Origin of the sequence: Aliiroseovarius marinus (assembly GCF_004360145.1) — a bacterium.
Taxonomy (GTDB): domain Bacteria; phylum Pseudomonadota; class Alphaproteobacteria; order Rhodobacterales; family Rhodobacteraceae; genus Aliiroseovarius; species Aliiroseovarius marinus.
Map to the genome: position 1 here is coordinate 53,971 of NZ_ML178715.1, position 199,955 is coordinate 253,925.

The 199,955-nt window shown below is 60.1% G+C and carries 190 protein-coding genes, 1 tRNA gene, 1 pseudogene and 2 riboswitches (1 of these 194 running past the window's edge); of the genes and pseudogenes, 92 read left to right on the plus strand and 100 right to left on the minus strand.

Going from position 1 to position 199,955, the window contains the following annotated elements:
* Positions 1-439 carry the 5' portion of a 4-hydroxy-tetrahydrodipicolinate synthase gene (dapA, locus tag EOL43_RS06365; RefSeq protein ID WP_133486695.1) on the minus strand. It extends 437 nt beyond the left edge of the window, so 439 of the gene's 876 nt are visible here — the first part of the coding sequence; it begins with the start codon at positions 437-439; the stop codon falls past the left edge of the window.
* 146 nt (positions 440-585) lie between these two features.
* On the opposite strand from dapA, the gene EOL43_RS06370 reads away from it, so the two are divergent.
* Entirely contained in the window at positions 586-2,547 is a 1,962-nt protein-coding gene (locus tag EOL43_RS06370; protein WP_133486697.1) for a lytic transglycosylase domain-containing protein, read from the plus strand.
* Here EOL43_RS06370 and EOL43_RS06375 read toward each other — a convergent pair.
* Together EOL43_RS06375 and mnmC2 are read right to left on the minus strand one after the other, a co-directional pair.
* Complete coding sequence (locus tag EOL43_RS06375) at positions 2,537-3,400, minus strand: DMT family transporter (RefSeq protein WP_133486699.1); 864 nt, start codon at positions 3,398-3,400, stop codon at positions 2,537-2,539. The two genes, EOL43_RS06370 and EOL43_RS06375, sit on opposite strands and share 11 nt — an antisense overlap.
* Positions 3,401-3,409: 9 nt before the next feature.
* On the minus strand, positions 3,410-4,087 hold the full coding sequence (mnmC2, locus tag EOL43_RS06380; RefSeq protein ID WP_133486701.1) for a tRNA (5-methylaminomethyl-2-thiouridine)(34)-methyltransferase MnmC2: 678 nt from the start codon (positions 4,085-4,087) through the stop codon (positions 3,410-3,412).
* Between the two features lie 55 nt (positions 4,088-4,142).
* Between mnmC2 and EOL43_RS06385 the strand changes: the two genes are divergently transcribed.
* Complete coding sequence (locus tag EOL43_RS06385) at positions 4,143-5,183, plus strand: NAD(P)/FAD-dependent oxidoreductase (protein ID WP_133486703.1); 1,041 nt, start codon at positions 4,143-4,145, stop codon at positions 5,181-5,183.
* Positions 5,184-5,195: 12 nt separating this feature from the next.
* On the plus strand, positions 5,196-5,600 hold the full coding sequence (locus EOL43_RS06390) for a VOC family protein (protein ID WP_133486705.1): 405 nt from the start codon (positions 5,196-5,198) through the stop codon (positions 5,598-5,600).
* Here EOL43_RS06390 and EOL43_RS06395 read toward each other — a convergent pair.
* Positions 5,591-6,136: an NADPH-dependent FMN reductase gene (locus tag EOL43_RS06395; protein WP_205669532.1), complete on the minus strand. Its 546-nt coding sequence runs from the start codon at positions 6,134-6,136 to the stop codon at positions 5,591-5,593. The two genes, EOL43_RS06390 and EOL43_RS06395, sit on opposite strands and share 10 nt — an antisense overlap.
* A gap of 74 nt (positions 6,137-6,210) precedes the next feature.
* On the opposite strand from EOL43_RS06395, the gene EOL43_RS06400 reads away from it, so the two are divergent.
* Positions 6,211-7,866 (plus strand): thiamine pyrophosphate-binding protein, encoded by a 1,656-nt coding sequence (locus tag EOL43_RS06400; RefSeq protein WP_133486708.1) that lies wholly within the window; start codon positions 6,211-6,213, stop codon positions 7,864-7,866.
* A 23-nt stretch (positions 7,867-7,889) separates the two neighbouring features.
* Here the strand turns inward: EOL43_RS06400 and EOL43_RS06405 are convergent, their stop codons facing one another.
* The 3 genes from EOL43_RS06405 to EOL43_RS06415 all read right to left on the minus strand — a co-directional run bounded on the left by EOL43_RS06405 (position 7,890) and on the right by EOL43_RS06415 (position 10,151).
* Positions 7,890-8,201 carry a YciI family protein gene (locus EOL43_RS06405; RefSeq protein WP_108857652.1) on the minus strand — a complete coding sequence of 104 codons (312 nt, stop codon included), beginning with the start codon at positions 8,199-8,201 and terminating at the stop codon, positions 7,890-7,892.
* Between the two features lie 23 nt (positions 8,202-8,224).
* A complete protein-coding gene (gene cobO, locus EOL43_RS06410) occupies positions 8,225-8,833 on the minus strand; it encodes a cob(I)yrinic acid a,c-diamide adenosyltransferase (protein WP_133486710.1) in 609 nt (202 codons plus the stop codon).
* A gap of 112 nt (positions 8,834-8,945) precedes the next feature.
* Positions 8,946-10,151 carry a TsoY family (seleno)protein gene (locus EOL43_RS06415; protein ID WP_133486712.1) on the minus strand — a complete coding sequence of 402 codons (1,206 nt, stop codon included), beginning with the start codon at positions 10,149-10,151 and terminating at the stop codon, positions 8,946-8,948.
* A 161-nt stretch (positions 10,152-10,312) separates the two neighbouring features.
* Between EOL43_RS06415 and EOL43_RS06420 the strand changes: the two genes are divergently transcribed.
* Positions 10,313-10,627: a hypothetical protein gene (locus EOL43_RS06420; RefSeq protein ID WP_133486714.1), complete on the plus strand. Its 315-nt coding sequence runs from the start codon at positions 10,313-10,315 to the stop codon at positions 10,625-10,627.
* Here EOL43_RS06420 and EOL43_RS06425 read toward each other — a convergent pair.
* Positions 10,624-11,106, minus strand: a complete 483-nt coding sequence (locus EOL43_RS06425) for a GNAT family N-acetyltransferase (protein ID WP_133486716.1) — start codon at positions 11,104-11,106, stop codon at positions 10,624-10,626. The two genes, EOL43_RS06420 and EOL43_RS06425, sit on opposite strands and share 4 nt — an antisense overlap.
* Positions 11,103-14,804, minus strand: a complete 3,702-nt coding sequence (gene cobN, locus EOL43_RS06430) for a cobaltochelatase subunit CobN (RefSeq protein ID WP_133486718.1) — start codon at positions 14,802-14,804, stop codon at positions 11,103-11,105. Before cobN ends, EOL43_RS06425 begins: the two co-directional genes overlap by 4 nt.
* Before the next feature lie 63 nt (positions 14,805-14,867).
* On the opposite strand from cobN, the gene EOL43_RS15335 reads away from it, so the two are divergent.
* Positions 14,868-15,032, plus strand: a complete 165-nt coding sequence (locus EOL43_RS15335; RefSeq protein ID WP_166636205.1) for a hypothetical protein — start codon at positions 14,868-14,870, stop codon at positions 15,030-15,032.
* Positions 15,033-15,039: 7 nt separating this feature from the next.
* Here the strand turns inward: EOL43_RS15335 and EOL43_RS06435 are convergent, their stop codons facing one another.
* Both EOL43_RS06435 and cobW read right to left on the minus strand, forming a co-directional pair.
* Positions 15,040-15,492, minus strand: coding sequence for a GNAT family N-acetyltransferase (locus EOL43_RS06435; protein ID WP_133486720.1), 453 nt, complete (start codon positions 15,490-15,492; stop codon positions 15,040-15,042).
* Positions 15,489-16,565 (minus strand): cobalamin biosynthesis protein CobW, encoded by a 1,077-nt coding sequence (cobW, locus tag EOL43_RS06440; protein ID WP_133486721.1) that lies wholly within the window; start codon positions 16,563-16,565, stop codon positions 15,489-15,491. Before cobW ends, EOL43_RS06435 begins: the two co-directional genes overlap by 4 nt.
* Before the next feature lie 32 nt (positions 16,566-16,597).
* A riboswitch (cobalamin riboswitch) is annotated at positions 16,598-16,796 on the minus strand.
* Between the two features lie 202 nt (positions 16,797-16,998).
* On the opposite strand from cobW, the gene smc reads away from it, so the two are divergent.
* Together smc and EOL43_RS06450 are read left to right on the plus strand one after the other, a co-directional pair.
* Complete coding sequence (smc, locus tag EOL43_RS06445) at positions 16,999-20,454, plus strand: chromosome segregation protein SMC (protein ID WP_133486723.1); 3,456 nt, start codon at positions 16,999-17,001, stop codon at positions 20,452-20,454.
* A 69-nt stretch (positions 20,455-20,523) separates the two neighbouring features.
* Positions 20,524-20,991 (plus strand): YbjN domain-containing protein, encoded by a 468-nt coding sequence (locus EOL43_RS06450; protein WP_133486725.1) that lies wholly within the window; start codon positions 20,524-20,526, stop codon positions 20,989-20,991.
* 39 nt (positions 20,992-21,030) lie between these two features.
* Here the strand turns inward: EOL43_RS06450 and EOL43_RS06455 are convergent, their stop codons facing one another.
* From EOL43_RS06455 to EOL43_RS06470, 4 genes are all read right to left on the minus strand, one after another.
* Positions 21,031-22,179, minus strand: coding sequence for a lytic murein transglycosylase (locus EOL43_RS06455; RefSeq protein WP_240686482.1), 1,149 nt, complete (start codon positions 22,177-22,179; stop codon positions 21,031-21,033).
* Positions 22,180-22,256: 77 nt separating this feature from the next.
* On the minus strand, positions 22,257-23,174 hold the full coding sequence (gene cbiB / locus EOL43_RS06460) for an adenosylcobinamide-phosphate synthase CbiB (protein ID WP_133486730.1): 918 nt from the start codon (positions 23,172-23,174) through the stop codon (positions 22,257-22,259).
* On the minus strand, positions 23,171-24,112 hold the full coding sequence (locus EOL43_RS06465; RefSeq protein WP_133486732.1) for a threonine-phosphate decarboxylase: 942 nt from the start codon (positions 24,110-24,112) through the stop codon (positions 23,171-23,173). The genes cbiB and EOL43_RS06465 overlap by 4 nt, the downstream gene beginning before the upstream one ends.
* Positions 24,109-24,480, minus strand: a complete 372-nt coding sequence (locus tag EOL43_RS06470) for a DUF1636 family protein (protein WP_133486734.1) — start codon at positions 24,478-24,480, stop codon at positions 24,109-24,111. Before EOL43_RS06470 ends, EOL43_RS06465 begins: the two co-directional genes overlap by 4 nt.
* A gap of 159 nt (positions 24,481-24,639) precedes the next feature.
* Between EOL43_RS06470 and EOL43_RS06475 the strand changes: the two genes are divergently transcribed.
* From EOL43_RS06475 to EOL43_RS06485, 3 genes are read left to right on the plus strand one after another with little or no spacing between them, the layout of a single operon-like run.
* The gene (locus EOL43_RS06475; protein ID WP_133486736.1) at positions 24,640-25,038 is read left to right on the plus strand and encodes a response regulator; all 399 of its coding nucleotides are present in this window, start codon (positions 24,640-24,642) and stop codon (positions 25,036-25,038) included.
* Between the two features lie 55 nt (positions 25,039-25,093).
* Positions 25,094-25,723 carry an HAD family hydrolase gene (locus EOL43_RS06480; protein WP_133486738.1) on the plus strand — a complete coding sequence of 210 codons (630 nt, stop codon included), beginning with the start codon at positions 25,094-25,096 and terminating at the stop codon, positions 25,721-25,723.
* Complete coding sequence (locus EOL43_RS06485) at positions 25,720-26,634, plus strand: ornithine cyclodeaminase family protein (RefSeq protein ID WP_133486740.1); 915 nt, start codon at positions 25,720-25,722, stop codon at positions 26,632-26,634. Before EOL43_RS06480 ends, EOL43_RS06485 begins: the two co-directional genes overlap by 4 nt.
* 84 nt (positions 26,635-26,718) lie before the next feature.
* On the opposite strand, the gene rpsU is transcribed toward EOL43_RS06485, so the two are convergent.
* Positions 26,719-26,925 (minus strand): 30S ribosomal protein S21, encoded by a 207-nt coding sequence (rpsU, locus tag EOL43_RS06490; protein ID WP_007255353.1) that lies wholly within the window; start codon positions 26,923-26,925, stop codon positions 26,719-26,721.
* Positions 26,926-27,036: 111 nt separating this feature from the next.
* On the opposite strand from rpsU, the gene EOL43_RS06495 reads away from it, so the two are divergent.
* From EOL43_RS06495 to EOL43_RS06505, 3 genes are read left to right on the plus strand one after another with little or no spacing between them, the layout of a single operon-like run.
* Positions 27,037-27,717, plus strand: a complete 681-nt coding sequence (locus EOL43_RS06495) for a COQ9 family protein (RefSeq protein ID WP_133486742.1) — start codon at positions 27,037-27,039, stop codon at positions 27,715-27,717.
* Positions 27,717-28,700, plus strand: coding sequence for an NAD(P)H-quinone oxidoreductase (locus EOL43_RS06500; RefSeq protein ID WP_133486744.1), 984 nt, complete (start codon positions 27,717-27,719; stop codon positions 28,698-28,700). Before EOL43_RS06495 ends, EOL43_RS06500 begins: the two co-directional genes overlap by 1 nt.
* Positions 28,700-29,347, plus strand: a complete 648-nt coding sequence (locus tag EOL43_RS06505) for a sulfotransferase family 2 domain-containing protein (RefSeq protein ID WP_133486746.1) — start codon at positions 28,700-28,702, stop codon at positions 29,345-29,347. Before EOL43_RS06500 ends, EOL43_RS06505 begins: the two co-directional genes overlap by 1 nt.
* On the opposite strand, the gene EOL43_RS06510 is transcribed toward EOL43_RS06505, so the two are convergent.
* Positions 29,348-29,989: a ribonuclease T2 family protein gene (locus EOL43_RS06510; RefSeq protein WP_133486748.1), complete on the minus strand. Its 642-nt coding sequence runs from the start codon at positions 29,987-29,989 to the stop codon at positions 29,348-29,350.
* A 147-nt stretch (positions 29,990-30,136) separates the two neighbouring features.
* Between EOL43_RS06510 and EOL43_RS06515 the strand changes: the two genes are divergently transcribed.
* Positions 30,137-30,874 (plus strand): DUF1013 domain-containing protein, encoded by a 738-nt coding sequence (locus EOL43_RS06515; RefSeq protein ID WP_133486750.1) that lies wholly within the window; start codon positions 30,137-30,139, stop codon positions 30,872-30,874.
* A 139-nt stretch (positions 30,875-31,013) separates the two neighbouring features.
* Positions 31,014-33,215 carry an ATP-binding protein gene (locus EOL43_RS06520; protein WP_133486752.1) on the plus strand — a complete coding sequence of 734 codons (2,202 nt, stop codon included), beginning with the start codon at positions 31,014-31,016 and terminating at the stop codon, positions 33,213-33,215.
* Here the strand turns inward: EOL43_RS06520 and yaaA are convergent, their stop codons facing one another.
* From yaaA to EOL43_RS06535, 3 genes are read right to left on the minus strand one after another with little or no spacing between them, the layout of a single operon-like run.
* Entirely contained in the window at positions 33,216-33,977 is a 762-nt protein-coding gene (gene yaaA, locus EOL43_RS06525) for a peroxide stress protein YaaA (RefSeq protein ID WP_133486754.1), read from the minus strand.
* Between the two features lies 1 nt (position 33,978).
* A complete protein-coding gene (gene recQ, locus EOL43_RS06530; protein ID WP_133486756.1) occupies positions 33,979-36,021 on the minus strand; it encodes a DNA helicase RecQ in 2,043 nt (680 codons plus the stop codon).
* A gap of 60 nt (positions 36,022-36,081) precedes the next feature.
* Positions 36,082-36,372, minus strand: coding sequence for a YggT family protein (locus EOL43_RS06535; RefSeq protein ID WP_133486758.1), 291 nt, complete (start codon positions 36,370-36,372; stop codon positions 36,082-36,084).
* 126 nt (positions 36,373-36,498) lie between these two features.
* On the opposite strand from EOL43_RS06535, the gene EOL43_RS06540 reads away from it, so the two are divergent.
* From EOL43_RS06540 to EOL43_RS06575, 8 genes are all read left to right on the plus strand, one after another.
* Complete coding sequence (locus EOL43_RS06540) at positions 36,499-37,029, plus strand: thioesterase family protein (RefSeq protein WP_133486760.1); 531 nt, start codon at positions 36,499-36,501, stop codon at positions 37,027-37,029.
* 69 nt (positions 37,030-37,098) lie between these two features.
* The gene (locus EOL43_RS06545; RefSeq protein WP_133486762.1) at positions 37,099-38,430 is read left to right on the plus strand and encodes an MFS transporter; all 1,332 of its coding nucleotides are present in this window, start codon (positions 37,099-37,101) and stop codon (positions 38,428-38,430) included.
* An 8-nt stretch (positions 38,431-38,438) separates the two neighbouring features.
* Positions 38,439-39,314, plus strand: coding sequence for a penicillin-insensitive murein endopeptidase (gene mepA / locus EOL43_RS06550; protein ID WP_133486764.1), 876 nt, complete (start codon positions 38,439-38,441; stop codon positions 39,312-39,314).
* Entirely contained in the window at positions 39,287-40,213 is a 927-nt protein-coding gene (locus tag EOL43_RS06555; RefSeq protein WP_133486766.1) for an esterase-like activity of phytase family protein, read from the plus strand. The genes mepA and EOL43_RS06555 overlap by 28 nt, the downstream gene beginning before the upstream one ends.
* A gap of 116 nt (positions 40,214-40,329) precedes the next feature.
* Positions 40,330-40,950: a queuosine precursor transporter gene (locus EOL43_RS06560; protein WP_133486768.1), complete on the plus strand. Its 621-nt coding sequence runs from the start codon at positions 40,330-40,332 to the stop codon at positions 40,948-40,950.
* A gap of 271 nt (positions 40,951-41,221) precedes the next feature.
* Complete coding sequence (gene arfB / locus EOL43_RS06565; RefSeq protein WP_133486770.1) at positions 41,222-41,641, plus strand: alternative ribosome rescue aminoacyl-tRNA hydrolase ArfB; 420 nt, start codon at positions 41,222-41,224, stop codon at positions 41,639-41,641.
* A gap of 90 nt (positions 41,642-41,731) precedes the next feature.
* Complete coding sequence (locus EOL43_RS06570; RefSeq protein WP_133486772.1) at positions 41,732-43,009, plus strand: aspartate aminotransferase family protein; 1,278 nt, start codon at positions 41,732-41,734, stop codon at positions 43,007-43,009.
* Complete coding sequence (locus tag EOL43_RS06575; protein WP_133486774.1) at positions 43,006-43,950, plus strand: phosphotransferase enzyme family protein; 945 nt, start codon at positions 43,006-43,008, stop codon at positions 43,948-43,950. Before EOL43_RS06570 ends, EOL43_RS06575 begins: the two co-directional genes overlap by 4 nt.
* Positions 43,951-44,070: 120 nt before the next feature.
* Here EOL43_RS06575 and EOL43_RS06580 read toward each other — a convergent pair whose 3' ends face one another.
* The 6 genes from EOL43_RS06580 to EOL43_RS06605 form a co-directional block, all read right to left on the minus strand.
* Positions 44,071-45,711 (minus strand): RNA-directed DNA polymerase, encoded by a 1,641-nt coding sequence (locus EOL43_RS06580; protein ID WP_133486776.1) that lies wholly within the window; start codon positions 45,709-45,711, stop codon positions 44,071-44,073.
* Positions 45,712-47,004: a nicotinate phosphoribosyltransferase gene (gene pncB, locus EOL43_RS06585; RefSeq protein WP_133486778.1), complete on the minus strand. Its 1,293-nt coding sequence runs from the start codon at positions 47,002-47,004 to the stop codon at positions 45,712-45,714.
* Complete coding sequence (gene pncA, locus EOL43_RS06590; protein WP_133486781.1) at positions 47,005-47,613, minus strand: bifunctional nicotinamidase/pyrazinamidase; 609 nt, start codon at positions 47,611-47,613, stop codon at positions 47,005-47,007.
* A gap of 140 nt (positions 47,614-47,753) precedes the next feature.
* Positions 47,754-48,725: a polysaccharide biosynthesis/export family protein gene (locus EOL43_RS06595; protein WP_166636206.1), complete on the minus strand. Its 972-nt coding sequence runs from the start codon at positions 48,723-48,725 to the stop codon at positions 47,754-47,756.
* Positions 48,726-49,012: 287 nt separating this feature from the next.
* Positions 49,013-49,666 carry an ABC transporter ATP-binding protein gene (locus EOL43_RS06600; RefSeq protein ID WP_133486785.1) on the minus strand — a complete coding sequence of 218 codons (654 nt, stop codon included), beginning with the start codon at positions 49,664-49,666 and terminating at the stop codon, positions 49,013-49,015.
* A gap of 9 nt (positions 49,667-49,675) precedes the next feature.
* Positions 49,676-50,941 (minus strand): KpsE/RkpR family capsule polysaccharide export protein, encoded by a 1,266-nt coding sequence (locus EOL43_RS06605; protein ID WP_240686483.1) that lies wholly within the window; start codon positions 50,939-50,941, stop codon positions 49,676-49,678.
* 90 nt (positions 50,942-51,031) lie between these two features.
* Between EOL43_RS06605 and EOL43_RS06610 the strand changes: the two genes are divergently transcribed.
* From EOL43_RS06610 to EOL43_RS06630, 5 genes are all read left to right on the plus strand, one after another.
* Complete coding sequence (locus EOL43_RS06610; protein ID WP_133486787.1) at positions 51,032-51,823, plus strand: ABC transporter permease; 792 nt, start codon at positions 51,032-51,034, stop codon at positions 51,821-51,823.
* A gap of 150 nt (positions 51,824-51,973) precedes the next feature.
* Positions 51,974-53,074, plus strand: a complete 1,101-nt coding sequence (locus EOL43_RS06615; RefSeq protein WP_133486789.1) for a hypothetical protein — start codon at positions 51,974-51,976, stop codon at positions 53,072-53,074.
* Positions 53,055-54,023, plus strand: coding sequence for a hypothetical protein (locus EOL43_RS06620; RefSeq protein WP_133486791.1), 969 nt, complete (start codon positions 53,055-53,057; stop codon positions 54,021-54,023). Before EOL43_RS06615 ends, EOL43_RS06620 begins: the two co-directional genes overlap by 20 nt.
* A 58-nt stretch (positions 54,024-54,081) precedes the next feature.
* Positions 54,082-55,911: a DUF4422 domain-containing protein gene (locus EOL43_RS06625; RefSeq protein WP_133486793.1), complete on the plus strand. Its 1,830-nt coding sequence runs from the start codon at positions 54,082-54,084 to the stop codon at positions 55,909-55,911.
* Between the two features lie 37 nt (positions 55,912-55,948).
* Positions 55,949-56,611, plus strand: coding sequence for a sulfotransferase (locus EOL43_RS06630; RefSeq protein WP_166636207.1), 663 nt, complete (start codon positions 55,949-55,951; stop codon positions 56,609-56,611).
* Positions 56,612-56,661: 50 nt separating this feature from the next.
* Here EOL43_RS06630 and EOL43_RS06635 read toward each other — a convergent pair whose 3' ends face one another.
* The 3 genes from EOL43_RS06635 to EOL43_RS06645 all read right to left on the minus strand — a co-directional run bounded on the left by EOL43_RS06635 (position 56,662) and on the right by EOL43_RS06645 (position 59,673).
* On the minus strand, positions 56,662-57,402 hold the full coding sequence (locus EOL43_RS06635; protein ID WP_133486797.1) for a phosphoadenylyl-sulfate reductase: 741 nt from the start codon (positions 57,400-57,402) through the stop codon (positions 56,662-56,664).
* 70 nt (positions 57,403-57,472) lie between these two features.
* Positions 57,473-58,630, minus strand: a complete 1,158-nt coding sequence (locus EOL43_RS06640; protein ID WP_133486799.1) for an NAD-dependent epimerase/dehydratase family protein — start codon at positions 58,628-58,630, stop codon at positions 57,473-57,475.
* Positions 58,631-58,716: 86 nt separating this feature from the next.
* The gene (locus EOL43_RS06645; RefSeq protein WP_133486801.1) at positions 58,717-59,673 is read right to left on the minus strand and encodes an NAD-dependent epimerase/dehydratase family protein; all 957 of its coding nucleotides are present in this window, start codon (positions 59,671-59,673) and stop codon (positions 58,717-58,719) included.
* A gap of 216 nt (positions 59,674-59,889) precedes the next feature.
* Between EOL43_RS06645 and EOL43_RS06650 the strand changes: the two genes are divergently transcribed.
* On the plus strand, positions 59,890-60,867 hold the full coding sequence (locus EOL43_RS06650) for a glycosyltransferase (protein ID WP_133486803.1): 978 nt from the start codon (positions 59,890-59,892) through the stop codon (positions 60,865-60,867).
* 7 nt (positions 60,868-60,874) lie between these two features.
* Here the strand turns inward: EOL43_RS06650 and EOL43_RS06655 are convergent, their stop codons facing one another.
* Together EOL43_RS06655 and glf are read right to left on the minus strand one after the other, a co-directional pair.
* Positions 60,875-61,978 carry a hypothetical protein gene (locus EOL43_RS06655; RefSeq protein WP_133486805.1) on the minus strand — a complete coding sequence of 368 codons (1,104 nt, stop codon included), beginning with the start codon at positions 61,976-61,978 and terminating at the stop codon, positions 60,875-60,877.
* A gap of 10 nt (positions 61,979-61,988) precedes the next feature.
* Entirely contained in the window at positions 61,989-63,134 is a 1,146-nt protein-coding gene (gene glf, locus EOL43_RS06660) for a UDP-galactopyranose mutase (RefSeq protein WP_133486806.1), read from the minus strand.
* A 356-nt stretch (positions 63,135-63,490) separates the two neighbouring features.
* Here glf and EOL43_RS06665 point away from each other — a divergent pair, with 356 nt between their 5' ends.
* Positions 63,491-67,114, plus strand: a complete 3,624-nt coding sequence (locus EOL43_RS06665; RefSeq protein WP_133486808.1) for a calcium-binding protein — start codon at positions 63,491-63,493, stop codon at positions 67,112-67,114.
* A 108-nt stretch (positions 67,115-67,222) separates the two neighbouring features.
* The gene (locus EOL43_RS06670; RefSeq protein ID WP_133486811.1) at positions 67,223-68,044 is read left to right on the plus strand and encodes a DUF2793 domain-containing protein; all 822 of its coding nucleotides are present in this window, start codon (positions 67,223-67,225) and stop codon (positions 68,042-68,044) included.
* Between the two features lie 17 nt (positions 68,045-68,061).
* Here EOL43_RS06670 and EOL43_RS06675 read toward each other — a convergent pair whose 3' ends face one another.
* Positions 68,062-68,700: a sugar transferase gene (locus EOL43_RS06675; RefSeq protein ID WP_133486813.1), complete on the minus strand. Its 639-nt coding sequence runs from the start codon at positions 68,698-68,700 to the stop codon at positions 68,062-68,064.
* 47 nt (positions 68,701-68,747) lie between these two features.
* On the minus strand, positions 68,748-70,082 hold the full coding sequence (locus EOL43_RS06680) for a UDP-glucose dehydrogenase family protein (RefSeq protein WP_133486815.1): 1,335 nt from the start codon (positions 70,080-70,082) through the stop codon (positions 68,748-68,750).
* A gap of 172 nt (positions 70,083-70,254) precedes the next feature.
* On the opposite strand from EOL43_RS06680, the gene EOL43_RS06685 reads away from it, so the two are divergent.
* Positions 70,255-70,890 carry a CAP domain-containing protein gene (locus EOL43_RS06685; protein ID WP_133486817.1) on the plus strand — a complete coding sequence of 212 codons (636 nt, stop codon included), beginning with the start codon at positions 70,255-70,257 and terminating at the stop codon, positions 70,888-70,890.
* Between the two features lie 158 nt (positions 70,891-71,048).
* Complete coding sequence (locus EOL43_RS06690; protein ID WP_133486819.1) at positions 71,049-71,258, plus strand: hypothetical protein; 210 nt, start codon at positions 71,049-71,051, stop codon at positions 71,256-71,258.
* A gap of 330 nt (positions 71,259-71,588) precedes the next feature.
* Here EOL43_RS06690 and EOL43_RS06695 read toward each other — a convergent pair whose 3' ends face one another.
* Together EOL43_RS06695 and EOL43_RS06700 are read right to left on the minus strand one after the other, a co-directional pair.
* Positions 71,589-72,329, minus strand: coding sequence for a YjbF family lipoprotein (locus tag EOL43_RS06695; RefSeq protein ID WP_133486820.1), 741 nt, complete (start codon positions 72,327-72,329; stop codon positions 71,589-71,591).
* A 2-nt stretch (positions 72,330-72,331) separates the two neighbouring features.
* Positions 72,332-74,455, minus strand: coding sequence for a YjbH domain-containing protein (locus EOL43_RS06700; RefSeq protein WP_240686484.1), 2,124 nt, complete (start codon positions 74,453-74,455; stop codon positions 72,332-72,334).
* Between the two features lie 215 nt (positions 74,456-74,670).
* Here EOL43_RS06700 and EOL43_RS06705 point away from each other — a divergent pair, with 215 nt between their 5' ends.
* The 3 genes from EOL43_RS06705 to EOL43_RS06715 all read left to right on the plus strand — a co-directional run bounded on the left by EOL43_RS06705 (position 74,671) and on the right by EOL43_RS06715 (position 77,247).
* Positions 74,671-75,828, plus strand: coding sequence for an acyl-CoA dehydrogenase family protein (locus EOL43_RS06705; protein WP_133486822.1), 1,158 nt, complete (start codon positions 74,671-74,673; stop codon positions 75,826-75,828).
* 142 nt (positions 75,829-75,970) lie between these two features.
* Complete coding sequence (locus EOL43_RS06710) at positions 75,971-77,068, plus strand: CaiB/BaiF CoA transferase family protein (protein WP_133486824.1); 1,098 nt, start codon at positions 75,971-75,973, stop codon at positions 77,066-77,068.
* 102 nt (positions 77,069-77,170) lie between these two features.
* A tRNA-Arg gene (locus EOL43_RS06715) sits at positions 77,171-77,247 on the plus strand.
* A 79-nt stretch (positions 77,248-77,326) separates the two neighbouring features.
* Here EOL43_RS06715 and EOL43_RS06720 read toward each other — a convergent pair.
* Positions 77,327-77,941: an NAD(P)H-dependent oxidoreductase gene (locus EOL43_RS06720; RefSeq protein ID WP_133486826.1), complete on the minus strand. Its 615-nt coding sequence runs from the start codon at positions 77,939-77,941 to the stop codon at positions 77,327-77,329.
* 273 nt (positions 77,942-78,214) lie between these two features.
* On the opposite strand from EOL43_RS06720, the gene EOL43_RS15525 reads away from it, so the two are divergent.
* Entirely contained in the window at positions 78,215-78,904 is a 690-nt protein-coding gene (locus EOL43_RS15525; RefSeq protein WP_420867503.1) for a thioesterase domain-containing protein, read from the plus strand.
* Here the strand turns inward: EOL43_RS15525 and EOL43_RS15635 are convergent.
* From EOL43_RS15635 to EOL43_RS06740, 3 genes and pseudogenes are all read right to left on the minus strand, one after another.
* Positions 78,837-79,010: pseudogene (locus EOL43_RS15635) on the minus strand (acyl carrier protein); the annotation flags it as partial. The gene EOL43_RS15525 and the pseudogene EOL43_RS15635 sit on opposite strands and share 68 nt — an antisense overlap.
* Positions 79,000-80,466 (minus strand): AMP-binding protein, encoded by a 1,467-nt coding sequence (locus EOL43_RS06735; RefSeq protein WP_133486832.1) that lies wholly within the window; start codon positions 80,464-80,466, stop codon positions 79,000-79,002. The gene EOL43_RS06735 and the pseudogene EOL43_RS15635, both read right to left, overlap by 11 nt.
* 132 nt (positions 80,467-80,598) lie before the next feature.
* On the minus strand, positions 80,599-81,327 hold the full coding sequence (locus EOL43_RS06740) for a class I SAM-dependent methyltransferase (protein WP_166636208.1): 729 nt from the start codon (positions 81,325-81,327) through the stop codon (positions 80,599-80,601).
* A gap of 100 nt (positions 81,328-81,427) precedes the next feature.
* Between EOL43_RS06740 and EOL43_RS06745 the strand changes: the two genes are divergently transcribed.
* The 3 genes from EOL43_RS06745 to EOL43_RS06755 all read left to right on the plus strand — a co-directional run bounded on the left by EOL43_RS06745 (position 81,428) and on the right by EOL43_RS06755 (position 84,835).
* On the plus strand, positions 81,428-82,324 hold the full coding sequence (locus EOL43_RS06745; RefSeq protein WP_133486836.1) for a glucosamine kinase nucleotide-binding domain-containing protein: 897 nt from the start codon (positions 81,428-81,430) through the stop codon (positions 82,322-82,324).
* Positions 82,325-82,331: 7 nt separating this feature from the next.
* Positions 82,332-83,471 (plus strand): N-acetylglucosamine-6-phosphate deacetylase, encoded by a 1,140-nt coding sequence (nagA, locus tag EOL43_RS06750; protein ID WP_133486838.1) that lies wholly within the window; start codon positions 82,332-82,334, stop codon positions 83,469-83,471.
* 83 nt (positions 83,472-83,554) lie between these two features.
* Positions 83,555-84,835 (plus strand): glycerate kinase type-2 family protein, encoded by a 1,281-nt coding sequence (locus EOL43_RS06755; RefSeq protein WP_133486840.1) that lies wholly within the window; start codon positions 83,555-83,557, stop codon positions 84,833-84,835.
* 3 nt (positions 84,836-84,838) lie between these two features.
* Here the strand turns inward: EOL43_RS06755 and EOL43_RS06760 are convergent, their stop codons facing one another.
* The 3 genes from EOL43_RS06760 to EOL43_RS06770 all read right to left on the minus strand — a co-directional run bounded on the left by EOL43_RS06760 (position 84,839) and on the right by EOL43_RS06770 (position 87,872).
* Positions 84,839-85,666: an alpha/beta fold hydrolase gene (locus EOL43_RS06760; RefSeq protein ID WP_166636209.1), complete on the minus strand. Its 828-nt coding sequence runs from the start codon at positions 85,664-85,666 to the stop codon at positions 84,839-84,841.
* 5 nt (positions 85,667-85,671) lie between these two features.
* Positions 85,672-87,297: a PHA/PHB synthase family protein gene (locus EOL43_RS06765; RefSeq protein WP_133486843.1), complete on the minus strand. Its 1,626-nt coding sequence runs from the start codon at positions 87,295-87,297 to the stop codon at positions 85,672-85,674.
* Between the two features lie 65 nt (positions 87,298-87,362).
* Positions 87,363-87,872 (minus strand): MarR family winged helix-turn-helix transcriptional regulator, encoded by a 510-nt coding sequence (locus EOL43_RS06770; protein WP_133486845.1) that lies wholly within the window; start codon positions 87,870-87,872, stop codon positions 87,363-87,365.
* A 120-nt stretch (positions 87,873-87,992) separates the two neighbouring features.
* On the opposite strand from EOL43_RS06770, the gene EOL43_RS06775 reads away from it, so the two are divergent.
* Both EOL43_RS06775 and EOL43_RS06780 read left to right on the plus strand, forming a co-directional pair.
* A complete protein-coding gene (locus tag EOL43_RS06775; protein WP_133486847.1) occupies positions 87,993-88,592 on the plus strand; it encodes a YceI family protein in 600 nt (199 codons plus the stop codon).
* Positions 88,593-88,595: 3 nt separating this feature from the next.
* The gene (locus tag EOL43_RS06780; protein WP_133486849.1) at positions 88,596-89,168 is read left to right on the plus strand and encodes a cytochrome b; all 573 of its coding nucleotides are present in this window, start codon (positions 88,596-88,598) and stop codon (positions 89,166-89,168) included.
* A 63-nt stretch (positions 89,169-89,231) separates the two neighbouring features.
* On the opposite strand, the gene EOL43_RS06785 is transcribed toward EOL43_RS06780, so the two are convergent.
* The 12 genes from EOL43_RS06785 to EOL43_RS06840 all read right to left on the minus strand — a co-directional run bounded on the left by EOL43_RS06785 (position 89,232) and on the right by EOL43_RS06840 (position 102,797).
* Positions 89,232-90,521, minus strand: a complete 1,290-nt coding sequence (locus EOL43_RS06785; RefSeq protein ID WP_133486851.1) for an ABC transporter permease — start codon at positions 90,519-90,521, stop codon at positions 89,232-89,234.
* The gene (locus EOL43_RS06790) at positions 90,518-91,438 is read right to left on the minus strand and encodes an ABC transporter permease (RefSeq protein WP_133486853.1); all 921 of its coding nucleotides are present in this window, start codon (positions 91,436-91,438) and stop codon (positions 90,518-90,520) included. The genes EOL43_RS06785 and EOL43_RS06790 overlap by 4 nt, the downstream gene beginning before the upstream one ends.
* Before the next feature lie 12 nt (positions 91,439-91,450).
* Positions 91,451-92,563 (minus strand): ABC transporter ATP-binding protein, encoded by a 1,113-nt coding sequence (locus EOL43_RS06795; RefSeq protein WP_133486855.1) that lies wholly within the window; start codon positions 92,561-92,563, stop codon positions 91,451-91,453.
* Positions 92,564-92,690: 127 nt separating this feature from the next.
* Positions 92,691-93,824, minus strand: a complete 1,134-nt coding sequence (locus EOL43_RS06800) for an ABC transporter substrate-binding protein (protein WP_133486857.1) — start codon at positions 93,822-93,824, stop codon at positions 92,691-92,693.
* A 330-nt stretch (positions 93,825-94,154) separates the two neighbouring features.
* Positions 94,155-94,994, minus strand: coding sequence for an EamA family transporter (locus EOL43_RS06805; RefSeq protein ID WP_133486859.1), 840 nt, complete (start codon positions 94,992-94,994; stop codon positions 94,155-94,157).
* 4 nt (positions 94,995-94,998) lie between these two features.
* A complete protein-coding gene (locus EOL43_RS06810) occupies positions 94,999-96,144 on the minus strand; it encodes an iron-containing alcohol dehydrogenase (protein ID WP_133486861.1) in 1,146 nt (381 codons plus the stop codon).
* On the minus strand, positions 96,141-97,523 hold the full coding sequence (locus EOL43_RS06815; protein WP_133486863.1) for an aldehyde dehydrogenase family protein: 1,383 nt from the start codon (positions 97,521-97,523) through the stop codon (positions 96,141-96,143). The genes EOL43_RS06810 and EOL43_RS06815 overlap by 4 nt, the downstream gene beginning before the upstream one ends.
* A gap of 127 nt (positions 97,524-97,650) precedes the next feature.
* Positions 97,651-99,000 (minus strand): glutamine synthetase family protein, encoded by a 1,350-nt coding sequence (locus EOL43_RS06820; protein WP_133486865.1) that lies wholly within the window; start codon positions 98,998-99,000, stop codon positions 97,651-97,653.
* A 55-nt stretch (positions 99,001-99,055) separates the two neighbouring features.
* A complete protein-coding gene (locus EOL43_RS06825; RefSeq protein ID WP_133486867.1) occupies positions 99,056-100,090 on the minus strand; it encodes a TRAP transporter substrate-binding protein in 1,035 nt (344 codons plus the stop codon).
* A 33-nt stretch (positions 100,091-100,123) separates the two neighbouring features.
* Entirely contained in the window at positions 100,124-101,443 is a 1,320-nt protein-coding gene (locus EOL43_RS06830; RefSeq protein ID WP_133486869.1) for a TRAP transporter large permease, read from the minus strand.
* The gene (locus EOL43_RS06835) at positions 101,440-102,012 is read right to left on the minus strand and encodes a TRAP transporter small permease subunit (protein ID WP_133486871.1); all 573 of its coding nucleotides are present in this window, start codon (positions 102,010-102,012) and stop codon (positions 101,440-101,442) included. The genes EOL43_RS06830 and EOL43_RS06835 overlap by 4 nt, the downstream gene beginning before the upstream one ends.
* Positions 102,013-102,020: 8 nt before the next feature.
* A complete protein-coding gene (locus tag EOL43_RS06840; protein ID WP_133486873.1) occupies positions 102,021-102,797 on the minus strand; it encodes an N-formylglutamate amidohydrolase in 777 nt (258 codons plus the stop codon).
* A 124-nt stretch (positions 102,798-102,921) separates the two neighbouring features.
* Between EOL43_RS06840 and EOL43_RS06845 the strand changes: the two genes are divergently transcribed.
* The 13 genes from EOL43_RS06845 to EOL43_RS06905 all read left to right on the plus strand — a co-directional run bounded on the left by EOL43_RS06845 (position 102,922) and on the right by EOL43_RS06905 (position 118,237).
* Entirely contained in the window at positions 102,922-103,794 is an 873-nt protein-coding gene (locus tag EOL43_RS06845; protein WP_240686486.1) for a MurR/RpiR family transcriptional regulator, read from the plus strand.
* A gap of 182 nt (positions 103,795-103,976) precedes the next feature.
* Positions 103,977-106,166 (plus strand): C1 family peptidase, encoded by a 2,190-nt coding sequence (locus EOL43_RS06850; RefSeq protein ID WP_133486876.1) that lies wholly within the window; start codon positions 103,977-103,979, stop codon positions 106,164-106,166.
* 15 nt (positions 106,167-106,181) lie between these two features.
* Positions 106,182-109,607 (plus strand): D-Ala-D-Ala carboxypeptidase family metallohydrolase, encoded by a 3,426-nt coding sequence (locus tag EOL43_RS06855; RefSeq protein WP_133486878.1) that lies wholly within the window; start codon positions 106,182-106,184, stop codon positions 109,605-109,607.
* 12 nt (positions 109,608-109,619) lie between these two features.
* Positions 109,620-110,675, plus strand: a complete 1,056-nt coding sequence (locus EOL43_RS06860) for a hypothetical protein (RefSeq protein ID WP_133486880.1) — start codon at positions 109,620-109,622, stop codon at positions 110,673-110,675.
* Between the two features lie 138 nt (positions 110,676-110,813).
* On the plus strand, positions 110,814-111,164 hold the full coding sequence (locus EOL43_RS06865) for a hypothetical protein (protein WP_133486882.1): 351 nt from the start codon (positions 110,814-110,816) through the stop codon (positions 111,162-111,164).
* Between the two features lie 6 nt (positions 111,165-111,170).
* A complete protein-coding gene (locus EOL43_RS06870) occupies positions 111,171-112,103 on the plus strand; it encodes a 4-hydroxyproline epimerase (RefSeq protein ID WP_133486884.1) in 933 nt (310 codons plus the stop codon).
* Positions 112,104-112,127: 24 nt separating this feature from the next.
* The gene (locus EOL43_RS06875; protein WP_133486886.1) at positions 112,128-113,366 is read left to right on the plus strand and encodes an NAD(P)/FAD-dependent oxidoreductase; all 1,239 of its coding nucleotides are present in this window, start codon (positions 112,128-112,130) and stop codon (positions 113,364-113,366) included.
* Positions 113,367-113,465: 99 nt separating this feature from the next.
* Entirely contained in the window at positions 113,466-113,912 is a 447-nt protein-coding gene (msrB, locus tag EOL43_RS06880; RefSeq protein ID WP_133486888.1) for a peptide-methionine (R)-S-oxide reductase MsrB, read from the plus strand.
* On the plus strand, positions 113,909-114,412 hold the full coding sequence (msrA, locus tag EOL43_RS06885) for a peptide-methionine (S)-S-oxide reductase MsrA (protein ID WP_133486890.1): 504 nt from the start codon (positions 113,909-113,911) through the stop codon (positions 114,410-114,412). The genes msrB and msrA overlap by 4 nt, the downstream gene beginning before the upstream one ends.
* Positions 114,413-114,423: 11 nt before the next feature.
* Positions 114,424-115,887, plus strand: coding sequence for a protein adenylyltransferase SelO (locus tag EOL43_RS06890; protein ID WP_205669535.1), 1,464 nt, complete (start codon positions 114,424-114,426; stop codon positions 115,885-115,887).
* Positions 115,888-116,016: 129 nt separating this feature from the next.
* Positions 116,017-116,721, plus strand: coding sequence for an ABC transporter permease (locus EOL43_RS06895; protein WP_133486894.1), 705 nt, complete (start codon positions 116,017-116,019; stop codon positions 116,719-116,721).
* A complete protein-coding gene (locus EOL43_RS06900; protein ID WP_133486896.1) occupies positions 116,721-117,434 on the plus strand; it encodes an energy-coupling factor ABC transporter ATP-binding protein in 714 nt (237 codons plus the stop codon). The genes EOL43_RS06895 and EOL43_RS06900 overlap by 1 nt, the downstream gene beginning before the upstream one ends.
* Positions 117,431-118,237 carry an ABC transporter substrate-binding protein gene (locus EOL43_RS06905; protein WP_133486898.1) on the plus strand — a complete coding sequence of 269 codons (807 nt, stop codon included), beginning with the start codon at positions 117,431-117,433 and terminating at the stop codon, positions 118,235-118,237. The genes EOL43_RS06900 and EOL43_RS06905 overlap by 4 nt, the downstream gene beginning before the upstream one ends.
* Before the next feature lie 530 nt (positions 118,238-118,767).
* Here the strand turns inward: EOL43_RS06905 and EOL43_RS06910 are convergent.
* The 3 genes from EOL43_RS06910 to EOL43_RS06920 all read right to left on the minus strand — a co-directional run bounded on the left by EOL43_RS06910 (position 118,768) and on the right by EOL43_RS06920 (position 122,561).
* Positions 118,768-120,546, minus strand: a complete 1,779-nt coding sequence (locus EOL43_RS06910; RefSeq protein WP_133486900.1) for a bifunctional helix-turn-helix transcriptional regulator/alpha/beta hydrolase — start codon at positions 120,544-120,546, stop codon at positions 118,768-118,770.
* Between the two features lie 130 nt (positions 120,547-120,676).
* Positions 120,677-121,666: a type I glyceraldehyde-3-phosphate dehydrogenase gene (locus EOL43_RS06915; protein WP_133486902.1), complete on the minus strand. Its 990-nt coding sequence runs from the start codon at positions 121,664-121,666 to the stop codon at positions 120,677-120,679.
* Positions 121,667-121,733: 67 nt separating this feature from the next.
* On the minus strand, positions 121,734-122,561 hold the full coding sequence (locus EOL43_RS06920) for a bifunctional allantoicase/(S)-ureidoglycine aminohydrolase (RefSeq protein ID WP_133486904.1): 828 nt from the start codon (positions 122,559-122,561) through the stop codon (positions 121,734-121,736).
* Between the two features lie 174 nt (positions 122,562-122,735).
* On the opposite strand from EOL43_RS06920, the gene EOL43_RS06925 reads away from it, so the two are divergent.
* Genes EOL43_RS06925 through EOL43_RS06940 form a run of 4 tightly spaced genes read left to right on the plus strand, consistent with a single transcriptional unit; the run spans position 122,736 to position 126,939 of the window.
* On the plus strand, positions 122,736-123,371 hold the full coding sequence (locus tag EOL43_RS06925) for a CDP-alcohol phosphatidyltransferase family protein (protein ID WP_133486906.1): 636 nt from the start codon (positions 122,736-122,738) through the stop codon (positions 123,369-123,371).
* Positions 123,368-124,576 carry an ABC transporter substrate-binding protein gene (locus EOL43_RS06930; protein ID WP_133486908.1) on the plus strand — a complete coding sequence of 403 codons (1,209 nt, stop codon included), beginning with the start codon at positions 123,368-123,370 and terminating at the stop codon, positions 124,574-124,576. The genes EOL43_RS06925 and EOL43_RS06930 overlap by 4 nt, the downstream gene beginning before the upstream one ends.
* A 43-nt stretch (positions 124,577-124,619) precedes the next feature.
* Positions 124,620-126,314 (plus strand): ABC transporter permease, encoded by a 1,695-nt coding sequence (locus tag EOL43_RS06935; protein ID WP_133486910.1) that lies wholly within the window; start codon positions 124,620-124,622, stop codon positions 126,312-126,314.
* Positions 126,307-126,939: an ATP-binding cassette domain-containing protein gene (locus tag EOL43_RS06940; RefSeq protein WP_133486912.1), complete on the plus strand. Its 633-nt coding sequence runs from the start codon at positions 126,307-126,309 to the stop codon at positions 126,937-126,939. Before EOL43_RS06935 ends, EOL43_RS06940 begins: the two co-directional genes overlap by 8 nt.
* A 90-nt stretch (positions 126,940-127,029) precedes the next feature.
* Here EOL43_RS06940 and EOL43_RS06945 read toward each other — a convergent pair whose 3' ends face one another.
* The 6 genes from EOL43_RS06945 to uraH all read right to left on the minus strand — a co-directional run bounded on the left by EOL43_RS06945 (position 127,030) and on the right by uraH (position 131,238).
* A complete protein-coding gene (locus tag EOL43_RS06945; RefSeq protein ID WP_133486914.1) occupies positions 127,030-127,680 on the minus strand; it encodes an energy-coupling factor ABC transporter ATP-binding protein in 651 nt (216 codons plus the stop codon).
* Complete coding sequence (cbiQ, locus tag EOL43_RS06950) at positions 127,667-128,455, minus strand: cobalt ECF transporter T component CbiQ (protein ID WP_133486916.1); 789 nt, start codon at positions 128,453-128,455, stop codon at positions 127,667-127,669. The genes EOL43_RS06945 and cbiQ overlap by 14 nt, the downstream gene beginning before the upstream one ends.
* The gene (locus tag EOL43_RS06955) at positions 128,452-129,036 is read right to left on the minus strand and encodes a cobalt ABC transporter permease (protein WP_133486918.1); all 585 of its coding nucleotides are present in this window, start codon (positions 129,034-129,036) and stop codon (positions 128,452-128,454) included. Before EOL43_RS06955 ends, cbiQ begins: the two co-directional genes overlap by 4 nt.
* On the minus strand, positions 129,033-129,650 hold the full coding sequence (cbiM, locus tag EOL43_RS06960) for a cobalt transporter CbiM (RefSeq protein WP_133486920.1): 618 nt from the start codon (positions 129,648-129,650) through the stop codon (positions 129,033-129,035). The genes EOL43_RS06955 and cbiM overlap by 4 nt, the downstream gene beginning before the upstream one ends.
* Before the next feature lie 10 nt (positions 129,651-129,660).
* The gene (locus tag EOL43_RS06965) at positions 129,661-130,446 is read right to left on the minus strand and encodes a DUF4198 domain-containing protein (RefSeq protein ID WP_133486922.1); all 786 of its coding nucleotides are present in this window, start codon (positions 130,444-130,446) and stop codon (positions 129,661-129,663) included.
* A gap of 123 nt (positions 130,447-130,569) precedes the next feature.
* Positions 130,570-130,781: riboswitch (cobalamin riboswitch) on the minus strand.
* A 103-nt stretch (positions 130,782-130,884) separates the two neighbouring features.
* Positions 130,885-131,238 (minus strand): hydroxyisourate hydrolase, encoded by a 354-nt coding sequence (uraH, locus tag EOL43_RS06970; RefSeq protein WP_133486924.1) that lies wholly within the window; start codon positions 131,236-131,238, stop codon positions 130,885-130,887.
* A 113-nt stretch (positions 131,239-131,351) separates the two neighbouring features.
* Here uraH and puuE point away from each other — a divergent pair, with 113 nt between their 5' ends.
* Both puuE and EOL43_RS06980 read left to right on the plus strand, forming a co-directional pair.
* A complete protein-coding gene (gene puuE / locus EOL43_RS06975; RefSeq protein ID WP_133486926.1) occupies positions 131,352-132,773 on the plus strand; it encodes an allantoinase PuuE in 1,422 nt (473 codons plus the stop codon).
* Positions 132,770-133,261, plus strand: a complete 492-nt coding sequence (locus tag EOL43_RS06980; RefSeq protein ID WP_133486928.1) for an ureidoglycolate lyase — start codon at positions 132,770-132,772, stop codon at positions 133,259-133,261. Before puuE ends, EOL43_RS06980 begins: the two co-directional genes overlap by 4 nt.
* Here EOL43_RS06980 and EOL43_RS06985 read toward each other — a convergent pair whose 3' ends face one another.
* The 3 genes from EOL43_RS06985 to tmpA form a co-directional block, all read right to left on the minus strand.
* Complete coding sequence (locus EOL43_RS06985) at positions 133,262-134,551, minus strand: M10 family metallopeptidase (protein WP_166636210.1); 1,290 nt, start codon at positions 134,549-134,551, stop codon at positions 133,262-133,264.
* A gap of 198 nt (positions 134,552-134,749) precedes the next feature.
* Entirely contained in the window at positions 134,750-135,337 is a 588-nt protein-coding gene (tmpB, locus tag EOL43_RS06990; RefSeq protein WP_133486933.1) for a (R)-1-hydroxy-2-trimethylaminoethylphosphonate oxygenase, read from the minus strand.
* Complete coding sequence (gene tmpA, locus EOL43_RS06995; RefSeq protein WP_133486935.1) at positions 135,334-136,479, minus strand: 2-trimethylaminoethylphosphonate dioxygenase; 1,146 nt, start codon at positions 136,477-136,479, stop codon at positions 135,334-135,336. Before tmpA ends, tmpB begins: the two co-directional genes overlap by 4 nt.
* Before the next feature lie 99 nt (positions 136,480-136,578).
* Between tmpA and EOL43_RS07000 the strand changes: the two genes are divergently transcribed.
* The 5 genes from EOL43_RS07000 to EOL43_RS07020 all read left to right on the plus strand — a co-directional run bounded on the left by EOL43_RS07000 (position 136,579) and on the right by EOL43_RS07020 (position 141,148).
* Positions 136,579-137,439: a LysR family transcriptional regulator gene (locus EOL43_RS07000; RefSeq protein WP_133486937.1), complete on the plus strand. Its 861-nt coding sequence runs from the start codon at positions 136,579-136,581 to the stop codon at positions 137,437-137,439.
* Between the two features lie 133 nt (positions 137,440-137,572).
* On the plus strand, positions 137,573-138,304 hold the full coding sequence (locus EOL43_RS07005; protein WP_240686487.1) for an energy-coupling factor ABC transporter ATP-binding protein: 732 nt from the start codon (positions 137,573-137,575) through the stop codon (positions 138,302-138,304).
* Positions 138,279-138,890 (plus strand): energy-coupling factor transporter transmembrane component T family protein, encoded by a 612-nt coding sequence (locus tag EOL43_RS07010; RefSeq protein ID WP_133486939.1) that lies wholly within the window; start codon positions 138,279-138,281, stop codon positions 138,888-138,890. Before EOL43_RS07005 ends, EOL43_RS07010 begins: the two co-directional genes overlap by 26 nt.
* A 6-nt stretch (positions 138,891-138,896) precedes the next feature.
* Complete coding sequence (locus EOL43_RS07015) at positions 138,897-139,448, plus strand: biotin transporter BioY (RefSeq protein ID WP_133486941.1); 552 nt, start codon at positions 138,897-138,899, stop codon at positions 139,446-139,448.
* Between the two features lie 164 nt (positions 139,449-139,612).
* Positions 139,613-141,148, plus strand: a complete 1,536-nt coding sequence (locus tag EOL43_RS07020) for an alkaline phosphatase family protein (protein ID WP_133486943.1) — start codon at positions 139,613-139,615, stop codon at positions 141,146-141,148.
* Here the strand turns inward: EOL43_RS07020 and EOL43_RS07025 are convergent.
* Together EOL43_RS07025 and ilvD are read right to left on the minus strand one after the other, a co-directional pair.
* On the minus strand, positions 141,121-141,804 hold the full coding sequence (locus tag EOL43_RS07025; protein WP_133486945.1) for a haloacid dehalogenase type II: 684 nt from the start codon (positions 141,802-141,804) through the stop codon (positions 141,121-141,123). The two genes, EOL43_RS07020 and EOL43_RS07025, sit on opposite strands and share 28 nt — an antisense overlap.
* A 102-nt stretch (positions 141,805-141,906) precedes the next feature.
* Positions 141,907-143,742, minus strand: coding sequence for a dihydroxy-acid dehydratase (ilvD, locus tag EOL43_RS07030; RefSeq protein WP_133486947.1), 1,836 nt, complete (start codon positions 143,740-143,742; stop codon positions 141,907-141,909).
* Positions 143,743-143,926: 184 nt separating this feature from the next.
* Between ilvD and EOL43_RS07035 the strand changes: the two genes are divergently transcribed.
* On the plus strand, positions 143,927-144,946 hold the full coding sequence (locus EOL43_RS07035) for a GDP-mannose 4,6-dehydratase (RefSeq protein ID WP_133486949.1): 1,020 nt from the start codon (positions 143,927-143,929) through the stop codon (positions 144,944-144,946).
* A gap of 78 nt (positions 144,947-145,024) precedes the next feature.
* Here EOL43_RS07035 and EOL43_RS07040 read toward each other — a convergent pair whose 3' ends face one another.
* Together EOL43_RS07040 and EOL43_RS07045 are read right to left on the minus strand one after the other, a co-directional pair.
* Complete coding sequence (locus EOL43_RS07040; protein ID WP_133486951.1) at positions 145,025-145,738, minus strand: hypothetical protein; 714 nt, start codon at positions 145,736-145,738, stop codon at positions 145,025-145,027.
* A 101-nt stretch (positions 145,739-145,839) separates the two neighbouring features.
* Complete coding sequence (locus EOL43_RS07045) at positions 145,840-146,106, minus strand: spike base protein, RCAP_Rcc01079 family (RefSeq protein WP_133486953.1); 267 nt, start codon at positions 146,104-146,106, stop codon at positions 145,840-145,842.
* 260 nt (positions 146,107-146,366) lie between these two features.
* Here EOL43_RS07045 and EOL43_RS07050 point away from each other — a divergent pair, with 260 nt between their 5' ends.
* Positions 146,367-146,573, plus strand: a complete 207-nt coding sequence (locus EOL43_RS07050; RefSeq protein WP_240686488.1) for a hypothetical protein — start codon at positions 146,367-146,369, stop codon at positions 146,571-146,573.
* Between the two features lie 337 nt (positions 146,574-146,910).
* Here EOL43_RS07050 and gyrB read toward each other — a convergent pair whose 3' ends face one another.
* From gyrB to mutM, 9 genes are all read right to left on the minus strand, one after another.
* Positions 146,911-149,328, minus strand: coding sequence for a DNA topoisomerase (ATP-hydrolyzing) subunit B (gene gyrB, locus EOL43_RS07055; RefSeq protein WP_133486955.1), 2,418 nt, complete (start codon positions 149,326-149,328; stop codon positions 146,911-146,913).
* 99 nt (positions 149,329-149,427) lie between these two features.
* A complete protein-coding gene (locus EOL43_RS07060) occupies positions 149,428-150,048 on the minus strand; it encodes a LysE family translocator (RefSeq protein ID WP_133486956.1) in 621 nt (206 codons plus the stop codon).
* Complete coding sequence (locus EOL43_RS07065) at positions 150,045-150,461, minus strand: VOC family protein (RefSeq protein WP_133486958.1); 417 nt, start codon at positions 150,459-150,461, stop codon at positions 150,045-150,047. The genes EOL43_RS07060 and EOL43_RS07065 overlap by 4 nt, the downstream gene beginning before the upstream one ends.
* A complete protein-coding gene (gene recF / locus EOL43_RS07070) occupies positions 150,458-151,567 on the minus strand; it encodes a DNA replication/repair protein RecF (protein ID WP_420867500.1) in 1,110 nt (369 codons plus the stop codon). Before recF ends, EOL43_RS07065 begins: the two co-directional genes overlap by 4 nt.
* A gap of 36 nt (positions 151,568-151,603) precedes the next feature.
* The gene (gene dnaN / locus EOL43_RS07075) at positions 151,604-152,722 is read right to left on the minus strand and encodes a DNA polymerase III subunit beta (protein WP_133486962.1); all 1,119 of its coding nucleotides are present in this window, start codon (positions 152,720-152,722) and stop codon (positions 151,604-151,606) included.
* 136 nt (positions 152,723-152,858) lie between these two features.
* Positions 152,859-154,223: a chromosomal replication initiator protein DnaA gene (dnaA, locus tag EOL43_RS07080; RefSeq protein ID WP_133486964.1), complete on the minus strand. Its 1,365-nt coding sequence runs from the start codon at positions 154,221-154,223 to the stop codon at positions 152,859-152,861.
* 606 nt (positions 154,224-154,829) lie between these two features.
* Entirely contained in the window at positions 154,830-155,093 is a 264-nt protein-coding gene (rpsT, locus tag EOL43_RS07085) for a 30S ribosomal protein S20 (protein WP_133486966.1), read from the minus strand.
* A gap of 156 nt (positions 155,094-155,249) precedes the next feature.
* Entirely contained in the window at positions 155,250-156,026 is a 777-nt protein-coding gene (locus EOL43_RS07090; protein WP_133486968.1) for an enoyl-CoA hydratase, read from the minus strand.
* A 65-nt stretch (positions 156,027-156,091) separates the two neighbouring features.
* Complete coding sequence (gene mutM, locus EOL43_RS07095) at positions 156,092-156,943, minus strand: bifunctional DNA-formamidopyrimidine glycosylase/DNA-(apurinic or apyrimidinic site) lyase (protein ID WP_133486970.1); 852 nt, start codon at positions 156,941-156,943, stop codon at positions 156,092-156,094.
* Between the two features lie 74 nt (positions 156,944-157,017).
* Between mutM and ubiE the strand changes: the two genes are divergently transcribed.
* A complete protein-coding gene (gene ubiE / locus EOL43_RS07100; protein WP_133486972.1) occupies positions 157,018-157,770 on the plus strand; it encodes a bifunctional demethylmenaquinone methyltransferase/2-methoxy-6-polyprenyl-1,4-benzoquinol methylase UbiE in 753 nt (250 codons plus the stop codon).
* Position 157,771: 1 nt separating this feature from the next.
* On the plus strand, positions 157,772-159,301 hold the full coding sequence (gene ubiB / locus EOL43_RS07105) for a 2-polyprenylphenol 6-hydroxylase (protein WP_133486974.1): 1,530 nt from the start codon (positions 157,772-157,774) through the stop codon (positions 159,299-159,301).
* Here the strand turns inward: ubiB and EOL43_RS07110 are convergent.
* From EOL43_RS07110 to EOL43_RS07120, 3 genes are read right to left on the minus strand one after another with little or no spacing between them, the layout of a single operon-like run.
* A complete protein-coding gene (locus EOL43_RS07110) occupies positions 159,287-160,198 on the minus strand; it encodes a phosphotransferase family protein (RefSeq protein ID WP_133486976.1) in 912 nt (303 codons plus the stop codon). The two genes, ubiB and EOL43_RS07110, sit on opposite strands and share 15 nt — an antisense overlap.
* A 36-nt stretch (positions 160,199-160,234) precedes the next feature.
* The gene (locus EOL43_RS07115; protein ID WP_133486978.1) at positions 160,235-160,915 is read right to left on the minus strand and encodes a flagellar hook capping FlgD N-terminal domain-containing protein; all 681 of its coding nucleotides are present in this window, start codon (positions 160,913-160,915) and stop codon (positions 160,235-160,237) included.
* A gap of 10 nt (positions 160,916-160,925) precedes the next feature.
* Positions 160,926-162,563 (minus strand): flagellar hook-length control protein FliK, encoded by a 1,638-nt coding sequence (locus EOL43_RS07120; protein ID WP_133486980.1) that lies wholly within the window; start codon positions 162,561-162,563, stop codon positions 160,926-160,928.
* 118 nt (positions 162,564-162,681) lie between these two features.
* Between EOL43_RS07120 and EOL43_RS07125 the strand changes: the two genes are divergently transcribed.
* The 6 genes from EOL43_RS07125 to EOL43_RS07150 all read left to right on the plus strand — a co-directional run bounded on the left by EOL43_RS07125 (position 162,682) and on the right by EOL43_RS07150 (position 166,495).
* A complete protein-coding gene (locus EOL43_RS07125) occupies positions 162,682-162,978 on the plus strand; it encodes a rod-binding protein (RefSeq protein ID WP_133486982.1) in 297 nt (98 codons plus the stop codon).
* On the plus strand, positions 162,965-163,300 hold the full coding sequence (locus EOL43_RS07130) for a hypothetical protein (RefSeq protein ID WP_133486984.1): 336 nt from the start codon (positions 162,965-162,967) through the stop codon (positions 163,298-163,300). The genes EOL43_RS07125 and EOL43_RS07130 overlap by 14 nt, the downstream gene beginning before the upstream one ends.
* 207 nt (positions 163,301-163,507) lie before the next feature.
* The gene (locus tag EOL43_RS07135; protein WP_133486986.1) at positions 163,508-164,845 is read left to right on the plus strand and encodes a flagellin; all 1,338 of its coding nucleotides are present in this window, start codon (positions 163,508-163,510) and stop codon (positions 164,843-164,845) included.
* 89 nt (positions 164,846-164,934) lie between these two features.
* Positions 164,935-165,303 carry a flagellar biosynthesis regulator FlaF gene (flaF, locus tag EOL43_RS07140; RefSeq protein ID WP_240686490.1) on the plus strand — a complete coding sequence of 123 codons (369 nt, stop codon included), beginning with the start codon at positions 164,935-164,937 and terminating at the stop codon, positions 165,301-165,303.
* Entirely contained in the window at positions 165,300-165,704 is a 405-nt protein-coding gene (gene flbT / locus EOL43_RS07145) for a flagellar biosynthesis repressor FlbT (protein ID WP_133486988.1), read from the plus strand. Before flaF ends, flbT begins: the two co-directional genes overlap by 4 nt.
* Complete coding sequence (locus EOL43_RS07150; protein ID WP_133486990.1) at positions 165,701-166,495, plus strand: DUF1217 domain-containing protein; 795 nt, start codon at positions 165,701-165,703, stop codon at positions 166,493-166,495. The genes flbT and EOL43_RS07150 overlap by 4 nt, the downstream gene beginning before the upstream one ends.
* Before the next feature lie 2 nt (positions 166,496-166,497).
* Here EOL43_RS07150 and EOL43_RS07155 read toward each other — a convergent pair whose 3' ends face one another.
* Positions 166,498-167,823 (minus strand): FliI/YscN family ATPase, encoded by a 1,326-nt coding sequence (locus EOL43_RS07155; protein WP_133486992.1) that lies wholly within the window; start codon positions 167,821-167,823, stop codon positions 166,498-166,500.
* Positions 167,824-167,910: 87 nt separating this feature from the next.
* Here EOL43_RS07155 and EOL43_RS07160 point away from each other — a divergent pair, with 87 nt between their 5' ends.
* The 10 genes from EOL43_RS07160 to EOL43_RS07205 all read left to right on the plus strand — a co-directional run bounded on the left by EOL43_RS07160 (position 167,911) and on the right by EOL43_RS07205 (position 173,204).
* Positions 167,911-168,303, plus strand: coding sequence for a FlgB family protein (locus tag EOL43_RS07160; protein ID WP_133486994.1), 393 nt, complete (start codon positions 167,911-167,913; stop codon positions 168,301-168,303).
* A 6-nt stretch (positions 168,304-168,309) separates the two neighbouring features.
* Positions 168,310-168,702 (plus strand): flagellar basal body rod protein FlgC, encoded by a 393-nt coding sequence (gene flgC, locus EOL43_RS07165; protein ID WP_133486996.1) that lies wholly within the window; start codon positions 168,310-168,312, stop codon positions 168,700-168,702.
* 11 nt (positions 168,703-168,713) lie between these two features.
* Positions 168,714-169,004, plus strand: a complete 291-nt coding sequence (fliE, locus tag EOL43_RS07170; protein ID WP_133486998.1) for a flagellar hook-basal body complex protein FliE — start codon at positions 168,714-168,716, stop codon at positions 169,002-169,004.
* Positions 169,001-169,270: a flagellar biosynthetic protein FliQ gene (locus EOL43_RS07175; protein ID WP_133487000.1), complete on the plus strand. Its 270-nt coding sequence runs from the start codon at positions 169,001-169,003 to the stop codon at positions 169,268-169,270. Before fliE ends, EOL43_RS07175 begins: the two co-directional genes overlap by 4 nt.
* Before the next feature lies 1 nt (position 169,271).
* On the plus strand, positions 169,272-169,994 hold the full coding sequence (locus EOL43_RS07180) for a flagellar hook-basal body complex protein (RefSeq protein WP_133487002.1): 723 nt from the start codon (positions 169,272-169,274) through the stop codon (positions 169,992-169,994).
* Positions 169,995-170,003: 9 nt separating this feature from the next.
* Positions 170,004-170,789, plus strand: a complete 786-nt coding sequence (gene flgG / locus EOL43_RS07185; protein WP_133487004.1) for a flagellar basal-body rod protein FlgG — start codon at positions 170,004-170,006, stop codon at positions 170,787-170,789.
* Positions 170,789-171,223, plus strand: coding sequence for a flagellar basal body P-ring formation chaperone FlgA (gene flgA, locus EOL43_RS07190; RefSeq protein ID WP_133487006.1), 435 nt, complete (start codon positions 170,789-170,791; stop codon positions 171,221-171,223). The genes flgG and flgA overlap by 1 nt, the downstream gene beginning before the upstream one ends.
* A gap of 12 nt (positions 171,224-171,235) precedes the next feature.
* Complete coding sequence (gene flgH, locus EOL43_RS07195) at positions 171,236-171,964, plus strand: flagellar basal body L-ring protein FlgH (RefSeq protein WP_133487008.1); 729 nt, start codon at positions 171,236-171,238, stop codon at positions 171,962-171,964.
* Between the two features lie 9 nt (positions 171,965-171,973).
* Positions 171,974-172,465: a flagellar basal body-associated FliL family protein gene (locus tag EOL43_RS07200; RefSeq protein WP_133487010.1), complete on the plus strand. Its 492-nt coding sequence runs from the start codon at positions 171,974-171,976 to the stop codon at positions 172,463-172,465.
* Positions 172,466-172,550: 85 nt separating this feature from the next.
* Positions 172,551-173,204: a GntR family transcriptional regulator gene (locus EOL43_RS07205; protein ID WP_133487012.1), complete on the plus strand. Its 654-nt coding sequence runs from the start codon at positions 172,551-172,553 to the stop codon at positions 173,202-173,204.
* Positions 173,205-173,210: 6 nt separating this feature from the next.
* Here EOL43_RS07205 and EOL43_RS07210 read toward each other — a convergent pair whose 3' ends face one another.
* From EOL43_RS07210 to EOL43_RS07250, 9 genes are all read right to left on the minus strand, one after another.
* Positions 173,211-173,897, minus strand: a complete 687-nt coding sequence (locus EOL43_RS07210) for a fumarylacetoacetate hydrolase family protein (RefSeq protein ID WP_133487014.1) — start codon at positions 173,895-173,897, stop codon at positions 173,211-173,213.
* Positions 173,894-174,730: an alkaline phosphatase family protein gene (locus EOL43_RS07215; protein ID WP_133487016.1), complete on the minus strand. Its 837-nt coding sequence runs from the start codon at positions 174,728-174,730 to the stop codon at positions 173,894-173,896. The genes EOL43_RS07210 and EOL43_RS07215 overlap by 4 nt, the downstream gene beginning before the upstream one ends.
* A 157-nt stretch (positions 174,731-174,887) precedes the next feature.
* Positions 174,888-176,525, minus strand: a complete 1,638-nt coding sequence (locus EOL43_RS07220; protein ID WP_133487018.1) for an ABC transporter ATP-binding protein — start codon at positions 176,523-176,525, stop codon at positions 174,888-174,890.
* Positions 176,522-177,337, minus strand: coding sequence for an ABC transporter permease (locus tag EOL43_RS07225; protein WP_133487020.1), 816 nt, complete (start codon positions 177,335-177,337; stop codon positions 176,522-176,524). Before EOL43_RS07225 ends, EOL43_RS07220 begins: the two co-directional genes overlap by 4 nt.
* Positions 177,334-178,290, minus strand: coding sequence for an ABC transporter permease (locus EOL43_RS07230; RefSeq protein WP_133487022.1), 957 nt, complete (start codon positions 178,288-178,290; stop codon positions 177,334-177,336). Before EOL43_RS07230 ends, EOL43_RS07225 begins: the two co-directional genes overlap by 4 nt.
* Before the next feature lie 9 nt (positions 178,291-178,299).
* Positions 178,300-179,886, minus strand: coding sequence for an ABC transporter substrate-binding protein (locus tag EOL43_RS07235; protein ID WP_133487024.1), 1,587 nt, complete (start codon positions 179,884-179,886; stop codon positions 178,300-178,302).
* Positions 179,887-180,138: 252 nt separating this feature from the next.
* Positions 180,139-182,793, minus strand: a complete 2,655-nt coding sequence (locus EOL43_RS07240) for a TRAP transporter large permease subunit (RefSeq protein WP_133487026.1) — start codon at positions 182,791-182,793, stop codon at positions 180,139-180,141.
* Between the two features lie 11 nt (positions 182,794-182,804).
* Entirely contained in the window at positions 182,805-183,797 is a 993-nt protein-coding gene (locus EOL43_RS07245; protein ID WP_133487028.1) for a TRAP transporter small permease subunit, read from the minus strand.
* Between the two features lie 113 nt (positions 183,798-183,910).
* Positions 183,911-184,966 carry a TRAP transporter substrate-binding protein gene (locus EOL43_RS07250; RefSeq protein ID WP_338068770.1) on the minus strand — a complete coding sequence of 352 codons (1,056 nt, stop codon included), beginning with the start codon at positions 184,964-184,966 and terminating at the stop codon, positions 183,911-183,913.
* A 398-nt stretch (positions 184,967-185,364) separates the two neighbouring features.
* Here EOL43_RS07250 and EOL43_RS07255 point away from each other — a divergent pair, with 398 nt between their 5' ends.
* The 4 genes from EOL43_RS07255 to EOL43_RS07270 all read left to right on the plus strand — a co-directional run bounded on the left by EOL43_RS07255 (position 185,365) and on the right by EOL43_RS07270 (position 190,941).
* Positions 185,365-185,823: a MarR family winged helix-turn-helix transcriptional regulator gene (locus tag EOL43_RS07255; RefSeq protein ID WP_166636211.1), complete on the plus strand. Its 459-nt coding sequence runs from the start codon at positions 185,365-185,367 to the stop codon at positions 185,821-185,823.
* A gap of 9 nt (positions 185,824-185,832) precedes the next feature.
* Entirely contained in the window at positions 185,833-186,900 is a 1,068-nt protein-coding gene (locus tag EOL43_RS07260; RefSeq protein ID WP_133487032.1) for an efflux RND transporter periplasmic adaptor subunit, read from the plus strand.
* Positions 186,901-186,911: 11 nt separating this feature from the next.
* Entirely contained in the window at positions 186,912-189,956 is a 3,045-nt protein-coding gene (locus EOL43_RS07265; protein WP_133487070.1) for an efflux RND transporter permease subunit, read from the plus strand.
* A 118-nt stretch (positions 189,957-190,074) separates the two neighbouring features.
* Positions 190,075-190,941: a Rossmann-like and DUF2520 domain-containing protein gene (locus tag EOL43_RS07270; protein ID WP_133487034.1), complete on the plus strand. Its 867-nt coding sequence runs from the start codon at positions 190,075-190,077 to the stop codon at positions 190,939-190,941.
* A 102-nt stretch (positions 190,942-191,043) separates the two neighbouring features.
* Here the strand turns inward: EOL43_RS07270 and EOL43_RS07275 are convergent, their stop codons facing one another.
* The 3 genes from EOL43_RS07275 to EOL43_RS07285 are packed head-to-tail and all read right to left on the minus strand — an operon-like array spanning position 191,044 to position 193,528.
* Positions 191,044-191,823 carry an SDR family NAD(P)-dependent oxidoreductase gene (locus tag EOL43_RS07275; RefSeq protein ID WP_133487036.1) on the minus strand — a complete coding sequence of 260 codons (780 nt, stop codon included), beginning with the start codon at positions 191,821-191,823 and terminating at the stop codon, positions 191,044-191,046.
* 12 nt (positions 191,824-191,835) lie between these two features.
* Positions 191,836-192,801 carry an LLM class oxidoreductase gene (locus EOL43_RS07280; RefSeq protein ID WP_133487038.1) on the minus strand — a complete coding sequence of 322 codons (966 nt, stop codon included), beginning with the start codon at positions 192,799-192,801 and terminating at the stop codon, positions 191,836-191,838.
* A gap of 19 nt (positions 192,802-192,820) precedes the next feature.
* Positions 192,821-193,528, minus strand: a complete 708-nt coding sequence (locus tag EOL43_RS07285; RefSeq protein ID WP_133487040.1) for an NAD(P)H-dependent oxidoreductase — start codon at positions 193,526-193,528, stop codon at positions 192,821-192,823.
* On the opposite strand from EOL43_RS07285, the gene EOL43_RS07290 reads away from it, so the two are divergent.
* The gene (locus tag EOL43_RS07290; RefSeq protein ID WP_420867501.1) at positions 193,517-194,542 is read left to right on the plus strand and encodes a LysR family transcriptional regulator; all 1,026 of its coding nucleotides are present in this window, start codon (positions 193,517-193,519) and stop codon (positions 194,540-194,542) included. The genes EOL43_RS07285 and EOL43_RS07290 overlap by 12 nt on opposite strands.
* Before the next feature lie 57 nt (positions 194,543-194,599).
* On the opposite strand, the gene EOL43_RS07295 is transcribed toward EOL43_RS07290, so the two are convergent.
* From EOL43_RS07295 to EOL43_RS07315, 5 genes are read right to left on the minus strand one after another with little or no spacing between them, the layout of a single operon-like run.
* Positions 194,600-195,556 carry an aldose epimerase family protein gene (locus EOL43_RS07295; RefSeq protein WP_166636212.1) on the minus strand — a complete coding sequence of 319 codons (957 nt, stop codon included), beginning with the start codon at positions 195,554-195,556 and terminating at the stop codon, positions 194,600-194,602.
* A gap of 20 nt (positions 195,557-195,576) precedes the next feature.
* Positions 195,577-197,478, minus strand: coding sequence for a beta-galactosidase (locus tag EOL43_RS07300; protein WP_133487044.1), 1,902 nt, complete (start codon positions 197,476-197,478; stop codon positions 195,577-195,579).
* A 7-nt stretch (positions 197,479-197,485) separates the two neighbouring features.
* Entirely contained in the window at positions 197,486-198,331 is an 846-nt protein-coding gene (locus EOL43_RS07305; protein WP_133487046.1) for an SMP-30/gluconolactonase/LRE family protein, read from the minus strand.
* Positions 198,328-198,933 (minus strand): 2-dehydro-3-deoxy-6-phosphogalactonate aldolase, encoded by a 606-nt coding sequence (locus EOL43_RS07310; RefSeq protein ID WP_133487048.1) that lies wholly within the window; start codon positions 198,931-198,933, stop codon positions 198,328-198,330. The genes EOL43_RS07305 and EOL43_RS07310 overlap by 4 nt, the downstream gene beginning before the upstream one ends.
* The gene (locus tag EOL43_RS07315) at positions 198,930-199,835 is read right to left on the minus strand and encodes a 2-dehydro-3-deoxygalactonokinase (protein WP_133487050.1); all 906 of its coding nucleotides are present in this window, start codon (positions 199,833-199,835) and stop codon (positions 198,930-198,932) included. Before EOL43_RS07315 ends, EOL43_RS07310 begins: the two co-directional genes overlap by 4 nt.
* Positions 199,836-199,955: the final 120 nt, after the last annotated feature.

Consider the following 199,955-nt stretch of genomic DNA (forward strand, 5'->3'; position numbering starts at 1 on the left):
TCGTCTCGGGCGTCATGTCGACAACCGAACGACCGGGGATGTTGTAGATCACGATCGGCAGGTCGACGGCATCGGCAATCGTCTCGAAATGCGCAACAAGGCCGCGCTGGGTCGGCTTGTTGTAATAGGGCGTCACCACCAGACCGGCAGCGGCCCCAACTTGCTTGGCGAACTCCATGAAGCGCAGCGCTTCGGCGGTGTTGTTCGAACCGGCGCCTGCGATGACCGGCACACGGCCTGCGGCGGCTTCCACCACGGCTTCGATGACCGCTTCGTGCTCGTCATGGGTCAGGGTCGGGCTTTCGCCAGTCGTGCCCACCGGCACCAGACCGGTCGAGCCTTCTTCGATCTGCCATTCGACCAAGCGTTTGAGCGCGTCGAAATCCACTGCACCGTCCTTGAACGGCGTAACCAGGGCAGGAAGAGATCCTTTGAACATGACACGCTCCATTTTTGTCTGTGTTTCCAATCACGTCTGCGAAGATCTGCTGAATCGCTCCGCAAACGCGGCGGAAACTAGCCGGGTTCGACAGAAATGCCAAGTTTGTGTGTTGCGTGTTAGCGCCACAAAGCTAGGTTTTGCACATGAACAGGATCAAATCACGTCTTCTTGCCGCCCTGACACTGGCCGCCAGCCTTGGTTTTGCCGCCAGCACCCCCGGTTTTGCACAGAATGCCGGGGCCGTTTCGGCACTTGAAAAGGCCATCGAAAGCGCCCGAGCCGAAGAATGGGACACCGCCCGGGCCCAAGCAGCACAGGGCGGTGCGCTGGCGGCTGACATTCTGGAATGGCATCGCTTGCGCCAAAGCGAAGGCAGCTTTGCCGACACCCGCGCCTTTCTGGCCCGCAACCCCGACTGGCCCGGCCTGAAGCTTCTGCGCAAACGATCCGAAGAATCAATTCCGCGCAACCATACCCCGTCCGAGGTTCTGGAGTTCTTCCGCGACCAGCCCCCGCAGACCGGACGCGGCGCATTGCGTCTGGCCGAGGCGCTGAAGGCCACGGGCAACGGGGAAGAGGCGAAGGCGCAGATCATTCTTGGCTGGATTTCGCTGTCGTTGGACGAAGACGAACACAACGCGTTCGTGTCGCGCTATGGCGACACGCTGAAATCCCATCACTGGGACCGGACAGATATGCTGCTGTGGCGTGGGGCAACGACCGAAGCTGGGCGTATGCTACCGTTGTTGTCATCCGCACAGCAGGCGCTGGCCAAAGCCCGCATCGCGCTGCGCAAAAAGCAAAACGGCGTAGATGCATTGATCAAAGCCGTGCCTGCCAGCCTGTCGGATGATCCGGGGCTGGCCTATGAACGCTTCCTTTGGCGCGCCTCGAAAGGGCGCAATCAGGATGCGGTAGATTTGCTGTTGGAACGCTCGACCTCGGCCCAATCGCTGGGCGCACCCGAGCGTTGGGGCAGCTGGCGCCGCGTCTTGGCCCGCTGGTCGATGCGCGATGGGAAGCCCAAGCAGGCGTATCGCTTGGCAAGCGCGCATCACATCTCCGCCGGATCGGACCGCAATGATCTGGAGTGGTTGGCGGGCTATGTCGCATTGCGCAAGCTGAACGATCCGACGACGGCGCTTAAGCACTTCCAGACCTTCCAGTTGGGTGTCGAGACCCCCATCAGCCTTGGCCGTGCCGGGTACTGGCAGGGCCGCGCCTACGAGGCGTTGGGCGACACAATCAGCGCTCAGGCGTCCTATGAATATGGGGGCGAGTTCCAGACGAGTTTCTATGGCCTTCTGGCGGCTGAGAAAGCGGGCCTTCCAATGGACCCTCGCCTGACCGGGTCGGAACCTTTCCCGGACTTCCGGCAGGCCAGCTTCTGGGGCGGTTCGGTGATGGAAGCCGCCCGCCTTCTGCAAGCCGCAGGGGAACTTTATTGGGCCGAGCGCTTTTCGGTCCACCTCGCCGAAAGCTTGACCCGCGAAGAGATTGGGCAGCTGGCCGCATGGGCAGAAAGCGTAGGCGAGCCGCATTTGCAGGTGATGATCGCCAAACAGGCCGCGCGTCAGGGTCACACCATCGCCCGCCCCTATTTCCCGACGCCCGACATCGGACGCGGCAACCGCACCGTTCCGCGCGCTTTGGAATTGGCCATCGCCCGCCGTGAAAGCGAGTTCGACCCCGAAGTCGTCTCGGGCGTCGGCGCGCGCGGGCTTATGCAGCTGATGCCCGGCACCGCGTCTGACATGGCGAAACGTCTGGACATGCCCTATTCAAAGGCCCGTCTGACCGAGGATCCTGCCTATAACACCCGGCTTGGCTCGGAATATCTGGCAAAACTGATTGAAGATTTCGACGGCAATCCGGTGCTGATTTCGGTCGGCTATAACGCTGGCCCCAGACGGTCGATCAACTGGAGCGAACGATTTGGGAATGTGCGGTCCTCGTCCGTGGATATCATCGACTGGATCGAACACATCCCCTTCCGCGAGACCCGCAATTACGTGATGCGCGTCACCGAAAGCCTGCCCGTCTATCGCGCGCGGCTGACCGGGAAAACCGAGCCGCTGCGCCTGTCGAAAGAACTTAAGAAGTAGAGCGGCGACTGCGGACCAATGTGAAGATGCCCGCCGACACAACGATCACCGCGCCGATGACGACATTGGTGTGCAAGGTCTCGTTAAACACCAAGACGCCAATGAAGCTGACGAAGACCAGCTGCAGATAGGCGAAGGGTTGGACGGTGCTGGCCTCGGCGAATTCATAGCATTTGATCAGCAGCCAATGGCCCAGCACGCCCGAGCAACACAGAACCGCCATCCACACCCAATCACCTTGCGACATGGGCTCCCAGAACCATGCGCCAATGGCGGTCATCACGACTGCGCCGATGACACCTGTCCAGAAAAAACTGGTCTGGGTGCTGTCTGTTTTGGCTGCCAATCGCGTCATCAGCCCGTAGACAGCAAACATCCCGGCCCCGACTAAAGGAACAATGGCGTAGGGTGAAAAGACGCCCGACCCCGGCTGCAAGATCACCAAAATGCCAACAAAACCAATCCCGATGGCCACCCAACGCCGCCAGCCCACACGTTCGCCCAGCACCGGGCCAGACAACGCCGCGACCATTAACGGATAGACGGCGAATATCGCATGACTTTCCACCAGTCCCAGCAACGTGAACGAGATAACGGTCACGCAGATTTCCAGCGCAAGCAGCGCCCCGCGTGAGATTTGCAGCCAAAGGCGGGCGGGGCGCAGGGCTTGTGATAGCCCTCCGTTCCGGCGGGTCAGCCACAGAACGAACGCCGCAAAAAACCAATAGCGGATCATCACCACCATCCAGACGTTGTATTCTCCGCCCAAATGGCGCGAGATCCCGTCCTGCATCGCAAAGACAAAGGTGGTGGCCACCATCAGCCAGATGCCGATTTGATTGTTGCGCTCCATTGCGTCCCCTCAGGGTCGCAATCTGCCGCGGCTCATATGCCGCTTGCGCCCGTATCCGGGAACACGTTCCACATCGAACCCCGCCGCGTCTAGGGCACGACGGACAAAACCTGCGGCAGTATATGTCGCAAACGTGCCATTTGACGCGGTGTGGGTGCCGACTTCGCCCATCAAGTCCTCACCCCACAGCTCGGGGTTCTTCGCGGGCGAGAACCCATCAAGGAACCACGCATCTGCCTTGCCATCCCACGCGGCGAGGGTGTCGCGGGCGTCGCCTTCGATCACCTCGACCGCGAACCCGTCCAGATCGAACCGCCGCGCGCCCTGCTCCCATGCCGTCAAGAACGGCCCTGCCACTGCATGTGCCTCGGGGAAGGCTTGCAGGGCGCGATCAATGTCGGCGGCGTCCATCGGGAAGGCCTCGAACGAGGTGAACCCAGCCCCCGCGGGCGATCCGGCGGCACGCCACGCGATATACGCGGCCAGCATGTTCAGGCCGGTGCCAAAGCCAAGCTCAGCAATCTGGAAGCCGGGGCGGAATCGGGTCGCCAGATCGTTGCCGTCGATGAACACATGCCGCGTTTCGGCCAGCCCGTCCTCGAGCGAGAAATAGGGATCGTCAAACTGCTCGGCCACCGGCACGCCGCTGTCTTTCCACGTGATCGTCGCTGTCTGGCGCTTTGTCATGATCTGCCCTAGAACGCTGATGAAACCCGCGCGACCATGAAGAAGGAACGGCCCAATGGCAATCGCTGATGTGACAGTTTACGGCGCGGGGATCTTTGGCCTGTCGGTGGCGTGGAGCTGCGCCAAGCGCGGCGCAAAGGTGCGGGTGATCGACCCGAACGGGCCGGGCGCGGGATCGTCCGGCGGTCTGGTCGGCGCGCTGGCCCCGCATGTGCCCGAACGCTGGAACGCCAAGAAAGCCTTTCAGTTCGACAGCCTGATCATGGCGGAAACCTACTGGGCCGAGGTCGAGGCCGTGTCCGGGACATCCCCCGGCTATGCGCGCTCGGGCCGGTTGCAGCCCATCGCCGACGCCCGCCTGCTGGACCTTGCCAAAACCCGCGCGGTCGAGGCGGACACCCTGTGGCAAGGCAAGGCCGTCTGGCAGGTGCGCCCCGCCTCGGACTTCCCCGATTGGGCGCCCGTCAGCCCCACAGGCTTCCTGATCTACGACACGCTGACCGCCCGGATGAGTCCGCGTCGCGCTGGTGCCGCTTTGGTCGCTGCGATCCAAGCCAAGGGTGGCAAGATCGTGACCGATGGCCCCTCAGAAGGGACCGAGGTCTGGGCGACCGGCTGGCAGGGCATGGTGAGGTTGTCCGAGGAATTGGGCAAACCCGTCGGCAACGGCGTCAAAGGCCAAAGCGCGCTTCTGGACTATGACGCACGCGAGATGCCGCAACTGTTTGCCGACGCCGTGCACATCATCCCACACGCAGACGGCACCGTCGCCATCGGATCGACCAGCGAACGTGAATTTGACGATCCCTCCAGCTGCGACGACGCACTGGGCGAGGTCATCGCCCGCGCCCGAGCCGCCTGCCCGGCCCTAGCAGACGCCCCCGTGATCGAGCGTTGGGCAGGCGTCCGCCCCCGCGCCAAATCCCGCGCGCCAATGCTGGGGGAATACCCCGGCCGCCCCGGCGCCTTCATCGCCAATGGCGGCTTCAAAATCGGCTTCGGCATGGGCCCGCGCGTGGGCGAGCTTATGGCGGATCTGGTGCTGGAGGGCCGCGACGAAATCCCCGATGACTTCCGGGTCGAGGCCAGCTTGTAGGAGCCTACAATCATGACGCCGAAACTGAACTCATTGGATCATTTCGTCCTGACCGTCGCCAGTATTGATCGGACCGTGTCCTTCTATGCCGATGCGCTCGGCATGACGGCGATCCAATTCAAGGTGGCAAATGGGTCGACCCGCTGGGCGCTGGAATTTGGCCAGCAGAAGATAAACCTGCATCAAGCGGGCCGTGAATTCGATCCAAAAGCTGCCGCCCCGAAACCGGGAAGCGCTGATCTGTGCTTTCTAACCGATGAGCCGCTAGAGGCGTGGGAAATCCATTTGCGCGCGCAGGACGTGGCAATCGTCGACGGGCCCGTGCCGCGGACCGGCGCGCGTTTCCCGATCCTGTCGATCTATATTCGCGACCCCGATGGCAACCTGATTGAAATCGCCCAGAAGCGTCAGGACTGATCGACAGCAGCGCGCAGCTTTCCCATCAGCTTCACCAGATTGGCCTCGTAGCGCTCGTTCGTCAAAATGCCATCCGCGTCGAACTCTTTCGAACTTCCTGCCACGGCGATCTCGGGCCCAATCACTAGCTTCGGCTGAAACGGCACCATCGCCGCCACCAAAGACGCCTGCGCCCGCTCTCCGCCCGCGCGACCTCCGGCGGCCGACATGACGGCCACGGGCTTGCCCTGCCACGGATGAGGTTTCACCCGACTGACCCAATCCAGCGCGTTCTTCAGAACGCCGGTCAGCATCTTGTTATACTCCGGGGTCGAGATGATCACCGCATCTGCCGCTGCAATTTGCGCTGCCAGCCTCGCCACGCTTTCCGGGATCCCCTCGGCATCCTCAAGGTCGCCATCATAAAGCGGCAGGTTCAGATCTGCCTCGACATAGTCTGCATCGCCATAAAGCCGCGCAGCATTTCGCAGCAGGAACCGGTTCGTTGCGTCTTTACGCAGGGAACCGGACATGCCAAGCAATTGGTGTTTGGACAATGAAGCCTCCTTGTTCGCGTCCCAAGGATGTGGGGCGCGCGACATAAGAGGTCAAGATAAGACGAGACACAGCCATGCGCCACGGCGGACAAATCCTGGTCGATCACCTGAAAACCGAAGGCGTAAGCCGCGTCTTTTCCGTGCCGGGAGAAAGCTTTCTGGCCGCGCTGGACGGGCTTTACGACAGCGGGATTGAAAACGTCGTCTGCCGTCAGGAAGGCGGCGCGGCGATGATGGCCGAGGCGCATGGCAAGCTAACCGGCGCTCCGGGTGTGCTCTTCGTGACCCGTGGGCCGGGGGCGACGAATGCTTCGGCTGGCATTCACGTCGCCATGCAGGACGCAACGCCGATGGTGGTGTTTGTCGGTCAGATCGCGCGCGGCCATAGGGATCGCGGTGCATTTCAGGAAGTCGACTATCGCGCCTTTTTCGGACCGCTCGCCAAGTGGTCATGCGAGGTTGACCAGACCGAGCGCCTACCCGAATACCTCGCCCGCGCGTTCCATGTGGCGCGCACCGGGCGCCCTGGCCCTGTCGTCGTCGCCCTGCCTGAAGATATGCTCAGCGACGTGGCCGATGTGCCGGATCGCCCCGCTTTGCCTGCCACGCAAGGCAACGTGTCCAGCGCGGACGCAAGTGCCATACTGGCCACAATCGAAACCTCCGCGCGTCCGCTTTTGATCGCGGGCGGACCGGGGTGGACGGCAGATGCGGGTGCCAACCTCATGGATTTCGCCGCCGCAAACGCCCTGCCCGTCGCCACCGCCTTCCGTCGTCAGGATTACGTCGACAACCGCCACCCGAACTATGTCGGAGACCTCGGCCTTGGCATCAACCCGGCGCTAAAAACCATGTTCGACGCGGCAGATACACTCGTCGTTTTGGGCAGCCGACTGGGCGATATCGTCACCGGGAGTTACGAGATGCTGGACCCGATGCAGACCGGCAAGCGCATCGTGCATGTCTATCCCTGCGCCGAGGAGCTGGGGCGCGTCTATCACGCCGATCAGACAGTGCTGGCAACCGGCCCCTCAGCGATTGCCGCACTTGGCGAACAGCCCGCGTTGGCCGCACCCCCGTGGGCCGAGTGGACGCAGCAGGGCCGCGCAGACTATGACGCGTTCCAAACCCCGGTCGAAACCCCCGGTCCCGTCAAGCTGGAGCGCATCATGCACTGGCTGTCGGACACGCTGCCTGCCGACACCATCATGACCAACGGAGCCGGGAACTACGCTACATGGCTGCACCGCTACTTCCGTTTCAAGGAATACGGAACGCAGCTGGCCCCGACCTCGGGCTCGATGGGCTATGGCTTCCCCGCAGCGGTGGCTGCCAGCCTTCAGCACCCCGACCGCACCGTTATTGCATGGCTTGGGGATGGCGAGTTTCAGATGACCCTGAACGAGATGTCGACCGCAGTGCAGCACGGCGCGAAACCCATTGCGATCATCGTGAACAACGGGCGCTATGGTACCATCCGGATGCACCAAGAACGCACCTACCCGGCGCGCGTCTCGGGCACCGACATGGCAAACCCCGACTTCGCAGATCTGGCCCGCGCCTATGGTGGGCATGGGGAAACCGTCACGCGCACCGAAGACTTCGAAGCCGCATTTCGGCGGGCCGAAGCCTCTGGCAAACTGGCCGTAATTGAGTTGGTGGTGGACCAGCAAGTCGCCACGCCGGGGCTGACGCTGGACCAGTTGCGCGCGCAGGGCGAGGCCGGTTAACCGCCGCGCCCTGTCGCTAAGGATCAGCCTTTCGGCATCTCCATCAGCTCGGCAAGATGGATTGTGCCCATCTGGATGAAGCTGTTCTCACTGGCAATCGCCAAGGCCGTGTCCGCGTCCGGCGCATTGATCACGCAAAAGCCCATCATCGGCTGTTTGAACCCTTCGCGGTGGCCATCACCGTCCACGGTCCATTGCGCCTTGAAGGGCGTCTCGGGCATTTCGAACACATCCGCGTATTTGGCGATCCACGCCTTATACGCGGCCTGCATCTCGGCCTTCTTGTCGTCGGGTACATCCGTCGGCTCGTGATAGGCCATATAGAATTTCGGCATCGTCTCTCCTCCCGTTTAGGGGATCAGTATTCGACCCCAATCTGCGCCTTGATGCCCGACCGGAACGGGTGCTTCACCAATTCCATCTCGGTCACCAGATCGGCAATCTCGATCAGATCGTCCGAGGCATTGCGCCCGGTCAGCACCACGTGGGTCATCTCGGGCTTTTCGTCGACCAGAAACTGCACGACCTCGTTGATGTCGACATAATCATAGCGAATGGCGATGTTGATCTCGTCCAGCAGCACCATCTTGTTCGACGGGTCGCGGATCAGCTCTTTCGATTTTTCCCACGCGGCCTGCGCCATTTCGATGTCGCGGGTGCGGTCCTGCGTTTCCCAGGTAAAGCCCTCGCCCATCGTGTAGAACTCGCAAGTATCGCTGAACTTGGCGTTGATCAGATCACGCTCGCCGCAATCCATGCCGCCCTTGATGAACTGCACCACGGCGCATTTCATATCCGCCGCGATACAACGGAAAATCATCCCGAACGCGGCCGAGCTTTTGCCTTTGCCCTTGCCCGTATGCACGATGATCAGACCCTTCTTGTCGGTCTTCGTCGCCATGATTTTGTCACGGGCGGCTTTCTTCTTTGCCATCTTCGTGGCGTGGCGATCGGGATCTACGGTCATTCTGGCCTCACTTCTGACTGTCCATCCACTGTGAAAGCACATGGCCCCGGATGCAAGAGCGGGCGCCCCGAAAATCAGGACGCCCGCAATTTTGGCCACCGTGAGTGGTATGTTACTCGGCTGGTACGGCCGAGCTGTGTACGCGGCCAAAATGCTGTTTGTTCAAGCGAACAACCAGAGCAATCATGGCCATTTGGAACGCAATCGCAATGGCGGAAATCACCCAGTAGATGACCGAGAACTTGTCGATCACACCAGCTTTGACCAGACCCGAGTTCAGGAAGAAGTGCAGCAGAACCGACAGGGCGACACCCGGGCAGACCAGTGCATAGGAACCGGGCGAGGTTTCGTTCCCGAAGACATAGCTCTTCCAGTAGCCAACACGCGACAGCACAACCAGACCCAGCAGACCGAACAGAACTTGGACGGCGATCAGACGGGCCAGGAACATCATGGTTTCGGCACCCGAACCGTGCACATCAAAGGTGGCGTGCAGGCCGTGGTCTTGGCGCAGGAACATGATGCCCAGAATGGTCATCAGCGGGATGACAATCATCAGAGTGGGCGCAGCTTCCTTGGCGGTCCCGTGATGCAGCATCGAGTTGAAGGCAGTGAACAGGGCCAGCGCGGCATAGACGATGGACGCGGTGCCAAAGAAGGTCGAACCAACCAGCGAGACGCCCACGACGATGGTGTTGGCGCTCATTGCAGCCGGAGCAGCAAAGCCAACAGCGGTCATGGCCAGCGCGAAGGCGGGCAGCATTTGGGCAAAGCTGTTATGGGCGGTCACGTCGAAGACGCCACCTTTGGACAGCACGCGGCCCAAGAAGTCACCAATGAAGCTCAGCGCCAGAATGCCGATGGCAAGGAAGGCGGCCATGGCGAAGGGGAACAGGTATTCCACGATCGACCACAGGCCGGGTACGAAGACCAGCCCAGCCACGAACATGCCGTTCACGCTCATCGCCAGTGCCAGCGGCATGGCGAGGATGGTGGTTTCCGCGTTCGAGTTTTTCAGCGCCGTGTAGGCATCTGTTTTGCGGAAGACCGAGAAGCGTTTCAGGTTCCAGATCAGGTATTTCAGGTTCAGGAAAACCATGGCGGCGATCCCGGCCCATGCCACGGCGATGGCAACCTTGATCCCCATCGATCCGGTGGTGAAGGCGGCCATGATGTCTTCAAAGACCGGCACGGGCTGGCCCGGGTGCTTCACCCAGAACATCAGGTACATGAAGAAGGTGACCGACAGGCCACCGGCCCCAACCGAGGCGAGAAAGTAGAGCGGCGAATATTTATCCGCGGGACGTGAGGTTTGCATCGGATCTCTCCATTCATATTCGTAATCTTGAATATCTTATAATTGCAATTGCAACAGTTAGCAAGCGGCCTGCAGTGCACAGATTGTCGCGGGGGGATTTTGCGGGGATTTACCGATTGTTAACCAAGGCATCGCAAGCTGCACGGGAAGGAGACCCACCCATGCGCCTTGCCCATTCCCTTGTTTTTCTGGGCCTTGCAGCCCTTACCGCCTGCGACAGCCCCAGCCCGCAGTTCATGCATCGCGATACCGCAACCACGCGGGTCGAGGTCGAGGGCTCGACCTTTTCCGTCCATCAGCGTGAAAACTGGGTCGAGGTCTATCGCATCGGATTCGAGGCTCTGCCCCGCGTCCCGGTGATTCTGGCGCGTTCAAAGATCGCGATTGAACAGGCCACCGGATGCAAGGTGGTCAAAGGGTCGCTCAGCGGGGATCAGGCCATCCAAAGGGCCGAGATTGACTGCGACGAAGGTTAAATACCGGGTGCCGGCACTATCACCTTGGAGAACTCGAAAGAGGTCGGGCGGTCAAATCCCGGATGGCTATGCGCGGCGGTCTTGGTAAACCCCAACCGCTCGAACGTACGGTGGTTCTCCACCAACTCAACCCGCGTTTTCAGACGTAGAACCGACAGGCCCAACGCACGCGCCCGCTGTTCGGCCAGATGGATTAGGCTCCGCGCCAGACCCTGACGTTGCGCGCCCGGGTGCACGGCAAGCTTTCCAAGATAAAGCTCAGGAGGGTCCGCTTCGGGGCGCGGTGTCAGAAACACGCAAGCCTGTTCGCCGATCACCCAGACCTCCCCTATCCGCGCTTGCTCGGCGATCTCGTCCTCGGTCAACTGATGCAACGAACTCGGCGGATCAATCCGCCCCTCCATGCCCGCAAAGGCCACGCGAAGTAGCGCCAAAATCGGCGCCATATCTTCGTCCGACCTAAGCTGGCGGGGTATCATCTGATCTGATCCAGCATCGCGCGGGCTGAGTTTGACCGCGGCGTCCACAGACCGCGTTCAATCGCTTCGCGCAGACGCTCGGCGATCTCTTTCAGGGCCGGATCATTGTGTTCCTCGATGAACTCGCGGGTGTCGTCATCTTCGATGAAGGCGCTGTAGACCAGATCAAAGTGATGGCTGCGCACAGCGCCCGTGGTGGCCGCAAAGGCGAACATGTAATCGACCGTCGCCGCGATCTCGAACGCGCCTTTATAGCCGTGGCGCTTCACCCCATCGATCCATTTCGGGTTTACAACGCGCGACCGGACCACGCGGCCAATTTCATCTTCCAGCGTGCGGATCACCGGGCGTTCGGGGCGTGAGTGGTCGTTGTGATAGATCGGACGATCCCGGCCCTGAAGGGTCGACACAGCCGCCGCCGCACCGCCTTCGAACTGGTAATAGTCGTCACTGTCCAACAGGTCGTGCTCGCGGTTGTCCTGGTTCTGCACAATGGCTTCGACCTGACCAAGACGGGCCTCGAACCCTTCGCGGTCGCGGGTGCCTTCCGACCCCGCGCCATAGGCATAGCCACCCCATTCCAGATAGGCCTCGGCCAGATCGGCCTTGTCGGCCCAAAGCCGCTCGTCGATCATCGCCTGAAGTCCCGCGCCGTAAGCGCCCGGCTTCGAGCCATAGACCCGCGATGCCCCCTCGCCCGCTCGCACGCGCGCAGCGGCGGGGTTTACGTCGTCGGGTTCGTCCAGCGCCTGCACAGCGCGCGCGGCGCTATCAACCAAAGCGATCAGCTGCGGGAAGGCGTCGCGGAAGAAGCCCGACACGCGCAAAGTGACGTCGACGCGGGGACGGCCAAGCGCGGACGAGGGGATCACTTCGAACCCGGTCACGCGGCGGTTGGCGCTGTCCCATTTGGGTTTCACGCCCATCAGCGCCAAGGCCTGCGCGATGTCATCGCCGCCGGTGCGCATGTTGGCGGTACCCCATGCCGTCACCAGCATCGTGCGCGGCCAGTCGCCATGGGTTTGCAGGTGCTTGTCGATCAGCAGGCTGGCCGATTTCCACCCCAGCGCCCACGCGGTTGGCGTCGGCACGGCGCGGCTATCGACCGAGAAGAAATTCCGGCCCGTCGGCAGAACATCCAGTCGTCCGCGGGTGGGCGCGCCGGACGGCGCGGGGGCGACGAACTGCCCGGCAAGGGCGGTGAGGAGCCCCTCCCCCTCATCTGGTCCACAGGCGCGGACCGAGGGCAGAACCTGCGCGTGATAGGCATCAAGAACCGGACGCGTTGCCGCGAACTCCTCCGGCACCTCATCCCATGCGACCGCCATCTGCGCCAGCAGCTCCAGCCGCTCGACCGTGTCACCATTGCTGCGCCAGTTGCCCGCTTCAATTGCCTCAAGCCGCGCATGGCGTGGGCCGTCATATGTGGCCGCCATATCGCAATCCAGCGGATCAATCTCCACGCCGCAATCCGCTGCCAAAGCCCGGATCAGGGACGCATCGCCCCCTTCACCCTGCCCACGCGGGACACGGACCAGCGCGATGCCCAGATCACGCTCCAGATCCCCGGTCGGAGACTGCCCGAACACGTGCAAGCCGTCGCGGATTTGTGCTTCCTTGAGTTCACACAGATAGGCGTCGAGCTTCGCCAGATCGCTATCCTCATCCTCGCCCGACATGCCCACATCGGCGTCCAGCCCGGTGGCGTGCGTCAGGGTCAGGATCTCGCGACGCAGGCGGTCGATGCGGCGGGGGTCGACGCCGGCGGCCTCGTAATATTCATCCACCAAGGCTTCCAGATCACGCAGCGGGCCATAGGTCTCGGCCCGGGTCAGGGGCGGCGTCAAGTGGTCGATGATCACCGCCTGCGCACGGCGCTTGGCCTGCGTGCCTTCGCCGGGATCGTTCACGATGAACGGATAGACATGCGGCATCGGGCCCATCACGGCCTCGGGCCAGCAGGTCTCGGACAGGGCGACGGCCTTGCCCGGCAGCCATTCAAGGTTCCCGTGCTTACCCATATGCACCAGCGCATGCGCCCCGAACGTGTGGCGTAGCCAGAAATAGAAGGCCAGATAGTTGTGCGGCGGGACCAGATCGGGCGAGTGATAGGTCTCGGTCGGGTCGATGTTATAGCCCCGCGCGGGTTGCACGCCGACGACAACGTTGCCGAACTCCAGTACCGACAGCGCGAACGAGCCGCAGTCGACCTCACCCGGTGTGAAGAACGGGTCTTGTTCGGGCTTGCCCCAACGGGTCTCAATCGCCTCGCGCATCTCCCACGGCAGTTGGCCGTAGTTGATCTGATAGTCCGACATCTGCAGGGTGACACCGCCCGTGCGCGCGGCCCGGTCGGTCAGCCAGTTAGTCGGCCCGGCCATCACCGCCTGCATAAGCGTGTCGCTATCCGCAGGGACATCCGCAACCGCGTATCCCTGTTCCGCCAACAGCCCCAGCGCGTGCACCACGGCGGCAGGCGTATCCAGTCCCACGCCATTGGCAAGACGGCCATCCTTGTTGGGATAGTTCGCCATGATCAACGCGACTTTGCGATCTGCCGTCCCAGCCCGACGCAAACGCGCCCAGTTCGCTGCAAGCTCGGCCACGAACTGCACCCGATCACCCAGCGCTTTGTAGGTCGCGATGGGGCATTCGGTGGCTTCATCAAAGAACGCCTCACCTTTGAAGCTGATCGCACGGGACAGGATGCGCCCGTCCACTTCGGGCAGGGCCACGTTCATGGCGATGTCGCGGGCAGACAGGCCGGTTAAACCCTCGGCCCATGCCTCTTCGCTGGACCCGGCCAGCACCACTTGGAACACGGGGGCCGCGTTGCACCACGGGGCTTCGAATGGGTTCTGGCTGGGCGCATCGCCTGCGTGTGGCGAGCCGACGGCGAAGGAGGTGCAGTTCAGGATGACCTCGGGCGCGGCCTCGGTGAACAGGCTTTCCAGTGTTGCGACCGAGACTGGGTCTTTCAAGGACGCCACGAACACGGGCAGCGGATTCAGGCCCTGCCGCAACAGCGATTTCACCAGACGATTGATCGGGTTCAGCCCCGCGCCTTGCACCAGCGCGCGATAGAACACGACGGGCACAACAGGGGCACCGTCGGTCCACATCTCTTGCGCAGCAGACAAATCAGCCACGCCTGCACCGGGCCAATAGACGCCCGCGCGCAGAAGGGGACGCGCGGCTTCGGGTTTGTCGCCGCCGTCAATCATCGCCTTGGCATAGTTCAGGAACCCGACCGCGTTCTCTGGCCCGCCCTCGACCAGATAGGCCCAGAGCGCATCGTAGTCCTCATCGGACACGGTCGACAGCGCGCGCAGTTCCGCATCGGGTTTGTCGTCGCCCGGCAGCAGCGCCAACGGCACACCCGCGTCGCGCAAATGGGCGGCGTATTGTTCAGCCCCGTATTTCCAATAGCCGACACCACCCAGCACCCGCGCCACAACCAGACGGGACTTGGTCGCGCAGTTGTCGATATGCAGATCGACCGACATCGGGTGCGCCAGATGCATCATGTTGGCCAGTCGCAGACCCGGTGCGCCCGCCATCTCGGCCCGCGCTTGGGCGAGACCCGCAAGTTCCGTGTCTGCGGCCGAAATGAACACCAGATCCGAGGGCGTCTGCCCCAGATCAACCGGTTCTTTTCCGTCATCAATGCTGCCCGGAGTTGCTGCCAGAAGATGCATATCGCGTCCCTTGCGTAAAGATGTTATGGACCGGGAAAACAAATCCCGATCAAGGTGAACCCTATGGATTATAAAGCTGCCGGCGCGCCGAAACCCGCCAAGGGCAAGCCCCGCCACTCCGAACACAACGCCCGCGGAACCGAGAAGAATCCGCTGAACCGCAAGGACGACAAATCGGCGCTTTTGGCGCGGATGAAAGCGGCTGCCGACAAGGGTAAGAAGGACTGAACGCCGCTCACAGCGCTTTCTCCATGAAGAGCGAGCTGTTGGCCTCGGGGTAATCCCCAAACGGGCCGCATTTGGTAAATCCGGCCCGTTCATACAGACGGTGCGCCGCATACAGCACATTGCCGGTTTCCAGCTTCATCGCCGCGTGGCCTTGCGCGCGAGAGGTGGCTTCGATCTGGCGCATCAGCGCCTCGCCCACGCCTTTGCCGCGCGCGTCGGGCGAGACGAACATCGACTTCACCTCGCCATAGTCGCCCTTATCGGCCAGAGCGCCGGTACCCAGAACCTTGTCACCCTCGCGTGCCACGAAGAACGAGATTTCGGGCACGCAGAGGTCGTCGATGTTCAGAAAGAAATTGTCCTCGGGCGGAAACAGGCTCTCCATCAGGGCATGGCTTTGCTTTAGCAACGCCGTGGCCTGTGGATCGAGTGGATCGCCGGGGACAACGTCAATCGTCATGCGGTTAGCGCCTGTGCGATGGCGTCGCGGTCAAGACCCGACTGGCCGATGACCACCAGACGCGTCTCGCGGGTCTGAGTGCCGAAGGGCTGATCGAAATAGGTATCGACGCGGGGGCCAACCGCCTGCAACGTCAGGCGCATCGGTTTGCCTTCAACGGCGGCGAAGCCTTTCAGACGCAGGATGTTGTTGGCGCGGATCACGTCGGCAACCTTCTCGGCGAAGGCTTTAGGGTCAGCGACCTCGCCCAGCGTGACGACGAAGCTTTCGAACGCATCATGGTCATGATCATGGTGGTGATGATCGTCGTCATGGTCGTGATGGTGATCATCGTGGTGATGATGCCCCTTCTCGTGCAGCGACAGGCGGGCGTCCATGTCATCTTCGGCACCGACGCCTTGGCCCAGCAGAACCTCGACCGGCAGCGCACCCATGGTCGAGCGCACAACCTGCACCCCGTCACGGCTTTCGCCCGCCAATCGCGAGACCAGCTGATCCGCTTCGCCTTCTGCCAGAAGGTCGGACTTGTTCACGACGATCATGTCGGCACAGGTCACCTGATCCTTGAACAGCTCGGACAGCGGCGTTTCGTGGTCCAGGTTCTCGTCCAGCTTCCGCTGGGCTTCCACGGCATCCAGATTGGACGCGAACTGACCGTCAAACACAGCCTTCCCGTCCACAACAGTCACAACGCCATCCACGGTTACGCGGGTCGAGATTTCGGGCCACTGGAACGCACGCACCAGCGGCTGCGGTAGCGCCAGACCCGAGGTTTCAATCACGATGTGATCGGGCGGGGTGTCACGGTCCAGCAGCTTTTCCAGCGTCGGGATAAAGTCTTCGGCCACGGTGCAGCAGATGCAACCGTTCGACAGCTCCATGATGTCATCCTCGGTGCAGGTCTCGTCCCCGCAGCCTTTCAGGATGTCACCATCCACGCCCAGATCGCCAAATTCGTTGATGATCAGCGCGATGCGCTTGCCCTTGGCGTTGTCCAGCATGTGGCGGATCAGGGTCGTCTTGCCCGCGCCCAGAAAACCGGTGACCACGGTGGCAGGGATCTTTGCTTGCATCTTATCCTCCTTCGCCCGTCTCCCCGACGGGTGGGTTGCGTGTGGGCATGGCAGGTCTCCTGGCTTCGCGGGTCGAAGCGCGCCGCCGCCTTCCCGACCCGAAGGTCAGTGGCGCTGGCGGGCGCTCTCCGCTTACAGTCGCGGGGGCGGCTGCACCATCAAACCCCGGATTGGGTCGTCCCCGGTGCATTCCCTTTTGTCCCATTGGGAACCATGCAGAACGTCTTTGCCGTGCAAGGGGGCAAAGGGTCAAGATCGAAACCGACCTTGGACGGGGGAATGGCGGCACGGGAATCCCGCCCAAACGGCACCAAATGCAATATCTTGTGGATAAGTTGCCCATTTCGACCACATATCGGCCACCGCCGTTGACTCCTGCAACTTCCCTTCGAACAATCATTGGACAGTAAGAATCAATTATGAGGCAGACCGCTTGCGGTTTTCAAAACTCCGTCTGAATGGCTTTAAAAGCTTTGTAGACCCGACCGATCTGGTGATCGCGGACGGGCTGACGGGTGTTGTGGGACCGAACGGTTGCGGCAAATCCAACCTTCTGGAAGCCCTTCGCTGGGTCATGGGCGAGAACCGCCCGACCGCCATGCGCGGCGGCGGGATGGAGGATGTGATCTTTGCCGGTGCGGCCTCGCGCCCGGCGCGCAACTTTGCCGAGGTGTCGCTGTTATTGGACAACAGCGAACGGCTTGCCCCGTCGGGGTTCAACGAAAGCGACAATTTGGAGATCGTGCGCCGGATCACCCGCGACGCGGGCTCGGCTTACAAGGTGAACACCAAGGATGTCCGCGCGCGTGACGTCAGTATGCTGTTTGCGGACGCCTCGACCGGGGCGCATTCGCCTGCGCTGGTGCGGCAGGGGCAGATTTCCGAGCTGATCAACGCCAAGCCCAAGGCACGCCGCCGCATTCTGGAAGAAGCTGCAGGGATCTCGGGCCTGTATCAGCGCCGCCACGAGGCCGAGTTGAAGCTGAAAGGGACCGAGACCAATCTGGCGCGTGTGGAAGATGTGATCGAGCAGCTCGCCTCGCAGCTTGGGCAGTTGGCGCGTCAGGCTCGGCAGGCCGCACGCTATCGCACCATCGGGGACGACCTGCGCCGCGCCGAAGGGCTGCTTCTCTATCGTCGTTGGAAAGAGGCAGACGCCGCCCGCGCCGAGGCACAAGCGCAACTGACCGAACGTGTGAAGGCTGCGGCGGCTGCCGAGGGCGCCTCGCGTCAGGCGACCAAAGCCCGGCAGGAAGCCGAAGACCGCCTGCCGCCCCTGCGCGAGGAAGAGGCTGTTGCCGCCGCCATCTTGCAGCGCCTGCAAGTCCAGCGTGACCAGCTGTCGGATCAGGAAAGCCAAGCCCGCGCGCGGATTGAGACTCTGACCAGCCGCATCGCGCAACTGGCCCGCGACATCGAACGCGAAAGCGGGTTGAACAAGGATGCGGGCGAGACGATTGAACGTCTGGAATGGGAACAGGCACAGATTGCCAAGGCGTCCGAAGGCCATGACGACGCGCTTGAGGCGTCCAATGCCGATGCCCGCGACAGTGCGGCGATCTTGCAGGAACGTGAAGGCGACCTGACCCAACTGACGGAAGACGTCGCGCGGCTGGCCGCGCGCCACCAATCCGCCCACCGCCTGCTGGATGACAGCCGCAAAACGCTTGAGAAAAGCGAAGGCGAAGCCACGCGGGCGCGGTCCGCGATGGACGACGCCAAGGGCGCGGTAGACCAGGCGGCGGCTGATTTTGAAGCGGCTGGTGTAGCGCAAACGGCGGCGGCCAAGGCATCCGAAGACGCGGAAGCAGCTTTGGTTGCCGCCGATGAAGCCCGCGCCGAGGCACAATCGCGCGAGGCCGATGCCCGCGCTGCCCGATCATCCGCCGAGGGCGAGGTAAACGCCCTCCATGCCGAGGTTCAAGCCTTGTCACGTCTGGTCGAACGCGATGCGTCTGAAGGCTCGCAGGTGCTGGACGCTCTGCGGGTGAAATCGGGCTACGAGAAAGCCTTGGGCGCAGCGCTGGCAGATGACCTGCGTGCCCCCGAGATCGAGGGCGAAGCGCCGTCCGGCTGGGCCTTACTGCCGGGGTATTCGCAAGCGCAGTCCCTGCCCGACGGCGTGAATGCCTTGTCCAACTATGTCACCGTGCCGGAAGTTCTAGCCCGCCGGATGAGCCAAATCGGTCTGGTCCACACCGAAGACGCTGCGCGCCTGCAGGCCGAACTGAAACCGGGGCAGCGGCTTGTCTCGATGGAGGGTGACTTGTGGCGTTGGGACGGGTTCCGCGCTGGGGCGGAAGATCAGCCCTCAACCGCCGCGCTGCGTTTGGAACAGCTGAACCGCCTGCAGGAACTCAAGCAAGATCTGGAAGAGGCCACCGCCCGCGCCGATGGTGCCCGCGCCGCCCATGACATGCTGAAAACCCGGCTGGTCGAAACGACCGAGGCCGACAAACGTGCCCGCGATGCCCGCCGCGACGCCGACCGCGCTGTGACCGAAGCGAACCGCGCCCTGTCGCGCGCCGAGGCCGATCGCAACATCGCGGAAGGCAAGTTGGAAAACCTCGGACTGGCGCTGAAACGCCACGAAGAAGAAGCCATGAGTGCACGTCAGCGTCTGGCCGAAGCGGAAAAAGGCGTCGCCGATCTGGGCGATCTGGACGCCGCCCGCACGCAGGTGGAAGAGGTCAAAATGGCCGTCGAAGCCGCGCGGATGACCATGATGTCCAAGCGCTCGGCCCATGACGAATTGCGCCGCGAGGGCGAGGCGCGGACCCGTCGGTCTCAGGAGATCACCAAGGAAATCTCGGGCTGGAAGCACCGTCTGGAAACCGCGGGCAAACGGATCGCCGAGCTGGACGAGCGCAAGACCGAAAACGAAGCCGAGCTGAAAGACGCCCAAGCCGCGCCAGATGAACTGGCCGCAAAGCGCGACGAGCTGGCCGATGCCATTGGCGAGGCCGAAACCCGGCGCAAAGCCGCAAGCGACAAGCTGGCCGAGGGCGAAACCGCCGAACGCGAAGCTGCCAATGCGGAACGGGACGCCGAACGCGCCGCCGGTGAAGCCCGCGAAGCCCGCGCCCGCGCCGAAGCCCGCGCAGATGCAGCGCGCGAAACAGTCGCGCTGGCCGCCGAGCGCATCCAGGAAGAAATGGAGACCACGCCGGACGCCCTTCTGGAAACGCTGGATGCAGATCCGGAAAAGATGCCCTCGTCCGAACAAATCGAACACGACGTGAACCGTCTGAAACGCCAGCGGGATTCGCTGGGCGCGGTGAACTTGCGCGCCGAGGAAGACGCCAAGGAAGTTCAGGAAGAGCACGACAATCTTTTGTCCGAGAAGACCGATCTGGAAGAGGCAATCAAGGCCCTACGCACCGGCATTTCGAGCCTAAACAAGGAAGGCCGCGAACGTCTGTTAACCGCGTTCGAGCAGGTGAACGAAAGCTTCGGCACACTGTTCAAGCACCTGTTTGGTGGCGGCGAGGCCAAGCTGGTTCTGGTCGAAAGCGACGACCCACTGGATGCGGGTCTGGAAATCATGTGTCAGCCTCCGGGCAAGAAACTGTCGACGCTCAGCCTGCTGTCGGGGGGTGAACAGACCCTGACCGCGCTGGCGCTGATCTTTGCCGTGTTCTTGGCCAACCCCGCACCGATCTGTGTGCTGGACGAGGTTGACGCGCCGCTGGACGACGCTAACGTGACCCGGTTCTGCGACCTGCTGGATGAGATGACCCGCCGCACCAACACGCGCTTCCTGATCATCACGCACCACGCCGTGACGATGGCGCGGATGGACCGTTTGTTCGGTGTGACGATGGCAGAACAGGGCGTTAGCCAGCTGGTCAGCGTGGACCTGAAGAAGGCCGAGCAGATGGTTGCCTGATCCGGCAACGCCCTTGCCCCAACCCGATCATCCCCCTAGGCTGACCCAAAGTCTGATTTGGAGAAGCTTATGAAATCCATTCTTTTTTCCGGCGCGATGGCACTGTCCCTGTTGGCGGGACACACCGCATCTGCCCAGCAGGTCAAAGCCTCGGAACCTGAAAGCGTGCTGGCCTATTTCGAAGACCTTGGCGCGCCTGCGAAGCTGGTCGAAGACAACGTCGGCGACCCGTCGGTCGAGGTGCAGTATTACGGCACCAGCATGGTCGTGTTCTTCTATGGCTGTCGAAACAACACCAACTGCAACTCGCTTCAGTTCTTCGCTGCCTACACCAAGGACAGCGAGATCTCGCTTGCCGGTCTGAACGACTGGAACGCCGAGCAACGCTATGGCCGGGCCTATGTGGCCGAAGACGGCCGTAAGATGCTGGAGTACGACATTTACACCGGTCAGGACGGCGTCAGCATGACCGACTTTGACGAGATCTTCGACATCTGGACCGAGGTCGTCGAAAGCTTCGAAGACGCACTGTCTTGAAACATGCCGCCCCCACCCTGATGGCTGGGGGCGTTTTTCTTAAAGAGCATTCAACAGCTTGGAGGTCGGCCACGCATCGGCGGGCAGGCCCAGACGGATCTGCTCTTGCTGAATAGCGGCACGGGTTTTCGCGCCCAGAATGCCGTCGATCTTGCCCACATCATGCCCGCGCGCAGCCAGTTTCTTTTGCAGCGCTTTCATCTGCTGACCCGTGAAGGCCGGGTCGGGGTTGCCTGCGTCGAAGACCGGCGCGCCTTCCAGCCGCGTTGCGAAATAGGCGGCGGTGGTCACGTAGACGAAGCTTTGGTTCCACTCGAAATAAACGTTGAAGTTGGGGTAGGCGATGAAGGCCGGCCCCTTGCGTCCTTGTGGCAGAATGATCGAGGCCGGCAGGGTCCCCTTCCCCAGCTTCCCGCTGCGGGGTTTCACACCCAGTGCGGCCCAGTCGGACACGGATTTCGTGGTGTTCAGCCCGGTCTCTGCCCAGTTCAGGTTTGACGGCACCGTGACCTCTTGCAGCCACGGCTCGCCCGCGCGCCAGCCCAACCCGCGCAGCATGTTGGCCCCTGACAGAAGCGCGTCCGCAGGGGTCTTGCGCAGGTCGATCTTCCCGTCGCCATTGCCGTCCACGCCCGCCTCGATGATGTCACCGGGCAGCATCTGCACCATGCCGATCTCGCCCGCCCATGCGCCGGTCGAGGTCGCGGGATTGAAGGCACCGGCCTCGTACAGTTCCAGTGCTGCAAAGACTTGCGGCTGGAACAGTTCCGGGCGGCGGCAATCATGCGACAGCGTCACCAGAGAGTTCAGCGTGTTAAAGTCCCCTTGGAAGGCGCCATAGTCGGTTTCAAACGCCCAGAACGCGGTCAGGACACCGCGGCTGACGCCATATTCGGCCTCCATTCGGTCAAAGGTGGCGGCGTGCTTGGTCAGCATGGCGCGGCCCCGGTCGATCCGGTTCTGGCTAATCAAACGGCGCGAGAAATCGACGAAGGGCCGTTGGAAGATCCCCTGCGCACGATCGGCTTTCAGCGTAGCCGGATCTTGCCGGACCGACGCGAAAAACTTGTTCACGCTGGCTTTGGAGTGCCCCTTGGCGATGGCCGCGTTCTTCATGGCGCCCACGAAGCCCTTGAAGCTGCCGCCACAGGCCACATTTTGCGCCTGTGCGGGAAGGGCTAGTGTCATAGCCAAAACCGCTGCGGAAATTATTTTTTGCATGTGAATACCTTGTTCTGCTCGGCAGGCAGATTACCGGATTCGCATCACGTGACAACCGCAACTAGGAACACGACGCCCAGCAGGACCAACCATGCCGACCAGAGCGCATCGACGGCCTGATCGACCTCTTTCGCGCCAATGTCGCGCGCGCCTTCGCCGTTCACCCACGGGAAGTCCCGCATTTCGCCATGATAGGCGCGGGGACCGGACAGGGCGACGTTCAGGGTGCGGGCCATTGCGGCCTCGGGCCAGCCTGCGTTGGGCGAGCGATGCAGGGGCGCGTCGCGACGGATCACCGACCACGCGGACCATTGGCGGCTGGCAAGGATCAGGATCAGCGCAGTCAGGCGGGCGGGTATCCAGTTCAGCACATCATCCAGTCGCGCGGCGAATTTTCCGAACTGTTCATAGCGTTCGTTGCGATAACCGATCATGCTGTCGGCGGTGTTGACCAGCTTATAGACCATCAGCCCCGGCAGACCTGCGATCAGGAACCAGAAGGCAGGCGCGACAACCCCGTCGGAGAAGTTTTCGGCCGCGCTTTCAATCGCGCCGCGGGCGATGGCGTCATCCGTCATGTCCTTGGTGTCGCGCCCGACGATCATGGCGACGGCCTGACGGCCCTCTTCGGTCGTTTGGCGCAGGGCGTCGGCCACGGCCTGCACATGTTGCGCCAAGGATTTCTGCGCCAGAAGGATTGCGGCTACGATGATTTCCAGCAACCCGCCGAAGGGAAGGTACTGGATCACTTGGCCAAGTATCCCGGCCACGGCGGCCAGAACGAAAACGCCCAGCGCACCGTTGAAGAAGCGGTTGTCGCCTTCGTTTAGATTGCGCTCTAGCCACCCAATCGCGCGGCCCATCAGAACCGCCGGATGCGGCACCCGTTTCCACGCCCAATCGGGCTCGCCCAGGAAGCCGTCCAAGATTAAAGCCAGAACCAGAGGTGCTGCGTAGATCATAGGGCAGTCTCCAACTGTGCCCAGCGATCCGGGTGCGGCAGCCCAAGGCGCAGCCAGCGGGTCGAATAGGGGAAGATGCGCGACCAGACGTGGCGTTCGGCCAAGCGGTCCTGCCACGCCTGCGCGTCGTCCACATCGTACAGACGGAACAGCGTCGTGCCGCCCAACGCCTTGGCGCCCTTGGCGGTCATCAGGGCATCCAGACGCGCGGTGTCGTCCGCCAACCGCACGCGCGTCGCGTCAGCCCATGCGACATCCTCAAGCGCCTGCGCGCCCAGTTCCAGTGCGGGGCCCGAGACCTGCCACGGCCCGATGGTGTCGCGCAGCTTGGCGATCAACGCGGGGTCTCCGATCACAAAACCCAGACGCAGCCCGGCCAGCCCCCAGAACTTGCCGAAGCTTTTCAGGATCAGCACGCCGGGTGTGGTCGCGGCGTCGATCAGGCTTTGATCGGGCATCACGTCACAGAAGCTTTCGTCGATCACCGTCAGCGTGCGGTCCAGATCCAGATCCGGCCAAACGCGACCGTCGGGGTTGTTGGGGTGCACCACCACGCGGGTGGGGGCAGCGTGGTCGACGACCTCCCACCCCTGTGCCTGAAAGCCAGCGGCGTGTTCGTTATAGGTCGGTCCTTCAATCTGCACCTGTCCGGCAGGCAGAAGCGAGGGAATGCGGGCGATCAGAGCAGACGCGCCGGGTGCGGCCAGAACCGCTGCATCGTCAGGGACAGTCCAGAACCTGCGCGCCGCAACCTCAAGCCGCGCAAACGCGCCTTTGTCTGGCAGCGCGGTCCACGCATCGGCCGAGAACACGCCCACGGGATAGGGCAGCGGGTTGATGCCCGTGGACAGATCCAGCCAGCCCGTGCGCGTGCCGCCGAACCGTGCGATGGCCGCGTCCAGCCCGCCCCCGTGATCGCGTTCTTTGGCTTGGGTCATGTGTCCTCCGGCAAGGGCGCGTGGCGCGTGACGAAATGGCCTTTCACGGCCTGCGGCCAATCGCGATAAGGGACCTGTCCGGTCTCACTGCCCGCGTGGGCCACAGCGTAGTCGACGATGCCTTGGGCGGCGTCCTTAGACACCTCGAAGCGGCCCAGCGTGTAGCACAGCTTGCCATGCGCCTGAACGGTCACGTTGCAGCTGTTGTCACAGCCCATCATGCAGGACACGCGGCGGGTGCGGACCTCGGTCCCATCAGCCTGCGCCTCGATCAGGGCGGCCAAAGCTTCGCCGTCGGTCTGCTCCATCCCGCGTTCAGCCCAATCGGCGTGTTTGCAGGTGTCACAGATGGTGATCCAAGTTGTCATGGCGCGCGCTCCTTCACTGTTGGGGATGGTTCAAACGGAAAATGCGGCGAAAGACAACGCAAATTGCGGCGAAGTGGCCGGGTTGGGCGACACAACGGCAGCAACGGTAAGATTGGCAGATGCTTCGGAACGTGTCATACCGCGCCCGCGGAGATTATTATGCAAGTACTTATTATCGAGGAAAACCCCGATCTGGCCCGGATGTGGTCGGCGCATCTGACGCGTCAGGGGATGAACGTGACGCATGCCGCGTCGAAAATCGAGGCGCACACGGCGGTGACCGAACGCGCCTTCGACGTGGTCATCCTAGACGCTGATATTGACGGTGGGCGGCCGATTGCGCTGGCGGATTATATTTCCTATCGCCTGCCATCCGCGCGGATCATCTTTGTGACCGGTACCAGCTTCTTTTCCGATGGCTCGATCTTTGCGTTGGCGTCCAATGCCCATGCCTGCGTGCCAACAGATTCGGACCCAGCGGACATTGTCAGCCTTGTCGACCACCACGCCCGCGCCGCGCGCCTGCAGGCAGGCCCCTCGAGCCCCGCGGACAGATAGCACGCACCCGCAGGTTTCGGCTTCCGTTTCCGGATAAACGAACTAAGGTCGCGGCATGACACAGAATACCCGCGTCACCGCCGTGGTCTTTGACATCGGCAACGTCCTGATCCGCTGGCAACCGGAAGAGCTCTATGACCAATGGGTCGGTCAGCCCCGCCGGGAAGAAATGTTCGCCGCCGTCGATTTGCATTTCATGAATGAACTGGTCGATCGGGGCGCGGATTTTCGGCAGGTGATCTATGATACGGCAGACAAACACCCGACCTACGCGGAAGAAATCCGCTGGTGGCATGATCGCTGGCTCGACATGGCCAGCCCCGCGATTGACCTGTCGGTGGCCACATTGCGTGCGTTGAAAGCCCGTGGCGTGCCGGTCTTTGCCTTGTCGAATTTCGGCATCGGCACGTTCGAGGTCGGAGAAGCCGCCTATGACTTCCTGTCTGACTTCGACCGCCGCTATATCTCGGGCCATATGGGCGTGACCAAGCCCAGCGCGCGGATCTATCAGATGCTGGAAGACGATTGCGGCCACGCACCAAACGGCCTTCTGTTCACCGATGACCGCGAAGAAAACATCGACGCCGCCGCCCAGCGCGGTTGGCAGACCCACCATTTCACCACGCCCCGCGCGTGGGCCGACACTCTGATCGCCCGCGACTTGATAAAGGAGAGCGACCTGTGACCCCCGAACTGATCCCGTTTGACGCCGATGCCCTTCTCAGCTGGCAGGGTCTGGCCGACGCTTTCCTTGCGGACCACACCAAACCCAAGGCCGAGATCGGGGACACGTTCCTCTATCGTGGCGAAGACACCATGTTGACCCGCTCGGCTTGGATCGATGGGCTGGGGATCGCGGTGAAGACCGCCAACATCATGCCGGGCAATCCCGGACGCGGCGAGCCGATGATCCATGGGGCGGTGAACCTCTATGATGATACCACCGGGCTGCTTGAGGCCATCGTGGATTTCCACCTTGTCACCAAGTGGAAGACGGCTGGCGACAGCGCCCTTGGCGCGCGGCTTCTGGCGCGGCCTGACAGCAAGGTCGTTTTGATCGTCGGCGCGGGCACGGTCGGGCGCAATCTGCGCGCGGCCTATGAGGCGATGTTCCCCGAGGCCCGTTTCCTGATCTGGAACCGCAGCCCGGAAGGTGCGGCCAAGTTTGCGGACGATTTCGACAAGACCGAGGCCGTCGACTCGCTGGAAGAAGGCTTTGCCCAAGCGGACATCATCACCTCGGCCACCATGACGACAGATCCCCTGATCAAGGGCGACTGGCTGCGCCCCGGCCAGCATCTGGACCTGATCGGCGCCTATCGCCCTGACATGCGCGAGGCCGACGACACCGCCCTGACCCGCGCCCGCCTGTTCATGGACAGCCGCGACACGGTGCTGGATCACATCGGCGAATTCAAAGACCCGCTGGCCCGCGGCGTGATCAGCCGCGACGACGTTGTGGGGGATCTATACGACCACAAGGATGGCGTCTTCACCCGCCAACCCGACGACATCACGCTCTACAAAAACGGCGGCGGCGCACATCTGGACCTGATGACCAGCCGCTATATCCTGAAGGCGTGGCAGAAGCGGTAGGCCCCAAAAACAACAAACCCCCGAAGCGGCTGCTGCGGGGGTCGCTGTGGGGCATGTTGCCATGTCCCGGAATGCCTTCAGGTCTTAAAGCAGACCTTCACGCTGCGCTTTCTTCCGAGCCAGCTTACGCTGACGACGAATCGCTTCCGCTTTCTCACGGGCTTTCTTCTCGGAGGGTTTCTCGAAATGCTGCTTAAGCTTCATTTCACGGAAAACACCTTCACGCTGAAGTTTTTTCTTCAACGCACGAAGCGCCTGGTCGACGTTGTTATCGCGAACCGATACCTGCATGTGGTTGTCACCACCTTTCTAAGTTAGAGTTTGCAAAAAGTTGCAGGAAGCTGGCTCATAGCAGCGACGAAGCCTCTTGTCCAGTTCGCCCTCAGATGCGAGGAAATAACTATGATTGAAAAAGACAAATTGCTTGAGGCGGCCCTGAACCACGTCCCATTTGACGGGTGGTCGGAGGCAACCCTTATCGCTGCTGCCGAAGATTGCGACCTGACCGAATCTGACGCGCGCGCGATGTATCCGCGTGGGGCGGTGGATCTGGCGCTGGCCTATCACCGCGCAGGCGACGCCAAGATGGTCGACCGGTTGACCGCCGCGGACCTGTCCGAGATGCGCTTTCGCGACAAGATCGCTGCGGGGGTGCGCTTTCGGTTGGAAGTCGCGGATAAGGAACTGGTCCGCAAGGGCATGGCCTTCTTCGCGATGCCGCAAAATGCCAGCGATGGGGCGGCTGCGTTGTGGCAGACTTGCGGATTGATCTGGGAGACATTGGGCGACAGCTCGACCGATCTGAACTGGTACACCAAGCGGGCGACGCTGTCGGCGGTCTATTCATCCGTCGTGCTGTTCTGGCTGGGCGATGAAAGCGAGGGAGATCAGGACACATGGGCCTTCTTGGACCGTCGCATCGACGACGTGATGCAGATCGAGAAATTCAAAGGACAGGCCCGCGGATCGGCGCTGTATAAGGCGTTCATGTCGGGGCCGGGCAAGATCTTGGATACGATCAAGGCCCCCGGCACTCCGAATCCGAACTACCCCGGCCGCTGGCACCCAGACGAGGACGAATAATGACCAACACCATGCGCGCAATTCAGATCACCGAGCCCGGTGGTCCAGACGTCCTGCAACTGTGCGAAGAACCCATCCCGACCCCGCGCCCGGGCGAGATCCTGATCAAGGTCGCCTATGCCGGGGTAAACCGCCCCGATGCGTTGCAACGTGCGGGCAGCTATGCCCCGCCCCCCACCGCAAGCCCCCTGCCCGGCCTTGAGGCCTCGGGCGAGGTTGTGGCGCTGGGCGACGGGGTGACCCAGTGGGCCGTGGGCGACAAGGTCTGTGCCCTTCTGCCCGGTGGTGGCTATGCAGAATACGCGACAACTCCGGCGGCCCACGCCCTGCGCATCCCCGACGGCATGGGGATGAAAGAAGCCGCCTGCCTGCCCGAAACCTTCTTCACCGTCTGGTCCAACGTCTTCATGCGCGGTGGGCTGCAAGCAGGCGAGCGGTTCTTGGTCCACGGTGGCAGCTCGGGCATCGGCACCACGGCCATTCAACTGGCCAACGCCTTTGGTGCCCGCGTCTTCACCACCGCTGGCTCGGACGAGAAATGCGCCGTGTGCACCGATCTGGGGGCCGAACGGGCGATCAACTATAAAGACGAAGATTTCGTCGAGGTACTGAAGCCCGAGGGCGGTGCCAACCTGATCCTCGACATGGTGGGTGGGGGCTATATCGCCCGCAACATCAAATGTCTGGCCGTAGAAGGCCGCATGGTCCACATCGCCTTTCTGTCCGGCCCCAAGGCCGAGATCAACTTCGCGATGATCATGGCCAAACGCCTGACCGTCACCGGATCGACCCTGCGCCCGCAATCGGATCTGGCCAAGGCCCGCATCGCCGAGGAACTGGCCGAGAAGGTCTGGCCCCTTCTGGATGCAGGCCGCATCGCGCCGGTCATGGATCAGGTCTTCGCGCTGGAAGACGCCAACAAAGCCCATGCCCGGATGGAAACCAGCCAGCATATCGGCAAGATCGTGTTGGAGATCCGCTAGTGCCCTATATCGAACATGGCGGAAAACGGATCCTGTTCGTCCACATCCCCAAGACGGGCGGGTCTTCAGTCGAAGACTGGCTCGCCTCGATTGCGCCGCTTCGGCTGCATAACCCGATCCCGACCAACGGGCTGCGCCTGACCCCGCAGCACCTGCGGATGACGGATATCGAAGCCATGTTCGGCGCGGATTATTTCGACTTTGTCTTTGCCATCGTGCGTGACCCGTACAAGCGGATCGAATCCGAATTCAAAATGCGCACGGAACGCTCGGCCGATGTGATCGCGTCGAAAGGCCGTTTCCAGTCATGGCTGGATCGCGTACTGAACAAGGCCAAGACGGATCCGTTCTTTCTGGACGGCCACCTGATCCCACAATGGGACTTCCTGACCGAGGCCTGCACGATCTATCGGTTCGAGGATGGCATTGGCGAGATCATCAAGGACGTGGCCGAGAAAACCCGCCTACCCCTGCCCCACGAGATCCCGCACCATCGTGGCTCAAAACCCCAGCAGGTCGAGATCAACTGGACGGCGCACGGCACGATCACGACGAACCAGAAGTACCGGGCAGATTTCGAAAACCTCGGCTACGAGATGCGGAAAACGAGCTTTAAGGCGCGCGTGGTTCACCTTTTGAGGTCGTAACTACTTGATCGGATCCAGCAACGCCCGCTGCGCCGTGCAATCGCGCACCACGTCGCGGGCGCATGTTCTGGGTTCGAGGTCTTTGGTCAGGCACAGGCGCGCCTCTTGGATGCGGTCGGCTTTGCAGGTGATGGTCAGCATGTCCGCGTGCCAGTCGGGATTGGCCTGAAGGAATGCCTCTTCCACCACGGACGCAGGCAGGCGCACGGAATTGGTTAGTTTGCGGAACACTTCGGGGCGGTTCACGGCGCCAAATGCCTTTCGCACGAGGTCATAGTACACTTCGGCTTCAATGCCCGCGCAGGACCCGTGTTTCTTCCACTGATACCATGCGGCCCCACCCGTACCGAACAGATCGGCCTGTGCTGCGGTCATGGATCGGGACGGCGCACGCACGGCGGTTTTGCAATAGCTCGGCCAGCCGTTTTCGTATTGCGGCCACAGCCCATGCACGACCCAGCCCAGATCGCGTGACGGATCGCATTGCTCGGACCCGCGCTGATCGCCGGTCGTGGCACACCAGTTGGGAGACCAGCTGAGTGACAGGACGTAGTAATCGAAATCCCCGGCGCGTTCGCCCTCGGCCACGCAGGCCCATGCTGCACTCAGCCAGATCAAGCCGCTCAAGACCAGTTGACGCATTTGCCCTTCCCTCTTTCACCTTCCTTCCTTATATAGACCCCAAGTTCCCCGACAACGGAAACCCGTCTGGAAGGTCAGAAGACGCCAGACAGCCCAGCCAGGGCGCGGGAAAGTTGTATCCGGGCCGATATTGTAAGGAGTGTTCAGATGAGCAAACTGATCATGGCAAAAGCCACCGCTGTTTGGCTGGTGGACAACACGACGATCAGCTTCAAGCAGATCGCGGATTTCTGTGGCCTGCACGAGCTGGAAGTGCAGGGCATTGCGGATGGCGACGTCGCCACCGGTGTTAAAGGTTTCGATCCGGTAGCCAACAACCAGTTGGATCAAGAAGAGATCGACAAGGCCGAAGCGAACCCGCTGCACAAGCTGAAGCAGAAGTTCTATGCCGCAGCCGCCGGTGAAGAAAAACGCCGTGGCCCGCGCTATACGCCGCTGTCCAAGCGTCAGGACCGTCCGAACTCGATCCTGTGGCTGGTGAAGTTCCACCCGGAACTGGCCGACGCCCAGATCGCGAAGCTGGTCGGCACCACCAAGCCGACCATTCAGGCAATCCGCGAGCGCACCCACTGGAACATCCAGAACATGGAGCCCATCGACCCGGTTGCTCTGGGTCTGTGCCGTCAGAGCGAGCTGGACCAGGCCGTTCAGAAAGCCGCTGCCAAGCAGGCTAAAGAGGGTGGCGTCATGTCGGATGACGAGCGCCGCAAGCTGGTTTCGACCGAGCAGAGCCTGGCAATGGATACCGAGCCCAAGATGCCCAGCGCCATCGAAGGGCTGGAAACCTTCTCGTTGTCCGATGCACCGGAAGAGAAAGAGGAAGAACTGCCCGATGCAGACAGCTTCTTCAACCTTCCGGACTCGACCGACGAAGACGACGAATAAGATCCCAAACCCCGGCCCCGCGCCGGGGTTTTTCGTTGCCGGATCCGTGCGCCTCAAATTTTCCGGGTCTTGTTAAGTTCCTGTTCACCGTGATCGACGATGCTGCCTTGGACAGTTTCGGAAGACCGGAGAACCGGGGATGAAAATCGAAGATATTCTTGCACAGGAACGGCGGGCCAGAATGGCCGCTGAACGGCTGTTGGCCCAGAAACAGGCCGAGCTATCGGATGCCAACCGAATACTGTCTTTGCACGCATTATCACTGTCGGACGAGATTACCGAGACCCGCGAAGTCGTCGAGGAAATCAAAGGGGAGAACACCCAGGTCCGCGCAGACCTAGAGCGTGCCAACAAGGAAGTGGTGATTGCCAAACGGCGGCTGTGGGATTCGCTGGAGACCATCGAAGATGGGTTCGCCGTCTTCGATCAGACCGACCGCATGATTGCCGCCAACAGCGCTTATCTGAAGCCCTTCGATGGTCTAACCTGTGTGGCGCCGGGCATCCGCTATGTCGATATCCTGAGCATCGCCACAGAAGAAGGCATCGTGGATATTGGCGACCTGCGCCCGCTGGTGTGGCGCGATATGATGCTGGCGCGCTGGCATGCCCCCAAACGCGATCCGCTGAATTTGCGCCTGTGGGACGGCACCCATATCCGGCTGATCGACCGACGCTCGCGCGATGGGGATATGGTGTGCCTTGGGCTGAACATCACCGAAACCATCACCTATCAAACCAAGTTGAAAGAGGCCCGCCACCGTGCCGAGGCCGCAAACCGAGCCAAGTCCGCCTTCCTTGCCAATATGAGCCACGAAATTCGCACGCCAATGAACGGCGTTGTTTCGATGGCCGAGCTGATGGCGGAAGGCGAGCTGGACGACGAACAGCGCCTGTATGTGGATACGATCCGCAAATCCGGCGAGGCGCTTTTGACCATCATCAACGACGTGCTGGACTACTCGAAGATCGAAGCCGCGAAGTTGGCGCTCCACCCTGAGCCCTTCGATCTTGAGAAAACCATCCTGGACGTGGTGACCCTGCTACAGCCCACCGTGCAGGAAAAAGGCATCCAGCTGTCGATTGATTTCGACCTGTTCATGCCCACGAAATTCATGGGTGACGCAGTACGCTTGCGGCAGATTTTGACCAACCTGATCGGCAACGCGGTCAAGTTCACGTCGGAAGGGCATGTGTTGGTCCGCGCAATCGGTCTGCCTGCTGACGATGACAAGGATTACCGCGTGCATCTCTCGGTCGAAGACAGTGGCATCGGTATTCCAAAGGACAAGCAAGCCCACATCTTTGGCGAGTTCAATCAGGTCGAGGACGAACGCAACCGCCGCTATGAGGGCACCGGACTGGGCCTTGCCATCGTCAAGCGCCTCGTCAAGCTGATGGACGGTGAGATCTGGCTGGAAAGCGAAGAGGGCGAGGGCTCGTGCTTTGGGTTCAACATCTCGCTACCCGCGCTCGAACATGTGGTCGAACCCAACCTGCCGGATGCACCGGGCAAAGCCGTGCTGGCCCTGACTGACGGGCTGAACAAGACTATCTTAGAAAAACGCCTTAAGGCGCTGGGGTTTGAGGTCACGCTGACCTCAGCGACCGCCAATTTAATGGATATGTGCCATGGCGCACGGCTGGTTTTCGTGGACGAGGCGCTTTGTGCGACCGCGTCATCAGTTGCCAATCCGTTATCGGCTCTGAAATCCGCTTACCCTGACAGCACTCTGATCCTTCTAACCCCTCCGCAGAAACGCGAACCAGATTGCAGCTGCACTGCCGTCACGTCCTATATCCTGCACACCCCTGTCTTGCGTGAGGTGCTGTTCGACACGCTCAGCCAGATCAGTTCAGCGCCCAAGGTGCTGCCCGAGGAACCGCCACAGGTCGACACCCAACCCGAAGATACCGTCACACCCGTCGATCATACCCGCGCCATGCGTGTGCTGGCCGCCGAGGATAATAAGACCAACCAGCTGGTGTTCTCGAAGCTGGTCAAATCCCTGAACATCGACCTGCGCTTTGCCAATAATGGGCTGGAAGCGGTCGAGGCATTCTTGGATTTCAAGCCTGACCTGATCTTCATGGACATTTCGATGCCCGAGGTCGACGGCAAAGAAGCCACCCGTCGCATTCGCTTGATCGAGCAAGATCAGAACATGCCCCGCACCCGCATCGTCGCCCTGACCGCGCATGCGATGACAGGCGATGCGGAAGAGGTCATGGCATTCGGATTGGACAACTACCTAACCAAACCGCTGCGCAAATCGGTCATTTTTGACGAGATCATGGGCAGTTGCCCCGGTGACGCGACGGCGCCGATGGACGACGTCTGATCACCCCTCGTCGCGCAGGAACACCGGCTGGTCCGGGGTGCTCATCTCGGGCTGGTATTGGTAACCGCCCAGATCGAACTCGGTCAGGGCCGCAGGATCGCGCAGGCGATTTTGCACCACATAGCGCGCCATCGATCCACGCGCCTTCTTGGCATAGAAGCTGACCACTTTCGGCGCGCCGTTCTTCATCTCCATGAATTGGGGCGTGATCACGCGCAGCGCCAACCGGTCCTTCTGCACAGCCGAGAAATACTCGACCGAGGCACAATTCACCAAAACCTCGCTTTGGGTCTCGTCACCCGCTGAGTTCAAAGCATCCGCAATGCGCGGCCCCCAGAATTCATAGAGGTTCTTGCCGCGCGGGTTCTGCATCCGCGTGCCCATCTCAAGCCGGTGCGGCGCGATCTGGTCGCGTGGGCGCAACAGGCCGTAAAGGCCCGACAGCAGACACAGATGGTCATCGGCATAGCGTAACGCGTCTTCATCCAGACTGGGCGCATCAAGGCCCGCATAGGTATCGCCCGCGAACATCTCGATCGCAGGCTTTTCACCTTCGCCACTGCCAAACGCGTCGAAGCGCTCGGCATTCAGCGCACCAAGCTTGGGCGAGATATGCATGAGCTTTTGCAGCCCCTCCGCCCCGACACCCCGCGCGGTTTCCGCCAGAATTTCGGCCTGATCCAAGAACCGAGGCCGCGTGCCCGCCCCGTTCAGGGCCGGTTTTTCGTCCAATCGTTTGGCAGGGGAAACCACAACCAGCATGTCAGTCCTCTTCGCTTAGAATTTCCAAAAACGCGGGGCCGAACCGTTCGGCCTTGGCGTCATTCATCCCCGGCATACGGCCCAGATCTCCGATGCTCATCGGTTTGCGTTCAGCAATTTTACGTAGGGTGCCGGGCGCAATGGTCAAGTATTTCCCGGTGCCATCTTCGCCACGCAGCAGTTCCGTCGCGGCGTCCTGCAACCGGTCAAACAGACTGCCCGCCGCGCGGCCGGCCAGTTTGCGGCGGGCGGGGTGCATGTGCTCGACCTCGCCTGCGATGACTTGAAGGAAGTCGGCCCCATAGCTTTCCAACTTCTTCGCGCCAACGCCGCCAATCCGCGCCATGTCGTCCAACGTGGCGGGTCGGGTTTCGGCCATTTCGATCAGGGTTTTGTCGGTGAAGACCACATAGGCGGGGACGCGGGCGGCCTCGGCCAGCGCGCGGCGTTTGGCTTTGAGCGCCGAGAGCAGCGGCGCGTCTTCCTCAGACACCAGCATCTTGGCGGCAGGCCTGCGCGCAGCTTTCAACGTGTCGCGCCGAAGCGTGACCTGCGCCTCGCCCCGCAGGACCGGATGCGCCTTTTGCGTGATGCGCAGCGCGCCGTGGCGTTCCGGATCGGGTCGCACCAGATCCAGCCCCAGCATCTGCCGGAAGATCGCCTGCCACATCGGCTTTGTATGGTCCTGCCCCACCCCGAAGGTCGGCAGGCTGTCATGGCCACGTTCCTGCACACGATCCGTCATCGTTCCGCGCAGAATGTCGATCAGATGCCCTGCGCCAAAGCTTTCGTCCGTGCGCAGAATGGCCGACAGCGCCTTCATCACGTCGACCGTTCCGTCGAACAGATCTGGAGGGTTGGAGCAGAGGTCGCAATTCCCACAAGGTTCAGCCTCTTCCCCGAAATAGGCCAGAAGCTGCTGGCGGCGGCAACCATGTGCCTCGGCCAGACCCAGAAGCGCATTCAGACGCCCGTGATCAGCAGCGCGGCGTTCCGGCGGGGCAAGCCCTTCGTCGATCTGGGTGCGGCGAAAGCGGATGTCGTCGGCACCGAACAGGGTCAAAGTTTCGGCTGGCGCGCCATCGCGGCCCGCGCGGCCGATTTCTTGGTAGTAGGCTTCAATGGATTTCGGCAGATCGGAATGGGCGACCCAGCGGATGTCTGGCTTGTCGACGCCCATGCCGAAGGCGACTGTGGCGACCACGATCAGCCCGTCTTCCTGTTGGAAACGGCGTTCGACCTCGCGGCGGTCATCGGGCTCCATGCCGCCATGATAATGCACGGCCGCGTGGCCCGCATCGCGCAGAGCGTTGGCCAAGGTTTCAGTCCGGGCGCGCGTTCCAGAATAGACGATGCCCGACTGGCCCTTGCGGGCAGCGGCAAAGGACAGAATTTGTTGGCGGGGCGAATTCTTGGCGGCAAAGGCCAGATGGATGTTGGGTCGGTCAAAGCCCCGCAAGAACGCAGCGGGGGCGACACCGTCAAACAGCTTCTCGACAATCTCGGCCCGGGTTTCTTCATCGGCGGTCGCGGTAAAGGCGGCGAGAGGTACGTCCAACATGCGGCGCAGCTCGCCGATCCTCAGATAGTCGGGGCGGAAATCGTGGCCCCACTGGCTGACGCAATGCGCCTCGTCCACGGCGATCAGGCTGGTGCCGATCCGACGCAAAAGGTTCAGCGTCCCGCCCGAGGCCAAACGCTCGGGCGCCATATACAGCAGCTTCAGCTCGCCGCGCTCCAACGCGTCAAACACCGCATCGGTTTCTTCCTGCGTGTTGCCCGAGGTCAGCGCCCCCGCCGACACGCCCGCCGCCTGCAGCCCACGGACTTGGTCGCGCATCAGGGCAATCAGCGGCGAAATCACCACCGTCACCCCGTCGCGCACCAGCGCAGGCAATTGAAAGCACAGGGATTTTCCACCACCCGTTGGCATGATCGCCAAGGTGTTCTGACCATCACACACGGCCTGCACGATCTCGGCCTGACCGGGCCGAAAGTCATCGAAGCCGAAAACGGATTTCAGAAGATCAAGGTCGCGGGGCATGTGTGTGCTGCTCGGTGTTTTGCCAGCACAATCCCATGCCCGCGCGTGGGCAGCAAGGGGTTAGTAGGCGGCCGAGTACAAAGCGTCGTTCAGCACGATCCGAATGGCCATCAGCGCAATCAGGGCGACCAGCGGCGCCAGATCCAGATTACCCAAGTTGGGCAGGAAGCCACGGATTCGGGAATAGATCGGCTCGAGCAGTTTATTCAGGCCGAACCAGATCTGCGCGACGATCGGCTGGCGCAGGTTCAGCACCTGGAAATTGATCAGCCAAGACATGACGATGTGCACGATCAGGATGAACCAAGCAATTTCGGTAAGCATCAGAAGGATTTTAAGAATGCTGATCATGTCGGCTCCTTGCAAGTTGGTCACACCCATCTAGGTCGCCTGACCCGCAAGAGCAAGGGTGACGCGCGGTTGGCATTGACGTTTGGGGAAAGGCGCGGCAGGGCAACCACATTCATAGGAGCCGCCATGTACCCCTTCGTCCGCATGATCAAAGAGATGGTCAAATTCGCCAAGGCCGAGCCGCTGCCCGTCGATGGCGTCCATATCAGCCACCACCGCTGCTGGCCGTGGGATATCGACCTATGGCGCGAGCTGAACAATGGCCGCACCCTGACCATGTATGATCTGGGCCGCATTCCGCTGGCGGGTCGCACCGGGCTAAGTCGCACCCTGATCAAGAACCGCTGGGGACTGACCATGGCAGGGGCCAGCGTGCGCTATCGCAAACGCATCCGCACCTTCGCGCGGTTCGAGATGCGCAGCCGCTTGGTCGGGTGGGACGACAAATTCTTTTATGTGGAACAAAGCATGTGGCTGGGCGAAGACTGTGCGAACCAGATCATCTATCGCTCGGCGGTGACGGATCGCAGCGGGATTGTATCTACGGACAGGGTGCGAACGGCCATTGGCCATGCGGGACCCGCGCCCGCGCTGCCTGAATGGGTACAAGCCTGGATCGCGGCTGACGCAACGAGACCTTGGCCCCCCGAAATGTAATCCCCTTGCCCGCGCGCCTGTTTCCCTGTTTGATCAACAAAAAGCACACAGGCATCTTCAGGGGCAAACATGGCAGAGATCTCGGCACGCAAGCGCATCTGGGGATGGTTCTTTTTCGATTGGGCCAGCCAACCATATAACACGTTGATCCTGACCTTCGTATTTGCTCCGTATTTCAAGACCGTTGTTGGCGATGGCGCACAGGCGCAGGCCAGTTGGGGATTTGCCGTTGGCACCTGTGGCCTGATCATCGCGATCCTCGCCCCCATTCTGGGCGCCTTCGCCGATAACTCGGGCAATCGTCTGCGATGGATCTGGCTGTTCTCGATCATGTACGTGATCGGCAGCTTCGGGCTGTGGTATGCAGCCCCCGATAATTTCAACATGACGCTTATTCTGATCCTCTTCGGCATCGGCCTGATCGGGATGGAGTTCGCAACGATCTTCACCAACGCCATGCTGCCCGACCTCGGCTCGCGCGAGGAAATCGGCAGCATTTCAGGTAATGGCTGGGCGTTTGGCTATATCGGTGGCCTTCTGACCCTGATCATCATGCTGGCGCTATTCGTCGAGCAACCAAACGGCAAGACCCTGATCGGCATGACACCCCCGTTCGGGCTGGACCCCGCCGCGAAAGAGGGCACGCGCTTCGTCGGCCCGCTGACTGCGGTCTGGTATGCGCTGTTCATGATCCCGTTTTTCCTATGGGTACGTGATCCGAAACCGGTCAGCAGCGATCCCCTGTTGGTGCGTCACGCGCTGGCGAGCCTTTGGAAAACGCTGAAATCCCTGCCCCACTCGCCCAGCCTGTTTGCCTATCTCAGCAGCTCGATGTTCTATCGCGATGCGCTGAACGGGATGTACACTTTTGGTGGCATCTATGCGGCGGGCGTGTTGAACTGGTCCGTGGTCGACGTGGGCATCTTCGGCATTCTGGCGATCATCACTGGCGCGATTTTCGCATGGATCGGCGGGCGCGCAGACAGGCGCTTTGGCCCGAAGCCCGTCATCACCACCTGCATTCTGGTGCTGACCTTCGTGGCCATCTGTATCGTCTTCATCTCACGCGAGAGCGTGTTTGGCATGCCGGTCGAGCCTGACAGCAAGCTGCCGGATATCGGCTTCTACATCCTGGGCGCGCTGATCGGGGCCGCGGGTGGCGCGCTGCAATCGGCCAGCCGTACCATGATGGTCCGCCAAGCCAACCCGGAACGGATGACCGAAGCGTTTGGCCTCTATGCCCTTGCTGGCAAGGCCACCAGCTTTCTTGCGCCCTTCCTGATCGGCATCATCACGGCGGCGACGGGCAGCCAGCAGCTCGGCGTCTCCCCGCTTATCGGGCTCTTTGTTCTGGGACTTGTCCTATTGATCTGGGTTAAACCCAAAGGCACTCACGCGTAGGTTTTCACATGAAACTGTTTCACAAGCTCATCCTGATTGCTGGCCTCGCCCTAACCGGGGCGCCAGTCGCCGCCCAACAACCCGCGAAAGAGCTGTTCGGTGCGGCGCGGAAGGGCACGGCAAGTCGTGCAGCCGCGTTCGGATCGTACGCGAAAGGCTGTCTGGCCGGGGCCGAGCAACTGGCCGAAACCGGGCCGACATGGCAAGCCATGCGCCTGTCGCGCAATCGCAACTGGGGCCACCCCGAGTTGATCGACTTCGTGGAAAAACTGTCGCGCAAAGCTGCCCAGCAACCCGGATGGAAGGGGCTTTACGTCGGCGACCTCAGCCAGCCGCGTGGTGGTCCGATGCTGACCGGGCACCGTTCGCACCAGATCGGACTGGATGCCGATATCTGGATGCTTCCGCCCAAACGCCTGAACCTCAGCGCGTCCGAGCGCGAGGCGCTGTCGTCGATTTCGACCCGCCGGTCCAAGGGCGCTTACGTAAACAAGAACTGGACCCGCGCCCATCACGAGATCATCAAGGCCGCCGCAAAAGACAAACGCGTGGCGCGGATCTTTGTTTTCCCCGGCGCCAAGGTACAGATGTGCAAAGACGCCAAAGGCGACCGGCGTTGGCTGCGGAAAATCCGTCCGTGGTGGGGGCATCACTATCACTTCCACGTCCGGCTTTCCTGTCCCAAGGGCGTCAAGGGCTGCGTAAACCAAGCCCCGCCACCCGCAGGGGATGGCTGCAAAGACGCCGAGAAATGGGTTCAGGATATTCTACATCCCAAACCCGCACCGAAGCCCACGAAACCCGCAACGCCGCGCAAGCCTCGCGGTCCTCTGACCCTTAAGGATCTTCCCAACCAATGCGGACCCGTTTTGTCATCGCGATAGCGGCACTTGCCGCGCTTCTGGCGCTTGATCTTGGGGCGCAGCCGGTGTCGGACGCCCAACTGGTGTCCGCCTATCGCTGGCATGGCACAGGTGAAAATTTCGGCGGGTTTTCGGGGCTTGAGGTCAGCGAAGATGGCACGGACTTCATTGCGATCACCGACCGTGGATATATCGCACGCGGCAGCTTTGCGCGCGAGGACGGTGTCATCACCGGCCTAAACACCACCCGCCTTGGCCCGCTAAAATCCCCCAAAGGCACCCCCTTTGGTCGGTTCCGGGCCGACAGCGAAGGGTTGGCCACGCATATGACCGGCCCGATTTACGTCAGTTTCGAGGCCAAACACCGCGTGATGCGCTTTACCGGTTTACGGACCAAGGGGCGCGTGCTGGAGAAGCACCCGGATTTTAAGGGACTGCAGAACAACTCGTCTCTGGAAGCCTTGGCCATCGACCGCGTCGGCACGCTTTATACAATCCCCGAACGGACGGGCGTCGAAGGCTCGCCGTTCCCGGTCTATCGCTTGCGCGCCGGCGGTCAGACATGGGATAAGCCCTTCTCGATCCCGCGCTTTGCCCCGTATCTGCCCGTCGGTGCCGATATCGGCCCGGATGGGAAGTTCTATCTGCTGGAACGTCACCTGAGCGGCATTCTGGGCTTCACCAACCGCGTCCGCCGCTTCGACATCACGCCCGAGGGCTTCAAGAACGAGGTCGAATTGCTGCGCACCCCCGTTGGGCTGCATGACAATCTGGAAGGGCTTGCGGTCTGGCGCGACACGGATGGAAATATCCGCCTAACCATGGTGTCCGACGACAATTTCAAGTTCTACCAAACCACGGAATTCGTCGAATATGTGGTCCCCACTCCTGCGAAGCCTGCGGGCGACGTCGCGAACTGACGCGACATCCCCCTTGTTTGCAAGGGTTGATCTGTCCGTTTTCCCACTGTAAGAGCACTCCGTCCCTGACATTCAGGGGCCAAGTCTCCGCAACCTTGCTAAAACGGACCAACAACATGACCCGTCTTCTTCCTGGCGTTATCGCCATGGCCGCCATCGTCGTGGCCTCTAACATTCTGGTGCAATTCCTGTTCGGCAACTGGCTGACCTGGGGCGCCTTCACTTACCCGCTTGCCTTCCTTGTCACCGACGTGATGAACCGTGTCTACGGTGTGACCGCTGCGCGCAAAGTCGTTCTGGTCGGCTTCGTCACCGGCGTGATCTGCAGCTTCATAGGCACCCAAATCATGGGCGAGTTCGGTCCGCTTGTGACCCTGCGCATCGCTATGGGATCCGGCCTTGCCTTCCTGACCGCACAGCTGCTGGACGTCGCGATCTTTGACCGCCTGCGCGAAGGCCGCTGGTGGCGCGCGCCGGTTGTCTCGACCCTGATCGGCAGCTCGGTGGACACCGCGATCTTCTTCACCATCGCCTTCTCGGGCACGCTGACCTTCCTTGAACCGGCCAACGACGTTAGCTGGGCGGGCGAGGTTTTGCCGCTTCTGGGCGCAGGCCCGATGGCCCCGCTGTGGGTATCTTTGGCGGTTGCTGACTGGATGGTCAAACTGGCCCTTGCATTGCTTGCACTGGTGCCTTTCCGCGTCTTGGTCACAAAACTTTCACCAAATCCTGCGTGAAAAGTTTTGACAAACGCAAAATATGTGGCACGCTCCTAGATATAGAAACAGCGAGAAAGGAGGTGTCCATGTCGAGAGATACAACGGAGCGAGGTGCCGGGACAATCTAGATCGCGACGCTCCGGGGCAGCCCCCGGATCGGAACGCGGGCCGAATTGACCCAGGTCTAACCGGTCCCACCTCCTACATTCTCGAAAGGGTCGTCCTGCTGGGGCGGCCCTTTTTCGTATCTGCCATTCCCGTTGCGCATCCGATTGGATAGGGTGCCCTTATGATCCGCGTGAATGACGATATCACCCTGAAAGATTGGGAGCTGAGCGAGAGCTTTTCGCGTTCCTCAGGCCCCGGCGGGCAGAATGTGAACAAGGTCTCGACCGCCGTCGAATTGCGGTTCGAGGCCGCGCGCTCGCCGCATCTGTCGCAACCGGTGAAGGCACGACTGAAGCGGATCGCCGGACGCAAATGGGCGCAGGACGGCGCGATCACCATCCGGGTCGAGGACACAAGAAGCCAAGCCCGCAACCGCGAGATCGCCGCCGAACGTCTGGCCGAGATGATCCGCAAAGCGCTGGTTGCCCCCAAGCGGCGCATTCCCACCAAACCAACCAAGGGCTCTCAACGCCGGCGCATGGATGCCAAAACCAAGCGCGGGCAGGTCAAAGCCCTGCGCGGGCGGGTCACCGACGACTGACGCCACTTACTTAACAACGCAATTAATTTGCTTTGCGCCCAGCAAGCTGGCATAGTCGGCACAGAAACACCCGGCACAGTGGAGCATGACATGGCGGACACCTCTTCGATCCTGGAACGGCGCGCGCGGCTTCTTGGCCCGAACATGACCACCTTCTATCGCGAGCCAGTTCATGTGGTCCGCGGCGAAGGGACATGGCTGTGGGATACGGACGGGAACCGCTATCTGGACTGCTACAACAACGTCCCGCATGTCGGTCACGCCCATCCGAAAGTCGTCGAGGCGATCACCAAGCAGGCCGCGACCCTGAACACCCACACCCGGTACCTGCACGAAGGCATTCTGGACTATGCCGAACGTCTGACGGGCACGATGGATCACGGGCTGGACACGATGATCATGGTCTGCACCGGGTCCGAGGCGAACGACATCGCCCTGCGCATGGGCCGCGCGATGACCGAGAAGGTGGGCATCATCTGCACCGACAACACCTATCACGGCAACACGGATCTGGTCAGCCAGATGTCATCGAAACGCACGCCGATTGGCGGGCCGGTGGAGTGGGTCAAGAAGGTGCCAGCCCCGGATACGCTGTCTCCGCTGGGCGGCAGCGCCGAGTCGCAACCACAGGCCTTTGCCGACGAGATCCAGCGCGCGATTGATGAGCTGGAGGAGGCAGGGTACGGCTTCGGCACGCTGATCCTCGACCCGTTTTTCGCCAATGAAGGCTTTCATACGCTGCCCAAGGGGTTCCTTGACCCTGCGGCCGCGGTTGTCCGTAAGGCAGGCGGCATCATCATCGCAGACGAGGTGCAACCGGGCTTTGGTCGGACTGGGCGCAATTTCTGGGGGCATGACCGGATCGGGTTGGTGCCTGACATCGTGACGATGGGCAAGCCGATGGGGAACGGGCATCCCGTCGCAGCGGTCGTGACCCGCCCCGAGATCATGGCCGAATTCCGCACCCGCTTTGGGTACTTCAACACCTTCGGCGGCAACCCGGTCTCTGCGGCGGCGGCGATGGCGGTTCTGGATGTGCTCGAAGAAGAAGAGCTGGTCCAAAACGCACGCGATACGGGTGACTATGCGTTGGGGCTGTTGAAAGAGCTATCCCATCCAATGATCGCCGACACCCGCGGCGCGGGCATGTTCATGGGCATCGAGTTCACGCGCGACGGCGACCCGGAAGGCGCAACGACATTCTGCAAAGATCTGGTCGAGGACATGCGCAATCGCGGTGTGCTCTTGCACCTGATGGGGCGGCATTATCACGGGATCAAAATCCGTCCGCCCATGTGTTTTGACCGGTCGCAGGCCGACCTTTTGGCCGAAACGCTGGACGCCGCGCTGAAGGCGGTACCTGCATGAGCCCTTTCTTGAAACAGGCCCTCAAGGCATGGGGCGCGCAGCATGTGCGGATGATCAAGGATCGCGAAAACGCAGTGCATGAGGTGCGAATTGCCGGCAAGCCCGCCGCGCTGCGGTTGCACCGTCCGGGGTACCAGTCCAAGGCCGCCATTCGGTCAGAGCTCGACTGGATGGCCGCGCTGGCCGAACAGGGTATGCGGGTGCCGTCTCCTATCCCGACGACCGAAGGCGACCTTGTGTTTTCACTGGACGCGGACCAATGCGCGACGATGGTATCGTGGGTCGAGGGCGCGCCGATTGGGGAAAGTGGCGTGCCTCTGGACGGCTCGCCAGATGATCAAGCCGCGCTATACCGCAAAGTCGGGGCCGAGCTGGCGAAACTGCACAACCTGACCGACGATATCCCCCTGCCCGAGGGCTTCACCCGTCACCGCTGGGACATCCCCGGCCTGCTGGGGGACGACCCGTTTTGGGGGCGGTTCTGGGAGTGCCCAGCGCTGCGCGAGGACGAGCGCAACTTGGTGCTGCGGGCGCGGGCTGTGGCGCATGATCTGGCCTCGGTCTACCTTGAAAACGGGGCGGATTTTGGGTTGATCCACGCGGACGTGCTGCGTGAAAACGTGTTTATTCACAAGGGCTTGCTAACCCTGATCGACTTCGACGACGCGGGCTTTGGGTTTCGGCTGTACGACCTTGCGGTGATGATGTCGCAGAACGAACAGGAACCCGCGTATGAGGCGATCAAGGCGGCGGCGCTGGCGGGGTATCGGGAACACCGGGCGCTGAGCCAAGAGGCGGAAGACCTGCTGCCTATGTTCTTGATGTTACGACGTTTTGCGTCGATGGGCTGGGCGGTTCCGCGATACGATCCGACCGGCCCCGAGGTCGCCAGCTATACCCAAAAAGCCGTCATCGCCGCCCGGAATTTCCTTGGGGGATGAGGGCCGCGTGACGGGCGGAAATGCTTAGACCTTTTATCGCGGGACAGGTCGGGGCTTTAAAAAATTTTAACGGCGTTTTGGGGTGGGTTTTAAAGGGTTTAAAGGGGAAATTGACCGAGTTCAAAGCGGGGGCTCATAATTTCCGTGAGCATGCATAAGAAAAGCGAAGAGTTGGTTAGACGTTCTTCTGCGCCGGAGGCGTTCTACGTTATCTCGCCGAGACCTTCGGAAAGTCTTCACATTTCGATTGATGTCATAGAACTCGATCCTTCTAGCCTTGAGAGTTGAGAAGTAAGGATCCGAGTCCACATGGTTTGTGGATTCCGCACTTTGAAGCCACCCCTTCACGTCGGCTTCATAAGCGAGAAGCCAATTTTCATCGCGCAAAGATGAAGACGTCATTTTTTGCTGCAATGTCCACAACTCACTACCTCCTTCGAGCAAACTAAGTCGTTCTAAGTCGAGAAGTATCAGCGAGCAGACCGAACTAGACATTTCGATCACAAGATTCGCAAGATCTTTGGATATCTCCCGGCGAAGTGCTTTCGCGAGGAAAAGCGCCCATGCGACTTCCTCGGTATGCATCAACGGTGCGGATGATCGAATTACGTCGTCAATCAATCGGTCTAGCCGTCTGGCAGAAACTGAGAAGCCGTTGAGCCGATAATTCGCAAGAATCTGAGTTACGATTGGAATAGTCAGATTGTCCGCGCGCGCGATCTTAAAAAGGTACCCCTCAAACAAAGAGAAATTCGCTCGCGTTATGGGAAACGAGCGAGCTAGTTTGATCGAGTAGAGCAGGACATTCTGCGACTTATTCTTAGCCGCGAGATCAAAACTTCTCGAGAAAAACAGTGATATTTGGCGTGATTGCTCCCGCGAGCTCGTGGCTTCAACCATGCAGTCCAGAAGCTCATCTGGCCAGAACGACCAAATGGGATCAGATGGGTGCAACACAGTTGTCTTCTCGATATTGAGATCCAAAGAATATTCAGCCATGGATCGAGAAAGCTTGCGTAGCAAGTCTTCGCCGTCGGAAGGACTTCCGATTCCGATAAACCAGTCGTCAACATAGCGATAGACGTCTTCTGGAGCGACATTCGCCGAAGCGAGGAAATTCCGCTCCACACCAATTGCCAATACTTCAGACAAGATCCTTGAGGTATCGGGCCCGGTTGGGATCCCTTGGCTTTGATTATCTTGGCACTTTCGTACAAGAATATCTAACTCTCCACCAATCGATGAATTTAGTGCAGAGCCAATGTTAGATTTACACCATTGCTTCCCTTCAAGAGCCCAAGCAATGGCGTGCGTATAAATAGTATCATAGAATCTCGAGATATCACTTCTGAAGATAAAGTCGTCGTTAGCTGACGCGTTGAGCTTGGCACTCTGAACTAACCTAAAATCGGGTTTCTCTATCGCCCGTTCGCCTTCTTCTGAGATAATCGCCCTATCCAACGAAACGACGCCGTAGCTCAAATGGTCACGAATAGTTATCCAATTGTCAGAAATATGCTTAGAAAGATAATACTGGCTAATTGGATTGACGATCGCTAGCTGACGCCGTTTCAACCCAATACGCTTAATGGAATACCGTTCGTACTGTGTCTTGGGTGCGTAATTTGTTGGCCATGAATCTGTGATTGACTTGCGGTATTTGGCAAAACTTTGCGTGTTAAAGGGGGGAGGAAGTTCAATTGGGAAAAAGCCGCGCTCCAATAGAATTTTGAGGCGTTTCTGCTTTGTAATTGTTGCCATCTAAACTAAGACATCCATCTCTACCTGATCTCCAACACCAAATACACGTTTATAGCGAGCAATTTCAACCTCTGGCCCCATCGCCTTGTTGGGGTTGTCCGACAGCTTCACAGTGGCCCTTCCATTCGCTTTCACCGCCTTACAGACCAGCGAGAACGGGGCGAGGGCGTTGTCGGGGACGAGGTCTCGGAAATCGTTGGTCAGAAGGGTGCCCCAGCCAAAACTGGTGCGGACGCGGCCTGCGAATTGCTGGTGCAGTTCGATGATTTTGTCGGTGTCCAGACCGTCCGAGAAGATGACCATTTTCTGGGTGGGATCCTCGCCTCGCGCGGTCCACCAGTTGATGGCGGTCTCGGCGCCCGTGGCGGGGTCTCCGCTGTCGATGCGGATGCCGGTCCAGCCGGCCAGCCAATCAGGCGCGTTGTCCAGAAAGCCCTTGGTGCCATAGGTGTCGGGCAGGATGATGCGCAGGTTGCCGTCGTGTTCCTGCTGCCAATCGGCGAGCACGTCATAGGGGGCTTGGGCCAGTTCGGCGTCGTCTTGGGCCAAGGCCGCGTAGACCATGGGCAGCTCGTGGGCGTTGGTGCCGATGGCTTCGATGTCGCGCTTCATGGCGATGTGGCAGTTCGAGGTGCCGACGAAGCTGTCGCCCAACCCCTCCATCGCCGCTTGCACGCACCAGTCCTGCCAGAGGTAGGAGTGGCGGCGTCTTGTGCCGAAATCGGCAAGGCGGAGGCCGTCGAGGGCGCGGAGCCCGGAGATCTTCTCCCACGCGCGGGTCATGGCGCGGGCGTAGAGCACTTGCAGTTCGAACTTGCCCATGCCGCGCAGGACGGCGCGAGAGCGGAGTTCCATGAGGACGGAGAGCGCGGGGATTTCCCACAGCATGACCTCGGGCCAGGAGCCTTCGAAGGTAAGCTCGTATTGGTCGCCGACGCGTTCGAGGTGGTAGGCGGGGAGGCGCATGTTCTCGAACCACTCCATGAAGTCGGAACGGAACATCTGGCGTTTGCCATAGAAGGTGTTGCCGCGTAGCCATGTACTTTCGCCGCGGGACAGGGTGAGCGAGCGGATGTGGTCGAGCTGTTCGCGCAGTTCACCTTCGTCGATGAGGTCGGCAAGGGGGACGTGTTTCGAGCGGTTGATCAGGCTGAAGGTGACTTGGGCGTCGGGCTTGTTGCGGAAGACCAACTGGCACATCAAGAGCTTGTAGAAATCGGTGTCGATCAGCGAGCGGACGATCGGGTCGATCTTCCAGTTGTGGTCATAGACGCGGGTGGCGATATCTACCATTTAGGCCTCCAGTTTCACGCCAGCGGCGCGCATGTTGTCACGGGCGGCGGCCAGCGAGCCATCAAGGTCGATGGCGCGGCAGGCGGGTTCAAGGACGGTGACGTCGAAGCCCAGTTTGGCGCCGTCGATGGCCGAGTATGCAACGCAGAAATCGGTGGCGAGGCCAACCATGGTCAGCTTGGTGATGCCACGGGTGCGCAGGTAGCCTTCCAGCCCGGTGGGAGTGGTCTGGTCGTTCTCGAAGAAGGCGGAATAGCTGTCGATCTGCGGGCGGAAGCCTTTGCGGATAACCATGTCGGCGGGATCGGTCAGAAGGTCAGGGTGAAACGCCGCGCCGTCCGTACCCTGCACGCAGTGGTCAGGCCAGAGGACTTGGGGGCCATAGGGCATTTCGGTCATCTCAAACGGGGCTTTACCCTCGTGAGACGTGGCGAAGGACGAATGGCCCGCCGGGTGCCAGTCCTGTGTGAAGACCTTTACGGCGAAATCCGGCAGCATGGCATTGATCAGGGAAACGATCTGGTCCCCTTCGGCAACGGCAAGGGCACCGCCGGGGCAGAAATCGTTCTGCACGTCGATCACGATCAGGGCTTCATCTGCATTGCGCATGTCGGGTCCTCCTTGAAACTCAATGGGTAAGGACCGGGCGCGGTAGGGTCAAGTAAATGGCCAGACGACTTGTATAGAGCCGCCACGAAAAAGGGGCGCGACAGTGCTGTCCGCGCCCCTCAATTAAACGGCCTTTAGGATTAAAGCTTGGTCACGTTGACCGCGACACCGGTCAGGTTGCGCAGCAGCCCAAGCAATGTGTTGGAGGCCGCGACAGAGCTTTCGGTGACAAGGACGGTGTCTTTGCTGTGGATCTGGAACTTGCCCGCGCTGAACAGACCGTCGGCGGTTGTCAGGTCGATCACAAAGACGCTGCGCGCATTGTCCGGCCCCTGATCGTCCTGGCGCACGACAGATTGCGGATATTCGCGCAGGATCAGGATCCCTTTGGGGTTGGCGCGGTTTTCCGACAGACCGCCGATCAGCGACATCGCATCAAGCGCCGAGATCTCGGATTTCGAGAACGGGATCAATGCTTCTTTCGAGGCCGCCCCCAGCGAGCGGAAATAGCGGCTGTCATTCTCGACGGCCAGCTTGTCGCCGGGGCGCAGGTAGGTGTCATAGGACGCGTCGGACATCACCTGTGACAGCGGGCGCAGATAGGTCTGATTGCCACGGACCAGCTTGACGCTGGGGTTTTCCAAGCCGCGCTCGGGGCCTCCGGCAGCGGCGATCGCATTCAGCACAGTAAAGCTGGGGTCATCCAAAGTGATCGGTCCGGGGCGCGAAACGCCCGACACGACCGACACCGTACCGCGGGTGCCTTGCGTGACGTTCAACTGCACCTGAGCCGACGGGATGGCTTCGACATATTTGCGCTGAATTCTGGCGCGGGCTGCGGAATGGGGCATGCCTGCGATATGCACCGAGCCAACGAAGGGCAGGAAGATTGTGCCGCCCGCCGAGACCAGCATGTTCTTCATCTCGACCGTGTTCTGGTTGGGAGACGACAGAAGCGAAGATTCCTCGCTGTCCCAAACAATCACGTCCACGCGATCAAACGGCCTGATCGGCTTGTCAGCCGCTGCCGATCCGCGCGACGGCCACGAATAGTCGCCTTCGGCATTGGGCGCAGGCCAGCGTGAAATCGCCGGCAGGGTCGCTTTGGTCACGTTGTAAACGGCCAAATCCGCTCTGCTCTCAGACTCGCTTCCGACGATTTCGGACTGAACGGCCGCCCCACGAGGCAGGCCACAGCTAGCAAGAGCAAGGGCAGAAACTGCAATTAAAACAAAACGCATACGCGCAATCCCCAAGGTTATTTCGTGGTTCAAGGCAGCAAACCAATTGAGCGCACATTAGTAACGAAGCTGCGTTTTCTCAAGCGTCGAGACGTGGATTTCGATGTTAATTCCGAACTGTGCACAATTTGCAGTATCTCGGGTGAGTTGCAGTGGGATCAGGCTGTCATCTCGCGATGCAATTCAATCGCTTCTTCAACATCGTCATAATAGGTCAGGCGCCCGTCATCCAAAATACACGCCGCATCGCATACATTCGAGATCACACGCAGGTTGTGGGTCACCAAAAGCGCACCGCTACTTTCCATTCGGTCACGGAAGACGCGCATGCTTTTCTTGCGAAACGCCGCGTCCCCCACCGACGTGACCTCGTCCACCAGATAGACATCGAACTTGATGCCCATCGACAGGCCAAAAGCCAGCCGTGATTTCATACCCGAGGAATAGGTGCGCACAGGCAGATAGAACTGCTGCCCCAGATCGGCGAAGTCTTCGACATATTCGCGCAGCTCTTCGGTATCGACCCCGTAAATGCGCGCAAGGAACTTGGTGTTCTGCGCGCCTGTCAGATCCTTGTGAAAACTGCCCGCAAATCCGACTGGCCAACTGACGGTACCGTCAATCGCGATGGTGCCACTGTCCTGACGCATCGTACCGGCGACCATCCGCAATAGGCTGGATTTACCGGCCCCATTGCGCCCCAGCAGGCCGACGACCTTGCCCGGTTCAAAATCAACCGAGATATTGTCAGCCACGACCTTGGTTTGCCCCTGCAAGCGATACGCTTTGCGCAGTTTTCGGATCCGGATCATACGGCGGCCCTATCGTCTGTCGCGGACCGAATAATAGACCATGGTTGCCACCACCCAGATACCAATCAAGAACCCGGAAAGCGTGGCAAGAATAATCAGGCGCTGCGGGAATTGGGGCGTCTCGGACAAAGTCGGTTCGATATAGGCCGCAAGATAGCGCGACTTGCGCGCCGCTTCGGCGGTGGCCACATCCAAGGACGCCAGTGCGGACAGATAGGCTTGTTCGGCGAACTGTTTGTCGACCGAAAGACGCTCGTAGTCGCCAATCAGGTTGGCATAGGAGCCATTCACCGTGCCATCGGTGTTGCTGAACCGCGCACGCTCTTCGGCCAGACGTTGCTCGATCACATCCACGCGGCGACGTGCCTGGATCAGGCGGGGGTCACTTTCGCGTGCCGTCTGCATCAGGATATCCAGATCGATCTGAGCCGAGGCCAGCTGGTTTTGCAGCGAGTTCAACAGCCCCATCCGGCCGACAATGTCTGCCTCGGGATCGATGATCTGGGTTTCAAGCCGGAACTTCTGGATCGCGGCACGCGCCGAGCTCAGGCGCTCGACGGCTTTCTCAAGCTCGCTACGGGCATAGCTGGTGGCGTCTTCGCGCGCGACGGCAGTCAGCTTGTTGATCATAACGGTGCTCTCGTCATAGATCGCATCCGCGACGGCCTTGGCGTCTTCCGGCGTAAAGGCGGTGACCCGCACTTCGATCAGACCCGATCCGCTGTCATAGAAAACCTTCACAACCCGGCCCCAGAATTTCTGAAGCCCCTCGATGGTTGCATCGGGGTCGATGCCGAAAATCGGGTCGGAGGGCATGTGGTACATAGAGCGCAGGTCCAGCCGCTCGTCCACCAGCCGGACGATGCGCTGGCTTTGAATGAACTCGAACAGAACGTCGGTATCGGTACCACTGGACGATCCGGCCAGCTCGGTGATGCCACCCAGCATCTCGACCGGCGAGGCGCTATCTTCTGCCCGCACCGAGAATCCCAGATACGAGGCGTACTGATCCTTGGCGATGACATAGAGGTATACCGTTGCCAAGAAGATCGGCGCCAAAACGCCTAGCAGGAACAACCTGCGGATCATCTTGTGCCGTTTGCGGGGGCGGGCGGGCTTTGCGTGCGGACGAGGGGGCGGAAGGTCCTTACCCGCCTGCTCTTCTTCGCCCCAGCCGTCATCATCCAGCTCGTCCTGCTCAGCATGTGAGATCTGGGCATCCTTGCGGAGTTCCGTCTCGGGCTTGGGGTTGGGCGCTTCAGAAGACTGGGTCATAGGCTATCCACGGCAAAACATTTTGCAAACTATATGCATTAGCGGCAGTTATCGGATACCTCTTAGGACGAATCAACTCGATATTGCCGCATGACCGCTTTACGCACAGCAGATCCAACCCGCTTCAAGATGGGACGCACTGTCGTCGCACTGATGCTGCGCGAGATGTCGTCGACCTATGGGCGGTCAAAAGGTGGATATGTCTGGGCTCTTGTCGAACCGATCAGCGGCATCGCCTTTCTGACCATCGTTTTCTCACTTGCACTGCGTTCCCCGTCGCTTGGGGACAGTTTTGCCCTGTACTATGCCACGGGGATGCTGCCGCTGGGGTTGTTCCGACAGCTCAGCGCCAAAACGGCAGGTGCGATCAAATACTCGAAACCCCTATTGGGGTATCCACGCGTCACCTTCGTCGACACGATTCTGGCACGCGCCCTCTTGAACAGCCTCACGAATATCCTGATCAGCGTCATGCTGATCGGCGGAATGGTGCTGATCAGCCCCTCTTTTGTCTTTCTCAACATCCCAGAAATGGGGCTGTCCTTTTTGATGGCAATGTCACTGGGGGCCGGAATCGGAACGCTGAACTGTTTCCTGTTCTGGCGCTTCGACTGGTGGCAGTCGTTGTGGAAGGTGCTCATGCGCCCGCTCTTCATCATCTCGGGCGTCCTATATAATTTCGATGACCTGCCTGTCTTCGCGCAGGATATTCTGTGGTGGAACCCGATTGTCCATGTGGTCGGACAAATGCGCATGGGGGTCTACGCCACCTACGAGCCGACCTACATCTCGTATATCTTCGTCTTTGCCGTTGCTCTGGCGACCATGTCGCTGGGATTGACCCTTCTGAATCGGTACCACGACGACATCTTGTATCAGTAGATGGGAAGTCGGGTTCCCGGCAGTGACCCACGTTAGATGGACTTGATCTGAATCCGGTAAGATGCGATTTCTCGCACGCTGCACGGCCGCCTTTGTGCCTTAAGGATGACAGAGGCATTTGATACGTGAAGACATTGGAGTGGGCAGAGCATGATTTTCGGCAAACGCAAAACACCCGGTCGGGTGCTGCTGATCCATATTGGCGACCACAAGACCGGGTCGACCAGCATTCAGAATGCCTTTGCGAAAAGCTGCATTCAGATTGATGGCGAAGTCCCATGCTATCCAAACCGATTGAACCACAATTTTCTGCCCGCGGCCCTGAAAGACCGGTACGAAGGGAAAGGGCTGAAGAACGATGCGCGCAGCCGCGCTATTCTGACCAAGCTGGGTCAAAGCCTGAAATCCGCGTCGACAAAATACAGCCTGATCTCGGGCGAGATGCTTGAACGCACCCCTCCTGCACTGCTGAAACGATTCATCGATGATTACCTCGGGTCGGCATTTGATGACGTGCGGGTCATCGCCTATGTGCGTCCACATGCCGAACGGCTGCTGTCTGGCTATGCCGAAGTCACTAAAATCGGTGGCAATCAAACGAGCCTGCAGAAATTCTGCGACAACATGGCTAAAAGCGAGCGCCTGATCTACGCAAAGCGTTTCCAAGCATGGCGCGATGCATTCGGTGATCACTTCGTCCTGCGCCCAATGATACGTAGCGCCTTGACCAACGGATCCCTGTTGGACGATTTCATCACCCATGGGTTCGGAACCGAGGACTTCGTCATCACGCCGTTTGACAACGACAACCAGTCGCTGAACTTGCATGACCTGATGCTTTTGAAAGCATTGCAATCGCGCATCTCGGAGCAGCCCAAAACCACCCGGCACACGTTCGGCCGCGAAGTCGCCCGCCATCTAGAGCTGCACCCGTCGGAGACGACAGGCGAGAAACTGCAGATGCATCTCGACTTGGCCCAAAGCGTTGCCAAGCATTATGCCGAAGACGCCCGTGACGTGGACACTGCGTTTTTTGGCGGCGCGCCACTGCTTTCAAATGCGCTGCAGGCCGCCGCCGAAAAGGCCAGCCCAACGGCAATCTCGACCGAGCCGGCGGATCACTTCTCGGACAAGGAATTGCGCCATATCCACGCGTTGGGCGACCTGTTCAACGCGATGCTCGGCGCCACCGATACCGACTGGTCCAAAATCTTCCGCACAGCCCGCATTGATGCGCTGCACAAAGACTGAGGGGATAGTGTTGAGACAGCTTTGGCTTCACATCGGCTCGCACAAAACTGGAACATCGTCGCTTCAACGCGCGTTGCGATTTGCACAAACCCATCAGTTGCTTGGCGATCTGACCTATGCCCGCTCACCCAAAAGCAAAAACATAAACAATCTGATTCGGGTCAAAGGCGAAGGCCGGACGCTTAGGACCAGAGTTAATTTTCGCGGACTGAAAGCAGTCTTCCCGACGACGGGCAACTGCATCGCATCCTCGGAAATGTTCTTCTGGATCCATAACCCACGACAGGTACGCAAACTCGCCCGGGTCTTGAAGCGACAATTCGACGAGATCCACATCGTTGTCTATCTGCGCCGGCAAGACTCGCTCGCAATCTCGCATCGCAAGCAAGCCGTGATGCGCAGTGCTGCCGAGGGGTTCTATGGCCTACAACTCTCGGCCCTTCCGACTTATCAAGAACACTTCGACCACTATTTCAACTATGATCAGAAGCTGCGAATCTGGGCAGACGCCTTTGGGCCTGACAGCCTGCATGTGCGGAAATTCGAGAAATCCGCCCTGTTCAAAAACGACACGGTCGACGATTTCTTTCATCTTCTTGGGCTTACGGCACCCGATTGGGGCGAGCACGCAACCCCCCCCATGTCACGCAAGCAACTTTTGGTCGGGCTGTACCAACGCTCCAAGGGCATCGAGCGACAAGAAGTTATCGCGCTGATCAAACAGATCGAGGATTCCGAAAAACTGACCCCATCGCGCGCACAAGCCTTGGCCTTTCTGGATCACTTCAACGATAGCAACCGCCGATTGGCCGAAATGCTTGGAGACAAGACTGCCCCCCAGTATTTCGACATGGATCTGTCCCGCTATCCCGAGGTGGGTAACGACAACGTCTCGGATGCTGAAATCGAACAGTGGATCGCCGCGCATACTGCCCCGCAGCTCCGCTGATTTCTTGTAAGTTCGGCCCCGGCCCAATATACCATCCGCGACGTAGATAAGGTGCATAATGAAAGTCTCGATTTACTCCGCCTATCACAAGCTTTCGCCGCGGGTTTCGTCGAAAAGCATCCAGCCGATCCATGTTGGCGCCGCTCTGGCCAAGGCACCGTTGGCGGGGATGCTGTCCGATAACACGGGCGACAACATCTCGGACAAGAACGGGTCTTTTTGCGAGCTGACAGCGCTGTACTGGGCGTGGAAGAACGACCGTGACAGCGACTTCATCGGACTGATGCACTATCGACGCCTCTTGGATGTGGCGGGCGAGATCGACAGCGGCCCGGCCGAGGCCTATGTCGGCGCCGTGGACATCGACAGCTGGACCGCCCGCGCCGAGGCGTGGATGGAGGCCGAGCTGGACAATTGGGACATCGTGCTGCCACGCCTGCATGAAATGGGCGTCAGCGTCGAGAACAATTATCTGGCTGGACACCACAAGGAAGATTTCGACAAGATGCGCGAGGTGATCGCAGCGGATCACCCGGCCTATCTGGACGCCTTCAACACGGCGGCCAAATCGACCGACATCCGGCTTGGCAACATCGCCTTGATGCGGCGCGAGGTCTTTGACCGTTATTGCGCGTGGCTGTTCGATATCCTGCTGAAGGTCGACGCGGCGGATATTGATCGCAGCAACTACAGCCCCTATCAGTCGCGCTATATCGGCTTTCTGGCCGAGCGTCTGATGACCGCGTTCATCCTGCATGAGCAACAGACCAATCCGTCCACCCGCATCCGCGAAACCGCGATTGCGAACCTGTCGAAGGCGGTTGTCACGCCTCACCTGACCCAGCAGGACAAGCCCGCCGACGACGTGATGAACCTTGCGATCGCGGCGGACAGGAACTATCTGCCCCACGCCTCGGCGATGATGAGCTCGCTTCTGGCGCATGCGGATCCCAAGCGCCCCATTGCGCTGTATTTTCTGCACTCGGGGATCGAGGCAGATGATATCGAAATCTTTGACGGCTGGCTAAAATCCCAGCGCGGCAATATCCAGCTGCACGCCATCGACACCGGCAACTACTTCGACGACAGCTATCGGTCGTCCAGCCGTGCGCCGTCGAACGCGACCTACAACCGGTTCCTGCTGTTCAACCTGCTGCCGGGGCTGGATCGCCTGCTGTATCTGGACGTGGACATTATCCTGAAGACGGATGTGGCCAAGCTGTATGACACCGACATCGGGGAGGCCAAGATCGGTGCCGTGCCGGATTGGATCATGACCCGCACCCTGACCGGGCCCATTCCGACCATTGATCCGGACGTGCCGGACCTGTCGGCCTATCACCGTGAACGGCTTGAGATGTCGGACGAACAGATTGCGCGCTATTTCAACGCGGGTGTTCTGCTGTTCAACTTCAAAGCCATGGGCGATCTGAATGCTGTCGGGCGTCATCTGCTGCACGAGGCCCAGAACGGGCGGTATCTGTTCCGCGATCAGGACATACTGAACAAGGCGTTCAAGGATGACCTGTATGTGCTGGATGGGCGCTGGAACGTGTTCAACTCGGTCGATGCGGCCTATTCAAAGGTGCCGACGACCAACCACGCCAAGGCGATGGAAGCGCGGCGCGATCCGTGGATCATTCACTATGCCGACCGCGCGTATAAGCCGTGGCATGGCGTGGCCGTCCCGCAATCGGGTCTCTACTGGCAGGCGCTGATCAACACGCCCTATTACGGCGAGGTGATGGCATCCCTACAGGCGGCCAGCCGTCGCAAGCTGTTCGACAAGACGCGCATCGTCGAGGCCGGAAAGGCCGTAGGGCAGAAGTATCCGGTGCTGAACCGCCCGCTTCTGATCACCTACAACACCATTCGCAAGATCCGGTGATCGCATGAAGGCGGCCCTGAGATCCCTTGGAAAGCGCTTGCGACGCGGCCCAACGCCAACCCAGATCACGGGGCCGGTGCACATCATTGCATCGCCCTATAAAACCGGGTCGACCTCGGTCGGGAAGTCGCTGATCGCACTGGGAGTTGGGCGTCGCGAGATGCAGCATGATGGCGCGCTTTTGAAAGAGATCAAACCGGCCGCGCGACGCTTTCGCAAGCAGCTTCAAGGCACCCCCGATTTCCGCGCATTCGAGGCCGCCCACAAGGATGAGGTGCTAGGGCAGTTCAAGCCGCTAGTGGCCAAAGCCGCCGCCTACGACATCTTCCACGATGCCCCGATGGGGCATACGCATATGCATCCGTTCCTCCGCAAGATCATCGCGCCCGAGGCGCGGTTCATCTGGGTCAATCGCGACGCCGAAGGCTGGCTGGAAAGTGTGCGCAAGTGGGAAACGTCCCACCCCGAGATCTATCGGCACCACGGCCTGTGGGAAACAGATCCGGATGCACGCATTGCCAACCGTTTGGCCTTTTGGTCGCGCCATCACGACGCGTTTCTGGCATTGGCCGAAGCCTTTCCGGACGACTGCCTTGAACTTCAGTGGAACGATCTGAAAAGCTATGCGGCGCTGGCCGCGTTCTATGGCGTGGACGCACCGGATGACGCGTTCCCGCACACGAATGCGGCGAAGAACTAAAGCGTTTCCAGTTATTGTTGGATCACAGCAATAACTGGAAACGCTTCAGGTCAGTTTCCGCCGCGGACCATCTTCCCATCGACGAAGTGAATACCGCATTCGGTCTTTTCACTGTCCGCCCAGCGCCCGGCACGGGCGTCCTCGCCGGGTTTCACGGCGCGGGTACAAGGAAGGCAGCCCACGGACAGGTATCCACGCTCTTTCAACGGATGCTCCGGCAGCTCGTGTGTCTTGAAATAGGCCGCCACGTCGTCTGCGCTCCAATCCAACAGAGGGTTCACCTTGAGCCAACGGTCCTGCGTCTCGAACAGCTCAAGCTCCGAGCGTGTGGCGGCCTGCCCGCGCTTGCGCCCGGTGATCCAGCAATCCAACCCGCGCAGCGCGGCCAGCATCGGTAGCGTCTTGCGCACGTGGCAGCACAGGTCGGTGTTTGACTGGTGCAACAAACCTTCGGGATCATCCGCGTTTACGCTGGCCGGGCGGGGATGGACGGTCTGGATGTTGCACAAGCCAAGCCGGGCGACCAGATCCTCGCGGTACTGAAGCGTCTCGGGAAAATGCATGCCCGTGTCCAGAAAGATCACCGGCACATAGGGATCAATCCGCGAGACCATATGCAGAAGCACGGCAGCCTCGGTCCCGAAGGACGACACAAGGCCGATCCGCCCGGGAAAAAGCGTCTTGATCGCGTGTTTCAGGACATCTTCGGCAGGAAGCCGGTCATAACTTTCCGTCAGACCCTGCGCTTTTTCACGCAGCTCGATGCGTGCATTTGTTTCCAGAGCGTGCATGTACCTGCCTTTGGTGTCTGGAGGACAAGAAAGTTAGGGCCGCTACCTTTCGGCAGCGGCCCTATGTGCTTTACTTCCAGAGCGAGACGCAGGGGATCTTGGTCTTGTCGCAGCGATCCGCGTATTTCTCGGCGATCTCTTTGACCTCGTCCATCAAGCCACCTTCCAGCTTGATCGGCTCAAGTCCCAGACCCAGGAAGCGGTCATTGGCGACGAACAGGTCGTTCTCGGCCGCTTCGTTGCGCGGGTTTTCCAGATAGGCGATTTCAGCGCCCATCATGTCGTGGATCATCTGGGCCAGATCACGCACGCGGTGCGTTTCAGTCATCTGGTTCAGGATGTTCACACGCTCGCCAGCTTGCGGCGGGTTTTCCAGTGCCAGCTCGATGCAGCGGCAGGTGTCCTGAATATGGATGAAGGCGCGGGTCTGACCACCGGTGCCATGCACGGTCATCGGGTATTCTACAGCCGCCTGCATGATGAAACGGTTCAGAACAGTGCCATAGTCGCCGTCATAGTCAAAACGGTTGATCAGACGTTCGTCCATCTTGGTTTCGGCGGTCTGCGTGCCCCACACGATGCCCTGGTGCAGGTCGGTGACCTTTACCTGATCATTCTTGTTGTAGAAAGCGAACAGCAGCTGATCCTGGCTTTTCGTCATGTGATAGATCGAGCCCGGGTTGGTCGGGTACAGGATCTCGGTCTCGGTCTCGCCTTCCGGCGTGTCGACCTTCACCTTCAGATACCCTTCCGGGATCTTCATGCCGGCGGTGCCGTAGCCGTAAACGCCCATGGTGCCCAAGTGCACAAGGTGGATGTCCAGACCGCTTTCCACGATGGCAGCCAGAACGTCATTGGTGGCGTTCAGGTTGTTCGACACCGTGTAGCGCTTGTGCGCCGAGGATTTCATCGAATAAGGGGCAGCACGCTGTTCGGCGAAGTGGATGATCGCATCCGGCTTTTCGTCTTTGATCAGCGTCAGCAGGCGGTGATAGTGCTCGCCCACGGTGAAGTTGTGGAACTGAATGTCCTTGCCGGTCAGCTCTTTCCAGACGCGGATACGTTCACCGATCGGGCGGATCGGGGTCAGGCTGTCCACCTCAAGCTCAAGGTCGATTTCACGGCGCGACAGGTTGTCGACGATAATAACATCGTGGCCGCGATTGGACAGGTGCAGGGCATTCGGCCAACCGCAGAATCCGTCACCACCTAGAATGATTACTTTCATGTTTCATTACCCGCTATAATAAGGTTGCTCGAGCTATAGACCCGTTTCCCTCGAAGGAAAACCTCTATCCACGGCGCTGCGACAGCTCAGCGCGCATAATAGGCGTGGGTCTGCCGAATACCGTCCGCAAAGTCGGTGATCTGGTCGCCCAAAAGGACCTTCACATCCTCGGCCGAGGCGATCACATCGCGCGGTTCGGTCTTCAGAAGGTCTTCGGCTGGGATCTTGGTATAGTTCAGCGTCTTGCCGCTGGCCGCTTCGATCGCCCCCACCACATCCATCAACGTGGTCGAGACACCGGCCCCCAGCATATTCACACGGTCATAGGCCGCACCTTCGCGGACGCGTTTGGCTTGGGTCGCAATCCCGCGGCCCACGTCACCGGCATAGATGAAGTCGCGCGACTGCTTGCCGTCGCCGTTGATGAACACCTCGCCGCCTTCGACGATGGCGCGGGTGAAGGCGTGGATGGCGCTTTTCTTCTTGTCCGAGAAGCGGCCATAAACGTTGGTCATGCGAATGACCGAAAACGTACCGCCGCGCAGCTCGACGAGCTTCTCAAGGATCATCTCTTCCGCCGCCTTGGTCGCGCCGTAGAAGTTTTTCGGGCAATAGGCCGAGCTGGTGCGCACCTCGAATGTGCCGTCAAACAGCGCGCCTGCGGTCGAGATCAGAATAAAGTGATCGCCGGGCTGGACCGCCTCCATCACGAATTTCGAAGGGTTTGCAATGTTGGCATCGATGAAGTCCAGCGGGCGGTCTTTCGATTCCGCCACGCGGGTTTCACCGGCAAGGAACACGAAAATACGGCCGCTGTCTTCCGACTTCTGCGCCTCAAGAAACTCGATCGCGCCAGCGTCCTCATAGCCGCCTGCAAAGCTGGGTAGATCCAGCGCTTCATGCCCCGGAACGGCATTGGACAGATCGTCGATCACCATGGGCTCAAGACCATCGAACTGGTCGTCCTGTGCGATCACATCAAGGATGTTGCGCCCCACGAAACCGAAGCCCCCGATCAGCACCAGCGAAGTTGAGTTTTTCATGTCTGCTTGCCCGCCAAAATATCACTACTCGTTGCCTGATCACCTAAAGTGCCTTGCCGTGAAGGTCAAACCTTGGACGACCAAATAGGGGCAGTGTTTCCCATCGGCACCGCGCAGCGCCACCGACGTCGGTAAGAGCATTGACAACCCCAACAAATAAAGGGGAAAACCCCCGACGAGCGACACGCGCACCACAACAAGATCAAGGTTCTGAAAATGCACGACAATACCGGCCCGAATGGACGCTTGGTCGCCGTCGTCGTGACGTTTAACCGGCTGGACAAGCTGAAACTGACGTTGTCGAACCTGCTGGAAAACACACCTGCGGGCCTGGCCCGGATCGTTGTTGTGAACAATGCCAGCACCGATGGGACGGCAGACTGGCTGGCCACGCAGGACGATCCGCGACTCGACATTTTGACCAGCGCGACCAATCGCGGCGGTGCTGGCGGGTTCGAGCAAGGCCTGAGGCACGCCCTAACCCAGCACAAGGCCGATTGGTACGTGGTAATGGACGACGACGCATGGCCCGAGCCGGGCATGCTTGACAGTTTCATGGCAGGTAACCGCCCAGACGATACAGCGGTCGCAGCGGCGGTGTATTATCCAGATGGACGCATCTGCGAGATGAACCGCCCGTCCGTGAACCCGTTCTGGTCGCCCCGTACTTTCCTGCGCACTTTGATCAAGCGGCGTGACGGATATCACATCTCGCCCAGCGCCTATACAGCCGAACAGCCGACCCCGATCGACCTGACGTCGTTCGTCGGGCTGTTCATCTCGAAAAAGATGCTGGACACGGTGGGCCTGCCGGATCCGGGGCTGTTCATCTATGGCGACGACGTGATCTACACGCTGGGCCTGCGCAAACGCGGGTTCAAGATCGACTTCGATCCGTCCGTGCGCTTTGTCCATGATTGCTCGACCTTTCAGAAGGACGACAAGAAGACCTACAAGCCGCTGTGGAAGGTGTACTATGCCTATCGCAACGGGTTGATCATGTATCGCAAGGCCGCGGGGATTTGGTTCTGGCCGCTGCTGCCGCTGCTGCTTCCAGCTTGGAAACGGGCGGCAAAACACTATGGCGATGACAAAGCAGCCTATGACGCCCTGCGCCGCGCGGCGGTGTCAGACGGGCTGAGACGCCGGACCACACGGTCGCATCCCGACGTGCTGGAGTTGACCAAGCGCTAGGCCGAATCTAGTCGTCCAACCCGAATTTCGCCCTGAGGCGCCGACGCAGCTTGCGCAGCTGATAGAACGGGCGCTCGAGGTCGCGCAGCCGTCTTGCGTGCTCTTCGTTCAGCTCGCGAGACAGATCGTCGATCATGTTCTGCTGCGCGCCCACGATGCGGCTGAGATAGAACAGGGCGTCCTGCGTGCCGCTGTCGTAAAGGACGTCTCCCCCGACCGGGAAATCACCGAACAACGCATCACGCCCCAACGCCAGCTGCGCCAGCTTGGCATTGTCGGCGGCACAGCGATCCAGAACCTTCTGGCGCAGTGCGGTCGACACGAAGCTGCTGTGCTTATCATCCAGTTCGGGCAGGTCGATCGCCTCGAACACCTTGCCAAACTCGATCGGACGCACCGGCCCCTCTTCCGTCCCGTTGTGCAGGGCATTTAGATAGCTTTGCGCCGGGCCAAGCGACACGTTCTTCACGCGCGCTTCAACCTCCGGGACCGCGTCCATGGGCAAGCCGAATTGCGCGAACAGATAAGGCACACTGCCGCCCGCCTCGCGCATGGCATCATAGGTCATGACCCGAATACGGTCGCCCCCCAGCTTGGACCACGCACGATACTGCCCAAGATAATCCAGTGCGAACCAATTGCGCTCCAACCAGCTTTCGGGCGTTTCAATCCCGCGTTCCAGACTGGTTTTGTGCTTCAAACCCCACTGGCGATATGCGCTTTCGACCCATTCGTCCTGACGGCGGAAGCAGATCGCAATCTCGACGGCATCGAAAACGGTGGTGTTCTGAATGAACTGATCAATCACATCGATAAGATCGGGCAGGTTCGGGGCCATACCGATGGCTTCGTTTGACCAAACGACGGTCGACACCTCGGGCGCGGCAAGGGCGGCAGCTTCGAGGGACCGCAGTGCGTTCGCCAGAGGCCCCGGCTCGCGTGCAAGATACTGCGCTTCCAGCTCTTCCTCTTCGGGCACGGCAAACTTGAGCCGCGGCCCCGCACAGAGGAACCCCGCCTCAAGCAGCGCCTCGTACCCATCGCGCAGAGCGTCCTGAAACGCAGTAGTTCCAGTTTTTCCCAGCCCGACGTGAAGGATCAGCTTTGTCATATTTTGCCCTCTATGGCGCCACGGCGAAGGTCGGCATGTCCGTCCCGTTCGCCACGGATTTGCGGAACATGTCTGCGGTGTCCAAAGCTTCGCGGATGGTGACGTCCATGTCGAGGTAGCGATACGTGCCCAGACGCCCCACGAAGGTCACGCCCTTGGTGGTCTCGGCCAGGTCGACATAGTCAGCCAGCAGGGCTTTTTCATCGACTTGACGGATCGGGTAATACGGAATGTCATCCGGCCCGCAGGCGCGCGAGAACTCGCGGTAGCAGACGGATCCTTCGTGCTCTTCCCAAGGGCTGAAATACTTGTGCTCGGTGATGCGGGTATAGGGGATGTCCTCTTCCCCATAGTTCATCACCGCGCAGCCCTGATAGTCACCATCATAGGTGAAGCGTTCGAAATCGAGCGTGCGATAGCCCAGACGGCCCAGCTCGAAATCAAAATACCCATCCAACGGGCCGGAATAGAACACGTGGTCATACTGGTCGGCCTGATCGCGGGTGAAGCGTGTGTTCAGATGGACGGTGATCGACGGGTGATCCAGGATCTTCTCGACCATCTTGGTATAGCCGTCTTCCGGCATCCCTTGGAATTTATGGAAGAAATAGTTGTCGTCGTAGTTGAAGCGCACCGGAAGGCGTTTCAGGATGCTGGCGGGCAGCTCGGACGGCTGCATGCCCCATTGCTTGATCGTGTAGCCTTTGAAGAAGGCTTCATACAGGTCCTTGCCGACAAAACGCAGCGCTTGTTCCTCAAAGGTCTTCGGATCCTCGATCGAGGTGTCGGCTTGCTCGTTGGTGATAAACTCCAACGCTTCGTCCGGGCGCATGGACCGGCCGAAGAACTGGTTGATCGTATGCAGGTTGATCGGCAGCGAAAACACCGTACCCTTCGAGGTCGTCTTCACGCGGTTCTTGTACGGCAGGAAGGTGGCGTGACGGTTCACATAGTCCCAGACCTGTTCGTCATCGGTGTGGAAGATATGCGGGCCATAGACATGAACCATGATCCCGGTTTCGCCATCCCGTTCGGTATGGCAGTTGCCCGCAATATGGTCGCGGCTTTCCACGATGGTGACCTGATGCCCGTCTTCGGCCAGCTCGCGCCCGATGACGGCACCGCTCAGGCCTGCTCCGACAAGTAAGATGTTCATCGCAATCTCCAACGTGAATATCCCCTGCGTTGTTCCATACCCCGGTTTTTTTAGCAAACAGGAATGGGCAGAGGTGGTTACTTTCAGCCGACCACTCAGCGCCACGTGGCAGCCCAAGCCCGGCGATCAGCGCTAGCGGGAAATTCAATTAGAACAAGAACTAAGGCGGCGCGATTATGTGCACAGACGGTCGCGGGGCAGCATGTATCCGTGAAGATTAGGAAATCATTAAGATTCAATTGCTTACAATTCCTAAACAAGTTCCTGCCAAGAAATAAACAGTCATTAACCCCCAGCCAACACACTCGAAGGGCGTTTTAAACGCGTGGGTGAGATCGAGGGTGGTTGGGGTGACCATGTTTAGTTTCGCTGGCACCTTGTCGGGTGCCAGTCAGTTATATGAATCAGGAATCACGGATCTGAAGATCGTCTGGCAGGGTGGCCAAGCGCATCTGGTGTCGATCAGTGCTTCCGCCAGCGGGTCCATGATCCATAGCATCGGCGCCGGTGGCGCGTTGACATTGACGGATCAGGTCTGGACAGGCGGGGGCGCGGTGTCGTCCTCGGTTCCCGTCCTCGAAACCGTCACACATCAAGGTGCAACCGTTTTGATGGCCTTCGGTCAAAGCGACTGGGACCTTGCCGGGCTGACACTTGAACCCGGCGCAACCTTGTCGGACCCAGCATCCTATCAATGGGGCCCGGACGGGGTGGGCATGCTGTCGGCACTGCACGCCACAACGATCAATGGCAGCACGCATATCTATGCCGCCAGCGTGACCGGTGCGGGCTTCTGCCACTACACGTTGGATGGCACCAATACGTTCGTATTGCAGGGGGATTTCAGCCAACCCGGATTTCAGGCGGAACCGGACCTGATTGACATCGAAACCGTCGATTTCGGCACACACAAGGTTCTGATCACGGCCTCGTCCTCGGGCGATGGTATTGCCAGCTATACGCTGGATGCCGTGGGCGCGCCGACGCTGGTGTCCGCGCATTCGGCCAGTACGGTGCTGCCGGTTGGCACGCCGACCAAGCTGGCCACTGGAATGGTCGGCGGTCAAAGCTTCGTCATCATGGCCAGCGCAGGCAGTTCGTCCTTGACTGTGTTCGAGGTCAACTCGGCTGGCACGTTGACCCCAACTGACCACGTCATCGACAATAAGTTCACGCGGTTTTCGGATGTGACCGAACTGGCAACGGTCGAGCATGACGGGCGCCTTTATGTCATCGCGGGTGGGTCTGACGACGGCTTGTCCCTGTTCACGGTGCTGCCCGACGGATCGCTGGTGCATTTGGACACCGTTTGGGACACGAACGCGACGGCGCTTCAGAACATCGCCGCCCTTGAGGCCACTGTAGTGAACGGACAGATCGTCGTCTTCGCAACCAGCGAGACCGAGGAAGGGATCACCCAATTTACGATCGACCCCGACCCGGCGGGCGTGACCCTGACCGGCGGGATCTCGGGCGACACGCTGACCGGCGGCGCCGACAGTGACATCATTCTGGGCGGCTATGGGGACGACACCTTGGCGGGCGCTGGGGGGAACGACATCCTCAGCGACGGCGCGGGGACGGACACGCTGACCGGCGGGGCGGGCGCGGATCTGTTCATCCTCTGTGGCGACGGCACGCTGGACACGGTCACGGACTTCGACCCCGCCGAAGACTCGTTGGATCTGAGCAGCTATCACATGCTGTACGATGCCAGCCAGCTTGACGTCACCTCGACCAGCTGGGGGGCCATCCTAACCTATCAGGACGAGGTTTTGCACGTCTATCGCGCGGGGGGCGGGGCACTGGACGCGTCGCATTTTCAGACCGCGGACACGCTGCTGCTGGACCGCCCACCAAACGGGTTCAACTATTTCCCCGAGACCGTGAGCGGCACTGCAGCCGATGACACGATCGAGGGCAATGCCGGTTTTGACACGCTCTATGGGCTGGCGGGAAACGACACGCTGATGTGGTCGGGCGGCGGCGACCTGTTTTACGGCGGCACCGGCGTCGACACCGTCAGCTACACGCAAGCGAACACAGGCGTTCTGGTCAATTTAACCACAGGCGCGGCGGATCTGGCCGCTTGGGGCGATCAGTTTGATTCCATTGAGAATCTGATTGGCTCTGACTTCGACGACGTGTTGGTCGGGGATGCCGGGAACAACGAACTGATCGGAGGCGCCGGGAACGACATCCTGTGCGGCGGCGATGGTCAGGACCGATTGGATGGGGGTGCAGGGATGGACAGCGTCAGCTTCGCCCTCAGCACGCAAGGAATAACAATTTCACTTTTACACGGAACCGGAGGTGACGGAGACATGCTGATTAGTATCGAAGGGGTAATTGGTAGCGACCACGCGGACGATATCACGGGTGACAATGGCGAAAACCAACTGGCCGGCGGCGATGGCGCAGACATCCTGCGCGGTTTGGATGGCAACGATGCGCTTGAAGGAAACGACGGCGACGACACGCTGTATGGCAATGACGGCGATGACACCCTGCAAGGGGGCGCTGGAGACGACACGCTGATTGGCGGTTATGGCAACGATACGCTTGAAGGCGGGAACGATGAGGACACGCTGGTTGGCGACCATGGAGATGACATTCTAGATGGCGGTGACGGTGACGACACGCTGATCGGCGGTGAAGGGGCAGATCAGTTCATCGGCGGCAATGGCTTTGACACAGTGGATTACTCGGCACTTGGGTCGGGATTGGTTCTGGACCTGCAAACCGGGATTCACTCTGGCTGGGCGACCGGGGATCAGTTCAACTCGATCGAGGCCATCATCGCGACGGATTTCAACGACGATCTGACAGGATCCGATGGCGCCGAAACGCTGTATGGCAACGGTGGGGACGACACGATCCGCGCCAATGGCGGCAATGACACCGTGCTGGGCGGTCAGGGGCATGACCAGATTTGGGGTGGCACCGGGCATGACGTCATCCAAGGCGGCGACGGAGACGACCAGCTTTATGGGGAAAATGGGGACGACCGGCTTATGGGCGGCAGAGGCGCCGATGCGCTGTATGGCGGTGGCGGCATCGATATCGCCGACTATAGCGATGTGACTGACGGGTTCGTCTTTAACTTCGCCACGGGTGAACGCACTGGCGCGGCGGCTTTGGACACGTTCGACTCGATCGAAGGGGTCGCCGGGGGCGCCGGGGCAGACACGCTGACGGGCGCTGCCAACGATGACATTCTGGAAGGCGGCGGCGGCAATGACCTGATCGATGGTGGCGCCGGGAACGACCGGTTGATCGGGGGCGATGGCAACGACCGCTTCCTTGCCGGGGACGGTGCCGATCTGTTCGATGGCTCGGCGGGGGTCGACACGATCGACATGCGCGCCAACGCGACCGCAGCCGAGGTCGATCTGACAGCTGGGACAGGCGCTGGCAGCATGGCCGGCGATCAGTTCTCGAACATCGAAAACCTGTTGGGCACATCGTATGACGACAGACTGATCGGAGATGGCGCTGACAACAGTTTCGAAGGACGCAAGGGGGCTGACGTACTGGCCGGAGCGGGCGGACGCGATAGTTTGCGCGGCGGCGGTGGAGCAGACCAGGTGAACGGAGGTGCTGGCAACGATAAGCTTTGGGGCAACAACGGCAGTGACAATCTGAGTGGCAGCGCCGGGCGCGACGTCCTGCGCGGTGGCAAAGGACACGATGTTCTGGACGGCGGGGCCGGGCGCGACGTGATGTATGGCGGCGCCGGACAGGATACGTTCATGTTCAACGATGGCAAAGATCGCATTCGCGACTTCGACAGCCAGCAAGATAAAATCATGTTCGGCAGCTCGCTGTGGGGTGGAGGCTCCAAGTCCGAGAAGAAGATCCTCAAATACGCTGAAATCAAAAACGGAAAAGCCGTGTTCGACTTTGGCGACGGCGACAAGCTGGTCATTGACGGGATCACCGACCTGTCGCAGCTCGAGGGCACGATCGACTTCTATTAATACGCAACACCCGGGCGTGGGCGCACAACGCAACGCACGCCCGGGTGCGCTCCCATTAAGCATTTTCGCCAATCACTTGGACGGAAACGACCTTTTTCGGAGAGCCCCATGAGCCAGTCACCTGTCCTGTCCCTGCCCCTGATCCAGCCATCTCAGGCGCAAAAGCATGTCACCCATAACGAGGCGCTTAGGGTTCTCGATGTGCTGGTCCAACTGACGGTTCAAAGCGCAGATGGCACTGCACCGCCCGTCTCTGCCGCAGAGGGTGACCGCCACATCGTCGCCAGCGGCGCAACCGGTGACTGGGCTGGGCAGGATCACAACATCGCCCTGCTGGAAAATGGCACATGGCAGTTTTTCGTACCGCTGGAAGGTTGGCGCGCAGATGTTCTGGCCACGGCCGAGACCGTGCGTTTCAACGGCAGCGCGTGGGGGGAAGTGACCCCTGACACCAATAATCTGGATCTGGTCGGCGTCAACACCAGCGCCGATACGACCAACCGGCTTGCCGTGTCTGCGGACGCAACGCTTTTGACCCATGCGGGCAGCTCGCATCAGTTGAAGGTCAACAAGGCCAGCGCCGCCGATACAGGATCATTGCTGTTTCAGGACAACTGGTCCGGTCGTGCGGAAATGGGACTGGCGGGGAATGACGACTTCTCGATCAAAACCAGCACTGATGGGTCCAGCTGGAACAGTGCGGTTGTCGCCACCGGCGGTGGGGACGTTGGAATCGGCAAGACCCCCGATGCCAAGCTGGACGTGGACGGCGTTATGAAGCTGACCCCAGTACTGACCGCCGATCTGCCCGCGGCGGCAACCATCGGCGCAGGCGGGATAGCCTTTGTGTCGGATGCGACCGGTGGTGCGCAGCTGGCCTATTGCGATGGCGCGGCGTGGCTGAAAGTGGCAGACGGCACGGCGCTGTAACCCACAGCGCCCTTTGATCACTGCCCGCGAATACGGGCGGCACGACGACCTGGCAGCGGCAGAAGTTTTGCCGCTGTCAGATACAGAACATACAGATCCAGCATCGGCGACTTGTTCCGGTGATAGATCATGTCCAGATGCGCCTTTCGCGGAATGCAGCGACGCACATAAACGTCTTCCGCTTCCTGCTGCGAATGACACTCGGCCAGCATCTTTTCCTCATGCGAATGAAAAATGATCGAGGCCAGCCCTGTGATACCGGGGCGGTCCAGCAGCACCTGCTGATAGATCTCGGGGCAGGTGGCGACATAACGTGGCTCGGGCGGGCGTGGGCCGACAAAGCTCATCTCGCCTTTCAGCACGTTCCACAGCTGCGGCAGTTCATCCAGGCGGTGGTTGCGAAGGTACCGACCCAGCTTGGTGATTCGACCCTTCTTGTGCCCCCCGGTGATGCCCACATTTTCATGCGCGGGCACGGTCCGCATGGTGCGGATCTTCATCAGGTCGAATTCCTGATCAAACGCCGTGTTCCGGCGCGAACGGTAGATGAACGGGCGTCCGTCCTTAGCAAGCACGATGACATAAAGAACCACCAGCGCGGGAATCACCGGCACCAGCAGCACAAGTGCCAACACGATGTCTAAAAACCGTTTCAACCTTTGCCCGTTCCTTGCCTGCCGCCCCCCAGATCTGGAAGGTTGCCTCAGTCATGCCACTCTCCGGTGCCGAACCCGCGACGCCCAACGGCACAATAGGCCGAGAACCCCGCACGCTTCGCATCCGATGGCGAATAGATGTTGCGCAGATCGGCCATGGCTGCTGTGTTCATGCATCCGGCCAGACGTTTTAAGTCCAGTGCACGGAACTCGTTCCATTCGGTCAGAAGCACAACCGCATCCGCATTCTCGGCAGCCTTATACGCATCTTCGAACCAATGTGCACCCGGCAAAAGTGCTTCGCCCTCGGCAAGACCTTGAGGGTCCACTACGCGCACGGTAGCCCCGCCGCCGATCAGAGCCGGAACAATGGTCAGGCTGGGGGCGTCGCGCATGTCGTCAGTGTTGGGTTTGAAGGTGACACCAAGGACGGCAATTGTCTTTCCCGAAACTCCACCGCCACACATATCGACGACCTTGTCGATCATCCGGCGCTTGGTCTCGTCGTTCACGCCGATCACGGTTTCGGTGATTTGCATCGCCATCCCGTTTTCCTGCCCGATGCGGGCCAGCGCCTTGGTGTCTTTCGGGAAGCAGCTTCCGCCATAGCCGGGACCGGCGTGCAGAAACTTGTTGCCGATGCGCCCATCCAGACCGATGCCCTTCGACACTTGCTTTACATCCGCATCCACACGTTCGCAGAGCGCAGCGATCTCATTCATGAAGGTGATCTTGGCAGCCAAGAAGGCATTGGCGGCGTATTTGATCATCTCGGCGCTTTCCAGATCGGTGGTCACAATCGGGAAATCGCGCAGGAAGAGCGGGCGATAGATCTCGGCCATGACCTGTGCAGCGCGGTCACTTTCGACGCCGACCACCACGCGATCGGGCCGCATGAAGTCATCAATCGCAGCGCCTTCGCGCAAGAACTCGGGGTTCGAGGCCACGTCGAAATCTAGATCGGGATTGGCCTTCGCGATCACCTCGGCGACGCGACGGTTTGTGCCAACGGGCACGGTCGATTTGGTGACGACCACTGCGTAATGATCAAGCGAATCAGCAATTTCTTCGGCCGCCGCAAAAACATAGGTCAGGTCTGCATGGCCATCTCCGCGACGGGTGGGCGTGCCGACAGCAATAAATACGGCTTCGGCCCCGGTGACCGCCTCTTTCAGGTTTTCAGTGAAGGTCAAACGCCCGGCTTGGACGTTTTTTGCCATCAAGCTTTCCAGCCCCGGCTCGTAAATCGGAACCTTGCCCGCTTCGAGCATCTGAATCTTGCGCGGATCTTTGTCGACGCAAACGACTTCATGTCCAAAATCAGAAAAACAAACCCCCGATACAAGCCCAACATAGCCCGTTCCAATCATCGCGATTTTCATCGGTCATAACTCTCATATAATTAAATAAACTGTATAAAATTGGTGCGGGAAACACTGCTGCAAGTCAATGGAGAGCGCCATATAATTGCCAACAAATGGCCTCGCATTCCTCAATTACTTATTCAACAATCACGTGTAGGATCCGTCATTACCACTCAGATCGGAGACAGAAATGTTGCGCACCTTGCTGCCCGTCCTCTTCGCTGCATGCCTTGCAGTGTTCCTGACACCTGCCGAAGCGCAGGCCAAATGTTCGGTCCAGCGGGTCGCGGGCGAGGAAAAATCCATATCCTACAAACGGTTGAACCAAGCCTTGCTGGACGCTGCGATCTTGGCGCAAGTGATCTATTACCGGTGTAAACACGGCCTGTCGAAGCTGGCTCCGGCCAGTGGTTTGCGCAAGCAAGCCAGCAAACACTCGATGTGGATGGCGAAGTCCGGAAAGCTTAGCCACAAGGCCTCAAGCGGGTCCAGCCGCAACCTAAAAGGGCGCCTTAAGGGGTCGGGATTGAAGTTTAAAACGGGGGCCGAGAACATCGGCGTCATGCGTTTTTACAATGTCGATGGACGCCGTTTTCTGATTCGCTCGTCTGGACAATGCGTATTCACAACACCTTCGGGCCAACGCATTGGGCCGCACAGCTATCGCAGTCTGGCCCAGTTGGCCGTGCGCGAATGGATGGAGTCGCCGAGCCACCGTAAGAACATTTTACATCGCAAACTGCGCCATACCGGTGCAGGAGCAGGGATTCGCCCCAACTCGCAGCATTGTGGTGCGGTTTTCCTTACCCAGATATTTCTGGGCTGATATTCGGGTATTGCATCGGTGCCACATCGGCTAAACTTTGCCATCATATGGGGATCAACCTGAAGATCAGACTTCCAATGCCGTCTCTTGTATGCGAAACAAAATGGGACGGCTCGCTAAAGTAGTGGTGCCCGCTTATTAATTATGGAGTATGAAACATGAAAAATGTCATGACCCTCGCCGCAGCCGGCATGATCGCCCTGACCGCACCTGCTTTTGCTGGTGGCTACAGCGATCCGGTTGTTGAAGACGAAATCGTAGTAGTAGAAGAAGCTGCAAGCTCGCTGGGCAACACCGGTGCTGCTCTGCTGGGCCTGGCCCTGGTTGCTGGCATCATCGCTGCTTCGGACTCGTCGTCGGAAGAATAATATCGGCTGCTTCGCAAGAAGCTTTCGATTGAAACGGCAAGCCTTCGGGCTTGCCGTTTTTCGTTTGAGGGTCCGCGCGATTCTATTAAGGCGCGAATCACCCGGGTTGGATTGCGCCACGCACATCGCGAACTCTTTGGAGGAAAAATCTTCTTGGACCATTCCGATCAAAATGATCAGAACGTCGCCCAGCCGCGTTGACGGCGCTCTCACCCCCATGAGACTCGGGAAATTGGCAACCAAAGGCGACCTGTCTTAGAGGGCAATGAAGTAGCTGAGAGAGACTGCGCCCGCACCTATGCGCGCACGCCGTTCACAGCCCCGGTTCGATTACAGGCGCAGGTTCTGAATGGCCAAGCTGCCGATCCGCTGACCGACCCACTGGCTGGATTTCAGCACGCGCCCCTTACCATCAACCCAATAGATGTTGGTGAAAGAAATCTCGTCTTTGCGACAGGTTTCCTTCAGGATAGCCGCGGCCTCATCGATGTTACCCACAACCACCTTCTCGGTCCCACTGCGCCGCAACGCGCAGTTCAGGCGCAGCTCTGTCGTCTGGCCCAAGTCACCCAGATAGTAGTGCACGCGCGTGTAATCCGCGTCATTCCGGGACGTGATCGCCGAAACCGCCGCATCGATGCGCGAAGACATCAGGTCTTCCCCCAAGCCGCGTGTGTTGGTCATCACGCCACGATTATAGGTGATCCCCTGCCCCGGCGCGCTGCCCCACGTCACGTGATCACCATTGCGGCCCACAGGGTTCATCGCCAGCACAGCATTGGTGTCAAGACGAACCACAATGGCAATCGGACCATCCGTGGCTGCCAGAGCCTTGGCAACCAATACATTGGGGTCAGCCGGGGCTGCGGACTGCCCAGTGGCCGCTTTCGCGTCGGACTTGCCTTTGCCCACTTTCGAGGTCAGCTTGCCGCTTGCTTGCTTCAGAAAATCGCCCGTCACTTTAGACAGCTCGATTTCCTGCGCATCCGACCCACATGCTGTCAGACCGACAACAGCGCACAGCGCAAAACCTGCCGCACGCAGCGGTTGTGTCAGATGAAATCCCAGCATGGTTACCTCCAGAATTTGCCCCAACGGCCCGCATACGCATCGCCGTGGCCATCCTCGACCCAATCGAACAAGCGACCATCGACCTGCAGGCGCGCGCCGCCGTCTCGCTCAAGCGAACGCAGCTGGGCAGAGGATTCACTTTTCGACGGGGTTCCCAGCGCCCATTCGAACGGGATCGAAATACGGATGCCCTTGTCAAACGAGCCTTCGCCGAAATCTTCGGCCGACACGTTGGTCTTGGTGAAATAACCACCGACTTTCCAGCCATTGGCAAAGGTCCGGTCAACCGAGAAGGTCGCACCATAATCCCCAGCCAGATAGCGGCCGGCGTCCACGCGGGTCGAGAAGCCGTTGCCGAAATCGTAGTAAGCCGAGACATGCCCGGTCACGACATCATAGTCGCGGAAGCCGAAAAGCTGGTCATAGTCACGCTGTTTGACCCAGGCGACCTCGGCCCCGATGGCCAGCGGGCTGTCCACGGGTTTCCACAAAAGTTCGGCCGAAACGCCGCCAAACATCTTCTCCAGATACCCGACAGTCACGCGGCTATAGAGGTTTTTGCCCGGACGTTCATACCACGATGCCGTCAGATGTTCGATCGCAGGGTCACCCTGCTGTGCGTAAAGCGCGCCGTCGGTGCGCACATGGGGCAGGACCGACGTATTAAGGTATGTGTCATCGTCCAGGTTGCCAAAGATGCTTTTCTGAACCGCGCCCGACAGGATGATGTTCGGCGTCAGCTCGTACTTCGCGCTGAAGCGCAGGCCGAAATCGCCGCGAACCGGGCTGGACGGGTCAAAAAAGCTGAGTGCCAAATAGGGGGCCAGCGCCCAGGTGAACCGCGTGTCGTGGTTCGGCAGATCCGAGTTTCTCAGTGCGCTCGGCGCAGCCTCGTCAATGGTAACGCGCTGATACATGTCGATGGCCGGAGCATGCTCCAACCGTTCAATATCGCTACGGCGCATGGTCACCGTCGACAGCGGAATGCCATTTTGCGTGACCGTGATTTCGAAGGACTCGACCGAGGCCGGCAGGGCGTGGGTCAGAATACGCGCGGTGCGCCCGATGGCTTGCGGTTGCGAGTTATAGCGCTTGTTGTCGATCTTCAACTCGGCCCGCGTGGCGGTCAGCGCCAGCGCTTTCAGGCGAATGCCTTCCTTGCCAAGTGCGTCCGAGACAACCCGCTGGATGTCGGCGTGATCTTCAGGTGTGGACACCCAATCGGTGCTCCACGCCACCGAATCCGCACGCGACGGGCGCGGCTTGACGGGCAAAGGTGCCTTTTCATTCCCCGACCGCGCCTGCGGTTTGCGGGGGTTCAGGCGAATGGTCAGCCCGGCGCCGAACATGCTGCCTGCAACGTAAGATGCGTTCAGGTGGAAGGCGGGTGACACCTCGTAATCGATGCCGAAGTTGAAGGGCGAGTTATATTCCAGCGTGCCGCGACGCTCTTCCACGGTGAACGCATCAGACGAATATTCTGCCTTGAAGGTCAGCTTGTCGTTCACCTTGTAGCTGAGGCCGGCAAACGGGGCGAAGTCACCGCGGAACCACTGGCTGAAGTTCAGGGTTCCGCCCTTGCCTGCATCCCAATCCGGACGGGGACCACCGATATTGCCAATGGGATTGTGCGAGGCCAGACGCCCCCATCCCAGACCACCGTGTACGCGCAGCTTGTCGCCAATGCTTTTCGTCGCGACAACATATTCGCTGGAATAGATCCCGGTGCCGATAAAGTCGCGGATGCCGACCGAGACCGCCGGCAAGTATTTCGATTCATTCAGAATGCGGTACTGCAAGTCAAAGCTGCGGTCGAAGAAGTCCTGACCGCGCAATGGACCACTGGCCCAGAAATTATCAAGCTTCGTATAGCGGAAGCTGCCGGACAGACGGGGCAGGATCTGGAAGGTCAGTGTACCGTTCGCGTTTGGACCAAACTGCGAATAGGAAAACGCCAGTTCGCTGTCGGCAGCGACCTCGGCCGTGGGCATCAGGATCAGACCCGGTGTGCCGAACAGCGTATAGCTTGTGGTCTCGGTTCCGAGCTGCGCCTGAGCAGGCGTTGCCGCCGTGGCCAGCAGGCCAAGCGCTGCGTACTTGATGTAATCCACCCGTGCAGTAGTCACCGCAGTCTCCGTCTAACGTCTTTTTTCCAATCTCAATACGTGATCCGCGCGACTAACGCACGCAAAACATACCCGCCCCAGCGGTTTGTGGGGGAATGTCGCGCAATTGCACAAGTTCCCTCGCGTCGGCTTAGCGCGTGTAACGTCACGTTACCAGTCCGATTGCAGCGTCCGCGGCCTATAGTTTGAAAAACAACGTTAAATCGGAGCCCACCATGAGCCTCTTTTCGCCCTCGGCCAGCTGGATCAGCGACGAACATCGCATGTTTGCAGACATGACCAACCGCTTCTTTGCGGACGAGCTTTCCCCCAACATCGAACGATGGGTCGATCAGGGCATCGTCGACCGCGAGTTTTGGCACACAGCCGGCCAAGCCGGGATCATGGGCGGTGCGATTCCCGAGGAGCATGGCGGCGCGGGTGGCGACATGGGATTCGAGAGCGTCGTGATCTATGAACAGACCCGCACCGGGGATTGCGGCTGGGGCTATGGCATTCAATCGATCGTCACCCACTACATCACCGCCTATGGCACCGACGAACAGAAGGCGCGCTGGCTGCCGGGTCTTGCCTCGGGCGAGATCGTGGGCGCGATTGCGATGACCGAACCGGGCACGGGATCGGACCTTCAGGCCGTGAAAACGCGGGCCGAGAAGGACGGCAACCAGTACAAGATCAACGGATCGAAGATTTTCATCACCAACGGTCAGGCCGCCGATCTGGTCATCACCGTCTGCAAGACGGATCCAAGCGCGGGCGGAAAAGGTGTGTCTCTGATCGTGGTCGAACCCGACCAGTGCGAGGGCTTCCAGCGTGGTAAGAACCTGAAAAAGCTGGGCATGAAAGCCAATGACACGTCCGAGCTGTTCTATGAAGACGTGAAGGTGCCGCTGACCAATCTGCTGGGCGCGGAAGAGGGTCAGGGCTTTTATCAACTGATGAAGCAGCTTCCGTGGGAGCGCCTGCTGATCGCCATCCAAGCGCTTGGTGCCATTGACTTCGCGATCGAGCAGACCGTGGCCTATACACAGGAACGCAAGGCCTTTGGCCAGCGCGTGATGGACTTCCAGAATACCCGCTTCAAGCTGGCCGAATGCAAAACCAAGGCCGAGGTTCTGCGCAGTTTCGTCAACGATTGCATCGCTCAGCTGATCGCGGGGACGCTAGATGCGCCCACCGCCTCGATGGCGAAATATTGGGGCACCGAGGTCCAGAACGAGATTATGCACGAGTGTCTGCAGTTGTTCGGCGGCTATGGCTATATGATGGAGTACCCCATTGCGCGGCTCTATTCGGATGCGCGGGTGCAGATGATCTATGGCGGCACGAACGAGATCATGAAGGAATTGATCGCACGGTCGATTGACGTGTAAGCACAGGGCGCCCGCCGCTTTGCGCCGGGCGCGCTTTCGGTGGCTCACGCTGTGAGCCTGAAGGGGCTCTGCCCCTCGCCCGTGCCGGGCTCACCCCGGGATATTTGAGCCAAGGAAATGCAGTCATGCGGAGGAGCAGGGCATGAGCACAGGGAAACCTCTTTCAGGGTTAAAGGTTGTTGAAATTCAAGGGCTTGGCCCCACCCCCTTTGCGGCCATGTGGCTGGCGGATATGGGGGCGGATGTGGTGCGCATTCAGCGTCCGAACTTGAAGGCGCTGATCCCGCAAAAGGTAGATGTGCTGAACCGCGGGCGCGGCTTTGTAGAACTGGATCTGAAGTCAGACGCCGACCGCGCGGTCGCGCATGATCTGATCAATCGTGCCGACATGCTGATCGAAGGGATGCGCCCCGGCGTGATGGAGCGTCTGGGACTGGGCCCGGATGATTTTCCGGACAACCCCGCGCTGGTTTATGGCCGTATGACGGGTTGGGGCCAAAGCGGTCCGTTGGCCCATGCGGCGGGGCATGACATCAACTATATCGCCATCTCGGGCGCGCTGCATGCGATTGGCGGGGATCATCCGGTGCCACCCTTGAACCTGTTGGGCGACTTTGGTGGCGGCGGCATGTATCTGGTGGCTGGCATGTTGGCCGCGCTGCATGCGGCAAAGACCACCGGGCGTGGGCAGGTGGTGGATGCGGCCATCACCGATGGAACTGCACATCTGATGGCGATGATCTATTCGCTTTACGGGTCGGGCATCTGGGCCGATCAGCGCGAGGCCAACTTGCTGGACGGTGGCGCGCCCTTCTACGCGGTTTATGAATGTGCTTGTGGCGGGCACATGACTGTGGGCGCGTTGGAAGCCAAGTTCTATGCCGAGTTCCTTGACTTGATGGGACTAGCGGATGCCGGTCTACCAGCCCAGCACGACGTTGAGGGATGGCCCAGACTGCGTGCCGCCTTTGCCAAGCGTTTCAAGGAAAAGACCCGTGATGCATGGGCCGAGCTTTTGGAAGGCACAGATGCCTGCTGCGCCCCTGTCCTGTCGATGACCGAGGCCCCCAGCCATCCCCACAACGCAGCCCGCGGCAGCTTTGCCACGATTGACGGGGTGGCGCAGCCAAGCCCCGCCCCGCAGATGTCCGGCAGCGCTCTGCGCGCTGAAGCCGGAGAGGAACAGCGCCCGCAAGACGTCGCCGTGGTTCTGTCCCGCTGGGCAGGGTCAGCAAAATAAGGGGCCGCGCGAAGGCGGGATGCGCTTCTGCGAAAAAGTCGAAAAACTTCGACTTTCGCCCTTGCAAACCCCCGGCGGTCCAGTTACATCCCCGCCTACCGCGCTCTGGTAGCTCAGCTGGATAGAGTACTTGACTACGAATCAAGGGGTCGGGGGTTCGAATCCTCCCCAGAGCGCCATTTTCCATCTCCAGCTTATCCGCTTCATTCCGACAGACAGACTGCGTCTGCTGTCCATGATGTTTGCACGCGGTTTCGGTCAGGCCAACAAGGCGCGCATCTTGGTGCGGACCTTGCGCAGATGCGCTGCGCGACTGGAAGGCGTGGATTTGTCCATTGCATAATGCGCCACGAAGCTGGTTTTACACCGCACAGCCAACAGCGCCCGCACGCCACGTAGGAACGTGTTTTTGCCGGGGGATCCCATCATATGGGTCAGCGCAAGGCTGGCTCCGCAGGTTGTGAAGACCCCCAGCCGGGTGACATGCGCCAGCCCGCGCGGGATCGTGTCGCTGTCCCCAAGTGTCGGATCAAACGCCACGCCGGGTAGCAGGCAGCGCTCTAGCCAGCCTTTCAGCATCGCGGGCGGACCATAGCACCATGTGGGATAGATAAAGATCAGGGCATTGCACCACAGAATGTCCGCGACATCATCCTCGAGCCCAAGGCGATTGCGCCCGGTGTCCAGATAATTGTGCAGCTCTTCCCGACCCATCACCGGGTTGAAATCGCGCGCATAGAGGTCGTTGACGCGGACCTCGGCCCCGGCCTGATCAATCGCCTCGAGCACCGCGTCTTTCACTGACGCGTTGAAGCTTTCAGGGGATGGGTGGCAAAACACGATCAACACCCGTGTCTTGGTTTCAATGGTCATGGGTCATCCTTGGAAAGCACGTAAATAATTGAACACCATACCCCTGCACGACAACGTGGCCTCCGGCAAGCCCAAGCGCGAAACTCTCCCAGAACCAGCGCCAGATACGACAGTTTGTCGCCCTTGGGTTGAGTCTTTTCCTGACCGCTTGGTTGGAATCGTTAGATGCCATAAAGAGCAGGTATGGAATTTGCTGATTTGCAGAAATCGTTGAACGCATTGTCAAAGCTGACCCGGCATTGGCCCGGCGAGCCGCTTGATGATCGCGGCGTCATGCGCATTCTGAATTCGGCAGGCACCCGCCCCCCCATCATCTGGGTGTTCAATGCAGCCCACGAGCCCCGGCAGTTGGCGCGCGCGCTTGGGCCCAAGCAGCCGCTTATCGCGCTTAGATCACTGAACCAAATCCAGCGCGCCTCGTCTGATCGATATGACAACGCCGAGCGATTGGCGGCCTATTATGCGGATCAGCTTGCGCAAGCCCTTCCCAAAAAGGTGCCACTGGTCGGAGGCAATTGCCAAGGCGCGCCCATCGCGCTGTGGATCTCAAATGCGCTGCGTGATCGTGGGTGCGATGTGGGATGCGCCGCTGTGATCGATGCCCGCCCCTGGGTCGAAACCCAACTGCCCCTGCTTTTGAACTTCGGCGTCGATTGGAAAGAAGATACCTTCTTCGATGGCATCGCCCCGGATCCAATCGAGGTGAACAAACGTTTCTATGCTGACTGGCGACAGGCCCGGTTGCGCTGTACGCATGGGCAATATTTTGATCCCGAGCATGTCGACCATCTGGCCACCACGCTAACGCGCTTCATGCGGCAGGAAGGGTGCTGGCAAGAAACTCTGCAATCTCGTCTGGCGAGGACGCTTCGAACAAAAGCGAAGGGTGTATTTCACCGGACAGGTGCTGTGCGAGTGCGAGACAGAATTCTTGCGCCTTCAAAGAATCGCCTCCCAAATTGAAGAAGTCTTCTTCGGGCGTGATCTCTTGCCCCGGAAAACAAGCCTGAAACGCTGCCAGGATAATCGGCATCAAACTGTCGGGGGTATGGGGCGCATCAGAGGTCATGGTATCTTTCAGGCTCTTGTAAATAGTGTTGTTTTAAGGATTGGATGGCTATCTTCATCGCGGATCCGCGCGGAAGGCTTGGATATAGGCGGATATAATCGGGCCGGATCTCTGCCAGCATCTGAGACCTGAGGCGGGTGGCAATGTCTGACTGATGGGCCGGGTCGCCTTCGATGGCCGCGACCACGATGTCTTCGCCCTCCATGTCGCTGGGCACAGCAAAGACGCAGCAATCGGACACGGCCTCCATCCCCCGAATGCGCTCGGCCACGTCCAAGGCGGTGAAGGTGACGCTGTTGCGGCAAAACCGTTCAGTATCGCGTCCGGTGATGTACAAAAGCCCTTCATCCGACACATACCTATGATCGCCGGGGCGGAAGGTCTCGCCCGCTTTGGTGACCACAAGCGCGCCCGGGATGTTGGCGGGTTGTTCGGTGCCATGATCGTCTACCGTAACGACACTCACACCCGTCAGTACGCGCCCAGCCGAGGTCGGATGCCGCGCGATATCGTTGCCGTACAGACGCGAGACGACGCCCGCTTCCGAGAAGGAATAGGTGGTGCTGATCCGGTCCGACAACAGCCGCTGCACGTCCAGCAGAACCTGTCCAGTCAGCGGGCCGCCAATGCTCTGCAGCTTGGCCAATCCGGGATAGCGCGGCCCCGCTGGCCGTGCGTCCAAAGACCCGACATAGTCGACCAGCCGCCTCAAAATCACTGGCGCAAGCGTGGCCTCTTCCGCCAAGGGGTGGCGCAGGGCCGCATCCAACTGCGCGGGTGTAAAGAACAGCGGTACACCAATGATCGCACGACCCAGAAAGGCGTTTCGGAACCACAGGTAACGTGTGCCGGCAAAGGCTAGGTTCATGCAGGACACGATATTGCCCTGCGTGACATAGCTGCTTGGACGGCAGCGCTGCTCGGTCATGTCGAACAGGGTCTGTTGGCTGATCGGTTTCAGCTTTGGCAGCGCCGTCGTACCCGAGCTTTGGCGGAAGTCGACGATAGCATCCGGGTCATTGGGAAAACGGAGTGTGGAGATGTCATCGGACGGCGCCAGATCGCGCGGAAGTTGCGTACACCCGTCCAGCGCCGCCAGCCCCTTGAAGTCGCTGAAAATCACCGAGACCCCGGCCGTTTTTGCCACATGCGACCGCTCGGCTTTCGAAATCCGATAGTCCAGCACCAAGGGCGCCGCGCGCAGGGACCACAGGGCAAACTTCGCAGCAAAACTGCGCAGCTGATCTGTGTTGGCAAGGCCCACCACCATGCCCGGCGCAATCCCCTGTTCTAAGAAGAAGGCCCGAAGGCCCGCCGCCTGACGCAAGAAGCTATATCGCGAAACGTGGTGATCCCCTTGGATGAAGAAAGGGGCATCGGGATCGGCCATGGCATGGGACAGAAACACGTCCGCCACAGAGTTCGCCATTTCCAATGTCGCCGTTCCCACCTGCATGGCTTCCTTTAGTCAACTACCTGCCCTACGCCGCGAAAGCTGCGACCAAGGACGTCCACCCACTCAATCAAAAAGTGAAAATTGGATCCAATTCAGAATGGTGCATATTTGCCAGACACCCCCTTGGGTTGTCTAGTGTTTTTCCCACTCCATCGTCATGACCGAGGGCAAATTCATATAGGCCCAGACATCAGCCGAGGATCCTGATGTCGGGCGCGGTTCATCAAAGCGTGTCAGCGTCAAACCAGCCGCCAGAAACGCCTGCATATAGGCCGACAGTGGGCGGTGCCAATTGCGGGTGTGCAGATCGCCCCACCGGAAATCATACTGCCGTGGCTTCAGGTAGTTCGAGATCACGTTCAGCTTCTGCCCGGTCTGCTCACAGGTCCTTGGCTTGCTGGCAAAACTGGCGGTGGCAAAGCTTGTCCGTTCGATGATCAGGACCTGCCCGCCGGGTTTCACAACCCGCGCCATCTGGGAGATCGCCGCCTGAAGGTCGTTCACATTACCCAGAACCATCACGCTATAGACCAGATCAAAGCTGTCATCCGCGAAGGGCAAATCTTCCGAGAACCCTGTGACATAGGTGCCCGCAGGATCGCGCCTCTTCGCGGCGTCCACCAATGCCTCTACCGGATCCAGACCCGTCACATCGCACCCAAGGTCCTGCAGTTTGCGACAATAGCGACCTTCGCCGCATCCGACCTCCAGCGCCGATGTTGGGGCCAGCGCCCTGATGCGCGCATCGAACACGGGATCAATTACGCGTTGGCGCTGAAAATGGTCGGGACCATCCATATTCTTGATCCAGCTTTCCGCGGCACTGGCCCAGCCATTCTCATCTGGATGTCGATCCGACATGACGCCCCTCTCTTTCCAAGTCAGAGGTATAGGGACTCGCCGCCGGCAAGCAAGTCCGGCAAGCTTTGATCGTGTTCCAAGCTGCGTTATAGGTGACGCTATGAACGATCTTCCCTCACAGCATTCCGCGCCAGTGATCGCCATTGACGGGGGCGGCACACGGTGTCGCCTTGCCCTGACAAGCAATGGGGCGCCGGTGGTGGTCGAGGTGGGATCGGTGAATGTTACCAGCGACTTCGACGCGGCCATCGACCAGCTGTCGCGCGGAGTGCACAAGCTGGCCACACAGGCGGGCCGGCGCGTTGAGGATCTGGCGACTGTCCCCACCTATGCCGGGCTGGCGGGTGTCATGGACACCGCGATGGGCCGCAAAGTCGCAGCGGCGCTGCCCCAGAAACACATCCGGGTCGAGGATGACCGCCACGCCGCCCTGCGCGGTGCTTTGGGTGCCACCGATGGCGTCATGGCGCATTGTGGAACCGGCTCTTTCATAGCGGCGCAGGTTGCGGGCAAGTCCCGCTTCGTGGGCGGCTGGGGGGCTGTTTTGGGCGATCCCGCCTCGGCGCAATGGGTCGGGCGGCGAGCGCTGACCCTGACCTTGGACGTAGTGGACGGGTTACGCGCGCCCTCTGCGCTTTCAGAGCACATGCTAAAGGCGTTCACGAACTCTGCCGGCATTGTCGCCTTCGCAGCCCAAGCCCGCCCCGCCGATTTCGGCGCACTGGCGCCCGCCGTGACCCAGTTGGCCAGCGACAAGGACAGTATGGCCACGCAGATCTTGACCGAAGCCGCCCAATCGATCGCAGACCTGCTGCCGCAGCTCGGTTGGACCCCGGGCATGGCGCTGTGTCTGACCGGCGGGATCGGCCCGCTCTATGCGCCTTATCTGCCTGGGGACATCGCGGCGCATATCTCTGCCCCACTGGGCGCGCCGCTCTCTGGTGCGATCGCGTTGGCGCAATCCTATCGCGACGCATTGGAAAATGGCGCAGGGTAGAAACAGTATGACCACAGACACCACCACCTTTCGCAACGGGCGCATTTTCGACGGCACCACCCTGCATGACGCCCACGCCCTTTGCGTCACCACCGGGCGCGTCACTGCGTTCGGACCAGACGCTCAGATCGCCGACCAAGGGCAGGTTGTCGATCTAAAGGGCGACATCCTTTCGCCCGGGTTCGTCGATCTGCAGGTCAATGGCGGAGACGGGATCCTGCTGAACGACGATCCTTCGGTGGAAACGCTCACGCGGATGGCGCAAGCGCATCGCCGCTTGGGGGTAGCGCAGCTTCTGCCCACACTCATCACCGACACGCCCGAGAACACCCGCGCCGCGATTGCCGCAGCGACTGACGCGATCCAGACCGGCGTCCCGGGCATTGCTGGCCTGCATCTGGAAGGCCCGCACCTGTCCATCACCCGCAAAGGGGCGCATGACGGGGAACTGATCCGTCCGATGACGCCCGAGGACCTGCAGATCCTGCTGGACGCCGCCAGCGCCCTGCCCGTCCTGAAGGTGACCGTCGCGCCCGAAACCGTGACCGAGGCGCAGGTCCAAACCCTTTCCCGCGCGGGGGTGTTGGTGTCTCTTGGCCACACAGATGCCGATTACGACACCTGCTTGCGCTACTTTGAAGCCGGGGCGCGCTGCGTCACGCATCTGTTCAACGCGATGAGCCAACTGGGCAGCCGTGCGCCGGGGCTCGTCGGGGCTGCCTTGGGCACAGGCGCGGTCAGCGCAGGGCTGATCGCGGATGCAGTGCATGTGCACCCTCAGACCATGCGCGCCGCGTGGGCGGCCAAAGCCCAACCCGGAGAAATCTTTCTGGTCAGCGACGCGATGGCCGTCGCGGGGTCCGATGCCACGTCCTTCGACCTGAATGGCCGCACCATCACGCGAAAGAACGGCATTCTGACCTTGGCGGACGGCACCTTGGCCGGGGCGGATTTGGACCTGACCACGGCGATCAAAACATTGGTGGAACAGGTCGGGGTTTCGCTTTCGGACGCGCTACGCGCGGCAACAACTGTTCCTGCCAAGCTGATCGGCGCACCCGTGCCAGATGTGACCCGCGACGGCACCTCGACCTCGGACATGATCCGCATATCAGCCGACCTCAGCGGCGTTGCGTTTCTAAACTGAGGGCGTGCCCCGTTCGGCCCTTGCCCCACCGCGTCAGATCTGAATAATAGCGCTAAAATTTTCCATGCGCGCTCGAGACCCACATGACACAGCACAGCACAGATGCGCTTCGCCGCGCGGCACGTCAGATCTTTACCAAAGCGGTCGAGGCCGCCGACCCTGCGCTGGCCGTCCGCAAGGCGCTTGGCCAGTCACCGTTTCCGACACCCGGACCAAGCGGGAAAAGCTATGTCGTCAGCATCGGCAAAGCCGCCCCCGCCATGATGCGCGAGGCATTGCAGCACATTGACGGTCCGCGCCAGGCCTTGATCGTCACCCATCCCGAGAACCAGGAAACGGTCGAGGGTGCAACCCTTCTGCACGGCGCACATCCAGTGCCAAACCAGAACAGTCTGGCCGCAGGACAAGCAGTGAAAGAGCTGCTGTCGCAAGCCGGAGCAGAGGACCAAGTGATCGCCCTGATCTCGGGCGGGGGGTCGGCGCTGATGGCGCTGCCTGCGGATGGGATCTCGATCGAAGACAAAGGGAAGGTCAGCGCGCTGCTGCTGGGCGCGGGCATCGACATCACCCAGATGAACCTTGTGCGCCAACAGCTGAGCCAGTTGAAGGGCGGCGGCATGCTGGCCGTCGCAAGCCCCGCGCCGGTGACCGCCTATATCCTGTCAGACGTGATTGGAGATGACCTGCGCGCCATCGCCAGCGGCCCAACCGTGGCCCCCATCGGCACGCGGAAAGACGCCCGTGCGATCTGCGAGGAAGCAAGCGTTTGGTCAGATCTTCCCACGTCGGTCCAAGCGCATCTGGCGCAGTCCGACTCGGCTGACGACCTGCCGCAAACCGCCCAGAACCATCTGATCGGATCGAACGGCCACAGCCTGCGCGCAGCCAAGGTCGAAGCGCAAAGCATCGGCGCAGTGCAGATCGTTTCGGACATGCTAACCGGGGACGTGCAGGACGCGGCAAACACCCTTTTGGACGCGGCCGAGGCTGCGCCCGTTGGCACCTTATCTGTCATTCTGGCGGGGGGCGAAACCACCGTCCAGCTGACCGGGACGGGTCGTGGCGGTCGCAATCAAGAACTCGCGCTTCATGTGGCGACAGGCGTCGCCGCGCGCGGATTGCAGGGCGATTGGGTATTCCTGAGTGGCGGCACGGATGGGCGTGATGGACCCACGGACGCGGCAGGCGGCATCGTGGATGCAGACAGCTTGCACCGGATGCGCACCGCCGGAGCGGACCCCGCAGCGCTTTTGTTGAACAACGACAGCTACGCCGCGCTTGCGGCCTCGGATGATCTGCTGATGACTGGCGCTACGGGCACCAATGTGGCCGACATCCAGTGTTTCCTGATCGCCAAACCCTAAGGGTCAGTCCTTCCCCAAGAAACTCGTGATCTCGGCCCCGACGTCCTCGCGCTGGGTGTACATCAGCAGGTGACCTGCGGGGTACACGTGCAGACTGGCGTTCGGCAGCATGTTCGACAGCAAGATCTGATTGGTGATCGGGATCAGCCCATCATACTTCCCGGCAATCACCAGCGCCGGCTGGGTCAGCGTGCGTAGCCACGGCAGGCTGGTCCAGCCACACATCGCCCTCACCTGCGAGAAGTAGCCTTCCGGGCTGGGGCGAATGGCGTGCTTTGCGTACTCGCGGAACTCGCCGGGGGCGAAGATTGCTTCGCCGCCATACATCCACGGGCCGATAAAGTTGCCATAGGCCTTGCTGGTGAAGCGTAGCGGGAACATGATTTCGGACAGCGCGATGGGGGTGCCCCACCAGCTGCCGATCCCACCTGCCGAGGTGATTGCCAGCACCAGTTTCGCTACACGATCCGGCACCGTATGGGCGATCTGCTGCGCCAAGGCACCGCCCCACGAGATGCCGAGGATATCGAAATCCTCGATCCCGATCTGGTCCAACACCCGCAGCGTAAAATCCGCATAATCCGGAATGGTCGAGATCCCGTCGATCATGTGCGACCGCCCCGTGCCGGGCATGTCGATGGCGATCAGGCAGCGGTCATTGATTTCGTCCAGCAAGGGCAGAAGCACCTCGATCGACTGGGCAAGGCCGTTGCAGACCAAAAGCGGCGGCAGGTCCGAATTCACGACACGGTGGAGGTAGCGGATCTTCGCGCCGTCGACCTCGACCATGTGAAATTCGGATTTGTCGATGGTGTTGATCGCCTCTTGCACGCCCATCAATCCTTGCCCTCAAGCACATAGGTGCCGGGGGCGTCGGCTAGACGTTTGTACTTGCGGTTGCCCAGCGTTTTCGCCGGTGCGCCACGTTCGGCGGGATTGTTTTTGTCCAGCCACTCCAACCAATGAGGCCACCAGCTGCCTTCGGTCAGCGCGGCGCTTTCTTGCCAGCCTTCTGCACCGGAGCCATCCGAGCCATCTGCCCAGAACTTGCGGCGGGTTTTGGCAGGGTGGTTGATCACCGTGCCCGAAACATGGCCGCCGGTGGTCAGCACGAACTCGGTCGGGCCGGACACCAATTCGGTCGCGGTGTACGAGGATTTCCACGGCACGATATGGTCGCCATCCGCCGCCAGGAAATAGCACGGCACATCAATGTTGCGCGTATCCACGGGCGTCCCGCACAGGGTCAGCGCACCCGGCTCTTTCAGCTTGTTCGCCATATACATCTCTTCCACGAAGAAGCTGTACCACTTGGCCGGAAGGTTCTGCGTGTCCGAGTTCCAATACAGCACGTCGAACGGCGCGGGCGATTTACCCATCAGATAGTTCGACACCACGAAGCCCCAGATGCTTTCGTTCACGTGCAGCATCGCCATGGCGTTTGCGATGTCTCGACCGGGGGCCACCCCTTCGGATTGCAGACGCTGGTTATAAACCTCGACCTGCGGCTCGTCGATGAACACTTTCAACTGACCCGGATCGGCAAAGTCGATCATCGAGGACAGGAAGGTTGCGGTGCCAAGCTTGGACTTCAGATCGTCCGGCATGACGGCCAAAGCCGCGACCAGCATGGTGCCGCCATTGCACCAGCCCATGATGTCCACCGCGTCCGACTTCGACACTTCCGATGTCACGCGCAGCGCTTCGAAAATCCCGTCCGAGATATACTCGTCCCACCCCAGATCGCCCAGTTCGGCACTGGGGTTGCGCCACGCCATCATGTAAACGCTCTGCCCTTGTTCCAGCAGATACCGCACCATGGATTTCTTTTCGTTCAAATCGAAGATGTAGAACTTGTTCACGCAGGGCGGCACAATCAGGATCGGCGCCTTGCGGGTCTTTGCGGCCATCGGCTTGTACTGGATCAGCTCGATCAGCTCGTTGCGATAGATGACCGATCCGGGCGTGGTGCCAAGGTTCTTGCCCACATCAAACGCGTCTTCATCAGTGGTGCTGATATAGCCCTTTTCCAGATCTTCCATCACGTTCTGGAAGCCGTCGATCAGGCTTTGCCCACCGGTTTCCTGCGCCAGCTTCTGCGCTTCGGGATTGGTGGCCAGGAAGTTCGAGGGCGACATGTTGTCGGCGGCAACGCGGGCGTAAAAGCTTAGCTTGTCCTGTTCCTGTTGCGACAGCCCGGCCTTGTCGGCCATGTCCACCATCGCCTTTGCGGTCAGCTCATAGGAATGGCGCAACAGCGGGAAGACGCCTTCGTTCCACGCATCCCCCTTGAAACGATGATCCTTCGACGGCTCGATCCCTTCGCCCGCTTTCAGCGCGGTGATCATCCACAGCTTGGCCATGTCTTTCTGATAGGACATCCACGTTTCCGCCCAAGCGCCAAAGGGATTGTCCCCGGACTTGTTCATGTCTTCCAGCAGTTTGAAAAAGTCTTTGTTCATGACGCGCGCCTTCTGATTCCGGTTTCTCGCGTTGCACTATTCCAACGAAATGCTTCACGAGTTTTTCAACACGGACCTTTAGGCGGGTTTATGGCTGTTTCTCGTGCATTTTTCAGCTTGCCCTGAAGCTTCTCGTCTTGATCGGGAATCATTGACGCCAGCCCCTCGATCAATCCCGCAAGATGTTCAGCAGGCACCTTGTCTTCGATTTCAGACAGCATCAGACCACCATAGACCTTCCACATCTGGGCGCGCAGCGCTTTGCCTTCTTCCGTGATCCGCAGCTCGCGCCCGCGCCGGTCGGTTGCTGCGGGGCATTGTGTCACCAGCCCGTCATCCACCATGCGCTTGATGGTGCGCGACAGGTTGGGTTGGTCGAATAGGGATTGGCGCTCCAACTCGTTCTGGCGCATCCCCTCTTCCGCGCGCTCCAGCGCCCACAAGATGTCATACCACGCGGCCGAAGGAAGATGCGCGCGCTTCAGTTCCGCCTCGAAGGTTTGCGTGACCCGTTTATGGGCAATGTTCAGAAGCACCCAGATCGCGGTGGTCTGGCTATTCGGTTTTCTATCCATCTCACATTCCCGTTACCGGCAGATTTGCCGTCTTCCCCTACGCGCTCACATTAGATACATGCACATGCATCTATTATTTCATCCCACGTTGTCCTGCAACATGACAAAGGAGCCGACACAATGAAACCTCTTCTGACCGCCGCCGCCCTTGGGTTGGGCCTTGCTGCCGCCGGAACCGCCACCGCCGAGATCTATAAGTTCGACCCCGGCCACACCGAAATCCGCTTTTATTATAACCACGCCGGTCTGTCGGAACAGTCGGGCCAGTGGAAAGTGATCGGCGGCGAAGTTGACTTCGACCCCGCGAATGTCGCCGCCACCAAAGTCACCGTGACCGTTGACCCGGCCAGCGTCGACACCGGTGTCGGCCCGCTGGATGACCACCTGAAAAGCGCCGACTTCTTTGATGTCGAGAACTTCCCCGAAATCACCTTCACCTCGACCGGGGTCGAGCAGACCTCGGACAACACCATCACGCTGGTGGGGGATCTGACCATCAAGGACAACACCAAGCCGGTCACCATGAACTTTACCCTGAACCACAACGGCCCGCACCCGCTGGGCGATTTCTTTGACTACTACAAAGGCGAATGGATCGGCGTTCAGGGCACCGGCGACATGCTGCGCTCGGACTTTGGCGTGGGCATGTTCGCGCCTGTGACGTCCGACGAAGTGCGTCTGGAAATCTCGGCCGAGCTGCGCGCGGGCGGCTGGGAATAAGCCATGCGGCTTACCAACACGACACAAAGCTGGGGGGCGCTGGCGCGCCTCCTGCATTGGGCGATTGCTGTGATCATCCTGTATCAATTGGGGATGGGCGTCTGGATGACGAAATTCGTCACGGACGCCTTGGCCCAGTTCCCGCTGATCCAGACCCATAAAAGCTGGGGTTTCGTGGTATTCGCCTTGGCCGTGATCCGCGTGATCTGGCGGCTGCTTAATCGCAACGCGCCAGACCTGCCCGACCACATGCCGCCGCTGGAAAAGCTGGCGGCAAAGCTGGGGCATCTGGGACTTTACGCGCTGATGTTCATCATGCCGCTGTCAGGATGGCTGATGGCCTCGGCCTCGCCCTTGCAGGATCGGTTCGGCGTGAAGAACAAGGTGTTTGACTGGTTCGAGATGTACGACCCGTTCGTCCCCGGAAGCCAAGCTCTGACGGATCTCTTCGCGCAGGTGCATTTCCTGTCCGCGATTGCCCTTGGCCTGCTTTTGCTGGGTCACGCGGGGGCTGCGATCTGGCACCACGTCCATCACAAGGACGACGTGCTGAAACGCATGACGTGGGGAAAGTGACCTACCCCACATAAAAAGGCCCGGCGCAGTGCCGGGCCTTTTCGTTTTCAAGCAGCGGAACGATCAGTTGTTGTCGTTCCCAAGCGCGTTGGGATCGAACACATTTCCGAAGCCGGAGTTGTTCGACGATCCCGCAGCACCATCGTCCGCACCCTCATCCGACGCGCCATCATCCGTACCCTCGTTCTGCAGCGTGTTCGGCGCGAACACTCCACCGAAGCCCGAGTTATTGGACGGTTTCGGCGCCGTCTGGGTTGCTCCACCCTCCGCACCTTCGGCGGCAGCTTTCTCGGCTGCTTCCTTGGCACGGCGGTCGCGCAGTTCCTGAATGCGCTTCTCGGTTTCAAGGCGCTTCTGTTCCTGCACATCGGCGATGCACTGATCCGGGCTGTAGGTCATGGCCGAGGCCGTCACCGTTGCCACACCGATCACCAGCACGATCAAGGCAATCGCGGCTGGGTTGCGGCTGATCAGACCGGGCACTTCGATCTTACCCGCCAGCTCACCTACAGTGGCATCCTTTCGGGCCTCGGCGATCATCTTCTTACGCTTGATGTTCGCTTCGTTGATCAAGGCAAAGAAGACCGTCAGCGCCACGATCATGAAGGCCAGCGCGGAAATCGCCGGGGTGATCCCGTAACGCACCTTCTGCGCCAACTCGATCGTCAGGGTCGGGTATTCACCAAAGGTGAAGGTGGTGGTGTTGTAGTTCTCGAACGAGGCCAAGAACGCCAGCACCGCCGCCGACAGGATCGCGGGCATCATGAAGGGCATCAGCACCTTGCGGAACGCTTGCGCATGGGTTGCGCCCAAGTCCAACGCCGCCTCGGTCAGTGCGATGTCATAGCGCTGAAGACGGGCCACCAAGACCAGCATGCAGTAGCTAGCGATGAAGGTGGACTGGCCGATGATGGTCAGGAAAAGACCGTTCGACAGAACACTGTCCGCGCCCAGACCCAGCATGCGGTTGATGCGATCCCAGAACACAAGGGTCGAGATACCCAGAACCACGCCCGGAATAAGGATCGGGGCAATGATGATCGTGTAATAGGTCGCCCGCAGCTTGGGCCAGATTTGGGTGAGCATCAGTGCCCCCGCCAGACCCATCGACACCGACAGGATCACCGTGCCAAACCCGACAAGGATCGAGTTCCAGATCCCGTTCAGAATACGCTCGTCCCGGAAGAGCTCGCCAAACCAGTTGAAGGTCAGGCACTCCCACGGGGTCATGCGCGGGAAGCTGGGTGAGTTGAACGCCGTCGCCGACATGATGATCAGCGGACCAAGCAGGTAGGCAAAGAAGATACCCAGATAGATCCAGATGGAGACGCGAATGATTTTATCAGTCGTCATTTGCCAATATCCCCCATGTTCACTTTGAACACACGCATCAGGGCCAGCACCAGCAGGATACAGGTGACAAGCAGTACGATCGCGTAGGCAGCACCTTGCGGCCAGTCAGAGTTGTCGTTGAACTGCTGATAGATCAGCTGCGTGAACCAAAGTGACGATGGCCCCCCAAGGATTTGGGGCGCGGCCAGCGCACCGGCGGACAGCATGAATACCATCGTACAGCCCGAGCTGATGCCCGGCTTGGCATAGGGAATGACCACCCGCTTGTGGATCCGCCACCACGGCGCACCAAGGTCACGCGCGGCCTCGATCTGGTTGTGATCAAGGCTTTCGATCACATTGTAGATCGGGAAGATCATCAGAAGGATGTACGCATACCCCAGACCCGCATAAAGCGCGATGTCGTTGCGGATGAAGTCAAAGGGCGTATCGAATATCCCGGACCCGACAAGCAACGTGTTCAACACCCCGCTTTCGCCGAAGATAATGCGCAGCGCGAAGGCGCGCAGGATCTCGTTGATCCAGTAGGGGATGATCAGCATCAGCGCGAAAACGCGGATGTGGTTGCCCTTGTTCTGGCCCAGATAATAGGCAATCGGATAGCACAGGATCAGGTTGAAGATGGTTACACAAACGGCGGCCACCAGCGTACGGAAGAACACCCGAAGGTCCACCGCGTTGTAATCCTGCGACCCACCCTCGGGGCCATAGATCAGATATTTATAGTTCTCGAGCGTATAGACATCCTTCGGCCCGCCGATCTCGGGCGGGGGAAGGTTCGGACGGAACGAGAAGTCGAGCATCGACAGCTGAGGCAAGATAATCAGGCCAACGGTCCAGAAAAGGACCAGACCCAGCATCAGGGATCCCATCAGCGTGCCGTTCCGGTTGAAGAATTCCTTCAGGAAACCTGGCATCGCACCCCCTCCTTATTCCGCGGCCAATTCGCCAGCGGGAACCGCAACGGCGTTATTCACGTCATATTCCAGCGTCATGTCTTGGCCCGAGTGGTCCTCGAACGACTGGCCGTGGTTGGGGATCGAGACTTTCAGTTCTTTCCCGCCGTCGCCTTCCATGAAGATGTTGAAGACGTTGCCTTCGAACTCTTCGTGGTTGACCTTGGCGGTGACGAAGTGATCACCCTGCGACCCGGTCGGCGCCAGCGACAGAGCCTCGGGACGGATGAACATCATGGCGTCATCGCCCACATTCATCTTGCCCTGATTGGCGGTCGAAATCCGCGACAGCAGATCACCCGAGCGGTTGGTGCGGATCAGGGCTTGATCGCCACGCACATCCAACACCTTGCCACGGAACACGTTGTTTTCACCCACGAAGCTGGCAGCAAAGGCAGTCGACGGATCGTTGTAGATGGTTTTCCCATCGGCAATCTGGTCGATCACACCGGCGCGCATCACGGCGATGTCGTCCGACATGGTCAGCGCTTCGCCCTGGTCGTGAGTGATGTAGATGAAGGTAATGCCCACACGCTGCTGAATCTCACGCAGCTCGGTGCGCATGTGCTGGCGCAGTTTCAGGTCCAGCGCGGACAGCGGCTCGTCCAGCAGCAGAACATCGGGTTCGGCACATAGCGCACGGGCAATCGCCACACGCTGACGCTGACCGCCCGACAATTCGCTGGGCAGCTTGTCGCCCTGCCCCGGCAGCGCGATCATGTCCAACAGCTCGTCCGCGCGCTTGCGACGCTCGCGGGCGGATGCGCCCTTGATCTCCATCGAGAAGGTGATGTTTTCCCAGATCTTCATCAGGGGGAACAGCGCAAGGTTCTGGAAGATCAACGCGGTTGGGCGCTTGTTCGGCCCAATGCCCTTCATGTTGTTTCCACCGATCAGGACATTGCCTTCGCTGGGCTCAAGAAAGCCCGAAACGGCGCGCAGGATCGTGGTCTTGCCACAACCCGACGGTCCAAGGAACGAGAAGAAATCGCCCCCTTTGATGTGCACATTCGCGTCGCGCACCGCGACGAAATCTCCAAAGCGGATCCAGAGGTTTTCAAGATCGACGCCTACTCCGGCACTCATATGGTTTCTCCCCATAAACGGGCCGCTCACGCGCTGATCTCAGGCGTGCGACCGTGTTTCCAGACGTTTCAGTCAGTTTAGTGTGGCGCCCCCATCCACTGACGGGGACGCGCTATTTTCAAGTCGCTTAGGCGCTCTTGAACTTGTTGACGAACTCGGTCCGCACGTCAGCGTACCAGGGTGCTTCAGCAGGCCACGGGTTCAGGTTGGCCAGGCTGTCACCCGGATAGGCTTCCGAGAAGTTCTTCTTGTAGGTGTCACCCGAATAGGTGTCCGCACCCAGCACCGGCGAGTTATAGCCGTGGCTGTCAATCGCAACACCGGCGGGCTCCTGACGATAGGCGTATTCGATGAAGGCATAGACCTGCTCTTCATTCGTGGCGCCAACCGGCATCGACATACCGTCGACCCATGCCATCGCGCCTTCGATCGGTGCCTGATAGTGCACCGGCTCGCCTGCCGATTTCAGGGCCAGCGGCGGACCATCCCAAGTCTGACCGACCACAACGCCTTCGTTCAGAAGACCGTTCTTCTGGGTGTCGGCGTCGTTCCAGATCAGCTTGATGCGCGACTTGCGGGCGATACACCAATCAGCGATCTGACCCCATACTTTGCGCATGGTCTCTTCGTCGTTGTAAGCAGCCCAGACCGAGCCCGGCTCCATCTCGCCAGCGCGTTCCATGTACAGACCAGCGCCCAGCATCATCGAGTGTGCACGGCCCATGGTCTTGCCAGCGTTTTCTTCCGACCAGACGTCGCCATAGCTTGGCGCGTCGCCAGCCGGCAGCCATTTGTCGGTGCGGTATGCGATACCTTCGGTGCCCCAGATGTGCGGCAGCCAATGTGCGCCACCACCGGCGAAGTTCCAAGCATCGGTACCGATTTTGGCCATCGCCGGGTTTACAGCATCGATGTTCACTTTCGACAGGTCGAACGGCTTCAGAAGCTCAAGCGGCTCCCACTGCAGCGAACGGTTGTTGGTCGGCGATACGATGTCGAAGCCCTGACCTTTGGTCGCTTTCATCTTGTTGATGATTTCTTCGTTCGAGCCAATACCGGTGTAGTTCACCTTGATGCCGGTTTCCGCTTCGAAGCCCGCGATGAACTCGGGCGGCAGATAGTCCGACCACATCAGGATGTTGATCTCACCCGAGGACGCCAGCGCGTTCTTCACGTAGAGCGGTGTCGCCAGTGCGGCAGCACCCATCGTGGTCGCGCCTTTCAGCACGGAACGACGACTGAACTTGTTCTCTGTTGTCATTGTATTCTCCCGTTGGTTTTTCATTTTTGACTTGCGATAGTTTTTTTCATTATCCGGCACACCAATAGCGCCAGCTTTTATCGCTTGTTCGGTCCAGTTGAGATATGCCGACTTGGCTTCTGGACCTTTGTCTTGCTATTTTCCCCAGATCGCTGGGCGAAATTTTAATTTTCTCCCTATATTTTCAATTACCTAACCATCACACGCAATCTGGACACATCAGGACACTGGTTCTCGATTTCACTGGACCGACTCCTCGGCCACCTTAAGAAGTGAACGCCTTAAAAGGGGTTCGAGTCAACAACTTACCCCAAGCGGATTTGATTCCCCTTAGATCGACAAGCCAATCAGCGCGACGCCCCCTGCCATCAGGACAGCGGCAGAAAGCCGACGGCGCCAGTTGCCTTCACCCAAAAAGACAAAGCCAATCAGCGCCGCGAAAATGACCGAGGTTTCGCGCAAGGCCGACACGGCCCCCAGCGGCGCGAAGTTCTTGGCATAGAGCACCAGACCATATGCAGTCATCGACACCATGCCGCCCAGAATGCCGATCATCCACGTCCGGCGGGGCAACGCGCGGATGGCACTGCCGCGGCGCAGGGCGACGAATCCCGTGATGAAGATATGCAGCACCGAATGCCACGCCCAATAGGACAGCGTGTTGCCAGACAGGCGTACGCCGACACCATCCACCAACGAATAGCCCGAGATGCAAAACCCGGTGCCAAGCGCGAAGAACAATGCGACCCGACCGACCCCGTGTCGCAGCGCCGCCCAGCTTGAGATCTGGATCGCGACCGCGATCAACGCGATCCCGAACCATGCCTGCGCGGGAAGGATTTCGCCCACGATCAGCATGGCCCACAGCGACACCAGCGCAGGCACGATGCCGCGCGCGATGGGGTAAACGACGCTGAGGTCGCCGTGCTTATAGGCCTGCCCCAGCATGTAGAAATAGCCAAAGTGGATCACGGTCGAGGCGAGCAGGTAGGGCCAGCTTTCCGCAGCCGGAAATGGTAGCACCGCCACCATTGCCAAGCCGGGGATCACGTGGCCCAGCGCCACCAGACCCAATGTGGCCGTCCGATCCCCCGCCGTTTTCACGATGGTGTTCCATGTGGCGTGCAACAGTGCCGCCGACAGGATGATCAGGACGATGCCTGTGGTCATTGGGTCAGATCACATCTTCAAAGAGTTGTCGCAGGTTTTCGCGCGTCAGCTCGACCGGGTTACCGCCACAGCTGGGGTCTTTGATCGCGCCTTCGACCAGAGCATCCATCTGATCAGCGCTCACGCCCATCTCGGACAGCTTGCGCGGGATTTCAAAGCTGTCGTTGAAGTCTTGCACGAAGCCTTGGAAGCCTTTGAAGCCGCCCTCGATGCCCAGATAACCCGCCGCGCGGTCAAACCGATCCGCGATTTCACCCGCATTGAACTCCAGCACGGCGGGCATGCAAACCGCATTCGTCGTCCCGTGGTGGGTATTGAAGATCGCGCCAACCGGGTGCGACAGCGCGTGGATTGCGCCGAGGCCCTTCTGGAAGGCCGTCGCCCCCATCGCAGCGGCGGACATCATGTTGGCCCGTGCCTCAAGGTCGGTGCCATCCGCATAGGCGCGCGGCAGATAGTCGATGACCAGACGCATCCCTTCCAGCGCAATGCCTTGGCTCATCGGGTGGTAATGCGGGGACGAGAACGCCTCGACACAATGCGCGAACGCATCCAGACCAGTGCCTGCGGTGATGAATTTGGGCATGCCCATGGTCAGCTCAGGGTCGGCAATCACGACCGTCGGCAGCACCTTCGGGTGGAAGATGATCTTCTTCTCATGCGTTACCGAATTCGTGATGATCGAGGCACGCCCGACTTCCGAGCCAGTCCCCGCCGTGGTCGGCACCGCGATGATCGGCGCAATCGCGTCGGCATCCGCGCGGGTCCACCAATCGCCAATATCTTCGAAATCCCAGATCGGGCGGGTTTGGCCTGCGTAGAACGCCACCATCTTGCCCAGATCCAGACCGGAGCCACCACCGAACGCAATCACACCATCATGCCCGCCGGCCTTATAGGCCTCGACGCCGGCGTGCAGGTTGATCTCGGACGGGTTGGGGTCCACGTCGCTGAACATGCCGCGGCCCAGACCGGCGGCCTCCATGATGTCCAGCGTCGCCTTTGTGATCGGCAGATCGGCCAGACCCTTATCCGTCACCAGAAGCGGCCGCTTCATGCCCGCCTGTGCACAGGCCTCGGGCAGTTCCTTGATACGGCCTGCGCCAAATTTCATCGCGGTCGGGTAAGACCAGTTTCCAACAAGGCTCATGATGTCACCTTCTTCAGATGGTAGGATTTCGGGCGTGTCAGGTTGTGGAAGCCGATCACGGACAAACCACCCCCACGCCCCGTGTTTTTGCACCCGGTCCAGCACAGGCCGGGATCAAGATAGTCGGCCCGGTTCATGAAAACTGTCCCCGTTTCGACCTGATCGCCCACGCGCGCGGCACGATCCACGTCGCGGGTCCACAGGCTCGCCGTCAGGCCAAACTCGCTGTCATTCATCAGCGCGATGGCTTCTTCGTCGGACGAGACCTTCATGATCCCCACAACCGGGCCAAAGCTTTCATCCCGCATCACGCGCATATCATGGGTCACATTGGTCAGGATCTGAGGCGTCAGATACGCCCCGCCATCATCCTCTGCGAAGGTGTCGATATGCGCCACGGCACCATCAGCCAGCGCCTCGGAAATCTGCGCGCGCACCTCATCCGCAAAGCGCACATTGGCCATCGGACCAAGCGTGGTTTCCGGGTCCAGCGGGTTGCCCAGCTTATAGCCTTTCACGATCTGAACCGCCTTGGCGACAAAGTCGTCATAGAGGCTCTCATGCACGTAAATCCGTTCGATCCCGCAGCAACACTGTCCCGCGTTGAACATCGCCCCATCAATCAGCGTATCCACGGCAGCATCCAGATCGGCGTCCTCCATAACATAGCCGGGATCCTTGCCACCCAGTTCGGTGCCGACGCCAGTGAAGGTGCCCGCAGCTGCGCGCTCCATCGCCTGACCGCCACCGACCGAGCCGGTGAAATTCACAAAATCAAACGCGTTGCCCGCGATCAGATCATTGGTCACGTCATGCGACAGGAAGACATTCTGGAACACATCCGCAGGCACACCGGCCGAGGCAAACGCCGCCGCCATCCGCTCGCCCACCAACAGGGTCTGCGTCGCGTGTTTCAGCACCACTGTGTTCCCGGCAATCAGCGCAGGCGCGACGGTGTTGATCGCCGTCATGTAAGGATAGTTCCATGGGGCAACCACAAAGACCACACCATGCGGCACGCGCTTGATATAGCGCTTGAACGTCTCGTCCTCGCCCACCTCGATATCAGCCAGACTGTCCGCCGCGATCGAGGCCATGTGGCTGGCGCGTTCATTGAACCCGCCAAACTCGCCGCCATAGCGCACCGGACGGCCCATCATCTGGGCCAGTTCCGGTACGATCTCGTCATTCATCGCACCAACGGCGGCCACGCCGGCCATCACCAGCTCCACCCGCTCGGCCAACGGGCGCGCAGCCCAATCTGCCTGAGCAGCCCGCGCACGTGCTACGACTGCCTCAGCGGCCTCCAGCGACAACACCTCGCGCTCGGCAAAGACCGATCCATCAATCGGCGAGATACATTTCAACATTTGGCCCATGCCAAACCTCCACGATACAGGGCAATCCAGCCCTCTTCCTCTTGCTTCAAATACCTCGGGGAGCGCGAGGGGCGTCGCCATTGTTGCTCGAACCAATGGCGCATCAACGGCGACCCTCGCCTAACACCTACGCCCGCTCGAACCCGCGCGCGACTTCCCAATCGGTCACGACGCGCTCAAACTCTTCGATCTCGACCTCGGCAGCGCGGGTGTAGTGGTCGACCACATCGTCGCCCATCGCAGCCCTCAGCATCTTCGATCCATGCAGCGCATCCCGCGCAGCGGACAGATTGCCCGGGATCATTCCAGTTTCCCCCTGATAGACATCGCCCGTGGTCGGCGCCTGAAGCTCCAACCCTTCTTCAATGCCAGCAATACCTGCCGCCAGCATTCCAGCTATGGCCAGATAGGGGTTCATGTCCGATCCAGGGATGCGGCATTCCACGCGCACCGCTTTGGTGCCATCGCCACACAGACGGAAGCCCGCCGTCCGGTTGTCCACCGACCAGATGATCCGCGTCGGCGCAAAGGTGCCCTTCATGAAGCGCTTATACGAGTTGATGTAAGGCGCCATGAAATAGGTGTAGTCCGGCGCGTATTTCAACAGCCCAGCCATATAGGATTTCATCAGATCCGACATGCCCAGCGCATCCTCAGGATCGTAAAACGCGTTCGCGCCATCCTTCCACAGCGACTGATGCACGTGGGACGACGAGCCCACCTTGTCGTGATGCCACTTGGGCAGGAAGGTCGCAGCATGGCCTTGCTGCCACGCGATTTCCTTCACCGCGTGTTTGGCAATCGTATGATACTCGGCATTGTCCATCGCGGGAGCGTATTTGATGTTCAACTCTTCCTGACCGGTCTCAGCCTCGCCCTTCGAGTTCTCGATCGGCAGGCCCGCGCTCCACAGGTGATTGCGGATCGGCCGCATCACGTGTTCTTCCTTGGTGGTCTGCAGAATGTGGTAATCTTCGTTATAGCCACTGATCGGGGCCAGATCGCGGAAGCCCTCTTTGCGGATCTCGTCAAAGCTTTTCTCGAACAGGAAGAACTCCAGTTCGGTCGCAGTCATGGCATCAAAGCCCAGCTCGGCCAGACGCGCCACCTGACGCTTCAGGATCGCGCGCGGCGAGTGCGGGACATCCGCATGCGTATGGTGATCCAGCACATCGCACAGCACCATCACCGTGCCCTCAAGCCACGGCACCGGGCGCAGGGTCGACAGGTCGGGCTTCATGACATAGTCGCCATATCCCCCTTCCCACGAGGTCGAGGCATAGCCATCCGGCGTCCCCATCTCGAGATCCGTTGCCAGCAGATAGTTGCAGCAATGGGTTTCTTCATACGCCCCATGCAAAAAATGGTCCGCATGGAACCGCTTGCCCATCAGGCGCCCCTGCATGTCGACCAGACATACCAGAACCGTATCAACGTGGCCTTCGGCAAATTGGGCTTTCAGATCGTCGAGTGTCATAACTGCCTCTTTCAAGAAATGCGGGGGCGGCAGTTGGCCGCCCCACGCGGTATCATTAACCGTAGCGGTAAGGCCGTCCAGCCTTCTGCATGTCGGCGTTATACTTGCGGAAAATCTCGACCACTTTGGCCTTGGTCGGGCTTTCTGCGGCGATCTCGTCCCAGAAGGCGACGGCGGCGTTCTCGACCTGTGCCCATTCCTCGTCGGGAATGGTGGTCAGGCTCATCTTGTCGCCGTTGACGCGCAGGTTGGCTTCGCCGCCCCAATACCACCATTGGCGATAATAGTGCGACTGGTCACAACAGACGCGGAACAGCGTTTGCAGGTCTTCCGGCAGCTCGTTCCAGCGGTCCATATTGGCAAAGAACGACCCGGCCCATGCGCCCGAGATGTTGTTGGTCAGGAAATAGTTGGTCACGTCGGCCCAGCCCACGGTGTAGTCTTCCGTGATGCCCGACCATGCGATGCCGTCCAGCTCGCCGGTTTGCACGGCGACCTCGATGTCTTCCCACGGCAGGGTCACGGGAACCACGCCGAACTGCGACAGGAAGCGGCCTGCAGTCGGGAAGGTGAACACGCGCTTGCCCTTCAGATCAGCCAGCGAGTTGATCGGATCCTTGGTGGCAAAGTGGCACGGGTCCCACGACCCGGCGCTAACGTGCTTGATGCCAACGGCCGAGTATTCCTCGTCCCAGATCTCGTTCAGGCCGTACTGGTTGAACAGCACCGGCACGTCCAGAGAATAGCGCGAGGCGAAGGGGAAATAGCCGCCGAACACGGTGACTTCGGTGGGCGAGGCCATCGAGTCGTCATCCGACTGCACCGCATCAATCGTGCCCTTCTGCATGGCGCGGAACAGCTCGCCCGTCGGGACCAGCTGGTCGGCATAGAACAGCTCGATCTGCATGCGGTCGCCTGCGATCTTGTTGAACATCTGGATCGCAGGATCAATCACGTGGGCGGCCAGTGCGGGACCCGCATAGGTCTGCATCCGCCACTTGATCGTGCCCTGCGCAATTGCGGGCGTCGCCAAAGGAGCCGCGGCCAGACCGGCCCCGGCGGTGGTTAAAAACTTACGTCTTGTCGTCATCTTCTCTCTCCTAGTTGGTTGTTTTTATTATTTTTATTTTCCGTATACGTAATTGGGCAGCCAAAGCGCGATTTGGGGGAAGGTCATGATGATCGCCAACGCCATCACCATGATAAGGACGAATGGCACGATAGAACGGTAGATGTCCCCCAGCCCAATTTCTGGCGGTGCCATGGCCCTCATTAGAAACAGGTTGTAGCCAAAGGGTGGCGTCATATACGCGATCTGAGTGGTGATGGTGTAAAGCACCCCATACCAGATCAGGTCGAAGCCCAGCACTTTGACCAAGGGCACGTAAAGCGGCGCTACGATGACCAGCATCGCGGTGTCATCCAGAAACGTACCCATGATGATAAAGCTCAACTGCATCAGGATCAAAATGACCCACGGGTTCAGCCCAAGCTGTTCGGTAAACAGGTTGTCGATGGCCTTGACCGCGCCCAGCCCGTCGAAGACAGCGCCAAAGCCCAGAGCCGCCAGAATGATCCACATGAACATGCAGGAAATCAGCAGGGTCTGCTTGGTGCAGGTCTCGAAAATATGCCACGTCATGCGGCGCTTGGCGACGGACGCGAACAGGGCGGTCAGCGCCCCAATAGCCGAGCTTTCGACCAGCGAGGTCCAGCCGTTCACAAACGGCACCATCATTGCGGCAAAAATCGCCAGCGGCAGGATGCCCGCGCCCAGCAGGCGGATCTTCTCGGCACGCGACACCTGATGCGCGTCTTCCATCGCGGGTCCAAGATGCGGTTGGATTTTGCAGCGCAACCAGATGTAGATGATGAACAGCGCGGCCATCATCAGGCCGGGCAGCACGCCCGCAAGCCACAGCTGCCCCACAGGCTGACGCGCGATCATCGCATACAGCACCAAGACGACCGAGGGCGGAACGAGGATGCCCAGGCTGGAGCCCGCCTGAATAACCCCCGTCACCATGATCTTGTCATAGCCCCGGCGCAGCAATTCCGGCAGCGCGATGGTGGCACCGATGGCCATGCCCGCGACGCTGAGGCCATTCATGGCGGACACCAGCACCATCAGGCCGATTGTGCCAATCGCAAGGCCTCCGTTCACCGGGCCCATCCAGACGTGGAACATGCGGTAAAGGTCATCGGCCAAGCGGCTTTCGCTCAGGACATAGCCCATGAAAATGAACATCGGCAGGGTCAGCAGCGGATACCATTTCATCAGCTTCATCGCGGCGGAGAACGGGATGTCCTGTCCGCCCACGCCCCACAACAGCAAGGCCGCAATCGCGCCCACGGCACCAATCGCGCCGAACACGCGCTGCCCGGTGAACAGCATCAGCATCATCGATGCGAACATGAAAATGGCGATATATTCTTGGCTCATGTGCGTGTCACACCAATCTCGTTGCCGCGAATGCGGGCGATGTCTTTGAACAGTTCGGAAATGGCCTGAAGCAGCATCAGGAAGAAGCCGACGACCATGATGGATTTGATGGGCCAGGCATAGGGGCGCCATGCGGTGGACGAGCGCTCAAGCCGCCCGACCTCCTCGGTTCCCGTGATCAGCCCCCAGAAATAGGAAAACGGTTCGTCCCCCCAATACCCCAGCGAATAGGCGGTCGATCCGACGCCGCCCCAGACCAGAACGCCCAGATAGATCAGCAGGAAGAACACTGTGAAGGCATCAAACCACGCCTTCTTGCGGTCGTTCCAGTTGTGATAAAACAGGTCCATCCGCACGTTCGATCCCATCTGAAGCGAATACGGACCGCCCATGATGTAGTACGTCACCATCGCGAACTGAGCCATTTCCAAGGTCCAGAGCGACGGCAGGAAGAACGTCTTCGAGATCGAGGACCACAAAAGGATCCCCATCATCACAAAGAGCCCCCACATCATCACCCGACCGATGCGATAATTCACGGCGTCCACGACGCGTACATATCCAGACATAAGCGCAGTCACGTTGGCTTTCCTTCGGTCATCGCGGCCTTTGCCTTGGCGATCCAGTCGGCCAGCGCCCCGGCGATGCGGGCGTGCTGTTCGGCCGTTTCGATCAGGTCGTTGCGGATTTCGATCATTACATTCGGCAAGCCATACGGCACCGCATGTTTGTTTAAGGTATGGGCCACCCCATCGACGGCCGCATAAGGTTCGTTCAATTGCACCTCCATGCCCAGATCGGCGGGTATGGTCTGCATCATGGACAGGGCCAGCCTGTCGTCATCGCCATGCAGGATGCCGATCTGCACATCCCGCATCTGGCCGCGATAAACAGGCGTGAAGCTGTGCACCGTCACCATCATCTGAAGATGCGGCTGGTGCACGCCGATCTGTTCTTTCAACGTGGTTGAGAACGGACGGTAAACCTGCTTCACTCTTGCGAAGCGCTCGGCATCGGAAAGGCCGGCATTTCCGGGAATATCAAAGACTTCACTGCGCGCCGGGATTGCGTCATGGGCCTCGGGCGGGCGATTACAGTCATAAACCAGCCGCGAAATCCCGCCATGCACCAGAACGGCGCGCATACGCTGCGCCAGCCCCTTTGCGACGGGCAGCGCGCCGGGATCCCACGCGATGTGGCGGGTCAAGATCTCGGCATCCAACCCAAGCCCGTCCAGATGCGCAGGCACCCGGTTCGAGGCGTGTTCACACACCACGATCACCCGGGGCGCGTCCCCCATCTGGTCCACATGCACGGCCGGACCGAAAGTTGAATTCAACGACTGCGATTCCATGCGGAAAAAGTTCCACAGCTTAATTAACTGTGTCAATAATTTTCCGCACCAATTTTACCACCCTTGATTTCTCTGTCGATTTTTTGACAGAATGACTAAATTCACAGCAAAAGGGTGTTGCCACGTGCGCGTAACCGATCAGCTTCTACACCACCGCGACGAGATGACCCCATCCGAGCGGCAGCTTCTGAACGCAATTCTGGATGATTACCCCCTGTCCGGGCTAGGCAGCATCACCGAACTGGCCGCGAACGCCTCGGTCTCTACGACAACGGTCGCGCGTCTGCTGCAGAAAACCGGGTTCAACGGCTATCCGCAGTTTCAGGCTGCTCTGCGGCGCGAGTTGAAAGAGATGATCTCGGACCCCGTCGCCAAGCGCGACGTGTGGAAGACCGATCTGCCGGAAGAGCATATGCTGAACCGCTATTCGCGGCAGGCCCTTGAAAACCAGCGGCGCACGCTGGACGAGGTCGATCCGGACGAGTTCGACGGGCTTTGCAAATTGCTCTCCGATCCAAACCGCCGCATCTTCATCACTGGGGGCCGGATTACTGGCGCGCTGGCGCAGTATTTCTATCTGCATCTCCAGATGATCCGACCCGACGTGCGTATCCTGCCCTTCTCGGCCTCGTGGACGCACGAGCTGTTGGACATCCGCAAAGGCGACGTGCTGATTGCGCTGGATGTGCGGCGGTACGAGAACACCACGCTGGTGATCGGGCAGCTGTGTCACGAGCGCGAGGCCGAGATCGTACTGTTCACCGACCAATGGCGCTCGCCTATTCACCGCCTGGCCCGCCACACCTTCGGCGCGCGCATCGCGGTGCCGTCCGCATGGGATTCGATGGCCGCGATTCTGGTCTTGCTGGAATGCGCCGTGGCCGAGGTGCAGGAACGTCTTTGGGACGATGTGAAGGCCCGTACGGATGCGCTGGAAGAAGCCTTCGATCGCACCAAACTGTTTCGTAAATTCGGACAAAGTAGCAGTCAAAATTAGAACCTTACGCTTTGTAGAAACAGTATAATTTCCGTTTTCCCCTGTATTTGTTGGGCCAAACGTTGCCCGGCGCCACCTGCCCCATTCCTGCCGCAATTTTGAAAAACCTCCACTTTGTGATAGAATGTGGGGGTAAGTCTTCTAAATTTAATTGCAATTTCCGATTTGGGCCGCGGGTGCGCATGTCCGATATTGATACCAAAATTGTGCAGAAAAACGGGGTCCGGGCAGATTGGGTTGATCTGAGGGATCAGACCTACGTGCCGAACTTGGCCATCCTGAAACACGCCCTGTCGATGGACCCCAAGTTGCTGACCACGCCTGACGACACGGGTTTGCGGCAACCAGTGTTCACGGTGCGCCATCAGGGGACATCCGGGCGCTGCGTGGGCTTTGCCCTTGCCAACCTGATCGATATTCAGCGCCACCTTCAACGCGCTGAACGCGGTGATGCACAGGGCGGCGCGGATCATGCAAAGGACATTACCAGCGCAGACATGCTGTATCGCATGGCACATTTCCACGACCGCTATCCCGCGCTTGAGGCCGTGAAATCCGACGCGCATGAGGGCGTCCTGACCCTGCGCTCGGCCATCAAGGGGTTTTATCACCACGGGGCCTGTCTGGACTGGCCCTTCGACACGCCGCCGCCCGACGACACGCGGTGGCAGAGCGACTGCTATCTGGCAGGCGGGCCGGATGCCGGCCGACGGTTCACCAGCGTGGCGCAGGCGCGGCATGCGCGCGATATCGGGCTGGGGGCGTATTTCCGGCTGGCCTCGGTCCTGAACCATTTTCACGCGGCACTGAATGATGCGCAGGCCGTGCTGGTCAGCGCGAACATCCATGACGGCTGGCTGCAGGCCACCCCGCAAAACAGCGGAGCAATTGGCTGGCCACCCGCGCAGGGTAAGCTGGGCACACATGCCTTTGTGCTGACGGGCTATGACGAACACGGCTTTCACATTCTGAACTCGTGGGGGCCGGACTGGGGCGGATATCTGGGACAGGCCGGGATCGGGCTGTGGAGCTATGACGACTGGGCGCGCAATGTGATCGACGGCTGGGTGCTGCGTCTGGGCGTCCCTGCCCCTGCGGCGTTTGGTGCTTCGGTCGGCGAGAAGGGCACCAAGGGTGTGATTGGCAAGATCAGGTCCGGCTCGACCCCGTGTTTTGAACTGGTCGGGCACTACATGCATCTGGATGACGGCTATCACGTCTCGACCGGCTCCTACCCCTCGTTCAAAGACGGCTGGACCCGCACACAGGCGCATCTTGCCCCCAAGCTGGACCCCAAGGCCGCGCCGGATGACCCGCATAAATATCGCGGCGTGCTTCTGTGGATCCCCGGCAGTCTGGAGGGCATCAAACCTGCCTTTTCCGCCGCCGTCGCCCGCAAGAATGCAATCAAGGCGATGGGGCTGTATCCGTACTCGATCTTCTGGTGCAACAGCTTCGTCGAGAAGTCGCTGGAGGTGTTGGCAAGTCTGTTTGACAGCTGCACCAAGCAAGCCGGGGACACCGCCGAACATCTGGACGAGCTGATCGAAAACCGCGTGCGCGGCGTGGGGCGGGCCTTTTGGCGCGACATTGAAATGAGCGCCATGCGCGCGCTGAAAGGCACGGGCGAGCTGCCGTTTGAGCAGCATCACGACCGCAGCTATTCAAAAACCGGGATCGTTGGGGATTTCCTGCACAGCCTTCTGGATCTGAAGGACCAGACCGGCTGCGAGCTGCACATCGTGGCCGAGGGCGCGGGCGTCTTGATGGTGCACGAGATGCTGTCCCTTCTACAGCCCGACATGCCGCCGCCTTTCACGCGCCCCGGCGTGGATTTCCGCGAGACTTGGTTCGACACGATGCATTTGGTGCATCCGGCCATTGGGCTGCCGCGCGCACAAAACGTGCTGCTGCCCCGGATCACACAGATGAACGGTGCGCTGGATCCAGCCCGTCACAGCAAAAGCCGTGCCCGCGGCCCCGTGGTGCAACCGCTACTGCGTGCCGCCGAAGACGTGCCCGCCCGAATCTATGTCCCGACAGAAGAGTTGGAGGATCGCGTCTGTTTCGGCGCCTATGGCAAATCGGTTTTGCATCTGGTCTCGAACGCGTTCGAAGACCGCTACCCCTTACCGCGCGGCACCGATACGCCGGACGCAGGCGCCTATCTGAAAGCGCGCCCCTTTCTGGGCATGGCCAGCCTTGTCGATAACGACGCGGCGGTTGCCAGCGGCGCGATCTTTCGTCTGAACCGTATCCACGACCAGAAACACGATCTTGAACGCATTCAGCAGACCGACCTGAATGCCGACCCGACCATCACCACCAGTATTTTCGAGTGCATCAGAGGATTTCAGAAACACGTGACCTGACAAAGGAGAAGACCGATGGCCAAAATCTCAGTCGAACAGCTTATGTCCCAAATGGCGGATCCCAACGTCGCGGAAGAGGACCTGGCCAAGTATTTCATTTTGGACGAGGCGAACTCGGGCGCATTCAACCCGATGTTCAAGCTGAACCCAGAGACGGTCGAGTTGCCGGAAGGGCCAGATGCGCGGGCGCGCACGGCGGCGGCAATGAATTTTTTCAACTGGATTTCACGTGCACGGCGGCAGGGCATGTTCCGCGACAAGCTGAAGGCGGGCTATACCGGCCCGATCATCGTGTCCGAGGGCGACAGCTGGTTCCAATACCCGGTGCGCCTGCACGACACGATCGATTACCTGATGAAGCCCTATGCGGTGTTTTCGCTGGGGGCGGCGGGTGACCTTCTGAAGAAGATGGCGGACAAGCAGGAATATCTGAACGCGCTTGATGACGAGAAGGGCGAGATCCTGTTGCTGTCCGGCGGCGGCAATGATCTGGTCGCGGGCGGGGCGCTTGCCTCGCATCTGGAAAAATACGACCCGGCGCTGAAGCCGGCAGATTATCTGCTGCCCTCGTTCCACACGCTTCTGGACGATGCGATCCATAATTACGGGCGCATGTTTAGGGACGTCCAACAACATTTCCCGCATGTCAGCGTGCTGTGCCACGGCTATGACTATCCGATTCCAGATGGGGGCCGCTGGCTGGGCGCCCCGATGGAAGAGCAAGAGATCGTCGACAAGAAACTGCAGCGCGACATCGCGGTCGAGATGATGGATGCTTTCAACCGGCGTCTACGGAGGCTGGCACAGTCCGTGCCGAACGCCACCTATATCGACTGTCGCGGTCTGGTGAAGGACGAACACTGGCATGACGAACTGCATCCAGACAACACCGGCTATGCCGAGGTTGCACGCGCCTTCCAGAAAGAGATCAAGAAGATCGAGGCGGAACGTATCGAAACGCCCCCTGTCATCAGCGGCCCGTTTGGGTTGGCCAGCGATCTTGAGGCAGACATCCATCCCACCCCCGTCATCGCCGGCGGCGCGCCCAAGGGGATGTCTCTGCATGTGGGTCTAAACTTGGTGGATCCGACCCATTACGACGGTTGGGACGGCAAGTTGAACGCCTGCGAAGCCGACGCGCTGGACATGGAAGCCTTGGCCGAGGCCGAAGGCTTCACTCCCACCCGTCTTCTGACCACCGACGCCACGCGGCAAAACGTGGTCGCCGAGATCGAACGCGCGGCAGAGGAACTGACCGCGGGAGATATGTTTCTGTTCACCGTCTCGGGCCATGGGGGGCGGGTGCCGGACTTCAATCAGGACGAAGACCATGATGGCGACGAGAAGATGGACGAGACGTTGTGCCTGTATGATTTCCAGATCGCCGATGACGAGCTCTACATGCTTTGGACCAAGTTCCGCGCGGGCGTGCGGGTGCTGATGGTGCCGGACACGTGCCATTCAGGCTCGATGATCCGGTTTGGTCCCGGCGCGCCAACGACTTTGTTTGGGCGTCCCATGTCCCCAAATCCCAACGTGCGGGCGATGCCCTTGCATATCGAAGACCGCGTCTGGCGCGCCAATGAAGCGGCCTATCGCGAGGCGTCAAAGTCTTATAGCGCGCTGAAGGAAAGCGTGATGACCTCGCCGCTGTCCAGCCCCATCCAAGCCTCGGTCCTGAACCTTGGCGCCTGTAAGGACGAACAATTCGCCATGGACGGCCCGCAAAACGGAGCCTTCACCGGCGCGCTTTTGAAGGTCTGGTCGGATGGCGCGTTTGCCGGCGACTACCGCGCCTTCCGCATCGCCATCGACGCCGAGATCAACAGCGACAGCCAAACCCCACAACTGTTTGAGGCGCTTTTGAAAGAACCGAACTTTGTCACGGACCGGCCCTTCACCCTGCTGCCCGCACAGGGCCATGCCGCTGTCAGTGACCCCATCGCGCGTCCCTCTCGCGCCAGTGCCGAGGACGAGGAAGGCGACGAACACGATCAGATCCCCGACAGCGAGGTCCGCGCGATCCTTGATGCCAAGGCACGCGGGGCGGGGTTCCGCAACGCAACGCCTGCGCTAAACTGGCCGGATTATGCCGAGTTCGACGCCTTCATCCGCGCGCTGGGACTGCGCAATTTCTCGACAGACGAGTTCCTGGTTCTGGGCGGCGGACACAGCACCCCGGGCGGGGCGTGTCAGGGCAAAAACCTCTATCCACCGCGCAACCTGTGGGGGAACATCGCCAAGACCGCGCAGGCGCTCGATCATCTGCGGGATCGTCTGGGCAAGCCGATTGCGATCACCAACGCCTATCGCGGGCCTGCGTACAACAAGTGTATTGGCGGGGCGAAATCCAGCCAGCACATGGCGTTCCGCGCGTTGGATTTCAAAGTCTCGGGCATGGACGCGCCGCAGGTCGCCACCGCCCTACGTTGGCTGCGCGACAAGGAAGGATTCTTTACCGGCGGGATCGGGCGCTACAACAGCTTCACTCATATCGACACGCGGGGCACCAATGCCACGTGGCCGCCTGCCTTCCGGGACGCGGCACTGCCCAGCGCATCGCCGCTTCTGCCGCATGATCCGGGCGCGGCCCCCGCACCGGGGCAGCCGCCTGTGGTGCATAGCCCGCCCGAAAAAATGGATCTGGCAGATCGGATTGCGACGCTGTTCTCGACCATTCTGGCCAAGCCCCGCTCGGCACCGGATGGTGCCGTTCACTCGGCGTTTGCCGAACCCACCTCGCGATCGGCCGAGGAGTTCGATCCAAGCACCACCAACGCCACCGCACAGCAGGCGCTGCAATCGGCAGTGAATGCCTCCAGCGTGATTTCCTTCGTCGATAACCTGACCCCGCTGCAGAAAGAGGACGTGCTTCTGTCGACCCTCTTCGCCCAGCGCGCCGCAGATGCGGCGTTCGACCCAGTAAAGGAACGCGCCGCATGGTTCGTGAAATACATGGAGCTGATGAGCGTGATGGGCTGGAGCCGCGAGGCCGCCCCGTTCGAGGCCAGCCAGCGGATGAAAGGCAATGGCAGCTTCGATCAGGTCATTTTGGCCACGCTGGCGCAGGTGGCGACGGGCAACCAGTTCCGCATCGTCGAAAGTGCCATCGAAGCGCTGCGCGGGCTGACGCAGGATGATGGCAAGATCAAGCTGTTTGACTTCGAGACTTCGTCGTCCACAGGTGGCAACTTCCAGATCGGCAGCGCCGAGGCCTCGGGCGATGTGATCAGCATGGCCTTGGGCGCGTTCAACTTCACCTTCAAGGATCGCAAGCAGAACCTGTTGTTCGTGACTTGGGGCAAGAACGAGCTGCAATATTGGCTGTCTGCCCAGAAACTTGCGCTCAGCCCGGTGATCTACGCCGATGTGCGCGAGATCATTCGCGACAAGCTGGCGGACACGCGTAAAACGCTGATCGCCGACATTGATCTGGGCTGATCGGGGGCGGTGATGGTGCGTGCGACGGACAAAACTCGGCTGCAGATCGACCCGCGATATCTGTTGATCATGCTGATGCCCGTGGGGGTTCTGATTGTGGCCGAGTATCTGCTGGGCACGTTCGGCGACACCTCGGTTCATCTTGAGGGGCTGGAGCTGAAAGACCAGTCCCAGCTGATCGAGCTAAGCGCGCGCTATCGTTTTCTAGCCGCGGTGTTTTTCTTTGGCGGGGCGACGGTCTCGGTCACGGCGATCTTCGTATTCGAGCTCTATTCCCGCCACACGCGGCGGTCGATCCTGACCACGCTGGTGGGCATCTTGGGGATCATCGTGGTCTCGCTTAGCTTTTCGACCTTCGAACCCGAATGGATGCCCGCGAGTTTCGAAAGCCAAGCGCTTTTGGGGGACAACCTGTTCCACGCCTTGATGATCCCGGCCAGTCTGCCGGGCTGCGAGGCGGGGGGCAGCTTGCCAGACGGCTGCAAACAGCAGGGCGCCTATTTCGCGATGGAGTACCTGTTGGACCGCGTGAACATCCTGACCTCGTTGTCAGCAGGCGCAGTGATTGCCGGGATGGTTCTGGCCCTGTCCAGACCGGCAGGCGTTGGCCTGTCCGTCCACCCGGACTTGGAGACCGAAGCGCGCATCCTGAAATCCGCGCAAGAGGCCACGCAGCGCTACCTCTATTGCTCGGGCATTTTGCTGACGACCGGGATGGTCTTGATGCTGTCGTGGATGTCGTGGCCCGGTGACGCGATTCTGAATGACGATATGCGTAAGGCCCACGCCGAACTGGTCAGCGCGTTGTCGATCTATCGGGGCGTCACTTACTCGATCCTGATTCTGTCCTACTATCTGCCGGTCAGCCTGATCCTGAAGGTCCGTATTGACGCCTTCCATGACGCGGTTGCCACGGCCGGAAAACCCGAATTGGCAAAGGACGTCGCGGGCTTTGACATCCAACGCATCGCGACATTGGACGCGTTGAAGGCGATCATCGCCATCGTATCGCCCATCCTGACCGGCGCGATTGGGTCCTTCGGAGGCTTGGCCGGATTCGGAGGCTAGCCGCCAGACCCGCGCACCATACAACCGCGACGTGCAATTGCAGGGCATCGCCACAATTTCGCTAGATTTTTGGATCCAAGATACATTAGGGTGAAATCACCACTTGCGGGCAACCGGCCTTCTATCGAACAGTCGTCAATGAAACAGGACATTTCAATCAATAGAGCGCGCTCCCTTTTGGTCCGGCACCCAGTGGTGTCCCGAGGGGTTTTTGGCACTTCCGCCATCGCGCATATGAAATCGATCCATCAAAAAGAATGCGTCGTGCCACCCACCCCACGGACACGGCAAAACGGTTTCAAAGTCGACCTGCAAACGGAAGGCGCCAAGCGCAAAATTGATGCGCGTCTGCACGTTAAAGAAAGCTTTGACGCTTTTGGCCCAGATCCGGCCGTCGCCCCTGCGAAAATCGCACAAAACATGGGCGCGGCCGGGCTGGCGGATCATACCCCCATACGCCTGTGTATGCCCCCTGAAAACTCGGTCTGAACATCCATGGATATTGTCGATAGCCACACCGGTGGCGAACCCACGCGCGTCATCCTGAACGGAGGCCCCGATTTGGGCACCGGCCCCTTGGCCCATCGCGCCCGGACGTTGGCCGAGGAACACGAGGATTTCTATCTGTCCGTCATGCTGGAACCACGCGGCCAGCCGGCCATGGTCGGTGCGCTGCTGGTCGAACCCGTGGACCCGAGCTGTGTGACCGGCGTGATCTATTTCGACGCAGGCGCGGTGATTGGCATGTGCGGGCATGGCACCATCGGGTTGGCCGTGACGCTGTATCACCTTGGGCGGATCGGGCTGGGCACGCACCGGATCGAGACCCCTGTCGGCGTGGTCGAAGTTCTGCTGTCCGACCCCAACACCGTCACCGTCACCAATATCGAAAGCCGCCGCGTGCACGCGGGCGTGTCTGTGGATGTGCCCGGTCTTGGGCAATTGACCGGAGACGTCGCCTATGGAGGCAATTGGTTCTTCATCCTTGACCCGTCGCCCCTGCCGGTCGACCCCGGCAATATCCGCGCGCTGACAGATGCGGCCATCGCCATCCGCGACGCCGCCAACGCACAAGGCATCGGCGGCGAGAACGGCGAGCCGATTGACCATGTGATCTTCCAAGACGCCTCGCCCAACGCAGACATGCACAGCCGCAACTTCGTGCTTTGCCCGGATGACGCCTATGACCGCTCGCCCTGCGGCACGGGAAGCTCGGCCCGGTTGGCCTGTCTAATCGCCGACGGACGGCTGCAGTTCGGGGAGGAGATTACGCAGGAAAGCGTCATCGGCAGCCCCTATCGCCTGTCCTGCACCCTTGGGCCGAACGGGGGCGTGATCCCGTCCATCACTGGCCAAGCTTTTATCATGGCCGAAGGTCGATTGATCTTTGACGCCGCCGATCCTTTCAGGAATGGTATCCGCACCTGACCCACGTTTCCCACAAGGTCCAAGATGTCACACGAAATCACAATCATCGGTGCCGGTATCATCGGCGTCAGCATCGGGCTGGAGCTGGCCCGCCGTGGCCAAAAGGTCCGCGTTCTGGACCGCAAAGGCGTCGCGGGCGAGACCTCGGCGGGGAATGCCGGGGCGTTTGCCTTTCAGGAGGTCGAGCCGCTGGCGAAACCCGGCATTATGAAGCAAGCGCCCAAATGGCTACTGGACCCACTCGGGCCACTGTCGGTTCCGCCCGCCTATGCGGTGCAGATCGCGCCTTGGATGCTCCGGCTATGGCGGGCCAGTTGGCGCGACCGGTACGAAGGGTCCATGAAGGCACAGTCCGAGTTAATGCATGTGGCAAAAGCCGCCTTTGAACGGCAGGTCGCGCATATCAACCGCGAAGATCTGATCCAGCGCAAAGGCCAGATGGCGCTCTACGAAGGCGAGAAAGCCTATCGCAGCACTCTGCCCGCGTGGGAGCTGAAGAAACAGCACGGCTTTGATGCCGTCCATCTGACCAGCCCCGAGGCGATTGCCGAATACCAGCCAGGCCTGCATCCGCGATTTACCCACGGGGCGTTCACCCCCAACTGGTTCAACACCGTGGACCCGAAACTGTGGACCGAAACCGTGGCGCAGGCGCTGCGTGACGCGGGCGGCGAGATCCAGATCACCTCGGTCCGAAACATCCTACCCACCGAAACCGGGGTGCGGATCGACACGGATGAGGGCGTGATTGAGACCCAGAAGCTGATCATCGCGGCAGGGGCATGGTCCCACCATCTGGCGCGCCATCTGGGCGACAAGATCCCGCTTGAAACCGAGCGCGGCTATAACACCACCCTGCCCCCCGGCGCGTTCGATCTACGCACCCATCTGACCTTCAGCCAGCATGGCTTCGTTGCCTCGGGGATCAATGGCGGCGTGCGCATCGGTGGCGCGGTGGAGCTTGGCGGGCTGAAGCTGCCGCCGAATTACAAGCGCGCGGACGCTCTGTTGAAGAAAGCAAAGGCGTTCATGCCGGGGCTGAATACAGAAGGCGGCACGCAGTGGATGGGATACCGCCCGTCGCTGCCCGACACCCTGCCCGTCATCGGCGCCTCGCCCAAGGATCCACGGGTGCTTTATGCCTTCGGGCACGGCCATCTGGGCCTGACCCAATCGGCAGGCACGGCGGAACTGGTTGCCGATTTGGCCCTCGGCGCAGAGCCGGGGCTGGACCTTGCCCCCTTCGCACCGACGCGGTTCTGAGGCTTTCGTTACAAATCGCTCACGCCAACGTGCTTCACGGGACGCTTCCAATTTGGCCCCCGGACCCCATATCCTTGCCTTACCCATTAGGAGGACCGCATGCGCTATCAAAAAACCCAAGACGCCATTGAACGCCTGTCCCCGGAAGAATACCGGGTGACCCAACAAAACGGGACCGAGCGGGCGTTCACGGGCAAGTATGACAAGCATTATGAGCCGGGCATCTATGTGGATGTTGTGTCCGGCGAGCCGCTATTCTCGTCATCCGCCAAGTTCAACTCGGGCTGTGGCTGGCCGGCGTTTTCGACGCCCATCGAGGCGACCCATGTGACCGAGCACCGCGACAGCACGTTCGGGATGGAACGCGTTGAAGTGCGTTCGAAACACGGCGACAGCCATCTGGGGCATGTCTTCCCCGACGGCCCGCGCGAAATGGGCGGGCTGCGCTATTGCATCAACTCGGCCTCGCTGCGCTTTGTGCCGAAAGACCAGATGGAAGCCGAAGGCTATGGCGACTATCTTGACCTTGTGGAGGCAAACCAATGACTGAACGCGCAATTCTGGCCGGTGGCTGTTTCTGGGGCATGCAGGATTTGATCCGCAAGATGCCCGGCGTGACGAAAACCCGCGTGGGATACACGGGTGGGGACGTTCCCAACGCCACCTATCGCAACCACGGCACCCATGCCGAAGGGATCGAGATCTGGTTTGATCCGGCCAAGACCAGCTATCGCACGCTGTTGGAGTTCTTCTTCCAGATCCACGATCCGACCACGGTGAACCGTCAGGGCAACGACCTTGGCACCAGCTATCGCTCGGGCATCTACTATTTGTCCGACGAGCAGAAGGCGACCGCGCTGGACACCATCGCGGATGTGGACTCCAGTGGGCTGTGGCCGGGCAAGGTCGTGACCGAAGTGAAAGCCGCAGGTGATTTCTGGGAAGCAGAGCCAGAACATCAGGACTATCTGGAGCGCATCCCGAACGGATACACCTGCCACTTCGTCCGTCCCGATTGGGTTCTGCCCAAGCGCGCCGCGGAATAGGGTCCGGCATGATCCGAGCCGAATTTGACAACAGTTTCGTCCGCGATCTTCAGGGCTTCTACGTCGATTGGAAGGGGGCGCAAGTCCCCGACCCAACCGTGCTGCGCCTGAACCGCGCCTTGGCAGACGAACTTGGGCTAGACGCCGATCACCTTGAAACCCGTGAGGGTGCCGAGGAGCTGGTCGGCATGCGCATTCCCGACGGCGGCACATCAATCGCCATGGCCTATGCGGGCCACCAATTCGGGGGCTTCTCGCCGCAGTTGGGTGATGGCCGCGCGCTGTTGATTGGCGAATTGATCGACACCTTCGGCAAGCGCCGTGACCTGCATCTGAAAGGCTCGGGCAAGACGCCGTTCTCGCGCGGCGGCGACGGGAAGGCCGTGCTTGGCCCGGTGTTGCGCGAATACCTGATGGGCGAAGCGATGCACGCCCTTGGCATCCCCACCACGCGCGCGCTCGCGGCCACGACCACGGGCGAAACGGTGCTGCGCCAAAACGGCCCCGAACAGGGTGCTGTACTGGCGCGTGTCGCGGCCTCGCACCTGCGGGTCGGCACATTCCAATTCTTTGCCGCTCGGGGCGATCATGCACGGGTGCGGCAGCTGGCCGATTACGCCATTGCGCGACACTATCCTGACGTCGCCAATGCCGAGAACCGCTATCTGGAGCTGTTCCGCCAAGTGCAGGCCCGTCAGGCCGCGCTGATCGCGCAATGGGTCCATGTGGGCTTTGTCCACGGGGTGATGAACACCGACAACATGACCATCTCGGGCGAGACGATTGACTATGGCCCCTGCGCCTTCATCGACGCCTACAGCCCGGATGCGGTGTTTTCGTCCATCGACCGGCAGGGGCGCTATGCGTTCGGGAACCAACCCAATCTGGCGCAGTGGAACCTTGCGCGTTTCGCTGAAACGCTGGTTCTGCTGATCAACCGCGAGGATCAGGACGCGGCGATCGCAGAGCTGATGGAAGTGCTGGAAGCCTTCCCCGCCCAATACCAACAGCATTGGTTGGACGGCATGCGCAAGAAGCTGGGCCTGCTCACCGCACGGGACGAGGATTTGTATCTGGCGAACGATCTGCACAGCCTGATGCAAGAGGCGGGCAGCGACTACACCCGCACCTTCCGCGCGTTGTCGCGCCTGGCGGACGGGAATGCGACCGCGTTGGACGGGATCCTGACCGCCGAAGGGACCAAGGAGTGGGTGGCGCGCTATCAGCACCGTCTAACCCATGACGGGGATCACCCCTCCCGCGCCGCCGCGATGAACGCCGTGAATCCGATCTACATCCCGCGCAATCACAAGGTGGAAGAGGCTCTGACTTCGGCCTCAAACGGGGACATGGAAGCCTTTGATCGGCTTCTGGAAATCCTCGCGACGCCCTACGATGAACAGCCGGGGGCTGATGCCTACGCGTTGCCTGCCCCGGACGGGTTTGGCCCCTACACGACCTATTGCGGGACCTAGAGAAGCACCGATCCGTTCAGAAGGTTGGCGTCCCACCTTCAATAGATCATTCCCAACCGCTTCACTGTACTTGCCTTTAGGCAGAACGGACCTGTATCAGGGATGCCTAGACTGGTCTAAAGGCGGCATATGTCGGATCTGTGGGAAGGAATACGCCAGGCGCTCTGGCTGTTGGTGACGCTGGATGCAGATCTGGTGGAAATCACGCTGCGCTCACTGCGCGTGACGCTGACGGCACTGGTTATCGCCTGCGCGATTGCCCTGCCTATCGGCGCGCTTCTGTCCGTCCGCCGCTTCCGTGCCCGGCGCTTTACCATCGCGCTTTTGAATGCCCTGATGGGGCTGCCGCCTGTTGTGGTCGGGTTGATCGTCTACGTGTTGCTTAGCCGCTCGGGTCCATTTGGCGTCTTCGGCCTGATCTTCACCCCCACCGCAATGATCATCGCGCAGGTCATCATCATCGTGCCGCTGATCGCTTCAATCGCGCATCAGGCCTTGCGCGAGCTTTGGTCGGACTATCACGACCTACTGATCTCGCTGAACACCACGCAACGGCAACGCATGGCGGCGCTGCTCTGGGACGGGCGCCGCGCGCTTCTGACCGCCGCGCTGGCCGGCTTTGGCCGCGCCATCGGAGAAGTCGGCGCGATCATGATCGTCGGCGGCAATATCGACCACCATACACGCGTCCTAACCACAGCAATCGCGCTGGAAACCGGCAAGGGAGACTTTGCCATGGCGCTGGGGCTGGGCTTTGTGCTGATCCTGATGGCGATTGCCGTGAACCTTGCGATCCACATCATCGGACGCACTGAACAAGAGGGACGCTGGTGATGAGCAACCTGTTCCCTCTGACCCTGACAGGGGCCACAATCCGGCGTCGCGGCAAACGGCTGGTGGGGCCGATCGACCTGACGCTGCAAGATCAAGGCATCACCATTGTCATCGGACCAAACGGGGCCGGGAAGACATCGCTTTTGCAGATGATGCACGGCATCGCCCGCCTGTCAGACGGCGACATCACGTGGGGCTGCGATCTGGACGCCGCGCGTCAGGCGCAATCTTTCGTCTTTCAGCAACCCATCCTGTTGCGCCGGTCGGTGCGTGACAACATTGCCTATCCTTTGAAACTGCGCGGCACCCCGAAGGCCAAAGCCCGCGCGCAGGCCGACACGGCTGGCGCACAAGTCGGCCTGGGGGCGATGCTGGATCGTCCCGCCACGTTCCTATCCGGCGGCGAGCGGCAGAAACTGGCCATTGCCCGGGCAATGATCACCAAGCCCGCGCTGCTGTTTTTGGACGAACCCTGCGCCTCGCTGGATGGTCGCGCCACCCGCGAGATTGAAGAGATCCTGCAACGCGCCGCCGCCTCGGGCACGCGCCTGATCATGTCGACTCATGACATGGGACAAGCCCGTCGCTTGGCTGATGATGTGCTGTTCCTGCTGAACGGCCACATCCATGACCACGCACCGAATCCCCAGTTTTTTGACCAGCCACAGACCGCCGAAGCGGCGGCCTTCCTGAACGGAGATATTGTCGAATGAAATCCTTGCTGACCGGGCTTTGGGTTGCCCTTGCCACGACTGGAACCGCCTTTGCGGAAGACCTGAAACTGGCCGTCACCACATCGTTCCAGAACTCGGGCCTGGCCGAGGTTCTGCTGCCTGCCATCAAAGAAGACACCGGGCTTGAGGTGCAGTTGCTGGTCGTCGGCACCGGTCAGGCGATCCGTCTGGGCGAGGCTGGCGACGTGGATGCCGTGCTGGTCCATTCCCGCGCAGCGGAAGAGGCGTTTGTCGCCGCTGGCCACGGCACCCACCGACGCGAGATCATGTATAACGACTTTGTCCTGATCGGCCCTGCTGGGGATCCCGCCGGGATCAAAGCCGCCGCGACAGCTGCCGACGCGCTGGCCCGCATTTCGGACGCCAGTGCTGCCTTTGTCAGCCGAGGCGATGACAGCGGCACCCACAAAGCTGAAAAGCGTCTTTGGGCCTCGGCCAACGTGACGCCCGCCGCCGATTGGTACCGCGAAGCGGGTGCGGGCATGGGCGCTGCGCTGAACATCGCGGCGGGGATGAATGCCTATATCATGTCCGACCGCGCCAGCTGGCTGAACTTCGGCAACAAGGCCGATCTGGCCCTGCTGTTCGCAGGCGACCCGGTGCTGTTCAACCAATACGCCTTCCTGCCGGTGAACCCGAAGAACCACCCGCATGTGAATGCAAAAGGGGCCGAGGTACTGGAGGGCTGGCTGACATCAGACCGCGCGCAGGGGATGATTGACGGTTATCAGATCAATGGCGAGACGCTGTTCACCTTCAACGCAACGCCGGCGGCTCAGTAAAAAAGCGGAAGTAACCTCGGGATCGCCGCAAGACACGGCGATCCCGAGATTTTGCATGGACGCCCCACATCGCCCATGCCCTGTGCTTTTCGTGATGCCCAAGAACCTTCCCCCGGTCGGGACCATCACAAAGCACTGTCTGATATCGTATAGGTGACCAACGCCTCCGCATCAGAAAAGCGCGTTCCGCCTACGACGAACCATCCGAGCACTCCAAAGCCGATACACCTGACCCGGATCAGGAAGTCCCCGGGTCAGGTGCATCTTTCAAACTGGCCAGCGCGTGGACCGCTGCCCAGGACTGGGACAGCGAATTCCAAGCGCCGTTGCCGCATGTCTGCCCAAAGCGAACCGGTGCGAACCCACCCACTCAGATGGCCGATCCGACAGCCCTTCGGAACCGAAAGGGTCATGAGCATCTCGCAGTAATTTCGAGACCACTTGGCAACTTTAAAACCTCTTTGACTCAACACAGTCGACTCTAAGAGGCAGGGGGAAACGCGTCATACCCAAGTTGGGGTAAAACGCACCTAAGGGAGATATTTTTCGACTTCGTCCAGCACGTCGCGCCAGTAGCGGAAGAACACAAGCTGGCCTGCGTCTTCATAAAGGCGAAAGTCGATCCAGTCATGATCTGCACGAAACTCCGCCAGCGTTTCAAGCGGCACCTGTGGGTCTTGCGCGCCATTGAAATAGACCACCGGAAGATGGCCTTTCTGCCGATTGACCAGATCGGACCAGTCGCCCTGCTGCTCACCCATCACCATGCGCGAAAAGGCCTCGTGTGCGGAATGGGTGTCGGTCAGCGCGGTTTCGGATCCGGTGACCATCGCCTCGAAAACCTCTGGGTTTTCAAAGGTTTCGATGTCTGCCGGGTTGTTACCATAGACTGCGTGCACAAAACCGCGCTTGCCGATTTTACGTGCCAGATAGAAGCCAGCTTTGACCATGAAGGGCAAAAGATGCGGCGTATACTTTGCGCCTGCCAGAATGAAGCGATGCCATTTCTCCATCCGTTCGTACTGAACCCGTTTGGTCATCGGAAGCGTCCCGGCGCAGGCGATGATGGCGGTCAGATCGACGTCGCCCTGCGCGGCAAGCGCAAAGGCGTAATAGCTGTCTGATCCAAGCGAAATCACTGGGCAGCGGTCGACCCCTTCGGCCTGCAGGATCTGTATCGTGTCGCGCGCCGCACAGCCGTCATAGTCGACGGATTTCGGCACCATGTCAGACTGGCCGTAACCCGCGCGGACGGGAACGATGATCCGCAGCCCACGCGCCTGTGCCTCCGCCTCGGCCGATGCAGGCCAGCGCACCAGACCGTAATCCAAGGGCAGGAACAAAATGGGTGTGCCATCCGGATCGCCCAGCACCAGATAGTCCAACCGGCGTCCGTCCGGTGTGATCAGCGTCTGGAAGGGGCGTTCTTCTAGCGTGGCATAGCCACGGCTGATAATCCGCGGACCGGGATCTGCCTTGATCGTCAGGTTCGACATATCCATGACCGACAACGCAAGGCGCACCAGCTCGATCTGGCTTTTGGTTTCGGTCTTTGACAGGATCGATTTGATTTGGGCGCGCACCGTGTCGACGGACCGGCCACGTTGTTCGGCGATCTCTTTGACGGAACAGCATTCCACAAGGCTTTGCACGACCTTGGCCTCGGCCCCGGTCAGGTCAAAAGCGCGTTTCAGGATGTCCTCGAACCCGTCCGGGCAGCTGAACTCGGATGAGGCGGCAAGCACAAACGCGCCCCGGTCTCCGACCTGAACCTCTTGCAGGCGGACCACGACGAAATGCCCCTTCTCGCGCGAGCGTAGGCGCAGGACGGCGGTTTTGTCACTGGCATCGATCAACAGACCGCGGGCCGCGACGCGGATGCTTTCGATGTCTTCCGGGTTCACCCGCATCGCCGCGATGTCGTCCCCCTGCGACAAGCCCAAGACCTGCGTGGCCGCCGTATTTACCGCGGCAACTTTTCCCCCACGATTCAGAAGAAAGGCCGCCACCTTATCAAAAGGCGCAATGGCGGCGTTTAGGTGATCCTGCGTGCTGGATTGATCCAGACGATCCAGAAAGGCGCTGGCGCGCTCAAAATGGCTAGAGATCGCGTGGTCATCCAACAGGCGCGGCGCCGCCAGATCGACCCCTTCGCGCATCGGTTTCAGCGCCGTTTCCCACAGGTCCAAAAGCGTCTCATACCGCGACGGATCAAGCGCCACGTCATAGAGACGTTCGATCGCTTCATCGCGGGTTCGTCCTGTCAGACCCTCTTTCTGGCCTGACATGGGATGCGCAGGTTCAGTCATGTCCGGTCAATCGTTAAAGCGCCATCGGCGCTGGGTTCGCATGCCTCAAGTGTAGCAACGCGTTAACGACCCGCCAAGGGGCGCCGCCTTACGGGAATCCGGACCGAACCGCTGGTTTAGTGATGCAAACCTAGCTGCGCGCCATCAAACGGGCGACGTCCAGCATGCGGTGCGAGAAGCCCCATTCGTTGTCATACCAGCCAAACACGCGCAGCAATCCGCCCTCGCAGACCGAGGTTTCGGGGCCCGAGATCACGATGCTTTCGGGGCGCATCCGCAGGTCGGACGAGACCAGGGGTTCCTCGGTCCAGCCCAGCACTTTGCCGGTCGCGCCCTCTTGCAGGATTGCACGGGCCTCGGCCTCGGTGACCTCGTCGCGCAGGCGGACGGTCAGGTCGATGCAGGACACGGACGCGGTGGGCACGCGGATCGCGCGCGCCTCGACCTTGCCGGCCAGTTCGGGCAGCACGTCGCCAACCAGTTTGTGTGCGCTGGTTGTGGTCGGCACCATCGACAACGCCGCCGCCCGCGACCGCGCCGCATTGGCGCGGGGCTTGTCCACGGTGGGCTGGCTGCCGGTATAGCAGTGCACGGTGGTCATATGCCCGCCAATCACGCCCCATTGGTCGTCGAGCAGCTTCAACAGCGGGGCAAGCGCGTTGGTTGTGCAGGATGCGTTCGAGACAATGCGATGCCCCGCCAACTGATCCTCATTCGCACCCAGCACGACGGTCACGTCTGCCTCGGACGACGGGCCCGAGATCAGCACGTTGCGCGCGCCAGCCGCCAAACCACGTTCTGCCACCGCGCGTTTGCCCGCCATGCCGGTGCATTCCAGCACCACGTCCACATCGGTCAGATCCATCGCGCTGATATCGGGCTTGGCATAGAACGGAATGCTCTGTCCGTTCAGCACAAGCGCCTGATCGCCGGTCGAGACCTCGCCCGGGAACGGCCCAAACACGCTGTCGTATTTGAAAAGGTAGGCGCAGGTGTCCAAGCTTTCGATGTCGTTGATAAACGCCACCTCGAACGGGCCGGGATCCTGCGCCAAGATACGCAGAATGGATCGGCCAATCCGGCCAAATCCGTTCAATCCGATGCGAATCTTTTGTGACATCGTTGATCCCTCGCGCGTGTTTCCGTGCCACAGAAGGGGAAATGCGCGGAAGGTTCAAGCCTTATGATCAAAACCCAGTCAGAGGCATGTGGCGGTTCACGTCTTTGTAGAGCAGATAGCGAAACGGCCCCGGCCCACCCGCATAGCACGCCTGCGGGCAGAAGGCGCGCAGCCATATGTAATCGCCGGCCTCGACCTCGACCCAATCCTGGTTCAAGCGATAGACGGCTTTACCTTCCAAAACATACAACCCGTGCTCCATCACATGGGTTTCGGCGAAGGGGATCACCCCGCCGGGCTGGAAGGTCACGATATTCACATGCATGTCGTGGCGCAGGTCGGACGGATCGACAAAGCGTGTCGTGGCCCATGCGCCATCGGTGTCCGGCATCGGGATCGGCTCGTGATCCGCGTCGCTGGTCACAAAGGGCGTGGGCGCGTCAATGCCATCGACAGGCTGATAGCGTTTGCGGATCCAGTGGAAGCTGACCGGCGCGTCTGACCGGTTGGCCAAGCTCCACGCGCAGCCCGCAGGCAGAAACGCATAGCCCCCGGTCTGCATCTCATGTGCGGTTCCATCGATGGTCACCGTCATCTCGCCCGCGACGATGAACAGCACGGCCTCGGCCTCTGGATTGTCTTCGGGGCGGTCACTGCCGCCCCCCGGCGCGACCTCGGCGATGTAATGCGAGAATGTTTCAGAGAAGCCCGACAGCGGACGCGCCAAGACCCAGAACCGCGCGCCGTTCCAATGCGGCAGCGCCGATGTCGTGATGTCCGACAACGTCCCCTTTGGGATCACCGCATAGGCATCTGTAAACACCGCGCGATCCGTCAAAAGCTGGGTTTGCGGCGGCAAGCCACCCTTCGGCGCGTAGTAGGTCGGTTTCTTCATCAAGGCCTCCGATTGACGCCCCATTCAATCGTATGACGACAGACCCGCCAAGGTTTTTCACACAGAACCTATGACGAATGCTCACGTTTTCGTATGCCGCATGGACGAGAGGTGTGGAATTGGTCCAGATATCCATAAACGCCGCAGGACATCGGCGATGGGAAAGGGCGCGTCATGCTGGACGCTTATGCACGGAAACTAATTGATCCGCCGCTGGATCGTGTGGGCGGCCTGCTGGCGCGCACGGGCGTCAGCGCCAATGCGGTGACGCTGGTGGGGCTGGGGCTTGGCCTATTGGCTGCGGTCAGCATCGTGTTTGGACAGTTCACACTAGCGCTGGGGTTGGTTCTGGCATCGCGCGTCGCGGATGGGCTGGACGGCGCCGTCGCCCGCGCAAGCACTCGCTCAGATTTCGGCGGCTATCTGGATATCACCGCTGATTTCGCCTTTTACGGCGCCATCCCCTTGGCGTTCATCCTGCATGACCCGGCCACAAACGGCATCGCAGGCGCGGTCCTGCTGCTGAGCTTCTACGTCAACGGCGCCAGCTTCCTTGGCTACGCGATCCTTGCCGCAAAGCGGGGCATGGACACCCGCGCACAAGGGATCAAGTCGCTCTACTATTCAAATGGCATTCTGGAAGGCACGGAAACCATCGCGTTCTTCGTCCTCCTCTGCCTTGTTCCCCGTTTCTTCATGCCTTTGGCATGGCTCTTTGCCATCGCCTGCTTCGCCACCGCCATTCTGCGCGTCTGGGGTGCGTATCAGGCCTTTGGCCCCACACTTTCCGATCAACAGGAGTCCAAATGAAACACCTTGCTCTTGCCGCCAGCCTGCTGGCGTCGACCTTTCTGCCCACGGCCAGCTTTGCCGATCCGGATCCCGCGAACTGGGACGCTGTGCTGGACGAGGCGAAAGGCCAGACCGTGTACTGGAACGCATGGGGCGGATCGCCGACCACGAACGCGTTCATCGAATGGGCCGGCGACCAGATCCAAGCGCGCTATGGCGTGACGCTGGAGCATGTGAAGCTGACCGACACCGCCGACGCCGTGACCCGCGTGTTGTCGGAAAAGCAAGCCGGTCAGGATGATGACGGCGCAATCGACATGATCTGGATTAACGGGGCCAACTTTGCCTCGATGAAAGATAATGGATTGCTGTTTGGCCCGTTTGCCGAGGACCTGCCGAACTGGCAATTCGTCGACGTTGATGGCAAGACCGTCCGCACGGACTTCACCGTCCCGGTCGAAGGCTACGAGGCCCCCTGGGCCATGGCACAGGTCGTGTTCATGTATGACACCGCCGACATTGCCGAACCGCTTCCGTCTGCCGCCGCGATCCTTGAATGGGCCAAAGCGCATCCCGGCCGTTTCACCTATCCACAGCCGCCTGACTTCCTTGGCACGACCTTCTTGAAGCAGATGCTGGTCGAGCTGCTGGACGATCCCTCGGTTCTGGCCGCGCCTGTGTCGGACGAGACCTATGCCGATGTCACCGCGCCGCTCTGGGCCTATCTGGAAGAGCTGACCCCCGCCCTGTGGCGTGAGGGCCGCGCCTATCCGCCCAACGGCACCCGCCAGATCCAGCTGATCAATGACGGAGAGCTGGACATGGCCGTGTCCTTCAGCCCCAGTGAAGCGTCGACCGCCATCGCCAATTACGAACTGCCGGACACTGTGCGCACCTTCGTTTTGGATAAGGGCACGATCGGCAATGCCTCCTTCGTGGCGATCCCCTATAACTCGGGGTCGAAAGCAGGTGCGATGGTGCTGGCCGATTTCCTGATGTCGCCCGAGGCACAGGCCCACGCGCAAGACCCGAACGTGCTGGGCTATGGCACGGTTTTGAACATGGCCGCCCTGTCGGACGAAGACCGCGCCCGTTTTGACGCGCTGGATCTGGGCATCGCCACTCTGACACCCGCCCAGCTGGGCCGCGTGCAGGACGAGCCGCATCCCAGCTGGATGACCCGCATCGCCGAAGACTGGCAGTCGCGCTACGGCGTTCAGTAAAATGCGATTGCCCCGCGCGCCGCGTGCGGGGCAATACTCTGACATGAAATACCTCCCCCGCCTTCCCCTGTTTCCATTGCTGACGGTCCTGTTTCTGCTGGGTCCGCTGGTGGCAGGGCTGTGGGGAACACTTCTGCCCGCCTTTGGGCACTTCCCTGCGGGTGGACATACCGGCCCGTCACTTGATCCATTCCGCGCGCTTTGGAACTGGCCCGGATTGTCCGATGCATCCCGGCTGTCGCTGGTCACGGGCGTTGTCTCGGCAGTCCTGTCGCTGGCCATCACAGCCCTAATCCTCGCAGGCTGGACCGGCACGCGTGGGTTTCGCGTGCTGGAACGTCTGCTCTCGCCCTTCCTCTCGGTCCCCCACGCCGCCGCCGCCTTTGGGCTGGCCTTTCTGATTGCCCCCTCGGGCTGGATCGCGCGGCTGTTATCCCCGTGGCTGACGGGGTGGGAGCGTCCGCCGGACCTTTTGATCCTCAATGACCCATGGGGGCTGTCGTTAATCGCAGGCATGGTGGTGAAAGAGGTCCCGTTCCTCCTCCTCATGTCCATCGCTGCCCTTGGCCAGATCGACGGACGCCGCCGCATGGCGTTGAGCCAGAGCATGGGATATGGCCGCATCAAAGCATGGATGATCGCCATCTTCCCGGCGCTCTACGCCCGCATCCGCCTGCCCGTGCTTGTGGTCCTGACATGGGCCATGTCGGTGGTGGATGTGGCGGTGATCCTTGGCCCATCAACGCCGCCCACACTATCGGTTCAGATCGTGCGCTGGATGTCGGACCCGGACATTGGCTTTCGCCTACTCGCCGCCGCCGCTGCACTGTGGCAACTGGTGTTGGTCGTCGCGGGCGTCGGTCTGTGGTTTCTGGGCGAAGCGCTGATTGCCCGCCTTGCCCGCCGACAGGTCGAGGCCGGACGGCGCGGGCGCAGCGACACCGCCCTGCGTGTCGCAGGCTTCGCCCTCGGCACCACCGTCTCACTATCCCTACTACTGGGTTTCCTTGGCCTGATCATCTGGTCCTTCGCCGGGTTTTGGAGCTTCCCTGACCTGCTGCCAGATCAGTTCACCTTACGAAGCTGGATGCGCCACCGCACCGGCAGTCTGGACGCATTGGGGGAAACCGCGCTGATCGCGGGCGTCTCGGTCACCATCGGGATGATCCTGACCATTGGTTGCCTTGAAACCGAGGAACGCTATGGCCTGCGCCTGACCCAACGAGGGATGTGGCTGATCTATCTGCCACTGATCCTGCCGCAAACCGCGTTCCTACCGGGACTGCAAACGCTGCTTTTGAACCTTGGGCTGGGCATGGGGCGGCTGCCCGTCATTCTGGCCCATCTGGTCTTTGTCCTACCCTATCTGCGCCTATCCCTCGAAGGCCCATGGCAATCGTGGGACAGTCGCCAAGCCACGGTCGCCAAAGCGCTGGGGGCCACGCCGAACCAAATCCTGTGGCGCGTGCGTTTGCCGATGCTTCTGGCCCCGCTTCTGACCGCAACCGCCGTCGGCGTCGCGGTGTCGGTCGGGCAATACCTGCCCACGCTTCTGGCGGGCGGGGGCCGGGTTGAAACCCTGACCACCGAGGCCATCGCGCTGGCGTCTGGCGGAGACCGCCGCGCCATCGGCGTCTTCGGCCTGATGCAAACCGCTGCCGCGATGCTGCCCTTCGCGCTGGCCTTGGCGCTGCCCGCTTTGGTATGGCGCAACCGAAAGGGGCTTTTGAATGGCTAACGGATTGCATCTGGAGCAGGTCCGCATCCTGAAAGACGGCGCACCGCTGATCGAGATCGACACCCATGTCGCGCCCGGATCGGTGCTGACCATCATGGGGCCAAGCGGCGTGGGTAAATCCACGCTGCTGTCGGCGATCATCGGCACCCTGCCCCCGGCCTTCTCGCTACAAGGCCATGTCCGACTAGAGGACCGAGACCTGCTGCCCCTGCCGCCCGAAGATCGTTGTGTGGGGATCCTGTTCCAAGACGCACTTTTGTTTCCGCATCTCAGCGTGGGGGCCAATCTGGCCTTTGGGCTGGCCCAAGGCGGTACCCGCGCGGAACGCCGTGCGCAGATCGACGCGGCACTGGCCGAAGTGGGACTGGAGGGCTTCGCTGACCGAGACCCCGAAACCCTGTCGGGCGGGCAACGGGCACGGGTGGCCTTGATGCGGATGTTGCTGTCCGAGCCGAAGGCGCTGCTGTTGGATGAACCGTTCTCAGGCCTTGATGCCGCCCTGCGCGAACAAGTCCGCGCGCTGGTGTTTGACCACGCCCGCGCTCGTGCCCTGCCGGTTCTGATGGTCACCCATGATCAGGAAGACGCGGATGCGGCGGGCGGCGAAGTTGTGCGGTTGGAATAACGATAGGGCATCGCCGGTCCGCGGGTGGGCGTGAAGCGCCCGCCCATGGGGGCGGACGGGCGCTGCCCGGTCTATCGACCGGGCGGAATGCTAGATCCGCACCAGTTTTCGATTTTCCAACCGGTACCCCTCGGGCGCGATTTCAGCGCGGAAATCGGGCGCGTGGCTGACCAGAAGGATCGCCTGATCCAACCCTTTCAGGATCTCGGTCAAACGGGCGTAGTTGTCCGGGTCCAGCGCGTTGGTGGGTTCATCCAAGATCAGCACTTCCGGCTCCATCGCCAAAACGGTCGCCAGCGTCACCAAACGCTTTTCGCCGCCCGACAGCTTATGCGTGATCCGGTCGCGCAGATGCATCAGACCAAGACGGCCTAGTACCTGATCGACGATGGCCAGAGCCTCGTCCTTCGACTTGCCAAGATTTAGGGGACCAAAAGCCACATCCTCGGCCACGGTAGGGCAGAACAGCTGGTCGTCGGCATCCTGAAAGACAAAGCCGATGCGGCGTCGGACTTCGTGAAAGTCGGCTTCCTGCGTGCGGGATTTGCTGAAGGCGGTGATGGTGCCCGCGTCCGGCTGCAACAGCCCCATGATAAGCTTCAACAGCGTCGACTTGCCCGCGCCGTTCGGCCCGACAATCGACAGCCGCTCGCCCGGCTCCATCCGCATCGAGGCCCCGTCCAGAACCGGCTCAAGCCCCGGATAGGCGAAGTGGATGTCAGAAAGTTCAAGCAGCGGCATAAGCGACCTCGGCCCAGATCAGGGCAGCCAGAGCAAGCACCATCGCGCCTGCAAACATCACATCCGTCCGGGTCAGGCGGAACTCTTCCAAGAGCACGATCCGACCACAGAACCCCCGGCATTTCATCGCGGCCAGAATACGTTCCGACCGTTCAATCGCGCGCACCAGCATCATCCCCACCAGATAGCCATAGCTGCGATAGGTGTGCCAGTTGGTGCCGGGGCGAAACCCGCGCAGTTTCATCGAGGTCCGCAGACGCAGATATTCCTCGCGCAGGACGTCGATATAGCGGATTGTGAACATCATCAGATGCACCAGCCGCTCGGGCGTTTTCAGGGCGAACAGGGCGTGGCCCATCGTGACCGGCTCCATTGAGCCGACCAGCGTCATCACCGCCAGAATGACGGCATTGGCGGTCAGCGCAATCTCGGTCGCACGCCACAGACCTTCCCATGTGGCGTCAAAGCCAAAGACCGAAAACATCGGCGTACCGGGCATGGTGAAGGGCAGCAGGATCAGGGTGAAGATGATGAACCCGTCCATCATCGCCATGCGCTTCAGCGTCTTCTGGAACGGCAGGCCCGAGATCGCCAGCAGCCACATCGACAGGATCAACGCGCCGGACAGCACCCGCAGGTCGTCCAGTGTCACCACAGTCACGGCATAAATCACGGTCATCACGATCCGCATCCGAGGATCAAGCGAGGAAACCGCCGCCCGCAATGCGCCAAAGCCGGTAAGCGGCTTGTCTTCACCTGTCAGGACATAGGTCACTTACCGCCCTCCATCTTGCGGCGCGCCGCGATGTAGAAGCCGAGACCGAAAAGGCCGACGATATAGCCAATCCCGCCCAGCACCGACTGAAAGTTCGTCTCGGTTTTCAGCGCGCTCAGTTCCTGCCGGATCGGGCGGAGTTCCGTGCGCAGCATTGTGGCAAGCTCGGCGCGGGCTTGATCGGACAGGCCGGACAGAGGGGCGCCAGACGCTGCTGGGGTTGAGACGGACGCCGAAGCGGTCGACGCCGCAGCCTCTTGCCCCATCAGTGCTGCCACGTCTGCAGCGGGCATGAAGACCTCGGCCACGTGGCCCGCGCCAAGATCACCTCGGAAAATATGCGTGACGGGTTGCGTGGGCGTGAAGATGAAGAAGCCGTCCGCGTCGGTCTTGGTCTCGCCCAGCTTATTGCCGGCCTCGTCAAAGACCTCGACCAGAAGATCGGTGGCCATGTCGCCGCTGGAAAAGCCAATCTCACCCTCGATGTTCGACCCGGATGGGAAGACGGACGAGATGATATTATGGGCCAAGGCCGGCACAGGGGCCGCCAAGGCGAGGATCAGAACCAGAGATCGGATCATGCCCATCCTCCTTTCGCGCCTGCGAAGAGCTCGGGCTTCACGCGACGGGCCAAGAAGATGGCCGCGCCGGACAGAAGCGCTTCGATGATGATAACAGGAATATGCGCCACGAAGACCAGTTTGGCGGCGGGGATGAATTCGTCCCCCGACAAAGCAAGCGAGAACGCAACAGCAAGCGTGGTCACGGCAATGGCGAAACCGCCACCGAGCCCGCCCCAGATCGCGCCCTGCATCGGGGTACCGCGCGCGACAAGACGCCCGAAGATCAGTCCGGCCAGAACGGCGGGCCCCGCGATGTTGATCGCGTTTACGCCCAGCACGGTCAAACCGCCGAACCCAAAGAACACTGCCTGCAACAGAAGCCCGACAAACAGCGCCGGGAACGCCGCCCAACCCAGCACCAGACCCGCCAACCCGTTCAGGATCAGGTGAACCGAGCTTGGGCCGATGGGCACATGGATCAACGACGCCACGAAGAAGCTGGCGGACAGCACACCTGCCGCCGGAATACGCTCCAGCGGCAGTTTCTTCAGGCCCATCGCGATCCCGCCCACAGCCAAAGCCGCGCCGCCAAGCAGCACGGGATTTGACAGAGCTCCATCTACAATGTGCATTGCGCGTTCCTTACTTCAGTTCGGTGGCGTTGATCCACAGAACCGCGTCTTGGCTCAGCTCTTTGCCGTTATGTTCGGTTGCCGGACCGGACCCCAAGGCTGCGAAGCCCCAGTTGCCCGCTTTCGGAATGCCGAAGGTGAAAACGCCGTTTGCATCGGTCAGGGCTACGATAGTGCCGCCGGGCATCGCGCCCACGGTGCTATCGGTTGTCGAGAATGCCGCCAGATCCGGCTCGGCGGCCATGTATTCGATCTCGATCTCGGCGCCTGCGACGGGCTTGCCCTCGGACAGCACCACGCCCGAGAAGGTCGAGCCGACGACAACGTTGTAGGGCTTGTTCAGCGGCAAGATCTCGGTCGGCAGACCAACGGGCTGATCCCAATCGGTGGGCAGCGTGTTGCGGTTCAGAACCGATTTGGTGATCTGCTGAATGTAGATGTCTTCGCTTTCCTCATAGTACGGCGCAGGCACGGTCACGACCACATAGTCGCCCGAGCGCTTGACCGGCACAGACGCGGTAAAGGCCGCAGATTCATTGTGCTTGCCCTTGAAGGTGGCGGGCGCCACGCGATCCATCAGGTCGGTTTTTTCACCGTTGTGGATCATGAAGAACTCTTGCGGCGCGTCCATATCCATGGCGTGCCCGTTCTCCATCGGGTGCCAAAAGATCAGGCCCATCGGCACGTCGCCGGGCTTGTCGATCAGCACCTCATCGGTGTGTTGCAGCAGGAAATGCGCCTGAGCGGCAACGGGTACAAAAGCGGCCAGTGTAGCGGCCAGAACAGTCTTTTTCATGTCGTCCTCATTCGACGTCGCAGGGATCACCTGCAATCAAGAATGAACGAACGGGGTATATTGGCACGGGAGGGTCTTTGGACCGCCGGGCCAGACGCGCACCCCGGCGTCCGGTGGAAATGGGCAAATGCCCAGCGTCCGGCAGGTCTCCTGACTTGCGGGTCTTGGCTTGGCTGGCCTTCCCGGGTTGGACCCAGTGGCATGTTCAGCTTTGCTCGCCGCTCACAGTTGCGGGGGCAGTCTCGGATTTGGCGCCTGTTGGCTACACCTCACCGGGTTCCCTATTACTTTCGCGGTGCTTCTGCACACGCGAAACCGATCGCTGGCCTTGAATGTCAGAACAGGCGGGGACGAGTCAAGCGAAAGCAGGGCGCGCGATGGGTCGCAGACGCGATGGGAAAAGTCGCAAAATTTGTAAGTGGTTGTTTTCGAACGGAATTAACTTCCGCGATATGTCGAGTATCCATAAGGCGATAGTAAAAGCGGCACGTGATAATGCGCCTGTTCGGCCATGCCAAAGCGGATCGGCACCACGTCCAGAAACAGCGGACTTTCCCCGTCCTGATCGGTGGCGCGCAGATAGTCACCCGCGTGGAAGACAAGCTCGTACACCCCGACCTCGAACGCATCCGCGGGCAGGATCTGTTCATCCGTCCGCCCGTCGTCATTCGTCACAAGGGAATGCACCAGCGCCCGCACCTCGCCCTCGATCCGGTAGAGGTCAATGCGCAAGCCCTGCGCCGGGCAGCCGCGCGCCGTGTCCAGAACGTGGGTGGTTAGATATCCGGTCATGGCGTGTCCTTTCCTTGCCCTCACTATTGGGGGATCAGCGCCCCGGCGCAATCCCATTTGACCTGACCCGCGTTCCTTGGAAGGGTGGAGGGGAACCAAGGACGAGGGAACTCATGCCCGACAGATACACCCGTGACATGCGCGGCCACGGCCCGACACCGCCCAACCCGAACTGGCCAAAGGATGCCAAGATCGCGGTTCAGTTCGTCCTGAATTACGAGGAAGGCAGCGAGAACTGCGTGCTACACGGCGATGCCGCGTCCGAGGCGTTCCTGTCCGACATTCCCGGTGCGGCCCAATGGCCCGGCCAGCGGCACTGGAACATGGAAAGCATCTATGAATACGGCGCGCGGGCGGGGTTCTGGCGGTTACATCGTCTGTTCACCGGAGCGGGTATTCCGGTGACGATCTATGGCGTCGCCACAGCCCTTGCGCGCAGCCCCGAACAGGTCGCGGCGATGCAGGACGCGGGGTGGGAGATCGCGAGCCACGGGTTGAAATGGGTCGAGCACAAGGACATGCCCGAGGACGAAGAACGCGCCGCGATTGCCGAGGCCGTCCGTCTGCACACCGAGGTCGTCGGCACGCCCCCACGCGGGTGGTACACCGGGCGGTGTTCGGAAAACACCGTACGGCTGGTCGCCGAGCATGGCGGGTTTGACTATATATCAGATACTTACGACGACGACCTGCCCTATTGGACCGAGATCGGCGAGCGGGATCAGCTGATCATCCCCTACACGCTGGAAGCCAATGACATGCGCTTTGCCACCGCGCCGGGGTGGGTGACAGGCGATGATTTCGGGGACTACCTGATCGACGCCTTTGACACGCTCCACGCCGAAGGTCAGGCCGGGGATCGCCCCGCGATGATGTCGGTCGGGCTACATTGCCGTCTGATCGGGCGTCCCGGCAAAATCGCCGGTCTGCGCCGGTTCATCGACCACATCCAACGTCACGACGATGTCTGGTACCCCCGCCGGATCGAGATTGCCAAGCACTGGGCGACGCACCACCCTCACAAGCGTTTTGAGCGCCCCAGCCAGATGACGCGGGACCGTTTCGTGGACCTTTACGGTGGGATCTTCGAGCACTCCGCTTGGGTCGCCGAACGTGCCTTCGAGTTGGAGCTTGGCCCCGCCCATGACAGCGCGGTTGGCCTGCACAACGCGCTCTGCCGCGCCTTCCGAACCGCCAGCGGAGATGAACGGCTGGGCGTTCTACGCGCCCACCCGGATTTGGCGGGCAAACTGGCGGCGGCGGGGCGGCTGACGGCGGAGAGCACCTCGGAACAGGCCAGCGCCGGGCTGGATATGCTGACGGACCAGCAGCGGCTGACCTTCACGCAGCTGAACGCGGACTACGTCGCAAAACACGGCTTTCCCTTCATCATCGCGGTGAGAGACCACGACAAGGCGTCCATCATGGCAGCCTTCAAGCGCCGCATCCACAATGACCGCGCCACCGAATTCGCCGAGGCCTGCCGCCAGGTCGAACGCATCGCCGCGTTCCGCCTGATGGACCTGCTGCCATGACCGACATCACCGCGCAGCCCTTGACGGCCGACGCCTTCGCGCCGTTCGGCGATGTGCTGGAGCTGACCGACCGCGACAGCCTGACCATCAACGCAGGCATGTGCCAGCGTCATCACGATCTGGCGCAGTTGGACTTTGGCGAGGGCCGCGCCGGGATCAGCCTGTTTGACGGCAAACCGCGGCAGTTTCCTTATGAACTGGATCTGGTGGAACGGCACCCTCAGGGTTCGCAAGCCTTCATCCCGATGAACGGCGTGCCCCTGCTGGTCACCGTCTGCCCGGACGATGGCGGCACCCCCGGCACGCCGCGCGCCTTCGTGATGCGCCCAGATCAGGCGATCAACCTGCACAAAGGCACATGGCACGGGGTCCTCGCCCCGATCGGAGCGCAGGGGCTTTATGCGGTGGTAGATAGAATTGGGGATGGAACGAACCTCGAGGAATATACCTTCCCCAACCCGGTTCTGATCCATCCCCCAAAGGTTTGATCAGTAGAACAGAATGTCGTCCACAAGATCCATTTTGCTGGACACGTTTTCGATGATCAGCACATCGCCATTGCCGAAGTCGATATGCACATCGCCGTTTTTAACGCTGCCATATTGCTTCAGAACCTGCTTCACCGTCATTCCGGCTGGCACAAGATCATCTTCGATGAAGATCTTGTCTTTCTGGCCGGCTTTGAAATCTTTGATCCGGTCCTGACCGTCGTCGTAATAGAACCGGTCTTTGCCTCCGCCGCCTTTCATCACGTCATCGCCGTTCGATCCGTACAAGCGGTCGCGACCCTTGCCGCCCTTCAGAACGTCTCCGCCCCAGCCACCATACAGGTTGTCTGCGCCATTGCGTCCGATCAATTCATCGGCGCCGCCATTGCCGGTCAGATGGTTATCCTTCCCATTGCCAATGATCTTGTCACGGCCTGACCCGCCTTCTGCGTGCTCAATCGCGGTTCCCTTGGCAACGATCAGGTTGCCCTTGTATCCCAACACATCCGAGATGCGTCCGGCGCGCAGGTCAATTTTCTGGTTTTGACTGGTCTGCGAGAAATCAAACGTATCAACCCCAGACGAATCGAACACTGTCATCGCCACACCGATCGAGCCGCCAGCAAGCGATGCAAACTGGCTGGCTGGACCATCGGCATTCGAATTGAAGCCCCAGGTGGTGTTCCCGTCATTCACGTTCGTCGGCTTGCCATACATGCTGTGCACGGCGGCGATATCCGCGATCATGGGCGTCAGAAGGAATGCCAAGTCCGCGTCGACATTCGAGTTCTCTTGCTGACTGAAATACGACATGACCGACATTTGCCAGCTGTCATTGGCATAATGCGCCCCGCCGGGGAACGTCGCTGAGCCGTTGTAGTTTCCGCTATGCCCCAACCCCAGCGCGTGACCGATTTCGTGTACATAGGTCTGGAACGAATAGCTGTGCAGGTCGTATTCCTCGCCGGAATACCAGCTTGGATGCACGTTCACCGTTGATTGAATGATGGTTCTGCCAGAGGTGCTTGAGAAGTTGAACGCCCCGGATTGATGATCCTGAAACACGATATCCGCCGTGCCGGTGGTCAGCACGAAGTTGATACCGGTGACCGCAGTCCACGCTTCCAAAGCTTTCTCGACAAACCAGATCCCGGCAGCTTCCAGCCCTGCGACGGAATAGGTCAGCGTGCCGCCAGCGGACACATCGAATTTACGCGAGAGGCGGCCCGTATCATTCCAATATCCATTGACCAAATAGTCCGCGATTTGCGTGACCGAGAAGGTCGGCAATGACGCCGAAACCTGAGCAATGGAGACGCCAGTCCCCCCGCCTTCTACGTGCCTGAAATCACCGCATTTTTCACACATGCCGACCTCACATAATATTTATTTGCGTACTTCAAAGCAAATATTGACTCTCACCGCAAGGTTGAATCTTTGGATCAGCGGATTTGCGCGGGCAGAGCGGAGTGCCGCCCGCGCATCGTTTTAAGTGTCGCGGCGGCGCTCCACCATGCGTTGCACCATGGGGGCAAAGTGCCAATAATCCGGCGTTTCCATTCCGGCGCGTTTGCCCGCTTCGTCCAGATAACGCACTGCGATAATCTCTTTCAGGTTGGGGTTCTTTTCGAACTCCGCCACCTCGTCCGCACTCATCGGTCCGCCCTGCAATTCCAACGTGTGCACCGACGCAGCACTCAGCCGGTCGAAATAGGATGGCTTGGTCGCGCAAAGATAGCGTTTCGCCGCCACGTGGAAGCGCACGCAATCGGTGATCACGCTGGGGAAGAACTGCTCCAAAACCTCAGCGCCCGCATCTTCGTGATGCCGGTCTTCGGTGTCGTCGGGATGATAGGTGCCGAACTCGGACGTGAAGTGGCCAATGTCGTGCAGAAGGGCGCCGACGATGATCTCTTCGCTCTGGCCGTTCTGCTCGGCGATGGTGGCGCCTTGCAGCATGTGTTCGGCCATGGTGACGTCTTCGCCCAGATATTCTTCACCGCCACGGCGGTCGAAGATACCTCCGATGAATTCGACGATGTTTTCAGACGTCAGCGCTTCAATATCCGGCTTCATTCTGCAGCCTCCTGCGTGCGCGAACGCGATAGGGCAGCATGGGTTGAACGCAGCCCGTCCTTGTCAGAGTAGCAGCCCTGAAGCCAGCGCGTGCCTTCGCCGGAATAGCCCTTGCGGGCGTGCAGAACACGTGTGTTATCAACGACAAAGCCCTCTCCGGGTTCCAGACGGAAGGTGACCTCCATCGCCGGATCATCAATGATTTCGCCCAGACGACGATAGGCGGCATAATACGCTTGCATCTGGTCAAACGGCACGTCGGTCACAGCGGACAGAGAGCGGTTGTTGAAACGGACGCCGATAATCTCGCCATCGGGGGCCAGTTCGATCATCGGGCGGCGAGATTGCAGGCAGACGCCTTCCTCGCCCGCGTATTCGAACCGCGCGCAGTGGTTGGCCAGAACGTCAAACGCAGCAGAGTCTTCTTCGCGCAGACGACGGGCGGCGGCGAAACCGTCAACCACCATGTTTTCGCCACCAGCGGCAGAGCTTTCCAGACAATAGAGCACCTGAACCGAAGGCACCGGGTCGCGATACGGGTTGTCCGTATGCGCCTGAAGCCCCAGCCCGGTGAAGGCCAAGTTGGTCGGATTCACCTCGGTCCGCACCTCGAAATGACGGCCATAATTGGTTTCACGCACATAGCCGAACAGATCGACCACCTTGAACAGCGCACCGTCTTCGACGGGCCCGTTTACAACCTTGCCGAACCCGTAACGTGTGACCTGTTCCAGCCACGCGCCCAGCGCGTCGGGGTCCGAAGACAGCTGGGCAAAGTCGCCGATAGGCACGGCGCCCATTAGACCCGAATCCCACGTTTCGATCCCGTCGCCCAGCCAACCGCGTTCGGCCGGGGCGGGACGGTCATAGGCGTTCTGAACCAGCCAACCCGCATCATAGGTGACTGTCTTGCCCTCGGGCGCAAATCGGATGGTGATCTGATCGCCGCTGGCCGAAGCCTCCGTCATATGCGTATCGGCGGGCAATTCGCCCAGCGACACCAAGCGCTGGCCATTGCCTGCCGCGCGGGTCTCGGGGTCCCACGCATTGTCACGCAGCCACATGGCGTGAAAACGAAGCGGGCCGTTTGGGGTGGTCAGGGTCAGAACCTGGCCCGATGGGTCGAGCTGGGTGGTAAACATGCGCGTGTCTCCTGTGACGCGTTGATCCTGGGATGATTGTCCGCGCAAAGCGTGATAAGGACAACCAAGCGAAAACATACCTGAGACCCCGATCTGCTTATGGATAATCCCCTTTCAAACCTGCCCCTCGATTGGGTCCACGCGTTCGAGGCCGCCGGGCGGCTAGGGAGCTTCACCGCCGCCGCGCAGGAAACCGGGCTGACGCAGGCCGCGATCAGCCAGCGGATCGGGCATCTGGAAACCCGGCTGGGTGTCGCCCTGTTCATCCGCAAACCGCGCGGCGTTGTGCTGTCGGTCGAGGGCGAGGCATGGTTGCCCTATGTCACCCACGCGCTGGGGACGCTGCGCCAAAGTTCCGAGGAACTCTTTGGTATCCAGCGCAAACGCCTGACGGTGTGGAGCAGTGCCTCGGTGCTGGAGCATTGGATCGCACCGCGGCTGGCGGGGCTGTCGCTGGGTGCGGATGTGCAACTGTCGTTCAAGACACTAATGCTGGCCTCGGAAGACAATCCGCAGCTACGCGGGGTGCGGTTGCGCTATGGCAGCGGGGATTGGAGCATCCCCCATCGCGCCCGCCTGTTTGACGAGGTGCTGGCCCCCGTCGCCGCCCCTGCCCTGATGCAGGGCGTGGATCCGGACCGCTGGCAGGACCTGCCGCGCATTGGCCTGTCTGGCCCGCGCATGGGCTGGCATGAATGGGCGGACCACACGGGCGACGCCCCCACCCCCATCCCGCATCTGCGCTTTGACACCTTCACCGCCGCGCTTGCCGCCGCGCGGGCGGGGGCGGGTGTGTTGCTGGCCTCGATCCCCTTGGTTGAACAGGCTTTGGCGTCCGGCGCGCTTGTCCGCCTGTCGGACGATGCGCTGCCGTCCGAGAACTCCTATTGGATGGTGGCCGAGCGCGGAGAGTTGACCCAACGGCAATGGAACACGCTCACCGCCGCATTCTGCACCTGAGATGATCAAATTCGCAGGCCGAAATGTAACTGGGTAGAACTACGTTTTCTGCATTTTCTTGCGGCATTCTCTCTTGCGTCCGGTTAAAAGCCCCGTCAAACACCTGCAAACTTCGCGGCCTTGGAAAGGGCACATGGACAGTCAGATGAAACCCGCGCGGATCGAATTCCAAGCTGCCAGCTTTGCGGTGGCCGAGCGCCGGATTCTTGCGGACATGTCCGTAGACCTGACCGCCAAACGCATCGGCATCATCGGGCGCAACGGGTCGGGCAAAACCACCTTTGCGCGGCTCTTGTCGGGCTTGGTGGAACCCAGCGCGGGCACCGTCCGCGTCGACGGGATCGACCCGGCCAAAGACCGTCGCGCGGCGCTGTCGCTGGTGGGCATCCTGTTCCAGAACCCAGACCACCAGATCATCTTCCCCACTGTGGTCGAGGAACTGGTCTTTGGCTTGCGTCAGCTCGGGCTGGACGACCCCGAGGGTGCTGCCCGCGCGCAACTGGACCGCTTTGGCAAAAGCCATTGGGCGGACAGCCATGTGCACGGGTTGTCTCAGGGGCAAAAACAACTGGTCTGCCTGATGGCGGTGCTGGCGATGGCCCCGCGCATTCTGGTGCTGGACGAACCCTTCGCCGGGCTGGACATCCCCACGCGGATGCAACTGGGCCGCTATCTTGATCGCTACGAGGGCACGCTGGTCCATGTCACCCATGACCCCGACGAGCTTTCGGCCTATGATCATGTCATCTGGATCGAGGCTGGCGCGCTGGCGCAGCAAGGTCTGCCCGCCGATGTGCTGCCCGCCTTCACCGCCCAGATGAAACAGCAAGGAGAGAGCGATGATATCTCTGACCTCTCCGATTGAGACCCGCGCCCATGGCTGGCCCGCCGGTCTGAAGCTGGCGGCGCTCTGCGTCGTAACCATCGTGCTGTTTCAGATGCAAAGCCTGTGGTTCCACATGGCCACGTTCGCCACCACACTGACGTTCTATGCCCTGCCCGGCCAAAGCTTCCTGCGCGCAGGACTGCGGTCACTGAAAGTCCTGTGGCCCTTCGTGCTGCTGGTCGGGATCTATCACATCGTGACCCGCAGCCCCATCGACGGGCTGGTGATCATCCTGCGCATGCTGACCGCCGTGGGGCTGGCCAATCTGGTCACCATGACCACGCGACTGTCCGATATGATCGCCGTTGTCCGCTGGCTGGCAACGCCCTTGCGCGCGCTCGGGCTACGCACCGAATACCTTGAGACCGCCATCGCGCTGGTCATCCGTTTTACGCCTGTGCTTCTAGCCAAAGGCACCCACCTGACCGAGGCTTGGCGCGCCCGGTCCGCCCGCCGTCCCGGCTGGCGCATCATCCTGCCATTCACGGTTCTTGCGTTGGAAGACGCAGACCACATTGCCGATGCGCTGCGTGCGCGCGGCGGTTTCGACGCCATGAAGGAGTGAGTCACCATGGAAAAGAACGTAACCCTTATTGCGTTGTTCGCAGCGCTGATCGCGGCCTTGGGCCTGATCCCGAAGATCGACCTGTTCTTCGGTGTTCCGATCACCGCCCAAAGCCTTGGCATCATGCTGTGCGGCACCATTCTGGGCGCCAAGCGCGGCGCGCTGGCCGTGCTTCTGTTCCTGCTGCTGGTCGCCATTGGCCTGCCGCTTCTGTCGGGCGGTCGCGGCGGACTGGGCGTCTTCGCGGGCCCCTCGGTCGGCTTCCTGATCGGCTTCCCGGTCGCAGCCTTCGTCACCGGCCTGATCACTGAAAAATGGCGCACCGGCCCTGTCTGGCTGAGCGCCGGTGTGGCTGCCGTCGTGGGCGGCATCATCGTGCTTTACGGCTTCGGCATCCCGGGCATGGCGATCATGCTGGACAAGACGCTGGTGGAATCGACCGCTCTGGTCACCGCCTTCATTCCCGGCGACGTGATCAAAGCCGCGCTGGCTGGCATGTTGACCGCAGCCTTGGTCAAGGTCCGTCCGGCCAGCGTTCTGTCGCGCGCCGAAGCCTGATCTAAACACACCCTCTTGGGTTTCAGCCGCAGCGCCCCCACGCGCTGCGGCTTTTCTTTTGCCGGACGTACCAGTTTGTCGAATTCGACGGCGCCAGTGAAACTTCCGCTGGACGCGGTGAAAATCCATGCCCTATCAATTTCATGACAGGGGAGGGATCCGCGATGACCGCCAAGAAAAACGTGCTGTTTATCATCATCGACCAGCTGCGGGCGGACTGCCTGCATGGCGCGCTGGCGGACCATGTCGATCTGCCCAACCTGCGCGCGTTGATGGACGACAGCGTGACCTTCAAGCGCCATTTTTCGGTCGTGAACCCGTGTGGGCCGTCGCGCGCCTCGATCCTGACGGGGCAATATGCGATGAACCACCGCTCGGTCCGTAACGGCACACCGCTGCGCCACGACACGCCCACCATCGCGAGCGAGATGCGCAAGGCGGGCTATTTGCCGATGTTGTTTGGCTATACCGACACTTCGCAGGATCCGCGTGTCTTCGCGCCGAATGACCCGGCTGTGCAGACCTATGAACAAGCCATGTCCGGCTTTGTCGAGCAGGTCGAGATGCGGTTAGAGATGTCTTATCCGTGGCGCTCTTACCTGATGGGCAAGGGGCATCATTGGGACAATTACTGGCAGCTTTACATTCCCGGCGGTGATGGGTCCGCGATCAACGCGCCTGCCGTATACACCGCCGAGGACAGCGACACCGCCTTCCTAACCAATCAGTTCCTTGACCGGATGCCCGCCTATGCCGATCAAAGCTGGTTCGCGCATCTAACCTATATCCGTCCGCACCCGCCGCTGGTCGCGCCCGCGCCCTATAACGACATGTACGACCCGACCACCCTGCCCGCGCCCACCCGCGTTGGCTCGCGGGATGACGAGGCTGCCGTGCACCCGTTCTTTGGGCCTGCGCTGGCCAAGGAAAAAGCCGCGAACTTTGTGCTGGGCGCCAAGGCCGACGACAGCGATGAGACCCTGCAAGCCCTGCGCGCGGTCTATCTGGGGCTGGCGACCGAAGTGGACCATCACATCGGGCGTGTGGTCAGCTTCCTGAAAGAGAGCGGCCAGTGGGACGACACGCTGCTGATCGTGACCGCCGATCATGGCGAGATGCTGGGCGACCACCATGCGTGGGGCAAACACTCGGTCTATGACGCGGCCTATCACACGCCGCTGATCATCCACGCGCCGGGCTGTGTCGCTGGGCATGTGGTGGACGTACCGACCGAGAGCATCGACCTGACGCCCACAATTCTGTCATGGGTCGGACAAGAGGTTCCGAACGCGATGGATGGGCGGTCTTTGCTGCCGCTCCTGTCGGGCGAGACACCGGGCGATTGGCGCGACTACTCGTTCTCAGAACTGGATTTCGGCGACCCGATCACCCCGACCTTGTGGCAAAAAGAACTGGGCACCGATGCCAGCAACTCCTGCGTTGGCATCCTGCGCGACAGCCGGTTTACCCTAATCGAATTCGCCGCAGACCTGCCCCCGCTTCTGTTCGATCACGACGGTCAGGGAGAGCTGGAAAACGTGGCCGACAACCCAGCCTTCGCCACCGATCTGGCCCGCCTGACACGGCAAATGCTGCGCCATCGGATGCGCAACATGGACCATACGCTATCGTATGACATGATCACCGATCAGGGACCGCGACGCGCCCAGCGTCACCCGGAAAACGACGCCAACGCATAATCCGCCACGTCCTTTAAGCTAGCGCCGCGCGCCATTGGCTCGACGCCCAGCCGCTCCATCGGCAGGCCATAGCGGTTCAGCCAGATCGAGTGATAGCCGAACCATGTCGCCCCGCAGATGTCCCAGCAATTCGAGGACACGAACAGGATCTCTGACGCATCACAACCGAACGCATCCGGGCCCATCTGATACGCCTCGGGCGCGGTTTTGAACTTGCCGACGCTGTCGACGGACAGCACATGATCCAACAGCCCATCCAGCCCAGCGGCCTCAAGCGCGCTGTCAAGCATCGCGGGCGTCCCGTTCGACAGGATCGCCATCGGCACCCCAGCGGCTTTCAGGCGGGTCAGTTGGGCGTGGTTTTCCTGAAACGCGGTCAGCTTCTCATAGGCACCCATCAGGGCTGTGCGTTGCGCGGCGGTTGGCGCTACCCCATGCAGCTCGCAGGCATAGTCCAACCCATCCCCGGTCACTTGCCAGAAATCGGCGTAGCGATCGCACATCGTCCGCAGGCGGGTGTACTCGATCTGCTTGTCGCGCCAAGTGACGGCGATGTCTGCACCTTTGCCGGGGAAGAACTCTTCTGCCAAGGCGCCGACCGAATAGACATCCAGAAGCGTTCCGTAAGCGTCGAAGGCAATCGCTTTGATGGGCATGGGGGATCCTTTCCGTTCGCATCCTTAGCCTAGGGGCAGAGAGGGCGGTCGGGAAAGGGAAAACGGGCGCGTGGGTATTCCTACCTACGCGCCCGATTGTGTTTAGTCGATGACGCGAACCGCGCCTTTTGCAGCCGACGACGCCAGCATCGCATAGGCTTTCAGAGCCTTGGATACTTTGCGTTTGCGCGGCTCGGCGGGGACCCAGCCTTTTTTGTCCTGCTCAGCACGGCGGGCCGCCATTTCCTCGTCCGAGATGGCAAGGTTGATGGTGCGGTTCGGGATGTCGATCTCGATCTTGTCGCCGTCCTGCACCAGACCGATGGCACCACCTTCGGCAGCCTCTGGCGAGGCGTGGCCGATCGACAGACCGGACGTGCCGCCCGAGAAACGACCATCGGTCAACAGCGCACAGGCTTTGCCCAGACCCTTGGATTTCAGATAGCTGGTCGGGTACAGCATTTCCTGCATCCCCGGACCACCGCGCGGACCTTCGTAACGAATGACAACCACGTCGCCTTCCTTGACCTTGCCGGTCAGGATGTTGTTCACAGCCGCGTCTTGGCTTTCGCAAACATGAGCGGTGCCGGTGAAGGTCAGGATGCTTTCATCCACGCCTGCTGTTTTCACGATGCAGCCGTCTTCGGCAATGTTGCCGAACAGAACCGCCAGACCACCGTCTTTCGAGAATGCATGTTCCGCCGAACGGATCACGCCACCTTCGCGGTCGGTGTCCAGTTCCTTGAAGCGGTTGGCTTGGCTGAACGCTTGCGTGGTGCGCACGCCACCGGGGGCAGCTTTGAACAGCTCTTCAGCAGCCGGGTTGTTGGCAACCTTGATGTCCCATTTGGCGATCGCCTCGCCCATGGTGGTCGAGTGGACGGTCGGCACGTCGTTGTGCAGCAGACCAGCACGCGACAGTTCGCCAAGGATCGAGAAGATGCCACCGGCGCGGTGCACGTCTTCCATGTGGACGTTGTGGATGTTCGGCGCGACCTTACACAGGCAGGGCACTTTGCGCGACAGGCGGTCCATGTCCGTCATGTCGAAATCGACCTCGCCCTCGTTGGCAATGGCCAGCAGGTGCAGAACCGTGTTGGTGGACCCACCCATGGCGATGTCCAGCGACATGGCGTTCTCGAACGCTTCAAAAGTCGCAATCTCGCGCGGCAGCAGGCCTTTTTCTTCATCCTGATAGTGACGCTTGGTGATCTCGACGATCTTGCGGCCAGCCTCCAGGAACAGACCCTTACGATCCGCGTGGGTCGCCAGTGTCGAGCCATTGCCCGGCAGCGCCAAACCCAGCGCCTCGGCCAGACAGTTCATCGAGTTCGCGGTGAACATACCCGAGCACGACCCACAGGTCGGGCAGGCGTTCTCTTCGATATGCTGAACCTGCTCATCGGTGTATTTGTCATCGGCAGCGGCGACCATCGCGTCCACAAGGTCGATCTTCTTGGCGTCCAGATCGGCAATATCGATCTTGCCCGCTTCCATTGGGCCACCCGACACGAAGATCACCGGGATGTTCAGGCGCATCGCGGCCATCAACATACCGGGGGTGATCTTGTCACAGTTCGAGATACAGACCATCGCGTCAGCGCAGTGCGCGTTGACCATGTACTCGACCGAGTCCGCAATCACTTCGCGCGACGGCAGCGAATAAAGCATGCCGTCATGACCCATCGCAATCCCGTCATCGACGGCGATGGTGTTGAATTCCTTGGCGACACCGCCTGCGGCCTCGACCTCGCGGGCGACCATCTGGCCCAGATCCTTCAGGTGGACGTGACCCGGCACGAATTGCGTGAAGCTGTTCACAATGGCGATGATCGGCTTGCCGAAATCGCTGTCGGTCATCCCGGTCGCGCGCCAAAGGCCACGGGCACCGGCCATGTTGCGGCCATGGGTCGAGGTTCTGGATCTGTAAGCAGGCATGTGGTTCCCACCCTTATCTGAATGTTCCTGTCTGGCAGCGATTATCACCTCGCGCGCAGTGAAACCAGTGATATTCGCGCGCGCAGTGAATGCACTAGGGAAGATTTAGGGTGCCAAGATGCTTGGCGCTAGAAGCGGGCGTCGATAGAATTGTACTATACGATTTTAGAAAAGGTCATTTTCAATGGGTAAACGTAAGGTTCTTGTGACGGGCTCGGCCGGATTTATCGGCTATCACCTGTCAAAACTGCTGCTGGAAGAGGGCTTTCAGGTCCACGGCTTCGACGGGATGACGGATTATTACGACGTCACCCTGAAGCAGCGCCGCCACCAGATGCTTCTGCAAAACGAAAGCTTCTCGGCCACCGAAGGGATGCTGGAAGATCTAGAACTGTTCGACCAGATGGCGGACGCGTTCGAACCCGACGTGATCGTGCATCTCGCCGCGCAGGCGGGGGTGCGTTACAGCCTTGAGAACCCCCGTGCCTATATCGACTCGAATGTCGTCGGTACCTTCAACGTGATGGAGGCCGCCCGTCGCCACGAGGTCGACCACCTGCTGATGGCCTCGACAAGTTCCGTCTATGGCGCGAATGACGAGATGCCGTTTACGGAAACGGAAAAGGCCGACACGCCACTGACCATCTATGCGGCGACCAAGAAAGCGAACGAGGCCATGGCGCATAGCTATGCGCATTTGTGGAACATCCCGTCCACCATGTTTCGGTTCTTCACCGTCTATGGTCCTTGGGGCCGCCCCGATATGGCGCTGTTCAAGTTCACCAAGGGGATCATAGAAGGTACGCCCATCGACATTTACAACAATGGCGACATGTTCCGTGACTTCACTTATGTCGAAGATCTGGTCCGTGGCATCCGCCTGCTGATCGACAGCCCTCCGGTCCGGCCAGACAGCAAGGACGACATCGAGGACGGCGATAGCCTATCCCCCGCCGCGCCTTACCGCGTGGTGAATGTAGGGAACTCGGACAAGGTGCGCCTGCTGGATTTCGTCGAGGCGATCGAGGACGCCTTGGGCAAGAAAGCCGTGCGCAATTACATGGAGATGCAGAAGGGCGATGTGCCCGCCACGTGGGCGGATGCGACATTGCTGCAACGTCTGACTGGCTACCGCCCGGCCACCGATTTCCGCGAGGGGGTGAACAGTTTCGTGGCGTGGTATCGGGATTACTACAAGGTTTAAGTCCCTGCGCGAAAAGCAAAACCCGCCTTCACAGGGCGGGTTTTAAGCACTCTATAATCCAGTTAGCCACGCAAAAGATCACAGCGTCACGCCGATCTTGTCAGCCATCCAACTTTCCAGTTGATCAATCTGCGCCGCGTCAGGCTGGGTTGCCGGATCATTCCAGACCTGCAAGCCAAACAGGCGGAACGCGCCCGGCATACTTGCCCCGCTGACGCCAATGCCGACTCGCAAAGGCTGCGCATCGGTAAATTCGCTGGTCAGGTTCTGGGTCGTGTTTAGGACAACATTGCCATCCATCCGAATGATCACCTGCCCCGAGGTCGCCTGCAACGTCACAACACGCTTTTGATGGCCGCCGTAAGGGGGCTGAGCGCTCACGTGGGAAATACTCACGCTCTTTTCGCTCAGTCGGCTCAGATACTGCAAACGGTCGATGGAAGGGCGCGAGCCGATCGACATTGCATTGATCGAATTCTTGCTGATCTCGGCAAAGTTCACACGCCCCGTGCCTTCGGTCGCCAGCATCTGATAGCCGATGACCATCGTCGTCGGGTTTCCGATCCGCAGAATCGGCGTCGAGATCAGACTGTCATCCACCCCATCCATCTCGGCCCAGTGAAAGGTGCCATCGGTGCGATAGCTAGGGCGCGCGGCGCTGGTCGACTGGCTTAGATCCAGCCCGTTCGGCGTTTCATCCTGCCACAGCCCGATCGGCTGGTTGTCTGCGGTCACGGCAGTCGTGCCGCCATCGTCTTGATAAAGCTGTGCCGTGTTCTCTGGATCAAACATCGCAGACGGCGCGAGCTGCAGAGGAGAGAACGGACCAGGTGAAGGCGACGACCCTGCGCTGCGCAGTGCCACCGCCGGAAGCTCAAAACCCAGAGACAGCATCAGATCAGCACGAAAGCATGGATGCCCGACGCGGTTGTGCCCGTCGACCGAACTTTGCGCACACCGACCGGCAGGATCGCGTTGTCCCCGACCGTCACAGTGCGCACGCCGCCTGCCACGCTTTCAAAGGAAACGGCGCCGCCAGTTTCCACATACAGCGACACAGCCACATTGGGCAGATCGCTAAGATCGGACGGCAGAACGGGTTCCATATCGGTGGCCGGACCCCGCAGGGACGGCATGCGGTTTTCAAAGGGATTGGACATTGCAAGCTCCTGACAAGTTCACACGCATTCCGGTAGCCACAATCAGGGCGCCTTTGCGTGATGGGATGACGAGCTTTCTAAGCAGAGGGGTTGAAGAAGGCTTAACTGGGCCGAACGCCCCGTTGCGTCGTCTTCAGGGTGCGGGCAAAACCTCGGGCCCCAGATCGGACAGATGATCCAAGGCCCAAACCGGTCGCGCCCAACACTTCAAGGCTGAAGCGGTGTGCTTGGGATGCAGCGAAGGCGGCACGAAGCGTAGTGTGCGCGGTTACGTCGATCGCCGATTAGTCGTCGCAGGCGGCGGTGACGAGCTCGAGCAGCGCGCGCTTTACGGCCCAACCGGGCGCATGGAGTTCGTCGGTCCGGTTGGTAAGGGCACGCTGCACCCCCACGCCTATGACAAACCGGTTATGGAGCGGCTCTGGGTGCTCTCCGAGCAGGAAACCGGGTTCAGTTGGGGCTTTTGACCGAACCCGCATTCTCCCAGACGCGGATACTGAGACGATATGCAGCTCTCAAAAGATTGGATTCATCGCGGCCCTTCGCCGCGAATGTCGGCAATGGGCTGTTCGTGTAATCTGAGCTAGTGTCCGCTAATGGCACTAATAGAAGGCTGACGCCAATTTGCGACTCAGCTGAAGAAAGGCTGATATCCGCGTTCTGAAAATCTTCAGATTTCGGCGAATTTCGGAGCACTTTTTTGCCTGTCCAGAAACTCGCCGAAATTTAACAAAACGAACGACTATGGGCGTCTCGCGAAAACCTATGGGCATCGCGAAAGATTATGGGGAATCCTGCAGGCGATCAGAAATCCAGGTTCTCGACCGACAGGGCGTTCTGTTGGATGAACTCGCGGCGGGGTTCCACCACGTCGCCCATCAGCTTGGTAAAGATGTCGTCGGCCTCGGCCAAGTCGTCCACTTTTACCTGCAGAAGCGTACGCGCCTCGTGGTCGAGCGTAGTTTCCCACAGCTGATCGGGGTTCATCTCGCCCAGGCCTTTGTAACGCTGCAACGTCAGACCCTTTTCACCTTCGGCCAGAATAGCGCTCAGCAGGTCGATCGGACCCTGCACAAGGATCTCGCGGTCCTTACGCGACAAGTGCGAATGTTCGCGATAGATGTCACGGGTGTCTTGCGAGACCTCCGACAACCGCCGCGCCTCGCCCGAGCGCAGGACAGCGCCGTCCAGCGTGCGGATTTCCTCGACCCCGCGCAGAATACGGGCCAAGCGGATGCCGTGATCTTGCGTGATCCGACCTTGCCAACCGCGTTCATATTCCACGGCAACTTTGTCTAGACGTGCGGCCACATCGTCGGCCACCAGCTGCAAGTCGGCATCCGCACGACCCGGATCGAAGGCACCTGAAAGGGCGGCTTGCTCCAGAATATTGCGCGGGTAATGGGTTGGGAACGCGTCCAGAATTCGTTTGAAATTCCGGGCACCCTCGACCACGCGGGCCAGATCGGCACCGGCGATTTCCTCGCCATTGGCAAGACGCAGCACAGTTCCGTCGATCCCCTGATCAATCAGGTAATCCTCAAGCGCGGTCTGGTCTTTCACATAGACCTCGGACTTGCCGCGGCTGACCTTATACAGCGGCGGCTGCGCGATATAGAGGTACCCGCCCTCGATCAATTCCGGCATCTGGCGGAAGAAGAAGGTCAGAAGAAGCGTCCGGATGTGTGCGCCGTCGACGTCCGCATCGGTCATGATGATGACCTTGTGGTACCGCAGCTTGTCGATGTTGAATTCGTCGCGACCAATCCCGGTGCCCAGCGCGGTAATCAGCGTACCGATCTCCTGACTGGACAGCATCCGGTCAAACCGCGCGCGCTCTACGTTCAGGATTTTCCCGCGCAGGGGCAGAACCGCCTGATCGTGACGCGAGCGACCCTGCTTGGCCGACCCCCCAGCCGAGTCACCCTCGACCAGGAACAATTCGCGTTTCGCCGGATCTTTTTCCTGACAATCCGCAAGCTTACCGGGCAGCGACGCCACATCCAGCGTCGATTTCTTCCGCGTCATTTCGCGCGCTTTGCGGGCCGCTTCGCGGGCCAAAGCGGCCTCGATGATCTTGCCGACGATCATCTTCGCGATCTGCGGGTTTTCGTCGAACCACTCTTGCAGCTTTTCGTTCATTAGACCTTCAACCGCCGGGCGCACTTCGGACGACACCAGCTTGTCTTTGGTCTGCGAGCTGAACTTCGGATCCGGCACTTTCACCGACAGCACGCAGGTCAGACCTTCGCGCGCGTCATCCCCGGTGAAGTTCACCTTTTCCTTCTTCGCCAAACCCGACGAGTTGGCATATAGGTTCAGTGTCCGTGTCAGCGCACCCCGGAAGCCTGCAAGGTGCGTGCCACCGTCCCGCTGAGGAATGTTATTGGTAAAGGGCAGCACGTTTTCGTGGTAGCCATCGTTCCACCACATCGCGACCTCGACCCCGATGCCATCCTTCTCGCCGGTCACAAAGATCGGCTCTTCCATCAGAGGCGTCTTCGAGCGGTCCAGATACTTCACGAATTCCTTCACGCCGCCGTCGTAGTGCATTTCCGAGTGCAGCTTCTCGGCCGGGCGTTCATCTTCGATGATGATCCGCACGCCCGAGTTCAGGAACGACAGTTCGCGCAGACGGTTTTCCAGCGTCTTGAACTGATAATCGAGGTTCGAGAACGTGTCGGTCGACGCCAAGAACCGTACCTCGGTCCCGGTGCGATCACCGCAGTCACCAACCACTTTCAGATGCTCTGCCGTCTCACCGCGCTCAAAGCGGGCGACGTGCTCTTTGCCGTTGCGCCAAACGCGCAACTCCAACCAATCGGACAAAGCGTTCACAACCGATACGCCCACACCGTGCAGACCGCCCGACACCTTGTACGAGTTCGAGTCGAATTTACCGCCCGCGTGCAGCTGGGTCATGATGACCTCGGCCGCCGACACGCCTTCTTCGGGGTGCATATCCACCGGAATACCGCGCCCGTTATCCGATACAGAAACCGAGTTATCGGCATGGATCGTGACGGTTACGGCGTCGGCGTGACCGGCCAGCGCCTCGTCAATACCATTGTCCACAACCTCGTACACCATGTGATGCAGACCCGAGCCATCGTCGGTGTCACCAATATACATCCCGGGGCGCTTGCGCACCGCCTCCAAACCTTTGAGAACTTTGATGGATTCAGCGCCATACTCGGCACCGTTCTGCGCGTCATCAGCCATGTGGGCCTTCCTGTTATTCGTTCCCGAAAATATAGAGAATCGGGCGGGGAATGTCACGCATGTGACACAATATTTAGGGGGTTTCTGGCGATGTTTTTCCTAGACGAACGGGATCGCCAATCCGACCAGAACAAGAAGGCCTCCAGCGGCGTAATTCATCCGTGTCAGCGCCCGTTCTGACGACAAAAGAGCGCGCGCGCGATCGACGAAATAGGCCAGTATCAGGTTGCCCACCAAAGGAACGATGAAGGACGCCACAGCAATGGCCGTGATGTCCGCCGCTGTCAGGCGCGAGAGGTCGAAGAACCCCGGAAGCACGCCCATGTAGAACAAGATCGCCTTGGGGTTAGACAGGATCACAATAAGCCCTGCTACAAAGCCTGCATACATGCCGGGACGTGTCAGGCGGCTGTCCCCCGTCACTTTGTGACCCGCGGACCGGATGATCGTCACGCCCAGCCAAAGGAAAAACAGGGCCGCCACGATCCGCAGCACCAGCATCCCGCCCTCGACACTCGAGGCGACCCAGCCCATGCCCAGCGCCGCAAGGATCGACCAGAAGATATCTCCAACGGCGCCCCCCAACGTCAGCGGCCACGCTTGCGTGAAGCCCCCGGCCAGCACGCGTGCGACCAGCGCCACCCAGACGGGCCCCGGTGTCAGGAACAGAATGAACAGGCCGAAGATGTAGAAACCCAGTTCGGCAGGCGAGATTGTCATGTCAGGTGACCGTCTTCGTCCATCTCCCAGAACGGGTTCATGGCATATTCCCAAAGATGCCCGTCCGGGTCAGCGATATAGCCCGAATACCCGCCCCAGAAGACCTTTTCTGGCCGGGCGATTTCCGTCGCCCCGGCGGCCAGCGCCTTGTCAAAAGCCGCATCGACATCCGCCTCGGTCGGGAAGCATTGCGCAAGGGTCATGGCGCCGGTTTTCAGCTCCTCCACAGGCTTGCGCGTGTCCTTGGCCAGCCCTTCTAGCGTGTAGAAGCCGAACTTCATGCCGTTCATGTCATAGAACACGACCTCGTCCTGTACGTTCGACGGCTCCCACCCGATCGCCTCGTAAAACGCACGCGCACGGTTCAGGTCTTTGACGCCCAGAGTGATCAGGGTCACGCGATTGGTTTTCATGGTGTCACCTCTTTGACTTCCGACACGCCGTCGGTCTCGGTCACTTCAAAATGCGCGGCGCGGTCGCCGAGTTCCTCGAACAATTCTGGCCCCGTGCCGGTCATGAAGGCCTGCGCGCCCAAGGCGCAAATCTCATCATACAGCGCAGCGCGACGCCCCGCGTCCAAATGCGCGGCGACCTCGTCCAGCAGCAAGATCGGAGGTGCCCCGAAATCCCGCGCCAGCGCACGGCCATTGGCAAGGATTAAAGACACCAATAGCGCCTTTTGTTCACCGGTCGAACAATCCCGCGCCGCAACTCCCTTTGCGGCATAGACCGCGCCAAGATCGGTGCGATGCGGTCCAACCAACGACCGCCCCGCCAGAAGGTCCCGCGACCGGCTTTCCGCAAAGGCCTGCGCCAGATCGCTTTCGTCACCCGGCAAGCTGCTATCATCCACCTGCACCAGCGATAGATCCGCCACGGGAAAGGCGGTTTCGGCCATGCCCTGCGCCTCTTGCAGCTGTTCCAGACAATAGGCGCGGTTTGCGATGATCCGCGCGCCGGCCTGCGCCATTTGCGCTTCCAGCGCGTCATACCAATGGGCATCCCGCTGCCCGTCCTTCAGCAAACGATTGCGTTCGCGCATCGCCTTTTCATAGGTCAAAACCGCGTCTGCATGGCCGGGCTCGAAGCTCATCGTCATGCGATCCAGAAACCGCCGCCGCCCTTCCGCGCCTTCGACCCACAGCCGGTCCATCACCGGAACCAACCAGACGATCCGCGCGATCCGGCCCAACGCCACCTGCGCCGCCGCCTTTCCGTCGATCTTTACCTGCCTGGACGCTCCGGCCTCGCACCAGGTTTCAACCTCGTGCATCTGATGAAGGCTTTGCAGCACGGCCGAGATCTTCCAGCCCACCGCTTCGGGTTTCCGGATCATCTCGTCCAGTGCAGCGCGGCGCAGCCCCCGCCCCGGGGACAGCATCGAGACCGCCTCAAGAATATTGGTCTTCCCCGCCCCGTTGCGCCCATGCAGCACAACAGGCCGCCCATCCAAGGACAGGCGGGCCAGTTTGTGGCTACGAAAATGGCTGAGTGTCAGCTCGCGAAGGGCGAGTGTCATCACGCCCTCCTTTTCAACGCTTTAAGGACCCGCAGGTCACACGCGCATCGGCATGACGACGTAAACGGCGCTGGTGTCATTGCCTTCACGCATCAGGGTCGGATCGCCCGACGAGTTGAACATGAAGACGGCGTTTTCACGGTCCACCTGGCTGGCGATCTCCAGCAGGTACTTGGCGTTAAAGCCGATTTCCAGACGTTCGTCATTGTAGGCAACGGCCAGTTCTTCTTCAGCCGCACCGGCATCCGGCGCGTTGACCGACAGAACCAGACGGTCTTCGTCCAGCTGCAGCTTCACAGCGCGCGAACGTTCGCTGGACACGGTGGCCACACGGTCCACGGCCTGCGCGAACGCGGTCGCGTCCACCTCCAACTTGCGCGTGTTGCCCGAGGGGATCACGCGGGTGTAGTCCGGGAAGGTGCCGTCGATGACTTTCGAGGTCAGGGTGATCACCGGGGTCGCAAAGCGCACTTTGGTTTCCGATACCGAGACGGCAATTGTCGCATCGTCATCGTCCAGCAGCTTGCGCAGCTCGCCTACGGTTTTGCGCGGGACGATCACGCCCGGCATGTCTTCGGCACCTGGGGGCAGATCAGCGTCAATGCGCGCCAGACGGTGACCATCGGTGGCCACAGCGCGCAGAACTTTGCCGCCATCGGCGTCCGAGACGTGCAGATACACGCCGTTCAGATAGTACCGGGTTTCCTCGGTCGAAATCGCGAATTTCGATTTATCAAATAGGCGGCGCAGAACCGGCGCAGGGGCCGAGAAGTTTGCCGAGTATTCCGACGAGGCCATGACCGGGAAATCTTCCTTGGGCAGGGTGGCGAGCGAGAAGCTCGACCGGCCAGCTTCGACGCTCAGACGCCCGGTGGCGCCGTCATCGGTCAGCTGTACCAGCGCCCCGTCGGGCAGCTTGCGCACGATCTCGTGCAGGGTCACGGCGGACACGGTCGTCGCGCCTGCGCGTTCGACCATCGCGTCGGTCTTGTCGACCACCTCGATATCCAGGTCGGTGGCGCGGAAGGATACACTGTCGCCTTCGGCTTCGATCAACACGTTTGCTAGGATTGGAATGGTGTTCCGACGCTCAACAACCGATTGCGCCTGTGCCACGGCCTTCAGAAGCGCGCCGCGTTCGATACTGATCTTCATGTCCCACTCCTGACAGATACCGGGGCGGAGACCATATCAGGATCACCGCCCGGCTCAATTCTTTATTTGGAATGTCCGCTTCTTTCGTGGGCGGGTCAAGGGTTTAAGGCCCAAAACCCACCGTTTTGCCGCTGCTTTACGCTTCCAGCGCGCGGCGCAGCAATTCCAGATCTTCCGCGATCTGATCATCCACGCCCTTCAGCTCGTCGATGCGCTTGACGCCATGCATGACCGTGGTGTGATCCCGGCCACCAAAACGACGCCCGATTTCCGGCAGCGAGCGCGAGGTCATGTGCTTGGCCAGATACATCGCAACCTGACGGGGGCGCGCGATGGTGCGCACGCGGCGCGGACCGATCAGATCCGACAGGCGGATATTGTAGTGCTCGGACACTTTGCGCTGGATTTCCTCGACGGTGACCTTGCGGTCCGACGCACGAAGGATGTCGCCCAGACAGTCCTGCGCCAGCTCCAGCGTGATCTCGCGACCCACCAGCGAGGCAAAGGCGAAGAGACGCATCAAGGCACCTTCCAGCACGCGGACGTTGGTCGAGATGCGGTGTGCCAGATATTCCAGCACGCCATCGGCAATCACCAGACCTTTGTACTGTTCACGGTACGCATTGACCTTGGTTTGCAGCACGCCCAGACGCAGTTCGTAATCGGTCGGGTGCAGGTCCACAACCAAACCACATTGCAGGCGGCTTTTGATGCGGTCCTCAAGATCCTTGATCTCGCCCGGTGCGCGGTCGGCCGAGATGATGATCTGTTTGTTCTGGTCCACCAGCGCGTTGAACGTGTGGAAGAACTCTTCCTGGGTGCTGTCTTTGCCAGCGATGAACTGAACGTCGTCCACCATCAGTACATCGACCGAGCGGAACAGTTGTTTGAAGTCGATCATCTGCTTTTCGCGGATCGCCTGAACGAAGCGGTACATGAATTGCTCGGCAGACAGGTAGACCACACGCAGGTCGGGCTGGCGGGTCTTCATCTCGTGCGCGATGGCGTGCATCAGGTGGGTTTTACCCAGACCAACGCCACCATAGAGGAACAGCGGGTTGAACGTGACAGGGCCACCTTCGGCCACACGACGGGCAGCGGCATGGGCCAGTTCGTTCGGCTTACCGACAACGAAGCTGTCGAAGGTGAAACGCGCATCAAGCGGCGCGCCCGGCAGGTCGCTTTGATCGGGTTTGGCAACGGCAGATGCTGGGGACGATGCCGCATCAGCAGGTTGCGCAACCGGACGGGGCTTTACCTTTTCAGGTACTTTGAACTCGAGACGCGCAACTTTGACGCCCTCGCTATTCAGGTGGCTCAGAATTTGATCCCCAAAATTCTGGCTAACCCAGTTGCCCAAGAAGTTCGTCGGCACCAAAAAACGGGCCACGCCGCCATCCAGTTCGGCAAATTCCAAGGGTTCGATCCAGCTGGTATAGTTGTTTTGTCCCACTGCTTTTTGCAGCTTGTTGCGGACCTTGCCCCATTGTTCGTTCGTCATCTTACCTCGACCCAGCGTTTAGTTAGACAGCCCAAGACCGTCCTTCACAGGTACTAATATCCCATTCATATGGCGCACTTTCAGCGCACCCCTTCATAGCGACACACGAAATCCGCAGCACGCAACCAACGCGCATGCTTTAAACGCCGTGCCCAATAGCAGGCCGCCCCAAATGGTTACCCATTCTGGCGACATAGCCCAATCGGGCGTCCGGGAACTGAACAGTCTCCTCCTTCCACCCTAGCAGTTAGGGTGGCGACATGCCTTCAGGCGCGGCCTTGTAAGTTGGCGCACAACAGGCATTGGGATCTGACCTCAAAGAATCAAATCCAGATGTGGCAAAAAGGGTATTCCCCTTAAAAGTCGTGGGTTTAGCCCACTTATGTCTGATAGTCCCAAGTCGGCGAAGTGAATCGCTGCATGCAAGCTAGCAATCCCTCTGGGACTAGCGCAATAGAACTTCACGCTTGACTCTGTGATTGCCGAAACGAATCCCGAGAGCGCTTTACAAAATCAAATTTCTTGGCGGGTTTAGCAAAAAGAGCGTGCCCATTTGGACACGCTCTTTTTTTGTTTTCGAGATGCTGTTCAGCAGTAAAAACTGATTCAGCCCAGTGCTTTTACACGAGCCGACAGACGCGAGATTTTACGCGATGCGGTGTTCTTGTGGTAAACGCCTTTGGTGACGCCGCGCATCAGTTCCGGCTGGGCCGCTTTCAGAGCAGCAGCTGCAGCTTCTTTGTCACCCGAAGCGATGGCTTCTTCGACGTTGCGCAGGAAGGTGCGGATGCGCGAACGGCGGGCTTTGTTTACGGCGAAACGACGCTCGTTCTGACGGGCGCGTTTTTTAGCTTGGGGCGAATTTGCCATGTGTCTGATCCCTCTTTCGGGTGTGTTACGTTGTCTAAGCTGCGCGTACAGCACCCGACCGGGTTCAGAACCGGTGATTCTGGCCTAAGCGGGCCTCACGCGCATGGATGGGCTGCCCTTTAAGCCATTTCGGCCCTAAAGGGAAGCCCTATTGGTTTACTTGTCGCGGAACTGCGGTTCGCGCTTTTCAGCGAAGGCGGCCATGCCCTCTTTCTGGTCTTCGGTCGCGAAGAGCGAATGGAAGACGCGGCGTTCAAACAGAATGCCTTCGGTCAGCGGCAGCTGCTCGGCACGGTTCACGGCTTCTTTGATAGCCATCACCGTGATCATCGACTTCTCAGCGATCTTGGCGGCGGCCGACATCGCTTCGTCCATCAGCTTCTTGGCAGGCACAACGCGGCTGACCAGTCCCGAGCGCTCGGCCTCTTCCGCGTCCATGAAACGACCGGTCAGGTTCATGTCCATCGACTTGGCGCGGCCGACTAGTTTGGTCAGGCGCTGTGTGCCGCCCATGCCAGCCATCACGCCCAAGTTCACCTCGGGCTGGCCAAATTTGGCGGTGTCGGACGCAATGATGAAGTCGCACATCATGGCCAATTCACAGCCACCGCCCAGCGCGTAGCCGGAAACGGCTGCGATGATCGGCTTGCGGATGCGCATGATCGCATCTTCTTCCGGGGTGAACAGGTCACCGGCAAACACGTCAACAAAGCTCTTCTCGGCCATCATCTTGATGTCGGCACCCGCAGCGAACGCTTTTTCCGAGCCGGTGATGACGATGCAGCGCACCTTGTCATTGGCTTGCGCCTCGGCCAGTGCCTCGCCCAGCTCGCCCAGAAGCTCCAGGTTCAGCGCGTTCAGCGCGTCAGGCCGGTGCAGCTTGACCAGCGTCACATGATCTTCGGTTTCAACGATGATGTTCTTATAGGCCATGGTTCCCCTGCCTTTGTCACGAGTGGTTGGAGCGGAGTCCTAACACGCCACCCCAATGGATCAAGCTATCTTTGGCATTGCGGACAATAGAATGTCGAGCGCCCAGATTGCGTAATACGCGCAATTTCCCCCGTGCAGCCGGATGTGACGCAACGTTCACCCTCGCGGCCATAGACGCGGAAATTGTGTTGAAAATAACCCAGATCGCCATCCGCCTGCCGGTAATCCTTCAAGGACGACCCGCCACTTTCGATCGCTTCCGACAACACGTCGCGGATGATCGGTACCAAACTGGCAACACGCTGTTTCGAGATCTTGGCCGCCTTTCGCGCCGGGTGGATCCCAGCGCGAAACAGCACCTCGCAGACATAGATATTGCCCAGCCCTGCTATGATTCTCTGATCCAGCAGCGCCGTTTTGATGGGCGAGTTCTTCGTCCGCAGCGCCTCGACCAAATAGGCTTCGTCGAACTGATTGCCCAGTGGCTCCGGCCCCAACACGCGGATCAGCTTGTGATCGTCCAGCGCGCCTGTCGGGCACAGATCCATCGCCCCGAAGCGACGCGGATCATTGAACGTCACCCGCGCGCCGTTCTCCATGTCAAAAACCACATGGTCATGCTTTTCCGGCGCAGGGTGTTCGTGATGGAACTTCCCAAGCTTGTGGCCCGAGATCAGCATCCGCCCCGACATGCCCAAATGCACGATCAGCGTCTCGTCCGTATCCAGATCCACCAGCAGGTATTTCGACCGCCGCCCCAGCCGTTGCACGGTGGCTCCGGTCAGACGCTCGGCCATGCGTTCGGGAAAGGGCCAGCGCAGCCCCTCGCGCCGGGTTTCGGCCCGCCCAATCCGCACGCCCTCCATCACAGGCAGCAATCCGCGACGTACTGTCTCGACCTCGGGTAATTCGGGCATGTTGAAAGCCTCTCCATTGTGCGTCCCTTACTGTCACGATATGAGGGATCAACCGCAAGAAGCGAGTATGCCCAATGAGCACGTCAGACAACCGCACCACGCATTTCGGGTTCAAAACCGTGAACGAGGACGACAAGGCCGGAATGGTCCACGGCGTCTTTACCAATGTGGCCTCGAAATACGACATCATGAACGATGTCATGTCGGTGGGCATCCACCGCGTCTGGAAAGACGCGATGATGGATTGGCTGACCCCGCGCGACGGGCAGCGCCTGTTGGATGTAGCGGGTGGCACCGGAGACATCTCGTTCCGCTTTCTGGGTCGCGCCCCGGGGGCCGAGGCCGTCGTTCTGGACATGACCGAAAGCATGCTGGTTGAAGGTCGCCAACGCGCAGAAGCCTCGCATTTGGCCAATCATCTGGACTGGGTCGTCGGTGACGCCATGGCCCTGCCGTTTGAGGACAACAGCTTTGATCGCTACACGATCAGCTTCGGCATCCGCAACGTGACCCGCATCCCGGACGCGCTGAAGGAAGCCTATCGTGTGCTGAAACCCGGCGGCCGCCTGATGGTGTTGGAGTTCAGCCAGCTGCCCGATGAAGGCATGCAGAAGCTTTATGACCTCTATTCCTTCAACGTGATCCCGCGCATGGGCAAGCTGATTGCCGATGACTACGACAGCTATCAGTATCTGGTGGAATCGATCCGCAAGTTCCCCGATCAGGAAACCTTCGCCCGTATGATCCGCGAGGCCGGGTTCGAAAACGTGAAATATCGCAACCTGTCGATGGGCATCGCGGCCCTGCATTCGGGGTGGAAAATCTAAGATGCGTGGCCCTCACAACATCTGGCGCCTGATCCGAACCGGCGCGACCTTCCAACGAACCGGCGCAATGGGCGTCGTGCTGGACGCGATGAGCGCACCGGCATCCATCCGCATCGCCGCCCATGTGGTCGGCTGGCCCTTCGCATGGCTGGGCAAAAAGGGCGACCCCGCTTTGCCCCCCGTCACCCGCGCCATTACCGCGCTGGGTCCGGCCTACATCAAGTTCGGTCAGATCCTGTCGACGCGTCCTGACGTGGTCGGCCCGGAACTGGCAGACCAGTTGCAGTACCTGCAAGACAAGCTGCCCCCGTTCAAACAGGACGTGGCGCGCCGCATGATCGAGAAAGAGCTTGGGATCGAGATCGACACGGTGTTTTCCGAGTTTTCGGAACCCGTCGCAGCCGCCTCGATCGCGCAGGTCCACAAGGCACGTCTGGCCGACACTGGACAGGCCGTCGCCGTCAAGGTCCTGCGTCCCGGCATTGAACGCGCCTTCCGCACCGATATCGACGCCTTCCACTTCTCGGCCCGCGTGATCGAGATGCTGTTGCCGTCAACTCGCCGCCTGCGCCCCACCGATGTGGTCGAGCATTTCGAGCACACTGTGATGGGCGAGCTGGACCTGCGCCTCGAAAGCGCCTCGGCCAGCGAGTTTGCCGAGAACACTGCGCAGGATGAGGGCTTTGTCGTTCCCGAGGTGAACTGGGGCCTGACCGGCCGTACCGTCATGACGCTGGGCTGGGGTGAAGGCATTCCGGCCAATGATCTGGTCGCCATCCGCGCCTCGGGTTTGGACATGCAGCAGCTGGGCGAACGTGTGTTGCAGCTGTTCCTGTCCCACGCTCTACGCGACGGGCTGTTTCATGGCGACATGCATCAGGGCAACCTGAAATTTGCCGCGAATGGTGACATCATCGCCGTGGACTTTGGCATCATGGGGCGGATCGACGAATACACCCGCCGCGTCTATGCCGAGATCCTGTATGGTTTCATCACCCGCAATTACCGCCGCGTCGCCGAGGTGCATTTCGAAGCAGGCTACGTCCCCGCCGACCGCGATGTTGAAGAATTCGCCCGCGCCCTGCGCGCCGTTGGCGAGCCGATTTTCGGCATGAACGCCACACAGATTTCCATGGGCCGCCTGCTGGCCTATCTCTTTGAAGTGACCGAGAAATTCGGCATGGAAACCCGGACCGAGCTGATCTTGCTGCAACGAACCATGGTTGTGGTGGAAGGCGTCGCGCGCTCGCTATCGCCGGACATCAACATCTGGAAAGTCGCAAAGCCCGTGGTGGAAAGCTACATCTCGAACTCGATCGGGCCGAAGGCTTTGCTGCAAGACCTTGTGCACACCGCCCGCGTTCTGGCCCGCTTTGGTCCGCGCCTGCCCGAATTGGCAGAAGCCGCTTTGATCCGCCAGTCCGAGCCCCATCAGGAAGCCGACCGCGCCCGCCCGTTGCGTGCGATGAGCTATGTGACTTTGGGTGGCGGATTGGCCTTGGCAGCAGTCTGGGTCTCAACCCTGCTCTGACGCGTGGTGTTCCAGCGCGGCGACATCGCGATAGGCGGCGTCCCCATGTGCGGCTTTCCAGTGGCAATAGCACGCCATCCGCCAGTGAAAGAGCGGCGCCAATGCCGTGTAGCGCGCCACGCCAACCGCATCTCCGCCCGAGGCCAGATAGGCTGACAAGAATGCCGACTGCTCCTCAGTCGACAAGGGCTGGTTGCCATACAAGATCTGCATCGCCGGGGACAGGAAGATCGCAAGATCGGCAGCGGGATCCCCGATGCTTGGGCACTGCCAGTCAATCAAGCGCAATTCGTCCGACATCACGACGACATTGCCGGGAACAACATCCCCATGCAGGAACCGTCGAGTTGGTTGTGGCAGGTTGGTTGTGATGTCTGGCGGGGGCGGCAAATCCATCCCAATCGCACGCGCCATTGCCTGCGTTTCAGCGATCAAGGATATAGGCGAAGTGACCGTCTCGGGCAGTTCCTGGGGCGGAATGATCTGGTGCAAGCGGGCCATCAGCTGGGCAACGCCCTCGACGGCGCTGCTCCACGGTACGCCATCCACGTGACGGTAGAGCACACTCGCGCCCAGCGCGCTGTCCAGAAAGCACACGAAATCGGGTGCAATCCCCATGCCCGCCAGATGTTTCAACACCAACGCCTCGCGTGTACCATCATTGGCAAACAGGGGCGTGGCGGCCGAGGCATCATACAGTTTGCAGACAAGGTCATGCGGCATGTCGTCTGACGTGATCTGCCAGATCGGATTGCTCCGCCCGCCCATCAGCTGGGACCAAGTTGCCCGCTTGGACACATGCCCTTCCTCCTGCCAAATCAGGGCAAGCGCCTGTTGCAGAGCGTCCTGATCTTGCCGCGCGGGCAGATCGTCCAACATGAAGTCGCGAAGTGTCATACAAGCTATATAGCCAACCCGCCCCGCGACGAAAACTTATTCAGCGGCTTCGCGCAGGGCGGAAACGGCATCTGCGGTCACTCGCTCGCCACTTTCCAGCACAAGCCACAATTGCCCGCCACTATTTTGGGTTTCCACGATCCGGCCATAGCTTTCCATCGGGTCCGTCGACAGATGTCGCCCGTTACTGCGGCTGGTCAGCTCGAAGGAATAGACCCCGTGGGGCAGAGCATTCCCATTCTGATCAAGACCATCCCACTCTACCGGGTCAGTCGACACTGGCAGCGGCTCGCTATCAACGATGATTCCTTCGGCGTTTTTGACCACCATGATGGTCTCGTCCGCGGCCGCAACCGGGTTCGGGGACAACGTAATCGGGTCACCATCGAACAAAACCGGAGCCGCCACACGCGCCTCTTTCCCAACCCAATCCGCAATATCCGACATCCCCATCAACCCAAGCTGGGTTCCCATCGACTTCAACAGATCATTGGTCCGTACCTGCTGCTCAACGCCCGAGAATGTCGCAAGCTGCACCGCATAATCCGTCGACTCGATCGGGTTCAGCGGATCCTGGTTTTCCATCTGGGCGGTCAGCATCACCAAGAAGGTTTCGAAATCAGACGACACCATCGGCCCGTCCGAGGCTGATGCCTCGGCATAATCCGCGGCGGGTGCCGTCAGGGCGGCGGGCATGGCTGTAGGGGTAACGTTCATGCTGTGCTCCTTACACTCGAATATCCACACCCGCGCGGCCCGCGATATTCAATGCGCGTGGCAGGGGGTCTTCCGGCGCATCTTGCGGGTCAAACTGTGGGTGTTGGGAAGGGGTAGCGGTGTCGTCATCGGAATGCGCTCCGTTGCCTCCTTCTGATGTTTGTTGCTGAAATGTGAAACTCACATCCGACATGCCAAGCTCGCGCATGTCTTGTGCCAGCTGGTCGATATGACGCCGCATCAAGTCCAGCGTGTCTGGCCGTTCGAAGCTGAGAACGACATGCATGGCAGAGCCTTCGGTCTGGAAAGACATGCGCAATCTGCCAAGCTCCTCGGGGCTCAGCGTCAGTTCAACCGGGCGATCCGGTTGCTGCCGGACGATCTCGGCGATTTGAGCCATGACCATGCGGGGAAGCTCGGCACCACGCGCAATGGCCGCTGGCTTCAGGTCTGCTGACGTCTGCGATACCTGATCGACCACGCGAAATCCGGTCTCGTCAGATGCCGGCCGCTCGGCCTCTTGTTCGACCGTGAATATCAATGGCGTGGCGGACACCGGCATCGGAGCGTGTTTCATCATATCCGGAGCCTGCGCGGTCTTCAGATCAGACCCCGGCGCAGGGCTCGGTGCAGGGCCGTTGGGCGCTGCTTCCTCGGCTTGCGGCACGGGGGTGCTCTGCGGCTGAACTGCGTCGACCGGTTTGGGCGTAGTCACACTCACGTTTTGTGGTGAATCGGACTTCTGCGCCACAAGGTGCTTTTCATGATGTGAGGCCCCCGATTCTGTCGGGCGCTCCAGAGCGGATCTGGGGATATCTACACCCGCACGGTGATCCAGAACCCGTGTGAACGCCGCCGCAACGCCCGGCTCTGCAGGACGCTGGTTCAGAAGACTGGGGCCGGGCATCACATCTTTCCGGGCCAACAGCGCGTCATGAACCATCCCGGCCATTGAGCGTGGCTCTGAACGCGCTTGCCCTGCGGATGACACCTCCTTATCTGCGGGCGCTTGGGGATGCTCGATTGCTTTTGGTGCCTGCTGATCTGGCGTCAAAAGCGCGGCAACGGGCGCGTCCGCCGCACCCTCGACGACCGGCTTGGACATCTCAGCTTCGGCGACATCTGAAGCGCCATCCCCCACGTCCTGCGGAGCGTCAACAGCTACCACGGAGCGCGCGAGGGACACATCTGTCCCGTTCGCCAACGGCGCAGAAATCGGTTCAAGACGTGCCGACACCCCATCATCCGGAATGGTGTTCGCTGACGACAAGGGCTTTGCCAGATCTACGTCGCCTCGCGTGTAATCTTCAGGCATACGTTTTGACGCGACCGTCAGCTCTGGCAGTGTCCTGCGCAGGTCGCCCGCAAGCTTAGGCGTATCCGCTGGAAGCTCTGTCATATCAAAAGGCGTGTCTGGCGCGGGGATGGCATCCCCCTTTTGAATCTGCGCCTTTTCCTCCCTAGGACTTGGTTGAATCATCGCTTCGATCGGCAGTTCCAACTCCATCGATGGCTTTTCCTGACCCAGAAAAACCATATCAAATGCGGCCTCTGGCGGCACAATCGACTCGCCCCATTCCACAACAGGGATTTGAGTGTCGCGATCCGTCTGTCCCGCAGGTGCGAAAAGAAACTGTGCAATTTGCATAAGGTCCGTCCGGGAGTTCTGCCTCGGTTCAGCGCAGAATTGCAGATGGGAATTACCAAATCTTTACCGCTGACAGGGACACTGGGAAAAACTGTGACGAATTTGAAAGGGCGACATCATGGATCCTGTCTCAGGTGTATCGCAGCCTATCGCGACGCAAAAACCGCTCGCAGCGGACCCGGACAAAGCGCTTTGGGACGCCGCCAAAGAACTGGAAGCCAGCTTCCTGTCCGAGATGCTGAAATCCGCCGGGATCGGCAAGACGCCGGACAGTTTTGGCGGCGGCATTGGCGAGGATCAGTTCGCGTCGTTTCTGCGTCAGGAACAGGCGCGCAGCATGGTCGACAGCGGCGGGATCGGCCTTGCCCAATCCCTTTTCGAAGCATTGAAGGAGCGTTCGGATGCACAAGTTTAACGAACTGCTCACCCTGCTTGAGGAAGAGCGCCAGATGATTCTGAATGGTGATCTTCACGATCTGCCAAAACTGACCGAAGCAAAGACGGGCGCGCTGTCTGAGCTCGGGCAAACAGCCGTCACTCAACAGCAGTTGGCGCATCTACAGGCGATGGCTGCACGCAATCAAAACCTGCTTGCCGCGGCAGCAAATGGCATTCGCTCGGCGCGGCAACGGCTCGACGCCATTCGCAATCGGGATCAGGGGGTTAAAACATACACCCGTACAGGCGCCTCGGAGCTTCTGTCACGCAAGCCCTCGAACTTTGAAAAACGCGCGTGACCCGCCCCAGTTTAGTTCAACTTGTATGAAATCAAGCCAGCGAGATTCAGTATTCGTTCAGAGTTTCCATTGCAGTTTCGCTTTGCATCCAAACGGATGGCGCGGCCGATCAAATTGGCTTGCAGATGTCAGAAGGCAAAGTCGTCCCGCGTAAATCCGGGGACATGGGAACAGGCGCAAAGCGCCATAGATTGAAGGGAATATAATATGTCCAGCATTCTGACCAACAACAGCGCGATGGTGGCGCTTCAAACGCTGAAGTCCATCAACTCGAACCTTGCCAGCACGCAGGCCGAGATCTCGACCGGTAAATCGATCAGTTCGGCCAAAGATAACGCAGCCGTCTGGGCGATTTCGAAAGTCATGGAATCTGACGTAAAGGGTTTCAAGGGCATTTCGGAAAGCCTTTCGCTAGGGGAATCGACCGTTGCCGTTGCACAGAAAGCAGCGGAAACAGTGACCGATCTTCTGACGCAAATGAAAGGCAAGATCGTTGCCGCGCAGGAAGAAAACGTGGACCGTTCGAAGCTGCAGACTGATATTGCTGCACTACGCGACCAGATCGGCTCGGTTGTGAACGCAGCCCAGTTCAACGGTTTGAACCTGATCGACGGCACCAGTACCGACACAATGGACGTTCTGGCTTCGCTGGATCGTGATTCGTCGGGCAACGTGACGGCCCGCCACATCGAGGTCGATCGCCAGAACCTGTCGGTGACCACGCCGGTGACTTCGGCAGCATTCGGGACCACCGACCCGGCAGACCAGGCAGCAGCGAACGCGTTGATTCAGGCGGGTGCGAACAACACCCAGTTCAACGATGCGGCTTTTGACCCGGCCTCGCCGACCGCAACCATTGCGGATGGTGGAAGCCTGACCTTCACGATCGGATCGGTCAGTGAAGGCGACAGCTATCAGGTCATTCTGGATGACGTAAATGTCAACGTTGCCGGAGGCGGCACGTCGTTGGGTCAGCGCACCTTTGAATATGTCGCTGGCGCCAATGACGGTACTGCCGACGTCGCACAGCAGCTGGTCTCGCAGATCAACTCGTTCTTTGCGGCAGCAACCGGATCGGCTGAAGGCTACTCGATCACGCAAGGAACCGGCAGCAATACCAACCAGTTTACCATCACGAATGCGACTGGCGGTGTTACTGATGCCATCAACGTGGGCGTACGTGCACAGACTGGTGGTACACCGGGCACTACGGCAGCTTCGGGTGGCCTGGGTGCATTGCAAAACATTGATGTCACAACTGATTCCGGTGCGACCGGCGCGCTGACCGCGATCGAGGGGCTGATTGACAAGTCGATCGATGCTGCCGCCGCCTTTGGCTCGGCTCAGGGCCGGATCGAGACACAGACGAACTTTATCTCGTCTCTGTCCGACTCGCTGACCTCGGGGATTGGTGCGCTTGTGGACGCGGACATGGAAGCGGCCTCGGCACGTTTGCAGGCGCTGCAGGTTCAGCAACAGCTGGGTACTCAGGCACTGTCGATTGCCAACCAGGCACCGCAGAACATCCTGTCGCTGTTCCGTTAAAGGGCGTGACGGTGGGGCGCCAAAAAGGCGCCCCACACATCCCTTCTCCCTGACCACCATTGTTTCCGGAAGGACATCCTGTGACCGCTATGAACATGACCAAAACGGCTTATGCGGCAACTCAAAACACCGTACGCACACCGCGCGGTATCGAATACGAGGCGTTTGCTCGTATCACACATCGCCTGAAATCCTCGGCAGAGAAAGGCCGCGGCGAATTCGGGCAACTGGCGCAAGCCATTCACGAAAATCGTCAACTATGGACCTTGCTGGCCGCCGACGTCGCCGCTGCAGACAACGGCCTACCCGCCGATCTGCGCGCCCGCATTTTCTATCTTTATGAATTCACCAATCAGCATTCGCGCAAAGTTTTGAAAGACCCTGATGAGGTTGGCGCACTTGTCGAAATCAACACAGCCGTCATGCGCGGCTTGCGCCAGACAGGAGTAGCAGCATGAGCGGATTGGTCCTGAAACTCAGCCCGAAAGAACGTGTGTTGATCAACGGCGCGGTCATCGAAAATGGTGACCGGAGATCACGGCTGTCCGTCGTCACACCGAATGCCAACATCCTGCGCCTGAAAGACGCCATCCACCCAGAGGAAGTGAACACGCCTGTGCGACGGGTCTGCTACATTGCGCAACTGGTTTTGTCTGGCGACGCGAAACAGGAAGATGGGCAACTTCAATTACTGCGCGGAATTGAGCAGCTCTCTCAGGTGCTCACAGATCCAGACAGCCGTAAGTTTCTGGATGCGGCCTCTGGTGCGGTTCTGGACAACCAGTACTATCAGGCGCTCAAGCAACTCCGCGCCTTGCTACCGCGAGAAGAACGCCTTCTGTCGGCACGGTTCGCATGAGCTTTCAACCGGTCATACCGTTCAGCGGCGCGGCCGGTTGGGCGTTTTTGCAACGCACGAAAGAGGCGCAGCAAACTGCGTTCGAAAGCGGCGCGGTCCCTCAACGCGACGTACAGTATTTCCAAGAGAACATCGGAAACGTCACAACGGCTGAAGAACTGGTCAGCGATCGCCGACTGCTCTCGGTTGCGCTTGGGGCTTATGGGTTAAGCGAGGATATCAATAGCACCTATTTCATCCGCAAGGTTCTGGAAGACGGAACGCTAAGCGCCGACGCATTGGCCAACAAGCTGTCCGACCAACGCTATTTTGAAATGGCTCGGGATTTCGGGTTCGGAGACTACAATGTTCCGCGCACCCAAATCTCGGATTTTGCCGCCAAGACGGTCGCAGCATATAAAGAACGGCAGTTCGAAGTCGCGGTGGGCAATCAAGATCAGGATATGCGCCTCGCGATGAGCCTGGAGCGTGATCTAGGCAATATCATTGGAAAGTCCACTTCAGATACTGCGAAATGGTATTCGGTCATGGGGAATCCGCCCTTGCGTCAGGTGTTTGAAACAGCGCTGGGGCTTCCGTCCTCTTTCGGGACCATCGACATCGACAAGCAGCTTGAAGTCTTTCAGGAGAAATCCGAACGCTATTTCGGGTCCTCTGCGGTTGATCAGTTTTCAGATCCTGCACAGCTGGAGGAACTTACCCGCCTGTTTCTTGCACGGTCTCAGATTGCGCAGGGAACAGCGGCGCTCAGCTCAAACTCAATCGCTCTGACATTGCTGCAGAACGTGTGACGCTAGTCCGCATTCTTGGACAAACAGGCCGCCAACCGATCGAAACTGGTGCGCGTGTCCAGCACCTCGGGTGCGGCCAGAAATCCATCTATCCTTGGCCATGCCTCAACCGCGTGATCCAACAACACGTCATTTCCTGCAGAATATAGTCCTGCTTGGATCATCATTTCAGACCGATCATACAAGCCCAGCAGCTTGCGCCCTTCGAGAATAAGGGCGTTCTCGTCGTTCGAAGCCGCTTCGGGAAGGGCGCGCGATACCGACCGCAAAACATCAATCGCTGGAAACCGCCCGCGTTCTGCAATCTTTCGATCAAGCACAACATGACCGTCCAAAACTCCTCGCAAGATATCCGCGACCGGCTCTTCCATATCCGATCCCGCCACAAGGACCGAAAATACGGCTGTGATGTCTCCTGTCTCGCCGACACCCGGCCCCGCCCGCTCACAAAGCGAAGTAATCTGCTGCGTGGTAGATGGGGGAAACCCACGCAGATTTCCCGTCTCGCCCGAAGCAAGCGCAATCTCGCGATGCGCCTCGGCAAATCGGGTTACGCTGTCGGCCAGAAACAACACCTGCCTCCCCAGATCGCGAAAATGTTCAGCAACCGACATTGCCATCCATGCACAGCGCCGCCGCATCATAGGAGACTGGTCCGATGTCGCGGCGACGACAACCGCCCGCTTCATCCCCTGCTCGCCCAGGACGCGTTCCACAAATTCACGCACCTCGCGCCCACGTTCACCAATCAATGCGATCACGACCACATCGGCGTGCACGCCCCGTGCAAGTTTGGCCAGCAGGGTGGATTTGCCCACACCCGAGCCCGCAAAAAGCCCGATCCGCTGCCCCGAGACAATCGGAAGAAAGGTGTTGAACACTGTCATTCCGGTTTCAAGCCGATCCCCCAACGGGCGGCGTGCAGTTGGGTTCGGCACCTCGCCCTTCAGCGCACGCGCCTGCGTCCCCTGTAGGATCGGCTGCCCATCCAGACTTTTCCCTAACGGATCCACAACCCGCCCGATCCAACTGTCATCTGGGGAAATGCTGGAGCCACCCAGCAATTCGACCTCGTCTCCGATCTGCAGTCCGGCGCAATCCCCATCTGGCAAGACCGAGATCGTGTCACCCGACAGCCCCAGAACCTCGCCCATCCGGGGTGTACCACCGCGCGGATGGATCTGCACCAGATCCGCCTGTGCGGCGATTTTTGCAAGCCCCGACACCTCGACCATACCCTGCCGAATGTGAGTCACACGCCCGATATGTCGAACGACCTGCAGTGATAAAAGCTGTGCGGTCACCTGCTCGAACCCAACATTGTGCATCGGCATTCTCCTAAAATTTTCACTGAAACTGTTTATAAAGGAATCAGGGTTAAGCCTTGGTTGAAGCCAATCGAGGGAGAAGCCCCGATGTTTGAAAAACTGAGTATTTTTGCCAAGGCAAACGACCTTGCGCTCCATGCTGCGGCACGGCAGTCCGTCATCGCGCAGAACGTGGCGAACGCGGATACGCCGGGGTATCGCGCCCGCGACGTTGCCTCGTTTTCTGAGACGTATAAGCCCGGCCGGCCCGATCAAATGCGCGCCACGCGCAGCGGCCATATCGGGGCAGATGCGGCGACCTCCCCCGCAACAGAATCCAATGTCGTCTATCGCGCTGGCGCGACCTCGCCCAACGGGAACTCGGTGTCGCTTGAGACCGAGATGATGATGGCTGCCGAGGCCAAGAGGGACCACGACATGGCACTGGCCGTTTACAAGTCCACGCTGGGCATCATGCGCAGCGCGCTGGGACGGAGGTAACGGGCCATGAGTGATCTTCGCAATTCGGTAGCCGCCGCCGCATCGGGCATGAAAAGTCAGGCCAACCGCCTGCGCCATGTGTCTGAAAACATCGCCAATGTGGACACGCCCGGCTATCGTAGAAAAATGGTCAGCTTCCAGGCCGCGCTTGAAGGTGGCCGCGCCACGGGACTGGTGGAAACAGGTCGCGTCCAGTTGGACAAGACCGCCCTGCCCAGCATCTACGATCCCTCACATCCGCTGGCCGATGAAAGCGGTCATTATCAAGGCTCGAACGTCGATCTGGTGATCGAGATCGCGGACGCTCGTGAAGCGCAGCGGAGCTATGAAGCTAACCTGAAAATGTTCGACCAGTCGCGCCAGATGTCGCGCGGGCTGTTGGATCTGCTGCGCCGCTAGGAGGATAGATTATGGATATTCGTGCAACACTCGCTTCGCAGCAATATGCGGCCTCGCGTCAGGCGGCTCAGCCGACGGCGAATAATGAACAAAAAGTGAACAATTTCGCCGGTGTCGCGCAGGACTTTGCGCAGACCCTGCAAAACGGGGAACGCACCGCGATGGCCGCGCTATCTGGTGACGCCGATCCGCATGCATTGGTGCAGGCCTTGGCCCAGACCGAGTTAGCGGTCGAGACCGCCGTGACCGTCCGCGACAAGGTGGTCGAGGCCTATCAGGAAATCTTAAGGATGCCGGTCTGATGGACGAGATTATCTTCTATGACACGCTGCGCGCGGGGCTTTGGGATGCGGTCCTGATTTCGCTGCCCATCCTGTCGGTTGCGCTGATCGCCGGTCTGATCGTTGGCCTGTTCCAAGCACTGACTTCGATCCAAGAAATGACCCTGACCTTTGTCCCCAAGCTGGTGGCCATTCTGGTCGTCTTCTGGGGCAGCATGGGCTTCATGACCGAAACGCTGGTCAGCTTCTTCCAGTTGCGCGTCGTTCCCTTGATTGCAGGAGGCTGAGATGGACAATATCGGCTATACCTCCCTGACACGGCAATCCGGCTTGATGCGCGAGATGCAAAGCATCGCCAACAACATTGCCAATGCCTCGACCACCGGGTTCCGGCGCGAGGGCGTCATCTTTTCCGAGTACATTCATGCACTTGAGCGGGGTGATCCCTCACTTTCCATGGCAACGGCCAACACGCGGGCGCTGAATTTGGAACAAGGCGCGCTGACCCAAACCGGGGGCACATTCGACTTCGCAATCGAAGGCGATGGTTTCTTTCTACTGGACGGACCAACCGGCCAATTCCTGACCCGTGCAGGAGTCTTCACGCCATCCGCCGAGGGCGAGCTTGTGACCCCTGACGGCTATCGTCTGTTGGACGGTGGCGGGTCCCCCGTCTTCATTCCGCCCGATGCGAAAACCGTATCGATGGCCGCGGATGGGACGCTGTCTGCCGACGGCCGGGCACTGGCCTTGATTGGTCTGTTCACCCCGGTCGATCAGACCGACCTTCAGCACCGCGACGGCGTCCGGTTCGAAGCGCCCAGCGGGGTCGAACCGGCCCTATCTGAGGCCTCGATCCTGCAGGGGTTTGTCGAAGGATCCAACGTCGATCCCATCGCCGAAATCGCCCGCATGATCGAGGTGCAGCGCAGCTATGAGCTGGGTCAGAAATTCATGGAAAAAGAAGATGAGCGCATCCGCTCAGTCACCAAAACGGTCATCGGACAATAGGAGGCTTAAATGCGCGCACTGAACATTGCAGCAACCGGGATGTTGGCCCAGCAAATGCGGGTCGAAACGATCTCGAACAACCTCGCGAACATGTCGACTACGGGTTACAACACTCGGCGGGCCGAGTTCGCGGACCTACATTATCAGCAGGCCACGCGGGCAGGCACGATCAATGCCGCGGACGGGACAGTCCTGCCGACTGGCGTCCAGCTGGGTCTTGGTGTGCGTCCGACCTCGGTCACGATGATGGTCCAGCAGGGGACATTGGCGCAGACCAATGGCGATCTGGATCTGGCCATCGAAGGGCGTGGATATCTAGAGGTCACGCTGCCTTCTGGCGCATCAGGTTACACGCGGGACGGCGGGCTGAAATTGTCCGGCGACGGCTTGATCGTGACCTCGGACGGCTATCCGGTCGCGCCTGAAATCACCATCCCCAGTGACGCGCGCCAGATCTCGATCAACTCGGATGGCGAGGTCTATGCCTTTTTCGACAACACGATCGAGCCCGAACTTCTGGGCGCTTTCACCCTTGCCAGCTTCACCAATGACAAGGGGCTCGAGGCGATCGGCTCGAACCTGTTTCGTGAAACGCCTGCCTCGGGGCCCGCTTTTGTTGGGGCCCCCGGTACAGACGGGCGCGGCACGCTGCGGCAGGGTTATCTGGAAAACAGCTCGGTCGACGCCGTGCGCGAAATCACCGAACTAATCGCGGCCCAGCGCGGGTACGAACTGAATTCGAAAGTCATCACCGCGGCTGACCAGATGCTTGCGGCAACCACACAGGTGCGCTGATGAAACGATTTCTGACATTCCTTTTGATGGGACTCGCAGCGCCTGCTGCCGCCGATACCGTCGTCGCAGCCAAGAACCTACGGCCCGGCATGATCGTCTCGGCGATGGATGTGAAGCTGGTCGAGGCCGATATCCCGGGCGGATTTCGGCTGCTCGAGGATGTCATCGGACAAGAGGCCCGCGTGGTGCTGTATGCTGGGCGGCCCGTGTTGCCCAATGACATTGGCCCGCCCGCTCTGATCGACCGAAACCAGATCGTCACTCTGGTTTATACCGCCGGGTCGATGACCATCCTGGCCGAAGGGCGCAGCCTGGGGCGCGGAGCGGTCGGGGACCGTGTGCGGGTAATGAACCTGTCCTCGCGCACGACGATCACCGGATCGGTATCCCCCAATGGCGACGTCATCGTCTCGAATTCTCACACCCAATTTTGACAAGGAAAACCAATGCGTTTGACCCTGCCCATCCTGATCCTATCCATGGCTGTGACCGCCTGTTCTCGCATCGAGAACGTCGGCAAGGCCCCCGATTTGAACCCCGTAGAAATGAGCGCCGAGCATCAGGCGATGCAAGCGTCGGCGCTGCCACAGGATCTTCCGCCGCAAGGCACGGTGGACCGCTCGTCCCTGTGGAGCGGCGGGCGGCAATCGCTGCTTGGGGATCGGCGCGCTCAGAAGTCGGGTGACATTCTGACCGTGGTCATCGAGATTAATGATCGCGCCGAGTTCTCGAACAGCTCGTCCCGCGCGCGTGGCGCGTCTGACGACATGGGTATCCCAAACCTGTTTGGCATCCCGCAAGCCATCGACAACAGGCTGCCCGAGGGTGCCTCAATGGCGAATGCGGTCGGAATGTCATCCAGCAGTGCGTTCAATGGAAATGGATCGGTTAAACGAAACGAAAAGCTGGAACTGCGTGTGGCTGCGACGGTCTTGGGCACGCTACCGAATGGTGTGTTGAAAATTCAAGGCACGCAGGAGGTTCGGGTCAATTTCGAACTGCGCGAGCTTCTGGTCACCGGTTTTGTGCGCCCCGAGGACATCTCGCGCCAGAACGAGATCCCGTATGACAAGATCGCCTCGGCCCGTATTTCCTATGGCGGTCGCGGACAGATCACCGACGTTCAGCAGCCGCGTTATGGCCAACAGGTCGCTGACATCATTCTTCCGTATTAAGGGGGCACTATGGGCAAGATCATCCCAATCATTCTGGCCTTGATCGGGCTTGGGGTCGGCGCGGGGGCCGGCCTGATGCTTCAGCCTGAACCGGAACCAGTGGTGATGAACCCGTGCGGAGACACGGAAACCGCCGAAAAAGATGAACATAAAGACATGGACGAGGACACGCCCTCGGACACTGAATTCGTGAAGATCAACAACCAGTTCGTTGTGCCCGTCGTCGCAGATGGCAACATCTCGTCCCTTGTGGTGATGTCTCTGAACATCGAGGTCGAACTGGGCGGACGAGAGACAGTGTATCAACGCGAGCCCAAGCTGCGCGACGAGTTTCTTCAGGTGATGTTCAACCACGCCAACACGGGTGGATTTGACGGGGTTTTCACGCAATCCAGCCGCTTGGACCCTCTGCGCGCGGCCTTGCTTGAGGTGGCGCAATCCATTCTAGGGCCGAGCGTGAAAGACGTGTTGGTGACAAACATCGTCCGGCAGGACACGTAAGAGCTGGTTGGCTGGCGTTGCGCCCTTTGAAACACTTCAACCTGCCCCGCGATATTGGTAGTCTGCCCCTAAGGGAGACCATTGAATGCAGTTGAAATCCGTGGACGTGTCGAAGACCGCCTCAGCCACCACCATTATTTTCGAGGCGCTGAAACAGGCCATCGTCGAAGGCGAGTTAGAGGACGGCACCCCTCTGCGTCAGGATGAAATTGCGAAAATGTTCAACACATCGCGCATTCCGGTCCGCGAGGCCATCCTGAAGCTGGAAGAGCACGGATTGGTAACATCACAGCGCTACAAGGGCGCGGTTGTCTCGTCCCTGTCGCAGGACGAGGTGCGCGAGATCTTCGACTTTCGTGCTTTGTTAGAGCCGCATGTCATCGCGCAAGCCGTACCGAAAATGGATGCCGAAACGCTGCGCACAGCGCGGGGGTACTACGAGGCGCTGGCCTCGTCGAACGATTCCTCGGAATGGGGCGATCTGAACCGGAAGTTTCACGCGACGCATTACGCCGCCAGTGGCCTGACCTATCATCTGGCTGCCATCGACAACGCCCTGAACCGGATCGACCGCTATCTGCGGGCGCGCATCATGATGGATGATGGCATGATCCGCGCCAATCATGACCACCTGATGATCCAAGAAGCCTGCGAGGCCGGAGACGCGGATAGAGCGGCCGATTTGACGCTGACGCATATTCAAGAAGCACGCGACAAGCTGTTGGCCTATTTTGGGTAAGCCGTCCTAGGCGATATGCGTGGTGACGCTGCCCAGCCCGTCGATCTGCGCAACGCATGTGTCACCTGACTGAAGCGGCCCGACATTTTCCGGCGTTCCGGTGAAAATCAGATCTCCTGCGCTCAGCTCGACCAGCGTCGACAGATAGGCGATCACGTCGGCCACCGGCCAGATCAAATCTGAAATATCCGAGTTCTGGCGCGTCTCTCCGTTCACGCTCAGAGAAATGGCGCCTTTGGTGAAATGCCCCACCTCGGCCACGGGGTGCAGCGCGCCGCACGGGGCGGAACGGTCGAACCCCTTGGCCATATCCCACGGACGCCCGTTCGATTTCGCATCGGCCTGCACATCGCGGCGAGTCAGGTCGTTGCCAACCGCATAACCCCATACATGATCCAGCGCGGCGTCGGCGGCGATGTTCACACCACCTTTGCCGATCGCTACGACCAGCTCGACCTCGTGATGCAGGTTCGACGTGCCCGGCGGGAAGGGAATGGTCGCGCCATCCGCCACCAAGGCATCCGCAGGTTTCGAAAAGAAAAACGGCAGTTCCCGATCCGGGTTCGATCCCATTTCACGCGCGTGGGCGGCGTAGTTCTGCCCGACGCAGAAAATCCGGCGCACCGGGAATTTCTGGTCCGAGCCAGCGATGGGAAGAAACGGTTGTGCGGGAGCGGGAATGGTCCAAGTCATTTCAGGAACACCTTGCCTTTCATCGTGTCTGCAATCGGCGCGCCCATCAGGGACAGGATCGTGGGCGCAAGCTGAATTTGGCACAAAATATCGCTGTCATCGACCACGTCCGCATCCCCGAAATAGTAAAGCGCGACGTCTTGTTGCACGTCCTCGTGCCCGCCGTGATGGCCGCGATTGGTCTGGCCGTGATCTGCGGTCACAATCACCTCGTATCCCTGATCCCGCCAGCGCTTGATAAACGGGGCCAGCTGTTCGTCCATCTTGAAGCAGGCATCGTCCATCTCGTGGCACTCGTGCCCGAACCGGTGGCCCATGCTGTCCAACGTGCAGGTGTGCAAGATACCATAGTCGATCCCCTTGCGCTCGCACAGCATGGTCAGCGTGCCGAACAGGTCGACATCGGCGGGGGTGCATTGGTTGATCATCCCATAGCCGGTCATCGTGTGGAAACGCCCGTGGTTGATCGAGGTGCTCTCGGGCTCGTCATATTCCACGTCGCGCACCACATCGAAGGGCGCGCGATTGAAGAACTCGGACCAGAAGGAATGCGTCACCGCGCCGGTTACGCCGCCAGCCTTGCGGACTTGGCTGAAAATGTCGTCATGCGACAGGCGGAAGACATCGTGATTGCCAGTGCAGCCGTGTTCTTGCGGGGTCACGCCCGTATGGATCGACGCATAGCAGCTGGCCGAGGTCGACGGCAACACAGCCCGCATTTTCAGCAGCTTCGCATCGCCAGATTGCACCCAACCTTCCAGATTACCAAACAACCGCCGCCAGTTGCGATGCGGCACACCGTCGATGATAAGAAGCAGGAGTTTTCTGTCCATGTCAGCGCCCTTCCGATTTGCGCGTTGATTTGCCCAAGACTAGGCGGGGGACGTCACGGATTTATGCAACGGACGCGTCAGAAAAGGGTCGGTTTTGACCCGGCAAAAGAAAACCGGGGGCGTCGTGTGACACCCCCGGCCTGTTTTTTTCGATGGCTTAGTTGCCGGCGCTTTCCATCTTGCGGTTCTGGACAACCTCTTCCAGCCAACCCAGTCGCATCTCGGGGACCGAGCTAAGCAGCAGGTCGGTATAGTCGTCGAACGGAGGCGCCAGCACCTCGGTCTTCGGACCATAGCGCACGACGCGGCCCTGATACATCACGGCGATGCTGTCTGCGATGGCCTTCACCGTCGCAAGATCGTGGGTGATGAACAGATAGGCCACGTTCTCGACCTTCTGCAGGTTTTCCAACAGCTTCAGGATGCCATCTGCCACCAGCGGGTCCAGCGCCGAGGTCACCTCGTCACAGATGATGACCTTGGGCTTGGCGGCCAGCGCGCGCGCGATACAGACACGCTGTTTCTGACCACCTGACAGTTCCGCCGGGTAGCGGTCGATGAATTCGACCCCCAGTTCGATCTCGTCCAGAAGTTCGATGATCCGCGCGCGCTTTTCCTTGCCCTTCATGCCGAAATAGAATTCCAGCGGACGACCGATGATCGTGCCCACGGTCTGGCGCGGGTTCATGGCGACATCCGCCATTTGATAGATCATCTGCAACTCGCGCAGATCCTCGCGCGAGCGGCCCTCAAGATCCGGCGACAGGTCACGCCCGTCGAAATGGATCTTGCCTTCGCGTGGCGGCAACAAGCCGGTAATCACGCGGGCCGTGGTCGACTTACCCGACCCGGATTCGCCCACAACGGCCAGGGTTTGGCCCGGGTGAAGCTCCATCGTGACATTGTGCAACACGTCGAAGTTGGTGCCCTTGTAGCGGGCGGTGACGTTTTCCACGGTCAGGACGGGGTTGTCCGTCGGCGGTTTGCCTTCGTGCTGGGTGGACCGGACCGATACCAGGTCGCGGGTATATTCCTCAACGGGATTGTTGATGATCTGATCCGTGGTGCCATGCTCGACCATGTCGCCCATACGCAGCACCATGATCTCGTCCGAGACCTGAGCCACCACCGCAAGGTCGTGCGTGATATAAAGCGCCGCAACGCCAGTATCCCGAATGGCATCCTTGATCGCCATCAGAACGTCGATCTGCGTGGTCACATCCAGCGCCGTGGTGGGTTCGTCGAACACCACCAAATCGGGCTCGGGGCACAGGGCCAAAGCCGTCATACAGCGTTGCAACTGACCACCCGACACCTGGTGCGGATAGCGATTGCCGATATTTTCAGGATCAGGCAGACCCAGCTTGGTAAACAGCTCTACCGCGCGCGCTTCAGCCTCTTTCTTCGAGAACTTGCCTTGGTGCAGCGAAGCTTCGATCACCTGCTCCATGATCTTCTTGGCAGGGTTAAAGCTGGCCGCAGCCGACTGGCTGACATAGGTCACCTCGGTTCCGCGCAGCTTGCGCAGGTCGCGTAGGTTGGTGCCAAGGATCTCGCGACCATTGACCCAGACCTTGCCGCCGGTGATCTCGACCCCACCCCGGCCATAGGCCATCGAGGCCAGACCGATGGTGGATTTACCAGCGCCCGATTCACCGATCAGACCCAGCACCTTGCCCTTTTCCAGCTCGAAGGACACGCCGTGAACAATATCAATGTTGCGGGGCTTTTCGCCGGGCGGATAGATCCGCGCGCCGATTTTCAGGTTTTCGACCTTCAGAAGTTTCTCGCTCATCCGCGGCCTCCTTTCAGGCTGGTGGTGCGGTTCAGCACCCAGTCGGCAACAAGGTTCACGGAAATCGCCAGCGTCGCAATGGCCACGGCGGGCACAAGGGCTGCCGGGATGCCATAGACGATGCCGTCTTTGTTTTCCTTCACGATGCCGCCCCAGTCAGCGTTCGGCGGTTGCACGCCAAGGCCAAGGAACGAAAGCGTCGACACGAACAGCACTGCAAAGATGAAGCGCAGGCCCATTTCGGCCACCAGAGGCGACAGCGCGTTGGGCAGGATCTCGCGGAAGATAACCCAGCGGCGGCCTTCGCCGCGCAGTTTGGCGGCTTCCACATAATCCATGACGTTGATGTCCACGGCGACCGCGCGGGCAAGACGATAGACACGCGTCGAATCCAGAAGACCCATCACAAGGATCAGGATAAGCAGCGTCACGGGCATGACCGACAGAACAACCAGTGCGAAGATCAGGGTCGGGATCGACATGATCAGGTCGACGAAGCGGCTCATCACCTGATCGACCCAGCCGCCGACAACGGCTGCCGTGAAGCCAAGGATCGAGCCCAGCGTGAAGCTGAGGATCGTGGCCGCGGTGGCGATGAAGATCGTCGTCCGCCCGCCATAGATCATACGGGTCAGCAGATCACGGCCGATATTGTCGGTGCCCAGCCAGTGCTCGGACGAGGACGGCTCCCAGACGTCACCAACGATCTCGGTCATCGAATAGGGCGCAATCAATGGGGCGAAGACTGCCACAAAGAAATACAGCCCGGTGAAAAACAGGCCGATCAAGGCCGCGGGGGGTATTCTCATCATTTCGGATGCCTCAGCCTTGGGTTCGCCAGGATCGACACGATGTCAGCCACCATGTTCAATCCGATATAGACCGCCGCAAAGATCAGACCGCAGGCCTGCACAACGGGCACGTCACGTTTGGCCACGTGGTCAACCAGATACTGGCCCATGCCGGGATAGACGAAGACCACCTCGACAACCACAACGCCCACGACAAGGTACGCAAGGTTCAGCATGACCACGTTCACGACCGGCGCAATGGCGTTCGGGAAAGCGTGGCGGGCGATGACCTGAAAACTTGTCAGACCCTTCAGCTCAGCCGTCTCGATATAGGCCGACTGCATCACGTTCAGAATGGCGGCGCGCGTCATGCGCATCATGTGCGCCAGCACGACCATGGTCAGAACGGTCACGGGCAGTGCAATCGCGCTAAGCTTTTCGCCCAGAGACATGCTGTCATAGATCGTGGACACGGTCGGTGCCCAGCCCAGTTTCACGCCGACATAGTACATCAGCACGTAACCGATCAGGAATTCCGGAACCGAGATCGATGCCAGCGTCACTGCCGAAATCAGCTTGTCCGGCCACCGCTCGCGATAGCGCACGGCAAGCAGGCCAAGGAAAATGGCCAGCGGCACGGCAACAACTGCGGCCCAGAACGCCAGGAACAGCGTGTTTTTCAGACGCCCGCCAAGGCTGTCGACAATGTCACGCCCGTTGGTCAGGGCTGTGCCAAGGTCGCCCTGCAATGCACCAAACAGCCAGTTGAAATAGCGTGTGGTGGCAGGTTGATCCATACCCAGCTCTTTACGCAGGTTGGCAAGGCTTTCGGGGGTGGCGGATTGTCCAAGGATGTTTTGTGCGACATCACCCGGAAGGATGGTGGTGCCCGCAAAGATCAGCACCGACGCCGCAAGAAGAAGGAGGGTGCTCAGCGCAAGACGCTGAGCCACCAGTTTAAGGATGGGATGCATGAGCTGGCCTTATTTCAACCAGCAACGCGAGCCTGCCAGACCGGCCATCAGTTCAGCGTTCGGATCTGGCATATAGCCACCGATGTCATTGCTGACACCGTCGATGAAGTCGTTGAACATCGGAGCAATCAGGCCGCCTTCTTCGTGTAGGATGCGGGCCATTTTGCCGTACATCTCTTTGCGCTTGGCTGCATCCAGTTCGGCCTTGGCGGATTGCAGAAGGCTGTCGAACTCGGCGTTGTTGAAACGGGTGTCGTTCCAGTCAGCGGTCGACAGATACGCGGTCGAGTACATCTGGTCCTGAACCGGACGACCCGTCCAGTAGGACGCACAGAAGGGCTGTTTGTTCCAGACTTCCGACCAGTAGCCGTCATTCGGCTCGCGCTTGATTTCCAGCGGGATGCCAGCGGCCGCAGCGCTTTGCTGGAACAGCTGGGCTGCATCAACAGCACCCGGGAAGGCGGTTTCTGCAACGCGCAGAATGATCGGCGTGCCATCATGGCCCGAGTTCTTATAGTGCTCGGCCGCTTTGACCGGATCGTACTCGCGCTGCTCAAGGCTGTCATCAAACAGCGGGTAAGCTGCGTTGATCGGAATGTCGTTGCCAACACCACCATAGCCGCGCAGGATCTTGTCCACCATTTCCTGGCGGTTGATTGCGTATTTCAGCGCGAGGCGCAGCTCTTTGTTGTCAAAGGGCGGCGTGTCGGTGTGCATGATGAACACATAGTGGCCACGGCCCGAAACGTTTTGCACGGTGATGTTGGGCGCACGATCCAGCAGTCCAGCGATCTTCGGATCAACCGAGTTCACCATGTGTACCTGACCCGACTGCAAAGCAGACATACGGGCAGTGTTGTCATTGATCACCAGAATCTCGACCGAATCCGCATGACCTACGCTGTCATCCCAGTAGTTGGCGAACTTGGTGAAAGTGTGACGAACACCGGGCTCATTGCTCTCGATCTGATAGGGGCCTGTGCCGATCCCGGCGGTGGGATCATCCATGCCACCATTGGGCTGGATCGCCAGGTGATAGTCAGCCATCAGATAGGGAAGGTCAGCATTCGGTGTATCAAGGTTCAGCGTCAGCGTGTTGCCACTGACCGACATGCTTTCGATGCCTTTCACGATCCCCAAAGCACCCGATTTGGATTCTTCGTTCGAATGACGCTCGATCGTTTTCATCGCGTCTTCAGCAGTCAGGGATTTACCATTGTGGAATTCGACACCCTGACGAATGTTAAAATGCCAAGTTTTCGCATCAGCCGAGCTGTCGATGCTTTCGGCAAGGCGCATGTCGATCTCGCCAGTCGGCGAAACGTTCACAAGGGTATCACCCCAGTTGCCCAATGCCGCACGAGGAGTCTGCGATGCAACCAGACCCGGATCCAGCGAATCCGTACCAGCACCGCCGTTCATCCCCAGCTTGATGGTGCCGCCTTTGTTGGGGCCGGCTGCCATGGCCGCGGTCGACAGCATCGTGCTGGCCGCAGCGGTCGACACGCCCAGTGCGCTTGCGCGACCCATAAAGTCACGACGCGACAGCTTGTTTTCCGCTACGCGCTTGGACAGAAATTCTAGTTCTTTCGACATTTATTGCTCCCTGAGTTTCGGCGCTACCTGTTGGTGCACCGCGTTTTATTGGTTCCGGTAACAGAGTTGCCTAGTTGCCGCCTTTCTGCAAGGGCGGTTCCCGACTCTCGAAACCATGTTTACGACATTGGATGACGTAAAACGGCAAGTTTTATAGCAGAAACGACCGCTGCGATCGTTCCATTTTCAACAAAAAGGGCCGGATAAAATCCAGCCCTTTCAAGTATTTATATATTTGTCCGCGTTTGCAGATCAGAAATTCAACGAGATGTCGCGGTGATAAGCCGTACAAGAAGCCATCTCGAGCGCCTGATCTCGCGTAAAGCGAGCCTGCTGGCGGATCCCCAGAGTGTCCCTGATTCCGTCCAGATAGGTATTCAGCCCGCTACGCAGCTTGGCGTCAGCCTCGGCGCGCCATGCCAGCTGTGCCTCATAGGCGGCGACGGCATCGTCATAGGCCTCAAGCGCTTTTTCGCGATCCGGGGTCTTGGACTTCAACGCTTTGCGCGCCTTGCCAAGGGCCTTCTTCACGTCATCCGCACCTTCGACCTTGCCGAACACTTTGGACAGCTCATTCACAAGTTCCTGCGCTTCGTCTTCCGGCGTCGACATGATCGTTGCCTTCATATTCCGCAGATCCTGCTCCAACGCAGCGAATGCGTCGTTGGCGTCCAGCACGGCCAGAACCGAAAGCGGGGCTTCCCACGCCTCGTCCGCCGCACGACGATACTTGGTCCGTGCGCCGTTTTCGGCCTTGGTCAGGGTCAGGAACTCTTTGTTCACCCCTGCCCAGCTCTCAGGGATCTCGGTCTCAAGATGCGCGATCTCGGCTTTCAAAGCAGTCGCCTTGGTCTCAAGCTTGGCGCGCTCAGCCGCCTGACTTTCGTCACGCATCCGGCTGGCGGTTTTCTCGATCTCGTCCACTTCGCGCTGGATGTTGCGGATCTGCTTTTCGATCCCGCGTACCAGCCGCAACTGCGGACGATATTCGCCCGAGGCCGCCTGCACGTTGTCAGCCGCCACGAAGGCCCCTTCCAACTGCGCAATCGCGTCGTCAGCCGCATCCAGACCATCGGTCAGATCACCGGCCAGATCCTTCGGCAGCACAGCCAGATCCAGACCGCGCGCAGCCGCAATTGCATCACGCGTGGCCGAGCTTTCGGCAAGTCGTTGACCCACGTAATCCTCGACACACAGCTGCAGTTTCGGGTTACGCGGCGGCGGGCTGCTTTCCGACAGGAAGCTGACGCGGTTCGGCAGATAGTTCACCAGCGGCGGGTACAGACCCACGATCACCAGCGCTGCAATCTGCAGCGAGATAAAGGCAATCACGCCCTTGTACATCTGCACCGTCTTCACGATCGCAGGGGCCACACCGCGCAGATAGAACAGCGCGAACCCGAACGGCGGCGTCAAGAAGCTGGTCTGAATGTTCAGACCAATCATCACACCCAGCCACACGGCGGTGATGTTTGCCTCGGGATCGGCCAGCAGGATCGGGGCCACGATGGGCACCACGACCACGGCGATCTCGATGAAGTCCAGGAAGAAGCCCAGAATGAAGATCACCAGCATGACGATGAAGAACTGCGTCCAGAACCCGCCCGGCAGACCCTGAAGGAACTCTTTCACCAGATCCTCGCCCCCGAATGCACGGAAGGCGGCGGTCAGCATGGCGGCACCCAGCAGGATGATGAACACAAGCGAGGTCGTCTTGGCCGTTTCCAGCATGACGCCTGCCAGCGTGTTTTCGATCTTCAGAACGCGCCAGCACGACCAGATCAAAGCGGTCAACAGCATAATCGACCCGATGGCGCCAAGGATGATGCCGAACTGGTCCGTGCTATCCTCGATCGCTTTCACGTTCATGTCGAAGTTGATCAGGGCAAAGGCAATTACGGCCAGCGATGCAATCGCCAGAAGCGCCGGATAGTAGAGCGTTTTGTTGGCTTCCGGCAGGCGATACCCCGCCATGATCATCGCACCCGCGGCACCGATGGCACCGGCTTGGTTCACGGTGGCAACACCCGCAATGATCGAGCCCAGCACAAGGAAGATCAGGGCTAGCGGCGGCACCAGAGTGATCAGCACGTTCTTCAGGAAGGCTTTGTCATACTTGCCTTCGTAAGGCACCGCCGGCGCCTGCTTTGGCTTCAGGATCGCGTAGACAAGAATGTACAGCATGTACAAACCCACCAGCAGCAGACCCGGAATGAACGCACCCAAAAACATCTCGCCCGCCGAGGTCGATCCCACATCGAAGACCGACGGCATCGACAGCTCGCCCGTGGCTTCCTTGTGCAGCGCCTTACGCGCGGTCGAGGCTTGGTCCGTGGCCGAGGCCAACTGGTCGGCCAGAATAATCAGCACGATCGAAGGCGGAATGATCTGCCCCAGCGTGCCCGAAGCCGCGATGGTCCCGGTCGCCAGCGACGGCGAATAGTTGTTGCGCAGCATTGCAGGCAGCGAGATCAGGCCCATTGCCACGACGGTTGCACCGACGATCCCGGTGGTGGCCGCCAGCAGCGCACCCACGAAGACAACCGAAATGCCCAGACCGCCCGGCACCGGGCCGAACAGCTGCGCCATCGTGACCAACAGGTCCTCGGCAATCTTTGACCGTTGCAGCATGATGCCCATGAAGATGAAGAGCGGGATGGCGATCAGGGTATCCCTCTCGACCTCCCAATAGACGCCCCTTAAGTTCGTGACCCCAGCGGACAGCCATTGGTTTGGCCCGCCCGAGTGGAAATAGGCATCTGTCGAGCCTGCAAAAATGTAACCGGCACCAGCCGCAAGGCCGATGGTGATGATGGCCGCGCCGGGAAGCGCAAAGGCCACGGGATAGCCGGACCCAAGGGCTGCGGCCATGATCAGGATAAGAAGGGCTAGGAAGTAGAATTCCATCTGTCGTGTCCTTAATGGGCCGCCGGGGCGACTTCGCGGTGTCCGGGCTCGTCAAGTTTGTCGGCGACGGCCTCGAGGAAGTAGCTAACGAACTGGATCAGCATGGTGATGGCAAACACGCCAAGGAAGGCGGCCATCTGGTATTTGATGAACATGCCCACGCCACCAGACTGCGAGATCTCGAAGTTGATGATCGGGCTGTTGATGATCGCGGTCTTGCCGTTGAAGCCAACCGCCAAGATCACCCAGACGGTGCTCATCCCCAGCGCGATCGAGCCAAAGGCGTTTACAAACCCGCGGGTGGTACGGCCAAAGCCTGCATACAGAACGTCGACGCGGACGTGGCCTTCTTCGAACAAGGTATAGGCCGAGGCAAACAGGAATAGGGCTGCGTACCAGTAACGGACAAGGTCGCCCATCAGCGCTTGTTCATAGCTGAACACGAAGCGCGAGATGACGATCAGAAGCTCGGCAGCGACGATCATCAACGCCAGCCACGTAAAGCCCAGTGTGCGGGTAAACAGGGCGATGACGAACCCTGCCACGATCAGCGGCATGTGGATGTACGGACCAACCCAGCGCGACTTGTTAAACAGCTTGGCGGTGTCTTCGCTGAACATGCCCGCCAGAATGCCCTCGACCCGCATGAAGGCGATGGCGCTGTCGGCGATCCCGACCAGCAGAACAACCCAGAACGACGCACGGATCAGGTAGACGTTGAACTTGTGGATCTTCATCGCATCCCAGCGCAGCGCAGTGGCCTTCGTGCTGACAACATAAAACGCTGCCACCGCGATGCAGACGACATAGACTGCCAGATTGGCCCAGCTGCCACCTGTGGCGCCGCCTTGGAAAATCGGCTTTGTGCCGGGCATGCCGAAGCCTACGACCAGTGTGTTGTTAACCAAGAACGCGAACAGGAAGCCAAGCATGCCCCATGCAAACAGCCGTGGGCCAATCGCCGGACTGCCTTCGCGTGAAATGTCGGAAAAATCGGTTGCCATCAGCTCCCCCGGGGTCGGTTTGCGTAAGGATCAGGGCAGTGGTCGCCCTTGCGCCTTACAAAAGAGCGGGACCATTTCGGCCCCGCTCTGATTGCTTTTCAGCGATCTGCGACTTATTCGCCCAGACCCAGCACGCGGTTACGCTGGTTGATGTAGCCCACTTCGAACTGAGCCATCATGGTACCCATCTCGCGCAGTTTCGACTGGAAGTCGTCGTTGATACGCGCAGCCAGCTCCGAGTGGTCGCGGGTTTCTTCGAACACTTCTTCTGCGGCTTCACCGAAGCTGTCCCAAACATCATCGTTGAACGAACGAACTTCTACGCCCTGCTCGTCAACCAGCTTGGCCAGATACTCGCCGTTCTTCGCGATGTTTTCTTCGTGCGATGCGGCGTGCTCTTCGTTACAGGCGGCCTCGATCACGGCACGCTCCCAGTCGGACAGGCCGTCATAGAACGCACGGTTCATGCTGAAGGACAGACCGCCACCCGGCTCGTGCATACCAGCGGTGTAGTAGTACTTGGCCGCTTCGTAGAACTTCATGAAATAGTCGTTGTACGGACCAACCCACTCGGTCGCGTCGATGGCGCCCGACACCAGGTTTTCATAGATCTGCGAACCGGGAACCGACACGGTCGATGCACCAAGCTTCGACAGAACCTGACCACCCAGACCAGGAATACGCATTTTCAGACCTTTCAGGTCATCAGCGCTTTCGATCTCGCGGTTGAACCAGCCACCGGCCTGCGTACCGGTCGAACCAGCAGCAAGAGCTTTCAGGCCAAACTCGCCCGAGACTTCGTCCCACAGTTCCTGACCGCCACCAAACTTGATCCACGCATTCCATTCAGGCGTCGACATGCCGAACGGCACCGAGGTGAAATACGCAAAGCCGGGGTGCTTGCCGGTGAAGTAGTATTCAGCGCCGATATAGGCCTGAGCGTTACCCGATGCGACTTCGTCGAATACGTCGAAAGCCCCAACACGTTCGCCGGACGCAAAGTATTCAACATTCAGTGCACCGTCGGACAGTTGGCCGATACGGGCGGCCAGACGCTGCGCCGAAATACCCAGACCCGGGAAGTCCCGCGGCCAGGTCGATACGATGGTCAGGGTTTTGCCACTTTGAGCAAGGGCGGGCGTTGCAAGAGCGGTTGCACCAGCGCCCAGCGCTGCACCCTATAGAAACTTACGGCGTTCCATATTGGAATTTCCTCCTCCGAGTTCTTAATTTTGTTCTTCTGAGACGCACAGGAAAACCAATGGCCCGCCCGCGCTGCCACGGTAATTACTACGCAGCTAGATTTAGATTTCAATTGGAATCTACTTAACTGGTAAAATAATCTTACCAGAAAACACCCCTATGCTGTCGGTTCTCGGGAACCGGCATGACGGCGCTATCGCTTGATCTGAACTGAACCGCACCACGCAGGAAATTGACACCGTTATTTTGAGGATGCGCCGCTTGACGTAACGTCCGCCTCTCGTGTCGGCGGATTTGATTTATTTTCTGGACATTTCATTTTCTGAACTATATGTGAGCGCTCACCATGGAAGGAGTCCGTCCGATGAACGCACCAATAGGCCACGATACCGCCGGGCTTGAGCCCGAATTGCGCGCCCTGATGGGCGTCTTCTCACTCTACACCTATATCGACACGAACATGCGTCAGCAGGGTGACGACTGCGGCGGCCCCAACCTGGAACGCAAGGTTCTGGTCAAGCTGGACCGGCCCAAGCGGATCGGCACGTTGGCCCGCGATCTGGACGCATTGCCGTCAACCATGACCGCCGTGGCTGACCAGATGGAAGAGCGCGGCCTGATCGAACGTATGCGCGACCCGAACGACCGTCGCGCGTGGCTGTTGTGCCTGACAGAGAAAGGCCAGCAGCAACGAAAAGAAACGGTCGGCCTTGCCCACGCGCTTCTGCACGAGACGCTGGGCCTGACCGATGACGAGGTCGAGGCCTTCGCCCAGATCTCTTTAAAAATTCACCTGAAAATCCAAGAATTGAACAACGGCTGAGTAATGCACATGACCCAGTATACCCGCCCCCTTGTTGCCGCCGCTTTGGCATCCGCATTGTCCTTCGGCTCGGCCGTCGCACAAGACAGCACCGCCCAGCCGGACACCGTGAAGCCGGTCAAACTGATGACCATCTCGGAAAGCCAGCAGACGTTCTCGCGTACCTTCTATGGCAAGGTCGTCGCGCGTCAGACTATTGATCTGGCCTTTCAGGTCGGCGGTCAGATTGTCGACTTCCCGATCATCGAAGGCGAGCTTCTGCCCGAAGGCAGCTTGATTGCCCAACTGGATCAAGAGCCGTTCTCGCTGGCGCTTGAGCAGTCCATCGTCCAGAAGGATCAGGCCGACCGCACCGTTGAACGTCTGACCAAGCTAAGCGGCAACACGGTTAGCCAAGTCACGATCGACGACGCCGAAACGCAGGCCAGCCTTGCTGACATCGCCTTCCGTCAGGCCGAGAAGAACTTGGACAACGCCACGCTTTACGCACCGTTCGACGCGCTGGTCGCTTCGCGCAATGTTGGCAACTTCAACACCATCGGCGCCGGCACCCCCATCGCCCGCCTGCATGACATGAGCGAGATCCGCATCGAAATCGACGTGCCCGAGATCCTGTTCCAGTCCGCAGGCGACGAAGAAAAAATCGCGATCATGGCGCATTTCGCAGGCCACCCCGAGGCCTATCCCCTTGGCATCCGCGAGTTCAACGCCGAAGCCGCCGCCGCCGGCCAGACCTATCGCCTGACCCTTGGGATGGCGCCAGTTGAAGGGCTGCAACTGCTGCCCGGCTCCTCGGTCGACGTGCGCGTCAGCGCGACCACTAGCGTGCAGGAAATCAAACTGCCCGCCACCGCCATTTCCGTTGATCCGCAGGGCAACACACTGGCCATGCGCTTTGTGGAAAGCGGCGAAGGCACCGGCACGATTGTCGCGACCCCGATTGACGTGACCACTGCCTCGGACGGCAATTTCATCGTGACCTCAGGCCTGTCGGACGGTGACGTGATCGTCGCCGCCGGCGCCGCGTCGGTGAAGGACGGAGAAACTGTGCGTCCGTTTAACGGCTTTGCGAACTGAGGCCCGACATGTTGAACATCGCCCGCGCCTCGATCGAGAAGCCGCTTTATACGTGGCTGATCATCCTCACCATGCTGTTTGGGGGAACCTATGGGTTCTTCAATCTGGGCCGTCTTGAGGATCCCGCATTCACCATCAAACAGGCCGTTGTGGTCACCCAATACCCCGGTGCCAGCGCCGAACAGGTCGCGACCGAAGTGTCCGAACCGTTGGAAAGCGCCCTTCAGAAGATGGAGGAGGTGGACAAGATCACCTCGACCAACCGCCCTGGGGAAAGCCGGATTGATATCGAGATCAAATCAACCTACCCGGCCGAGGCTTTGCCCGACATCTGGACCCGGCTTCGTGCGAAAGTCCGTGACACTGCGCGCAACCTGCCATCAGGCGCCATGACGCCCTTCGTGAATGACAGCTTCGGGGATGTGTTTGGCCTTTACTATGCCGTCACCAGCCCCGGTTTCACCGACGCTGAACGGCACGAGCTTGCCACCTTCCTGCGGCGCGAACTGTTGGTCGTGGATGGCGTGGCCGACGTGGATCTGGCGGGCCTTCCCGACGAAGTGATCTATGTCGAGCCCAACATGACACTGGCCGTCAATCAGGGCATCCCGCCCAATGCGATTGCGGGGGCCTTGTCGACTTCGAACTCGGTCGCCTCTGCGGGCGGGTTGGACAATGACGCAGGCCGCACCATGTTCCGCGCGCCGGAAGGGTCGGAAACCATCGACGATATTGCGTCGCTGAACGTCGGCGTGAACGGCGTTCTGGTCAACGTGGCAGACATCGCTCAGGTGTCGCGCGAACGTCTGGCGAACCCCGATCAGGTCATCCGCTTCAACGGGCAAGAGGCCTTCACCATCGCCATTGCCGGCCTTGAAAGCGAAGACATTGTCGAAGTCGGCCACCGTGTCGATGCGCGTCTGGCCCAGCTTAGCCAAGACATCCCGCACGGGATCGACCTGCACCCGATCTATCAGCAGCATCTGGTGGTCGAGCAGAGCTCGAACGACTTCCTTGTGAACCTCGCCATGTCTGTGGGGATCGTGATCGTCGTGCTGGGGGCCTTCATGGGCTGGCGTGCGGCCATCGTCATCGGCACCACGCTTCTTCTGACAGTTGTGGGCACGATCCTATTCATGTGGCTCTTTTCCATCGAGATGGAGCGGATTTCGCTGGGCGCCCTGATCATCGCCATGGGGATGCTGGTGGACAACGCGATCGTTGTGGCGGAAGGGATGCAGATATCCATGCTGCGTGGGCGCAACTCGCGCCAGGCTGCGGATGATGCGGCCAAGAAAACGCAAATCCCGCTTCTGGGCGCGACCGTCATCGGCATTATGGCCTTTGCGGGCATCGGCTTGTCGCCGGATTCGACTGGTGAATTCCTGTTCTCACTCTTTGCGGTGATCGGCATTTCGCTTCTGCTGTCGTGGGTGCTGGCGCTGACCGTGACGCCCCTGCTGGGCCACTATCTGTTCAAGCATGACAATCAGAACGCCGAAGACGCCTATAACGGCCCGTTCTTCCGTCTGTATAAACGCACGCTGGATCTGGCGCTGTCGGCCCGCTGGATGGTGATCGCCGCATTGGTCGCTATCACAGTGGTCTGCTTCGCCGGTTTTGGCCAAGTGAAACAGCAGTTCTTCCCGAACTCGAACACACCGCTGTTCTTCGTCTACTACAAGCTTCCGCAAGGCAGCTCGATCCATCAAGTGTCGGATGATCTGGCGCAGATGGAAGCGTGGTTGCTGGAACAGGAAAAGGTGGTCTCGGTGGCCTCCTACGCCGGGCGTGGGGCATCGCGCTTCATGCTGACGTACGATGGCGGCAAGGACAATCAAAGCTACGGTCACCTGATCATCCGGACCGAGGTTCTGGACGACATTCCTAACCTGCACGCACGGCTTGAAAGCTTCGGCAAAGAGACCTTCCCGCACGCAGAATTCCGCGTACAGCGTCTGGTCTTTGGTCCGGGCGGCGGCGATCCCATTCAGGCGCGTTTCTCGGGCAGCGATCCGAAGGTGCTGCGCGAACTGGCTGATCAAGCCACGCAAATCATGCAGGAAAACTCGGATAGCCTGTTGAACCTCCGCACCGATTGGCGCGAGCAGGAACTGGTGATCAAACCGATCTACGCCACCGAACGCGCGCAGACCGCAGGCGTGACCCGCGAAGACATCGCAGGCACCTTGCAGTTTGCCACCGACGGGCAACGCATCGGCGTCTATCGCGAACGCGAGCGTCAGATCCCGATCATCATGCGCCGCCCGCAGGAAGAGCCGTTCAACATCTATGATCAGCTGGTCTATTCGCCGGTTGCGGGCAGTCATATGCCGATCGAACAGGTGACCGACGGGTTCGAGGTGCGCACGGAAAACACCCTTGTGCACCGCCGCAACCGCGTTCCCACGATCTCGGTCGGGGCGGATGTGGTGCAGGACGTGACCGCCGCACAGGCGCATTCCGATATCCGCGCCGCAATCGAAGCGATGCCGCTTCCCCCCGGCTATAAGCTGGAATGGGGTGGCGAGTTCGAAAACGCCAGCAACGCGCAAGCCAGCCTTGGCGCGCAGCTGCCAGTCAGCTTGCTGATCATGGTCATGATCTCGATCCTCTTGTTCAACGCGATCCGCCAGCCGATCATCATCTGGCTTTTGGTGCCCATGTCGGTGAACGGCGTTGTGGTCGGCCTGCTTGGCACGGGTCTGCCCTTCAGCTTCACCGCACTTTTGGGTCTGCTCAGCCTGTCGGGGATGCTGATCAAGAACGGCATCGTTCTGGTCGAAGAAATCGACCTCGTCCGCGCCGAAGGCAAAGCCCTGCGCCCTGCGATCATCGAGGCCTCGGCCTCCAGGGTTCGCCCGGTGATCTTGGCCGCCGTGACCACCATCCTTGGCATGGCGCCACTGCTCAGTGACGCGTTCTTTGTGTCGATGTCGGTCACCATCATGGGCGGTCTGGCTTTCGCGTCGATCCTGACGCTGGTTGCCGCCCCGGTGTTCTACTACGTGTTTTTCAAGCGCGACGAAAAACGCGAAGCCATTTCTGCGACCTGACCCACCCCAACTCACGGAAGCAGAAACGGAAGGGCGGCCCATTGGGTCGCCCTTTTTCCTTGGCGGGGGATGCGCGGCGCGGGTATGGAACAGGTATCTGCAGACATGGGAGGCGATCGTGGAGATCAAAGTAAACCTGATCGGCGCAGGACGCGTAGGGAGAACCCTGCTGTGCCTTTTGCAGCGGCTTCCCGGTTGCACAATCCAAGATGTGCTCAGCCCCCGGCTGCAGTCGGCACAGGATGCGGTGACCTTTGCGGGGGCGGGGCGTGCGATCTCGGACTATGCAAAGCTCAGACCCGCGGACCTATGGATCATCGCCACGCCGGACACCCAAATCGAAGCCGCCGCCGCTTCGATCGCGAATGCGTTCGAACCGCGTAAAGCAAACACCCCAGCCCCAATTGCTTTTCACTGCAGCGGCTTCTTTCCGGCCCAGCAAATGGTCCCCCTTCGTGATCTGGGCTGGCATCTGGCCAGCGTCCATCCCGTGCTGTCCTTTGCGGATCCCCAGGACGCAATGGCTCAGTTCGAGGGAACCTATTGTGGGATCGAAGGGGATGCCGAAGCGTTGAAAATTCTTGCTCCGCTGATGTCAAAATTGGGCGCGCAGCCCTTTGAAATCAGGTCCGACAGCAAAAGCCTCTATCACGCTGCTGCGGTGATCTCGAACAACTTCGCCGTCGTTCTTCAAGCCATCGCGCGCGACGCGTGGGCCGCCTCAGGCGTACCGGACAACATCGCGCAGCAACTCAACGAAAAGCTGCTGAAAGCGACCTATGAAAACGTGGTGGCAAAAGGCCCGTGGGAGGCGCTGACCGGCCCCGCCGCGCGTGGCGACACCTTGGTGGTCACCCAGCAAGGCGAAGACGTCGCCCGTTGGGATCCGGCGGCGGGCAAATTGTACAAAGACCTCAGCCGGATCGCCCGGAACTTGAAGGCTGGCGCGTCGACGGGCACATTGCTGACCGAGCACACGGAGTGAGGGAACTCACAAGCTGCCTCTGGAAAAGAAAATAAATAGATGGTGGTGGAGACGCTGCATCTTGTTTTGTGGAACGCGCGACAGCTATTAATTCCCATGCTTCTATGAACTGGCCAGCTTGCGGATCGCATCCATAACTGCGCCAACATGGGCAGGGTTCGAGGCCGCCGCATGAGGGGCCGCGAACCGACCGCTGTCATTGTCGAAATACTTGCCTGACGCGTCCGAGAATTCCTGCGAGAGCGCTGCGCGGATCAGAATGTCGGCGCCGATACTCAGGTCGTTCCCCGCGATGCCAAACCCTTCTTTCACCATTTTTGACGCCAACAAAGACCCCGGATTTACCGACACAACCACCGGCCCGCCGGGCATCTCGCGGGCCATTTCGGACGACCATATGGTGATCGCCAGTTTGCTTTGTGCGTAGGCCTCCATGTCGTCCATAGGGCGATAGCTGATCATGGCGTCCACATCCACGGGGGCTTGGGCAGCGGAAGACAAATTCACCACACGGCCACCCGAGGGCATGATGGGCAGTAGGGCGCGGGTCAACAGATAGGGGGCAATCGTGTTCACATCGAACCGAATATCGCGTCCCGCTTCAGTCTGCGTTTGCGGCGCTTTCAGGATGCCTGCGTTGTTGAACAGCACGTCCAATTGATTATGCGTGGCGCGGATCGCTTCTGCCATCGCCTTGACGTCACCCATGCGGGACAGATCGGCCAGATAGGTTTTAGCCCCGCCAACGGACTCGGCGGCCTTGGCCAGCTTGACCTCGCTACGTCCATGCAACAGGACGTGGTGTCCGTCAGCAGCCAGTTTTTGCGCAGTCAGAAGGCCGATGCCGTCGGTTGCGCCCGTAATCAAGATCGTTTTGGTCATCGCTTTCGCTCTCTACAAACTGAACTCGGACAGCAAGTCATCTGCCAACCGTTCCATGGTGCCTTCAATATCCGCCCGATTGAACCGCAGGTTCAGGGCGACGTGATTAATGCCGAGGCTTTGAACCTCGCGCAGGTAGTGCTTCAGATAGGCGCTGCCGGACGAGAACCCCAAATGGATGGGACTCGGCGCGGCGCTTGGGTCAGATTGCAAATCGACATAAAGCGACTGCATCACCGGTTTGTTCTGACCCCCGGATGCGGCAATACGACGGCGATAGTCTCCGACAACGCGGGCCTGAGACACAGGATCGCGCGGGTAGGTCATCCAGCCATCTCCGTTCTGCGCCACCCAATCCGGCGTTTGTTGCGACCCGCCGGTAATCAGCAGCGGCAACCTCCCGCCTGTGGGTTTGGGCAGCATATCAGCGCGTCCGGCCAGACTGCCCTGCGCCGTCTGCGCCACCGGATAGTCCTTCGCCATCGCGCGGATATAGTCGACGCTGTCACGAAAACGGTCGCCGCGCGTGGCAAAATCCATGTTCATCGCCGGGTATTCCTCGGGCCGGTCCCCAGATGCGACCCCAAGCAACAACCGCCCGCCTGACAACGCATCAGCGCTGGCCGCAGCCTTTGCCACATGGGCCGGATGGCGCAGGGGCAGCACGATAGACGCCACCCCCAACGCAATGCTTTTTGTAGCTCCGGCCAGATGCCCCAAATAGACAAACGGATCAAAAATCTGCCCCGCATCGCCGAAGCTGGGCACGTTGAACGGCACGTCCCGCAGCCACAAAGCCGAGAACCCAAGCTGATCCGCCAATTGCGCCCGCTCCACATGCTGCACCATCCCGGGCACGGCGCTGTCAGGATATGCCTCCAGAGGCACCACAAGACCAAGCGTCAGCTTGTTGGGCTGAAACACCTGTGCATAGGCGCGATTGATGGTGGGGAAGTCTTGCAACTGTGTGTTCAACATAGGGCCTCGGCCTTTTAGGCTAGAACCAACTGACGGTTTCTTCCATCGTGCGGCGGGTTTTGCCGAACTCGGGATCGCCCGCGCGGTGGCCGAATGCGAACATGACCGCCGGTTTCCATTTGGTGGTGTCGATGTCGAAATGGTCGGCCAATGTTTGCGTGGTCAGATCCATGTCAAATCCTTCGATCGGACAGGAATCAATCCCCATCAGCGCCGCAGCGGTCATCATGTTGGCCAGAACGATATAGGCTTGCTTGCCCGACCAGTCGGTGATCTCGCGGTCCGAGGTGATGTGGTGGTCGGTCGACTGGAAGTTGCCATAGGCGCCGTTGAACAGCTCGATGACCTCATCGGGAAGCTGTTTGGTGGTCCGATAATGGGCTTGCAGATACTCCGATCCTGCGGACATCAGTTCAGCGGTGCTTGCCAGAATGATACCGAAATGGCTGGCCGTACCGAGCTGCCCAGTCGTGCCATTCATCATGCCATTGGCACCCCACGAGAACTCACGAAACAGATCGCGCTTTTCGGGGGTTTGAATCATCAGGATTTTAAACGGTTCATGACCGAACGAGGTCGGCGATAGCCGTCCGGCTTCCAAAATGGTTTCAATTTCCGCATCACTCAGCTTGCGCGCAGGGTCAAAAACCTTGGTGGCATGACGAAAGTTGAAGGCCTCAAGGATCTGATCCTGAATTTCGGACCGAATTTCAGTGTGAGCGTTCATCTGTGTTTCCATTCGACGTTATGTTTCTTGCCAAAGGATTTATCACTTGCGTTGCGATATAAAACGGCAGAGTTTGGATTTCAGTTTTCCGATTTTGGATATAATCAAATGGATACCGATGCCCTTCGCCTGTTCGTTCTTGCGGCCGACAAGCTGAATATCAGCGCTGCAGGGCGCGAGCTGGGCCTTGCCCCTGCCGTGTCCAGCGCACGATTGGCCAAGCTGGAACGGACCATCGGCGCAGATCTATTGCACCGCTCGACCCGCAAAGTCTCGCTGTCGTTGGAAGGGGCTGAGTTTCTACCCTATGCCCGTGAAATCCTCGCTCAACAGGACGCGGCAATGGCCGCCCTTGGCCAAGGCAGCGCTGAGGTAAAAGGGACGCTGCGCTTCACCGCGCCCAGCACATTTGCACAGCTGTATATCGCACCAATTCTTCCGAAATTTCAGGATCAGCACCCCAGAGTGAAACTGGATCTTCGCTTGTCGGATGCCTCGTTCGACTTGATCGAAGGAAGCTTTGATCTGGCGCTGCGAAACATGGAACTGGAGGATTCAAACCTTAAGGGGCGCAAGCTGGCAAATGACACCCGGATCCTGTGCGCTGCCCCGGAATATCTTTCGCAGCGCGGGCAACCCGCCACACCCGAGGGCTTGGCATCGCATTGCCTTGTTTCTTTTAAAAACACGTCTATCCGACCGCTGATTTCCTCAGACGGACAACCCGGTGTGTTCGATCCCCAAAACTCATTGCGCTGTATGGTCATAGATGACGGGCTCAGCCAAAAGATCGCGACCATGAGCGGTGCTGGAATATCGATAAACTCGGTTTGGAGTGTCCGTAACGAGCTGGCAGAAGGCAGCCTTGTTCAGGTCCTTCCCGGTTGGCGTTTAAGGGAGCAAACTGGCCTATGGCTGGTCTATCCCAAAGCGAATGTTCTTTCGCCCAAGGTCCGAGTCTTCATGGAGTTTCTGCTGAAGGAAATCGACGGAGGCATTGCACGTTTGGATTAGACGAGCGCCTTTGGTTCGTCATCCTCTAATCGGGATCGCAATACTTACGAACGCCGCTCAGGCCAAGATTTTAAAAGAAAATTCGGTGTCAGCAGAAAAGATATCTTCAGGTCCCAGAGCGCACTGGTGGGACCACGGCTGATTGGGCGCGTCAATCCAGCCATGTGGCTCAAGTGCCAGCCCGGAACGCGAACCATAGTCTGCTCCTCGGAGACCCGCACCCTGAACCGACAATCCGCTTCCGTCATAGACCTGAAGCCCCGGCGCGGTGGATCGAAGCTCCATTGCGATCCCCGGTGCCGAAAGCTGCGCCATTTTCTGGAGCGGCCCGGAAGCAGGTCGAAAGCAGAAATGGTGGTCGAGACCTTGGGGCACAGCGTTTGGTTTTCGGAAATCGTAGCCGAGTGTTTCCGCGGAAATCGGGCCCGATATTGGGAGACCTTGATCAGTGGGGAGCACCTGATTGGTGTCGATTTGCAGGCGGTGATTTCCTATGTCCGCATGTCCATCGAGATTGAAATAGATATGCGGCGCTGGATTGCAGACCGTCTGGGCATCTGTGCGCGCGGTCAACGCGACCTGCAAACTGGCGGCGTTTAACCGATAGGTCGCCGTCAGCTCCAAGCGACCGGGAAACCCCATATGTCCATCCGGCAAGACGCACCCCAAGGACACATGAGACGGGCCATGTTCAAGCACATCCCAGTTGCGATGACTGCACCCATCGCGCCCTCCATGAAGCGTGGTGGCACCGCTCTCGTTTTTGTCCAGCTCGTACCGGGCCCCATTGACTGTGATCGCACCGCCAGAGATCCGATTGGCGACCCGCCCGACAATCACGCCCAGATAGGACGGGTTTTGAAGGTAGTCGAGCGGGTTCTGATAGCCCAAAACAAGAGGGGATGAATGTCCCTCGAGGCGCAAATCCTGCAACGCGGCTCCGAAGCTCAGCACTTTGGCGGTCAGCTGATCCGAGCGCAATGTCACGCCCAACAACGGGCTGCCATCCGGCAAGCTGGCGACATGCGTCACTGTCATAGCGGGCGGCGTGCGACACCTGCCGGGGACAGCACTCCGGCGGGGGTTTCAACGGCCTCGGTGGTGTGGTTGAACCAGAACTCTTCTGTCGCGGTTCGGCGGGTGCGAACACCTTCTGGCATAGCGCGGGTCTCGAGCCCCGCATGGTCGGCCAGTAGCGCAACATGACGATCCAGCCCATCTGCATCCAGCCACGCCCCGCAATAGCTCTGCCCTGCCCCGCCCATCACGACAGGGGCGCCGGCGTCGGTTTGCATCAAAACAGGCGCAGTGCCTTCCAGCTCTTCGATATATCCAGACACGGCGCCCTTGCCATCAAGCGAAATCGGCATATCGGGGCGCAGGCTTTCCAGCCGGGCCACTGTCACATCCAGTCCGTCAATCGCGGGGGGCAGCGGCACGGGGATCTGGAAACCCGCATCCCGCGCTCCGGTACGGGGGCCATAACAGACGTGACCCTCGGCTTTGGACAGTGCCGCGCGCAACCCATCCGCCAGGTGCATTACCCCCGGTGCCAAAATCAGCTTGTAGCCAGCGAAATCCGCATGTTCGGGCGGCACAATATCCACCGTCAACCCCGCGCGACGAAGCGCCTTATAGTGGTCAAACACCAACCCGAAATAGCTGAGCCCCGCGCCATGCGGTTGCGTATCCCACGCCCAATCGGCGTCATAGTCAAAGATCAGCGCGACGGGGGCTTGTGCGGGCTGGACGTCCGGAGCGTCGGCCAATTCGCGGGCGACCTCTTGTGCCTCGGCCATAGCGGGCGCGTCTTTGCTGTCGGGGCGCAGAAGGCCCGCGTGCAGTTGCTCTTGCGCGAAAGGAGCCTGACGCCAGCGGAAGTAGCAGACAGCCTCAGCCCCGTGGGCAAAGGCCTCCCACGTCCACAGACGCACCATGCCGGGCAGCGGCGACGGGTTGTAGGGCGCCCAGTTCACCGGACCGGGCTGTTGCTCCATCACCCACCAGCGGCCGCGCCCGACGGCACGATAGAGGTCGTGGTGAAAGGCTTGGAAATCCGGATCGCCCTGCCGGGCATAGGCGCGTTGATGGGCCGCATCGGCCCCAACGCGGTCTTCCAGAAAGCCCAACGGATAGCTGTCCCATGTGGCGATTTCCAAATCCTCGCCCACTTTGTAGTGGTCGAAATCCGTGATCCGCCCCATATAGTTATGCGAGATCGGCGCGCCCGAGTGCGCCTTGATTTCGTCCACCTGTACCTTGTTAAACGCCACCACCATATCCGAGCTGTAACGCCGGAAATCCTGCACATGTGCGGGGTTGGGTTCGGTGACGGTCAGGTTGGGCAGGTCGATGTCGTCAAAGCCGCGATATTCCATCGACCAGAAAATGTTGCCCCACGCAGCGTTCAGCGCATCGATGTCGCCATAGCGCTTGGCCAGCCAAATGCGAAACCCGACGCGCGCCGCGTCCGAATAGGACACCGTCGTGTCATGGCACCCATATTCATTGTCGGTCTGCCACGCCGCCACATGTGGATTCCGGCTATAGCGCTCGGCCATCAGACGCGTGATGCGGCGGCTTTCCTCGCGGTAGCCAAGATGGCTGAAGCAGTAATGCCGGCGCGAGCCGAACTTGCGCGGATTGCCATCCACGTCCACCGCCAGCATGTCCGGATGCTTGTCGATCATCCAGCGCGGGGGTGTGGCGGTGGGTGTGCCCAATACGACCCTCAGCCCGGCCTGCCCCAACACGTCAATCGCGCGATCCAGCCACTCCCACTGCATGTCACCCGGCGTGGGCTCCAGACGCGACCACGAAAACTCTCCGATCCGGATCCATGTCAGGCCTGCCTCGGCCATACGGCGCGCGTCGTCGGACCACATCTTTTCGGGCCAGTGTTCTGGGTAATAGCAGGTGCCAAGTGTGCGTTTCATGTCGATCTCAGAGAATAACCCGGTGTTCGGGTTGGCCAGTTACGTTTGTGTCGATGGCAAAGGTTTTGCCTGCCATGTCGTCGCCTGACAGCCCGTCTGCGGCTGTGGTCACGAATAAGGTGCTCAGATCAGAACCGCCAAAGCAAGGGCAGGATGCTTGGGGCGTCGGCACCGCGCGGGTTTCGATAAGCGTGCCATTGGGTGCATAGCAGGCCACACGAGACGCGCCCCATTGGGCGTTCCAGAAATTGCCGTGGGCGTCGATCACGGCGCCATCTGCACCGAGTTCTTCGTTGCGGAGGTCCAGATAGACCTGCGGATCACCGTCTGGCCAGCCATCAGCATCCAGCGTCACACGCATCACGCACCCATCTTTGGTGTCGGTGAAATAGGCAGTGTCCCCATCCGGACCGAAACAGATCGCGTTCGAGATGGTGATCTTGTCAAAAAGTTTGCGCAGCTCACCGCGATAAAAGCGATAGATCGCCCCCGCACCCGGTTCGGCGTTATAGCCCATGGTTCCAATCCAGAACCCACCCAGCGGATCCGCGCGTCCGTCGTTCGAGCGCGTGACGGGATTGTCGGCTTCCAGGTCAATCAACTTCTCGCGCCTGCCAGTCTCAATCTCGAACCGCCATAGCCCGCTAGCGCTCGCCATGATCAGCGTGTCGCGATCCACCCAACCAGCGGCAGAGACGCAGTCGTCAAATTGCCAAACCTGCTCGTCATCACCAGAACGCGTCAGAAGCTTCTTGCCAAGGATGTCGAACCAAAAGAACTGAGCACGCTCAGGATGCCAGAACGCACCTTCGCCAAGCGTGCACACCGTGTCCGAAAACAACCGCGCGGTCATAAGGTTGCCGCGTCGTAGGACGTCACAATCTCGGCCGCCAATGCGCCCACCTTCTCGGCAGAGTAGCCTGGCTTGTAGATATTCGATCCCAGCCCAAAACCGGTGATGCCCGCGCCCAGCCAGTCTGCAAAATCGGCGGGGCCAACACCGCCCACCGCATAGGTGTTGGTGCCCTTGGGCAGCACGGCGGCAAGCGCTTTGAACCCGTCCAGCCCCAGTTTGAACGCCGGGAAAAACTTCAATCCGTCCGCACCTGACCGCAGAGCCGAGAATGCCTCGGTCGGGGTGAGGACACCGGGATAAGACAACATGCCCTGCGCCTTGGTCTTGGTGATCACATCGGGATTTGCGTCAGGTGACACAACCATCTGCGCGCCAATCGACGCCAGCCGCCGAACCGAAGCCACGTCCAGCACAGTCCCCGCCCCCACAAGCGCGCGCGCGCCTGCTGCCTGCACCATACGTTCAATGCTGTCGAACGGGTCGGGCGAATTCAGCGGGACTTCGATCTTGGTGATCCCTGCGTCGATCAATGCGTTCAGAATGTCGACGGCTTCATCCGGTTGAATGCCACGCAGAATGGCGATGATTTCGCGGCTCATGATGTGCTCTCTTGCAGTTGGGAATAAGCCGAGGTCAGGCCGGCCAAGGTCATGTTTTCGGCATCCACGCAGCGCACCATGGCGGCTTGGGCGTTCAGGGCGACCTCATAGGCGCGGGCCACGGCCCCCTCGCCCAGAATGACCACCTGTTGCCCCAGCCAATAGGGTTTCGCGGCGGCCAATTCGGACCCGATCAGAAGGGCAGATAGGCGCGACTTAGCCTCGGCCGCAGGCATATCGTTCAGCAGGCCTTCCGCCCGCAAGGAAAAGAGCTTCCCCGCAAGGTCGGATGGGCGCGACATGGTGTCGGACAGGGCGGCGGTGAATGCGGCCTCGTCCCAACCATCGGTGTCGACTGAATGGCGCAGCACCGATTGCTCGGCCAGAAGCGCGAAGATCTCGCCCGTCATGAAGGTGCGGAAACTGACGATCTCGCCCGCGCTGATATGGACCCATTTGTTGTGGGTACCGGGCAGACAGAGGATGCCGTCGAAGTCAGGCTCGGAGGCAAGGAAGCCGGCGATCTGCGTTTCTTCACCCCGCATGACATCTGCGGGATTGGACTGCTTAACACCGGGAAGGATACGGACATCCCAATGGTCCGAAGCAACACGGGTGGCGGCGTCACCGCCGGGCGGAACACACGGCACAGCGACATAGGGGGCTTCGGCCCAGCCTTGACGCGACCCCGCCATGCCACAGACGATGACGGGCAGCTTCGTGTCCGATGCCAGATCTGACAGCAGGTCAGTCAACACCGGTTCGAACTGGTCCCGCGACAGGCCGCCCATGCCCTTGTCACTGTCACGTCTGTCCAGAATGGTTCCGTCATGCAACATCAGCCACGCCCGCATATGCGTCGTGCCCCAATCAACGGCGATCCAGTCTGGTGTCTGTCCCATGTGCTTCATCCTGTTACGACCACGCCTCCATCCACGACCAGTGCTTGGCCTGTGATCATCCGGCTTGCTTTCGAGGCAAGGAACTATAAAGGGCGGCGCAATATTGGACCACGGTAGCGC

Bases quoted from the DNA above. Each gene is read 5' to 3' on its own strand.
- flgC (WP_133486996.1), top strand. From the start codon at position 168,310: ATGAGTGATCTTCGCAATTCGGTAGCCGCCGCCGCATCGGGCATGAAA.
- EOL43_RS06930 (WP_133486908.1), top strand. From the start codon at position 123,368: ATGAAACACCTTGCTCTTGCCGCCAGCCTGCTGGCGTCGACCTTTCTG.
- EOL43_RS15525 (WP_420867503.1), top strand. From the start codon at position 78,215: ATGCGCATTCTGAATTCGGCAGGCACCCGCCCCCCCATCATCTGGGTG.
- EOL43_RS06470 (WP_133486734.1), bottom strand. From the start codon at position 24,480: ATGACAACTTGGATCACCATCTGTGACACCTGCAAACACGCCGATTGG.
- EOL43_RS06520 (WP_133486752.1), top strand. From the start codon at position 31,014: ATGAAAATCGAAGATATTCTTGCACAGGAACGGCGGGCCAGAATGGCC.
- mepA (WP_133486764.1), top strand. From the start codon at position 38,439: ATGAAACTGTTTCACAAGCTCATCCTGATTGCTGGCCTCGCCCTAACC.
- glf (WP_133486806.1), bottom strand. From the start codon at position 63,134: ATGAACATCTTACTTGTCGGAGCAGGCCTGAGCGGTGCCGTCATCGGG.
- EOL43_RS06475 (WP_133486736.1), top strand. From the start codon at position 24,640: ATGCAAGTACTTATTATCGAGGAAAACCCCGATCTGGCCCGGATGTGG.
- rpsT (WP_133486966.1), bottom strand. From the start codon at position 155,093: ATGGCAAATTCGCCCCAAGCTAAAAAACGCGCCCGTCAGAACGAGCGT.
- EOL43_RS06780 (WP_133486849.1), top strand. From the start codon at position 88,596: ATGCGGCTTACCAACACGACACAAAGCTGGGGGGCGCTGGCGCGCCTC.
- EOL43_RS06815 (WP_133486863.1), bottom strand. From the start codon at position 97,523: ATGGGCCAAATGTTGAAATGTATCTCGCCGATTGATGGATCGGTCTTT.
- EOL43_RS06895 (WP_133486894.1), top strand. From the start codon at position 116,017: ATGTCGGATCTGTGGGAAGGAATACGCCAGGCGCTCTGGCTGTTGGTG.
- EOL43_RS06755 (WP_133486840.1), top strand. From the start codon at position 83,555: ATGACACAGCACAGCACAGATGCGCTTCGCCGCGCGGCACGTCAGATC.
- EOL43_RS06580 (WP_133486776.1), bottom strand. From the start codon at position 45,711: ATGGCAACAATTACAAAGCAGAAACGCCTCAAAATTCTATTGGAGCGC.
- cobO (WP_133486710.1), bottom strand. From the start codon at position 8,833: ATGACCGTAGATCCCGATCGCCACGCCACGAAGATGGCAAAGAAGAAA.
- EOL43_RS06615 (WP_133486789.1), top strand. From the start codon at position 51,974: ATGATTTTCGGCAAACGCAAAACACCCGGTCGGGTGCTGCTGATCCAT.
- EOL43_RS06955 (WP_133486918.1), bottom strand. From the start codon at position 129,036: ATGATCCGATCTCTGGTTCTGATCCTCGCCTTGGCGGCCCCTGTGCCG.
- EOL43_RS06650 (WP_133486803.1), top strand. From the start codon at position 59,890: ATGCACGACAATACCGGCCCGAATGGACGCTTGGTCGCCGTCGTCGTG.
- EOL43_RS06375 (WP_133486699.1), bottom strand. From the start codon at position 3,400: ATGGAGCGCAACAATCAAATCGGCATCTGGCTGATGGTGGCCACCACC.
- cbiB (WP_133486730.1), bottom strand. From the start codon at position 23,174: ATGATCTACGCAGCACCTCTGGTTCTGGCTTTAATCTTGGACGGCTTC.
- EOL43_RS06600 (WP_133486785.1), bottom strand. From the start codon at position 49,666: ATGATCCGGATCCGAAAACTGCGCAAAGCGTATCGCTTGCAGGGGCAA.
- EOL43_RS06770 (WP_133486845.1), bottom strand. From the start codon at position 87,872: ATGGATAGAAAACCGAATAGCCAGACCACCGCGATCTGGGTGCTTCTG.
- EOL43_RS06775 (WP_133486847.1), top strand. From the start codon at position 87,993: ATGAAACCTCTTCTGACCGCCGCCGCCCTTGGGTTGGGCCTTGCTGCC.
- recF (WP_420867500.1), bottom strand. From the start codon at position 151,567: ATGACACTCGCCCTTCGCGAGCTGACACTCAGCCATTTTCGTAGCCAC.
- EOL43_RS06645 (WP_133486801.1), bottom strand. From the start codon at position 59,673: ATGAAAAACTCAACTTCGCTGGTGCTGATCGGGGGCTTCGGTTTCGTG.
- EOL43_RS06570 (WP_133486772.1), top strand. From the start codon at position 41,732: ATGGCGGACACCTCTTCGATCCTGGAACGGCGCGCGCGGCTTCTTGGC.
- fliE (WP_133486998.1), top strand. From the start codon at position 168,714: ATGGATATTCGTGCAACACTCGCTTCGCAGCAATATGCGGCCTCGCGT.
- uraH (WP_133486924.1), bottom strand. From the start codon at position 131,238: ATGACCGGATATCTAACCACCCACGTTCTGGACACGGCGCGCGGCTGC.
- EOL43_RS06925 (WP_133486906.1), top strand. From the start codon at position 122,736: ATGCTGGACGCTTATGCACGGAAACTAATTGATCCGCCGCTGGATCGT.
- tmpA (WP_133486935.1), bottom strand. From the start codon at position 136,479: ATGTTTACCACCCAGCTCGACCCATCGGGCCAGGTTCTGACCCTGACC.
- flaF (WP_240686490.1), top strand. From the start codon at position 164,935: ATGAACATGACCAAAACGGCTTATGCGGCAACTCAAAACACCGTACGC.
- cobN (WP_133486718.1), bottom strand. From the start codon at position 14,804: ATGCATCTTCTGGCAGCAACTCCGGGCAGCATTGATGACGGAAAAGAA.
- EOL43_RS07010 (WP_133486939.1), top strand. From the start codon at position 138,279: ATGATATCTCTGACCTCTCCGATTGAGACCCGCGCCCATGGCTGGCCC.
- EOL43_RS06840 (WP_133486873.1), bottom strand. From the start codon at position 102,797: ATGGAATCGCAGTCGTTGAATTCAACTTTCGGTCCGGCCGTGCATGTG.
- EOL43_RS06495 (WP_133486742.1), top strand. From the start codon at position 27,037: ATGATTGAAAAAGACAAATTGCTTGAGGCGGCCCTGAACCACGTCCCA.
- EOL43_RS15335 (WP_166636205.1), top strand. From the start codon at position 14,868: ATGGATTATAAAGCTGCCGGCGCGCCGAAACCCGCCAAGGGCAAGCCC.
- EOL43_RS07220 (WP_133487018.1), bottom strand. From the start codon at position 176,525: ATGAGCGAGAAACTTCTGAAGGTCGAAAACCTGAAAATCGGCGCGCGG.
- EOL43_RS07280 (WP_133487038.1), bottom strand. From the start codon at position 192,801: ATGTTGAACACACAGTTGCAAGACTTCCCCACCATCAATCGCGCCTAT.
- nagA (WP_133486838.1), top strand. From the start codon at position 82,332: ATGACCACAGACACCACCACCTTTCGCAACGGGCGCATTTTCGACGGC.
- EOL43_RS06455 (WP_240686482.1), bottom strand. From the start codon at position 22,179: ATGACACTAGCCCTTCCCGCACAGGCGCAAAATGTGGCCTGTGGCGGC.
- recQ (WP_133486756.1), bottom strand. From the start codon at position 36,021: ATGCCCCGCGACCTTGATCTTCTGAAATCCGTTTTCGGCTTCGATGAC.
- EOL43_RS06385 (WP_133486703.1), top strand. From the start codon at position 4,143: ATGGCAATCGCTGATGTGACAGTTTACGGCGCGGGGATCTTTGGCCTG.
- EOL43_RS06860 (WP_133486880.1), top strand. From the start codon at position 109,620: ATGGTGCGTGCGACGGACAAAACTCGGCTGCAGATCGACCCGCGATAT.
- EOL43_RS06625 (WP_133486793.1), top strand. From the start codon at position 54,082: ATGAAAGTCTCGATTTACTCCGCCTATCACAAGCTTTCGCCGCGGGTT.
- EOL43_RS07255 (WP_166636211.1), top strand. From the start codon at position 185,365: ATGAACGCACCAATAGGCCACGATACCGCCGGGCTTGAGCCCGAATTG.
- EOL43_RS06790 (WP_133486853.1), bottom strand. From the start codon at position 91,438: ATGCCAGGTTTCCTGAAGGAATTCTTCAACCGGAACGGCACGCTGATG.
- EOL43_RS07130 (WP_133486984.1), top strand. From the start codon at position 162,965: ATGCACAAGTTTAACGAACTGCTCACCCTGCTTGAGGAAGAGCGCCAG.
- EOL43_RS07285 (WP_133487040.1), bottom strand. From the start codon at position 193,528: ATGAACGCTCACACTGAAATTCGGTCCGAAATTCAGGATCAGATCCTT.
- EOL43_RS07015 (WP_133486941.1), top strand. From the start codon at position 138,897: ATGGAAAAGAACGTAACCCTTATTGCGTTGTTCGCAGCGCTGATCGCG.
- EOL43_RS06685 (WP_133486817.1), top strand. From the start codon at position 70,255: ATGTTGCGCACCTTGCTGCCCGTCCTCTTCGCTGCATGCCTTGCAGTG.
- EOL43_RS06905 (WP_133486898.1), top strand. From the start codon at position 117,431: ATGAAATCCTTGCTGACCGGGCTTTGGGTTGCCCTTGCCACGACTGGA.
- EOL43_RS07125 (WP_133486982.1), top strand. From the start codon at position 162,682: ATGGATCCTGTCTCAGGTGTATCGCAGCCTATCGCGACGCAAAAACCG.
- EOL43_RS06920 (WP_133486904.1), bottom strand. From the start codon at position 122,561: ATGAAGAAACCGACCTACTACGCGCCGAAGGGTGGCTTGCCGCCGCAA.
- arfB (WP_133486770.1), top strand. From the start codon at position 41,222: ATGATCCGCGTGAATGACGATATCACCCTGAAAGATTGGGAGCTGAGC.
- EOL43_RS06540 (WP_133486760.1), top strand. From the start codon at position 36,499: ATGTACCCCTTCGTCCGCATGATCAAAGAGATGGTCAAATTCGCCAAG.
- EOL43_RS07005 (WP_240686487.1), top strand. From the start codon at position 137,573: ATGGACAGTCAGATGAAACCCGCGCGGATCGAATTCCAAGCTGCCAGC.
- EOL43_RS06690 (WP_133486819.1), top strand. From the start codon at position 71,049: ATGAAAAATGTCATGACCCTCGCCGCAGCCGGCATGATCGCCCTGACC.
- EOL43_RS07260 (WP_133487032.1), top strand. From the start codon at position 185,833: ATGACCCAGTATACCCGCCCCCTTGTTGCCGCCGCTTTGGCATCCGCA.
- EOL43_RS06825 (WP_133486867.1), bottom strand. From the start codon at position 100,090: ATGACGACAAGACGTAAGTTTTTAACCACCGCCGGGGCCGGTCTGGCC.
- EOL43_RS07160 (WP_133486994.1), top strand. From the start codon at position 167,911: ATGTTTGAAAAACTGAGTATTTTTGCCAAGGCAAACGACCTTGCGCTC.
- EOL43_RS07275 (WP_133487036.1), bottom strand. From the start codon at position 191,823: ATGACCAAAACGATCTTGATTACGGGCGCAACCGACGGCATCGGCCTT.
- EOL43_RS06735 (WP_133486832.1), bottom strand. From the start codon at position 80,466: ATGCAGGTGGGAACGGCGACATTGGAAATGGCGAACTCTGTGGCGGAC.
- EOL43_RS06670 (WP_133486811.1), top strand. From the start codon at position 67,223: ATGAGCCAGTCACCTGTCCTGTCCCTGCCCCTGATCCAGCCATCTCAG.
- EOL43_RS06370 (WP_133486697.1), top strand. From the start codon at position 586: ATGAACAGGATCAAATCACGTCTTCTTGCCGCCCTGACACTGGCCGCC.
- EOL43_RS07115 (WP_133486978.1), bottom strand. From the start codon at position 160,915: ATGAACGTTACCCCTACAGCCATGCCCGCCGCCCTGACGGCACCCGCC.
- EOL43_RS07310 (WP_133487048.1), bottom strand. From the start codon at position 198,933: ATGAGCCGCGAAATCATCGCCATTCTGCGTGGCATTCAACCGGATGAA.
- EOL43_RS06765 (WP_133486843.1), bottom strand. From the start codon at position 87,297: ATGAACAAAGACTTTTTCAAACTGCTGGAAGACATGAACAAGTCCGGG.
- EOL43_RS07025 (WP_133486945.1), bottom strand. From the start codon at position 141,804: ATGCCCATCAAAGCGATTGCCTTCGACGCTTACGGAACGCTTCTGGAT.
- EOL43_RS07110 (WP_133486976.1), bottom strand. From the start codon at position 160,198: ATGACACTTCGCGACTTCATGTTGGACGATCTGCCCGCGCGGCAAGAT.
- EOL43_RS07240 (WP_133487026.1), bottom strand. From the start codon at position 182,793: ATGGAATTCTACTTCCTAGCCCTTCTTATCCTGATCATGGCCGCAGCC.
- ubiB (WP_133486974.1), top strand. From the start codon at position 157,772: ATGCGTGGCCCTCACAACATCTGGCGCCTGATCCGAACCGGCGCGACC.
- msrA (WP_133486890.1), top strand. From the start codon at position 113,909: ATGACTGAACGCGCAATTCTGGCCGGTGGCTGTTTCTGGGGCATGCAG.
- EOL43_RS07060 (WP_133486956.1), bottom strand. From the start codon at position 150,048: ATGACAATCTCGCCTGCCGAACTGGGTTTCTACATCTTCGGCCTGTTC.
- EOL43_RS06915 (WP_133486902.1), bottom strand. From the start codon at position 121,666: ATGTCACAAAAGATTCGCATCGGATTGAACGGATTTGGCCGGATTGGC.
- flbT (WP_133486988.1), top strand. From the start codon at position 165,300: ATGAGCGGATTGGTCCTGAAACTCAGCCCGAAAGAACGTGTGTTGATC.
- yaaA (WP_133486754.1), bottom strand. From the start codon at position 33,977: ATGCTGGTTGTGGTTTCCCCTGCCAAACGATTGGACGAAAAACCGGCC.
- EOL43_RS06695 (WP_133486820.1), bottom strand. From the start codon at position 72,329: ATGCTGGGATTTCATCTGACACAACCGCTGCGTGCGGCAGGTTTTGCG.
- cobW (WP_133486721.1), bottom strand. From the start codon at position 16,565: ATGCAAGCAAAGATCCCTGCCACCGTGGTCACCGGTTTTCTGGGCGCG.
- EOL43_RS07235 (WP_133487024.1), bottom strand. From the start codon at position 179,886: ATGTCGAAAGAACTAGAATTTCTGTCCAAGCGCGTAGCGGAAAACAAG.
- EOL43_RS07210 (WP_133487014.1), bottom strand. From the start codon at position 173,897: ATGACTTGGACCATTCCCGCTCCCGCACAACCGTTTCTTCCCATCGCT.
- gyrB (WP_133486955.1), bottom strand. From the start codon at position 149,328: ATGGCTGATGACGCGCAGAACGGTGCCGAGTATGGCGCTGAATCCATC.
- EOL43_RS06900 (WP_133486896.1), top strand. From the start codon at position 116,721: ATGAGCAACCTGTTCCCTCTGACCCTGACAGGGGCCACAATCCGGCGT.
- EOL43_RS06745 (WP_133486836.1), top strand. From the start codon at position 81,428: ATGAACGATCTTCCCTCACAGCATTCCGCGCCAGTGATCGCCATTGAC.
- EOL43_RS07230 (WP_133487022.1), bottom strand. From the start codon at position 178,290: ATGCATCCCATCCTTAAACTGGTGGCTCAGCGTCTTGCGCTGAGCACC.
- EOL43_RS06810 (WP_133486861.1), bottom strand. From the start codon at position 96,144: ATGAGCCTTGTTGGAAACTGGTCTTACCCGACCGCGATGAAATTTGGC.
- EOL43_RS07045 (WP_133486953.1), bottom strand. From the start codon at position 146,106: ATGTCCAATCCCTTTGAAAACCGCATGCCGTCCCTGCGGGGTCCGGCC.
- EOL43_RS06655 (WP_133486805.1), bottom strand. From the start codon at position 61,978: ATGACAAAGCTGATCCTTCACGTCGGGCTGGGAAAAACTGGAACTACT.
- EOL43_RS06830 (WP_133486869.1), bottom strand. From the start codon at position 101,443: ATGAGCCAAGAATATATCGCCATTTTCATGTTCGCATCGATGATGCTG.
- pncB (WP_133486778.1), bottom strand. From the start codon at position 47,004: ATGGTAGATATCGCCACCCGCGTCTATGACCACAACTGGAAGATCGAC.
- dnaA (WP_133486964.1), bottom strand. From the start codon at position 154,223: ATGACGAACGAACAATGGGGCAAGGTCCGCAACAAGCTGCAAAAAGCA.
- flgA (WP_133487006.1), top strand. From the start codon at position 170,789: ATGAAACGATTTCTGACATTCCTTTTGATGGGACTCGCAGCGCCTGCT.
- EOL43_RS06835 (WP_133486871.1), bottom strand. From the start codon at position 102,012: ATGTCTGGATATGTACGCGTCGTGGACGCCGTGAATTATCGCATCGGT.
- EOL43_RS07225 (WP_133487020.1), bottom strand. From the start codon at position 177,337: ATGATGAGAATACCCCCCGCGGCCTTGATCGGCCTGTTTTTCACCGGG.
- EOL43_RS06680 (WP_133486815.1), bottom strand. From the start codon at position 70,082: ATGAAAATCGCGATGATTGGAACGGGCTATGTTGGGCTTGTATCGGGG.
- EOL43_RS07300 (WP_133487044.1), bottom strand. From the start codon at position 197,478: ATGAAACGCACACTTGGCACCTGCTATTACCCAGAACACTGGCCCGAA.
- EOL43_RS06820 (WP_133486865.1), bottom strand. From the start codon at position 99,000: ATGACACTCGACGATCTGAAAGCCCAATTTGCCGAAGGCCACGTTGAT.
- EOL43_RS06710 (WP_133486824.1), top strand. From the start codon at position 75,971: ATGAGCACAGGGAAACCTCTTTCAGGGTTAAAGGTTGTTGAAATTCAA.
- EOL43_RS07205 (WP_133487012.1), top strand. From the start codon at position 172,551: ATGCAGTTGAAATCCGTGGACGTGTCGAAGACCGCCTCAGCCACCACC.
- EOL43_RS06935 (WP_133486910.1), top strand. From the start codon at position 124,620: ATGAAATACCTCCCCCGCCTTCCCCTGTTTCCATTGCTGACGGTCCTG.
- EOL43_RS07155 (WP_133486992.1), bottom strand. From the start codon at position 167,823: ATGCACAATGTTGGGTTCGAGCAGGTGACCGCACAGCTTTTATCACTG.
- EOL43_RS06800 (WP_133486857.1), bottom strand. From the start codon at position 93,824: ATGACAACAGAGAACAAGTTCAGTCGTCGTTCCGTGCTGAAAGGCGCG.
- EOL43_RS06740 (WP_166636208.1), bottom strand. From the start codon at position 81,327: ATGTCGGATCGACATCCAGATGAGAATGGCTGGGCCAGTGCCGCGGAA.
- EOL43_RS07120 (WP_133486980.1), bottom strand. From the start codon at position 162,563: ATGCAAATTGCACAGTTTCTTTTCGCACCTGCGGGACAGACGGATCGC.
- EOL43_RS06865 (WP_133486882.1), top strand. From the start codon at position 110,814: ATGAAACAGGACATTTCAATCAATAGAGCGCGCTCCCTTTTGGTCCGG.
- EOL43_RS07150 (WP_133486990.1), top strand. From the start codon at position 165,701: ATGAGCTTTCAACCGGTCATACCGTTCAGCGGCGCGGCCGGTTGGGCG.
- EOL43_RS06720 (WP_133486826.1), bottom strand. From the start codon at position 77,941: ATGACCATTGAAACCAAGACACGGGTGTTGATCGTGTTTTGCCACCCA.
- EOL43_RS07180 (WP_133487002.1), top strand. From the start codon at position 169,272: ATGGACAATATCGGCTATACCTCCCTGACACGGCAATCCGGCTTGATG.
- EOL43_RS06605 (WP_240686483.1), bottom strand. From the start codon at position 50,941: ATGACCCAGTCTTCTGAAGCGCCCAACCCCAAGCCCGAGACGGAACTC.
- EOL43_RS07305 (WP_133487046.1), bottom strand. From the start codon at position 198,331: ATGACCGCGCGGTTGTTTTCGGACACGGTGTGCACGCTTGGCGAAGGT.
- EOL43_RS06980 (WP_133486928.1), top strand. From the start codon at position 132,770: ATGACCGACATCACCGCGCAGCCCTTGACGGCCGACGCCTTCGCGCCG.
- dnaN (WP_133486962.1), bottom strand. From the start codon at position 152,722: ATGAAGATCAGTATCGAACGCGGCGCGCTTCTGAAGGCCGTGGCACAG.
- EOL43_RS06870 (WP_133486884.1), top strand. From the start codon at position 111,171: ATGGATATTGTCGATAGCCACACCGGTGGCGAACCCACGCGCGTCATC.
- EOL43_RS06390 (WP_133486705.1), top strand. From the start codon at position 5,196: ATGACGCCGAAACTGAACTCATTGGATCATTTCGTCCTGACCGTCGCC.
- EOL43_RS06785 (WP_133486851.1), bottom strand. From the start codon at position 90,521: ATGACGACTGATAAAATCATTCGCGTCTCCATCTGGATCTATCTGGGT.
- EOL43_RS06805 (WP_133486859.1), bottom strand. From the start codon at position 94,994: ATGACCACAGGCATCGTCCTGATCATCCTGTCGGCGGCACTGTTGCAC.
- EOL43_RS07020 (WP_133486943.1), top strand. From the start codon at position 139,613: ATGACCGCCAAGAAAAACGTGCTGTTTATCATCATCGACCAGCTGCGG.
- tmpB (WP_133486933.1), bottom strand. From the start codon at position 135,337: ATGAAGCCGGATATTGAAGCGCTGACGTCTGAAAACATCGTCGAATTC.
- mnmC2 (WP_133486701.1), bottom strand. From the start codon at position 4,087: ATGACAAAGCGCCAGACAGCGACGATCACGTGGAAAGACAGCGGCGTG.
- EOL43_RS07065 (WP_133486958.1), bottom strand. From the start codon at position 150,461: ATGAAAACCAATCGCGTGACCCTGATCACTCTGGGCGTCAAAGACCTG.
- EOL43_RS06555 (WP_133486766.1), top strand. From the start codon at position 39,287: ATGCGGACCCGTTTTGTCATCGCGATAGCGGCACTTGCCGCGCTTCTG.
- rpsU (WP_007255353.1), bottom strand. From the start codon at position 26,925: ATGCAGGTATCGGTTCGCGATAACAACGTCGACCAGGCGCTTCGTGCG.
- EOL43_RS06435 (WP_133486720.1), bottom strand. From the start codon at position 15,492: ATGACGATTGACGTTGTCCCCGGCGATCCACTCGATCCACAGGCCACG.
- EOL43_RS06795 (WP_133486855.1), bottom strand. From the start codon at position 92,563: ATGAGTGCCGGAGTAGGCGTCGATCTTGAAAACCTCTGGATCCGCTTT.
- EOL43_RS07215 (WP_133487016.1), bottom strand. From the start codon at position 174,730: ATGGACAGAAAACTCCTGCTTCTTATCATCGACGGTGTGCCGCATCGC.
- EOL43_RS06450 (WP_133486725.1), top strand. From the start codon at position 20,524: ATGAAATCCATTCTTTTTTCCGGCGCGATGGCACTGTCCCTGTTGGCG.
- EOL43_RS06945 (WP_133486914.1), bottom strand. From the start codon at position 127,680: ATGCCGCTGCTTGAACTTTCTGACATCCACTTCGCCTATCCGGGGCTT.
- EOL43_RS06405 (WP_108857652.1), bottom strand. From the start codon at position 8,201: ATGCCGAAATTCTATATGGCCTATCACGAGCCGACGGATGTACCCGAC.
- EOL43_RS06515 (WP_133486750.1), top strand. From the start codon at position 30,137: ATGAGCAAACTGATCATGGCAAAAGCCACCGCTGTTTGGCTGGTGGAC.
- EOL43_RS06965 (WP_133486922.1), bottom strand. From the start codon at position 130,446: ATGAAAAAGACTGTTCTGGCCGCTACACTGGCCGCTTTTGTACCCGTT.
- EOL43_RS06910 (WP_133486900.1), bottom strand. From the start codon at position 120,546: ATGACTGAACCTGCGCATCCCATGTCAGGCCAGAAAGAGGGTCTGACA.
- EOL43_RS06705 (WP_133486822.1), top strand. From the start codon at position 74,671: ATGAGCCTCTTTTCGCCCTCGGCCAGCTGGATCAGCGACGAACATCGC.
- EOL43_RS07315 (WP_133487050.1), bottom strand. From the start codon at position 199,835: ATGGGACAGACACCAGACTGGATCGCCGTTGATTGGGGCACGACGCAT.
- EOL43_RS06640 (WP_133486799.1), bottom strand. From the start codon at position 58,630: ATGAAAGTAATCATTCTAGGTGGTGACGGATTCTGCGGTTGGCCGAAT.
- EOL43_RS06575 (WP_133486774.1), top strand. From the start codon at position 43,006: ATGAGCCCTTTCTTGAAACAGGCCCTCAAGGCATGGGGCGCGCAGCAT.
- EOL43_RS06545 (WP_133486762.1), top strand. From the start codon at position 37,099: ATGGCAGAGATCTCGGCACGCAAGCGCATCTGGGGATGGTTCTTTTTC.
- cbiM (WP_133486920.1), bottom strand. From the start codon at position 129,650: ATGCACATTGTAGATGGAGCTCTGTCAAATCCCGTGCTGCTTGGCGGC.
- EOL43_RS06535 (WP_133486758.1), bottom strand. From the start codon at position 36,372: ATGATCAGCATTCTTAAAATCCTTCTGATGCTTACCGAAATTGCTTGG.
- EOL43_RS06500 (WP_133486744.1), top strand. From the start codon at position 27,717: ATGACCAACACCATGCGCGCAATTCAGATCACCGAGCCCGGTGGTCCA.
- flgH (WP_133487008.1), top strand. From the start codon at position 171,236: ATGCGTTTGACCCTGCCCATCCTGATCCTATCCATGGCTGTGACCGCC.
- EOL43_RS07090 (WP_133486968.1), bottom strand. From the start codon at position 156,026: ATGGCCTATAAGAACATCATCGTTGAAACCGAAGATCATGTGACGCTG.
- EOL43_RS06850 (WP_133486876.1), top strand. From the start codon at position 103,977: ATGTCCGATATTGATACCAAAATTGTGCAGAAAAACGGGGTCCGGGCA.
- EOL43_RS06560 (WP_133486768.1), top strand. From the start codon at position 40,330: ATGACCCGTCTTCTTCCTGGCGTTATCGCCATGGCCGCCATCGTCGTG.
- EOL43_RS06510 (WP_133486748.1), bottom strand. From the start codon at position 29,989: ATGCGTCAACTGGTCTTGAGCGGCTTGATCTGGCTGAGTGCAGCATGG.
- EOL43_RS06855 (WP_133486878.1), top strand. From the start codon at position 106,182: ATGGCCAAAATCTCAGTCGAACAGCTTATGTCCCAAATGGCGGATCCC.
- EOL43_RS06665 (WP_133486808.1), top strand. From the start codon at position 63,491: ATGTTTAGTTTCGCTGGCACCTTGTCGGGTGCCAGTCAGTTATATGAA.
- EOL43_RS07200 (WP_133487010.1), top strand. From the start codon at position 171,974: ATGGGCAAGATCATCCCAATCATTCTGGCCTTGATCGGGCTTGGGGTC.
- EOL43_RS07040 (WP_133486951.1), bottom strand. From the start codon at position 145,738: ATGTTTGATCCAGAGAACACGGCACAGCTTTATCAAGACGATGGCGGC.
- pncA (WP_133486781.1), bottom strand. From the start codon at position 47,613: ATGCGCAATGCAGATGAAGCCCTGATCGTGATCGACGTGCAGAACGAT.
- mutM (WP_133486970.1), bottom strand. From the start codon at position 156,943: ATGCCCGAATTACCCGAGGTCGAGACAGTACGTCGCGGATTGCTGCCT.
- EOL43_RS06480 (WP_133486738.1), top strand. From the start codon at position 25,094: ATGACACAGAATACCCGCGTCACCGCCGTGGTCTTTGACATCGGCAAC.
- EOL43_RS06610 (WP_133486787.1), top strand. From the start codon at position 51,032: ATGACCGCTTTACGCACAGCAGATCCAACCCGCTTCAAGATGGGACGC.
- ubiE (WP_133486972.1), top strand. From the start codon at position 157,018: ATGAGCACGTCAGACAACCGCACCACGCATTTCGGGTTCAAAACCGTG.
- EOL43_RS07000 (WP_133486937.1), top strand. From the start codon at position 136,579: ATGGATAATCCCCTTTCAAACCTGCCCCTCGATTGGGTCCACGCGTTC.
- EOL43_RS06415 (WP_133486712.1), bottom strand. From the start codon at position 10,151: ATGCAAACCTCACGTCCCGCGGATAAATATTCGCCGCTCTACTTTCTC.
- EOL43_RS07035 (WP_133486949.1), top strand. From the start codon at position 143,927: ATGGGTAAACGTAAGGTTCTTGTGACGGGCTCGGCCGGATTTATCGGC.
- msrB (WP_133486888.1), top strand. From the start codon at position 113,466: ATGCGCTATCAAAAAACCCAAGACGCCATTGAACGCCTGTCCCCGGAA.
- ilvD (WP_133486947.1), bottom strand. From the start codon at position 143,742: ATGCCTGCTTACAGATCCAGAACCTCGACCCATGGCCGCAACATGGCC.
- flgG (WP_133487004.1), top strand. From the start codon at position 170,004: ATGCGCGCACTGAACATTGCAGCAACCGGGATGTTGGCCCAGCAAATG.
- EOL43_RS06940 (WP_133486912.1), top strand. From the start codon at position 126,307: ATGGCTAACGGATTGCATCTGGAGCAGGTCCGCATCCTGAAAGACGGC.
- EOL43_RS06400 (WP_133486708.1), top strand. From the start codon at position 6,211: ATGCGCCACGGCGGACAAATCCTGGTCGATCACCTGAAAACCGAAGGC.
- EOL43_RS06420 (WP_133486714.1), top strand. From the start codon at position 10,313: ATGCGCCTTGCCCATTCCCTTGTTTTTCTGGGCCTTGCAGCCCTTACC.
- puuE (WP_133486926.1), top strand. From the start codon at position 131,352: ATGCCCGACAGATACACCCGTGACATGCGCGGCCACGGCCCGACACCG.
- EOL43_RS06635 (WP_133486797.1), bottom strand. From the start codon at position 57,402: ATGCACGCTCTGGAAACAAATGCACGCATCGAGCTGCGTGAAAAAGCG.
- EOL43_RS06425 (WP_133486716.1), bottom strand. From the start codon at position 11,106: ATGATACCCCGCCAGCTTAGGTCGGACGAAGATATGGCGCCGATTTTG.
- EOL43_RS06620 (WP_133486791.1), top strand. From the start codon at position 53,055: ATGCGCTGCACAAAGACTGAGGGGATAGTGTTGAGACAGCTTTGGCTT.
- EOL43_RS07135 (WP_133486986.1), top strand. From the start codon at position 163,508: ATGTCCAGCATTCTGACCAACAACAGCGCGATGGTGGCGCTTCAAACG.
- EOL43_RS07245 (WP_133487028.1), bottom strand. From the start codon at position 183,797: ATGGCAACCGATTTTTCCGACATTTCACGCGAAGGCAGTCCGGCGATT.
- EOL43_RS06875 (WP_133486886.1), top strand. From the start codon at position 112,128: ATGTCACACGAAATCACAATCATCGGTGCCGGTATCATCGGCGTCAGC.
- EOL43_RS06465 (WP_133486732.1), bottom strand. From the start codon at position 24,112: ATGACCCAAGCCAAAGAACGCGATCACGGGGGCGGGCTGGACGCGGCC.